This is a genomic window from Terriglobus albidus (assembly GCF_008000815.1).
Taxonomy (GTDB): Bacteria; Acidobacteriota; Terriglobia; order Terriglobales; family Acidobacteriaceae; genus Terriglobus; species Terriglobus albidus_A.
Window position 1 is genome coordinate 460,458 of the sequence record NZ_CP042806.1, and the last position, 230,686, is coordinate 691,143.

Below are 230,686 nucleotides of genomic sequence, written 5' to 3' on the forward strand. Positions count from 1 at the left end.
CGATCTTTGCATCTACGGCATTCATCAGCGACAGCGGCTTCACACCGGTCCGCAGCACGATATGGATCTGGTTGGCATAGAACGGATGTTGTGTCAGCGGCATATAGAGTGCCGGTCCTGGCAGCTCTGCCGGAGACTCCTGTCTGACGTCTCCCACGACTCCAACCACAGTCATCCACTTGTCGGAATCCAGTCCGCAGCGGATCTGTTTACCGATTGGGTCCGCATCTCCGAAGCTCTGCTTTGCTACTGCTTCGCTGATCACCGCAACCATCCCGTTATCGTGCGTATCCTCCTGGCTGAACTCCCGCCCTCGCTTCAGAGGAACTCCCATCGCCCCAAAGTATCCCGGGCTCACCACACTAAAATTGGCCCACGGTTGATGATCCTTATCGATCGGCAATCCTCCACTCGATTCGTAGTACCCGTTCGACCCGTAGTTCCCCGTGGGCAGACCCATCACGCCTGCCGCGCGCTGCACTCCCGGCAACTGACGCAGCTCTCCAAAGAGGCGTTCAAACATGGCCGCAGCTTGTAGATGATCCTGCTCGTTTTTTGCCGGAGCATCCGCGTCTACAACCAGCATTTGCCGCGTCTCGTATCCCATATCACGCACATTCAGGGTCATCACGGTCCGCAGCAGCAGGCTTGCTCCTACTGCCAGCACGAATGTGGCTGCTACCTCTGCCACGACCAGACCATCCCGCAGCCGGCCTGAACCCTTGCGCGTGATGCCTCGTGAAGAGTCGCACTTTAGCGCCTCGGCAGGGTCCACCTTGGCTGCACGCAACGCAGGCAACATGGCGGACGCCAGCGCTGTCCCCGCCGACAGCACCAGCGCAAATCCCAGCACCCACCCATTCGGTGCAATCTCCGCTGCGCGCGGCAGATCCTTTGGAGCGAGTGCGACAAGCACCTTCAGCGCTGGAAACGCCAATGCCACACCCGTCAGTCCACCCATCAGCGCCACCAGGAGACTTTCCAGGAAGACCGGCCGCATCACACGCCATCGCGAAGATCCGAGGGCGCGGCGTATGGCCAGCTCCCTCTGCCGTTCCATTCCCCGTACAAGTTCCAGATGCATTACGTTGACGCAGGCAATCAACAGGATCAATCCTGCAGCGCCCCACAGAAAGATCAGTGTCGTCTTCGCGTCGCCAGTCAACGCCTCCTTCAGCGGAACGACCGTGAGCACCTTACCTTTGTTTTCTTTCGGGTAAGCCGCTTCTAACTGCTTGCTAAGCGCCTGCAGCTCTGCCTGCACCTGATGCGGACCGCTTCCTTCCTGCAGCAGTGCCACCGCTTTGTAATTGAAGGCTGTCCTGGACTTCGACTCCGGACTCAGTGAAGTGGCTACCCAAACCTGTGTTCCGTTTGGATAGTCAAAGCCCGCAGGAAGAACTCCCACAATCTCCGCCGGCTCGCCCTCTACGCGTAGGATTTTTCCCACCGCTGTCTGTACAGTGCCGAAGTTGTCTGTGGCAAAACGTTCACTCACCATTGCAGACCGCTTTGCCTCGCTGTCGCCATACAGCCGTCCTGCGACTGGCTTCAGGCCGAAGACCCGGCCGAAGTTCGCGTCAGCCGTCGTCACCGTCGCAAACGCTGCATGGTCCGCTAACTGCACTCCGAGATTGCCACCGCCGTACAGGCTCACAACTTTCAAGCTCTTCGCCTGCCCCCTAATGTCTGCTCCGTCCGGCCCCGTGACCCGTGGAATGGCTCTCCCCAACTGACTGCGGTACGTCTTCAACAGCGCCAAACGGTCTGCATTGTTATATGGGAGCGGCGCCAGCAGTACCCGCTCCACCACAGTGAAGATCGCCGTGTTTGCCCCGATGCCAAGCGCCAGTGTCAGCACAGCCGTTGCAGTAAATGCAGGATGCTTCCAAAGTTGACGTATCGCAAACCGCACATCATCGAGCAGGATCTTCACGCCATTCTCCCATCCGTATTCGTTTGCCCGCTCCCGCGCCGCCGCCATGCCTCCTGCCTCTCGATGCACCGCGCGTCTCGCCTCTTCCGGTGATAGACCGCGCTCTCTCCACTCCGCTTCGGCATCTTCAAAGAACTGCGAGACTTCATCAGCCACGTCTCGCTCACGACGCCCCCGCTGCAGCAGCGCTCGCACTCCATACGTGATCTGTCGCAGCAATGACATGGCTTAAGCCTCCATCTCTACTAACCGCGCGAGATCGCGCTGGCTCTTGGTTTCTCGGACTCTAGCCTCTCACGTCTTGATTGTCAAGATGTGATCGTCATCTGTTGTAAAGACCTGTGACCCGAGCTTCCCCAAAGAAAAATGCGACGGCCTTCGCCGTCGCATCTCCTATTTCAACCTGCTGCAGTCTTAGCAGTGATAGATCTTCGGGGAACGGATGCCACGCGTTGCATTGCGTGTATCCACCACCAGCCTGGACTCGGCAACGATCTTCTCGAAGTCGTAGGCAGAGTGGTCCGTAACGATCACCACGCAATCGTACTGGTCGAGGTTCTCCAAAGGAGCGCTCTCGGTGTTCAGCCAGTACTTACGCCCAGAGCCCACGCGCGGGAAGTAGGGATCGTTGTACCGTACCTCAGCGCCCTTCTTCTCCAACATCTCGTAGATGGGCAGCGAAGGCGATTCGCGCAGGTCGTCGATGTCTTTCTTGTACGCCAGGCCGAGCATCAGCACCTTTGCGCCCTTGATGGACTTGCCCTGATCGTTCAGCGCATTCACCACGCTGCGGATCACATGCTCCGGCATGCTGCGATTCACCTCGCCGGCAAGCTCGATAAAGCGTGTGGAGAAGTGATACTCCTTCGCCTTCCACGAGAGGTAGAAGGGATCGACAGGGATGCAATGCCCGCCGATACCTGGCCCAGGATAGAAGGCCTGGAAGCCAAAGGGCTTGGTCGCTGCTGCATCAATCACCTCCCAGATGTCGATGCCCATGCGCATGCAAAGCTGCTTAAGCTCGTTCACCATGGCGATGTTCACGCAACGATAGATGTTTTCGAGCAGCTTGGTCATCTCGGCCGTTGCCGGTGTAGAAACGCGTACCGTGCGGCGGAAGATGCTGGCATAGAGAACCTCGGCGGCCTCAGACGCACGTCGATCAATACCGCCGATCACTTTGGGGATATCGTGCCGCTCCACATCAGTATTGCCCGGATCCTCGCGCTCGGGCGAGAAGGCAACCATCACACCATCCAACTCCTGTGGCATCTCCGCCTCTTGCGAGTGCCGATCACGCAGTACCTGCACATCGGTCTCTTCGCCGATGCGGTCGATGGTGGCAGCAATGATCTCTTCCGTCGTTCCCGGATAAGTTGTGCTCTCCAGCACCACCAGCTGACCGGCGTGAAGATGAGGCGCCAGCGCCTCAATGGTGTTCACGACGTAGCTCATATCCGGAGCGCTGTGGTCGTCAATCGGCGTCGGAACGCAGATCAGAATTGCGTCGAGGTAACGCGCCTCAGAGAAATCCGCCGTCGCGACAAAGCCGTTCTTCTGCGCTGCCTGAATGCTCTCCGCTTCAATGCGGTGAATGTACGATTTTCCCTTGTTGAGAAAGTCGACCTTCAGCGAATCGACGTCAAACCCGGTAACCGCAAAACGCTCCTCACTGAACAGCAGCGCCAGCGGCAGACCAACATAACCAAGACCTACAATTCCGACCTTCGCTTCGCGATTGGCAATACGGTCTTTCCATGCATCAAGTGTCGCAGCTTCGGGTGCGACCGCCTTACGGATGATGTGAAGTGGAGTCACGTACCAGATCTCCCTCTAACTTCTTACGAGTTCTTCTGTATTTGAGGAGTATGCACTGCTCAAATACCAGGCAACGGTGCGTCGCAGTCCCTCTTCAAACCCCACGATCGGGGCATAGCCAAAAGCTTCATGGGCAGCGGTGACATCTGCTTGTGAGTCGCGGACATCTCCTGTGCGCACGAGCCCGTACTGAGGGGGCTCAGCATAGTTCAATAGATGCGCGATCACAGCATAAGTCTCATTCAGAGTGTGCCGTTCTCCGCACGCCACGTTGAAAACCCGGCCCGCTACCTTCTCCGCCGGCGCAGACATCGCCAGCAGATTGGCATGGACGGCGTTATCAATGTAGGTAAAATCACGGCCCTGCTCGCCATCACCAAAGATCACCGGCCGTTCGCCCTGCATCATCTGCAGCGTAAACTTCGCCATCACGCCGGAGTACGGCGAGTCCGGCACCTGACGCGGACCGAAGATATTGAAGTAACGCAGGCACACCGTCTCCAGGCCATAAACCTGCCAGTAGCTCTGCATGTAGAGCTCACCTGCAAGCTTCTGCACCGGGTACGGTGCAATCGGCTGCGGCTTCATCGTCTCGACCCGGGGGAATCCGGGTTGGTTGCCGTACGCGGATGACGAAGCGGCATAGACCACGCGCTTCACGTTGTTCGCACGTGCGCCTTCCAGCAGGTTGAAGGTACCGTTGATATTGGTTTCGTGGCTTGGCCGCGGCTTCTTGACCGATCGCGGTACCGAGGGCAAGGCTCCCTCGTGAAAGATGTAGTCCACGCCTTCGCACGCCTTCATCACGGCATCCGCGTCACAAAGGTCGGCTTCGACGAAGTCGAGCCCACCCATCACCGCCGCGAGATTCTCGCGCCGTCCTGTAGCAAAATTGTCGAGCGCCCGGACCTGCTCTCCACGGGCAACTAACGCTTCCGTCAGATGCGATCCGATAAAGCCGGCTGCTCCTGTAACCAGATACTTCGCCATAATGACTAATAAACCCTTAGACGCAATTATTGCCGCTTGGACTCGGTAATGAGTAGCATCTGGAGCATTTTCCCTGTTGCTGGGTGTCCCGGAAGGGGCGTGCAGCGGCGTTGTCATTGCGGAAAACGCCCATAGATACGGAATCCCTACATTACACCTACAGGGAAAAATGCTCTAGGCCGAATTTTCTGCCCCCATCTGCTGGATATATCGTTTCGAGTCAAACTTCCGGCCGGTGGACTCGCGGGACATATACCGGATTTTCCCAAAGATGGGCCGCTCGTTCCATGCCCGGTCGAACTTTCCCAGCATCGCCCAGGCGATACCGGCATATCCATTCGGATCTCGCCCGTCGATGAAGTATTTGTCGTTGAGATGGATCCCCCGCTTCACCGCCACCTTTACGCTCGGCGACCATTCCAGAATCTTTTTCGCCCAATACATGCGCATGACATTGTGCATCCATCCGAAATCCAGCATCTGACGCTGTGCCGCATTCCAAAGGTCGTCGTGGGTCTGACCTGCCTCCAACTGCGCCAGAGAATACAGGTGCGGCCGTTCGTCCGTGGCATGCTCCACAATCGTTTGCTTAGCCCAGTTCTCCGCTGCGGCGTCTGAATCGTAAACGTCATGCTGAAACCAGCAGTAATTGATCGCCAGCTCCCGCCACACCAGAAGCTCATTGAAGTAGCTGTCGCGGGCGGACTTTAACCCGGGCTCCTTCTTCACCGCATCCTGCGCGGCAAGCGCGATCGTCAGTGGCCCAATGTGGCCAAAGTGCAGGTATGGCGAAAGCCGTGAGCTGCCATCCAGCTCCGGATGATTGCGGTCGTGCTCATACCCTGCAAGCATCTTCTGCACGAAGTGCCGTAGCCGTTTCATCGCCGCGTGCGTTCCTCCAGCCCATTCCTCGACGGGCAACACACTGCGGTCCAGGTCCTTCCAGCCGCGCGTAATATCGAGCTTCAGATCTTCCTTTTGCAGTCCCCGAGGTTGCTTCCAGACAAACTGCGCCTTCTGGTTCCGATACGGCTTCAGAAAATGCGGCCATAACTTCTGCACACGCGGCCGCAGCGTGTAAGCGCCGTACTGTGCTTTCTCCAACAACCGGGAGGGCACAACAACATCCGCATCCACCGTCCAGAACGGCACATGCATATGCCGTGCGATGTGCCTGCGCCAGCTCTCCGGCACACGCATCGGGTTCTCGTCCCCGATCACGATGGCGGCTTTCACCTCAGCGAAGAAACTCAGGTTATTCTCATGCGGCGGCCGGCGAACAACAAAGCTGACATTGCGCTCCGCCAGGTCTTGCTCCACATCGCGCAACCCCTGGTTGAGAAAGAAGTAGTGGCGCAGATTCGCATGCGGAAAATTGGTGATCGCAGCAAAGTACACCACGACCGGCAAGCCAAGCTCGTTGCCCAGATCGATTGCCGTGTCCAGTGCGTGATTATCGACGCCACGTTCAGCGCGCTGCATCCAGTAGACGACGCATTTCCCAGCCTTGTCCGGCATCCCGCCGCGGCGAACGGTCACACGCGGGTCTTCCGCAATGGATCTGAGGGAATCAGGTAGGTCCTGCGAATCAGTCATACCAATAAGAATGCGGCCCGCAGGCCGCATTCGTGTACTGCAATTTCAGTAGCTCTTTACCAAAGTCCCCAGGCACGGCTCATGTAGTCACTCAGCGTCATCGCAATCAGGACGAGGAAGGTGAACACGCCGGCGCCGATGGTCAGCTTCAGCAGCTTGGACTGGTACTTCATGTGCATGAACCACAGGATCACCACCGTCGCTTTGATGACGGCAATGAGAACGGCCACGATAGGGTTCAGGGCGCCCATCTCCACAAAAGCGGCCGCCACCGTGATCGCGGTGAGCGCCAGCAGCGTACCGTAGATGACCAGGTAGGTCGAGGGCCCGACGATGTGGTGCTCATGATGCTCGGGATTCGTGATGTTTGCGGGGTCGTGATGAAGATCCGACATTTACTTGGCTCCCAGATCGATGAGGTACAGCAGCGGGAAGAGGAAGATCCAGACGATATCGACGAAGTGCCAGTACAGTCCGAAGTTCTCGATCGGCGCAACGTAGCCTTCGGTGAACTCGCCGCGGTTGGCGCGCACCATGTACCAGAAGATCAGCACGATGCCGATGATCATGTGCAGGGCGTGCATGCCGGTCATAGCGAAGTAGAGCGAGTAGTAGACCTGCGTCTTCTGCGCCATGTCGACGCCAAGCTTGCCGAAATCGGCGATGGAGAACTTGAGGCCCGGGATGTGGCTGTCGTGCCACTTCTCGGCGTACTCAAAGTACTTCACCACGAGGAAGGCGATACCGAAGAAATTGGTCAAACCCAGAAAGTTGACCAGCGCCTTACGCTTGCGCGTCTCCGCCGCCCACACCGCCATCGCCATGCAGAAGCCTGACGTGATCAGGATGGCCGTATTCAGCGCGCCCAGCTTGATGGAGAGCGTGTGGCTGGCGGCGACGAAGGCCGGGTTGTACCAGTTGCGGTACAACAGGTAGGCCATGAACAGACCGCCGAAGAACATGATTTCGGTCAGGAGGAAGAGCCACATGCCGAAGCTGGCTGCTTCGCGCTGCTGTTCCTCTGTCTCGAAATGATGCCGATGCTGCGGCAGATGCACGTGTTCGTGCTCGTGCTCCTCGTGCAGGTCGCCGGGTTGCGTTACTACCATTGTGTTATCCAACGGTCGTCACCTCTTGTTTCTGCTTGTGGGCGAGCCACTCAAAGTCATACGCCTCGTAATCGACGTACGGGATCTCCGTAAAGTTCTCCGTCACCGGCGGCGACTGCAGCTGCCACTCCAGACCGGTGGCCTGCCACGGGTTGGAACCGGCGATCTCACCGTACTTCAGCGACCACGCCAGGTACAGGATCGGCAGCAGATAACCGACGCCCAGAACCGTAGCGCCTGCCGTCGACAGCACATTCAGCACCTGGTAGTCAGCCGGATACGCATGGTAGCGGCGCGGCATGCCGAGGTAACCGAGGATGAACTGCGGGAAGAAGGTCAGGATGAAGCCGATAAAGGTCGTCACCGCGGCCAGCTTCGAGAGCGACTCGGGGTACATACGGCCCGTCATCTTCGGCCACCAGAAGTGGATACCGGCGAGGAAGGCCATCAGCATGCCGCCCACCATCACGAAGTGGAAGTGCGCCACGATGAAGTAGGTCTCGGTCAGGTGAATGTCCATACCCAGCGAACCGAGGAAGACGCCCGTCAGACCGCCGATGGTGAACAGACCGATGAAGCCGAAGGCGTACAGCATCGGGGTTTCGAAGGTAATCGAGCCCTTATACAGAGTCGCCGACCAGTTGAAGATCTTGATGGCCGAAGGCACGGCAACCAGCATGGTCAGCAGCGAGAAGACCAGGGCCGAGTAGTTGGAGACACCCATGATGAACATGTGGTGCGCCCATACGAAGAAGCCGAACACCGCGATGGCCACCGAAGAGAAGGCGACGGCCGTGTAACCGAAGACGCGCTTACGGCTGAAGTTCGCAATCACCTCGGAGATCACACCCATACCCGGCAGAATCATGATGTACACGGCGGGGTGCGAGTAGAACCAGAACAGGTGCTGGAAGAGCAGCGGATCGCCGCCCTTGGACGGATCGAAGACGCCCAGGCCAACCGTACGCTCCAGAACCACCAGGACGATCGCGATAGCCAGAACCGGCGTGCCCAGCACCATCAGGATGGAGGCAGCATAGTTCGACCACACGAACAGCGGCATACGGAACCAGGTCATGCCCGGCGCGCGCATACGGTGGATCGTCACGATGAAGTTCAGACCCGTAAAGATCGAGCTGAAGCCGGCGACGAAGATCGCCAGACCGGTCGTGATCACGTGCGTGTTGAGATAGTGCGTCGACAGCGGCGTCGTGAAGGTCCAGCCCGTATCCACACCACCCAGAACCAGCGCGGTCAAGGTGAAGGTGCCGCCAACCAGGTACAGGTACCAGCTCAGCAGGTTGATCTTCGGGAAGGCGAGATCCTTTGCTCCGATCATGATCGGGATCAGGAAGTTGCCGAGTGTTGCCGGAACCGAGGGCACCAGGAACAGGAAGATCATCACGATGCCGTGCATCGTGAACATCTTGTTGTAGGTGTCGGCAGCCAGCAGGTCACCTGCAGGAGTCAACAGCTCCAGACGCACCAGGCCGGCAAATGCTCCACCCAGGAAGAAGAAGCCGGTGATCGAGATCAGGTACAGCATGGCGATCCGCTTGTGGTCTCCGGTCAGGAGCCAGCTCAGCAGGCCGTGCTCAGCGTTCAGGTAATTCCGCTTCGGCAGAGCAGCAGTGCTCTGATCCGGAAGGCTAACGATAGTGCTCATGGCTTCACCATCCCCGGCGTGGTCGGCGCCGCTTCTGTGGACGTTGCTGTGGTCAGCGTTTGCTGCACACGATAGTTGGTCTTCAGAGACTTGAGGTACTCCACCAGGTCGATCAGGCCTTCTTCGCTGATCTGACCCTGGTAGGTCGGCATAATCGGCTTATAGCCGGCCGGAACGTGCGATGACGGATTCAGGATCGTGTCGCGCAGAAATGCCTCGTTGGCAAGCTGCGTCGATCCGTCTTCCATCTGAACCTTCTTGCCATACAGGCCGGCAAGGTTCGGTCCGCGGGCGCCGGGATCGCCGGTGTGGCACTGGTTGCAGCCCAGGCTGGCAAACAGGCGTTCGCCGTTCTGCGCCAGGCTCATGCCGCTGGTCGAGGCCTCGGTCCACTTCTGGTAGTCGTCCGGTGACAGGGCCGTTACCGTACCGATCATGCCCGAGTGCAGCGTACCGCAGTACTGGGTGCAGAACAGGTGATAGACACCCGGCTCGGTGGCATTGAACCACACTGTCGAGTAGCGGCCGGGAATCACTTCACGCTTCACGCGGAACTCGGGGATCGAGTAGGAGTGGAATACGTCCTGCGAGATCATGGTCAACTGCACCGGACGGCCCGTGGGCACGTGCAGCGTGTTGATCTCGTGCTGGCCGCCTGGATGCTCGGCCTTCCACATCCACTGCTTGCCGACGATGTAGATGTTCATCGAGTTGGCAGGCGGGTTGTAGATGCGGAAGTACAGCAGCGCGCCCCAGACGAAGGTCACGAGGAAGATGACCAGCGGAATGATGGTCCAGGTTGCTTCCAGCAGCGTGGAGCCCTCGATCTGCGTCGCCTCGGGATTGCGCTCCTTACGGTAGCGGATCGAGAAACCGAAGACCAGCGCGCCGACGATCACCACGCCAACAAGCGTCATCGCCAGCAGGAAGAAGTAAAGCGCGTCGGCATAGGGAGCAATGGTCGACGCCTCCTTCGGAAACAACGCCGAAGAGGTGAGCCACTTGTTTAGAAATTGCCAAAGTACCGGACTGATTCCCATCGTTTCCCTTTATCCGTTCTGTCGCTTCGTCAAAGAATGATCACGTCCCAGCTTTATATCCCGCCGGAACATCAAGAACATGAACCCACCCAGGCCGGCCACGGTAACCATGCCGCCCAGTTGCACCACACGCGACACGATCAGGCTGTGCTTGTTCTGCTGCGGGTCGTAGTGGTAGCAGTACGTCAAAATATTGGCGACCGGCGAACCGATCTTGTTGCCGGAAGCTTCGATCAGGCCGAGCAGCAGATCCTTGGGCGAGTACTCCACGCCCATGTAGTACTGCGCCAGCCGTCCCTCAGGTGTCACCACTTCCAGCGCCGAGGCATGCGCGAACTGCGAAGTCTGCCCGTCCGGGCTCTTCACCTCGACATAGCCATACCCGGTAGCCTGTGAGACCGCATCGATCGAGGTCTTCGGTCCAACCAGGAAGTGCCAGCCGTTTGCTGTCTCCGGATGTCCATACCGCTTCACATACATCGCCTTCTTCTCGGCCGCGTCCTGCGGAGTCTCCCGCGGATCGATCGAGACCATCACGATGTTGAAGTCACTGCCCGGCTTCAGCTTCACCATCTGAAGAGCGGAGGCCATGCCATCCATCTCCTCGGAGCAAAGCATCGGGCAGCGGTAGTACACCAGAGCAAAGAGCCCAGGCTTCTTGCCGTCGAAGTAGTCGTTCAGCGTGACAGGCTTTCCAGTCTCGTCCGTGAACGGAACATGCAACGGCAAAGGCGTATTCAGGTGCTGCTCCACGCCTACGCGCTGCAGAACGGTCGGCAGCTGCCCGCCGCTGACTTCGCCAGTCTGTTTGTCACCATAGCCGCTGACCTGCCCCATCGCGGAGGCGCACGCCAGCGCGCATCCCAACAGGGCGGCGAGGCGGATCTTCCGGATTGGGTGCATCGTCGTCATGGTTACTTCTTCTCTTCCTTACTTGCTTCTTTTGCGAACTCAAGCTTCTGCTCGCGCTCTGCAATGCGTTCCTGCTCAAAACCGCTGCGGGCAAATCCGTTGGTCAGCGGAGCCGTCACAACTGGAGTATCCGCACCGACCATCTTCGCTACCGTCGTCGCAGCCTTAGCATCGGCAGCCAGCGGAAGTCCGCGCTCGGCGGTCAGTTCAATCGCGCGATCGATCGGAATGCGAACCGAGTTCGGCATGCCCTGCACCTGCGAGTAGTTCTCCAGCAGCAGGTCTTCCCGGGCGTGCAGATCGCTCGAGCTCTGGTTGCCGTCGTCCGGATCGAGGCGCGGTCCGGGGAAAGTCTTCACAATCTGCGAGGCTGAACGCTGCTCGAAGACCGGGTTCGAGGTCAGACCGTCGCTTGTCTTCGGGGCGGCATACTGCTGATGCCACTTGTCCAGCGGGCCGTCATCCTTGGCGATCTGGCTGTTTACCAGACGGCCGATGAAGAAGCAGACCACGAAGAAGACAGCAACGAAACCGACCAGGCCGCCGACGAAGACCAGAATGCCGCTGACATTGACGTCGGTGACTTCATAGCCCGGATTCTCAGGATCGTTCACCTGAGGATGCGGATTCGGATTCAGGGTATCCCCATCGTTCTGATTGGGCTTAATGTGCATGCTCGGGCTCCAGAATCTCTTCGGTGTGCGGGTCGTTCACGACAACCAGCGGACGCGACATCAGCGTGGTGAAGTAGTACGCCGCCCAGATGGAAAGGACCGCGACCGGTACGGTGATATAGGCCAGGATGCTGAAGTTGCCGCTCAGGTGCAGGTTGTGGGCCGCATCCGGGAAGTTCGGCTCAATCAGCCAGAACAGGTCGAAGGCGCGGGCGAAGATCATCCAGCCGGTCAGGGCCAGCATCTTCGACTTCGAACGCTTCAGGTCCTTCGACAGCAGCGCGACGAACGGGATCACCCAGTGGAAGATGAAGTCACAGGTACAGATTACCCACCATCCACCATTGATACGGTTCAGATACCAGGGAAGCTCTTCCGGCTGGTTGCCCGACCAGATGATCAGGAACTGGGCAAACGACAGGTAGATGTTCAGCATGACGAAGCCAAGCATGAACTTACCGAGGTCGTACTGCTCGGTCTTGCGCAGGATCGTCGCCACCGGCTCATACTTCGAGAGCCGAATCGCGGTGTGGACCGAAACCGCCAGTACCAGATACCCCTGACCGACCAGGAAGAGCAGGCCCCATACCGAGGAGTACCAGGTCACATCCAGCGCCATGATCATGTCGATAGCGACAACGGTCAGCAGGCCGACGTAGATCAGAACACCGATACCCGACAGATTCTCGAACTTGATGCGCCAGCGGTCATAGCTTCCCTGCGAACCCCGCTCAGGGTCGGCATCGCGCTCGAGCGACCACTTGTTCAGGAAGTAGGCGAAGGTCCCCATGATCAGGAAGACCACGAGAAGCTGAATGCTCACACTTACAGGAGAAAGCATCGGCCGCTTGAAGTTGAGGGCATGTGCCTGAGCCTCCGTCAGCAGCTTGGCCTTGAGGCCTTCTTCTACCGAGTCGAAGGTAGGATATGCCGCCCAGAGATACAGCTTCTTGGAAAAGGCGAGAAGCGGAATCGCCAGAACGCCGACCAGCCACCACGAGCGGCTCATTGCCTCCAGAGGACGGCGGAGCAGAAGACCCCACTTACCGCCGGAGACATACTGCAGCATCAGCAGGCAGAGGCCGCCGCCGCAGAGCGTGAACGCCATCATCCAGCCGAGCAGGTAGCCGCGCAGTACGTGGTCCGCACCGCCGCCGAAAAGGAAGAGCAGCGAGACGATCGCAGCGACCGCCGCCACAATCAGAGCCCGCGTGCGCCATGCCGCGACAACCTCAGGCGCCAGCAGCGAAGCCGGCAATGTCTTCGCCCCGTGGTGAGCTCCGTGTCCGTGTTGTTCGTGTCCGTGTGCCATTCGTTACGGCCTTAATCCTTCTTCAGATCTCGAAAATCAGTCGGTGCCCAAAATCACTCAGATCCCAGATATGCGATCAGGTGATCGATATCCGAGGAAGAGAGCTTGGAGGAAAATGACGGCATCTGAATCTTGCCCGTCGGAATACCCTGTGTAACGACCTGCCGGATACGATCCGGACCAACTCGGCCTACGATGCCCACCAGCGAGGGAATGTTCGGCGGAAGGCCGGTGCGCGCTGCCTGGTGACAGACACTGCAGTTCGCCATATAGGTAGCCTTCCCTGCGGCGATGTCTTCAGGCTTGGGCTTGGCCGGGGCAGCGGTCTTAGCCGTTGCCGGGGCTGCTTCCTTAGTTACCGCCGGAGTAGTTGCCTTCTGGTTCTCGCTGGTCGCCGGAGCTACGCCTGGCGTCGTGGTTGGCGTCGGCGTGGCAGACTCAACCGGCTTCGCTACTTCAGGAGCTGCGGGACCCGTGGTATTCGGCACCGACCAGTCACCTGCGAAACCCACCGGCATGCCCTGCTCTTCCGCCAGCTTTAACAGCGGCTTCACCTCAACACCCGCCGGCACATCGCTCGCCTTGGCGTTCTGGCTTAACTGCAGCGCGCGGATATAGGACGCGATCGCCCAGCGGTCAGCTGGCGTAATCTGCGCTGAGTAATCAGGCATCGCGCCATAACCGTTGGTCATCACGCTGAAGAAATGTCCGAGCGGTGCGCTGCGCAGGCGCTCCGTATGGAAGTTGCCGGCCAGACGGTAGCCGCGCTCAACGATCTCGCCGGCGCCGTTGCCCACACGCGAGTGGCACGGCGTGCAGTACACGTTGAACCGCTCCTGGCCGCGCTTCAGTACATCGAGCGTCGCCGGGAAGGGCATGCCATCGGCTTCCTTGCCGTCCACCAGACCGGTATAGAAGTAGCTGTCCTCGTGCAGTTGGCCACGAGCTACGGTGTTGGTCACCTGAGGACGTGCCGAGCGGCCGTCGGCGAAGATCGTCGTCGAACGCTGCGGAAACATCTTCGGCTGGTCGTGCATATCCTGACGGCAACCGGTCAGGACAGCAACGCTGGCCAGAGTGGCTGACAGGATGAGGCGTGCGCCTTGAACCTTGAAGCTTGCGCCCTGCATTAGAGATCTACCTCCACCACGCTTACAGCATGGAACTGCTCGAGGAAGGCGCGCGTCTCGTTCACATCGAACTTGGGATCGATCGCTTCCAGGCACAGGAAGAACTTATGGTCGGTCGCTCCCTGACGGAAGTTGGGAGCGTTGAACAGCGGATGGTAAGGCTGCGGCAGACCATTCAGTGCCAGCATGCCGAAGGCAGCCGAGAGACCACTGAACAGAATCGTCCACTCATACGTCGGGATGATGAACGCCGGCCAGGAGAACAGCGGACGCCCGGCGATGTTCAACGGATATCCCCAGCGCGCGATCCAGGTCTGCATCAGAAACGCCGTCGTCAGACCCAGGATGCCGCCCATCAGGGTCAGCAACGGAACGCGGTTACGCACCACGCCCAGAGCCTCGGCGGCCTCTTCCACCGGATACGGTGTGTAGCACTCCATGCGGCGGTATCCGGCATCCCGCGCAGCCTCAGTGGCATGCACCAGGGCTCCCGGAGTATCGAACTCCGCCAGCAGTCCGTAGGTTCCTTCTTTTACCGGCATCAGGCGGTCTCCTCTACGGTGGTGTCTGCAGGCTTGATCTTGGTCTGAGGCAGCATCATCTTGATCTCGTTCATCGGAATCATCGGGGCAAGCCGGACGAAGAGCAGGAACAGGAAGGTAAACATTCCCAGCGTGCCGACGTAGAGCATGTAATCCCACTTGGTCGCCTTGTACGTACCCCAGCTCGAAGGCAGGAAGTCGCGGTAAAGCGAGGTGACGACGATGACAAAACGCTCGAACCACATACCGGTGTTCACGATCAGTGACAGGATGAACAGATACGTTACGTTCACCCGCAGCTTACGCGACCACAGGGTGGTCAGCGGGATAGCGATGTTCGTCGCGATCAGGATCCAGTATGCCCAGCCCATCGGCCCGAACATACGGTTCCACATCATGAAGAACTCCCAGTGGCTGGCCGAGTACCAGGCCATGAAGACCTCTAGGCCGTAACCGTAGGCCACGATCAGACCGGTACCGAGCATCACCTTGGCCATGTTGTCCAGGTGGCGCAACGTGACCAGGTCTTCCATGTGGTAGAACTTGCGGATCGGAATCGCCAGCGTAAGCACCATGGCAAAACCGGAGTAGATAGCGCCGGCGACGAAGTAGGGCGGGAAGACCGTTGTATGCCAGCCCGGCAGAGCCGCGACCGCGAAGTCGAAGCTGATGACCGTGTGTACCGAAAGCACCAGCGGCGTCGAAAGACCGGCCAGAAGCAGCGAGGCCGTCTCATAGCGCATCCAGTGGCGGGTCGAACCGCGCCAACCCAGCGAGAGCATACCGTAGACGTACTTGGCCAGCGGCAACTGCGCCTTGTCGCGCAGCGTTCCGAAGTCGGGAATCATGCCGATGTACCAGAACACTACCGAGATGGTCGCGTACGTCGATACGGCGAAGACGTCCCAGCACAGCGGCGAACGGAACTGCGGCCATACGTTCATCGTGTTCGGGTACGGGAACAGCCAGTAACCGAGCCACGGACGGCCGACGTGCAGAACCGGGAACAGGCCGGCGCAGCATACGGCGAAGATCGTCATCGCTTCGGCGAAGCGGTTGATCGAGTTACGCCAGGTCTGCTTGAAGAGCAGAAGGATCGCCGAGATCAGCGTTCCGGCGTGACCGATACCGATCCACCAGACGAAGTTGATAATGGCGAAACCCCAGGCGCCCGGGATGGTTACACCCCAGATGCCCACGCCCTTCAGGAAGAGCCAGGTAACGGCAATCACCAGGAAGGTCGCCACGCCGGAGGCTACGGTCAGGCCGAAGAACCAGCCCAGCGGTGTGTTCGACGTCAGCACGACGCCGGCAATCTTCTCGGTTACCGATTTGAAGTTATGGCCCGGAGCGATGACGGCAAATTCACCCGTCTTCGGGTCGATCATCGGATCGCTGATTTGTCCCTTGGTCGCCATTTATGCCAGCTCCAGCTCAGGATTCGGGTTGATGACTCCCGCCGTGTAGGTCGTACGCGGACGGTAGTTCAGGTCTGCAAGCACGCCATAGTTGCGCTCTTCTGCCTTGCGCTTGGCTACCTTGCTCGCCGGGTCGTTGATGTTGCCGAAGACGATGGCATCGGTCGGGCAGGCCTGCTGGCAAGCCGTTACGATATCGCCGTCGCGAACCTCGCGGTTTTCCTTGTCGGCCTGGATCTTCGCGGACTGGATACGCTGCACGCAGTACGTGCACTTTTCCATCACACCGCGAGAGCGGACCGAAACATCCGGGTTGCGGCCAAGCTTCAGGCTCTCGGTCTCATAGTCTGAGTAGAGCAGGAAGTTGAAGCGGCGAACCTTGTACGGGCAGTTGTTCGAGCAGTAACGAGTGCCGACGCAGCGGTTGTACACCATCTGGTTCAGGCCCTCGGGCGTATGCACCGTCGCACCTACCGGGCAGACCTGTTCGCAGCCCGCATTCTCGCAGTGCTGGCACAGCATCGGCTGGAAGTGCGCCTTGGGAGCATGCAGGTCGCCTTCGAAGTAAGTATCGATGCGGATCCACTGCATGTTGCGGCCGACCTTCACCTGCTCACGGCCAACCACCGGAATATTGTTTTCCGAGTAGCAGCTGATCACGCAGGCGTTGCAACCGATGCAGGAGTTCAGATCGATCGACATCCCCCAGGCATTCTGCAGCTTGCCGCTCGACTTGTCGGTGTTCTTGTAGCTCCAGGCATCCGGGAAGAAGCTCATGTCTTCTTCCGGAGTCTCCTTCAGCCCGGCACCTTCATGCGCGAAACCAGGATTCTTCTTCGCCTCTTCCACCGTGGCATAGCGAATGATGCCGCGGGTCATGGCTTCGTTACCGGCGAGCGAGTGCGAGTGGGAAAGGTCCTTCGCCATTCCAACGCTGGCAACCGTCGACTGCGCGAAGCTTCCGCGGTTATCGAGCGAGTGCACGGTGGTGACGCAGATGTCGTAGTTGCCGTCGGTCTTCTTCGCAGATCCAGCCGTCCACGATGCCGCCGAAGCGGTGCTCACGGCATAAGCATTGAAGCCCACACCCGTGGCCACGCGGCCGACTGTGCGGCCAAAGCCGACATGCACCGTAATGGAACCCTGAGGATGGCCCGGAACCATCAGCACCGGAGCCTTGACCTTGTTGCCGCCCACGGTAAGCTCGACCATCTCGGTCTCTTCCACACCGAGCTTCTTCATGGTCTCCATCGACATCAGCGCTGCGTTGTCCCAGCTCAGGTGTGTGACCTGCTTGGGAACTTCCTGCAGCCAGCCATTGTTGGCAAAGCGTCCGTCGTAGAGCGAAGCATCCGGCTTGAACGAGATCTCATACTCGCCCGAAGGTACCGGGCTCGGCGTAATGCTTCCGGACTTGGCTGAAACCGACTTCGGCGAGAAGGCCGTATCCGCCACCCAGCCGTCATGCAGCGCCTTGCGCCAGCCCGCCTCAAAGTTGCCCTTGATCACGGTCTTCGCATTGGCCAATACAGCGTCGTAGCCCGAGCTCTGCGGATTGTCGGTGAACTGCGCCAGAAGATCGTGCGCCGTCTTTCCGCCATACAGCGGATCGATCATCGGCTGAATGATCGAGAGCGTGCCATCATACGCACGCGCATCCGACCAGCTCTCCAGGTAGTGAGCCTTGTTGATGTGCCAGTGAGCGATCAGAGCCGTCTCGTCGACGATCGATCCATGGTGCACGATCACTTTGGCCTTCTTGGCCGCCTCAGCAAAGTTCAGATCCGCGGGAGCCGAATAGACCGGGTTCGCGCCCAGGATCACCAGCCATGACACCTTACCGGCGTTCAGGTCGGCGACCAGCGCCTTGAGGTCCGCATTCTGCTGGTTCGGAATCGGGTTCACCGTCTCGGTGTAGACCACGGTCTTACCAACCGCTCCGATCTGCGCGTTGATCAGGGCAGCGGCGGCGTGTACCGCAGGCGAGGTAGCCTCGCCCGGAATCACGACAGCCTTACCGCCGGCCTTGGCCAGATCCTTCTTGACGGTCTCCAGGAACTTCGCGGCCTCAGCCGGAGCAGCTCCCTGGCCGGCCAGCGCCAGAGCGAACTTCTCTACATCCGAGGGCTTCAGCGCCAACCGATGCTCGGCCTTATAGCCGGTCACCGACGGCATCGACTCGACGACGTAGAGGCGATTCTGCTCCTTGCCTTCTTCGTAGCGATGACGCTCAGCATAGGCAGCCGACAGCGGCAGGAAACCCGGGAAGTGGCCTCCGCTCAGGAAGTCGGCATCGAGCGACAGAATCACATCGGCATTTTCGAGCTTGTACTGCGCATCGACGTACTCGCCAAAAGCGGCCATCGATCCGGCACGGGCGGCATCACGATTCACCGGCTCCCACTGGATCAGCTTGGCGGCTGGATACTTTGCCTGCGCGGCCTTCCACTGCGCGGCCAGCGTCGGCGAGGTCACCGTCTCGCTCAGGATGTACAGCCCAGCGCCCTGGCGCAGACCATCCAACCCCTTCGCAAGAGCGTCCTGAAAATTACCCCAGCTCTTGTTGTTGCCCTCAAAGAGAACGTGCTGCGAACGGTCCGGATCGTACAGGTCAAGTACCGACGCCTGCGTAAAAGCGTCGCTCTTGCCCTTCGTTACCGGGTGCTCGGGATTGCCGTCGACCTTGATCGGACGGAAGGCATCGGACTTCACCAGAACCGGCACTGCACCGGTCGGGAAAGGATGCGCCGTCGCAAAGTACATCGGCTTACCGAGAACCAGGTCCTCAGGAGCCTTCACATAGGGATAGATCGGTTCGTCAGGCTGCTTGGTGCAACCGCTAAGACCGGCGAGCGCAAAGCTGGCGCCCATCACCTTCATGAAGCCGCGGCGCGAGACACCGGAGGTCATCTCGCTGGCCTGGCGCGGGAACTCCTCACGGAGCATCTCGTCGAACCCAGGCTGCTCGGCCAGCTCATCCAGGCTGGTCCAGAAGCGGCGGCCGGTCTTACTGGCCAGCTTGGCCTGCACCTCCGCCAGCGTCATGCGCTTCGGCTTGGCCGGAGCAATGGTGCTTACTACCTCAGGCTGCATCGGTTGATTCATCTCCGTACTCATCTGTGGCACACCTCGCAGCTTGAGAGCTCGTTCGGGGTGCGGATGTGGTACTTGTCCGTCAGGAACTTGCCAAGGTCTTCCTGGCTGGTGAACTTTACGTAGTTGAGCGGAAGCTTGATCACCGGAGCTACAGCGCCTTCAGACCTGGCGCCGGGCGCCGACTCCTGCAGCAGAGCAACCTTCGGACCTTCCGGCTTCTCGGTGGAGCAAACCACACCCTGCGAGGTCGGTCCGCTTACGCCTGTGTCGGCGCAGTAGACCGGCTTGTCAGACGTGGGGCCGGTCCAGGCCATGTTGTAAATCTCGCTGGTCGGACGGAGGTTCTTGCCAGGATTGCGGTGGCAGTTCAAGCACCACTCCATCTGGAGGGTGTTCTCCTGATACATCAACGGCATCTCATCCACACGGCCGTGGCAGCTTGCGCAGCCGATGCCCTTGTTCACGTGGATCTCGTGGTTGAAGTACACATAGTCCGGAAGATCGTGTACGCGGGTCCACTTGACGGACTCGCCCGTTGCCCAGCTCTGACGAACCGGCTCGAGCATCTCGGCGTTCGTCCAGATCTGCGCATGGCAATTCATACACGTCTTTGTCGGCGGAATGCCGGCGTACATCGACTTCTCCACACTGGTGTGGCAGTACTGGCACTGCACGCCAAGACCCTCAACGTGATGCCTGTGACTGAACGGGACGGGCTGATCCGGTCGCTGGCCCTGCCGTGTTACCCACGGAGAGCGCTGCAACTGGTTCAGCGCAACGCCCAGTGCGATCACGATCAGGCCCGTAATAACCAGACTTGCCCGGGCCAGCGCGTTCGAACTGCGGTCAAATACTTGCGCCATGAGTGCGTTCCTGTTTCCTCTGCGTCAAAGAGAAGTCGTTGCTGATGTTTTGAAGAAGACCATCCAGGACGTGGGGTAGAGAGCTGTCCAGGAAAAACCTGCCTCGGAAAGTTTGAGTATAAGCAGCGGGTCAGGACCCCTTCAAGTGACCCCCATCACTGCAACCATCATTTCTTTCTACAACTTCGATAATCGGCACCATTCCATCGAAGTGCCTTGCACAACATCTCGTGCAACCTGTGGGTAAAGCGGCAGAAAAGACACAACATCTGACTCCCCGGTCACCGATTAACCTCTAAAATTCGCACTTAAATGGTCTTAGATTGATATTCGGTCACGATTTGTCGATATCCGAACAACCTTTATCGAAGAACCGCGATCTCACTTGTCTCCCAACACAATCGGAGCTGACGGGCGTGCGGTGTAGACAGGGGCCTGCAACACACCCAGCCACTTTACGTCGTCGTAGGCCGGGTTCTCATAGGCCGAGTGTTCTCTGCGGAGCCATCTTCAACTAAGAGGCCGGCCCGCGCCATCGCATACCCGTCTTCATGCCCTCATCGCGCACTGCCTCAAACCCCATACGCCTGTAGAGACCCTCAGCGCGGTTTCCGCGATCGACACTCAGCACGACGTCCAAACCTGCAGCAGAGGCCTGCTCCAGCACACTTCGCAATAGTCCGCTTCCAAGGCCACGACCGCGGTCCTCCGGCATGATCGAGATCTCTACAACTCGCAGCGCATCCGGCTCGGTCGCAAGATACAGCCTCCCAATCGACCGGCCATTCCGTTCCACAATCCATCGCTCCAGCCGCTTATAAGTGCGGTCGTAGTGCGTCCACTGCATCCGTTCCTGGATCGCCAAAAAATCGCGCGTCTGCTCTTCGGGCCATCCGGCGGCACCGAACTCAGGAGATCGCACTGCATAGAACAACTGTTTCAGGAACTCCGCATCGTCAGGCCTTTCTCTGCGAAGCTCCATGCCTTCGAGCATAGCCATCGGGAGAACCTTATCAGGCATTGCTGAACGGCGGAAAGACACATAACTTTCGGTACACTCTCCTGCATGTCCAGCTCCCGCTCCGGCCGTACTCACAAGCCTCCTTATGACCCTGCACACGCTATCGCCGAACTCTCTGCCGCTGACCCGAAGCTTGGCCGACTGATTGCGCGCTGGGGCCCTTTCACCATGCGCCTGGCCGCAACGCAGTCCCCCTTTGAAGCGCTGGCCGAGAGCATCATCTACCAGCAGGTGCACGCCAATGCAGCGCGCGCCATTCACAGCCGCATGATCGAGAGCTTTCACCACGTCTGCGGCATCGGCAATCATCCTTCGCCCGAACACATCCTCGACTGCCCAAACGATCAGCTCCGCAAAGCCGGGCTCTCACATAACAAGACGCTTGCTCTGCGCGACCTTGCGGCAAAGACCATCGACGGAACCGTACCCACGCTGGCAAGGATCAAGAAGATGTCCGACGAAGAGATCATTGAACATCTGGTCCAGGTGCGCGGCATCGGCAAGTGGACAGTGGAGATGCTGCTGATCTTCCGCCTCGGCCGTCCCGACGTTCTACCGCTCGATGACTACGGCGTACGCAAAGGCTTCGCGCTCACCTTCCTTGGCCTGAAGCCAACCCAGAAGGTCACACCGGACCTGCTCGCAACCAAAGAGCAGATGTTGCGCCGTGCCAAGAAGTGGCGCCCATGGTGCTCGGTTGCGAGCTGGTACATGTGGCGCGCCTGCGATCTTGCCGCCGGCAAACCGCCGGCGGAGTGAAGAGATCGGCTAAACACGACATCGCGCTGCGCGCGACCGGGTACAAGCCGGATCGTGCTCGGCTCCGTCCTTTCGTTGCGCGTAGCACAACCATTTCGCACCGAGGGTGCGAATGCCTTGCTTAAGGGCACGGCTTTTAGCCGTGCCGTATCAGAGCAAGAACGAAATGCGGCTTCGGCCGCTGAGGTACATGCTTAGAGCGTTTTCCCTGTTGTTGGGATACCCAGCAACAGGGAAAGCGCTCTATGTCACAGGTTTCTCTGCCCGCGCCGGTAGCGCCGCCAGAGAAACCATCCCGGCAGGCCAAGCAGGATGGTCCAAAGTACAAACAACGCTCCATACTCAGCCAGGAAGAGCAGGAAGCCCGAGGCTGTGTCGGCGATATGCCTCCAGCCCTTTCTCAATGCGTCATGTAGACGTGCAGGAAGAGTTGCCTCTTTCGACTCCGCGGTGATCTCTTCGGCGTGAAGCGTTACCGTTGCAAATGTAACCCGCTGATGAAGCGTCTTCTCGTCCGCTTCCATCTGTTCGATTTCGCCCCGGATCCGCGCCGCACTTTCTTCCACCTCCAGCACATCGCTGATGCTTCCCGTGCGCTGTTGCAGAATTGCGCGGAAGCGTTCTTCTGTTACTCGCGCGGTCTTCAGGCGCTGATCCAGATCCGCGGATTGTGCAGTAACATCTTCGCCTGACTGGCTCTCATTCATCACCTTGCCCAGCCCACGTAATGCGCCGCAGGCTTCATCAAGAACGGTGTCAGGCACTCGGAGCTCCGCATTGAATATGCGTCCTCCGTATCGGGGTGTCTCCACCTGAAGACTGGCCGCATACCCCTGATACTGCCTTAGGATCGACTCCGTCCGTGTTCTTGCTTCCAACACATTCGATGTCTGCACCGTGATCATTGCTCGCCGGGCAATCAATGTCGCGGGCTTCGCTGCGGAAAGATCCAGCTGCTGCTTTGCAACCACATCTTCCCCCACACCCAGCCTGTCATTGGTATAGCGCGAACGTGGAGTGGCGAGTCTCTCCGGAGTTCTTAGTGCAAGCGGCGGCGACTCTAATATGGCTGATTTGGAGATATATTCGACCCTTCTTGTGCCACCGGCCCACACCAGGATTAGCAACAGCAGCGACGCTCCGGCGCCCGCCACAATCCACTTCAGGTTCGGTAATTGCTTCTCCTTAGGCGTTTCGTCCAGGAGATCTCGAACCTGGGCCGGCATCGTAGAAGATCCTGGCGGAACCTCCCATGCAGCCAGAGAGGCCGAAGTCCGACGCATATCAGCCGCTACTCCCGAGCAGACCTCGCAGGCAAACAGATGCGCCTCCATCTGCTGCGCCTCGGCGGCGGGAAGCTCTCCGTCGAGCCATGCCATGATCTCTTCCGGCGAAAAAGGGTGCTGTGCCGTAACCGTGCTGCTCATACTCCCTCCTTCTGGCGGCTGACATCTGCTTGTACAGTTCCCTGTAAGAGATCGCGGAGTGCCATCCGCGCGCGGAAAAGACGAGACCGCACCGTGTTGACCGGAAGCGAGAGCAGCGCGGCGATCTCTGCGTAGCTCAACTCTTCAAACTCGCGCAGCATCACTACCTCGCGGTCTATCGCCTCCAACCTCGCCACAGCATCTCGCAAGACGAATGCGGAATCAGTGCCTCTCGCTGTCGCGGGTTCGATCTCTTCACTGCTCCAGAACATGGCGCGAAAGGCAGCCTTTCTGCGGAACGAACGGAGCTGCTTCAATGCGATCGAGTAAAGATAGGTGCGGAAGGTTGCCGAAGGCCGGTAGTGTGGGGCTGAGCGTACGACCGCCATCCAGGTCTCCTGCGCCAACTCGTCCGCCACTGAAGGCTCTTTGAGACGGCGCCGGAAGAATCCCGAAAGCGGATTCCGATAACGCGCATACAGCTCTTCGAATGCGGGAGTGATACCGGATGCAAAGGCGAGCATCAATTGCTCATCGCTCGTGCCTTCCCCCGCTCCCGACATCCGCTCCTCCGGCTTGCAGCTCATCTCTCGCACCATGCGGCAACGCTCTGATAATTGCGCGAGCGGCGAGAAAGTTCCCTGCTTTCCAAAGACGGATTGGAAAATATTTTGTCGAGGGAGGGCTGGCTCTTTTTTAGATCATTTTCCTGTTGTGGGGTATCCCGGGAGGAGCGTGCAGCGGCGTTTTCATTGCGGAAAACGCCCATAGATGCACAAGCCCTCCACTACACCTCCAGGAAAAATGCTCTAGGCCTGGATGGAAAGGCGAACGGGAAGGGCCGACGCCCCACCCTTCGCGATCAACCGCGAAGGATGGGGCCGCGGGAAGAGCTTTTACTCGGGTTTCGCCGCAAGGATTCCGCGGAAGCTTGCCCGGTACTGCGAGAAGACCAGCAGCCACAGCACTACCGCAACCAGCGCCGGAGCAATACCGGGCGACAGCGTCAGATGGAAGGCCAGGATGTTATACAGCTCTGCCGCCAGCAGGGTGAGCGCCAGTGGCACAAAGAAACCCGACAGCAGCAGCAGGCCTGCAATCAACTGCACCGCGAAGAAGAAATCGGCGAAGTGAGACATGGCCACCGCACCGAAGAACTGCAGCGCCAGCGGATTCGCCGGTGGGGGCTGCGGAATGAAATGAAAGAAACCGTTCAAGCCAAAGACTGTGAACATCAGGCCCAGAAGATAACGGGCAATCAACGATGCAATCTTCATCAATCGTTCTCCTTATGCGCTCTGCGCGTGTAGTTGTACGGCTTCAAGATGAGGCTGCAGGAAAGCGTCCCGGTCCTGCCCATACCGTAGCGCCGCGGTACCACCGGCGGTAAGGAAGGTCGTATCCGTCACCCCAAGAAAACCGAAGGCCGAGCGCAGATACGGCTCCACGAAGTTCAACGACTCCATCGCGCTCCCCGGTCCATAGACGCCTCCGGTCGCAAGCAGGAAGGTCGCCTTCTTACCGGTAATCAGCCCCTTGGGACCATTTTCCCCATAGGAGAAGGTCTTCCCGACGCGGGCGATCTGGTCGATCCATAGCTTCAGCGATGATGGCACGCTGAAATTATGCATCGGAACGCCGAAGACGTATTCGTCCGCGTTCTCCAGCTCCGCGATCAGCGTGTCGGAAAGCTTCAGCAACTCCGCCTGCTGGCCGGTGCGCTGATCTTCGGGCGTGAATGCAGCGCCGATCCACTCTGCCGTAATTGGCCACAACACGGTAGCGGTAAGGTCTCGCACGACAACCTGGCCGTCGGGATGGGCGGCTTTCCAGGTCGACTCAAAAGTCTCGGTCAGTTGGCGTGTAACGGAAACCCCATACAGTGGGCTGGAATCGACACGCAATAGGGTAGGCATAGCCAGAATCTCCTTTACGACAAATGATGGTTAAGCAACACCTGTCGATTCATAAATAATCGACATCTGTCGCAAAAGCAACGGGCGATGCAAAAAGAGGTATCCTGTTTCTAGATGGAACCGGCGACCCAAGCCGAGCATGTTTGTACGGAACCGACTGATCCACGCATCCGGCGCACTCGCCAGATGCTGCAGAGCGCCCTCTTCAACCTGCTGAATCGAAAGCACTTCAACGATATCTCCATCAGTGATATCGCGACCCAGGCAGGTGTGAACCGGGCCACGTTCTATCTCCATTACACCGACAAGAACGCCCTGCTTCAGGCCATGACCGAAGCTCGCTTCCGCGAACTGCTCGACCGCCGCGGGGTTGTTTTCGGCTGCGAAGGTGTGTTGCGCTCCCTGGCGTTGGGAGTCTGCGACTTTCTCTCCCAGACCGGGGGATGCCCTGAACAACTGGCCTCCATGCCACTTGAGACCTCGATCATTCCCGTCGTTGAAGGCATGATCCTTCACGGTCTTCGGGTGCACCAGGCTCCACCGGAGACGCCGACAGCCCTCATCGCCGCGACCGTCGCCTGGGCCATCTTCGGCGCCGCCAAGCAATGGATCCAGACACCGGAACGCCTTCCCGCTGAAGAAGTTGCCACGACCATAGAAACCCTGGTCAAACCGATCTTCTCGGCCATTCCAGCGGCACACTAAAACCCAATTTGGAATACGAAATTTTGGAGGATCGAGCTATTCTCGACATAAATATAGATTTAAAAGTTATATTAAGTTTCAGAGGAGAGATGACCTTGCTCGATCACCAGAAGCTGCTTGTTAAGTCCACTGTTCCCGCCCTCACCAAACACGGCGAAGAGATCACCCGGGTGTTCTACCAGCGCATGTTTGCCGCACATCCCGAGATTGCCCCGATGTTCAACCAGGACGACCAGAAAAATGGAGAGCAGCCCAAGCGCCTTGCGGCCGCGATTCTTGCCTATGCCGGCAACCTTGACCGTCTCGACCTGCTTGGTCCCGCGGTCTCCAGGATCGAGCACCGTCACGTCGCGACCAAGGTTCGTCCGGAGCACTACCCTATCGTCGGAAAGTACCTGCTCGAAGCCATCAAGGAAGTTCTCGGCGACGCCGCTACGCCGGAGATTCTGGAAGCCTGGGGCGTTGCCTATAACGAGTTGGCGCAGATCATGATCGGTCATGAAGCCGCCATCTACGCACAGCAGGAAAAAGAGCAGGAGCAGGAAGAAGAAGTCGCTGCCGTCTAGAGCGTTTTCCCTGTTGCCGGGTATCCCGGAAGTGGCGTGCAGCGGTGTTTTCATTGCGGAAAACGCCCATGGATGTGGGAGACCTACCCTACACCTACAGGGAAAATGCTCCAGGTCAGGCAAACCCAGGGAGCGGCAGTACTATGACGAGAGTCGAACTCGATGCAACTGACCCGATTTTCCGATCTCGCACTACGTCTACTGCTCTACCTTGCCGGCCATGACAAACCGATGGAGACGACAGCAACCGTCCGTGCCGTCTCCGAACTCTTCAACGTGCCCTACACCCATATGGTGAAGGTCACGCACCAACTTGGTCGCAAGGGCTGGCTCACCACCACCAAGGGTAAGGGAGGCGGACTTCGCCTCTCACGCCCCCCCGAAGAGGTCCGCATTGGCGAGATTCTGCGCACCACCGAGCCCGCTAACGACGTCATCGACTGCTTTACCCAGGCCTGCCCGCTGCGCTCCGCATGCACGCTGAAAGAAGCGCTCGACCGTGCCTATGAGGCTTTCTTCCGCGAACTCGACCAGTACACGCTGGCTGACGTTGCCGCCATGCCCGCACTGCAGAAACTGATCCAGATTTCACTCTGATCTCACGACGCGATATCGAAACGCCTGCGATATGCCGCAGGCGAGCATCCCGCGTGACGCTGAAAAACCGTCCGGAAGAAAGCCACATCGCCATAGCCCACTGCCTGGCTGACCTCCTCGATCGTCTGTGAAGGGTTCTCCAGCAACCGCTTGGCCGCCGCCACGCGTAGCTTCTGCTGATACTCGAGTGGCGAGTCACCCGTCGCCTGCTTGAAGCGCCGGGCAAAGTTACGCTCACTCATCCCTGCATGACGCGCTGCCTCCACCGCCGACCCGTGATGGAAGTGACTATGCATCCACTCTTGCGCACGCTGCACGCCGGCATCCCCATGCTCCAGTTTGAGAGGAGCGATCGCGAAGCCGGCCTGCCATGCCCGCCTGGTCTCAATCGACATCGCCCGCGCGCTCTGCAGCGCGATCTCGTGTCCGCAGAAGCGCTCCACCAGGTACAGGCTCAGATCCAGGGCGGCATGTACCCCTCCGCCGCAGAAGAGATTGTCTTCTTCTGTGACCATGTACTCCGGCATCCACAACACGCGGGGATACAGCATGCGGAACTTCGCCGCCAGCCCCCAGTGCGTGGTCGCACGCCTTCCGTCCAGCAAGCCTGTCGCCGCCACCAGCCCCACGCCGGAACAGACGCTGGCAATCGCTACACCACGCTCGCGCCAGCGGCGCAGCCACGGCACCACATCACGGTTACGCTCGACGACATCTTCCAGAGCGAGCCCGGTGGATGGAATCAAAATCACATCGGTCTTCGAGACGTCGTGGATCGACGCCATCGGCTCGATACGAAGCGGGCCATCGCACTCCACCGCCCGGCCATCTATCGAGACCGTGGTCACCCGGAACCGCGTCTCCACCTCCGTGCCGCTGCACAGGTTCCACAGGCTTCCGCTATGGCGAAACACCTCCATCGGCCCAATCGCCGTGGAAGAAAACATCCCTTGCGGAAAGTAGATGGTGACGTCGATCATTGGCTGTTTCACCGCCGCACTTTGGCCCATTTGCCACTTCATACGCCGTACTCCATTGCCTACGATTGGATTCGGTCAAGAACCACTCAAAAACAGCAACAGGAGCAACAAAAACATGAAGCGCTATCTGATTGAACGCGACATTCCCAAGGTCGGTTCCCTGAATCCGGGGCAGCTCTGCGACGCGGCGGCTACCTCCAACGCCGCGCTGGCACAGCTCGGTCCGGACATTCAATGGGTACACTCCTACGTCACCGCTGACAAGACCTTTTGCATCTATCTGGCCAAGGACGAGGCAGTGATTCGCCGCCATGCCGAGATCAGCGGATTCCCTGCAACGAAGATTACTGAGATCACCACCATCATCGATCCCTCGACGGCGACCCCGAAGTAGGCTTTGGCTGTCGGCAAAAAGAAATTTTCGGTGGCCCTGCTCATCGCAATGCGATGAGCAGGAGGCCTCGAGCGGCGCTCGAGGCGGTGGGAGCCGCAAGTTAGCCGCAATCAACGAAAGACCGCCCAACCAGCGTCCTGGAAACCAGGGCTCTTCGCGGCTTCTTGCCGTCCCGTCGGACAACTGAACCCCATCCAATGTCGCAGCCATCATTTCTCCACTTGATACATTGCTGGTTGCATACGCCGCACGATGCCGGATAGTTCATTTTTCCTGTAGGTGTAGTGCAGGGCTTGTGCGTCTATGGGCGTTTTCCTCAATGAAAACGCCGCTGCACACTCCTCCCGGAATACCCGGCAACAGAAAAAATGCTCTAGAGTGGGATGCACCATGCCTCGCTCCATCGCCTGTCTTCTTTTGTTGATGGCCACCATCCCTGTCGGCCTGGCTGCTCGTTTTGCCCCACTGCATCTCTCATGGTTCTGGGAGAAATATCTCGGCTCCGCCCTCTGGGCCGTGGCGCTTTACTGGTTTATTGCGGCACTGTTACCGCGGTTGCAACCGGTCGCGCTTTTCTGTGTCTCCGCCACTGCCGCGACCCTGGTAGAGCTCTCGCGACTTTTTCCGGAGCCGCATATTGACGCCTTTCGCCTTACGCTCGCCGGACGGCTTCTGCTTGGGCGTTTCTTCTCGGTTAAAAATATCGCCGCATATCTTCTAGCCATTGCGTTTACAGCCTGGGCTGACACGATCTTCCATCCCGGCGCATCCAATGCTGAGGCACACTAAAAAAGGGACGTTCAACTGCCCGGATGCCCGGGCACAGCAGAAACATGGAGAGTAATGGCCAAGACGAAAAAAATCGCGGACATGCCTGAATCTGGTGTCCCCGTCTCCCCTTCACCAGAGCAGCATCAGCGTTACGTTTGCGTGCATGGGCACTTCTATCAGCCGCCGCGCGAGAATCCATGGCTTGAGACCGTGGAGGTACAGGAGTCCGCGCATCCGTATCACGACTGGAATGAGCGCATCACCGCCGAGTGCTACTCCACCAACGGAGCCTCGCGCATCGTTAACTCAGCGAACCAGATCGTGCGCATTTCCAACAACTATTCGCGCATGAGCTTCAACTTCGGCCCCACGCTGTTAAGCTGGCTTGCCGAGTTTGCACCGGTCACCTATCGCACCATCCTCGACGCGGATCGCATCTCGGCACAACGCTTCAGCGGTCACGGCTCCGCCATAGCGCAGGTTTACAACCACATCATCATGCCGCTGGCCAACGACCGCGACTGCCTGACGCAGATCCGCTGGGGCAAGGCAGACTTCCGCTTCCGCTTCGGGCGCGATCCGGAAGGTATGTGGCTCGCCGAGACCGCGGCCAGCCGTCGCGTGCTCGATCTGCTGGCACAGGAAGGCATCAAGTTCACCATCCTCGCTCCTGCACAGTGCGCTCGTGTCCGTCCCCTTCCCAGGGATGGTGGAGCACCCGTCGGGTGGATCGATACCCGCGACGCCAAAGTTGATCCTTCACAGCCCTATCTCGTGAAGCTCGATGAAGGCCGCTCCATCACCGTGTTCTTTTATGACGGGCCAGTTTCGCGTGCTGTCGCTTTCGAAGGCCTGTTGAACTCCGGCGAATATCTCGCCAACCGTATCGTCGGTTCTCTGCCTCCGAACGACAACGATGGATCTACCCCGCAGCTGGCGCATATTGCGACCGATGGCGAGAGCTACGGACATCATCATCGTCATGGTGAAATGGCGCTGACATATGCCTTTCACTTCATCGAGCAGCAGGGCCTGGCGAAGCTGACCAACTATGGTGAATTCCTGGAGAAGTTTCCAGCTTCCTGGGAGGCCGAGATCTTCGAAAACACCTCCTGGAGCTGCGCGCATGGCGTGGAGCGCTGGCGCTCCAACTGCGGCTGCAATACAGGACGCGCAGGCTGGAACCAGGAGTGGCGCGCACCGCTGCGCGAAGCTCTCGACTACGTCCGTGATAATGTCAACCCGCTCGCAGAAGACTTTGCCAAACCCTTCCTCAAAGACCTGTGGGCCGCGCGTGATGCGTATATCCATGTCGTCCTCAATCGCAATCCTGAGAACGTCCACGCCTTCTTCACCGAGCACGGCACACGCGAGCTGACCGCCGGAGAACGAATCCGCCTGATCGAGCTGCTGGAGCTGCAGCGGCATACGCAACTGATGTACACCTCATGCGGCTGGTTCTTCGATGAGATCTCCGGCATTGAGACTGTGCAGATCATCGCCTACGCCGGCCGCGTGCTGCAGCTTGCCTATCAGCTCTTCGGTGAAAAGGGTAAAGAGCTCGAAGGGAAGTTCCTCGATATTCTGAAGAACGCAAAATCCAATATCGCCGAGATGAGTGACGGCGCCCAGGTCTATCGCCGCTGGGTGCTGGGCATGCGCGTCGGTCTGGAGCAGGTGGGCGCGCACTACGCCATCTCCTCCATCTTCCGCACCTATCCGGAAGAGGGCTACATCTTCTGCTACGACATCCGCCGGCACGAATACAAAGTCTTCTCCTCCGGCCGTGGACGTGTGGCGCTTGGTACCGCCACGGTTCGCTCACGAATTACCGGGGAGTGCGAGATGGTTGCTTTCGCCGTACTGCACCTGGGCGGCGACCAGAATCTCTCCGCAGCGGTGCGTTGCTATTCTCCGAATGAAGAAGAAGCCTTCAAGAACTTTGCCACGGCCGTTTCCGGAGCCATGGCGCAGGCCAATCTTCCCGACATCATCCGCAGCATCGATGGCTTCTTTCATCACGACCGCTCGCAGACCAGCTACTCGCTGCGTTCGCTCTTCTCCGACGAGCAACACCGCATCCTGCAAACCATCCTGACCAGCACGCTCTCCGAAGTGGAAGAGAGCCTGCGCCGCATCTACCAGGACCACGCCTCGCTGCTGCACTTTATCCGCCAGAGCAACATGCCCACGCCACCCGCTCTGGCCCTCACCGCCAACTTTGCGCTCAACGCGGGGATCCGCAATGCCGTTGAGGCTGATCCCTTCGATGCTCCGGCACTCTCCAGCCTGCTGCAACAGGCCATGACCGATGAGATTCAGCTCGACGGCCAGATCATCGGCTACTCCGCCGGTAAACGTATGCACGCGGTGATGCAACAGTTGCGGGACACGCTTTCGTCCGACTCGCCCTCGGTGGAGATTCTGCAGCTGGCAACCACCATGGCCGAGTGCTTCCGCCAACTGCCCTTCGAGGTGCGCTTCTGGGACAGTCAGAACGTCTGGAACTATCTCCTCGACCAGGTGCGCAACGATCCACGCCTGAACGGAGCATGGCAGGATGGCTATCGCCGGCTCGGCATCGCACTTGGCATCGGCGTTGATGAGCTGGTGGTGGAAGAGGGAGTCGGGAAACCTTAGCAGCATCCGGCTGCGCCGGATGCTGCGTTGAAAGTTAAAAGTTGAACGTTGAAAACGTACAGTATGGGCGCTCCCTATGCTGGATTCAGCACATACCGCACGTTTTCAACTTTCAACTTAAAAGTTCTGCCACAAAAATCAGTGGCTGACCGAAATGCCAACTTAACCACCGCTTTACGGCTTCAACTATCCCCAGAGTCCCTCGGCGCCTGCCAAGCATCTAAGATGGAATTCGTTATGAGCCTTCTGATTACGCCGCAGCAGTTGAACTCGCGCCTGAAAGACCCCGGCACTATTGTGCTGGACGCCACCCTTCCGCCCGTCGGCGTGACACCTCCTGTAGACACCCGCGCCCGCTACCTGGAAAAGCACATCCCCGGCGCTGCTTTCTTCGACATCGACGAGATCTCCGATCACACCACGCCGCTGCCGCACATGCTGCCCAACGAGCGTGAGTTTGCCAAGGCAATCTCTTTCCTCGGCGTCGGCTCCGATATGACCATCGTCATCTATGAGCAGGAGGGCGTCTTCTCCGCTCCACGTGCCTGGTGGATGCTGAAGACCTTCGGTGCGGAGGATGTGGTCATCCTCGATGGCGGCCTAAAAGCCTGGGAGGAAGCAGGCTATGCAACCCACTCCGGATTCGTCACCTGCAAGCCGGCAAGATTCACACCGCGCTTCGATGCCGAAGCGGTTATCAGCTTCGACGAACTCCAACAGGCCATTGCCGCGGGAGAGACCATCCTGGACGCCCGCGCAAAGGGCCGCTTCGACGGTACTGCTCCCGAACCACGTCCCATCTCCTCCGGCCATATGCCGGGCTCCATCAACATTCCCTTCCTGGAGCTCACCGAGAACGGCCGCTTCAAGTCGGCACACGACCTGAAGGCGTTGTTTGCGGCAAAGGGTGTGGACAAGAAAAAGCCCATCATCACCAGTTGCGGCTCCGGCGTAACAGCCGCGGTACTTGCCTTTGGCCTGGAGATGATCGGCGCAAAACATGTCAGTCTCTACGACGGCTCCTGGTGCGAATATGCCCAGCACCCGGAGGCGCAGATCGAGAAGGCACTGTGACCTCAGAAGAGCTCATCGTACATCTCGGGCTCGAACGTCATCCCGAAGGCGGATGGTACCGCCAGACCTATCTCGCCGCGAAGAAGGTACATACCGCTCGCGGCGAGAGGGCTGCCTCCACCGCCATCTACTTTCTGCTCAGCGGCAACGAATTCTCTGCCCTGCACCGTATCCAGTCTGACGAAGTGTGGCACTTCTACGCCGGTGACACGCTGATTGTGAGCGTGATTCATCCTGACGGCCGCCACGAAGACCTTCTGCTCGGCCAAAGCCTTCCCGCAGGCGAAACCCTGCAAGGCTGGGTCGCCGCCGGCGCATGGTTCGGCGCCCGCCTCAAGTGGCCCGGCACCTATGCTCTTGTCGGCTGCACCGTCGCCCCCGGCTTCGACTTCGCCGACTTCGAAATGGGCAACCGCGAGGTGCTGTTGCGGCAGTTTCCGCAACATGCGGAACTTGTCGCGAAGCTCACGCGGTAAGAGTTGCAAGTAAAAAGTTGAAAGTTAAAGCGTTCACGCATGGGCCGCCCGAAGTCCGGGTGCCCCACATACGCGTAGCTTATGTGGGACGTTCGAGCGAAGCTCGAATCGTTATTTGGGCCGGGCATCATCTCTGATCCCACACATGCTTTAGAGCATTTTCCCTGTTATTGGGTATCCCGGACGAGGGGTGCAGCGGCGTTTTCATTTCGGAAAACGCCCATGGATGAGGAAGCCCTACTCTACACCTACAGGGAAAATGCTTTAACGCTTCAACTTTTAACTTTCAACTTTTAACGAGCGCCGCCGACGTCCGTCTTAGGAAAGTACTTCGGCTCCATTCCCACCCTCCAAGGGTCATACGCATTCGCGAAGTTTGTGCGGAACCAGATCGGCGGATGACCTTCTGACCAGAACTCCTCAAACGGATGTGGCCTTGGGTCGTCGAGAGATGTTTCGCCAAGCACCTGGAAGCCGTGCACCGCTGCCCGTTGCGGATCGGCGACGATGCCGTGAATGACTTCCTGCCCATAGATGTCGGCGTTGTGTTCCAGCGTGCGGCTGATGGTGTTCCCGATGGGGTCGGAGATTTGGATCAACAGCACGCTCACCAGCAGCAGTACCGGTGCTGAAGCCCATTCGGTCTCAGCAGAGATTCCCCATCGGGCTCCAAAGCGCCGAATCATTGCGCGCTCTGCCCGCACGCCTAACGGCAACAGCACGAGGACAAGCAGTGCCGTAGCCCCCATGCCCAACCAGAGATGCTGCATTACGTAGTGCCCGGCCTCATGGCCGAAGACGAATGCGATCTCATCCGGAGTTGCACGGGCAATCGTCGTATCCCACACCACTACGCGTTTCGATGCGCCAACGCCGGTGACGTACGCATTCAGCCCGGTCACCTTCTCGCTGGCTTTCATCAGGAACATACGCTCAGTGGGAATTGCAACCCCACTGCGTTCAACGACTTTCTCCAGCTGCGCCACCAGAGCCGGGTTCGACCGCTCAAGGGGCTCGAACTTGTTGAAGAGTGGATCGATGAAGACCGGGGCGATAAAGACCATAAACACGATGCATGGCAGCATCGCTACCCATAGCCACCACCACCAGGTACGTGGAAACCGGCGGATCAGCCAATAGACGCCCAGACCGACAAGGACGACGAGGCCGGTCCGCAGAGCAACCCCTTTGCCCCAGTCTGCAAACCAGCTTCCCCAGTGCTGCACTGAGAGTCCGTAGCGTACGGCCAATTGATGCCCATACATCGCCAGCGGTAGCTTCAGCACCGACACCGTCACCAGCATGGCGCCGAGAAAGAGAATGCCCTTCACCCAACGCCGCAAGGCATATCGTTCGATCCACGTGCGCACCCGCCGAAAGTAGCCCGCGCTCAGCAGCACCAGAAGGATCGCGATATCGGCCGTGGGTGAAAGCCAGGAGAGGATCGTCCGCTGGCGATGGAGCGCCACGGCCTGCTGCATCTTCTGCGGCGGTAAGCTGTAGAGCATCGGACCGGAGCGCGCCGCCTGTTCTGCGGTCACGACCGCTGGCGTCTCCGCCCGGACGCAGGGGAAAACTGTTGCAAACAAGACAACAAAGAGCCAGCTCAGGCGTCGAAAAGTCATCAGGCGTTGGCGCGTCTCCGTCAAAGTGCTGCGATTGTTGCATCGCCGCGTTTCAGGCGCAAGCGGAGCCGCCCAAATTCCGATACACTCGCATCTCACACGGCCTCTTATGTCCTTGAAGTCAATCTGCACGCTTCTGGCAATCGCGTCCGCGGTTGCACCTGCTGTCGTCTCTGCCTCCGGCGCCCCCTCTACGCCGCAGCCGTCTGCGTTGCTCGACACCATGCACACCGAGCTCAACCGCGCCATGGACTCGCTCGGAAAGGGCGACCAGCAGCCCCATCCCTACTTCATCTCCTATGAGGTAGCGGATGCCTCTTCGCTAAATCTCGTCGCACAGTACGGCGCCATCGTCACTACATCGCAGGGTCACCGCCGTGTCGCCGATGTACAGGTCCGCATTGGTTCGCCCGCTCTCGACAACACGCACGGCGACCATCGCACCTCGGCGCTCACCACGATCAACCTTCCTTTGACGGACGACAAAGAGGCCATCGCCCGTTCCTTGTGGTTTGCCACCAATCGCGGCTACGGCAAAGCCCTGGACGGCTACCTGAAGGTGAAGACAGAGACACAGGTCCGCGCGAAGGAAGAAGACGCCTCACCGGACTTCTCGGTGGAGAAGCCCACCGACTCCGAGGCAAAGGCTGTGGCCCCGCTCACCGCCGACGTGGAGGCATGGAAGACGCGGCTCCGCGAGATCTCCGCCAGCTTCAAACCCTATAAGAACATCTTCTTCAACTACGTCGCCCTGACTGCCTCCAGCGAGACCGACTACTTCACTTCCAGCGAAGGCACACGCATCGCCAATCCCTACACCACAGCGCGCCTGGTCGTGGTCGCCCGCGCCCGCGCTGACGATGGCATGGACCTCTTCCGCGTTGAGACCTTTGAAGCGGATGCCCTCGATCACCTGCCGGACCAGAAGGCTGTGCTTGAGAAGCTAACCGCGCTGGCGAAGAACCTCGAAGCTCTGCGCACCGCACCTGTGACCCAGCCCTTCAACGGACCGGCGATCCTCTCCGGCCGCGCCTCTGCCGTCTTCTTCCATGAGGTGCTCGGCCACCGTCTCGAGGGTCAGCGGCAGCGTGGGGATGAGGAAGGACAGACCTTCACCAAATCGCTTGGCAAACCGATCCTTCCCGACTTTCTCTCCGTCGTCGACGACCCCACCATTGCGGCGCTTCACGGCATCCCGCTGAACGGACACTATAGCTACGACGACGAGGGCCAGCCCGCTCAGCGCGTTGAGCTTATCCAGGACGGCGTCCTGAAGACCTTCCTGATGTCGCGGCTGCCGATCGCTTCCGTGTCCACCTCTAATGGCCACGGCCGCGCACAGACGGGCCGCATGCCCGCCGGACGCCAGGGCAACCTCATCGTCAGCTCCACCAAATCAGTCAACGACGCCGAGCTGCGAAAGATGCTGATTGAGGAAGCAAAGAAACAGGGCAAGCCCTACGGCCTGTTCTTTGAGGACATCTCCTCCGGCTTTGCCGTCACCACACGCCGCTCGCCGCAGGCTTTCCAGGTCATTCCGCTGGTTGTCTATCGCGTCTACGTCGACGGCCGCCCGGACGAGCTGGTCCGCGGCGTCTCGATCGTTGGCACACCACAGGCAGCGTTGAACCGCATCCTCGCTACCGGCGACCGCCAGGAGATCTTCAATGGGGAGTGCGGTGCTGAATCTGGCTCGGTTCCCGTCTCTGCCGTCGCTCCGGCCATGCTGGTCAGCGAGATTGAAACTCAACGGCAGGCTCAGGGGACCACCCGGCCGCCCATTCTTCCACCACCAGGCATGGATGAGGAGGTCAAGTAAATGAAGACACGTCGTATCTTCTCCTCTCTCACCGTCCTTGGCATCGCACTCGTTCCTGTCGCTGCCGTAGCACAACAACTTCCTGTCGCTGCCGTCCCGCAACAACAGACCGATCCCATGCTCACTGCCATGCAGCAGGAGATGGAGCGCAGCCGTCAGAAGCTGGTGCTGCCCGGCATGCTGCGCCCGTACTTCATGGAGTACCGCCTGGAAGACGTCACCGAGTACCAGGCCGATGCAAGCTTTGGCGCCCTGACCAACGAGACGGAAAACCACCAGCGCTTTGTGCGGGTCCAGGTCCGGGTCGGCAGCTATAAGTCAGACAACTCCAGCGTACGCGGCGAAGGCACCGTGCAGGTCGCGCCCATGGACCAGAATCCCGAAGCCCTGCGCTACGCTCTCTGGTTCGCCACCGATGAAGCCTACAAGGCAGCGCTGAATGCCTACTCCCGCAAGCAGGCCGACCTCAAGCGCTTTGAGACTCCGCCGACCGCCGATGATTTCTCCCCTGCAAAGCAGGTGACGAAGATCGATCCGCTGGTGAAGCTCGACCTCGATCGTGAGGACTGGAAACAGCGCGTCATCGAGGCCAGCGGTCTTTATGCAACGGATGCGCACGTAAAAGGGTTTGCGGAACAGATTCAGTACTCCAACTCAAGCTTTCGTGGCCTGGCGGTCAACCGTTACCTGGTGAATACGGACGGCACCGCTGTACGCCGTGGATACACAGCCTACTCCGCCGGCATCAGCGTCGGGACACAGGCGCGCGATGGCACACGTCTTTCGCGGGATAACGGCCCGGTAGCTACGCAGGCAAAAGACCTGGAATCAGCAGCCGCCTTCAAGCAGCGTGTCATCGACGATCTCCTGAGCCTGCGTGCCCTGCAGAACGCTCCCATCGTCATGGCGGAGGACTACCACGGTCCTGTGCTCTTCAGCGGCGACGCCTCTACCGATGTGCTTAACCGCCTCTTTGTTCCCAACATCGAAGCGGACAAGCCCGATACAGGCACCATGGCACGCACCCAGGGCGCCTTCTCGTCGAGCTGGAAGCAGCGCGTTCTTCCTGACTTCCTCGACGTCAAGGACGATCCCGCGATGAAGGCCTTTCACGGTAAGTCGCTCATCGGCTCTTACGATATCGACGATGAAGGCGTGCCGGCACAGACCGTACAAGTGGTCTCGAAGGGAATCCTGCAGAACTACCTCATCGACCGTGAGCCGGTGAAAGACTTCCCGGAGTCCAACGGTCACGGCCGCGCCGCTCTCGGCCGCCGCGCCGAGTCGCACTCCGGCGTAATGATCTTCACCCCCACAAAGGTCACACCCGCCGCCGAGATGGAGAAGAAGATCCTTGCCATGGCGAAGGAGCAGAACCGTCCCTTCGTTTACATTGCGGAGACGATGGGCGGTGAGCTTACTCCACGCCTGCTCTACCGTGTCACCCCTGACGGCAAACGCGAGCTGGTGCGCGGCGCGGTCTTCGATGAGCTCGACCAGCGCAGCCTGCGGTCAGACATCATCGCAGCCGGTGATGATCCGTACATACAGAACTCGCTCGCACCGCTGCCGCAGACCACCATTGCACCATCGCTGCTCTTTGGTGACATTGCCGTGAAACGCGCACAGAACGAGCAGCAGAAGCTGCCTTACTACGCTCCGCCGCAGTAGAGCATTTTCCTCGTGGATGTAGTGTAGGGCTTCCGCATCTATGGGCGTTTTCCGCAATGAAAACGCCGCTTGTACGCTGTTCCGGGATACCCCACAACGGGGAAAACGCTCTAAGCTTAAGGGATAACCATGCACCTCGACCCGCAACTGCTGCGCGCCATTGCTCTCTCGCTCTTTATCTTTCTCGTTTTGTCCAGCCGTATGAGCAAGGGATCTGTAAAGCAGACACCTGAGGGGCCGGCCTTTCCCATCAAACCGCTCTTTGCTCTCTCCCGCTGGATCCTGCTGCTGGCTTACGTCGCTCTCGTCATTGTGCTGTCGGTCATGCACGTCAGCAAGATTCCGCCGGTATGGATCATAGTGGTACTTGTTCTTGTCTGCATCCTGGTTGTGCTGCGCATGCCCGGCACCATCGTGCTGACACCTACTGCCATCGTGCAGCGGTTCTGGTTCTTCAAAGACAAGCAGATTCCCTATAACGACGTGATGGCCATCAGCGTCTCACAGGGAGGACGCGTCACCCGCGTCATGGGCTCCAATCGCGTCACGATTCTGCATTCACCCAATCACTCGGCCTCCGAAGCCTTCCGTCAGGAGATGGAGCTGCGGACCGGCAAGAAGGCTGTGCTGTAAACAGACCCGAACTTCATATCCACGGGCTGCGTATCTGCTTCTACACATAAAAGGAGAGCGGTTCATGAAGAGGCTTTTGCTGTGGCTGTGCCTGGTATTGGCTGGAACGCTGGGTCTGCAGGCACAGGCGCCTGTCGACGTGACTGGAACATGGCAGGGAACAATGCAGCCTCAGGGCGCTCCCCGCGAGATGCGCATCGTGATGAAGGTCAGCAAAGACGATGGCGTGCTGAAGGTTGCAGCATACTTGGTTGACCAGGGCGGAAATGCGTTGAACGCGAATTCGGCCGCATTGAAAGGCGATACGTTTACCTTCGAGGTAGCTGGTATGGCCGCGAAGTATGAGGCCAAGGTCGCCGCTGACGGCAAAAGCATGACGGGTACCTTCTCAATAGCCGAGCGCCCGACAGCTCTGAACCTCGCCAAGGTGAATCCTGAAGCAGCGTGGGAGATTCCCAAACCTCCACCGCCCATCAAGCCGATGGCGAAGGATTTCGACCCGACCTTCGAAGTTGCAACGGTCAAGCCGAGCAACCCCGGCGAGCAAAGAATTCTCTTTGCTCCTGGGCGGGACCGCTTCCGGACGATCGGCACCACCCTCGTGGACATGTTGAAGTTCGTCTACCAGCTACAGGACAAGCAGATGACAGGACTTCCTTCCTGGGCCGGCGAACAGAAGTGGGATGTCGATGGCAAGCCGGACGGTGAGGGCCGCCCGAGTATGGATCAGTGGCGCTCTGCGATGAAGAAGTTGCTGGTTGAACGCTTTCAGATGAAGTTCCATGAGGAAGACCGCGAAATGCCGGTGTATATCCTTGAGCTGGCAAAGAGCGGACCGAAGATGTCGAAGAACACCGGGGCTCCCGATGGGCCATCGGGGATGCTGTTTCGCGGCCCCGGTATCTTTACCGCGCAGAATGCCACCATGTTCGACTTCTCTACACTGCTGCAGTCGACACTGCTCGATCGTCCCGTTTTGGACAAAACCGGACTGGGTGAAGCTCACTATGACTTCACGCTCACCTGGCAACCGGACGCGACACAGTTTGGCGGCCGCTTTGCCAATGCGCCTGTCTTCGATCCTCCGCGGCCAGACCTCTATACCGCCCTGCAGGAACAGCTCGGTGTGAAGGCCACGCCTACCAAGGCTCCTGCCAAGGTGATGGTTTTCGAGAAGGTCGAAAAGCCGTCGGAGAACTAGTCACACATGACGACGGCAACCGAAGTACGGATGGCGATAACGAAGGTGGCTCCGGTTCTCATCCTGAGCGCCTCGTTATCTGTCGTCTCCGCACAGACACAAGGACCTCCGCAAATGGCTGCGGAGGCCCATCCGATCGCTGACATCGCCACCATCAAGATGAGCGACCCCAACGCCCACGGCTACGGCTTTCGTCTCGGCGGAGGACGCGTCCAAGCCTTCAACACCACATTGCTCGACATGATGAAGTGGGCCTATGGCATCCAAACCAGCCAGATTCAAGGTCTGCCGGAATGGGCACGTACGCAAAAGTGGGATGTCGAAGCAGCTCCCAACCTGCCCGGCATGCCCAACAAGGCCCAGGCCCAGGGCATGATGCAGGCTCTCATCGTAGAGCGATTCCATCTCGCCACACACAACGAGAAGAAGACGCTGCCGGTCTATCTTCTGGAACGCGGTAAGGCCCCGCTCAAACTTACAAAGAGCACCATCGAGAGACCCGTTCCCGGCATCGGCTTTGCGGAGCCGGGCGTCTTGATCGCCCGCAACGCCACCTCACGCGAACTGGCAAACGTCCTGCAGGAACGCCTGCTGGATCGGCCCGTCGTCGATAAGGTGCAACTCTCTGAACGTAGCGATTTCACCCTCGACTTCCAACCCGATGCGTCGCAGTACGACGGCCTCTGGGCCAGCCTTCCGCCAAGACAACCAGCCAAGCCGGACCTCTACACCGCCATCCAGGAACAGTTAGGCATGCGCCTCACGCCCGGCAAAGAAGAGGTGGATGTACTGGCTGTTGATAGGGTGGAGAAGCCATCTGAAAACTAGTTGAAGCAATTGAATAACGGGAAATTGAATGATTGAATAAGCCGAGTTATTCAATCATTCATAATCCAATCATTCAATTTTTAGTCCAGTCTCACCAGATACGCTTGCGCATTCGGCTCATTGGGGTGAATGCCATCCGCGACCTCGGTTGCGTGCGCTTTGTCCATCACTGCGGGATTGATGCGCACCCAGTGCCCTGTCGGTCCGGGGAACTCGATCACCTTGGCGGTGTGATAGCGGCGCTGCATCTGGTCTTTCAACTTCAATGAGTTCTTTTCCTCGGTAAAGGCGCCGACCTGCACGCACCACTTGCCGGAGACCGCTGCATTCGCCGTCTGCTGCAGCACATCGATCCTTACCTTCGCCACGCCTGCGCGGTAGACTCCCGTAGCCTTGGCCGCGGCCATCGATAGATCCAGCACGCGTCCCTGCACGAAAGGTCCGCGATCCGTAATCTTCACCACAGCGGACTGGTTCGTCTGCAGATTGGTCACGCGAACGACGGTACCCATGGGAAGCGTGCGATGCGCCGCCGTCATCGCGTTCTGATCATAGGGCAGGCCGTTCGCCGCATTGCGGTTGTGGTACGGCGGACCGTACCAACTCGACATACCCACCTCAGTCGAATACACCTTATCGCCGTAATCAGGCTGAGGCTCCTGCGACTGCCCGGTGCCTAGTCCCGGCACCGGGCGGACCGGCGGATAGTTCCCTGCCGAGGTGCGCGGGTCCCGGGTAACCGGTGGAGGAGACGTACGCCGCGCTACACGCACCTTCTTGTGATGACATCCGGTCAACACCAGCGCGAGCAAGACCGTAACGCCTGCGGCAATGGAGCGGCTGCGGATCAACGGCGAGGCGTCCTCTCATCCAGCTTCTGCGCCATCTGCCGAAGCTTCTCCGCCGCTTTGCGCAGCGCCTCGGCGCCTTGCATCCGCGCCTCCGGCACCACCTCGTCGTTGACGTAGTCGACGGCTTTGCGGAGTTCAGCCTCCATGTGATCTACAGCTTCGTGAATGCGATCATTCCAGTCATTCGCCATGGCGTAGCTCTCCCTTCTCTCATTAGAGAAAAGCAGCATGCCATGCGGCAATGCAGAATTGCCAGGGGAATCTCGGATGGTACCGTTCTAGTTGCCAGTTGCCAGTTAAAGAGACTATTTGGGATCCATATTCGCTACCCATCCCAAAGCAGGCAAAGAATTTCCCTTACCCATGCAGTACCTCTTCAACTTTCAACTTGTAACTTTTAACTCTTAGAAGAGCCGTTCGGCTCTTCTAAGGTTCCCCGCCGACCCGATATTCGCCAGTGAGAAGTTGAACCGGTAGATGTTGTCGTTACGTACGGTGCCCAACTCGAACTTCCGGTACTCCGCGGAGAAGCCACAGCAGTCCCAGAAGTAGCTCACCTGAAAGGCTCCGTACTGTGTCTGCCCTGCATTCAGGTCGATACCGCTGTTCACCGCCGCAGAGAATCCTTTCTTGTTCGGCGCGCCGTAGCCCAGCAGCACACGAAGCTGCGTAAAGTCCGAGATCGGCGAGGTGAGGAAGCGGCCGGGCGCATTCAACCGCGCAAACGAGAGTCCACCGAAGTACTGGCCGCTATGTTCATCGATAAAAACGTTCGATGCCGTAAACCGGTGCTGACCGAAGTCATAGTTCACGTCCCACTCCACGTCGGTCTTGTCGGAGATCCGTACCCGGAGCTCCGAAATGAGTGGTGAAAGTTCGCGTGGCTGCGTGACAAAGGCAATGCCGGAGAAGTCCAGCGTGCTCTCGAAGATATTGCGGCGCCCCTGGGAGATAGATCCGTTGAAGCTCGGATCGAAGAAGTGCTTCTGCGCCAGACGCCAGCGCACCGACTCTCCCATGCCTCCGCAGCCTGATGTCAGGCGGGTATTGCCGGCAAGCTCTTCGTCGCACACCGGCGCATCTTTCTTGTGGAAGAAGAGACGCTGCGTCACACCGTATTCGAGCTCATTGGTGTTGGTTACCACATCCACCGGATCGAAGCGCAGTGTCCGGGTATAGTTATCCACGCCGGTGACATAGCGGTAGTTCAGGAACGATTCGATCGTGTGCTTCATCTCCCGGCCGAAGATGAGGTCCTTCGCGGCAAAGGTACGCTCCAGCACCGGCGGCTTGAATTCGAAGCCCGTTTCGATGGCGGTGCGGTTCAACGTTGCACTCGCCTGCACCGGCGTTGGACCGGGAATGACCGCAGGAAGCCGGCTACGCGAATAGAACGTATCGCGTATACCGAGCGACGGCCTTGCCATCCACCCGCCGAAGTGAATCGGCGCAGAGATCTGCGGATGCAGATCCAGCCGCTCAATCACACCGTCGGTAGTGAAATTCTGTTGTGCCCGCTTCAGTCCGGTGGCCGAGGCATCGAACGACCATACCAGCGGCGAGCTTCCCAGCCGTCTCTCGATCAGATCCAGGTCGAGAGACGGCGCCCGGATAATGCGTACCTGCTGCCCGGTTACAACGTTCTTCAGGCCCTGGTAACGGTCACCGAACAACGATGCCGAAACGCCACTCTTCTGGTACGCGGCGAATGCGTGCGAGACAACGTCGGTCGAGACCGCCTGATTGAAGGTGTCGTTGAAGGCCTCGCGGTAGACATAAGAGCTCAGGTACTCCACGTTGGCCACGATGCGACTGTGCTCATCCAGATCCTTGCGGCCAGAGAGCAGGAAGTCCTGGCCTCCCTGGTTCACATACACACCGTTGCTGTCGTGGTATCCGCGGTCCAGAAGGCCGGTGTAGTGCGCCGTCAGGAAGTTGAGGCCGTTGCCCTTGTACCGGAAGGTCACGAGCTGCGAAAAGCCGCGGACCGAAAAATACTCTGAGCCAACGGTGATATCGGACGACCGCGACAGACGCACATACACCTGTTCGCCGATGATGTATCCCTTACGGCTGCCTGCCTTGCTGAAGCTGGGAATCAGGAATCCGCTCTGTCGCTCTTCCGGCGACGTGGGATGCGTAACGTACGGCAGAAACAGCACCGGCATATTCAGCAGCCGGAAGACGCTGTTGTAACCGCGTGCCTGACCGTCTTCCACGACAAAGCGTTTGGAGGCAAGCCTCCAGTCAGGATTCGGAAGCTGGCAGCTTGTGACCGTCCCGTTCAGGATCTCGTAGTTGCGCTGTCCCCGTTGAATGACCTGGCGTCCGGTAAACAGAAAGGGGTTGCTGTTTGTGTACGTGGTTCCCTTCGCGGTCGTATGCACGCCGACGGAACCTGTCACGTCGTAGAACTTGCCCGTATGCTGCTTCAGGTTGGCCTGTCCATGCGACGCGGCGATGTACTCGTCGTCGGGACCTCCGGTAATCCGGATGTGGCCATCCGAGACCGCCTCCCCTGTCTCCTGGTTGAACGACAGTTTTTCGGCGGTGACGATATAGCCGTTGTAATGAATCTCCACGTTGCCCGTCAGCGTGTAATCGTCGCCATTCCGGGTCATCTGGTCGGCTTCGACCGTCAGTTTGTGAGAGGCATCCTCGGGCTCCGTTACCAGCTGCGCGATGGGGTAATTGAGCTGCGGCGCGGGACTATCGGGCAGAGGTGCCGAAGTAGGAACCTGCTGTGCATGCAACTGCGGATAAATTCCCCCCGCCAGCGTGGTACTTAAGAAGACGCAGGCACTTCGCAGCAGGAATGTCCGGCTCCGTTTGTGCTGCATGGCTCTGGTAGGTCCGTACTCGTTCGATGGTTGCAACTGCTATGCGGAATCCGGCTCCGCGCCCCCTCGCCTCTTCATTGTATGCAGACGGGAAAGCTCGACGTTTGTTTCCTTGGACCCATTTGCCTGGAAGGCTGTCGAAGAACAGCCCGATGAGAAACGGAAGTGAATTGTGAGCACCACATCTCCCCTGGCCCTTGAACCGGTTCGTGACGATGACGCCTGGAAAGACCAGGTAGCTGCCCGGCTTGCTGCCCATCGGCAGAAGAAACAACGAGCGGACCAGCAGCAAACCCTGCCGATGGAAGGTCTTCCCGAGCCCAGACCCAGGCAGCAGCGCCGCGTCGCCGAGGCAGTGGCCAGCAGGTTCGCACAGCAACAAAGCTACCGCGATTACCTGCAGGCGGAGGCAGAAGCCGCGATGCAGAAGGCTCGCGCAGAGGCCGAGATCGCCGCACGCAATGCCGCCGCCATCGCCCAGGCCCAGCAGCAGCTGCTGGAAGAACTCGAACAGTGGAATGAACCCGAAGCGACCTCCGGCGAAGCCGGCTCTGTTGCTGCCTCTGAGGGCTCGGCGGAGATCGTGGAGATTCCGGTCCTTGAGCCGTTTACGCTCGAACCCTTGGTCAAGGAGCATGTAACCAAGGCCCCGGTGGTCAAACATCCGCCCGTTGTTCATCCGCCGGTCATCGTCGAGCCAGAACCCGAGCTTGAGCCGATGGTGGTCGAGTATGTGCCGGAGCCATCGAGCGAACCCATCGCTCCGCTCAGCGCCAACCTGATCGAGTTCCCACGGCAGCTTGTCGCCTCGAAGAAGGCCCGTCCCCGGCTGGCCGAAGGTCCGCTGCGCGAGGATGCTCCCGAGCCGCCGCAGCTTCGTATCTTCGAGGTAACCGCCGAACAGATCGCCACCACGCCCGAGCCGCCGCACGTCACGCCGGAATGGAGTGACATCCGTCTCGACGCTGCCCCGGCTGCCGCGCCGCTCCTCGAGTCCATCCCGTCCTCCGAGATCAGCTTCGCGCTGCCGCCACAGGTTGCTCCGCTGCAGCTTCGCGTGATGGCAGGCCTGGTGGACTCCATGGCCGTCCTTGGCAGCTTCGCGATCTTCACCATCGTCTTCGCACTCACGGCAAAGACCGTCGTTCTTGACCGTGGGCTGGCGCTCTGGGCCATCGGCGTGCTGCTGACGCTCTTCATCGGCTACCGCCTGCTCTTCTTCTCTCTGAGCGATCAGACGCCGGGAATGCGCTATGCCCGCATTGGCCTGTGTACCTTCTCCGATGAGAACCCCTCGCGCCGCCAGATGCGCCGCCGCCTGTTGGCCATGGCGCTCTCAATGGCTCCGTTGGGTCTGGGTTATCTGTGGGCTCTCGTCGACGAAGATCGCATGGGCTGGCACGACCGCATCTCCCGCATGTACATGCGGGCCTACTAGTTGCTGGTTGCTAGGGCGTATCGACAAATTCGATTTGAGTTTTTGGCAGGAATTTAGAGGTATTCCGAACCCACCCTAGCGTTGCGAGGGTGGGGCACCCGGGTAATATCAACGACAAGCGCTGAAGGCGCGCTCTATACCAGCCTGGGGCAACGCCCCAGGTCTACTGCCACATAGAAAACAAAGGGCTGAAGGCCCGCTCTATAACTCCGCAGTGAAAGCGAATTTGTCGATACGCCCTAGTTCCTGGTTGCTAATTGACCCCAAAAACTGAAGCCCCACTCAAGCTCTTCGCTTGATGGGGATTTTTGCTTCTCAACTAGCAACCAGCAACTAGCAACCAGCAACTGAAAAAGCCCGGCTTTCGCCGGGCTTTTTCTTAGAAGGTAGTGGAGACGCTTAAGCGGAAGGTCTTTCTCGGTTCACGAAGCTGATACGCAGCTCCGTAGAACTGGATTGCCTGCGCATAGCTGTAGAGGCCGGCGCCATTGTTTGGGAACATGCTGCGGTAGGTCGCCTGGTCCACAGCCAACTCCTGCGGCAGATCCTTGTACAGGCGCAGCGGGTTGTAGGCGTAGTAAAGACGCAGCGGAGCGTTCACGATTGGCAGAATGACCTGCAACTCCGCACCGTTCGACATGCGCGGTACGAAGTTCGTGCCCGGAACCGCCTTCAGGATCTGCGGGAAGGTGACCTTCTGTCCGCCGAAGCAGGAGCCGTTGATAATGGTGGGGCAACCGTACAGCGTGCTGTTGAAGGTCGACTGTCCCAGTACCGATTGGCGGAGCTGCGACTCGCGGACGTTGCCGTTGTAGCCAAAGTCCGTGAAGAACGCGAAGACCACCTGGTTGATGATCGGGATACGGTATTCCACGTTTCCGGTAATGCCGGTATCGGCGCCCACCGAGACCAGACGATAGACCGGCAGCGGAACATGGATCGCACCGAGGTCCTGGTTCGTGGGATCGCGCGGCACCGTGGTTCCGTCCGGATTGGTGAGGTTGAACTCCACCTTGGTCGGAATGTAGGTATAGGGCGACGAAGAGCGGACGTCAAAACCGCGAACGTCAGACTCGCCGCCACCGTAGACACGGTTGAACGGCGGAGCCACCTGGCCACCAAAGCCCTCAACGTGCGACACCTGGATACGGTAGCCGAGCACATTGTGGCCGTCGCGATCAATGCGAAGTCCCTTCATCGGGAAGAACTGACGCCAGGTCGCAACCGGCGAGAAGTACTTCACGTTACCGCCCGCGCCGGCAACCTGGATCGCGACGTTGAAGTCCTTACCGGAGTGCGGACCGACTGCACGGTCGATCGACGAGAAGGTAAAGCTAGGCGTAATAACCGAGCTGATAATGCCCGAGAGCTGGTTCGATCCCTGGATACCGGAACGGAAGGCCAGCGACTGGAACAGGTTGCGGGTATTGTCGTTGAACGTTGAAATCGTCGACCGCTGCAGCATGTACGAGATACCGATACGCGTCACACCCGAGCGATTGAAAAGCTTACGCAGCGGATAGCTGGCCGAGATCGACAGACCCGTCGATGCCTGATTGTAGTTGGTCAGCAGCGACTGTTGCGCCTGCGACAGGTTCTGCGAGATCGAGCCGCCGGCTGCGCCGTACGCCTTCGACGGGTTGTAGTCGAACTTGGACTGGAAGATCTGCAGACCGAGCGACAGCGGCTTGTTGCGGAAGTAAGGCTCCGTAAAGCCGAAGCTCAGGTTACGCGACAGATCGCCGGCATTCGCCTGCACCGAAAGCGTCTCACCCAGGCCGAGGAAGTTGTTGGTCTCATAGTTCAGACCGATAAAGCTTCCTGAAGCTCCCGAGATACCGCCGTTCAGACCGATGGAGTTCTTGCCCTTCTCCTTCAGCTTCAGCAGCAGATCCACGGTGCCGGCATCGTTATTGGTGCGCGTTTCGGAGTCCTGTTCGACCTTCAGCGCCTCAAAGTAATTCAACTGGTTCAGGCGAAGCAGTGACAGCTCCCATGCCTGGGCGTTGTAAACCGCGCCTTCTTCCAGCATCAACTCACGACGGATCACGCGGTCGCGGGTAATACTGTTGCCCGAAAACTCGATACGCGAGACCTTGAACTGCTTGCCCTCATCGATATCGATGTCCAGGAAGATGAGGTTCTTCGCTTCATCAAAGCGCGGAGTCGGCGATCCGACGAAGTTGATGTAGCCCAGCCCACCGTATGCCTTACGCAGATTCTCCAGGCCCTTACCGAAGAGGGTCGCCGAGAACCACTCGCCATCCTTCTGCGCAAACTGCGCGCGCAGAGCCTTCATATTAGTGATGGCTTTGTTGCCGGTAAAGGTGATGCCACCCAGGCGATAACGCTTACCCTCTTCCACCGGCATCAGAATGTCGATGCGCTTACCCTTCGACGGACGCAGTGTGAAGATATTGATGCCGCCGGCGTCGCGTACGCGGGTCTTGGGCTCCGAGGTGAGTGCCTTGAAGTAGCCGCGGTCACGGTAGGCCATCTGCACGCGCTGCGCGTCCTCGTCGAGCTTGGATGCGTCGAAGGTGCGGGCAAAGATGTTTTCCAGGATGATCGACTTAGGAATACCGATCGGCCGCAGGTTCCGCATCGCCTGACGCAGCGTCCGCGAGCCCACGTTGTCGTTGCCGACAAAGTCGATATGCCCCACCTTCACGGTCGGGCCTTCCTTCACCTCAAAGGTGAGGGAGACGCGTGCCGGAGGCAGGTTCTTCACCACCGTGCGGATGGTAGCGAACTGGTGGCCATGCTCGGCCAGAAGCTCCTTCAGCACAACCTCGGCGCGCTTTACCTTGGTGGGGTCATACTGGCTCTCCACCGTCAGGCCGACCTTGGCCTTCTTGAAGCGCTCCAGGATGTCCGAGGTGGTGACCGCATTCACACCCTTGTAATTGATGTCGTTGACCGTGGGCTTTTCGCGCACGTACCAGATCATCTGGGTGCAGTTCGGCTTGTCCTGCTTCTCGGCACGGAGATCTTCGAAGTAGCCCGTGTTCCACAACGAGTTATAGTCGCGCTCGATCATCGACTCGTCGTAGATATCGCCCTCATGCGAGAAGAGGCGGGCCAGAACGGATTCTTTCGGAATGCGGCGATTGCCGATCACCTGGATCGAGCAAAGCGCCCTGGGATTGCCTTGTGCTACCGGTCCGGTGGTAAAGGTCGAACCAGCATTTTGTGCAGCGGCAGAGCCGGCGGCAACAGCGCCCAGGCCCAACAGCAACATACCCGCGCGAACACGGCTGCCAAAGGCAATCGCGCGGTTCCGGCCAGAGTGCGAACGCACATCCGTGAAAGCTTGATTCAGAAACTTAGCGGAAAAGATACGCGCGTCCTCACTGCTCGGAAAATACCTCCCCAAATCCATGTAGGGGAAAGCTTCATTATATGGGACGGGCGCTCCCTTCTGAAGAGAGCGGAACCTGTTTCAGAAGCAGAGAACAAATGTAGCTGCACCACATCTGGTGCGACCCCCTGTTTCCCCTCACCACAAGGCACACTTATCCCGCAGACGGAGTGATGGACGGGTAATAGCGACCCTCTGATTACAGCCAAAACAAAGGCCGCTCGTGAGAGCGGCCTTTGTACTTTTGCGCCGAAGGCGCCCTACGCCTGGACGGCTAGTCCTAGTCCCCGGCGACGGTCTCTTCGTCCTGCACCTTTGCCGGAGCGGCGGGCTTGATCTCACCCAGGGAGATGAAGCCGGGCTGCTCCTGCTCCTTGAGAATCTCCTTGCGGTAGAGCTTGGCCATCTGCGCGTTGACTGCATCCTGCTTCAGCTTGGCGTCGCGGGCGCGGATCTTCTCTTCGCGGGCGTTCTTGGCGATACCGGACTTCTCGAAGGTGTCGTTCGCGGCGGAGTCGACGTGAGCCTGGTTCAGAACCAGATCGTACTTGTCCTGACGCTCCAGGCCGACCTTCTTACCACCGGCGAAGATCTCGTGACGGCCATGCTCCTCATACCACTTGGTGAGGGTGGAGGTCATGTGCATCTTCTCGATGATGTTGCGCCAGCCGATACCAGTGTTGTACGCGCAGAAGGAGATCTCGCCTTCCTGGGTGGCGTACGGGATGATGCACTGCTCGGTGCGGCGGAAGTCGTAGTTGAACAGGTCCTGGAACCACATGCCGGCGATGAACAGGAAGTTCCAGCGGTCGGCGCGGCGCTTCTCGATGTCGGCCATGGTGCGATCGCCGGTCACCTTGCCGTAGTTGCGGCCGGTGGCGCCGAAGCACTTGTCGAACTTCTGCAGCAGGTCAAGGATGCGGAAGTGCGTGGGCGACTTGGTGGGATCGTAGTTGCGCAGCAGCGCAAGCGAAACACCCACGATCGAGAGGAACTTGCCGCGGGCGGCGTCGTTCACCTTCGCAACGTCCTTGGCAAGCTGTACGGCATCCAGGAACTGGGTGACCGGAACAGCCTCCTTGGTCTCCTTGTCGATCATCAGCGCCATACCGATACCGCAGTTCGGGTGGCAGCCGCAGGAGAGCTGGCCCCACTCGTGATCCGGTCCGTGCACCAGGTCGGCCCAGTCCGAGAAGGTCGACATGAAGCTGATCGGGAACCAGTCACGGGTGCTCTCACCCAGACCGGTCTGGTTGCGGATGTCGTGCGCGAGGTGGCTCAGGGTGTAGCGCTGTGCGTGACGGCGCTCGTCGGAGACCTCTTCGTCACGGCCGGTGAACGAAACCGGCTGGAACGACAGGAAGTTGATCTTCTTCGGGTTATCCAGGGCGAACTGGATGATGCGGCCAACCTGCTCGTTGTTGATACCGTTGACGATGGTCGTTACGGGAACGATGTCCACGCCGGCCTCGTGCAGGTTATGGATGGCCTGGAGCTTTACGTCGAACGCATTGCCGACCTTGCGGTGCGAGTTGGCGGCGTTGCCGATACCGTCGAACTGCAGGTAGGCATAACGCAGACCAGCCTCGGCGGCAGCCTTGGCGAACTCCTTGGACTTGGCGAACTCGATGCCGTTGGTCGCAGCCTGCACCGAGTTGTAGCCGACCTTACGGGCATAGGCGACAGCGTCCAGGAAGTAGGGCGACAGCGTCGGCTCACCACCGGAGAACTGCACCGACATCTGGCGGCGCGGCTTAATGGTAATGGCGTTGTCCAGCATGGTCTTAATCTCGTCCCACGTCAGTTCGTGAACGAAGCCCACCTGGTTGGCGTCCATGAAGCAGGGGTCGCACATCATGTTGCAGCGGTTGGTCAGGTCGATGGTCAGAACCGAACCGCGGCCGTGCGTCACGGTCGAGGTGCCGTGGTTGTGCAGCTTGGCGTCATTGTGGGCGCGGATGTCGCGGCCCGGGAAGACGTCCTCAAGGTGCTTCATCATGGCCGGGTCGATGGACATGACGTCCTCAAAGTGGCCGTGCTTCGGACAATCCTTCACCATCAGGATCTTGCCGTCGCGCTCGATGATCTGAGCCTTGATCTCGCCGACCTTCTCGTTCAGCAGGATCTCGTGGGGCAGCTTGCCGTCGAGGATCTGCTGGCGGATCTCAGGAACGCACTTCGGGCAGAGAGAATCGGTCGTACGAGGCCAGCCAAGGGGGGGCTTCTCCTTCTGGTAGCTCTTCAGCAGCGGCTTGTCGCTCCACTTCGGTGTGAACGATGCGTTAGGGCTGATGCTGTTCAGCTTGTCAAAGATTGCCCACGCGCCTTTGGCCGCGTAAGTGATTGTCTTTTCTGCCAGTTTCGTGGCTCTTGCCATTTCGCTCCCTCTCGGATTGGGTCGGTTTGGTCTTGGTAAAACAGCGTTGGATGAGGCGTTTCCTCTATCCAGACGCGAATTCCTTGAGTCTAGACGCAACGCGCATCCCGCGCGAGTGCGTTGGCTGGTTCCGCTTCGGGCCTAGGCCCTTTCCAATAAGCGGTTTACAGCACGATCAGCCTACGTCCTGTGGAACCGAAAGCATAGGTTTCTGCCCCGAACGGCAGAATCGTGCAGCGAACGGGGAAATGGAGGGGCGAAACGGGATGGAATTTTCGGGTCGGGCCTTCAGCTCTCTGCTTTCTAGGCACCGGCACCAGGGGCGTTGCTCCAGGCTATATATAGAGGGCCGCTCCCGTCTTCGCTAAAAATTCAAGATTGTCTGCACCAAGGGCGGTGATCGGTGAGCGATGCTTATTCATGGAAAATCCCGCTCACTCCCTTACTGCAATCCTGCCCTGCAATGACCTGGACGCCTCCGAGGCCTTCTATGCGCGCCTTGGGTTCAGCGATCCTGATCGTGGCTATGACGATTACCGCATTCTTTCGGACGGCAAGGGCGGACGCCTGCATCTGACCCGGGCGGTGGAGGGGTGGTTGATTCCTAACCAGAGTCCTTTTGGACTTTACTTCTATACGCCGGAGGTGGACGCCTATGCGGCCCGTTTTGCCGGAGAGATTCTGGGCAAGAGCGGCGGCCCCGAGGAGAAGCCCTGGGGGACGTATGAGTTCGCGCTGTCGGACCCGGACGGGCATCTGGTGCGTATTGGCTGGCCGCTGCGGCTGCGTTGACGCCGGGCGCTTCGGGCGTGCGTCCAATACACTGATACCTACGTTTATGAACCATCTCCGTCTCCTCTCCAGCTTCGTTCTGCTCGCCGGCGCTCTTGGCTGTCACGCGCAGAAGCTCTCGCCCGCCGACGCCCGCCGCGTCGAAGTGCTGATCCGCAATAAGTTCAACGTCCCCGCCTACTACGACGTCACCATCGGGGAACGCAGGAAGTCGGAGATGCCGGGTTTCGATACCGTGACGGTCACCTTCACCAATCTCGAGGCGGAACAGAATGCTGCCGCCACCAAAAACTTCGACTTCCTGCTCTCGCAGGACGGCAAGACATTTGCTCAGCTCAACCGCTATGACATCCCGCAGGACCCTGGCGCCGGAATCAGCGACGGCAACCGACCCTCGCGCGGCGGCCCAGCATCGGCCCCGGTCCACATCGTGATCTACGACGACCTGCAGTGCCCCTTCTGCGCCCGCATGCATGCGCAGCTGTTCCCCGCCATCCTGGAGCGCTACGGCGACAAGGTGCACATCGTCTATAAGGACTTCCCTCTGGGCCAACATCCCTGGGCCGTACACGCTGCCGTCGACGCCAACTGCCTGGCCGAGCAGTCCGCGCCCGGCTACTGGTCATTGGTTGATAACGTCCACGCGCACTACGCCGACGTTCCGCCGCTCAAGCCCTCTGCCGACAAGGACGCCAAACCTGCGGATGCGGTAAAGCCGGCAACCGACCTTCTCGACAAGTGGACCCGTGACGAGGCCGTGAAGGAGAAGGTCAACCTTGAGAAGCTGAATGCCTGCATCGCGAAACAGGACGACTCTGCCGTGACCGCCTCTATTAAGGAGGGAGACTCCCTCGGAGTCGACGCTACACCGCAACTATTCATCAACGGAGAACGTCTTGCCGGCGCGCTTCCTCTCAAATATGTCTATAAAATGATCGATGGCGCGCTACTGGCTGCGGGAGTCACTCCCCCTCCGGCGCCTGCCGATCCGCCCGCCGCGCAGAAGCCGGCCGGCAACTAAGCTGGAGATCAAGGTCTAACGTGCCACGTCTTACCACGCAACATACGCTCGCCGGAATGCTTCTGCTCACGTTCGTCGCTGTTGGCTGCAATCGTCAGCCGGCGGCCGATGTCGTCGCCACCGTCAACGGCAAACCGATCGCGAAGGCTGAGCTGGAGAAGTATTACAAGGGCCAGCTCGGCGACTCGCAGCAGACGCCCTCGCAGGAACAGGCCGACTCCATGCGCCTGAACGTTCTCCGCGGCCTGATCGACGAGGAGATCTTTCAGCAGCGCGCGGCCAAGATGAACCTGACCGCCACCAATGAAGAGGTGGATGCGAAAGTTGCCGAGATGAAGGCGCCGGTCAGCGAAGAGCAATTCAATCAGCACCTCAAGGATTCCGGCCTGACACTGGATGACCTGAAGCGCGATGTCCGCCGCTCCCTCACCTCCGAGAAGCTGCTGAATAAAGAGATCAACTCGCGCATTACCGTCTCCGACGGCGATGTCTCCAGCTACTACAACCTGCACAAGGCCGAGTTCAACCTGGTGGAGACCAACTATCACCTGGCGCAGATCATCGTGACTTCGCAGCCCGCCCAGCAGCCGCAGCAGGTCTCGAACCTGCAGGCCAGCAAGGCCGCTAACGATACTGAGGCCAAGAAGAAGATCCAGGCCCTGAAGAACCGCCTCGACTCCGGCGAGGACTTCGGTACATTGGCGATGAACTTTTCCGAAAGCCCACAGACAGCACCGAATGGCGGCGACATGGGCTTCTTCACCGAGTCGCAGCTCCGTTCTGACGTTGACCTCTTCAGCGCCATCTCGAAGTTGACGCCCGGCAAGGTAACCGACATCATCCCGGTCCCCGAAGGTCCTGGATCGAAGCGCGTGATCGGCTACGCCATCTTCAAGCTGGTCTCCCGCGAACCCGCCGGCCAGCGCAACCTGAACGATCCTGCCGTCCAGCAGGCCATCCGGCAGCAGTTGAAAGACGGCCGCTCCCAGCTCCTGAAGAATGCGTACTTCGAGATGCTGCGCGACGAAGCCAAGGTAAGAAACTACTTCGCCGAACAGGTCTTCAAGAACGAATCGAAGTAAACGAAAGTAAAAGCAGCGAATAAGGCCCGGCCCAATGGCCGGGCTTTTTCACGTTCTGCTACGGCCACAAATGTGGTGCCCGGTTCAGGTGGGGCAACGCTCTCGACGGCACCCATGCTGTACCTCTTCAACTTTTAACTTTCAACTTTTAACAGTTGGCCACGAAATCAGGCCCAAAGTCCTCTCCGCGCGAGCCCATTACAATCTCATGCATGGCTTCCGATTGTCTTTTCTGCAAAATCGTCGCCGGCGAGATTCCCGCCAAGAAGGTCTACGAAGACGGGAACCTTCTCGCCTTCCACGACATCGACCCCAAGGCGCCCACGCACGTCCTTCTGCTCCCGCGCCGCCATATCAACTCACTCGCAGCCATTTGCAGTGAAGATGCGGGAACCATGGCGGAGTTGATCTGCGCCGCACCTGCCATCGCCGCACAGCTCGGCCTTACAAATGGCTTCCGTACCGTCATCAACACCGGCCCCGATGGCGGCCAGACCGTCGGCCATCTGCACCTGCACATCCTCGGCGGCCGCGCCATGCGCTGGCCCCCAGGCTAAGGACGAATTGTCTTTTCAGCGGATAACATACGGTTGATCTCTCTGAAAGACCTGGGAGAAGTATCCTTTGCGTGTTCGTACGTGATATCGGTGATTGATCGCTTCCAGATGGATCGTACGAAACCGGCCGTCTCCTTCAAGATTGGCCGGGACATACTCGAGCGAGTACTGGCTCTCCAGCTCTTCTTTAATTTCAGTGAATGCATGGGCAATCTCTCGAGGTCTGGTGGGAAAGAAGGGCCTTCCGCCAGTCTCCGTCGAGATCGTGCGCAGTACTTCGTCTCCTGCCTCGCCGCTCGCGTCGACGCGCGCACGGATGCTATACACCGTCGTTTCAGCACGCTGGCACATCTGGATGGCGTCGCTCATCGGGTTCTTGCTTCCATGGTCGTTGCCGTCTGAAACGAGGACGATGGCATGGCGATACAGGCGAGGCCGATTGAGCATGCGCTCTCGGCAGTTCTCATAGAGAACATCAAACAAACCAGAATTACCTGTAGGAATATTGTGGATGTGGTTCAGAAGCGAATCCATGTTGCGGGTAAAGCCGTCGTCTTCGGATAGGGGGAGATTTAAACCGGCGACGAACGCTCCATCCAGCCGTTTGAGAGTATCTCCGAAAAAAGCGGCGGCAGCCTTCTCTTCTACTCCTCGAGCCTGTGGTGAAAGACTTGATGCTTCCACCACGAGGCCGAGGTAAAGAGGGAAATTAGTGTGGCGCGTAAAGCGGATGAGCCGTTCCGGACGTTTGCCCTGATCCGTAAATACGAAATCTTGCGGCTGCAGGTTCGCGACAACTTTGTCTTTGTCATCGGTAACGGTAAAAAATACGACCGTCTCGCGAGAGGGATTTCCGAGCATAGGCAGCTCGATCCCAGGCGGATCCGCAGGCTCCTGGCCACGCAACAAACGGGCACTACACAATAGCAAAGCGACCGAGATGGCCCGAAGAGTCTGCATACAACAGATGATCGACACACTCAGATCATGGTGTGCTGTTTAGACGCGGGAATCGAGATGGCGATATGGCCAGTTTTACTTCGCTACGCTTGGGCGGTCATCCGCCTCCAGGTCTCCCAGCGCATACTGGATTCCCGCCAGCATATGTTGCAGATAGGCCGGCATGGCGTACACATGCTCATTGTGGCCCAGTGCCTCATAGAACACGCGGCCTTTCCCCTCGCGCCGAATCCAGCTCAACGCATAATCCCCATCCGTACGCTTCGTTGCCGCCGGCTCCTTCGCCTTATCCGCATCGCTCATTTTGGTGTAGTCGATGCTGGTCAGCACGTGCACGTTCTTCCGCGAAAACGAGTCCTGTGCATAGGTATAGATCTCGTCGTGGATAGCGAACTCTTTGCCGTGGAACATCGCCGTCAGCGGACTTTTCGGATCGTCAATCTTCACCGTCACCATCTGTGGATACAGCCAGTGGAACTTGAAGAATCCGCCAATCGCCTTATTCCACTCCGGCCATGTCCCGATCAGTTTCGCCGGAGCACCGGCCTCTCCCTCTGCATGGCCGTGATACGAGTCCGACGCGGCATGCACGCCGACAATTCCCTTCCCGCTACGCACAAAATCCAGCAACGCCTTGCGGCGGGCCTCTGTCACTGCAGGGTCTTTCTTGTCATCAAGGAATGCGCCGGTTGTCTGGTCCAGGAAGATGCAGTCGAAGTACGCCAGGTTCTCAGACGTGATGTCGACCGGGTTGTAGGTGATGGTCGTGGTCCATGCACCGGTCTTCTTGCCCATCTCCTCCACCATGCGTGCCGCCAGCGGAATGGAAGAGTGCACCCAGCCGTCGGCATAGGCATAGACAAGAATGCGCCGTGGTTTCTTCGGCGGCACGATGGCATGGTCCGGCAGCGCATCCAGCACCGCCACCACGTCACCGGAGTTCGGTGTCTCAAGCTGCCGTCCATCAGCGATCGCCTGCGGCCGGTCACCTGAAAGAGGCTTTGCCGGCTGCGGAGTTTTGAGCCCGCGGTCTGTTTGCGGCGTAACCGTCTGTGCGTGCAACATGCAGGGTATTGCGAGCAATAAACCCGCTCCAGCGATTCTCCAATTCATTAGAAAGAGCCACCTTTGCTCGGAACCCAATCTACCATCAGTTCGGCGTCATCCTCCGCTCTCGCTATCTTCACCATGCAGTTCCAAAAAGCTGCAGCGGAACGGACACGTCGACCGGGTGTCATGAAAGACCTTGGCGCAGTAGACGTGGTCCCTTCCCATCCATCTGGCATACAACGCCGCCGCGCTTAACGCACCACCCACCGGGGCTACGAGATAAATCCACAATCCATGCCAGATCCACGCGAAAACTGCCGATGCAAACGACCGTGCCGGGTTCACGCTGAACCCCGAGAGTGACGCGCAGAAGCCGTAGTAGAAGATCGTCAGCAAACCCACCGCGAATGGAGCGTACCGAACCAAGGTCTTATGATTCGCCGTGAAGAGAACGATGCTCATCAACAGTGCCGACAAGCTCCACTCCGCAAGAAAGGCAATGACCTCGCCTTCGCTTCCCGGCGTTGTCACTGCATAACAGACGGGTGGGTACGCAAGCCGATCACCCAGCACGCTACGTGCCAGCCACATCCCTGATACCGCACCGAGAAACTGGCATACCACATAGAAAGCGGCGTCCCAGCGGTGCACACGGCGCAGATAGGAATACGCCAGGGTCACCGCCGGATTGAGATGCGCACCTGTTCGCCGGCCGAACCGGGAACGGATCAGCAAGATGGTCGCCACGGAAACGCCCGCACCCATCGCAAACGGTCGCATGGCCTGTGGCAATTGGAATGCAGCTCCGCTATAGAGCAGCGCTGCAAACAGTCCAATGCAGAACAGCAGTACTCCGGTCTGCGTTGCCTCCATCAAGTATTCCCGCCAGTGAGTTCTCCATGCCTCCGCGATCGATGCGTCAGGCGGCAGCGCCGTAACCTGAAAGCGTGGCAACTGTTGCGAATCCATGACAGGACAGCAGATGATCAGCGGGCCGGAACAGTGGGCTCTGACTCGAAAAGCGAGTGCACGCCCTCGACAAGAGTGGGATGCGCCAGCATCGCATCGCGAAGCGCGGTATACGGCAGGCCGGCCAGCATCGCAATCTGAACCGCCGACATCACCTCTCCTGCACCTGTACCCAGTCCGGAGAAGCCCAGGATGCGATCGTCGTCCCCGACCAGAGCCTTCATGAATCCTTTGGTCTCCATCAACGCTCTTGCACGCAGCACCGCCGCCATCGGCGCCCGGAAGAGGCGATAGCGTATCTCCCTAGCCTTCGCTTCAGTCTCACTGAGACCAATGCGCGCAAACTCCGGATCGGTGAAGAGGCAGAATGGAACCAGCCTTCCCGTCGTAACAGCATTGCCTCCGTCGAGGTTATCTTTCACCACCCGGAAATCGTCTTCACTGACATGGGTAAACTGCGGACTTCCCGCGATCTCACCCACAGCCCATACACCCGGAGCCGTTGTCTGCAGCCGTTCGTTTACCTGGATGTAGCCGCTCTTCGCGAGCTGTACACCGGCTGCTTCGAGCCCGAGTCCCTGCGTGTTAGGAACTCTTCCCGTGGCAACTAACAGATGCGTACCCTCCACCACTGCTTCGCCGTCCGGTCGATGGAGAAAGATCTTTACCGTTTGTCCGGAGACTCCCGTCACCTTTTGAATCGGCGTCCCGAGAGCAAACTCGATCCCCTCATCGCGAAGAATGCTGTGGATCGCCTCGGTCACATCCACGTCCTCGCGATGGAGTATTCGGCTGTTACGGTCGATCACCGTCACCTTGCTGCCAAACCGCCGCATGGCCTGTGCGAACTCGAGGCCTACATATCCTCCTCCAAGGACGATTAGCCGCTCCGGCACATGGTCAAGCTCCAGAGCTTCGACATGGGTCAGTGGCTGTGCTTCCGCAAGCCCTGGAGTCTTGTCGACCGCAGCATGTGTCCCGGTACCGATAATGACATTCGTCCCTGTCAGGACCCGCGTGCTTCCGTCCGGTAGTGTTGCCTCGACTGTCTTTGGTCCGATAAAGCGGGCAGTCCCCATGATCAGCTCGGCTCCGCTCTGGTGATAGAGGTCTTGATGGGTTTCCACCAGGCCGGCGACCATGCGACGCTTGCGTTCCCTCACCGCCGGCATGTCGACTTCCATCTCGCGCATGCGGATGCCAAACTCTTCGCCTCTCCGCGCATACTCGACCACCTGTGCCGTGTGGATGATGTTCTTACTGGGGAGGCAGGCAATGTTCGGGCACGCTCCGCCGACGTACTTCCTCTCGACGACCGCAACCCGTTGGCCACGGCTTGCAAATGTCCACGCGGAAAGCTTCGCTCCGGCGCCGCTTCCAATGATCACCAGGTCGTACTCTTCAGGCTGTTGTGAGGAAGGGCTGCTCATAGCTCTTTGATTCCTTTAGGAAAATGGGCTCCACGGATGAATCTAGTGGAGCCGCCAATCTCGCGAATAGACCGCTCCAGGCAATATCATCTATTCCGGATTGGAATAAATATGAGCCGCCTGCGGGAGATGGAAGTGTTTGTACGCGTTGTCGAGACGGGGTCGTTTTCCGCCGCCGCACGCGATTTCAAGATCGGCCAGCCGGCCATCTCAAAGAGCATCACCTCGCTCGAAACCCGGCTTGGCATCCGCCTTCTGGCGCGCTCCACCCGCCGCCTGACTCCGACCGAGGCCGGCAAAGCATTTTATGAACGTGCTTTTCGCGCTCTCGCAGAGGCAAACGAAGCGGAGGCCGCAGCGCAGAGCGCGGGCAAAGGATTATCCGGACGGCTTCGCGTTTATGCGCCCGTAACCTTCGCCCGGCTGCATCTTGTTCCCAGGCTCAACGAGTTCCTCGAAGCCAATCCCAAACTCGATCTCGAAGTCGTGATGGATGACCGGCCGATCGATCTGCTGGCAGAAAACATCGACATAGCCATTCGCATGGGCGTACTTGCCGACTCCGCGCTCAAGGCCAAAAAGATCGCCAGCGGAGAGCGCCTGGTATTGGCCAGCCCTGACTACTTGCGTCGCAGAGGCATCCCCTCTCGGCCATCCGATCTGCGCAGGCATGAGGCCGTGATCTACAACCACGGCACCGGTGGCGAGGAGTGGCTGTTCACGCGTTACTCCTCCAGTCTTCGCGTGCGCATCCAGGGAAGGCTCGCGCTAAACGCGGCCGAAGGGGTACGCGCCGCGGTCATCTCCGGCCAGGGCTTCACCATCGCCTCCCGCTGGATGTTCCAACCCGAGATCGCCTCGGGCGAGGTGGTTCCTATCCTTACCGATTGGGAGCTGCCGCAGATCGATCTTTGGATCGTTTATCCCTCGGGCCGGCTGACAAGCACAAAGGCAAGAACCTTCGCTCTCTGGTTTCAGCGCTCGATCGGTTGAAGCGAACCATTACATCCAATTGCCCCCGACCCACACACCGTTTATGATGAAAGACGACATCAAGAGTTGAGCTCACTGCTCAACGCCAACCTGCCCCGAGCAAGGTGGCGTCCCATCTGGGAGATGTGGCCTGTCCGGCAACTTCGGGAAAAGCCGCACATCCGTGATTTTCTTTTGATGGACCAGTAAGAAAGGGTTCAATACGCATGTGTGCACCAAAACAGCAGTTCGCCAGTGATAACTACGCCGGAATCTGTCCTGAAGCATGGGCCGCCATGGCCGAAGCCAACATCGGACACGAAAGCGCCTACGGTGCAGACTCCTGGACGGCACAGGCGGCGGACGCCTTCCGCACACTCTTCAGCACCGACTGCGATGTCTTCTTCGCCTTCAATGGAACAGCAGCCAACTCCCTCGCGCTTGCTGCTCTGAGCCAGAGCTATCACAGCGTCATCTGTTCGGAGCTGGCGCACGTGGAGACCGACGAGTGCGGCGCCCCCGAGTTTTTCTCGAACGGCGCCAAGCTTCTTGTCGCTCCCTCATCGAACGGCAAACTTAGTCCCGAAGCGATCCGCCTGATCGCATCACGACGCACCGACATTCACTACCCCAAGCCGCGCGTCGTCACCATCACGCAACCCACCGAGACCGGCCTCGTCTACACCCTCGACGAGATCCGCGCCATCGCTGCCACATGCCGCGAGCTCGGCCTTCGTCTCCACATGGATGGAGCGCGCTTCGCCAATGCGTGTGCGACGCTCGGCTGCACACCCGCGGCCATGACCTGGGAGGCCGGTGTCGATGTTCTCTGCTTCGGCGGCACCAAGAACGGCATGGCCGTCGGCGAGGCCGTGATCTTCTTCGATCGCGCGCTCTCACAAGACTTCGACTATCGCTGCAAACAGGCAGGACAGCTCGCCTCCAAGATGCGCTTCCTCGCCGCTCCCTGGGTCCGCATGCTCGAAACCGGGGCCTGGCTGCATCGCGCGGCACATGCCAACACCTGCGCCAGGACATTTGCAGAGAAGATCGCCGGCCTGCCGAACATCGAGCTCATGTTCCCGGTCGAGGCAAATGGCGTCTTCGTCAAGATGCCTTCCGCCATCGCCGATGCGCTGCGCGCCAGAGACTGGAAGTTCTACACCTTCATCGGCGGCGGAGCACGCTTCATGTTTGCCTGGGATACCGCACTCGATTGCCTCGAATCGCTGGTCGAAGACTTTCGTGCTGTAAGTGCAGAACAAACTGGTGCACCAGTTCTGACGTAATCGCAATGACTGGCTAAACGGGTGGGAGAAGCGGGCTTCAGCCCGCTGATAAGAGTGTAAAAAATAACGGGCTTCAGCCCCGGGCCTTTGTCTTTTCAAGAAATGCCAGGGGACTGAAGCCCACGGCTCCCACCGATTCGAGCTTCGCTCGAATGCTTTGCCTGGAAATAGGTTGACATAGGCTGCCTATGTCAGCCATCCTTACTGCCATAGTTTGTCTATGGCAGTAAGGAGCATTTCTGTGAAGCCCAACGATATTCCGCCCGGCTCCCTCTCCCTCCTGATCCTCAACACTCTTTCGCGCCACGGCGAGATGCATGGCTACGAGATCGCCGAGTCCATCCTGCATACCTCCGGCGATGTGCTGCAGGTAGAAGAGGGTTCCCTGTATCCCGCATTGCAACGCCTTCTGGTGCAGGGCTGGGTCTCCGCCGAGTGGGGCACGACAGCCGGCAATCGCCGCGCGCGCTACTACCGGCTGACCGCAGCAGGACGCAAACAACTCGCTGCTGGGCTCTCGCACTTTCACCGCATCTACGGCGCGATCACCGCCGTGCTGCAGCCTGCCTGATCGCCTCTGCTTCACCAAGGAGACCACACCATGCGCCAGCTTCTCCGCCGCCTCAGTATGCTCTTCCATCGCTCTCGCTTTAACGCCGACCTCGAAGAGGAGATGCGTCTCCACCTCGAACTCCGGGAGCAGCAGCAGGTTGCCGCCGGTCTCTCTCCCGGGCAGGCGCATCGTGAAGCCCGCCGCCGTTTTGGCAACAACGCTGTTCTGCGTGAAAGAAGTTTCGCCGCGTGGGGATGGAACTGGCTGGAATCCTTCGTGCAGGACACGCTCTATGGACTTCGTTCCATGCTGCGCTCACCCGGCCTCACCTGCGTCGCCCTGCTCTCGCTCGCACTCGGCATCGGCGCCAACACCGCCATCTTCAGCTTTCTCGATGCCATCGTGCTGCGCTCGCTGCCCGTCAAAGCTCCAGGACAGCTCGTCATCCTGGGCGATGGTGATGAAGATGGCGTCACCGATCGGTACGGCTCCACCACTCTCTATTCCTATCCCTTCTTCTCGCAGCTCCGCAGCAAGAACGCCGTCTTTTCCGAAGTCGCGACGGTCCTCAGCTTCAACGGTGAAGCGCACGGCACCATCGATCACCGCGACCAGATGGAGATCATCTCCCCCGACCTCGTCTCCGGAACCTTCTTCTCCACTCTCGGCGTAGAACCCGCCGTTGGCCGGCTCTTCACCGCCGACGATGACACCACCGAAGGTGCACATCCCGTCGCGGTTATCAGCTACGCCTTCTGGCAGACCGCACTTACCGGAGCGCCTGACGTCCTCAATCACACCGTCAAATTCGCCGATACCACCTTCACTATCATCGGCGTCGCTCCTCCAGGATTCTTCGGCATCACCGTCGGCCACGCACCCGACCTCTGGATACCGATGGCAATGATGAACTCACTGCCTGCTCACTACAACGGCTATAAAGACAACTTCTACCAGTCCAATCACATCTTCGGCCGCCTGAAATCCGGGGTCACGCACGCGCAGGCGGAAGCTGAGATTAATGTCCTGTATCAGCAGATCACCCGCGGCTTCCCCGATGCGCGACTCAATGACTACAACCTGTCACACCTGCAGCAGGCTCATGTTGCGATCACTTCGATCGCAACCGGTACCGCCGGCCTGCGTCATCAGTTCTCTGACCCGTTGAAGCTCCTCATGGGTGTTACTGCCCTGGTACTGCTGATCGCGTGCGCCAATATCGCCAATCTGCTTCTGGCACGATCCACCGCACGCGCACGCGAGTTTGCAGTGCGCCAGGCGCTCGGAGCACAGCGCCTTCGCCTGGTTCGTCAGCTCCTCACCGAAAGCCTCATCCTCGCACTTATCGGAGGCCTGCTTGGGATCGCCTTTGCTGTCGCCGCCGACCGCATACTGCTGCGCATGATCTCCGGTGGTCCCGACGCTGACCTCATTCCGATCGATGTCTCGCTCAACCTGCCGCTGCTCGGCTTCTCGGTTGCCATCACCGTTGGAACGGCGGTGCTCTTCGGCCTCGTGCCGGCGTTGCGTGCCTCACAAGTCGAGGTGACCGGAGCTCTCAAAGATGGCCGCAGCAGCACCAATGCCGCAACGCGTAATGTCCTTGGCAAAGTGCTCATCGTCGCGCAGGTCTCTATCTCCTTCGTGCTGGCTGTCGCCTCCGTTCTCTTCCTGCGTTCCCTTGTTAACCTCACGCATGTCGACACCGGCTTCCCCCGCAATGGCGTAATGCTCGTCAACATGGATTCCTCGGTCCTCGGCCTCAAAGGCGCAGACCCGCGCATGATTGCCATGTTCTCGCAGATCGAAGATCGCGTCGTTGCCATGCCAGGAGTGCACGGCGCCGGCTTTGCCGCCTTCACCTTCCATCAGGGCAGTTGGAACACCTCCATCAATATCCCAGGAACGGCCTACAACGATGCCGTCAACATCAAACACAACGTCATTAGCAACGGCTACTTCAATACCATGCAGATTCCTCTGCTCGCCGGCCGTATCTTTGGCCCTCAGGACACGGCAACCTCACAGAAGGTCATCATCCTCAGCGAGAGCATGGTTCGCGATCTCTTTCCCGCCGGCGTCAATCCCATCGGCCGGCACATCTACATCGGAAAAGATCCCGACCCCAGGAACGACGTCGAAGTCGTTGGCGTGGTGAAAGACGTGAAATTCGGCAATCTGCAGGAGCACCGCCAGTACATCGACTACGTTCCCAATCCGCAGCATCCGTGGGGTTATGGCACGCTCGCCGTCCGCTACACCGGCGACTTCAATACGGTCTCCAAAGATGTGCAGAACACTATTCACTCCATAAACCGTGGCCTCACCATTAACCGCGTGACCACGCTCGACCGCGTAATCGAACGCAGCATCACCAACCAGACTCTTGTTGCGCAGCTTTCAACCTTCTTCGCCCTGCTCGCCGTCTTTCTCTCCGCAATCGGCATCTACGGCCTGATGAGCTATCTGGTGAGCCGCCGCACGAACGAGATCGGCATCCGCATGGCCCTCGGCGCCGCACGCGCAAGCGTCGGCTGGATGATCATGCGCGAGATCGTCCTGCTCGTTGTCTCCGGCATCGCCCTGGGAGGCGCGCTCACCCTCGCCACCAACCAGCTTGTGCAGAGCCTGCTCTACGGCCTGAAGCCAACCGAACCACTCAGCCTGGTGCTGGCCATTGTTGCCCTGCTCGCCATCGCTCTGCCTGCAGCCTGGCTACCCGCCCGCCGCGCCTCTCGCGTCAGCCCCATGGAGGCGTTGCGCTACGAGTAAGCACCATCGCCATCCACCATGGCTCCCTCCCCGGAGAAATAGGCAAAGAAACGGCAGGATCGGGATACCGTTCTCTGCTTTTTCTGGCGTAGCCTCAATCGTTGGGAGACTTAGCTGCATCTATCCGGATGCAGCTCAAGGTTTTCCGCGTACGTCGTCGGTGTTCAGAAGGGCTTCCATCGCAGAGGCTCTCATCGTCGCTGCTGTTCCCTCGGCGTGCAGCATACGTTCGCGGAATCCATCCAGATGATCGCAATCCAGGGAGGAACAAGATGGCAGAGCACACTGATGACGCATCCAAACCCCTTACCTCGCTTGAAAAACTTAGCCGGCGTTCTTTCCTCTCGCGCGCGGGCGCCATGGGTGTTGCCACCGCGGCGGCAACCGTTGCTCCCGTAGTCGCATCTGCGGAACCCGAGCGGCCTCAGCCGCAGGGGGACCCCGCCGCCATGCCCGAAACACCAGGAACCATTCCCATCACCCTCAAGGTAAACGGCGAAACCCATCAGCTCCGTATCGACCCTCGCGCTACCGTGCTCGACACCCTGCGCGAGACCCTGCACCTGACCGGCACCAAGAAAGGCTGCGACCACGGTCAGTGCGGCGCATGCACGGTCCACGTCGACGGCCGCCGCGCTAATAGCTGTCTCTTACTCGCCGCCATGCACCAGAAGGCTGAGATCACCACCATCGAGGGCCTGGGCACGCCGCAAAAGATGCATCCCATGCAGGCCGCGTTCGTCGAGCACGATGGCTATCAATGCGGCTACTGCACCAGCGGACAGATCATGTCTGCCGTCGCCATGTTGCATGAACCCTGGGGCGATACCGACACCGACGTGAAGGAAGCACTCAGCGGCAACATCTGCCGCTGCGGCGCTTACCCCAACATTGTCGCTGCCGTGCAGTCCGTCCGTCGTCACGCCTAAGGAGGAACCTGGCCATGCAGCCTTTCGATCTCATCTCTGTCGATAGCATTCAGGACGCGGTCAAAGCCCAGTCCTCTGCCTCCACCGCACAACAAGGCGCGTCTGTCCGTTACATTGCCGGTGGCACCAACCTCGTCGACTACATGAAGCTGAACGTCGAGACTCCAGCAAAGCTCGTCGATATCAACGGACTCAATCTCACCGCCATCGAACCCGCCGCCAATGGGGGTCTTAAGATCGGCGCGCTCGCTCGTAACACCGACGTTGCCTATCACGACTCCGTGAAGGCACAGTTCCCGGTACTCTCACTCGCTATCCTCAGCGGAGCCTCTACCCAGCTCCGCAATATGGCCACCACCGCCGGCAATCTTCTGCAGAAGACACGCTGCGTCTACTACCGCGACACGGCCTATGGCTGCAATAAGCGCCAGCCCGGCACCGGCTGCTCCGCCATCGGCGGACACAACCGCATGATGGCTATCCTGGGAACCAGCGATCAGTGCATCGCCTCCAACCCCTCTGACCAGAACGTGGCTCTCGCTGCGCTCGAAGCTACCATCCACGTCACCGGAGCAAAGGGAGAACGCACCATCCCCATCGCGCAGTTTTACCTGCTGCCCGGCAACACTCCCGAACGCGAGACCGTGCTCGAGCCCGGCGATCTCGTCACGCACATCTCCATCCCCTCCCTGCCTGCAGGCGCGAAGAGCTACTATCTCAAACTTCGTGACCGCACCTCCTACGAGTTTGCACTCGCCTCCGCTGCCGTTGTTGTCAAACAGAGCAATGGCCGTATCGACTTCGTTCGCGTAGCCATGGGCGGTGTTGGCACAGTGCCCTGGCGCAGCCTCGAGGCCGAAAGAGCACTGCAGGGCAAGGTGGCAACACCAGCCAACTTCCGTGCCGCGGCAGAAGCCGCGCTGCACGGAGCCCGCCCGCAGTCGCAGAACGGCTTCAAGGTCGAACTTGCGAAGCGCTGCCTCACCCACGCACTCGCCGAAGTCACCCGCCAGGCATAAGGAGGAACCCCGATGGAACAGCAGAAGCCACAGCCCGTTACTGAGAGCAAGATCGTCGGTGTACCTACGCCGCGCATTGATGGACCGCTGAAGACCACCGGCGCGGCCATGTACTCCTCTGACCATCACTTTCCCGGTCTGGTCTATGCATGGCCGGTCACCGCGACCATCGCCAGCGGAACCATCAGCGGCATCGACGCCTCCGCCGCCGAGAAGATGCCCGGCGTGCTCGCCATCTACACGCACAAGAACATCGGTCCTCTCTATCGCACGCCGCCGTCGGCCGGTTTCAGCATGATCCTGGATGAGCGGCGTCCTCCGCTCGAAGACGAGACCGTCTCCTACTATGGCCAGTACGTCGCCGTTGCCGTCGCACATACGGTGGAACAGGCACGCGCCGCAGCCGAGGCGGTGAAGGTGACCTATGCCAAGACGCCGCACAACACCAACGACAAACTTCTCGACACCCCCACAGTCGCGGGCAAACCGAAAGAAGTGACTAAGCGCGGCGACGCCGCAGCAGCTCTCGCGGGCGCAACCTACAAACATGATGCCGTCTACTCCACTCCAGCCGAGACGCATAATCCCATCGAGCTGCACGCCTCCGTAGCGGTCTACAAGGACGGTAAGTTCACTCTCTACGAGACCTCGCAAGCCGTCGTGAATCATCGCGACGTCATGGCCGCCATGCTCGGCGTTCCTCCGGAGAACGTACAGGTCATTACCCGCTTCCTCGGCTCCGGTTTCGGAGGAAAGCTGTGGCCCTGGCCGCATGCGATGCTTGCCGCAGCAAGTGCACGCAACCTCAATCGTCCGGTAAAGCTCGTCGTCAGCCGCTCAATGATGTTCCAGAGCGTTGGCCATCGCCCCACGATCGACCAGCGTGTTCAGCTCGCCGCAGATAAATCGGGCAAGCTGCTCGCAATCCGACACGATTACGTCAATCACACCTCCATGCTCGACGACTACGACGAGGGCTGCGCCGAATCCACCGGCTTCATGTACTCCTGCCCTAATGTTCTGGCCACCTCCGGCCTGGTCCGCCGTAACGTTGGCACACCTACCTCCATGCGAGGCCCCGGCGCAGTACCCGGTCTATACGCATTCGAATCCGCCATGGACGAGCTCGCCATCAAGCTCGACATCGATCCCGTACAGCTTCGCCTTCTCAATGAACCGGAGAAGGACGAAAGCACCGGACAGCCCTTCTCTTCACGTCACCTGAAGGAATGCCTCACCGTGGGCGCGGAGAAGTTTGGCTGGGCAAAGCGCAATCCCGCCATTGGCTTAATGAAAGATGCGGAGGGAAGAACTCTCGGCTGGGGCGTCGCCGCATGCACCTGGATTGCCACCCGCACTGATGCCGAGGTTAACGTCGAACTGCGGCAGGATGGCACCGCACGCGTCACCTGCGGCACGCAGGACATCGGCGGCGGCACCTACACGGCTGTTGCGCAGATGGTCTCTCACGAGACCGGAATTCCGTTGCAGCGGACCGATGTCGTTATGGGCGACTCCGGACTTCCTCCGGGACCAATCAGTGGCGGCTCCTGGGCGACTGCGTCTGTTGTTCCTGCCGCCTTGCAGGCCGCACAGCAGGCGAGCAAGCAGCTGCTCTTGCTTGCTACCAAAACCGATGGCTGCCCCTTCAAAGGCAAGAGCGCTGACGAGCTCGAATTCGTCGACGGCGTTGTCCGCATGAAAGGCCAGACCTCAGGCGCACTTCCTTTCGGCGAAATCCTCAAGGCGGCCAACGTCCGCTCCGTCAGCGCTACCGGAAAATCCACGGGTCTCTTCGGCGACCCCAATCAAAAATTCTCCTTCCATAGCTACGGCGCACAGTTCGCCGAGGTCACCTGGCAACCGGAGATCGCACGGCTGCGCGTAAGCCGCGTTGTCACTGTCATCGATGCAGGCCGCATGGTGAATCCTCGCGCTGCACGCAACCAGATCGAAGGCGCGGTAGTAATGGGCGTCGGCATGGCCATGCTGGAGGCGACGGAGTACGATCAGCGTTCCGGAGCTCCTATCAACGCGAGCCTGGCCGACTACATCGTTGCCGTCAACGCCGACTGCCCCGCCATCGACGTTACCTTTCTCGACTACCCGGACTTCAACCTCAACCCGCTCGGTGCCCGCGGAGTCGGCGAGATCGGCCTGGCTGGCATTGCCGCGGCCATCACCAACGCCGTGCACCACGCCACGGGCATTCGTGTCAGAAACCTGCCCCTCCGTATCGAAGACCTGCTTGTTAGCCCCAGGGAAAGGAAGCTCGTCTGAAAGTAAAAGGGATTCGACAATCATTTTGTCGAATCCCTGGTCTCTTGTCTTCAACGTTGTCATCCTGAGCGTAGCGAAGGACCTGCTTTTTCAGCGCTTCGGATGGCAACGCTCTTCAGAATCTATGTCGTTAACTTTAGATTCAGAACACTAGGAAACCTCACGCCGGAGCGATGATCTCACCGAACTCCGTCCGGTTACGGCCTTTGTCCTTCGCCAGATAAAGCGCCTGGTCGGCGGCTTCTACCAGTACGCCGTATCCAAGCCGTGCAATCGACTCATCGTACGGAGGCTCACAGACCGCCGCGCCGATACTGATGGTTACGGTAGATCTGATTGGAGTTTCATGCGCGATCTTTTGTGCTTCGACTTCCGCATGCATTCTAGCGGCTACCTCAGCAACCTCGCTTGCACTGGTGAACGGCAGCACTGCGGCAAACTCCTCTCCGCCATAACGAGCAACCAGATCGCTGCTGCGCGGCAGTGCCTTTTGCAGTGCCCCCGCCAGTAGCACCAGGGCCTCATCTCCATAGCGGTGCCCGTGCCGGTCGTTCAATAGCTTGAAGAAGTCGACATCGATCATCAACAACGCCAGCGGCTGCTGTGTACGCATGGCGCCGCTCCACTCACGATCGAGTCCACGGTCGAAGGAACGCCTGTTGGCGACACCGGTCAATGGGTCCTGCAGTGAAAGCTCTTCCAGCTTGCGATTCAGCTCGACAAACTGCGCCTGCTTCTCACGGACTTCCGCAAGTGCACGCAACAGCTCCTGGTTCTGCCGTTCCAGCTCCTGGAAAGGATCGGCAACACTCTTGCGGATCAATTCTCCGGCGATCTTCAGCACCGCGGCCTCATCGTAAAACGGCTGTACGCCGGGCAGCAGCTTGCCTGCCTCCGCCACGGTGCCAGAAGGCGATGAAGTGATTCGGAAGTGGTCCATCAGGTTCTTCGTTCCTGTAATCCCTTTGCCCAGGCCCGTCATCGACTGATAGCGGCCGGCCAGAATCTCATCAAGATTCGGAATTCCGGGGCCATTGTCTTCCACGACCACCATCAGGATCTGCGGCTGACGCCTGGTCAGCAGAAACGTGACCGTTCCTCCCCCGGCATAGCGAAAGGCATTCCGCGACAGCTCAGAGGTTGCGGTCGCCAACCGCACCTGCTCCTGATAGCTGAAACCCAGAAGTGCTGCGACATCGCGGGCATACTGCCGCGCGTGCATCACGTTGCGGTCATAGCGCAGGGGGATGGCATAAATAGGTAGCCGCTGACTATTTTCCATACAGGTCAAATACGTACAACCAGGACCGTGACATCATCACGGCCCCTGCAATGATCGCGATAGAGCACCGCGGCAATCAGGGCAGGGTGTTTTCCGAGCAGACCTGGATATTGCTCTAGTGCCCAGCGGGAGCTAAGACCGTCGGAAGACAGAATGAGAGTCGCCTCTCCTTCCCATGTATACAGGAACTCACGTACGCGATTCACCGTATGCCCCACCGTTCCGTTCATCGAGACAAGATTCTGATGGGATCTGCCGGCATGAAGCACTCCCGAAATATTGCCCGCACCGGCATAGTGCAGAGTCCGCTGACCATCGAGCGTTGCGATCGAAACCGCTGCTCCCCGTGTCTTTCGCAATGCCCGATGCATCTCACCCAGAAGATCTTCCGGGAGAAGGCCGGGGTTCTGCTCCAGCACCTCGCACGCACGGCCGGATGCCAGGGCGGCATCTTTCCCGTGCCCCAGGCCATCGGCGACCATGTAAAGGCTTCTCCCCCCCGCGCGGATAACCTTCCAGGCATCGCCGCAATGCACCTCTCCCTGCATTGGAAGGTTCATGACGCCTACACGGCTGATTCCCCGGACCGCGGTCATATCCGTAATCTGTCTGGCAAAGACGCGGGCAAAGACAACCGTTCCCGCTCGAGGGATGGAATAGACCTGAAACTCCTGCGCCAGCCGCCGCATCGCCCCCAGCCCAGTTCCGGCAGTACCCGCAGTGGAGAAACCATCTTCCAGAGCCCGCTCGATATCGGCAATTCCAGGGCCGCGGTCCAGGGCCACCACATCCACCCCCGCATACCCATCCATCGTCCATGGGGCCAGCACGATCTCTCCGCTGCCTGCGTGCAGCGCGATGTTGCGGCCAGCTTCGGTGACGATAATGCCAAGGTTCCCGGCCGCGGTCTCGCTGAAGGCGAGCGACTCTGCAATCGCCGCCGCTTGACGCCGCGCGTGACCAATGTAGCTCTGATCATTCACCAGGATCGGAATCCGTTGATGTGACACGGACATAGCTTACTTCCAGCGGGTTACAGTCACGACCGTCCCGGATCCGGGGGACGACTGAATATCGAACTCGCTCATCAGCCGCCTGCTGCCGCTCAGGCCGAGTCCCATCCCCCCTGCGGTGGTGTAGCCATCCCTCAAGGCCATGGCGACGTCCGCAATTCCCGGCCCCTGGTCGGAGAACTTAAGCCGTATCCCTTTACGCGCACCGACGGCGAGCAGCGACATCTCCATCTCGCCGCCGCCGCCGTGTTCCAGCGCATTCCGTGCCAGCTCGCTGGCGGCGGTCACGATCTTGGTCTGATCGATCAGGGTAAAGCGCTCTTCCGACAGCCAGGTTCGCACCCGCTGCCGCACGTGAACCAGATCGATCTGAGTCCTGATCGGCAGGATCTCACTCCGCGTAATGATCTGTTCCGACACCGTTTCCACCTGTCGCCGCCTGCCGCAAATACTCCATTCCCAGGTCGACGTTTAAGGCTGTGCGGATACCGGGCAATGACATCCCCAGTTCCACAAGCGTGATCGCAACCGCAGGCTGCATGCCGACGACAACCGTCTCCGCATCCAGCACACGCGCAATTGCAGCAATATTAGCAAGCGTTCGTCCAATGAAGGAATCGACAATCTCCAGTGCAGAGATGTCGATTAATACCCCCGTAGCCCCCAGCTCCGCAATGCGGGTCGAGAGATCGTCTTGCAACTGCAGCGCCAGGTCGTCATAAAGATCCACCTGGATCGTCACCAGCAGCAGACTGCCGATACGAAGAATCGGAATGCGCTCCATTACGACACCCCGGCGACAGGAGCGACGACCGGCGCGTGGCCGGCTTTCTGCACCACCGTGCGACCACTACGCTCCAGCGCGAGACGGAAGGCGTCCGACAGCTTGGAACGCGTCACTACGTCGTTCAGGGTGATGCCCAGATGCACGATCGTCTGCGCAATCTGCGGTCGGATGCCACTCAGAATGCACTCAGCGCCCATCAACCGAGCGGCCGTAATCGTCTTCAGCAGATGCTGCGCCACCAACGTATCAACCGTCGGCACTCCGGTGATATCGATAATCGCAAAACGCGAGTTCGTCTGCACAATCGCTTGCAGCAACGACTCCATCACCATCTGTGCACGCGAGCTGTCCAGCGTTCCGATGACCGGCAGGGCCACAATGCCATCCCACAGCATGACCACCGGCGTCGACAGCTCCAGCATCTCCTCCTGCTGGCGCGCAATCACCTTGTCTCGGCTCTGGATATAACTCTCTGCAATATGGAGCGCCATAGCGTCAACAAAATTGTTCGTAACATCAATCTCGTGGAACAACTCGTCCGGCGCGGTCGTCAACTGTTCCCGGATAAGCTGGAACATTACCGGCTTCAGCGAAAGCAAAAACTGCGCCGTCTCAGAAGGAGAGGAGCCGTGCGCTACACGGGAGATGGAGATCTCCATCAACTGATCTCGCACCGTCTGCCAGCCTTCGGACGAAAAGTCCTCCAGCACGGTGTTCGGAGGCGGATTTGAAATCAGAGTCAAAATCTTCCTGGCGTGCTCCCTGACCTCAACGTCGCCTATCAGGTCACGCCGCCGTGCGGCCGTCTTGAGGCTATTCAGCCAGTCAGTCAGGATTCGATCCTGATTGTCGCGCATCATCTTCAGAAGTTTGATCATGTCGTTCCTATTGAGATAAGGGGAGTTTATGTTTTCTCTGCATACGCTCTGCGGGGATTTAGAGGTTCAGCCAGTACGACCCATTTCATCGGAAAGGATTCTCAGGTTACCTTATTTTTCGGGAAAAACACATAGGTAACTATTTGATATACCAACACCTCAAGACATCGCTTCGTCCTGCCATCGCTACCGTACACCGCCATAAGACGAGCCATTCACCTTCGCGAGATACGCCGAGTGTCCAAAAACACCACTCCGTAACTCCACGTTCACCCGCTGTCAGAGTTTCGCTTCCATGGGCGCAGCAAGCATGCCACAACGCCATCCTCCGATCCAAGGCCGACTCCGGGGAATCAAGACCGGCTCCAGGGAATTAAGTTCGTTGGATGAAAAGGCCTGCCCCCATGGGAGAGCGTTGAAGACGCCTCCCATATCTGCCTGGAGAAGCGGCCGGGACGAAGCATATGAAAATTAGCCGGATGATCCTATTCGTATCGAAGGGCCGTCAGGGGGTCGATTTTGGCTGCCCGCCGCGCCGGTAGCCAGGTCGCAAACACGGTCATTCCAGCGACGACCGCAATCGCGATCGCGAACGTGAGCGGATCAACCGCACTCAGCCCAAAGAGCTGGCTCCGGATGCTTCGGGTCGCCAGCAACGTGAGCGGCAATCCGAGACTCACACCTACGGCCAGCAGGCTGAGCGACTCCTTCAGAATCATCCACAGCACAGTCTCCAGTTGCGCACCGAGAGCAATGCGGACACCGATCTCTGTCGTCCGTTGAACGACGTGATAACTCATCACTCCATACAAACCAATCGCCGCCAGCAGCAAGGCGAGGATGGAAAAGACGCTCGTAAGCGTTGAGATCAACTGATCATTTGCGATCAGGTTCGATACCTGTTCTTCAATGGTTGTAACTCTCAGCAGCGGCAGGTTGGGATCAATCGATGCAACCGCCGCCCTGAGGTCGCCAACCATCTTTGCCGGATCGGCGGTGGTTCGAAGCAGAATCGCATAGGCATAGCGATCCTGATTCTCCTCCCGCTGAGTTATCTCTCTGCCGGATGAGACAGGCGTATACGGATCGATCTGCGCCAAAGGGATGTAGGTCATGCGTACCGGTTCCGTCTCCCGCGGGTTTCCGGATTTCGTATTCCGTACGATACCGACGATCCGCCATGGGCCTCGCACGCTATCAATGCCTAATGTCAACATGCGGCCAACTGCCTCGCCTCTCGGGAAATAGCGTTTCGCAATTGATTCGCTGATCACCGCAACCTTCAAGCTGCCGGCAGTATCTTCGGGGGTAATGGAGCGTCCCGCGACGAGCGTAATTCCGGCAGTCTCGAAGTATCTGCCGGAGACTCGGTTCAGCACGGAGACCATATTCTCTTTGGGACCAGGTGTGTAGCCGGCGGGCGAAATGTTGGAGCTCCACACTCCTTCGCTGATCGGAGGGGTCCCTGATAAAGCCGCAGAGCGAACTCCCGGAATTGCAGAGAGCCGGTCGAGGAGAAGCTGATGCAGCACCGGCGTCTGATGGGGCTGATATCCGGCGAGCTTTTCGTCGATGGTCGCAAGCAACAGATGCGTTCGCTCAAACCCGAAATTCTGGTGTTGCAGGTTGCGCAACGTACGCACCAGCAAACCGGCTCCCACCAGAAGAAGCAGCGACAACATTACCTGAGCGGTGATCAGCATCTTCGGCCAGAATCGTGAAGCTCGCCCCCCGTTGCCTTGGACCGTTCGTACAGTCGTGTTGAGCGACCCGCGCTCCCCCAGGCGCGCTGCAACCATGGAAGGCGCAAGACCGAATAACAGTGCTGTCGCCATTGAGACGCCGAAGGTAAATCCGAGCACCGCCATATTCGGCGTTGCACTCATAGTGGTTTCTTCGCTCCCCTGGCTCACAAACGCGATTAACGCGCGCGTTGCCGCGAAGGCCAGACCTAGCCCCAGGGCGCCACCGAAGAGCGACAATAGCATCGCCTCCATAAGACTCTGCCTGACCAAACGCACGCGGCTGGATCCCAGGGCTAACCGCGTTGCAATTTCGCGCTGCCGTGCGGCTCCGCGTGCGAGCAGGAAGTTAGCGAGGTTCGCACAGGCGATCAGAAGCACCACGACCACCACCGCCATCAGAATCTTGAGAGAGTCGCCATACTGACTGCGGACCAGGGACACTCCGGTCGCTGCCGGCACCAGGGGCACATTCGCCTGCTCGATCTCCTTGCGGCGCTCCGGAGTAATCGCGCCTCCCTCTCTGGCGAGGATGCCGAGACGGATCTGCTGATTCAGCCAGTTCTGGCTTTCAAGAACTCCTGCTTTACCTGCCGATGCCTGCTCGCTCAATCGCCCAAAGAGATGCAGGAAGTACTGGCCCGATTGCGGCACCAGCATCGATGGATGCTGCAGTACTGCAACTTGCATGCTGATCGGCGTCCAAAGATCGGTCGGCTCAACTTCCTGCCGGAATCCATGAAACGCCTCAGGCATCACTCCGACGATCTCGAACGGTATGCCATTGATTGTGAGTGGCTTGCCGATGACTGCAGAATCGGACGACAGGGCACTTTGCCAGAAATGATGACTGACAACCACGACGGAGCCTCTGCCGGGAACGGCATCGTCAGCAGGCAGAATGCCACGTCCAAGCAACGGCTGCGCTCCAAGCAGATGAAAGTAATTGCCGGAGACAAGCGTCGCCTGGGCAAACATGGCGGGCGCACCGGAGCCCGCTACGCTTGAGAGACGAACACTCGTCTTGTTCGAAAAACTTCCATACGCCGCAATTCCCTGGAATGGCCCGGGATTCATCTCCAACTGCCGGGAGAAATCCCAAGGGAAGTAGCCGCCGAATGCCCCAAGATCGATGCCGCCCGCAACGCCGCCATATACCGAATCGCCAAACGCAACCAGTTGTTGAGGATTCTTTACCGGCAGCTTCCTCAGAAGGACCTGATCGATCAGTGTAAAGATCGCACTATTAGCGCCGATGCCAAGAGCAAGAGAGAGAATGGCCACGGCGGTAAAACCGGGCTGCCTCATCAAGGACCGCAGACCAATACGAAGGTCTTGAAAGAGGTTGTCGAGAGACGACTCCCACCGCGACGACCAGACCTTGTGCTTCACCACGCTGCTGCTGCCCAGCTCTGCCATCGCCGCGCGGCGCGCCGCATCCGCGCTCATGCCCTTCTGACGTTTATCCTCGATCGCGGCTTCGGTATAAGCCTGCAGCTCCTCATCCAGTTCGCGCTCGATGCGGCTCCGTTGCAATAGTGCCCTGATTCCCATCACGAGATTCGTTAACCAGCTCATAGAAAATCCTTCGAACCGAATTACGCTTCAAGAATGCGTGCAATGGCCGTGATCCGCCGCCCCCACTGCTCTTTCTCCTGCTGCAGCGCCTTGCGGCCCTTCGCCGTGATCTCGTAAAACTTCGCGCGCCGACTGTTCTCCGTACTGCGCCACTGGGTCTTTACATAACCGCTGCGCTCCATGCGGCTCAGTGCAGGAAGCAGAGAACCCGCATTCACGCGAAAGACTCCATCACTCATCTGTTCAATGCGCAACCCGATGCCATAGCCATGCATGGGCTCAAGTGCCAGCGTCTTGAGAATCAGCATCTCAAGCGTTCCCTGGACTAGCTCGCCTGGCTCTGTCTTCGATACGGACATCGAATCTCTCCTCTAGTTCCTCTAGAGGACAAAGATACGCCTTTCCTCTAGTTCGTCAAGAGGAGCAGGAAATTACCTGGCTGATCACATCTGGATGGGCATATTGCAGTCCCTTGATCATAAAGATTCAAGATGAATGAGAAGGCGCGGTCCCACAACAAACCGCGAGTGGAGCGCTGAAGGCGCGCTCTATACCAGCCTGGGGCAACGCCTCAGGTCTTCCGTCCAATGAGGAGATAAGGGCTGAAGGCCCGATCTATAGTACTGGTCAGTATAGACGGCCAATCTCTGTTTAGAGAGTATCGGCATCCCTGTCGCTAGAAATATAGAACGGGCTTTCAGCCCTTCATCTTTCTTGCACACGCTGCCTGGGGCGTTGCCCCAGGCAGCGTATAGAGCGCGCCTTCAGCGCTTTTATTCCTACAACCCTCCCGCCGAGGCAGCCTCGATCAATCCCGCAGAAGCTCTTCGGATCGAGTAGAGCGTTTTCCCTGTTACTGGGTATTCCGGACGGGATGAGCAGCGGCGTTTTCATTGCGGAAAACGCCCATAGATGCGGAAACCCTACTCTACCCCTACAGGGAAAATGCTCTAGCGTTTCAGGGCGGGTCGGTCGACTCCGCCGAACATCCCACATCGCACTATATCTATCGCGCGCGTGTATAGTACCGATCAAGAAAGAGCCGCCGGTATGAGCCATGCATCGCGTCCAGAGGTTGATCGGGAGATCCTGGAAAAGCTGGAACTCCGGCTCGGCAAAGTGCATGCGCGCCAGCGGCTGGGCATCGAAAAGGATCACGAAGCCATCTTCGGGCACGGGCTTAATTTCTTTCATCCTGAGAACTGGTACTCGCTGCATAGCCTCTTCAAGGCCGTACTCAAGGGGACGGGGCTCTATGCCCGCGGCCATCGGAATGCACAGAGGATCCATCTACGGAATAATCCTGTCTTACTGGAACGGCTGCCTTCGCTCTTCGACGGCTTTTCGGTGTTGCATATCAGCGATCTGCACGCGGATCTGAGCCCCGAACCGATGAAGCGGCTGGCGGAGGTCGTCCCTGACCTGCATTACGATCTCTGTGTCCTGACCGGAGATTTTCGCGGGCAGACCTTCGGCCCCTTCGACGTTGCTCTCGAGCTCCTGCAGAACGTGCGGAGCCATCTCAAAGGTCCTGTCTACGCTGTCCTGGGCAATCACGACTCCGTCAGAATGGTGCCCGCGATCGAGGAGATGGACATCCGCATGCTGATGAATGAAACCGTCGTCATTGCCCGCGGAGATCAGGAGATCTACCTCAGCGGAGTAGATGACGCCCACTATTACCGTGCCGACAATGTTCACCAGGCGGCAGGTCCTATCCCCTCCGGCGGCATCTCCATCCTGCTCTCGCACACGCCGGAGATCTATCGGCAGGCCGCACACGCTGGCTTCTCCCTGATGTTGAGCGGCCATACACATGGCGGACAGGTCTGCCTGCCGGGATCGATTCCGATCACTCTCGATGCAAAGCTGCCACGCTCTATGGGTGCAGGTCCATGGACATACGGCACATTGATCGGCTACACCTCAGTCGGTGTCGGCTGCTCCATCGCACCGGTACGTTTCAACTGCTTCCCTGAGATCACCATTCATCGGCTGATCCGCGCAGAAAGCCCCGCCTGGTATCCCTAGAGCATTTTCCCTGTAGGTGTAGTGTAGGGCTTCTGCATCTATGGGCGGTTTCGCAATGAAACCGCCCTGCACCCTCTTTCGGAATACTCAATAACCGGGAAAATGCTCCTAATACGGATGCTCGCGGAGATGCATTTTAAAAAACACCCGCGACAGAACGATCTCTCCGACAAAGAAGCACACCACCACGACATCGATATCCGCCGGCGTCAGGGCAAAAGCCTGCCGGAGTCCAATTGCCGGGAAAAGAGACTCGGGAATCTGATCGAGGCCGGAAGCGCGGCTGCCGGCAGGCAAACCAAAACGGCGCTTACAGAAGCTTGAAAACAGATCACCGCTCATGGAGTAAACAGAGACGGCGGCTCCCAGCTTCCAACTGCTTCCGAGCAGTAACCCAGCCGTGGATGTGGCAACGATCGAAGATAGGATCCCTCGAAACGTCTTCGATGCACCAAAGAGACGTTGATGGTCAAAAAGAACGAGACGACCGTCTACAGGGTAAGACCACCGGGAACCAAGCAGGTTGTTAGCTAAAATCGGAGTGACATTCGCGACAGCTAACAGGATCAGCAGTTCCCCGATCGTTTGAAGGTTCAAGTTCGCCTTGCCATCAGACATAACCTGTCACTTTCGGAACACACCGCCACAATACCTTGAGCGTCCTCGCTATCGGTGTGATCGCAGTCACAATCTAAGGTTCGAGCCAGAGCATTTTCATCCAGGGGATCCCTGCACCGCGCTCGTGCCTGGTTTGAGCGGAGAGACGCACAGCCTGGGTTTCTTCCGAGGGGGGACAGCAAACTTGATACCCATTGTTATGCACCTGACTTTAGAAGACTCGAGGATGAGCCGATAACCCCCTTCTTTTTGAGGAAGATTCTGTCCTACGAAAAAATCAAACAGTAGGCATTCAATGAATTCTCAAATTAGAAACAACCTGAAACTGCAAAGATATCTTCTCCTACTCCGCAGCCCGGCCCTCAAGAGCCTCGCTCTCAGGAGTACCTCCCATGCGAACCCAGATTCTCCCTGCCCTGGTTCTATTAACCGGCGCGATTGCCGTTAATGCGCAAACGAATCTCAGCTTCCAGCTCAAACGCGATACTTCTCCGGTCTATGGCGGCTATACCATCGCGCAGGCGGACTTCAATAGGGATGGCAAGCCAGACATCATGTACGCCGGTGGCGCGAACTCGACCGATGTAACGCTGCGTCTGGGTAATGGAGATGGCACCTTCCAGGCTCCCGTCAGGATTGGCATCGCGGACAGCGCTCAGATTCTGGATATAGTCGCTGCCGATTTCGACAATGACGGCATACAGGATGTAGCCGTGCTTTGCATCGGCGGCACGTTCGATGTCTTCTTTGGCATTGGCAACGGCACGTTCGCCGCTCCAGTTGCTACCGCAACCTCCACATCTCCACGTTCCATAGCCGTAGGTGACTTCAACGGTGACCACCTGGTTGATCTTGCAATCGGCGATATTGCCGGCAATGTCGAGATTTTCAATGATGTGAGCGGGCGCAGCTTCGTTCTGCAGAACACCATTGCGATAGAGCCGAATACGGATGTGATCTCAGTCGGTGTGGGCGACTTCGACCACACCGGCATTCAGAACATCGCTGCGATGACCATCGGTAACCCGGCCGGATCAGGATCATATGTCTTGTGGAACGACGGTCATGAGAACTTCAGGAAAGCTGTCCTGACGGCCTTCACATCTCCGGCTGGATTGACGATTGCTGATCTGAATCAGGATGGGATGGCCGATATTCTGCTTTCGTATAGCTGCGGCACCCAGGACACCATCAAGGGAAGCAACTCAACCTGCCAGGGTGTGATTGCCTTTTACGGACAAGGCCAGCAGAGGCTGTTCGAGCGGACACTGGTGATGTCGAATGGAGTGCAGGCAACGAGCCGTACGCTGGGCGTTGATGTGAATGGCGATGGCATCGGTGATCTGGTTGCGGGGAATAGGACTACCGGCGCACAGAGTGGCTTGTTTGTATGGCTCGGGCATCCGGATGGTTCCTATGATCAGGTCCCGGTGCAGTTTATCGCGACAACAGATAGCGTAGGTCCGCCTGCAGCAGGCGACTTCAATCGCGATGGCATGATGGACTTCGTCTCGGACACACCAGGCTCAGCCCAGACACAGATCTTCCTGAACGCGACGAACCGCGCGCCATGTTCGACCAGCCAGATCAATCCAACGGTGACTGCCTGCGTGCCGGTAGACAATACCTATCTGCCAGGCCCCACGGTACGCGTACAGGCGAATGCGTACGATACGCACCAGGTGACTGCGCTGCAGCTTTATACCAATGGGCATCTGACGTATTCGCAGCCTGTGAGCTCGTTTGACCAGAGCTTCCCCATGAACAACGGCGCCAACTTCCTGGTGGTCAAAGCCTGGGACTACACCGGCCTCAACTTCCGGTCCGAGCGCCATATCAACGTCTACAGCGGAACGCCCGAACCGGTTTGCCCGGCTGCTTTAGGAACAGCGAATATGTGTTTGCCTTCCGGCGCAACGAGCGGCTCCCCGGTCCACATCCTGGCAAATGGATACACACCGGTGGTGCCTACTTCCGCGCAGCTCTATATCGACGGACATCTCACCATTAGCGACGACGGCTGCATCCAGAACGGCGGATGCGTCGGCGGCTCATCGTCCATCGATGCGTACCAGGCACTGGGCACGGGAAGCCATGACCTGGTCTTCAAACTGTGGGATGCAAATGGGAATGTGTACACAGCAGAGAAGGTTGTAACGATTCAGTAGCCAGAGCGTATCGCCGAGCTCGAGATAGCCCATGCACCGGGTGGCCCATGTCCCGGGGTCCCCAACGAATAAGTTCGTTGGGCGCGACGCTATTTAGTGACGGATTGGTCGCGATGACACTTTTAACGGGCGCGCTCCGGAGCCAACACGGACCAAAGAAGAAGAGGAAGAGCGCTCGTAAGCGGGTGACTGGTATCAGCCGTCATAAGGCGGAAGTAAATCTTCTACTCCGCCCGCAACGCCTCCACCGGGTTCACCGTTGCGGCACGCCGGGACGGGAGATAGCAGGCCAGCAGCGACGCCGCTGCCAGTAGGACAACCACAGCAGCCAGCGTTGCTACATCCCATGTCCGTACGCCGAACAACAATGACCCCATCAGGTTCGCCGCTGCGATGGAGCAGCCGACACCTGCCACGATGCCGAAGCAGCTCAGCCGTCCTGCCTCGCGCAGGATCATGCCGTGGATAGTGCTTCGCTGTGCACCCAACGCCATGCGCACGCCTATCTCGCGTTTCCGCTGGCTGACCGAATAGGAGATCGTCCCATACAGCCCGATCATGCTGAGCAGAAATGCGATGCCCGCGAAGCCGCCCATCAGCCAGGCCGCTGAGCGATGCAGCCAGGCTGAAGGAGAATCATGGATCCTTTGCTCCAGCGTCGTCTGGTCTTCCACGCCGACCTCAGGATTCAGCGCCCGCACTGCGGCCGACAGCGCCGGCAGCATCGACTCCGGCCGTGGTGACGTCCTCACCAGGACAGAAAAGTATGACGACGGATCTTGTGCGAAGGCTTCATACTCCGCGGGCCACTCCTCCGCATCGAGCGCACTGTCTTTAATGTCGCTTACGACGCCAATAATCTCGCGTAGCGAATTCGGCGTCAGCTCCGTGTCGCCGATCTTCTTTCCGATAGGGTCCTCACCGGGGAAGTACTTCTTCGCGAGGGATTCATTGACCAGCACGACCTTCGGGTGCGTGGCATCGTCGCTCTGAGTAAAGAGGCGCCCGCGCACGAGCTTAGCCCGCAGTGTCTGGAAGAACGCCGCGCTGACCTCCCGGTTATCCACCTCATTGTGAATGCCGTTATACGGCTTACCGACAAAGCGCACCCAGTCTGTATTGCAGTTACAACTGACAGGCAGGGTCGTGGTCAGCCCAACTGACTGCACACCGGGCAGGCTCTGGATCCGGTCCAGCAATGACTGTGCAAACTGTGCCCGCTGTGTGTCTTTCTCAAAACCCCTTGCCGGAAGATCAACCGACAACGTGGCAATATGGTCTGACTCAAAGCCCAGGTCAACATGCAGCATCTTCCATAGGCTCTTTGATAGCAGCCCGGCTCCGGAAAGAAGTACGACCGCAATCGCAACCTCCACGATCACCAGGTTCGCGCCCAGCCGGCGCCAGAAAGTGCTTCCACCCGAACGTCCGCCGTCGCTAAGGCTCTGCCGCAGTGCCGCCATCGGCAGACGAAGAATCGGCGCGATGGAGAACAGACCCGCTGCCAGCAACGCTACGGTGACGGTAAAGCCCCACACGTGCGCCGTCAGCCCCATACCCTGGAGATATGGCATGCCGGCCAGCATCTGCTTCGAGATCATGGCGTGCAGCACACGCATCATGACCGTGGCCACAGCCATGCCCGCCGCCGTCCCCAGCAACACCAGGACCAGGCCTTCTGTAACGTACTGTCTCGCCAAACGAACCCGCGAAGCTCCCAGAGCTCCACGCACCGCCATCTCCTGCCTGCGTTTCTCCGCCCGCACCAGCAGCAGGTTCGAGACATTCACGCACGCAATCAGCAGCAGCAGAGCAGCACCACCCAACAGCACAAACAGGATCGGACGAACATCCCCGGTAATCGCCCTCGCCAGCGGCATTACGCTGGCGCTCTGTCCCCTGTTCGAGTCGGGATACTGGCGCTCTAACTGCTGCGCGATTCCCTTCATCTCCGCCAGGGCGGTGGCAACCGTTACACCATCTTTCAGACGGCCAATGCCGTAAAGGTTATGGCAGCTTCGCCGTTTCTCACATCCGTTCGTTGGCTGCGCCGTGGTGAAGATCTCTGCACTACCCCGCGGAGCGAACTGAAAGTCCGGTGGTAAGACACCGATGATCGTAGTCGGCACACCGCTCAACTTAAGGGTCTCCCCGATCATGTCTCGCCGTCCGCCGAATCGCTTCTGCCAGGTGGCATAGCTCAGTAAGCCCACCGGCGCTTCAGAGACCGCATCTTCTCCGGGCCGGAAGTCCCGGCCTTCTACCGGCACTACTCCGAGGGTGTGAAAGAAGCCTGCGCTCACTCTCACTCCAGGAACCGCTTCAGTTCCTTCCGCAGTCTGCAGCAGATAGCCTGAGCCGTTGTAGATTTCGAGCGAAGTAAACACCGTATTCAACCGTTTCCAGTCGAGGTAATCCTGGTACGAGAGATTTCCCCGGGGAAACAATGCCAGGCTTTCCGTAACATCCATCAGCCGGTCAGGCTGCGCGTAGGGCAATGGCTGCAGCAGAGCAGCGTCCACAAACGCAAAGATGGTGACACTCGCACCAATGCCGAGAGCCAGCATCAGGATTGCCGTAATCGCGAAGCCGGGACTGTGGGTCATCTGGCGGACGGCGTAGCGGATGTCCTGAACGACTGTCTCCCAGCGGAAGGCCACGACATCGTGACTGCGTTCCCGCAAGCGTGTCGTGTTTCCGAACTGGACGGCGGCCCTTCTGTGAGCCTCAGTGCCGGCGGTGCCGTCAGACCGCAGCTCCTCTTCGATCTGCTCGCGGTGGAACTCCATCTCTTCCCGCAGCTCAGCCTCAAACTTGCTACGCCGAAACAGAAACAGCAGCCGATTCATCCACCGCCCAGCAGCACTCATCCCTCTACCTCCACATCGCGCATCACCCGCCCAATGGCGGCAACCATCTGCTCAAAGCGCGATAACTCCACTCCTAACTGTTTACGGCCCGTAGCCGTCAGCGTATAGACGCGCACCCGTCGGTTCGACGGAGTTCGCTTCCACTCCGCTTTCACCCAGGCCTCCAGCAGCAGACGCTGCAACGCCGGATACAACGAACCCTCTTCCACCGTCAGCACGTCGTCAGACATCTGCCGGATCGACTGTGCAATCGCGTAGCCGTGTAATGAACCACGGGTCAGGGTCTTGAGAATCATCATGTCCAGGGTTCCCGGCATCAGGTCTGCTTTTCTGCTCATGGCTGGGTATCGTAGACAATCTATGCATAGAAATGCAATGGCATTCTTTTGACAAAGGCCGGAACCTGCTTCGGCACGGTCTCTCCCACGGTTCCGTCACGAAACCGACACTGCTGCGATATGCTGGTTTCCGCCAGACATTCCCCTGATTCGAACGTTATGACCGCTCCCGGTCCTGCGTAATTCGTACGTGCTGGCAGCACGTGTTTTCCGAGATGTTCGTAACAGCCGAATCGGGGTGTTGTTCCGCTTTATGCCTTGGAGGTAGTTGTTGCGATGGTTGCTGCATCTTCGCGTCGGTCGTCCCCCCGTGGAATCTCGGCCCTGGGTTCCGGTCTCTCCTTTCCTTTCCCTTCCAAAAAGCTTCTAGGCACCCTCGTCGCACTTTTGCCGGTGTGCGTCGCCGGTCTGTTCCCGGCTCAGGCAAGGGCGCAGACTGCGTCCTTCAGCAATGCGATCCAATCGCTGGGCAGCGGCTTCAATAGTCCCGAAGGCGTGGCGGTGGATGGTAACGGCAACGTCTTCGTCGCCGATACCGCGAACAATGCGGTGAAGAAGATTCCGTACAACGGTGGCAGCTATGGCGCGCCGGTGACACTTGCTACGGGCTTCTATGGCCCCACTGGCGTGGCGGCGGACGGAAGTGGCAATGTCTTCGTCGCCGATACAGGCAACAGTGCGGTGAAAGAGATTCCGTACAGCGGTGGCAGCTACGGCACGCCGGTGACGCTGGGCAGCGGCTTCTCCTCTCCCAGAGGTGTGGCGGTGGACGGGAGCGGCAACGTCTTCGTCGCCGACTTCAACAACAATGCGGTGGAAGAGATTCCGTACAGCGGTGGCAGCTATGGCACGCCGGTGACGCTGGGCAGCGGCTTCAATCGCCCCACTGGCGTGGCGGTGGACGGAAGTGGCAATGTCTTCGTTGCCGATTTCCACAACGATGCGGTGAAAGAGATTCCGTACAGTGGTGGCAGCTACGGCACGCCGGTGACGCTGGGCAGCGGCTTCTCCAATCCCTTTGGCGTGGCGGTCGACGGGAGCGGCAATGTCTTCGTCGCCGATACCAACAACAATGCGGTGAAGGAGATCCCGTACAGCGGTGGCAGCTATGGCACGCCGGTGACGCTGGGCAGCGGCTTCTCCTCTCCCACTGGCGTGGCGGTGGACGGGAGCGGCAACGTCTTCGTCGCCGATTTCTTCCACAGTGCGGTGAAGAAGATCATGACGGGGGCGGTGGCCATGCCGACCATGGCGGTGGGGCAGAGCACTAGTCTGACGCTGAACTTCACCTTCACTACAGGAGGAACAATCGGAGCGCCGGTGGTACTGACGATGGGCGCTCCTAATCTCGACTTTACCGATGCTGGTACGGGCAGTTGCACCACCAATGGCACAGCCCACACTTATAGCGCAGGCGATACCTGCACCGTCGATGTGATCTTTACACCGAAGTATGCGGGGCTGCGTCGCGGTGCGGTGGAGTTGACGACGACGGCGGGGGCCGTCATTGCCACGGCGTACGTCTCTGGTACGGGAACAGGGCCACAGGTGGCATTCCGTCCCGGCACCCAGAGCACCCTGGGCAGCGGCTTCAGCGCGCCCATAGGTGTTGCGGTGGACGGCAGCGGCAACGTCTTCGTCGCAGATACCGTCAACAATGCAGTGAAGAAGATCCCGTACAGCGGGGGCAGCTACGGCACGCCGGTGACGCTGGGCAGCGGCTTCAACAGGCCCTTTGGCGTGGCAGTGGATGGTAGCGGCAACCTCTTCGTCCCAGATACTTACAACAATGCGGTGAAGAAGATCCCGTACAGCAGCGGCAGTTATGGCACGCCGATCACCCTGGGCAGCGGCTTCACCTTTCCCCAAGGTGTGGCGGTGGACGACAGCGGCAATGTCTTCGTCGCAGATACCGGCAACAATGCGGTGAAGGAGATTCCGTACAGCGGGGGCAGCTACGGCACGCCAGTGACGCTGGGCAGCGGCTTCCACGATCCCAATAGCGTGGCAGTGGACGGCAGCGGCAACGTCTTCGTCGCAGATACCGGCAACAATGCGGTGAAGGAGATTCCGTACAGCGGGGGCAGCTACGGCACGCCAGTGACGCTGGGCAGCGGCTTCAGCGATCCCTATAGCGTGGCAGTGGACGGCAGCGGCAACGTCTTCGTCGCGGATAGCCTCAACAGTGCGGTGAAGGAGATTCCGTACAGTGGTGGCAGCTACGGCACGCCAGTAACGCTGGGCAGCGGCTTCGACTATCCCGAAGGCGTGGCGGTGGACGGCAGCGGCAATGTCTTCGTCGCAGATACTTACAACAATGCGGTGAAGAAGCTGGACTTTGCAGATGCTCCAAGTCTGAGCTTCACCTCAACGGCGGTGGGCTCCACCAGCAGCAACAGCCCGCAGACCGTAACCTTGCTGAACATTGGCAATGCTGATCTGAGCTTCCCGATTCCGGGTACGGGGAATAACCCGAGCATCTCTGCGGGATTTACGTGGGACAGCAGTGTTTCGGGAGCGTGTCCGGAGATCAGTAGCGGCGCCGGTTCTGCCGGTACGCTGGCTGCTGGCAGCAACTGCACCTTGTCCGTCAGCTTTACGCCGACGGCTACCGGATCGATCAGCGGCTCGCTGACTTTGACGGACAATGCGTTGAATGTAAGCAATGCCACACAGGCAATTGCGTTGAGCGGAACAGGTACATCAGGGTCTGTTGCCAGCTTCACTATTACCGGTCTGACTGCTGGCACTGCTGGAACAGCGCAAACTATTACTGTTACTGCCAAGGATTCTGGTGGCAGCACCTATACGGGCTACACCGGAACCGTGCATTTCACCAGCTCTGATGCTCAGGCTGCGTTGCCTGCGAATTACACATTCACCGCAGGCGATAACGGCGTGCATACTTTTTCCGTCACGCTGAAGACTGCAGGCAGTCAGAGCGTAACGGTGAACGATGTCGTCACAACCTCGGCAACCGGCACCGCCAGTGCAACCATCTCGGCCGGAGCCGCTGCCTCATACTCCCTCAGTGCTCCAGGTACGGTTCCCTTCTACACCGCCTTCTCGTTCAATGCCTACGCGCTTGACGCTTACGGCAACACCGCAACCAGCTACAACGGCACTGCGATCATGAGCAGCTCAGATCCGGGCTTCTCGAATCTCGGGCCGTTTACCTTCTCCAATGGCGCGACCACCGTCTATAGCGCCTTCAAGACCGCGGGCAACAACACACTTACGCTTACCGACAACACCACCTCCGCTATAACGGGCACCGCGACCATCTACATGCCTCCCGGATCTGTGACGGGCCTGACCGTCTCGGCTCCTGCATCCACCACCGCGGGTCAGGCGATCTCGGTGACCGTAAGAGCGCGCGACCTGTTCGACAACACGGTGATTGGCTACACCGGCACCGTCAGCTTCAGCAGCACGGACACGAGATCCGTGCTTCCGTCCTCTTATACCTTTACTGGCGGCGATGCTGGATCCCACACCTTTAGCGCAACTCTGAAGACACCCGGCAACCAGAGCGTCACCGCAACCGATACTGGAAACTCAGTCGCCGGAACCTCAGGCCAGATCACTGTGACCGCTCCGCTCCTCGTTGTCACCACAGCAACAGACGATGCCGGGACCGCCGCCAATTGCACGCTGCAAACTACCCGGGGAACCGGCACCGACGCCTCATGCAGCCTGCGCGATGCATTGCTGCAGGCGGCTAGCCTAGGCGCAGGCGACATCACCTTCGACTCCACCAGATTCGCTACAGCGCAGACCATCTCACTCACTCACAGCACGCTGACTATTCCGTCCTATACGACGGTCACGGGCGCAACATCGGGAAGCGGCGCGACGCTCACAAATCTCGTCACCGTGCAGGGTGGAGGATCATCCAGCAACTTCTCTGTCTTCGAGGTCAACGGCGGCACAGACGCGGCGGCGATGCGCAATCTGATCGTCGCGAATGGGTATATCGATTCCCAGGGTGGCGGCCTCCTGAACAACGGTACGCTGACAATTACCGATTGCACCTTCGCAAACAACTATGCCGGCGGGTATGCCACGGGCGGAGGCAATGGCGGTGGCGCCATCTTCACCAGTGGCGATCTGACGATTGTTGGCAGCACGTTCAGTGGAAATATCTCCGCGCCGGGTGGAGCGATTGGCGCTAACTCCGGCACCGTAACCATCATCAACAGCACCTTCTCTGCAAACTCCGCCATCGCCACCAAAGCGGGCGGCGCCATCTTCGTCAACAATGCCACCGTGACCATCTCCGGCAGCACCTTCTCCGGAAACACCTCGGCCGGCGGCGGCGCAATCTTCAACTACGGCACGCTTGCCGTTTCGAACAGTATTCTGACAGACAACACACCCAACGATTGCGGAAATGGAGGGAGTGGCGCCTGCCCAACAAACGGCTTCGCAGGCAACGTTGTTGGCCTTGGCAATCTCGCTTCCCTGGGCAACTACGGTGGTCCGACACAGACGATGATTCCGCTTCCGGGCAGTGCCGGAATCTGTGCCGGAGTGATCGCGAGTATCCCCAGTGGCATCACGCTCGACCAGCGCGGCTATGGACGTCAAACCAACTACGGTGGGCCGCCGTGCCTCGACTCCGGTGCGGTACAGACCAGCTTCGCGCTCGCATTCACGCAATCGCTATCTGATGTCATGCAGAACGTCGCTATGAGCCCGGCTCCGCAGGTGGCGCTCACGGAGCACGCGGTTGCCTTTACTCCGGTTGTAACGATTCCGCTTACCCTGCTGCAGGGAAGCGGTACGCTGAGCGGAGGCTCTGCGAGCACTAACAGCGGCATCGCATCTTATCCCTCGCTCAAGATCGACACCGCCGGCACAGGAGACAAGCTGCAGGCAAGTCTTGCGTTGAACGCCAACATCGCGCCCACCATCTACGCAAACAGTAGTACCTTCAATGTGCTGAGCTCGGTCTCGCAGCTTCTCTTCGGCACCCCGCCGGCAACTCCCATCGCACTTGGCGGAGATGCGGGCGCAGCTGTAACCGTGAGAGAAGCGGCATCGGACAACAGCACCATCACCACGGCAAGCGATACCATCACGCTTACCGTCACCGGTCCCTCCAGTTATTCACACACCTACACGGCCGCAGCCGTCAACGGTGTAGCCACCTTCAATCTCTCGTCAGCTGCTCTCAATCACGCCGGAACCTACACCTACACCGCCAGCCTGAGCTCTCTGCAGGCAATAGCAACGCAGACAGTAAACAAGGGCACAGCAACCGTCGCTCTAGGAAGCCTGAGCGCGACCTACGACGGCAACGCCCACGCTGCCACCGCAACAACTACGCCGACAGGCCTGACGGTGAACTTCACCTATAACGGCTCTGCAACTGTACCAACAGCCGCTGGTAGCTATGCGGTAGTCGCAACCGTCAGTGATGCCGACTACCAGGGAACTGCAAACGGAACCCTGGCCATCGGCAAAGCAACGGCTCCTGTCACTCTCGGCAGCCTGAGCGCTACTTATGACAGCAACGCCCACGCTGCGACCGCAACAACTACGCCGACAGGCCTGACGGTGAACTTCACCTATAACGGCTCTGCAACTGTACCAACAGCCGCTGGTAGCTATGCGGTGGTCGCAACCGTCAGTGATACCAACTACCAGGGAACTGCCAACGGAACGTTGACGATCGGCAAAGCAACGGCTCCTGTCACTCTCGGCAGCCTGAGCGCTACCTATGACGGCAACGCCCATGCTGCGACGGCGATCACTACGCCGACAGCCCTGACGGTGAACTTCACCTATAACGGCTCCACAACAGTTCCAACCGCTGCAGGCAGCTATGCGGTGGTTGCAACTATCAGCGACGCCAACTACCAGGGAACTGCCAACGGAACGTTGACGATCGGCAAAGCGACAGCCACTGTTACCCTGGCCAACCTGAGCGCGAACTACGATGGTTCTGCCCACGCCGCAACTGCGACAACAACGCCAACTGGCCTGACGGTAACGCTCACATACAACGGTTCGTCGAGCGCTCCTACGGCAGCAGGCAGCTACGCCGTCGTAGCTACGGTGAACGATGCCAACTACCAGGGCTCCACAACGGGAACCCTGATTATCGGCAAGGTCACACCGGCGATCACCTGGGCGGCACCGGCTGCCATCACCTATGGCACACCGCTCTCCGCCACACAGTTGAACGCAACCTCCGGAACCAGCGGAACTTTCGCTTATACACCGGCGGCGAGCACAGTCCTTGTGGCCGGAGCCAACCAGCAGTTGACGGTCGCCTTCACGCCCAGCGATCCGACAAACTACCAGAACGCAACCGCTTCAACGGCCATCACTGTCAACAAGCAAGGATCGGCTACTGCGCTGACAGCAAGTGCCACCTCACTGTCACCGGCACAGGCCGTAACCCTTACCGCCACGGTGACAGCTGCAGCAAATGGAATTCCGTCCGGTACCGTAACCTTCCTGGACGGAAGCGCAAGCCTGCAGACGGTAACGCTCACCGGATCGACCGCGAGCTACTCCACCACGCTGGCTTCCGGTGCCCACACCATCACCGCAACCTACAGCGGCAACACAAACTACCTCGGCTCCTCAACATCCTCCGGAGTCGGCATAACCGTTGCATCGCTGGACTTCACCATCACCTCCACCGGAGCGACTTCGCAAACCGTAGTTCCCGGAGGAGCGGTGAACTTTACCTACGCTCTCACGCCGAGCTCCGGTGCCTATCCTGGTCCGGTGAGCTTTAGCGTGAGCGGCCTGCCAAACGGCGCCACCTACACGCTGTCGCCCAACACTATCGCGGCGAACGCAGGCCCGCAGCAGGTAACACTGGCAGTTCAAACGCCAGCGTCCGCAGCGGGCCTCTCGATGCAGCATCGTGGATGGGCGCTCGCTCTACTGCTGCTGCCCTTCGCCGGCATGCGCAGACTGCGTGCCGGATCCAAGAAGCTGGCGCGCACGCTGTATATCCTGCTTGCCGTCTGCTTCTGCATCGGCATGACAGGCTGCGGCAGCGGCAATGGCTTCCTGATCCAGGGCGCACGCGATTATGCGGTAACCATCACGGCCTCCTCCGGAACCATCTCTCACACCTCCACCGTCAACCTGAACGTTCAGTAACCCGAAAAGGAGAAGATCCATGCATCTGTTGAGACATAGCCTGCTCCTGTTCGGAGTCCTGCTGGCAGTTCCCACCCGCAACCACGCGCAAACATCACAGCCAACAAAATATCCCGTCTCCGTCGCCCTCACCTATCAGGCGCAACGGAGCAACACAGTCGGGGGCAACATCTTCTGGCTGCAGGGCGGCGGCGGCGAGATCTCGGCCGGGCTCTATCGCGGCTTCGGTATCGCCATGAACATCGCCGGAATGCACACAAGCAACATCAACAACTCCGGCGTTGACCACACCTCCATCACCATGACCTTCGGCCCTCGCTACACCTGGCGCCCGAAGTCAGACAGACTTGCAATCTTCGGCCAGACACTGATCGGAGACTCGCATGGCTGGAACAGCGTCTTCCCTGCAACCACGGGCGCTACATCCACCTACGACGCCTTCGCACTGCAGGTAGGCGGCGGTGTCGATGTGAAGATGTCACACCGGATCGCTTTTCGGCCGGTGGAAGCCAACTGGGTCAGAACCGGCTTCTCCAACAGCACCACCAACGTGCAAAACAATCTGCGCCTCGGCGCAGGTATCGTGTTTCGTCTGCAGTAAGGATCGCTTCAAGTCGTAACGGTGGGAGCAGCAAGCTTCAGCCCGCTGATTTGGAACAAGTAAAAACGTCGGGCTTTAGTCCTGGACCTTCTCTTTTTTAGAGAACGAGAGCCCAGGGCTAAAGCCCGTTCATTTTAGGACCGGTAAACCGTGGGCTGAAGCCCACGGCTCCCACCAACTCACCCTTCAAGCGACTGAATCAGCCCACGGATGTATCCATAGCTGAACGCAAACGACTGCAGCCCATCCGGATCGTTCGCTGCCTGCGGCACATGATCCGGCATCAGCAGATACGGGTACTCCACTTCCTGATACACCCGGATCGCCTTCACCATATCGACGTCTCCTTCATCCGGATAGACCTCGACAAAGTCATTGCGATGTCCGCGAATATTGCGGAAGTGCACGTTGAAGATCTTCTTCCGCGTGCCGAAGTAGCGAATGACGTCATAGATCTCTTTACCTGGATCGGCCAGCATCTCCGAGACCGTGCCCTGACAGAAATTGAGACCGTGATACGGGTTCTCCTGAATGGTGATGAAGTGCTTCAGGCCATCTACTGTACCCAGCACGCGGTCGACGCCCTGGTATCCCTCCGGCGGTACACCGGGATCGTGGGGATGACAGGCCAGGCGGACCTTGTACTCATCGGCGACTGGAACAACACGTTCGAGGAAGTATGTGATGCGCTCCCAGAACATGTCGGCATTCACATGCCCGGCACCGGTGAGCGGCGTTTTGGGATGAGCCTCCGAGAGCTTCCACTGGCTGTAGGTGCAGTCGCCACGTCCCTGGACGCGACCGATACGCAGCACACCGAGGATGCTCATGTTGTACTTGATCGCGGGCAGGCCGACTTGACCGCAGTTTCGGATGAGCTTCTGAAAGTCCTCAATATCGCGGTCGCGCTCAGGGCTCTTCGCGAGCATGATAGCCGGGTGCTTCTCACTGTCAATGTGGCTGGAGGTAAGGACCGGCGGCCCTACACAGTCGATCTCGATACCATTCTTCTGAGCCAGGTCCTTCATGCGGCTCAGCTCCGCCACCGTTGCATAGATGCGGCCATCGGCGATCTGCGGATAGCCGCAGATATTACGCACGCCATACCGCGCCAGGTACTTGAGATGCGTATCGTTGGTCGGGGCGCTCTGGCAGCCGAGCTGCATGGTCGCGCGCTTCGGCGTTGCGGCGAATGCTGCGGCAGGCTTCGAACTCGCGGCAATTGTCGCGATACCGGTGCTGGAGAGAAATTGACGTCGGTTCATACGTGCAGCGGAGCTCCTGCGGCTTTATAGATGGCTTCAATACAACGGAGATCGGAGAGCCCCTCTTCCCCAGGCGTGTTGGGTTGGGTGTTCTGCAAAATGCACTGGGAGAAGTGATCGGCCTCGCGCACGAAGTGCATGGGATCCTTCTCCTGGCTGGTCTCATCAATATCGATCCGCTTGGCATCCCGATGAGGCTCTTCGGCATATCTCCCCTGGAGATGCTGACCCTGATAGGTGTAGGTACCGACCTGAAGCCAGCCATACGCTCCGTGCAGCCGATAGAAGCCGGCCATATCGCCTCCGTAGGTGGAGGCGCCGGTCGCGAGCGCTCCGGAGGGGAAACGCAGGAGCCACGAAACATTCTCTTCCACTTCCTTGAAGCGTTCATCGCGATCGATGGTCGCAACCTCTCCCTGGAAGCCGCTAGGCTCCTGACCGGCGAACATGCGGAAGGCGTTCAGGCAGTAGATGCCAACATCGAAGAGCGAACCGCCGCCGCCCAGGGCTTTGGTATAGCGCCACTCGCCAAACTTGATACTGAACCCGTTCGCAGCCTCCATCGCCTGCAGCGGCCCGATGCGCCCGCTGCGCACGATCTCGAGTGTCTTCAGCGTGATCGGCTCATAGTGCAGGCGATAGGCGATCATCAGCTTCACCTTCGCCGTCTTGCAGGCATCGATCATCTGCTGGCATTCGGCCGAGCTGATAGCCATCGGCTTTTCGCAAAGAACATGCTTGCCGGCTTTGGCGGAACGGATGGTGTACTCCGCGTGCATGCTGTTGGGCAGCGCGACATACACGGCATCGATCGCCTTGTTCTGCGCGATGCGATCAAACTCCTCGTAGCTGTAGATCGACTCGCGCGGAACACCGTACTGCGCGGCGATGCGCTCGGCCTTATCGCGATGTCCGCTGACCAGGGCAGTGATCTTTGAGTGCTGCGAGTTTTTGACACCTTCAAGAAAGTGCGTCGCAATGCGGCCGAGACCGATGACACAGTAGCCGATTCGAGGCGGCTCCTGCCCGGCAAGAGCCCACGGCACATGTGCTGCGCCCAGGCTGAGCGCACTTAACTTCGAGAACTGTCGTCGCGTCAACGGCATACCTGTATCTCCTGACTAGAGCCAGAACGGAACTCACATTGGTTGCAGCTATCAACAATTCGGCGGCCAAAGTGTACGCGAGGACAAACGCCCTTCACAAGCACGGTTTTTGCCAGTGAATTTCTCGTTTCATTTCTTTACTAGTGTGCTAGCATACTAGCAATGCCGGACGACGTGAAACAGTTCAACGTATACCTGCCGACCGACCTGATTCGTGCGGTCAAGTATCACGCCGTTGAAACCGAGCAGTCGCTGTCGGCCATTGTTGCCGAGGCATTGCGCGCCTATCTCGACGAGCACAAGCGGAAACGGAGGAAGCATGAAGACTAAAGGCATAGACGGAATTCTGATCGAGACACACAACTGGGGCTCTACCGTAGCCTTCTGGCGCGATCTCGGTTACGAGATCGAATTTGAAACCGATCACAATTCGGGCCGTCTGCGTCATCCCAGCGGAGGTCCCTACCTCTTCATCGCCGAGCGCCCGGCCGGCCACGCACTTCAGGTCACGCTGGGGCTTGCTGTCGAAGATGCCGATCAATTCACTCCTCCGCACAGCGGTACGGTCGTACATCCATTCGAGAAGCAGCACTGGCCGGCGCTGCAGATGATGCTCGCCGATCCCGATAGCCGGCATATCGCCGTGGAAGCCCCCTTGCCATCGAAGAAACGTTAACCCCATCTGAGCAGGAGGAAACATTTGATGTCTGCCCTGCAGCCAGACAGCACCGCGGTACGTGTTGCCCTGTGGCGCGCCTTGCACGTCCAGGTCGATGCGCCACCACATGTCATCGAAGATGAGATCGGCCTGCAACTAACAGCTCCCGCTGACGGCTGGCAACAACGCCCCGACATGGACCCGCAGGCCACACGGCTCTTCCGCGCCTCCATCGTGGCCCGCGCCCGCTTCATCGAAGACCTGGTCGAGGAGCAGGCTGGTCGCGGTATTCGCCAGTACGTCCTGCTGGGCGCGGGCCTTGATAGCTTCGCCCAGCGCAGGCCGGAGATCGCCTCCCGCCTCCGTGTCTTCGAGGTAGACCAGCCAGGTTCGCAGGCATGGAAACAACAACGCCTCATCGAGCTCGGCTATGGCAATCCGGAATGGCTGCGGTTCGTGCCCGTGGACTTCGAGGCGGGCGACACCTGGTGGCAGCGCCTCGATGCGTCTGGTTTCGACCCGCGTGAGCCCGCCGTCGTCGCCTCAGCAGGAGTGAGCATGTATCTCACCGGGGATGCCGTAAGCGCCATGCTGTATCAGGCTGCACAGCTCGCTCCGGGATCGACCTTCGCCATGACCTTTCTTCTTCCTCTCGATCTCGCTGCCCGCGACCTGCAGCCCGGCCTACAGATGGCAGAGAAAGGAGCGCGGGCTAGCGGAACTCCCTTCCTCAGCTTCTTCACGCCGGACGAAATCGTGCATCTCGCTCGCGAGGCCGGCTTCAAAGAGGTTCGTCACGTCTCGGCCGCCGATCTCACCGAGCGTTACTTTGCGAATAGAACCGATGGTCTTCACCCGCCAGAGAATGCGGAAGAGATGTTGGTAGCAACTACGTAGGTTGTACCGGCAAGTTCGGAACGGTACGCTCTAAGCGCTGAAGGCGCGTTCTATAACAGCCTGGGGCAACGCCCCAGGTATCCGGCACATTGAATACAAACAAACCCTACGGCAGCATCGCCATCGAAAGCGCGGCGGCATGCACCGTGCAATTCGAACATACCGTCGGCATCTCTTCCTGAATCTGGCGAATATCCGCTTCCACACGCGCAGCCTCCGGCTTATGGTGTGTGTCCTTCAAATACACCAGATACTGCTGCAACACGGATAACCGATACGAGAGCAATAAGGGCCGCGGCAAATCGGTATGGCTGTTGACGATCTCCAGAGCTTTGAGCACCGCTTCTTCGGCGCCGTCATGAACACCGCACCGCCACAGCGCAAAACTCCGTGAGACCCAGAAGGTTGCGGCCTCAAGAGAGTTTGCCTCCAGCCTGGTGGACACCAGTGTCTGTGCCTGCTGCGTATCCTCAATTGCTCCCCGGCAGCGCCCCTGATATGTGCGCGCATAGCTGCGCGTCAGCAGTGCTGCTTCCCTCTCCGCAACGTCCGAGCTTTGTTGCTCCTGCAGCTCCGATAAAGTCTCGGAGGCCTCCTTTTCCGCATCGCGATAGTGCCTCTCCAGAAGAAATCCAATCGCAAGCGCCTCATGCAGATGTGCCTCCCGCGGGCGATCGTGCAACTCCCGATAAAGCAGAAGCGATTTCCGCAGCAGTATTCTCGACTCCGGAACGCGGCCGGTGGAGAGGTAAACCGATCCCAGGCCGTCCAGCGCATCGGCCAGATCTCGATGAGAATCCGCGGATCGAAGCAGCAGAATGGCATGCGCGAAGGCTTGCTCCGCGCTCGGAAGATCGAGATGGTTCTGATATTCGTTGGCTAGCTGCAGCCATAGTGCTCCGATCTTTTCTTCAGGAGCGCGCTGCTCTTCGGCACTCGCAATCTGCTGTTTCAGCGCAATGGAACGGGCCGAGACCCGCTGCGCCTGCACCTTCACCATGAACGACAGAAGCACCGAAACGATGACGAAGGCACAGAAGAAGGGCGAAGGCCGGTCCGTATGGATTGGGTAAGATACGTCGGGCGTCTTCATGCCCAAACAACGCGCGGAGGCATTGGGTGGTTAACAAAATCTCTTCGTCCTTACCTGAAATAACGATCGAAAAAAGTTTGTTAACCAAAGCAGCGCTTTCTCCGTTGTATAGGCGAAGAACATTTCCAGATGACCTTCCAAGGATGACTGCAATGGGTCTTAACCGTTCGAAGTTGATGCCGGCAATGACACTCCTGCTGGCAATGACACTCTGCCCTGGCCACGTCTTCTCGCAGCCAAAAGAAACTGGCAAACAGACAGCCCCTGTCGCACCGGCGCCGACAGACAACGATCTCGCCGATAAGCGGGACCAGTTGCTGGCTCTCCTCCGCATGAGCCCCACGCTGACCCAGGTGCTGACCGCCGACCCGACTCTCCTGGCTGACGACGCCTACATCAACCGGGTAAATCCCGAACTGGCGCGATTCCTGACGCAGCACCCCGAAATCACGAGGAATCCGGAGTTCTATCTCTTCGCGGAGTTCCCGGAGCAGCGCGGCCGGCATACCGAGCCGCTTCGTCGTCGTGGTAACAACAACAACCAGATGAACCTGTTGGAACTGCGGCGTCAGTACATGATGGACATCATGCAGGCCCTCATCTTCGCCGGCGCTATCGGCAGCCTGATGTGGCTGATTCGCATCCTCCTCGAGAATCGCAGATGGAGCCGCGTTTTCCGCCTGCAGAGTGAGATTCATGGCAAATTGATCGAGCGCTTCGCTACCGCCGACAACCTGATGCAGTACATGAGCACCGAGTCCGGCAGACGCTTTCTGGAGGCTGCCCCGATTCCCATGGGCATGGAACGTCAGCGAATGTCGGGCGGCCTGGGGCGGGTGATTGCGTCGCTGCAGATCGGCTTGGTGCTCTCGCTCCTCGGTCTGGGTCTGGTGCTGCTGCGCCATAGCCTGTCGGAGTTCGCCGCTCCGCTGCTGGTGGCAGGCGTAGTGACCATGATGCCCGGCCTCGCTCTGCTGCTCTCCGCCGCAATTACCTGGCGGGTCAGCTCCCGTTTGGGGCTACTATCAGAGAACCAGAACGATGCGCAGCAGGATCGCACCTAACGAGGGCGCTGGGCCGCAGGGAGCTTCACGATGAACTGGGAAAACGTCATTCCGGGAATCATGAGTGGTGCCGCGGCTCAGACGGCAGATCCTGCTATGGACAGCGATCAGTTCGCAGCCTTCTACGAGCGCTCTTCGCGACAGCTTTGGGCCTACCTGGCGCGCACCTCAGGCGATGCCGCCCTGGCGGACGACCTGATGCAGGAGAGCTATGTACGCTTCCTCTGCGTCAGGCCTCTTGCCGAAGGAGAGATCGCCTCACGCAAATACCTCTTCCGCATCGCGAGCAATCTGTTGCGCGATCACTGGCGGCGTCCACGCTCACTCTCTATCGAAGACGCACCGATGGAATGGTTAGCGCAGGATACCTCCGCGCAGATGGAGTCACGGCTTTCGCTCGAGCCCGCCATGGCTACACTGCGCCCACGCGACCGCCAACTGCTGTGGCTGGCGCACGCGGAAAACTACTCTCACCGCGAGATCGCGGAGATTACGGGGCTGGGTGTGACAAGCATCCGTCTGCTACTCTTCCGCGCGCGCCGCCAGATGGCACAGGCATTGGAGAAGAACGGCAGGGGAACACTATGAATCTGAACGGATGCACTCGTTTGGAAGAAGTACGCCACGCGCTCTCGCAGGGACACTGGCCGCAGGCCTGCGCAGAGCTACAGGCCCATGTGCAGACCTGCACGCGATGCACCGAAGAAGTACTGGTCACGAAGCATCTCCAAGGCCTGCGCGCGACGGCCATCGCAGTCGCACAGCCGGGCAGCGCCAGCCTGCTGTGGTGGAAGGCTCAGGCCCGCCGCAGAAGCACTGTGGTGCAACAGATGGAGCGGCCGCTGCTCGCCGGACAGCTTGTTGCGTTGGCCATCGTTCTCACGATCGTTGCGGGCATCGTGATGTCGCACAGCCGCGGAGTCTGGACCAGCGGTGCGGCAACTACCTCAAACGCCTGGAACTGGTTGCTGGATGCCTGGGGTCTGCTGCCAGTCCTTGCAGCTGCCGGCGTCGTTGTCCTGCTGGCGGCAGTGGTCCTGTATCTGGTGCTGCCCGTCCGCTATCGCGATCAGCGTCATCCGCAGAATGGATGATCCGGCTGAAGCGCCGGCTCACCCAGGTTCCTGCCCCTTCGTTGCGTTCAAAGCCGTGGTTGCGAGCGTGCCTCCCAAACCCATGGTCTCCACTGCGGAGGAAGGTACGATCACCATCGATCCGCGCTCCTTGATCGCTTCATACAGCATATTCATCGCACGCAGATGCAGGGCGACAGGCTTTGCCTCGTACGCTGCAGCGGCCTGAACGAATTTGTCGGAGATCTCCGTCTCAGCTAGACCCAGAATGATGCGTGCCTGACGCTCTCGTTCTGCTTGTGCCTGCCTCGACATCGCGTCCTGCAGACTGGCGGGAATCTGCACATCGCGCACTTCCACCGACTGTACAGTAATTCCCCACGGAGTCGTCTTCTCGTCCAGAATCTTCTGCAGCTCGCGGCCTAGCGTCTCGCGATCAGCCACCAGTTGCGCCAGTTCATGGCGCCCGATCGATTCACGAAGCGCTGTCTGTGCGCTCAACGAGATCGCATCGAAGTAGTTCTCCACCTCAAGAATCGCCTTCTCCGCGTTCCAGACCATCCAGAAGACGATCGCGTCCACATTGACGGGTACGGTGTCGCGGGTCAGGGTGGATTCGGCCGTAACACTGGCAAGACGAATCCTCTGATCTACAAACGGAGTCAGCGTATCGACGATGGGAATGATGATGAAAATTCCTGCTCCCTGGAGACGGCGGTAGCGGCCGAAACGCAGCAGCGCCACCTTCTCCCATTGCTTTACGACCTTAATGGCGTTAAGGAGGTAAAAACCCACCAGAATTCCCAGCACCGCCGGGATAGGGTTCTCGGTTACTTTGCTTCCGATCACTCCAACGACGCAACACACTGCAAAAGCCATTAAAGCGACTTGGTTCGCTCCTCTATAGGTGCTCGTTCTGGCCGTCATGATCTCTCCTTCCGAACTCGTTCCTTTGCTGCTCGTAATGCTGCAAGAAGCTCATCGAGGGAAAACCCACCTGCGCCTGCACGGGCAATGGTTTCCTCTACGATCTGATTCAACTGGCGCTCGCGTTCGGCACCGGCGTTGCGCAGCCGGCCTTCGCCAATGAACGTGCCCGAACCCTGCTGCGTCTCGATAAGCCCGCTCAACTCAAGCTCTCGATACGCCCGCACGACCGTGTTTGGATTGATCGCCAGATCCACCGCAAGCTGACGCACGGTGGGCAATTGATCTCCCGCAATCAAAGCGCCTGTAGCCAGCGCGCCGCGTACCTGATCGATCACCTGCCGGTAGACAGGAACACCGCTCACCGCATCGAGTCGAAAACGGAACGGCGGACGCGGCTTCTCTGACCGGGACTTCATGGCAACAAATGTACTACTTAACTAGTACATGTCAACAATAATTTCGCCCCGGGCGCCCGGGATTGCCTCCTCAATGCAGGGAGACGCACGAAAAGTTCTTCGCGTCATCGATACTGCCGCTGCCCTTGTACTGCGCGACCTGGGGATAAGGACAAAGCGGGCGGGTACGGTCGACCCTGCCATGGCTCTGATGCGATGCCACGATCTCCGCGGGGGCCTTGCCATGCTCCACCCACTCTTCGAGGACACCGATCTTATCGAAGCTGTCAGGTCCTTCTCCGCCGGAACAATGCGCCATACCCGGCATCATGTACAACCTGATCCACTCCGGCGCATCTACGGAGCTGCCGGTGGCCTGCAGTACAGACTTGTAGAACTCAACCGTCGATCCCGGAGCCACCTGCTGATCTGCCCATCCGTGATAGAGAAGCAGCTTGCCATGGTGCCTGGAGAAGGCCGTTAGATTCGGATCCAGCTCATCGACATCTTTGTTCATTGCGTTCGCCTTCGCCGCATCGCGCTCGAGATCGAAGGTGCGCCAGTCCCAGTTCGGGTTTTGATAAACCAGGTAACGAAACTGATCGAGAAACAGATCGGCCGGATCAGGTCCGCCGGCCAGACGCGCCCAGCGAAGCTCCGTCCCGGGCTCCAGGCGCGGGAAGTACACCTGTCCCTTGGCATCGGTCGCCGGACTGATGATCGTCTGCGCAGTGCGAACCTGCCGCTCCGTCAGGCAGTCTGCCTTGTCGTCTCCTTTGCACGCGAGCTTGCTGAAGTCGACCTCGCAGCCCTCAGGGTTCTCGATCAGGCCGTCTTTCACGCCATCCTTCGCATCACAGGCATTAAGCACCGCCTGATGAATCATCGGATATTTGCTTGCTGGAATGGCATCGGCAGAATCTTTGAAGGTCTGATTCGCAAGCCACAGAGCCCAGGCATTGCGGCGGACATTTGCCGGGTCACCGGCAATCATGCCATCAAACTCATCGGGGAAACGCGCTGCCTGCAACAGACCTTCCCGTCCGCCGCCGGAGCATCCGTTCCAGTAGGAGTAGCGGGCATCGCGTCCATAGAAGGCCTTGATCAAGGCCTTCGCCTCTACCGTCATCTCGTGCTCAGCACGGTAAGCAAAGTCGACAAATTTTTCTGGATGCCCCATCAGGAAGCTGCCGCTGCTGCCTGTGTGGCCGTCGTCGGTGGCGCTGGTTGCATACCCGCGGCGCAGTGCCTCCACCATCGCATCATAGGCAATCGATCCGCCCCATCCGCCGCTGCCGACAGCGAGAAACTTGCCGTTCCATCCACTGACCGGAAGCCAGACCTCAATCCCGATATCCGAATCACTCGTGGGCTTCAGCCTGGCGGCCACACGGCAAAACGCCGGAAGGCTGGAAAAGCCACCCTTGCCTTCGGGTGTCGTAAATGCTCCTGCCGCAACCGTCTTCGCAGTCGTGATGGAAACTGACGAAGAACTCGACTGCTGCAACCGCTCACACGATTGGCCCCACAAACACGTCGTTGCCAGCGCCGACGCGAGCACGGCCGCGGAAAAGATCCACCGAGTCATCATGATGTGTTTTCGCCCGTGCCCACGATACCACTGCTCTGAATCGGCAGGGTTGCTGTCTGCTTTGGGAGCCGGCGGACGCAAAGGGCTGTGTGACCCGCATCACCGACGCAGGTACTACCTGCGCCTAGTCTTCTTGCGCGATACATCCAGCCATTTCAATTCCGGCACACGGCTTCTATGCCGTCCAGATAAGGAGTTAGAAATGCACTCTCTCCATACACCCTTTTCCAAACCAGATACGCTGCGGTTAGCGCTAAGACTTTTCCTCATTTGCGTCGCTTCCGGTCTGCCGGCGGCTGCACAGTCTGACAACGTAGTCCGCTATGGCGAGCCTCCGATCGTGAAGGATCTGGGCGCACTGCCCCCTATCTTTGACCGTAGCCAGGCATTTGCCATCAGCACGCGCGGACTTGTAACCGGCTCACTCATTCAAACGGGCCATGAGGAGTCCAATCATGCCTTCCTCGACCGCGATAACAGAATGATCGACCTCGGGACGTTACCTACCGGCACGTTCAGCGATGCCTATGGCGTCAATGATCGAGCCCAGGTAGTAGGCAGGGCACTGTATGTCACACCCGGTCTTCCCCTGGATCGGTTCTTCCATGCGTTTCTGTGGGAGAAAGGCGTCATGCATGACCTGGGCACGCTGGGACAAGCGTCCTCAAGTATCGCCTACGGAATCAATATCCGAGGCCAGGTCGTAGGTCAAAGCACACATGCCTTTCTCTATGAAGACGGTGTAATGAAGGACCTTGGCACGCTACCGGGAGGCGATACAAGCATCGCCTATGCGATCAATGACGCGGGAGAGATCGTCGGCGGCTCCACATTGTCGGATGGTTCGACGCATGCATTTCTCTACCGGCACGGTGTCATGCAGGATCTAGGTGCCTTAGCCGGAGGGAGAAACAGTATTGCTCGCAGCATCAATAACAGTGGGCAGATTGTTGGCTCGTCAACGGTAGCGGACGGAACCTGGCACGCCTTCCTTTATGAGGACGGCCATATGGTTGACCTGACGACGTTTCCCGGGGGAGCAGGTTTTTCCGATGCGACGTCGATCAACGATAGGGGCCAGATTGTAGGGCCGGGCCTTCTGTTTGATGACGGAAAGGTCGTCCCGATCAACCCGTCAACCTCCAACAGCCAGGTGACATTTGCCTTTGCTGCAGCTATCAATAACAGCGGCGAGATCGCCGGCGTTCTTCTTCCCGCTTTCCACGCTGCCATCCTCGACAGTAATGAGCTGACGGATGATACTCACTGAGCGACGCATCGCGACAGCGTTGCGAGCGTTCACCCCAACGAACCAAGTTCGCTGGGACCCCGAAGGGTGGGGCACCCGGGCAAGAAAAACGAAAAGCAGACTTCTCCGCTACCTCCTGAATGACAAACAAAAAGTGCTATGTCTTCGAGCGCTGAAGGCGCGTTCTATACCAGCCTGGGCAACGCCCCAGGTCTTGATGCCCACAAGAAGTTAAAGGGCTGAAGGCCCGATCTAAAGGTCTCAGTCAAGGCGGAGGTTGTCGGTACAACGGACAAGGTATTTGACAAGAAGCAATCGCCGCTCTTACTCTCCTATCTCGCATAGGAGAAGGCGATGGGTGACAAGGTCGACCTGCTGCAGGGCACGCTCGAGATTCTGATCCTGAAGTCTGTTTCCCTGGGAGCCTTACATGGCTACGGAATCCTGTTGCGGATTCAACAGATCTCGCAGGGACGCCTGGAAATTCCTCAGGGATCCTTCTACGTCGCGCTCTATCGCCTGGAACACAGGGGGCTGATCAAGGGAGAGTGGGGCGAATCGGAGAACAATCGCCGCGCAAAGTTCTACAAGCTCACAGCCGCCGGACAGAAACAGTTGAAGAAAGAGACAGAGAAATGGGCGGAGATGACGAATGTCGTCGACTCCGTTCTGGGCGCCACCGCGGAGGCGTTATGAGCCTGCTCTCTCCGATTCGATCCTGGTGGCATGCTCTCATCCATCGAGCGAGGACAAACCACGATGTCGAAGAGGAGCTTCAGTTCCACATCGATATGCGGGCACAGCAGCTCATTGCGTCCGGCCTCACGCCGAAGGAGGCCACGCGGCAGGCAAAGATCGAGTTCGGCTTCGTGGATGTGCAGAAGGAAAAATATCGCACAGCCATTGGTCTTCGACCGTTATACGAATTGGGCGCCGATATCCGCTACAGCTTCCGCTCGCTCTATCGCAATCCCCTGATATCCATTGCAGCGGTAGCATCGCTCGCATTCGGCATCGGCGCTACCTCCGCGATGTTCAACGTGATTTACTCCACCGTGCTGAACCCATTTCCCTACGCGGACGCTGATCGGATTGTCAATCCTTCGCTCCTCGACAGGAAGCAGCCGCAGGTACCAACGTGGTTTGCGCTTGAACCCGCGCAGTACGAATCCTTTGTAAAAGCAAAGTCGATCGAGAGCGTGCTCGGGTTCATGCTGGCCGCTCAACCGGAGACAGGTGGCGCGTTTCCCGAGGACGTCGGAGTTGCCTTCGTAACTCCGAACATGAACTCCTTCCTTGGCGTCCGCGCACTGCTGGGCCGGGGACTGCAGATGTCAGATGCCGGGCAGAACGTGATCGTGCTCAGCTACAAATACTGGCAACGACGCTTTGGCGGTGACAGAAACGTCATTGGACGCACACTGGAACTCGACCACCAGAACCTGACCATCATTGGTGTAATGCCGGCACGGTTTACCTTCACGGAAACGGTTGGGAATGTCGACGCCTACATCCCGTGGACGGCTGCACGTAGCCAGGCTCTGTTTCCATGGATCAAGCTGAGGTCTGGCGTAACGCCTGAAATGGCAGATGCAGAATTTCAGGGATATGTGAATGCATTCAAGCGGCAGACGCCTACGCACTTTCCCGATGACTTTCGCGTTGATGTGCAACCGATTGCAGCCCCGTATATTCATCGGACCGGCCATACACTAGCCCTGCTCTTCGCGTCGGTCGTGTGTCTGCTTCTGATTGGTTGTGCGAACTGCTCGGTGCTTCTGCTATCGCGCGGTGAAGCGCGGCTGCATGAACTGTCGATCCGCTCAGCTATCGGCGCCGACAGGTTTCGCCTGATGCGTCAGTTGCTGGTCGAGTCTCTTACGATCTCCATTGCGGGTGCGGCGCTGGGAACTGCCCTCTCGTTCTGGCTCGCCGAGCTACCTCTCAAGCTGATGCCGAACATGTTCCCGCAGGAAGCTTCGATCTCGATCAACTGGCTGGTACTTGGCTTCTCGATCGTTTTAGCGTTACTGACCGGAGTGTTATTCGGACTTGCGCCGGCATTGCGCTTCTCGCGCCCAGATGTCTCGCAGATGATGCAGGCTCGTGGGCGGACATCCAGCGATACGGGATTCAGATCGCTGAATGCCTTCATCGCTGTTCAGATCGCACTGACATTCATCCTCTTGGGAGTTGCGGGGGCCGCGGTTACGGGGTTCATGCACATCCGGTCAATGACGCTAGGATATGATCCGCATAACGTCGGGTTTATCTCAGTTCCACTGAAGCGCGATCCTAACAAGAACCAGCAAGCCTATGCCAACTACGTGGATCAGCTTCGCGATGCCGTCGCGACAGTGCCAGGAGTCTCCTTTGCAGCTACGGGATCGGGGGCGATTCCGCCCTCACAACCGTTCGATCGTATTGGAAGACCACTCACATTTGAACTATTGGGGCAGGAGTCAAAGCTGCCGCAGCACACCCTCGTACACCTGGTAAGCCCGGAGTACTTCGCGACACTCAGGATTCCTCTCTTGCGAGGACGCATCTGGAACCGGGACGAAAATCGGAATGGAGATTTTGTCGCTGTCGTCAATGAGACCTTCGTACAGCGCTACCTTTCCGAATACGATCCGATTGGGCAGCAGGTCCGCTCCGATGGCCTGAAAAACGACGGTAGACCGGCGAACATCACCTCCCCCCACAGCGGAGACTGGCGACAAATTGTCGGTGTGGTGGGGGATGCACGTAACGATGGCCTGGAGCGGCCGGTATTCCCGACGATCTATGTTCCTTACAGTACCTTCATGTGGGACGGCACCTGCTTCTTCTTCCGTGCAGAAACCGACCCGCAGGGATTCATACGTCAGTTGCGCAGCGCACTGCACGCCGTTAATCCCGATCAACGTATCCGCGGCAATCGGGTTGAAACTCTGGATGATGCTCTGCAGCACCAGACCGTGTGGATACAGCAGCACATGTTTTCAGTGCTCTTCAGTGTCTTCGGAGGCCTGGCGCTGTTGCTGTCCCTGTTCGGCATCATGAGTACCATTCTGTTTGCGGCAGGGCGGCGTAAAAACGAACTCGGAATCCGCATGGCCCTGGGCGCTCGTAGAAGTCATATCGTGTGGACGGTCTCGCGTACCACTCTCACAACCATTACGTGTGGAATCGCCGCTGGACTGACCCTGAACCTCGCACTCCGCAAACTGCTGGCGCATTGGATGCCGGCCAATAACCATTCGCCGTGGATCCTCACTCCTGTCACTTCTCTTCTATTGGCAGCGTCGGCGATGGCATGCCTGTTGCCGGCAATTCGCGCGGCCTACGCCAATCCACTTGAAACTCTCCGCGATAACTAGAGCGTCGTCGTGATCGTGCCATCAATCTTCGCTCGTGGAGCGCTCATCCGGTCACATACACAAAGTTCCCGCCGACGCGCTTCGCGGTATACAGCGCCCGGTCACACTCGATCAGGAGCGTGTCCCCCTCCATCGTCGGCTCACTCAGCGTAGCGACGCCGAAGCTTGCTTTCAGCGTGATTGCCTCTTCGGCAAACGGAATACTCCTGGTTTCGATCGCCGCGCGCAGCCGCTCCGCAATCTCATGTGCTCCGTTGCGCGGACAGTTCGGCAGCAGAATTACGAACTCATCGCCACCCATCCGCGCGATGGCGTCTGCCTCTCTCAGTCCCTCGCGCAGACATTGCGTCGCGGCCTTCAACGCCTTGTCGCCGGCACGATGCCCCAGGGTATCGTTGATTCCCTTGAAATCGTCGAGGTCCATCATCACCACAGACAATGGCTGGCCAGTCTCCCGGCTGCGTGTCACGGCATTCGTCAAAGCCTCTTCAAAGGCACGACGATTCATCACTCCTGTCAGCGGATCCGTCATCGCCTGCATATGCAGCTCATCGCGCAACGACGTTGCCATCATCCACAGAAACGCCAGATCGATTGACACGAAGATCGTCGTGTTTAACATCACGGTTGTCGTCTGAATGTCGTCGGCCTTCAGGTACGTTTGCGTGGTTCCCCACACCAGCGTCAGCAGAATCCGCAGCAGGTTCAGCGCCGCCGAGAAGAACAGTACCGCGCTCATCGTGATGGCTGGAGCGCGCATGCGTGTATACCAGCCATGCGCAGCTACCAGACCGGCAAAGACAAACTGGAATCCTGTCGCCAGGCCGATGCCCGCCAGGCGTAGCCGTATATTCGGATATCCATAGGTAAACGTCAGGCACAACAGCAGCGAGAGCGCCGCCATGCAGCACTGCCCTCGCCAGTACCACCGCCGTTCCCCAAAGAACGAAGCCAGACAGCGATGCAGAAGCACATATCCCATGCTGTACAGGAAGTTCGCCAGTACCACTGCCGCCCATACCGGCAGATGCTCGCGGCTTGCAATCAGGATGCCGCCGATCAGATACCCAACATTGCTCGCCGCGAATGCCAGAAGGCCGCGCATGGCGCGATGCTGACGCAGATTAACCAGAACCAGCAGCGTGCAGAAGCTCAGCAGGCAAACTCGCTCCAGCAGCAGCGTCCGCATGTCCATCCTTGTCCGGTCCCCCGCCCCTCTGCCGTGAAAGACACTCTTCCCGCAATCGTCTCCACAACGGAGGTGCGACAGACACGGCAGCAACGTAAGACAGACCGGGGGAAGGCTTGCGACATACTCTCATTCACACGTCCTGACTGCCAATCTTTTTATTGTTTCGGCGCGACAAAGAAACCATCGTCCGTTGCTCGTGGGAAAGAAAAAGGGGACGGCATCGCGCCGTCCCCTTCTCAGCATGTCCACCACCTGGACCTTAGAGCATTTCCCTATTACAGGGCATCCCGGAAGAGGGGTGCTCTACTGATTGAAATTTGGTTCTTCCTCGTCCTCTGAACCATAGCGGCGCAGCAGGTTCGGCAGATTCTGGCTGAACGCTGCCTTCGGCATGACCGTGTCGCATCCGGCCTCAGTAGCTTTGGCCTTCAGGTCACCCTGCAGCACCGAGAGGAAGCCAAGGATCGAGACCGTACGCTTGAGCTTGGTGCGAATCTTCGGCACAAGGGTCAGCGGCTTCACACCCGCGTTGTTCAGGTCGAAGACGATCAACGATGGCTTGGTGCGCTCCTCGCCGGAGAATAACTGCGCCAAATGCTCGGGGTCGTTCTTGATGAAGCAGACCTTCACGCCCAGCTTGCGCGCGGCTTCGTTGATCTTCGCCGTCAGGAACAGATCTTCGACGAAGAAGTAGATATGCGTAGGAGCATCTTCGCGGACCACAGCGTTACTGATCGGCGCTCGCAGCTCAGGCGGCAGGCGGTCGACATTGCCACCTTCGAAGTCATAGTTACGGCGCTGCTTGCCATGTCCTCCGCCGCGCACGTTGCCGTTCAGCTCCATCGTCGATGGCGGAGCTTCGGCGTAGTTGCCATTCGCCTCGCGATAGCTGTGGTCCATCGGTCCCACAAAGCTCCGCGGCCCCTTCTGCTTCTGTTTACGGCGGCCGAATCCGCCACCGTTAACGCTGTTTCCGGGCTCGATCTGGTTGCCGGGGCTGTAGCCGCCACCGTCCGTACGCTGGCGTTCGCGGCGACGTTGCTTCTTCTTCCAGCGCTTGGCGCTGGCACTGTTCTGTTGTCCCTGCTGTGGCTGGGTGCCAGCCTGCTGCGGCTTGGGCTGGGGCACAAAGTCGCTGTCTTCCCCGCTCTGGATCACGATCTGACCCTCAGGCGACGCCACCGCATCGGTTGGCTTGTTCTTACGGCGGCGGCGGCGGCGACGGCTGCTACGCGATGTGCCCTGACCCGGGGCAGTGGCTTGTCCGTTTTCGGAACTTACAGGTGGAGGGCCCTGAGGCGCTGTTGCCTCGGGCAGGTTCTGCTCTGAATTCATGCTTCCACTTCCTGGTTCACTTACATTTCTTCGGATTGAAAAGCCCTTCGGCTGCCCTCAGGCGCAGCCACATCGCGGCCGCGTCCAGCGCAACCTTGGCTTCTAAAACCGGAATATCTTTCTCGGAGAAAACAGTCTCAAGTTCTACTCGAAAGGAACTTCGTCTCGTCTTATCTCTGGCTGCGTTCCGCCGGCAGTTCGTGCAGGCGCTTCCCCACAACCCTTTGGCACACCAGTGCTCGGTGAAGCCCTTTGTCCATCTGCCTGTAAGAATTTGGAAACCCGGCGGGCCGTTCTAATCGCTCCCTGAGAGTGAAAGAGTCGATCACGGCCTCAGCCTTCTCAGCCTTCCGATAGGCAACACCATACTACCCGAGGGCCAGATGCTTGGCAAGTCACTCCCCTTAACAACGAAAGGCTACCGCCCCGGTAGCCTTTCGTAATGGCCATCACTGGCCTCCCATAAAGTGGTCCCTAACCAGGAACCAGAACCGATCCGGGGTTCACAAGGCCTCTTTGGGCTGTGATATCTCTCCGGCTCGTTCGGTGCGTGCGTCTCGCGCATCTGCGAACCACCCTTCCTATAAGCACGACCCATGCCAAACTTGTATTCCTTATTAATTCAACTACTTAGATGGGTGACCAGGAACCGGTTCTATTTTCTTTGGAATCTCATAGACGCTGGTTCTACGGTTTTCCATAGAACTAGCCTCGGATTGAACTATCTCTGACACATCGGGCAATAGTGCGTTCCTCGTCCCGCTACCAGCAGACGCTTGATCGGCGTCTTGCACGTCCGGCAGGGTTCGCCGGTACGAAGATACACCCGGTGCTCCAGCTGGAAGAATCCCCGCATCCCGTCTGCGTCCACGTAGTCCGACACGGAAGATCCACCAAGCTTGATGGCATGCTGCAGTACTGCCTTTACCGCCTTGTGCAGCCGTTCCAGCTCTATCCGTGTCAGCCGCCCTGCCTGACGAGTCGGCCGAATGCCGGCGCGGTGCAGGCTTTCGTCGGCATAGATATTCCCCACGCCATGCAGCAGCTTCTGATTCAGCAATGCACTTTTGATCGGCGTCTTGCGGCCTTTGAAGAGCCCTACAAACTCGTCCACGTCGATTTTCAATGGCTCTTTCCCTGGCCCGGTGTAGCCGCGCGTCACACTCATGCGGCCAAACCGCCGCGGATCGATGAAGCGAACCTCACGGCCCGATTTCAGGTGCAGGACGCCATGCGTGTGCGGCGGTAATGGAACATCGCCGCCATTCACCAGCAGCCTGCCGGTCATTCCCAGATGCACCAGGAACTGCGTTCCTCCGACGAGCTCGAAGACCACCGTCTTACCGATCCGGTGAACCTGCTCGATCTTCTTTCCCTTCAGAGTCTCCGCAATCTCTTCCGCCGGCGACTTCAGCGGCTCCGGCTTCTCTCCCAGCCACACGCTGATCACCGTGTCTCCAGAGACACGCTCATGTAGCCCATTGGCAACAGTTTCGACTTCAGGAAGCTCAGGCACCCCCTGATTAGACAGCATTTTCCCCTGGCGTGGCATCTCACGCTCACTGAACCGGAGAAGACCGGATCTGCCGGCGTCCTCCTGGTTCAAAAGGAGATAAAGCGATGCGCAGACTCGCAACCCTAGGGCGTGTCATCCAACTCCTGCCGTCAGCGTTGCGAGCGCAAATTTGTTCAGACGAGGCGGAGGCCGAAGGCTGTGGCGGGTCCACAGTCGAGGCCGACAACGAAGGATGGGCGAATTTGCGCCGCAACCCGGAGGGCCGGGGCAGATTTTCCCGATCTCTTCGTCACTCCTCGCTCCAGTAGACCAGCTACAGTTCTCTCCTCACTCCTCGATCTCGTAAAAATCTGCTCCCGGCGCTGACTGGCACGAGTTGGATGACACGCCCTAGTACTTTGCTCGGCGATGCTGGCCCCTGTGGCCGCACCGGCCTTCTCCCAGCAGTACGACCGCCACGGCCGCTTCTACAACGGAGTACGCCGCAGCTACTCCAACAACGGCTACGACGACCGCTATGACCGCCGCTACTATGAGCAGCGCAAAGATCACGGCATCGGGCCAGGAAAGGGTGCCCTGATCGGGGGCGCCGGAGGCGCTGCTCTCGGCGCAATCTTCGGCGGCGGTATGAAAGGGGCGCTCATCGGCGGAGCCGCCGGCGCGGGTGTCGGCGCCCTCGCAGGCAAAGCTGCCCAGGACAAACGCCGCAACGATCGTTCACGCGACTATCGCGATTACCGCAACGGCTACCGGTAAGGAGACACACAATGAAGACGACGATGGTGTTGGCAGCAGTCTTGATGGCGATTCCTGTGGCTGCAATGGCCCAGGGAGTCAGCGGAACGCAACGGATGAATGGTCAGGAGCCAAAACCGTCCGTGACCTCTCAAAACCAGAATATGAGCCATCCCGGTGAATACACCACCGGATTGACCAACGAACAGCTCCTCCCCTTGAGCGTGCACGAGGCCTGGGTGCAGAGCGGACGCAACGAGGACCGCTTCTTCGACATGGTCAAACAACTCGCGGAGTTGAGCGCACAGAAGCGCGGACTCTCTCTACCTGAGAACGAAACCGCAGGTCAGAAAGCGGGTGACTGGATCAAGAAGGAAGCCAGAAAAGATCCAGACCAGTTGCTCTACGTAGTCGTCGACCGGGCTGTGATGAAGGTGGGAACCAGAAGCTCTCCAGTCGCCAGTCGCTAGGGTGAGTTTTGTCATCCTGAGCACAGCGAAGGATCTGCTTTTCTTCCACTGCAGCTTCGAGGTAAGGATGCCTTTAAGAACCTTAGTTGAAAGATAAGAGTTATTCCGTAGTCTTAACCGTTTGTCGCGGAAAAGTGGATAACGGGCTGAAGTCGCTTCGTTCCAGTTACTTCGGCCCGTGTCCTGATTTAGAAAACGTGTCCGCGTAAAACGAAAGTTGCGGACGTTTAACCCCTTAGTGCCATGGTGACGACCATTAAATCCCCGTTCTCCACACCACCAGACGATCCACAGTGCGAAAGACCAGATGCGTTTAACGGAAATCGCGGTCCGGCCCGCGTGATTGCTGGGATTCGTTAATGGCCTGTGTTCCACAAGCGCGTAGGAAAAAGCGTATTATCCTCGGTTTCCACAGGTTTTTCCTTAATGAGGAAACTGAAGCTTAATTGACAAGCGGGACGTCACCTGTTAATCCATGCGATTCCCTTTCCGAGTTCTGGCTGTCGGCCTGTTTGCCGTGTTGCCTGCTGCCCTGGCGGAGCAAGCCGGTGAGGCAGTCCAGCAGATCAGCGACCAGGCGCGGCAGGCGATCGCCATTTATGGACCAGCGAAACCGTACCTCGATCTTCCGGTCAAAAAGCTGCAGCACCAGATCGACGATCTTGACGGTTTGAAGATCGATGAAGACCAGACCCAACTCGATGCACTGCTGCAACACGTCAGCGAGACCGTCTCTGCGCAAATGCCGCGCATCCCCAATCTGGCGGCTCACGAAGATATCGCTCTTGAGGAAGAACGTATCCAGGTTCAGGGCGGCGGCGGCGGCGGCGGCCGCGGGCGAGGGCCTGTGGTGTCCGTAGCTTCACCTGAGATGGTGCTTAGAGCCGAGCGGCGCTATGAGTTCGTCATCCGGAGAAGGCCCTCCGGCAACATCCAGATCTTCGAAGAATCGCGCAAGGAGCTTGGTACCTCCAAAGATCCCATCATGCCGCCCCAGGCCACCGGTTTCAGCGGTCTTTGGATGTTGTTTGTTCCCGGTGTGGTCGAAGAACAGCGATTCCGGTATCTCGGCACACAGAAGGTTCACGGCCGGCAGACCGCCGTCGTAGCGTTTACGCAGGTACCAGAACGCGTGAAGGTTCCCGGTGTGATCCGCGGTATGGACGGCGACGTGCCGATGCTGCAACAGGGCCTTGTCTGGGTCGACGAACAGACATCACGGATTCTCCGCATCCGCACTGACCTTCTAACGCCTCTCCCGCAGATCAACACAACCCGCCTTACCTCTACGGTTGAGTACACAGAGGTCCATCTGCCCGGCCTGGACGAGAAGCTGTGGCTACCCCGCCGCGTGGAGCTCCTGTGGACCATGAACTCCCGCAACGGCGGAGAGATCCACCGCTACTCCAACTACCGCCTCTACAAGGCAAACGTGCGGATCATTACTGACACTACAGGCAATCCTTCAGTTGACGATGCTCCGTAAAAGCAATCAGTTTGTCCTGGGCTGAGGCGGAATGGCTAGTTACAACAAACTGTAGACGTGCTGAGACATCCAGGTAGCTACAGTACAAGACACCAGAAGGAAAGCGTTCCAGAAGCACATAAGACTCAGTGCCATCGAGATTCTCCGATGTAATGGACAGGGAATGCTGACGCAAGGTCTCCTCGATCTCCTCACGGGACATACCTGTGTGTAACACCGATCGCAACGATGTCATATGCGACGCTACAACACGCTCTTCTCTCTGACGCCGAACCGACTCTTCAAAGGCCATATATGCGATAAATGCCACCGCTATGAGCAATAGAAAGACGCCGGTGAATATGACGTTCCTTCGCATACAGCAGAAGCTACGTCGTGACTCGGTCAGATGTTCCCGGATGAACGGTCAAACAAAAAAAAGGCCACCATCCGGTGGCCCTTCTCTCGTATGGAACGCGCTCAGTTCAGCGTCTCCATCAGCTTGTTGATGGTGCGGTTCAGATCCTTATCCGTCCTGCGCTGTTCGTCGATCTTGGCAATCGAGTGCATCACCGTCGTGTGATGTTTGCCGCCGAACTGGCGGCCGATCTCAGGCAGCGAAGCCTCAGTCATCTGCTTGGCCAGGTACATCGCAATCTGGCGCGGAACCACGATCTGGCGGGAGTTGTTCTTCTGCTTCAGCTCTGCCACACGCATGCCGAACTGCTCGGCTACCGCGCGCTGAATCGCCTCGATCGTAATCTTCCGTACCTGCGTATCGATGAACTGCTTCAAGCATTGCTGTGCTGTCGGTAGAGTGATCTCCACGCCATGCAATGAGCACCATGCGATCAGGCGTACGAGCGCACCTTCCAGCTCACGCACATTGGTGCGCACATTCGACGCAATGAACAGCGCCACATCGGTCGGCAGAGGCGTGTGTTCGCTCTCTGCCTTCTTCTGCAGAATGGCAACCTTGGTTTCGAGATCGGGCGGCTGAATGTCGGCAATCAACCCCCACTCAAAGCGCGAACGCAGACGGTCTTCAAAGTCAGCCAGCTCTTTGGGCGGACGGTCCGACGCGATGACGATCTGCTTCATCGACTCATGCAGCGCATTGAAGGTATGGAAGAACTCCTCCTGCGTACGCTCCTTGCCGGCCAGGAACTGGATATCGTCGATCAGCAGCACATCGACGTTGCGATACTTGTCGCGGAAGCTGGTCATCTTGTCGTAGCGCACCGAGTTGATCATCTCGTTGGTGAACTTCTCACCCGAGACGTAGCTGATGGCCGCATGCGGATTGCGGCGCTTCACCTCGTGGCCAATGGCCTGCATCAGGTGGGTTTTGCCCATACCCACGCCGCCGTACAGGAAGAGCGGGTTGTACGCCTTCGAAGGACGCTCGGCGACTGCAAGCGCGGCTGCATGAGCGAACTGGTTGCCGCTGCCGATGACGAAACCGTCGAAGACGTAACGCGGGTTCAGTTGCGCTGCTGTGTTCCAGTCAAAGCGCGACTGCTCCGGAAGGTTGGTACTCTGCCGGGCATTGTTGTTGCGGGCGTTGGTCAGCGAGCGGTCAGGCTGTGGCGCAAATCCGCCGTCCTCGCGCACCTTGGGGAGCGAGGGGTCTTCCTGCGGTGTCACAAAGAGCACCTTCTCAACCTCGAGGCCGAGGTTGTCGATTGCCTCCATGATCAGATTTTCGTAACGATCCCCCACATGCTGAAACTCGGTCGAGGGGATACGGACGTACAAGGTCTTGCCGTTGATATGCGAGAAGCGCGTGGGCTTGAACCAGGTGTCATAGGACTGCCGGTTCACTTTCTTCTGCAACGCTTCAAGGATACGGACCCAGTGATTCAAAACAACGGTAGCAGTCGGTGCAAAGGACATGTCTTTCCTATTCGGTCCGAACGGCTGTCTGACACAACGGGATCCCAGGAAGAAGCGAGAAACAGCAAACGGTCACCCTTGCCTGCTTGAGGAAATCTCATGCGGGTGAGGGGGAAGAGCGTTTGCTGGAAGCTCTGCGCTGCGCGGCGCGAGAGGTTGTTTCCTTGAGGGTCCTGCGTGGTGAAAAAGACAGCCGATGAACTGTCGTGTCTCTATCGAACAGTGCCGATAGTAGCATGTTGAACCGGGCCTAATTCAAGCGGCATTCACCAATTAATTTTCAGTTGCACCATGCATTGTGAAACTTCTCCCCGGCGCTCAAAAAGTGTGAACGAATCTGAGTCCGAAGGCAGACTTAGCTTGGCCGAAAGTGGAAATCAGGGTAGAATAAAGAGCTGTTGCAACTTCAAGGATTTGATGTAGGAGAGGCTATCCCATGCCCAAGCGTACCTTTCAACCCAACCGCCGCCGCCGCTCGAAGGTTCATGGCTTCTTGAGCCGTATGGCCAGCAAGGCCGGACGCGCCGTTCTGAGCCGCCGCCGCGCCAAGGGCCGTCATAAGATCGCCGTCAGCGCCGGTTTCCGCGACTAGTTTTACCCCGTTCTCCCCATGCAGCCCGGCCCCATATCGCTGGAGCAAGCATGCGCGAAGCTGGCCGAACTTTGGTCGCCGCGTGTCGTAGGCCGGGTTAATGATCAATACGTCAAGGTAGCGAAAGTCCAGGGGGAGTTTCCCTGGCACACGCATGAACGCGAGGACGAGATGTTTCTCGTCCTCCGCGGACGTCTGCGCATCGGCCGCGAAGCTGCCGACGGCGGACCCGTCTCCGTCGGTCCCGGCGAGTTCTTCGTGGTTCCTCGTGGCCTTCGCCATAACACCGCCGCCGAAGAAGAGACCTGGATCGTACTCATCGAGACCGTCACCACCGAACACGCCGGTGACGAGAAGACCGATCTGGCCCGCAGCCTGGAAGAACAGCTCCGTCCTCTCTGAGGAACCGAACGCCTAAAGCAATTCTTCTAATGGTGTTGAGTGGAGTCCTGGGTGCTTGCGCCGTTTTCCTTCAAAGAAAACGGCATTCGCAGATTTATCCAGAGCTACAGTATTAGGAGAATTGCTCTAATGTACGCCGATCTCCGTCTCCGCAAACACGCCGACTTTCAGAGCGTGTATGGCCGCAGCCGCAAGCAACACGCGCGGCAAATGGCCTACTTCTTCGCCCCCCGCGAGGATGAGGGTACAGGTCCGCGCGTCGGACTCACCGTCGGCAAAGTGATGGGCAAGGCTCACGACCGCAACCGCATCAAACGCCGGCTCCGTGCCGCCATACGAGCCAATGCTGCCCTGCTCACCTCGCCGGTTGACGTCATCCTGCATCCCCGGCGCAGCGTACTCGAGGTGGAGTTCGAGAAGCTGAAGGCCGATGTCGCCGACGTCTTCCGTGCCGTTCAGCGTTCAGCCTCCAGGGCCCGGTCATGAGCTGGCTGCTCCGCGGTCTGTTCACCGTCTACCGCTGGACGCTCTCTCCTCTGCTGCACAGCTTCGGCCTCGGAAACTGCAAATATCAGCCGACCTGCTCTGAGTACGCGGAGGTCGCCCTTTATCGCCATGGTGTCTTCAAAGGCACTGCCCTCGCCCTCTGGCGGATTCTCCGCTGCAATCCCTTCAGTAAAGGCGGCCTGGACCCGGTTCCCGAGACAAAGCATCCCAGGTAAAAGCAGTTGCTGCCTCATGAATGGTGCGTTTCGTAGTGTGTATTCAGGCACCGTTTGCAAGCAAACAATTCCCTTCCCCAATACAATGGAAATGAGCGATTTTGCGCCTAAAATCACGCGCCCGCTCGCAGGATCTACTCAGGAAGAGAGTCGAAGTCTCCTTGGCAGAAATCAAGAATCCCAATCAGCAGGCAAACGCTGGCAGTTCCACCACAATGCTGGTGATGATGGTGGTCTTTCTCGGTGTGTTCTTTGGCCTTCGCTACTTCGGCCCAAAGAAGCAGCCTACGCCGGCCACCCCCGCGCAGCAGCAACAGGCCCAGCAGCACCAGGAGGCCTTGCAGCAGGCGACTACTACGGCCGTAGCGAACCCCACCGCCGCATCGGTTGCCGCTGAAGGTGAGCAGACGACGACGATCGAGAACGCCGTCTACCGCATCACCTTCACCAATCGTGGAGCCCAGGTCACCCACTGGATCCTCAAGGACTACAAGGACTCCCATGGAGCGCCTCTGGATCTGGTCCACAAGACCGTAGCCGCGAAGTACGGTTATCCGCTCTCACTCTACTCGTATGACACCAGCGCGATGGCGAAGGTGAACAGCGGTCTCTACGTCGCTTCTGCCACCGGCAATCTCACTGCTCCGGCGACGCTGACGTTTACCTACGCTACCGGCGGTCTGGAAGTGAAGAAGACCTTCACCTTCGATAACAGCTACGTTCTCGGTTCACGCATTGAAGTGAAGCAGAACGGAGCTCCGGTCCGCGCTTTGCTTACCTGGCCGGGCGCCCTTGGCGATCAGGAAAACACCTCGCACCACACTTATGATCAGGTGGATACCTCGCAGAACGGCAGCGAGACCCACTTGGCTGCCAAGAAGGTGAGCGGAGGAAACACGCTGAACGGTCCGTTCGACTGGGCTGGAATCAGCGATCCATACTTCGCCGCGATCTTCCTTCCCGAGAATCCCGCAACCGCCACCATCGTTACGCTGAGCCACCCGATCGATGTCTCCAAGGACGGCGACGGGAAAAACCTGATATCGATCCCGGCTCTTGGCGTCGCAGCAGGCGACATCAGTGGTTTCTCATCCGTGCGTCTCTTCGCCGGACCGAAGGCCGTCAGTGTGCTGAAGAACGTCAAGGCTGCCGACGGTAAGACGACGCTTGAGCCGCTGCTGGACTTCGGCTTCTTCGGGGTGATCGGTAAGTATCTCTTCCTCGCCCTGCAGGCCGTGCATAAGTACGTTCCCAACTGGGGCTGGTCGATCATTGTTCTCACGGTGATCATCAACCTGATTCTTCTGCCGCTGCGCTACAAGACCATGCAGTCGGCGCTGAAGATGCAGCGCATCCAGCCGCAGATGGACGCCATCAAGGCCAGGTACGCCAAGTACAAGGTCACTGATCCTAAGCGTGGAGAGATGAATGCGGAGATCATGGAGCTGCAGAAGCGCGAGGGCGTGAATGTCTTCGGCGGCTGCCTGCCTACACTGATCCAGCTTCCCTTGCTCTTTGCCTTCCTGGGTATGCTTCCCAAGGTCGTTGAGCTTCGCGGAGCGCACTGGTACTGGCTGCACGACCTCACTGCAGCCGATCCGTATCACATCCTGCCCATCATCATGATCGTCTCGCAGTTCCTGATGCAGTTCTATACGCCCTCACCCGGCATGGATCCTGCACAACAGAAGATGATGGCCTTCATGATGCCGGCCTTCTCCGGCTACATTACCTGGAACTATGCCTCCGGCCTGGCCCTCTACTGGTCAATCGGTAACCTCATCGGAATCATTCAGCAGCAGGTGATGAACCGCACCAGCCTTGGCCGCGAGATGAAAGAGCTGGCCGCCAAGCGTGCGCGCCGTCGCCAGCCGGCAACCATTCAGGGCCGTCGCTAGAGCGGCCGCTCGAGGAACAGAACCATGGAAGATCTTTCCCAGGCTGCAAAGAAGGTAGCTGCGTTTGTGCAGACGCTGACCACCACCGGTGGCATGCGTCTGAAGTACCGCATCACTGCCGGCGCCGGAGCCTCTGATCCGGACGGCCTCGAACGGCGCGACATCTATGTCGAGCTTGCCGGCCCCGACGCGGCCCAGTTGACCGAGCGCAATGGCGAGGGACTGCGCGCTCTCGAACATGTCGCAGCGAAGATCCTGCGTCTTGAGCCCGAAGAGCACGACCGCATCTCCTTCGACGCCAATGGCTTCAAGGCGGAGCGGGCACGTGATCTGCGCGAGAGCGCGGAAGACGCAGCCGAACGCGTTCGCGAGAGCAACCGCCCCTACAGCTTCCCTCCCATGAGCAGCCGCGAACGCCGCATGCTGCACATGGCGCTCAGCGAACACACCGACCTGCGCACGGAGTCCAGCGGCGAAGGCCGCGACCGCTTCGTCGTTCTCTATCCGGCCGACTACCAGGGCACCGTCCGCGCTCCACGCCGCGATGACCGTGGCGGCTATGGTCGCGGCCGCGGTGGACGTGGCGGCAATGGTGGACGCAGTGGTGGCGGACGTGGCGGTTACGGCCGCCGCTACTAAACAACACACACGTATCAACCCGACAGGCGGCCATCAAGGGCCGCCTGTCGCGTTGATGGATAAAACCTCATATGCCGCTGACCCCGATATGCGATACCTGCGTGGGGATGGGTTGAGCACGCTTACGGCCCACCTGAAAACGATGGACGGCATCTATCTACAGCAGTGACCGGTGCTCAACCGGAGTGGGACAACATCTCACCTCTGTTCGAGGGGAGACATCTCTTTTATGGCTGTGCGGGACCATCCCGACATACCCGCCGTCAGTAGGCGGCGTTTTCTCAAGCAGACATTTGCTTTCAGCGCCCTTGCGGCAGTTACCAGCCCACTGCTGAGATGCGGTTCCGGCTCGCACACGGAAGACCAGCATCCGGGCAATGATGCCGAGGCCGCGGATTTCCTTGTTATCGGCGATTGGGGAACCGGCGATGACAATCAGGCCCTGGTCGCCACTGCCATGCAGCGCTACGTCACACAGCAGAACATCACCACGGGCGCCATGCTGATGATTGGCGACAATTTTTATACGCCGATGGACGATGGCGCGAACGACAGACGCTGGCAAACCCAGTTTGAACAGATGTACCCTGCCGGAGTCTTCAACTGTCCCGCGTATGCCATACCGGGAAATCACGACTATGAATACCTGCCCATCCCCAAGTATCCGGCCGAGTTGGAATATGCCCAAAAGGCAGGCACTCGCTGGACGATGCCGTCACAGTGGTATCGCGCTACCTTCCCAACGGCCAAGCCGCTCGTGACCTTCCTTGCCCTGGACAGCAATATGCCATTTGGCAACGACGTTACCCGTAAGGGTACGTTCTATTGCATGACTGAACAGCAACGTCTTGACCAGCTAGCCTGGCTCAAAGATGAGCTGGCGAAGCCGCTCACCACACCCTTTCTGGTGGCCTTTGGACATCACCCGATCTATTCCAACGGCATGTACGGCGATTCACCGATACTGATGCAGGATTGGGATCCGCTGCTCCGCTCCTTCGGTGTGCATGTCTATCTATGTGGACACGATCACGACCTGCAGCACCTGGAGTTTGCCGGACACCCCACATCCTTCGTTCTCTCCGGTGGTGGCGGCGCTCCGTTATATCGCATCCTGACCGATGAATCGGTGCGCGGCCCCTACGCTGTACAGATCAACGGCTTCAGCCATGTGACGGTCACACCGTCCTTGATGACGCTTCGACACGTCGATCTGAACGGGAATGTCGTCCATGCATTTACGAAGACCACCGATCACAAGGTCACGATTCTTTGACTGATGATCCATCCGAATCAGCGATTCGCCCAAGACGTGAGCGTTTGCGTTTCACGCCATTCAAGCCCACATGGCAACTCCACGGCCGCGTAATCAAGGTGAATCACGCGCCTATGATGCGGTGAGGTCGACGGGGATGATGCATGTAGTAGCAATGGCCGCATCAACAGTGCACTTCCTTGCGGAGCTTCGCAGATAACAGGAGGCTGCATTGTTAGCTTCTCTGTCTCCGCTGTACTGAGTTTGCCGCTGCGATGCGAGCCAGGAATCACCTTTAATGCTCCATTGCTTGCCGGGCAAGGATCAAGGTGCAGCCGCACGGAGATCATCTGTTCCAGAATCTCCGCGGGTGGTTGGACGTGCAGCACGTCTGTCTTTAAAGACCACGGCCCATACCCCTCACACTCAATCCGTTCGCGTACCGCAATAGTGACATCCTGATGCCACGGCACCTTCCAGTTCGCATCTGGTGTCTTATCAAAAAGAATCGCTCGCACAACTGCAAAACGATTGCCCAAAACAGGCGCCACAAGCGCACGCATAGCCTCAGATTCAGCCAGTGTTCGAACCTCGGGAATAACGTCCATCAGGTTGCGTACACCACCGCGCAATGCCTCTGGCATGGCTTCCGTGGAGACCGCGTCGATCAACGCTTCCACCTGAAACGGCAAGAGCACGTCTTCGACAATCGCGAAGCCGTGCTCTCGAATCTGTTCGGCGATCTGCATTACAGTGTCGGCGACTTCGACTCCAGCAGCCCCTGTGTACGCGTAATGAACTCAGCCAGCGACACGCTGCCCTGGTCGCCCACGCCGCGGGTACGCACGCTTACCGCCTCACTGGCTGCTTCCTTATCGCCCATCACCAGCACGAACGGAATCTTCTGCAGCGTGAAGTCGCGGATCTTCGCATTCATCTTCTCGTTGCGCAGGTCCAGCTCCACTCGCAGGCCGGCAGCCTCAAGCTTTTGCTTCACCTGCTCGGCGTACGCGTGGTGCTTTTCGCTGATCGGTACCAGGCCAATCTGCACCGGCGACAGCCACAGTGGGAATGCGCCGGCATAGTGCTCGATCAGCACGCCGAAGAAACGCTCCACGCTTCCAAACAGAGCGCGGTGCACCATCACCGGCTGATGGCGCTCGCCATCCTCACCGACATACTCCAGCTCAAAGCGGCGCGGCAGGTTGAAGTCGAACTGCACCGTCGAGAGCTGCCATAGACGGCCCAGTACATCGACGAGCTTCACATCGATCTTCGGTCCATAAAAGGCGGCCTCTCCCGGGAAGGTCTCGAAGCTCAACCCGCGGCCTACCAGTACTTCCTGCAGCGCTCCCTCGGCGTGTGCCCAGTCATCCGCGGTTCCGAAAAATTCGCCCGGCTTATTGGGATCGCGAGTCGACAGCTCCACGCGATACTCCGAGAAGCCGAAGGTCTTCAGTACCGACTCCGCAAAATCAAGGCACGCCTCAATCTCGCCCTTGACCTGGTCCGGTGTGCAGAAGATATGCGCATCGTCCTGCGTAAAGCCGCGCACGCGCAGCAGGCCATGCATGGTGCCGCTGCGCTCGAAGCGATACACATTGCCCAGCTCCGCATAACGGGCCGGCAGATCGCGATAGCTCTTCGGGGTGGATTTGTAGATCAGGATGTGGCCCGGGCAGTTCATCGGCTTGACGCGATACTCCGCGTCATCCAGCTCCATCGGCGGGAACATGTCCTTCGAGTACACACCATCGTGGCCCGAGATCTTCCAGAGCTCACGCTTCATGATGTGCGGCGTAAACACCAGGTTGTAGCCGCGGCGAAGACATTCCTCGCGCATCCAGTCTTCCATCGTCTTACGGATGATGCCGCCCTTCGGATGCCAGAAGATCAGGCCCGATCCGGCGACCTCCTGAATGGAGTACAGGTCGAGCTGCTTGCCCAGCACACGATGATCGCGCGCCTTGATCTCCTCCAGGTGCTTGAAGTGCGCTTCAAGGTCCTTCTTGTTGTAGAAGGCCGTGCCATAGACGCGCTGCAACTGCGGATTCTTCTCATCGCCCAGCCAGTACGCTCCGGCCAGGTTCGTGACCTTGAACGCCTTCACCCGGCCAGTCGAGGGCACGTGCGGCCCACGGCAGAAGTCGACGAAGCTCCCGTTCTTGTACAGCGAAACCTGCTCGCCATCTTTGGTGAACTTCTCCACGAAGTGCTGCTTCATGAAGTCGCCGTTCGCCTTGAACTCTCTGAGCGCCTGTTCGCGTGGCTCGTACTCGCGCACAAACTTCTCATCGCGCGTCACTACCTCGGCCATGCGCTGCTCGATCTTCTCCAGGTCTTCCGGAGTGAACGGCTTTTCGCGATAGAAGTCGTAGAAGAAGCCGGCGTCGGTGGCCGGGCCATGACCCAGCTTGGTCTCCGGAAACAGCTCCAGCACCGCGGTCGCCATCACGTGTGCGGCCGAATGGCGGACGACCTTCAGCGCCTCCGGTGCATCTTCCTTCAGCAGCCACAGGGCGACATCCTCGTTCAGGGGAGCGGAGAGATCCACCAACCGCTCGCCGCTCTCATGTGCGGCATACATGGCATCTTCGCTGCCTGTTTCGGTGGCCGTGCTCTCCGTAGTGGCCGTCGTCAGCGGGCGAATCTTTGCCACGACTACTGCGGCGGCAAGGCGCGGAGAGATGCCGTTGGCGACATCAAGCGGTGTGGTGCCCTTGGGCACCTCGCGCACGGAACCATCAGGAAGCTGGATGCGGATATTCTCAGGACTCACGTTTAACAGGATATTGGTTCGGCTCCCATAGCGTCGAGATTTGGGCGCCAGAACGCGTCTGCCTCAAAAATTTCAGTTGCAGCCACTCTGGCCCCGGGTGTATTGTCAGGTCACTTCGCAGGACATACCCGCCCAGAGTAGACGGGCCGAGTTCCGACTGCCGGGGACGGGTTTGAAACCATCTTGCGAAGATTGCGTCTTTTGCACTAGAGCCGGAATACCGGCGCGAAGGACGAGAGAAACACGCCGACGAGCGCTCTGCAGTTAGGCCTTACCCTCCCGGGTGGTACGCGCGATGCTCTAAGGGCCGGTGATGCATTGCGGCTTTTATGTACGAGAGCCGACGTTTGCAGCACCATTTGGGGCATACCCGTTACCAATGGCACTTGCAGTACGGCAGAAACCGCTTCCAGCGGATCGAGTAATGCGATAAGAATTTCAGACAATTAATTAACCGTTTGGAGGCAACAAAAAAGCGGGAGTTGGCGTTTTATATAGTCATACAAGCGCGGTTAGACCACCCGCGGCCCAAACTCTCCCCCAAACGATGTACCGCCGAACGCGCAAGTGGCATGGAGCAAGGCCATCTCACGGCGTACATTCAACGTTGTTAATCAGATCAGATCGAAGGAACGAAACGTCGTTCAAGGATTTTTAAGGAGCGGACCAATGCAGGTACTTTGCAAAGCATCCACGATGGCAAGCGATATTCAGTGCAGCGTGTGCGGACAGAACTTCCAGGTCTTCTGGGAGCGCACCAATCCGACTGAGCGGGAGGCTGCCCGCGAGGAGATTCTCGCCGCTTTGAAGGCGCAGCACACCACGGATCGCGGGACGGATGCTCATCGTGCGTGTTTCAACCTGCCGGAATGGAATGGCTCGCCGAAGTACTCCGGTGCTGCCCTGTTGGGCAACGCCCCGGCAACCACCTTCCAGGCTGCGTAGCTGTCACCGCTTCTCCCAGGAAGTGGCGGGCGGAAACTTTGTGTTTTCGCCCGTTTTCTCTTTAACAAGAGGACCCCACGCCCAAGGCGTGGGGTCTTCTCGTCTTGCCAGGATCTACTTCTTCTCAACGGCGTTCGGGAAGAGCCCCGGAATCGGCGCATCCTTCTGCTTATTCAGCTCCGGATGCGGGAAGCCCTTACGCGGCAGCATCGCCTCGCGCTCGCTGGTGTTATAGAGGAAGATCGCCTCAATGATCGCAGCCTGTTCCAGATCAGCCTGATGCAGCCGCTCGTAGGTGTCCATGTTGGAGTGGTGCGTGCGGGTGTCGTAGTCCATCGGGTCCTGGATGAACTGGAAGCCCGGCAGGCCCACGCCATCGAATGACAGATGATCTGTTCCGCCCGTGTTGCGGTAGCTGATGGTCGAGATGCCCAGGTCCTTCAGCGGAGCGATCCACTGCGCAAAGACGCTGCCGATGGCATAGTTTTCCTGCGTGTAGACGCCGCGCAGTTTGCCCGTGCCATTATCGACGTTGAAGTAGCCGTCCAGCGTCTCCCACTCCTTGGTGGTCTTGATCGCAGGCTGTTGCTCCGTACGCGACTGGGGTCCTCCGCCACCCGCGCCGCAGGCCGGTGCAGGACTATCCGGTCCGCCGAAGTGCGTGCGCACATAGCCGCGCGAGCCGCACAGACCCTGCTCCTCACCCGTCCACAGAGCGATCCGGATAGTGCGCTTCGGCTTGTAGCCGATCGCCTTCAGGATACGGACAGCCTCCATGGCGACAACCGATCCGGCAGCGTTATCCGTCGCGCCGGTAGCGCTTATCCAGCTATCCAGGTGTCCGCCCACCATGACGACCTGATCCTTCAGCTTCGCATCGGTACCGGGAATCTCGGCGACCGTGTTGAAGCCGTGTTCGTGATCGCCGGTGAACTTTGCCTCGATATTCACCTCGAGCTCGACGGGCACATTCGCCGCCAGCAGACGCGACAAACGGCCATAGTTCTCAATGGTCATTACGCCATTGGGAATCTTCACGGCGTTGGCCGCCGTCTGGGCCCCACGCACCAGGTTGGCTCCGTTGTCGTCAAAGATGATGCCGGTGCCGCCGCCCAGGTTTCCATCACGGCTGGGCGTAATAATCGCAACGACACCCTCGTCCGTCATCATCTTCAGCGCTTCGGCGCGCACGCGGGCGCGCTCAGCCAGCGCAGCGGGATTGAACGCCGGACCGCCTGCACGGGGCGCCGGATAGCTCTCCATCTCCTTCAGCTCTTCGTCGGTGTAGCGGCGGAAGAGGGGCTTATCCAGGTCAGGCACGGCTCGCGGAGCTCCGAAGAGCACGATCTTGCCGGCCAGCTTACCCCTGTACTTCTCGATGTCCTTTGTTTCCTGAATATCGACCAGGACGGCGTCACAGCTCACCGGGCCCTTGGTTGCCGGCGACCAGGGAGCGGCCTGGATCCAGAGCGGCTCGGGATCGGGTGAGATCATTCGCGCCCAGCTATTGATCTGCTGCCAGCCCATGCCGAACTCGCCCCAGTCTTCCAGGTGCGCATTTTCCAGGCCGATCTTGGTAAGGGTCTCCTTGGTCCACTCATTGGCCTTGGCCATGTTGGGCGAACCGGTCAGGCGGGGGCCAATGCCGTCCACCAGAGCCGATGCGAACTGCATCACACGCCCGTGCTGCATACCCTCCTCGCGGATACGCATGTAGGCATCGAGATCGATCTTCTCAACGGTGGGCTGCTCCGCCTCCCAGGCTTTCGCGGTGGCGGCGGCAGGCGCCGCCACGGGCTTCTTGTCCGCCGCGACAGACGGCAGCGCAAAAACGCTGAGAGCGGCCACAGGCACGCCCCAGCGCACAACAGAACGTACAAAATGCATTACTCAACCTCCAGGAAAGAACGCCAGATGCAGGGGATGTGATGTTGTGTTCGGATGCTAACAGGACGGACCACTGCCGAAAAGTGTTTCAACAAAACGTTTGTCTTATCGGTCGTCCAAGGATCCGGATGTCTCGACTCTCGCGGTCAACACCAAACGGGGTGCCGCGGACCTGCGGAGCAGATGTGGGCACATCAACCTGTCATCCTGAGCGAAGCGAAGGACCCGCTTTTTCCGCTGCACAAAGTGCAGCCAGTTCGCACCAAAGGTGCGAATGCCTTGCTTAAGGGGACGGCTTCAGCCGTCCCAATCACGGGTACTAAAAGAAAGCGGCTTCAGATGGGATGAGACGGCTGGCCTCGCGAAGCAGCTAAGCTGTTCGCACGCACTCGGGGTGCTCAAGGAGACCAGCCGATGAAGAAGGTTAGCAAAGCGCAGTGGTTAAAGGAAATGGGGAGTGACAGGCCAGCGCTGACGGTAGGGCTTGATTTAGGGGACCGTTACAGCCACTACTGTCTGTTGAACGCAGCGAAGGAAGTGATGGAGGAAGGTCGTATCCAGAGTACGGAGGCGGCGTTCCGACGTCATTTCGAGGGCGAGGAGCGGCAGCGAATAGCACTGGAGTGCGGCACGCACTCTCCGTGGGTAAGCCGTTTGCTCAAGTCTTTAGGTCATCAGGTGATCGTGGCCAATGCGCGCAAGATCGCGGCGATCAGCTCGAGTGAATCGAAGAACGATCGCAACGATGCCGAGCAGCTGGCTCGCTTCGCGGCGTCTGATCCTAAGTTGCTGGCGCCGCTGCTTCACCGCAGCATGGAGCGGCAGCAGGACCTGAACCTGATCCAGGCGCGGGCTACGCTAGTACGTGCGCGGACGATGCTGGTCAACGCGTTGCGTGGCCTGGTCAAAAGCGCCGGTGGCCGTCTGCCGGCCTGTTCCACCGAGTCGTTTCCTGTGCGGGTGCGGGCATCGATTCCGTCTGTGCTGACGACGGTAGCGGTTCCGTTGTTGGAGCAGATCGCGACGTTGAACCGTCAGATCGACAGTATGGAAGAACAGATCGAAAAGCTGGGTACCAGGTATCCGGAGATCGGTGTGCTGCGTACGGTTCCAGGCGTGGGTCCTGTGGTGGCGGCCACGTATGTACTCACGCTGGACCGGCCCAATATAGCAAGCAACCGTTCCGCAGGTGCGTGGCTCGGTCTGCGACCCGGACAAAGTCAGTCGGGGGACTCGGATCCGGAGTTAGGCATCTCCAAGACCGGCAACCGATATTTACGAAGTCTGCTGGTGCAGTCGGCGCAATACATCCTGGGTCGCTTCGGTCCTGACTCAGCCTTGCGTCGCTGGGGCCTCAAGCTGGCATCCAGTGGAGGCAAGAGAGCAAAAAAGCGAGCTATCGTGGCGGTGGCCCGTAAACTGGCGGTCCTGTTGCACAGCATGTGGCGCAGCGGACAGAGCTTCCAACACTTCCCTCAACCTGCAATGGCCACCGTAGCCTGAACCGCGGATCGGCCAAAGCAGAACAATCTCGTGTCCGGGTGACTGCGCTCAGCGGCTGGGCCATACAGGTCGTGCTTCAGATAGCAGCCCCAATTCATCACCATCGGGTCCCAACAGGCACCGAGTCCCTTAGCGGCTCACTGCGAGTGCGGATAGAAGCCCCGAGATGAATCCAAAACACAACCGCAACTGCAAATACAAAAACTCTATGAAGGAAAAAACTTGACCCATACAGCCGTCTCATAGAAGCCGCTGAGGGATCGGCTGGCGACGGCAAAATCCTTGCCCCGCCCACACCCTACATCTTCAACTTTCAACGTTTAACTAGCTATTTCCGGATGATCCGCTTCACCCAAAGTGTGCCCAGGAAGCTGCCAACCACCACCAGCGCGACCGCACCGGCGGGGATCCCGATCTTCATATACGCCACGGTGTAGTCCACCGCTTTGTGCGAAAAGGCACCGTAGAACAGCAGGCTGAAGATGCCCACGAAGGTCGCCGCGAAGAAGACCAGAAAACCGGAGGCCAGCGTCATCAACAGGCTGGCAAACCAGCCCAGATCGCCGAACGGAACGCCGAAAATCCGGCCGTGAGAACTCCCTGGGATTTGCTGTGCCTGCGTCATCATTGCTCCTTTAGAATAAACCGTGATGTCGGAACGTGTGCAGTCGCAACTGATTACAGCCTCGCAGGTGGCACGGGAGGCCCCCGTGCGCCAGGGAAGCAACGGCGTCTGTTACGCGGTTTATGGAGAAGCCAAGCTCGCCGGCGCCGATCTGGAACAGATCATCAATACCGTTCCCGCCGCCATGGCTGACGCGCTGAAGCGCAAGGCGTATTATTTCGTTCCCCTTGCCATCGCCGAGATGCGGGGCGATCTCGCCACCCGCGCCAATACGCCCGAAGACATCCTTATCTCGTCGGACTTCACCACCGAGCTCGGCGATCGCGCCAGTTGCCACCGCAACGTAGATTTCGGCACCTCCGAAGGCGTCTTCATCTCGGCGCGCCTGATGCATGACCGCTTCGCCCTGGCCTTCGAATTTTTCATCAATGTTGGCCATGCCTTCGTGGACCAGGCAGGTGTACCCGAAAGCTTTTCAGAGCTTGTCTGGAAGCAGGCCCAGGCCGATGTCCGCGGTGAGACCAGCCAGGACGCCTACGACAGCCGCAAGCAGGCCCGTACCAATAATGACGAAAAAGCCCGGAGTGACTTCGCGGCGCTGGCCTTCGCCGACGCCATCGCCATCTATCTGCTCTCGCTGGCGATCGACTTCGACTACGCCGAGCTCCGCGAGCGTGAGTACCCGCTACTGGCTCCTACAGCGCTGGCCGAGCGTCTGAAGCTCGTCGCCCAGCTCTTCCCGCCCAACTCTGGCTACGAGTTCGCCATCAAGTACCGCCGCCGTTAGAACGATGCGCACGAAGATCATCATTGGGGTCTTCGGCTTCCTCGGCCTCTTCGCCGGCGCCTTCAGCCTCTGGACCGCGGGCAACAGCATCCGCTACGGCATTCCTCTCGGCGGCTTCTGGACCCTGGTGACCACCATCATCTGTCCACCGGTCCATTGGCTCCGTTACGCAACCGGTCTCTGGCCTTTGCTGCTCCTGGCCAACATCGCTCTCTACTCTGTTCTCGGTCTCGTGATCGGACAGCTTCTGCCGTCAGGTAGAACAACCAGCAACTAGCCAACCAGGAACTAGCAACCACCATGATTGCTCACCTTCGCGGAACACTCCTCGCCAAACATCCCAACCAGGTCATCGTCGAGGCCGCGGGTGTGGGCTACGACGTGACTATCTCGATTGAGACCTTCACCCATCTTCCTGAAGAGGGCCGCGAGGTGAAGCTGCACATCCATACCCACGTGCGCGAGGATGCCATCTCCCTCTTCGGCTTTGTCGAACGCGATGAAAAGAAGCTCTTCGAGAAGTTGATCACCGTCAGCGGCATCGGCCCCAAGCTGGCCGTTACTGTCCTTTCCGGCCTTCCCTCGCAGCGTCTTGTCACTGCCATTCGCGCGCAGGACCACGCCACACTGACCAGGGTTCCCGGCATCGGCAAAAAGACTGCCGAACGCGTCGTGCTGGAACTAAAGGACAAGCTGGAAGAGTTCGCCTTGCCCACATCGCAGGCCTCCGCCCTGCCCGCAGGTGCAGCAACCGAAGACGTGCTCTCCGCCCTCACCAACCTCGGCTACCAGAAACCGGCAGCCGAAAAGGCCATGGAAGCCGCACTGAAGAAAGAACCGAACATCGCCGACGACTTCGAACAACTCTTCCGCGCCACCCTCGCCGCCATCCGCTAAGGCAACCACCAACTCTGGGTGCCCCGGGTCCCGGGGTCCCCAACGACCCGAGCTCGTTGGGGTGGATGTCCCGCTTTTGGGACCTGGGGCGAACTATTCGCGCCACGCGCGAACCGTCTTTTATCTGTCATCCCGCAGGTGTGAGAGCGATCTCATATGTTGCGCTGGCCACCGCAACCATCTCCACACGCCGGGCCAAGCCAGAAACGCCAACGATGGATGGAGGCGTGGAGCTGGGAGCGATCTTCTCTTCGCCTGTATTGGTCCATCGACCCGGACCTGCAAGCTATGTATCGCCGTAAGATCGTAGAGGGAACTATGCGAATGAACCGCAGTGGCGTCACACGGTGCGAAGAGTCGGCAGTTTCCACACTGGTTGCGCGGGCTGGCTTTGCACCCTCTGTCGCACTATTTCTTGTAGAGCTTGTTTGGATTCCAGCCATGACTATCTCTATTCTGCTGCTCTCTGCGATCCATTCATGGCTCCCTCTTGCCGCTCTAAGCTCGTTTGTATTGTTGGGATTGCTCTACATTGTTTTGTTTCGTGGCTTATCGCGTAAGCAGCATGTTCTGCTCGTCGGCATACTCCTGGCTTCAGCCTTCGTGGCTGCCACGGTTACATTGTTTTTTGACGACACGAGTTATGATGGTCGCGCGTATCACACAGAGGCGATCCTGGCATTGCTGCGGGGCGTCAATCCTCTTTACGGCCATATTCCGGGATCGGTGTGGGCAAACCACTATCCAAAAGCGACTTGGTACTTTGCCTCGCTTGTAATTTATGTGTTTCGTAACTACCAGCTTGGAAAGGTTTACACCGTAATTCTGATGTTGGCCTGCATGGCCTACTCAGGCGACTTCTTCCGCAAGCGTGGAGTGGGCAGCGTAAACTCGCTCCTCTTAGCGACCGTCACCGCGTTGAGTCCCATCGCCCTTCCTCAGATGATGACGTTCTATGTTGATGGAGCGTTGGGTTTACTGATCGTTATTACCATCCTCGCGGCAATTAACATCATCTATGCTCCTACTCCCGTTGATTATGCCCTTTTTGCGACAGCCTCCTCGTTGGCCATCGCTATAAAATTCACGGGGCTCGCGTATGCGGTAGTGCTGTGTTGCGGGCTGTTGGCGATTGAGCTTTCGCTTTGGTTAATTTTCAGGCGTGGACCAAACGCATTTCGCGCGAGCGGCATGGCGGTTCTGGCTGCAGTCTCCATCGGAGTACTGGTATTGGGGTACGACCCGTATGTCACGAATATGAAGCAGGGGCTCCATCCCCTTTATCCGCTGGCTGGACCAAACAAGCGGGACATTATGGCGCGGCAACGGCCAGTGGTATTTGCAGAGTATCCGGATGCGCGTTTGCATGAATTTGCGTATTCCTTCTTCGCGCAGTCGCAAGCAATCCAAAATCGGACTGAGTCCAGTCATCTTAAGATCCCTTTTACGGTCAGCAAGCGTGAACTTATGAGCTTTATCAATCCTGACGCGATGCTGGCAGGATGGGGCGTTTTCTTTAGCGGCATCACCCTGGTTAGCCTTATCCTGTTCCTCCGCGTCAAAGGCTGGCGTGAGATCCCTGCTGTTCTGGCACTTGGGTTCGTGGCTGCAACGGCCGTCATTAATCCGGAATTCTGGTGGGCGCGCTTTGCGCCTCAGATCGCAGTGGTCCCGGCGCTATTGTTAATGCCGGTATTTCGTACATCTTCTTCGCGGATGCTTGCAGCTGCACGACTGGTTGTGGCGCTCTTCTTTCTTAATAATCTGATCTGCGGTGCTGTCCTGGCAGGCGCGTCTTATGCCAAGTCGAAGAAGCTCAACGGAGAGTTAGCACAGCTTGCTCAGGCGAGCGGAAAGGGGGAATACTGGGCCTATAACATGCCGGGTAATAAGGTTCATTATGATCAGTTCTCAGGCAGAAAAGGTATTGTGATATGCCCCCAGATTGATGCTCCCAGAGCGCTTTTGCCAAGCGATGGATTCCCGCTTAGCACGAATATTGTGCGCCCCGAGGCGCACGTTCTTCTGGTACGTGGGAAGTGCTCTTCGGGCCCGCCCCTACAGTAGACATTTCTCTCTATACCTCTGTGGAATGCGGTAGAGCTGGAAGGTAATTGCGTCTGCTGCAAAGGATAACCGGGAACGGATCGATTGTGATCCGGTCGCGAGTCGACGCAAACACTGCAACGAGGAGAGCTGACTTCTCGCGGTGCCGTCGAAATCTGGCAGAAGCCTCCATGCGCGGCCTGCAGGCCCCACGGCTCGCGTTTCATGAAACACCACAGGCGCTCTCTTGACAGACCGACAGTCGAATGTCTACCATCGCGCTCATCGAGGGTCGAATGACTTCCACCAAAGACCAGGTGAAACAACGCAGCGCAGTTCTACAGGGAACACTGGATATGCTGATCCTCCGGACCCTGCTCTATGGCCCCGCCCATGGGCACCAGATCGGAAAGCACATCCAGCGAACAACTAACGACTTCCTGCAGATGCAGCATGGTTCGCTCTATCCGGCTCTGCACCGCCTGGAGAAACGAGGCTGGGTCACTTCGAAATGGGAGACGGCTCCTGATCGCAACCGGGAGTTCAAGTACTACCGGTTGACCGAAAAAGGCAGGAAACAGCTCCTGGTCGAAGAATCGCAGTGGAAGCAGATGATGGAAGCCGTTGCCCGCGTGATGTGGCCCACCGGCGAGGAGAGCTGAGATGCGATGGTGGCAGATCAGGAAACGGAATGACGACCTGGAGCGTGAGCTGCTCTGTGACCTGGAACTCGAAGAAGAAGAGCAAAGGGAACGCGGAGTGCCACCAGAGGAAGCGGCCAGGGCTGCCCGCCGTGCTTTAGGCAACGTCGCGCTGATTCGCGAACGGACGCATGAAGCCTGGGGCTTAGCGCCCATCGAACGCTTCTGGCAGGATCTTCTCTATGCTCTTCGCTCGGTGCTGCGGGCGCCGCTGCTTTTCTCTGTCGCCGTCCTTGCCTTGGGCCTTGGCATCGGGCTCAACGCGGGGGTCTTCACGCTGTTGAACTCGATCTTTCTGCAGCCGCCGACCTTCAAAGACCCGCGCAGCTTTGTTCAGATTTATCCGCGCTACACGGGATGGTCTACGCGCGAGGATCAGTATTCCTCGTTTACGACCGAAGATTATGACGCCATTCGCAGCCGTTCGAGGGTGTTTGAGGACGTTGCCGCATGGCAGGCTTCTTCTGTAGTGCTCGAAGAAGCGAACAAGCCAAATGCAGCACAGACAGTTACCTGCAACTACTTCCGCATCTTCGGTGTCGATCGCCCGCTCATCGGGCGATTTTTCGTCTCCGAAGATTGCAGCCGTGGCTTTGCTGCGCAGGTGGCAGTGCTTACCGAAGCGACCTGGGCGACCGACTTCGGCAGCGACCCGCACATCATCGGAAAGACAATGCACCTGAATGGGTCAGCCTTCCAGGTTATCGGCGTCGTTTCCTCGGATGCGGCTAACTTCCTGCCTGGCGGTATTTTCGTCCCCTACACGATGGAGCCGCTGCTTGATCGGGGCAGAGATCTGTTCAACAGCGCTGACGTACCGTGGCTCGGCGTGGCAGGCCGGTTGCGCCCAGGGTTCTCGCGAGCGGATGCGCGGGCCGAGCTGTCGACCATCATGAGCCAGCAGGATCGTGCCTATGTGAAGCGCCATAACTCCACCTTTAATCGCAAAACGAATCTCGCCCTGACGAACGGATCGTTTATAGAAAATCCGGCCGTTCGCGATCGTGTGGTTGCGATGATGGCGTTGATTCTGGGGCCGCTTACACTCATCCTGCTGCTGGCATGCTGCAACGTGACCATGCTCTTTCTTTCGCGCACGGTCACACGCCGCGGTGAGATCGCAACGCGTCTGGCGCTCGGAGCCAGCCGGGGACAACTCGCCCGTATGTTGCTGGCGGAGAGCCTGCTTACGGCTATCATCGGCGGGGCTCTCAGCATCCTGCTCGTTTACCGGGTGCCGCTGCTGGTCATGAATGCCATCGGCGCCAGGCAGTCCAGATTCGTCCTGCTCATTCATCCCGACTGGCGCGTGTTCGGTTATCTTGCCGTTCTCGTCGTAGCGGCAACCATCATCTCTTCGCTCATGCCGATTCGCGCCGCATGGAAGCTGGACCTGCTGACTGCATTGAAGGGACGGGAGAGCGCTGCCACCGTGCGTTCGAAAACCACGAGTGGACTGATCGTCGTACAGGTCGCCTTTGGATTTGTGCTTGTGTGCGTGGCGGTGCTGTTCGGTCGTCTGCCCAGCCTGGTCACCGGCACGGACGCAGGCTTCGATACCCACCACACGATGGCCGTGCCACTCGCAGTGGATACATCTGCCGCGAATCATGCCGGCGCGCTCACTTTTTACAGCACGCTCGAATCGCGAATCGTTGCTATCCCCGGCGTGCAATCGGTGGCCTATGCCAGTCTTGGACCCTTCCGCCCGGTTCCTCCGCAGGAGATTCGCCTTCCCGGTCAGACTGTAGGACAGGGCAAACCCGTCTCGGTCGACGATATCTCGAGCAACTTCTTTTCAACCTTCGGCATTCCTCTGTTGAGAGGCCGTTCCTTCAACTCCGCCGATCCAACCTCGCCCGATTCAGATTCGGTCGCAATTGTCTCTCAGGCCTTCGCAAAGGAGTTCTGGCCGGCGGGCGATCCCCTGGGCCAGTCGATCGTTACCCCCAATAACCGCCGCCTCATTGTCGTTGGAATTGCAGCGGATACAAAGTCCGAGAGCTTCGGTGTTACTGATGGCCCAAGACTTTATACGCTCCGCGATGCTTCCGCATTGGGCGGCAACCTGTATGTGCATTTTTACGGTGACCCGAAGCCTATTGAGAACGCGATAAGAGATACGGTGAAGGCTCTCGATCGCACACAGATCATTGCCCCGGAGACTATCTGGGAATCCCTCGAAGCCAACGCTGTGCAGATGACTTCGCTGGCCGGGATCATTCTCTTCATGGCTTCCGTGGGGTTACTCATGGCGGTCGTGGGCGTCTACGGAGTTCTTTCGTTTGCCGTCAACCATCGCTCCCGTGAGTTCGGAATCAAAATGGTGCTCGGTGCAAGTCGCCAGACGATCTTCCGCTCAGTAACGCTCCAGGCTATTCGCAATACCATCGTCGGGCTTCTCTGCGGAGCCGCAATCGCACAACCCGCGATGAGCACACTCGCCCGATTTTTGTCGGGGCCCTTTCCTCTACGTGGTCTCATCACGTTCGCCTTAGGAGTATCTGCGGCTCTGCTTATGGCGGTCTCGCTGGTGGCTACCTGGCTGCCGGCATTGCGCGCCACGCGATCTGATCCAATGCAGGCATTGCGTGCTGAATGAGCTGAAGATGGAAAAGTCTATCGAAGTCGCGCTGGGGAAAACGCTCTAGTACTCGACTCCGGCCGTCACGGACCCAATGGATAACTTCCGTAGCAGTTTGAAATCGTCAAGAATCTTGCCAGTCCCCAGAACGACGCAGCACAGCGGGTCATCGGCAATCGAGACAGGAAGTCCCGTTTCTTCGCGGATGCGCCTATCCAGCCCCTTCAAGAGCGCGCCACCGCCGGTGAGCACGATGCCTCGGTCGCTGATGTCAGCTGAGATCTCGGGCGGTATGCGCTCTAGCCCCACACGAATGGCGTCCATGAGCATCGATACCCATTCACTCAATGCCTCGCGGACTTCGCTGTCATTCAGAATGATGGTCTGGGGTACCCCTTCAATCAGGTGACGGCCCTTGATTTCAATCGTCAGCGACTTCTCGAGTGGGAACGCACTCCCTATTTCAATCTTGATCCGCTCGGCGGTGAGTTCGCCAATCAGCAAGTTATATTTTCGCTTCACGTAAGCCATGATGACTTCGTCCATTTGGTTTCCTGCCATACGCCAGGAACGGGCGTAGACGATGCCACTCAGAGAGGTCACTGCAATATCCGTGGTGCCTCCCCCAATATCGACAATCATGCTTCCTGTGGGTTCACTGACGGGAAGTCCCGCACCAATCGCAGCCACCATGGCCTGGTCCACCAGATAGACCTCGCTGGTTTTCGCACGGTAAGCTGCGTCCATGACCGCGCGTCGTTCCACCTGCGTGATCTCCGCGGGTACACCAATCACAATGCGTGTATGTAGCGACATTCGGCGATTGTGCGCTTGCCGGATAAAGTAATTCAACATCTTCTCGGTCACTTTGAAATCGGCGATGACCCCCTCTTTCAACGGCCGAATTGCAACGATGTGCTCCGGTGTACGGCCCAGCATTTCCTTGGCCTCTCTTCCCACCGCTTCCACCTCACCGGTGTTCTTATCAATGGCTACGATAGACGGCTCGTTCACCACGATACCCTCGCCACGAACATAAACGAGTGTGTTGGAGGTTCCCAGATCGATGGCCAAGTCGCTTGAGAAATGGCTAAAGAGCCGCCTTAGGTTCCACACGGGATTCTCAAGAAGCTGATCCCAAGTCGTCTTTCGCTTGGCGCTTGGCTTGTTTGAGTTTCAGCGATTGGATCTTTGACTCCATATTCCCCCTAGCTCGTAGGTGGAGGATTGTGATGCAGTTCCAAATCATTTGCAATACAAATCAGACCCACCGCGCTCGATTTCCCATTACGGAATCTCAGAGGGCCATATTACTGCCTCAGTGCCCGCTCGTTCATCGGGTATCGAAGTCACCCGATTTGAGAACTCCAGCGACCGTTGCTTTAACTGGGTATCGCCGTCATTCCTTCGCGGTGTTGCGGCATGACGATCTCAATCTGCAGGCCGTGCGGTGAGATGTTCTCGGCACGTATCGTTCCGCCGTGAATCCGGACCACGCGTTCGGCGATCGCCAGACCGAGCCCTGCCCCGCCGGATTGCCTGTCACGGGCGTCTTTCACCCGATAGAACGGCTCGAAGATACGGACCAATTCGGCTTCCGGAACTCCCGGCCCATGGTCGCGGACCGTCAGCTGCATAAATGATCCATCGCATGTGAGGGATACCTCGACAGACGTGCCAGGCTCGGAGTAGCGGATTGCATTACGGACGACATTCTCGACTGCGCTCTGCAACAGCTCCGTGTTGCCATGCAGGAAACATGGCTGCTCAGCGACGATTCGGACACCGCCGGATAGTTCGCGTGATTCGAACTCGGCATTGCGGACCACCTGCGAGACAAGTGCAGTGACATCGACCTCAGTCATCCGAACCTGGGGTGCCGACATATCCAGCTTCGCAATTGTCAGCAGCCGGCCGATCATTTCGTCGAGGATGCCCAGATCTTCTTCCATGTGATCGAAGGCAGGGTCACTGCCTTTTCTTTCGCGGCCAAGGTCAAGTGCGACATTCAGGCGCGCCAGTGGTGAGCGCAGCTCATGTGACACATCCGAGATAAGCTGACGCTGCCGTGAGATCAGCTCTTCGATTCGAGCCGCCATGGAATTGAAGTCGCGTACCAGGTCTCCAAGCTCGTCTTTCCTGCGGCCTATCGTGGATGTGGCGCGAGTACTCAGATTGCCGCTTGCGAGCTGTTGCGATGCCTCGCGTAGCCGGAGAATCGGAGTCGTCAGATATCGAGTCAGCAGATAGCAGATAAAGCCCGAGACTAAAAGAGCGACTCCCCATTGCAGTACAGCCGCTCCCCGATGAATACCGAGAGCCGCCCGGGGACCCGCAGGAAGTTCGGTCGCAAAGATGTAGTCACGGCCGCTAGGTCCTTTTACCGCCAGCGCAACCCGGGTGATGCCGTACTTCATATTGAAATCGGAGGTCTTCAACGCGGAAACGCGCGTCGTCATCTGATGGAAGGACTCGCAATCGTTTCCCGCGATTGCGTTGCCGTTTGTGTCAGCGAGACATGCCTTTAGATGTGTCTCCTGCGCGATCCGGTCGATGTACGCCGACGCAGAAGGTGTGCCGCCCTGCTCGTGCATCGCTGCGGCAATCATTCCGGAGTACTGCGCCGTATCTGTTAAGGTGGCATGCCACTGTGAAGGAACACCGCGTGGCTCAACAATGAACGTGATGACCACCGCGATGGCGGTGGCAATGACGGTTAGCCAGAAACACAGAAAGATTTTGAGAAAAAGGTTAGGGTGTGTCATCAAACTCCTGCCGTCAGCGTTGCGAGCGCAAATTGGTCCAGACGAGGCGGAGGCTGAAGGCTGTGGCGGGTCCACAGTCGAGGCCGACAACGAAGTATGGGCGAATTTGCGCTCGCAACCCGGAGGGCCGGGGCAGATTTTCCCGATCTCTTCGTCACTCGTCGTTCCAGTAGGCCAGCTACAGTTCGCTCCTCACTCCTCGATCTCGTAAAAATCTGCTCCCGGCGCTGACTGGCACGAATTTGATGACACACCCTAGGCATGGTCAACCTTCTTTTGCCTCTCCGCGCGATACAAAGAGGTAGCCGCTACCTCTGACAGCCTTGATCCGCTGGTTGTTCTGCGCCGCCCCGAGCTTTTTACGAAGGTTGCTGACATGGACATCGATGACGCGATCGAAGGGGCCGAGTTTCCTGCCGAGTACAGCTTCTGTGAGCTGGTCCCGAGAGAGGATCTGGCCTGCGCCGCGAACGAATACCTCAAGCAACGTGAACTCTACACTGGTCAGATTGAGAGGCAGGTCATCCAGCCATGCTTCACGGATTGCTGGGTCCAGACGGATATCTCCTACAACCAATGGACCCGATGGCGTTGGAGTTCTCGCGGTTCGGCGCAGGATTGCGCGAATGCGGGCGATAAGTTCCCGTGGGTTAAAAGGTTTGGGGACATAGTCGTCCGCACCGATCTCCAGCCCCTGTATCCGATCGGAGTCTTCACCGCGCGCGGTGAGCAGCAGTACCGGAACAGTCGACAACTTTCGCAGCCGGCGCAGTACATCAAGACCGCCCATGCCGGGCAGCATGACGTCAAGAACGACGAGTGCGTGTTCCTTCGCAAGAGCTCGCTCCAGGCCGCGCGGTCCGTCATGGACACTTTCGATCGTGAAGCCTTCCGTGCCTAAACGCTCGGCCAGAAGGCTGCACAATTGAACGTCATCATCGACGATGAGAACTCGATCCATTCTCCAACGCCAACTGCCTCCAGCTTGATGCTAGACCATAACATCGCAGCCCCCGGCCTGTCTTTACACAACTTTACTTTGCTTTACCAACCTTTATCGCACTGACCTCGACCTGTTGCTGAAATCGAATTGCGGCAAGGAAAGCACATCACACTCTCGCCGCTGAATCGAGGAAACCGATGAAGCGTCTCGTATCTATCGCGTGTCAGTCGCTGCTTGCGCTGTTGCTTGGCAGCGTCGCAACAACCACCCTGGAAGCACAGTATGATCCCGGAGTCACGGTCCGCATTCCGTTCGCATTCACCGCCGGCGGTCAAAACATGGAAGCCGGAGTCTATGTCATCGAACAAAGCTCCGAAAGGTACGTGTTGTCATTTGTGGATGTGAAGACCGGACAGCGCAGGCTGCTGGCAATGAATCCCGGACGACAACAGACCGGCGAACAGCATGGACAACTCATCTTTCTCGACTGCGGCGGCCGCAGTGTTCTAAGTGAAGTGCACATTCCGGGAAGCGACATGTCCAGTAAGCTTCGTGACCTCATGCATTCTGACGCGAAGAGCTGTTCTGCCAGTACTAGAACATCGATCGCGATGCGTTGATTGAATATCGACGAATTGCCGCATGGGAGCCGTCATGACGGCATTTGAAATTGAAACCAAAAAGGAGTGTTTCGTATGAAACGGATTGTTGTTTGGTCGGGCTTGGTATTCCTGGTCTTGCTGGCGATCTTCGGCATTGCACGTGCCGATGGTTGGAGGCATCACGGATGGGGCGGAAGAGCGTGGGGTATGTATGGACCTGTGGGCTATATCAATCATGAGCTGCATTTGAGTGATGCCCAGAGGGCCCAGATTCACACCCTCTGGCAATCGGAGCGGCCGACCGTTTCGTCATTGATCAAAGAGCTGGTCTCAGAGGGCAAGGAGATGGACACAGCGACAACACGGGGTGCGGACGATAGTCAGATCAGGGAGATCGCCTCTCGTCAGGGGGCGACCATCACGAAGCTCCTGATAGAAAAGCAGCATTTCAAAGCCAGCGTATATTCGCAGGTTCTTACCCAGGAACAACGCGCCCGCGCGGCAGAACTTGAAAAAGAGTGGAGCTCGCATCTGGATCGTTTTGCCGACAGGATAGGCAGCAAAGACGACACGTTGCATTGGTAGATGACCGGCTTTTATTTGCCGATACAGAAACTGGAGAAGATGAGGTTAAGTACATCATCTGCTGTCGTTGCACCGGTCAGCTCATCCAGCCCGCGCAGGGCACCGTAGATATCCAGCAACACCATCTCATGCGGAATCCCTGCGCCGGCAGCGGTGATTGCAGCATCCAGGCCATCAATCGCCTGTTGCACCGCTTGCTGCTGCCGCAGGTTGGTCAGCATCGCAGTCTCGCTGGTCACTGCGCCGGTCTTCAGCTTCGCCAGTAACAGATCGCGCAGGTCTCCAATGCCCTCGCCGGTCAGGGCTGAGACCTCAATTCCCTCGCCCGCCGTCGCAGCAACGTCGATCTTGTTCCACACCACGACGGCCTCACGCTGCCGCAGCTCTTCCATCCAGGCACGTTCTTCATCATTGATCGTCTGCGTGGCGTCGAGCACCAGCAGCACCAGGTCGGCATCGGCCATCGCCTCGCGTGTTTTGCGAATGCCGATGCTCTCGGCCTCGTCGCTGCTCTCGCGAATGCCTGCCGTGTCTACCAGCTCCACCGGAATGCCTCCCAGCGAGACACGTTCTGTCACCAGATCGCGCGTCGTTCCCGCCGCTGCCGTCACAATCGCGCGCTCGCGCTCAACCAGGCGATTGAAGAGCGAACTTTTGCCTGCATTGGGCCGGCCCACAATCGCCATCGTCACGCCTTCGCGCACCAGGTGTCCCCGCGCATAGCTTGCAGCCAGCTCAGCCAGAGGCGCGCGTACTTCCTTCAGCGTGTCAAGGATTGCCTGCTGTGGCATTACGTCTACATCGTCTTCGGCGAAGTCGATGCCCGCCTCCAGGGCGGCAATCAGTTTCACCAGCGCATCCTTCACCGGACGCACCCGTTCGGCCAACGCCCCGCCAAGCTGCTGTGCGGCGACACGCGCCTGGTGCAGTGTTTGCGCCTCGATCAGGTCACGCACCGCTTCGGCCTGCGTAAGGTCCAGACGTCCTGACAGAAATGCTCGTTCGGTAAACTCTCCCGGCCGCGCCAGCCGCGCGCCGGCGTCAATCGCTCTGCGCAGGATCATCTCCAGCACCACCGGAGATCCATGCGCGGCAATCTCCACCACATCGTCGCTGGTGTACGAGTGAGGCGCCGCGAAATACGTCGTTACGACCTCATCGAGTTTGCTGCCATCTTCGTCCAGCAGATCGCCAAAGCGGGCGCGTCCTGCCTCCATTGGCGCGCGCAGATGCAACATCGGTTCGGCGATGCTGCGTGCTGCGGGCCCGCTGATGCGTACGACGCCAATGCCGCCGCGTCCCGGCGGTGTGGCGATGGCGACAATCGTCTCCTGTTCCACAAAACCCTACTTGTTCGGTTGTGCTGCGTTTACCGTGCCGCTGATGTCGGGGGCACGGCCCGCACGCAGCCCTGCAACGATCTGCTGCAGAAAGTCGTTGGCTGCGCCAGGATTATTGGGCAGGAACAGCGTATTCGTTCCACTGCGCAGGCCTATATCTTTCAGCGTGTCGAAGTACTGCGTCACCAGTACCAGCGCCATGACATCTTCGGCGGTCGTCCCCGGCACCGCTTCGCGGAAGTGTTCGATGGAGCTGCGCAAACCGTCGATAATGGCTTGCCGCTCGGCTGCGATGCCCTGCCCCTGCAGGGCTTTCGATTGTGCCTCAGCCTCGGCCTGCTTCACCTTCAGCACCTTCTCCGCCTCGCCGCGAGCCTGTGCCGCCACCTGGGCACGCTGTGCGGCGTTGATGTCGTTCATCGCCGTCTTTACCTTCACATCCGGAATGATGTCGGTGACCAGCGCCGTCAGGATGTTAAACCCGAAGTCCTTCATGATGGCGTCCAGCTCTCCCTTCACGGCCACGGAGATTCCGCTCTGTTGCTCGAAGGTCTCGTCCAGCGTCAGCTTGGGAACGTGTCCGAGGATGGAGTTGAAGACAAACGACTCGATCTGCTTCTGCGGCTTGCTCAGCTTGTAGAAGGCGTCGAAGAGACGCTCTTCCAGCACCTGGTACTGCACGCTTACCGGAATCTGTACAAAGACGTTATCGCGCGTCTTGGTCTCGACAGAGAACTGCGCCTGCTGCACCTGCAGGTCCACGAAGAAGACCCGCTCGGCATACGGAATCAGGAGATGCAGGCCGGGCTTGGTAATGCGATGAAACTTACCAAAGCGCTCCACCACGCCTGCGGTATAGGTGCGAACCGTGTAGAGCGTTTTGAGAATCGTGACCAGCAACACAATGCCGATCACAAAGGCGATAAAAAGCAGAAGGGTGGCAGCAGTGTCCATAGAAGAACCTCAGCGGTCTTGAGAATACCTCAGACGGAATTCCAGAGTGCATACCAATGCTCAGGGCGTTCCGGATGTCGACTGAAGCTGGGTCATCTTTTTGTCATTTCGTAGCGCAGCGGAGAAATCTGCTTCTCTACCGATAGTTTTCGGATAGAGATCCTACTTCCCGCCGCAGGCCGCTACCGTCGTCGGTCCACCATTGTTGATGGTGATGACATGGAACGGAAGCAATCGCACGAACTCCGCATCGGCCAGCTTCACCTTCGGTGTCCCCTTCGGAGCGCGTTTGTCCCACCAGATGCGGCCGTCCGCGATCATGTACCCCTGCCAGTTGTGGAAGAGGTCCTTGTCCTCGGACTTCAGAATGGCACATCGCGTCGCCGGATCGAAGATCTCATCAAAGTGTTCGAGTAATCCCTGCCGCGAGACCAGCTTCGACTTGCCCTTCACGGTAGCGCGCACCGGATAGTCCAGCATCAGGGCAACCGCCACCTTGTCGTTCTTTTCCAGGGCCGCCCGGAACTCGTGCAGAAACGCAATCGAGTCGCGGCAATCGTCGGCGCCGATCTGCCGGCACACATCCTGCGCCCAGGCACAGGCAGAGAGAAGACAGGCAATCAAACCAACCAGGGCACGCATGCCAATATTCTTACTCCGCCAACTCGAAAGATTCCAACAGGTTCTAAAACCCAACTAGCAACCAGGAACCAGCAACTAGGAATTTGCCTTTGCCGCCCTGATCCACTGCATCATCTGTTCCGCCGGCACCACGCCAGCCTGCTGCGCTACCACCCGTCCGTTGCGGAAGACGATAAAGTTCGGAATCCCGCGCACCTGGTATCGCGCGCTCAACTGTGGATTAGCCTCGGTATCCACCTTCAGCACCACCGCCTCTCCCGCCATGGCGCTGGCCACCTCGGCGACGTACGGGGCTGCCATGCGGCAGGGACCGCACCAGTCTGCCCAGAAGTCCACCAGTATGGGCACCGGGGACTGCTGCACGATCTCATCGAACTCCGCCGCATCCACGCTGATCGGCTTCGAAACCGGCGGCAGCGGAGCCTTGCACTTGCCACACCGGCCGATGTCCGCCAGATGTTTCGACGGAATCCGGTTCTTCTGCCCGCAATGGTGGCACGTGTGAATCATGATCTAACCTCGATCTATAAATCAGATGCTTCAGACCCCTTATCGGCATCTGAGTCTCAAAGGATACGATGCGAGCCATTGGATATACCCAGCCCGGACCTCCCGACGTTCTGCAGGACATCACCCTCCCGGATCCCGTCGCCGCCGCCCGCGACCTTCTGGTTGAGGTCAAAGCCATCTCCGTCAACCCAGTCGATATGAAGGTCCGGCAGAGCGCCGGCCCTGTCGACGGTCAGCCCTATCGCGTCCTCGGCTACGACGCCGCCGGTGTCGTGAAGGCGGTCGGCCCCGAGGTCAAAGGTTTCCGTGCCGGCGACGAGGTCTTCTACGCCGGCACGCTGCTGCGTCAGGGCACCAATGCCCAGCTCCACCTCGTGGACGAGCGCATCGTGGCGCACAAGCCGAAGTCGCTGGACTTTGACCACGCCGCCGCCCTTCCACTTACCGCCATTACCGCCTGGGAGCTGCTCTTCGACCGCCTTGGCGCCGTTCCCGGAGGCAAGGACGACACACGGTTACTCCTGATCGTCGGCGCCGCCGGTGGAGTGGGCTCCATCCTGGTCCAGCTCGCCCGTCAGTTGACCGGGCTGCACATCATCGGCACTGCCTCACGCCCCGAGACGAAGGCCTGGGTTCAGGAGCTGGGAGCGCACCAAGTCATCGACCACTCTCAGCCGCTGCCGCCGCAGCTCAACGGCCGCCAGCCCGACCTCATCGCCAGCCTTACCAATACGCAGGATCACTTCCCACAACTCGCCGAGATCCTCGCGCCGCAAGGTCATCTGGGGCTTATCGACGATCCCGCATCGATCGACGTCAAGCTGCTCAAGCGCAAAGCTGCCTCCCTGCACTGGGAGTACATGTTCGCCCGCTCCATGTTCCAGACCGCTGACATCGAGCAGCAGGGCGAGCTTCTCAAGCAGGTTGCCACTATGGTCGACTCCGGCGCCATCCGCACCACCGCCGGCGAGAACCTCGGCATCATCAACGCTGCTAACCTGCGCTCTGCGCACGAACGCATCGCTACCGGCAAGGTGCGCGGTAAGCTGGTGCTCAGTGGATGGGAGTAACGCTCACCGTACGCCATGGCAACACACTTTACCCCTGCAGCCCTGAAGTTCCTGCGTGACCTCAAGCGCAATAACGACCGTGACTGGTTCCAACCGCGTAAAGAGATCTTCGAGCGCGAGCTGAAGACTCCCATGCTGACGCTGATCTCGGAGATCACGCATGCCATGGAAGACTTTGCTCCCGATCACGTGCGTCCTCCGCAAAAGATCCTCTTCCGCATCTATCGCGACACCCGCTTTTCCAACGACAAGCGCCCCTACAAGGAGCACATCGGTGCATGGTGGGTGCGCACGGGCCTCGAGAAGACCTCAGGAGCCGGCTTCTACTTCCATCTCTCCGGCAAAGAGCTGCTGATCGCCGCCGGCTGCTATATGCCGCAGCCTGAGCAACTGCTCGCTGTCCGCCGCTACCTGCTCGACCATCACGCGGAGATGCGCAAACTCTACACGGCGAAGCCGCTGGTGAAACTGTTTCCGCACGATGAGGCGACCTCCCTCACGCGTCCACCGAAAGGCTTTCCAGCCGATCACCCGGCGATCGATCTCATCCGCAACAAGCAGTGGGGCCGCTCCGTCACGCTGCCAGTGGATACAGCGCTCACACCGGCAATTGGCAAAGAGATCGTCAAGCGCTTCAAAGCCATCGCACCTCTGGTCACACTGATCAACACACCCCTGCTACCCCAGAAGCGCAAACCACTCTTCGGCCTCTAACGCATAAAGAACGCCGGGTGCCCCAAGTCCCCTCCGGGACCTGGGTATCCCGCTGCGCGCGACCGCAGTAGGCAAAGGGTGGCGCCTCAACTTTTAGCTTGCAAGGCGCTTCCACTTCGATTTGTCTTTCACTGGCAACTGGCAACTGGCAACTGGCAACTGGCAACTGGCAACTGGCAACTGGCAACTGGCAACTGGCAACTGGCAACTGGCAACTGGCAACTGGCAACTGGCAACTGGCAACTGGCAACTTCACCTCAATGAGGCCAAAAACGCCACAATATCCGCCCTCTCCTGACTCTTGGGCACACTGAAATCCATATTGTTTCCTGGCACGAGTTCATCCGGATCGCACAGCCACCGTTCCAGCCCCGCGCTGTCCCAGGCAACATGCCTCTCGCGCAACGCAGACGAATACGAGAACCCCGAGGCACTCCCTGCCTGCCGTCCAAAGACACCCCGCAACCGCGGTCCTTCTCGATTACTGTCCAGCGCATGACATCCGGTGCATCGCCGTTCGAACAGAGCCTTGCCGCGCACCGCGTCGCCTGGACCGCTGCCACCCGCATCCGCCGGAAGCAGGCTGGTAAGTGCGGCTATCTCATCCTTCGTCAGCGCCGCCCCGGGATGCAGCCAGCGATACTGCATCGGTGGCATCGATCCTCGCTTCGCCTGTTGCGCAATCTCCTGCTTCAGCACCTCCTGCCGGTCGGCAGAGAGCCGCTGCCACTGAGAGAGATCGAGGTGACGCCGCCCTTCCGCGACGTCACGCTCAATCAGCCAGCTTCCCGGAGCAAACCGCGTATAGGCGGGCCATACGGTTGTCTCCGAGTGACAGTCGGCGCACTTGGTTACAAGCACCGCACGCGCCTGTGCCGGCAGGCCCGCCCCTTGCAGCAATGTGCTGCGGTCTGAGGGAGGGGCCGTATGCAGATCACCCCAGGGATGCCAGCTTCCTGCCGCGATCGAGACCGCGCTGCACAGCAGCACGCCCACGGCAAGCCTCATCGCGTTCATACCTGCTCCGCCAGCGCGTGATCCACGACCGCCAGATGGTTCTGCCCACGCGCGACCTTGACATGCGTCACACCAAGAGCAGAGCGGAGCTTACCCGCGGGCACCACCATCGGTCCCGGATTCATCGCCGCTCCCGGCGCGGGCTGCGGAAAGGCTGTCGCGCGCGCCGTATGGAAGGTCACGTTTCCTTCCACCTTCTGCACGACCTGATGGATATGCCCGTTCAGCACCGTCACCGATCCGAAGCGCTTCAACAAGGCGAGTGCCTGCTCCCCATCCTTCGTGCCCCAGCCCCACTGCTCGTACACCATCCACAGCGGGATATGCGCGAAGACTACGATCGGGGTCGACGCACTCAAACCACTCAGCTCAGCCTTCATCCATGCAAGCTGCTCGGCGCCGAGGTTGCCCATCGCATCGACCTGAACGCAGTTGTTCAGCCCGAGGAAGCGCACGCCTTTGTGGTCAAAGCTGTACCAGCCGGTGCCGTGCGTCCCTTTGCCGAAGCGCTGCTTGTACTGTTCGCCGTCGTCGATGAAGTCATGCTCTCCGGGAACGTAGAAGACGTCTTTTCCGAAACCCTTCACGATCTGCGCTGCAGTGTCGAACTCCGCCGGCTTTGAGTTCTGCGTGATGTCGCCGGTGTGCAACAGAAACTCCGGTACGGCTCCGCCCGGCATCTTTGCCCGCTCAATCGCTGTTTGCAATGTTCCTGTGACATCCGGATTCGCTCCCTTGTTGAAGCCGATATGCGAATCGCTGATCTGCACGAACGAGAAGCCCTCGTGCCCTGTCACCCGTTGTTTTGTTCCTTGTGCCAGCAGCTTTGCCGTAGGTACGCCTCCGGCCATCGTCCACAGCAGTCCGGTGCCGGCCCAAGCCATGCACTCCAGAAACTGGCGGCGGTCGATCCCGTCTCCGGCTCCCTTGTTCTCATCCTGCGTTTTGTTCTCTGCCATTGCTCTTCCCTCCATGGCAGAGAACCGCGCAGAGATCGGATTATTCCGCGAAAAACGCGATGGAATAAAAAAGCTGTTCGCCGGTTAAACAGTCGATGGCCTTCGCAACCTTCCTTCGCCGCGGGTCCCCTCCGCCTGTCTTCGGAGCAGGCGGGGGTGGGTCGGCGGGCGTGAATTCGTCGGCGAGCGCGGGCTCGTCTAAGATCATCGCCATGGACTTCGGCAGACGCTCGCGTGCGGGATTTGAAGATCTCGCTCTGCCGCAGCTTGCCGCTCTCTACAACCACGCCCGCTGGCTCTGCCGCGATGAGGCCGAAGCGGAAGACCTTGTGCAGGAGACGCTATCCAAGGCTTTGCGCGCCTTCGACAGCTTTCAACCGGGAACCAACTTCAAAGCATGGATCTTTCGCATCCAGCGCAATGCATTCCTGAACTCGCGTACGGCCATTGCAGAGTCACGCACGGTATTTCTTGAAGACCAGGAAGAGGCCTTCGACCCGCCAAGCCTGGGCCTTACACCGGAACAGGAGCTTATCCGGCTCGATAACATCGCACTGGTACAGGATGCCTTAGCGCAGCTCTCGCCTCCGCTGCGTGAAGTGTTACTGCTCTGCGACCTGGAAGAGCTCTCGTACAAGGAGATCGCCGGCATTCTCGATATTCCTACCGGCACCGTTATGTCGCGCCTCTCCCGCGCTCGGCAGGCGCTCCGTGAACTTTTGCAGCCGCGATTTGGAGGCTCCCGATGAGCGCCGGTCATCTCACTCCCGCTACCATCGCTGCGTTTGCCGATCATGAGCTTGCGGCCCAGGAGATTGCCGCCGCGCAGGAGCATCTTGCTGCGTGCCACGCCTGCGCGCTCGCTGTTCTCTCCGCCACACAACTCAAGGCCGCAACGGCGCGCGCGGCGCAACGTTACACGCTCTCGCCGGAGATGCGAGCCCGCCTCGTAGCTACGACGCGCGGACGCACATCATCTGCCCGCACGGTTCCCATGCGGATGTATACCTGGGCCGCGCTCGCCGCGCTGATCCTGCTTGCCGTCTCGGTGCTCCAGTGGCGCGGGCTTCGCTCCACTGCATCGCCCACGGTCGCCGAACTGTTTGACCAACACCTGGCTGTCCTGCCGGAGACTTCTACCCCACAGGTCCTATCTTCAGACAGGCACACCGTGAAACCCTGGTTCCAGGGCAAGCTGCCTTACTCCTTCAATCTTCCGGAGCCTGCAGACCTACCTGCGGAGACCGTGCTGCAAGGCGCCGACCTTACCTACATCGGCGGCAAACCCGCGGCACAGCTTCTTTTTCTAGTGCGGAAGCACCATGTCTCCGTCTTCGTCACGCAACGCGATGCTATTGTGCTGCCTCCTTCGCAGGATCGTAACGGCTTTCACCTTGTATCGGTCCAGGCGGGAGCCCTTACGCTCACTGCTGTCAGTGATACCGCTGAGGCTGAGCTGAGGGCAGTGCTCACCGTACTTGGTCACGCACAATCGTAGTCAGCAAGCGGGCCGCCTCTGCAAGCAACTCTCGCTGTTGAGCCGTCAGTGCGTCAATCTGACGGGTCAGCGGCTGCACCCTGCGATTCCTGCTCTCCAGCAGCAGTTTCTTTCCGGCGGTCGTCGCGGAGAGCGAGATACCACGTCCGTCATTCGCGTTCTGTTGTTTCCGTACAAGTCCCTGTGCTTCCAGTGCATGCACGATGCGTGTCATGGTGGGCGGCTTCACCTTCTCCGCCCTGGCGAGATCCCGCAGGCAGACGGGACCTCCGAAGACGATCACTGAAAGCGCCGACAGACGGGGAGCGCTCAGCCCGCTGCTGTCATCTTCATTTCGCAGCCGGCGGAGCAGATGAATCGCTGCCGAATGGAGCTCCTGGGCAGTCTCCCGGGAAGTTCGCTGAGAATCTTTTGCCATGGAAGCTCCTGGATGTGATATATCGTTAGCTCGGCTAATTATCTATCCTCGGAGCGAATTCCATGACGGTAACGGCAGAAAGTTCTTCGCAGCTTCACCTCAACGACATCGCGCAGGTCGCTCTCACTGTCCAGGATCTGCCCCGCGCTCTTACCTTCTACCGCGACGTGCTCGGGATGCAGTTCCTCTTTGAGGCGGGCAATATGGCCTTCTTTCAATGTGGTTCGGTCCGCCTGATGATTGGCGCCTCAGACAAGCCTGCCGGCGGCGGAACGACCGTCTACTTCCGGGTCGCGGATATCCAGGCCGTCGCCGCGTTTCTGAAGGGACAGGGCATTGCACTCGTACAGGAGCCTCACCTCGTCGCCCGCATGAAGAGTCACGATCTCTGGCTGGCATTTGTGAACGATCCTGACGGAAATACGCTTGGTGTCATGAGCGAAGTTGCACGGGATTAGGTTTCTTCCGCGGAAATGTCAGCTTGCTTCGGCGCCGTTTGAGAACGCATTTTTCGTCAAAATCGCTGTTTTTGGGCCCTTTGGTACCTAAAAAGCGACAAAAACCGAGAAAACACGGAAAAAACCTGTGGAAACTGAAGTTTGGGCCTTGACTTTCGTTCGCCAAAGCCTCAGTGTGAGTTGCGGTAGGTTCTTTCCACCCGCGTAAACACTGGCGATTTAGCGATTGCCAAAAGGTGCGTGGGACCGGGTAAGCATCCTGACAACCAGAATTCTGTAGAACGCACTAAGGAGATACACACAATGGCAAAGGGACTGACCAAGACCGCCCTCATCCGCACGCTGGCCGAAAAGCTTGAGTTGACGAACAAGCAGGTTGGCGCTTTCTTTGACCTCCTGTCCGAGACCGCGGTCAAGGAGACCAAGAAGAACGGCGAGTTCACGATTCCCGGAATCGGCAAGCTTGTAAAGGCTGAGCGCAAGGCTCGCCTGGGCCGCAACCCCCAGACCGGCGAGACCATCAAGATCAAGGCCAAGACCGTGGTTAAGTTCCGCGTCGCTAAGGCCGCTAAGGACGTTATCGCTCCGTCCAAGAAGTAGTTTTGGCAACTCGCCCTTCGGCTGGCAGTCCAATTTCTTGCAGCCGACGTGCAGGCCACGACTGGGAACGCGGGCCAACGTTCTTCGCGGAGAGGAGAACGCCGCGCAAACGGGCGGGAGAGCACCGGAGGCGGGACCTAACAGAAACACAAAGGCCGGGACGAAAGTCCTGGCCTTTGGCTTTTAAAGGCAGTTGCTGCTTCCTGGTTGCTAGTTTTGCATCGACGAGTTTGGTTGCCCATACTCTGGGTGCCCCATCCATCGCATCGCGATGGGTGGGAATTCGAGCGGAGCTCGAGCCTTCTTTTTGTTTGTCATTTCGGAGCGTAAGCGGAGAAATCTGCTTCTCTACTAATGCTTCCTCCCCGCCTTCGATACAACTAGCAACCAGCAACTAGGAACTAGCAACTTGTTCCACAAATTCCAAAAACGCCCTCGTCCTCTGCGGCAGATGCTTTCTCGATGGATACAGAGCAAACAACGGGAACCTCTCCTCTGGCCAATCCGGAAACAGCTCTACCAGCCGTCCCGAGCGCAGATGCTTCTCCATCCCAAGCTCCAGCACCTGCGCGATTCCATATCCCGAAAGACACGCCGCATGCATGGTCACCACGTCATTCACTATCAGGCGCCCGCGTGTCTCGATACTGATCTGTCGCCGTCCTCGTTGGAAGATCCATTCAAACGGTTGTCCGCTCTCCGGATCGCGATAGTCGATCAGCACATGTCCTTCGCGCAGGTCTTCCGGGCTATTCGGCTGTCCGTAACGTTTCAGGTATGCCGGAGAGGCCACCGTCAGAACACGTGTCTCCAGCAGCCTGCGGGCAATCATGCTCGACTCCGGAGGATCGCCGAAGCGGATTGCGAGATCGTATCCCTCACCCGCCAGATCTTTTGCCCGAGCGCCGGTATCCAGCTCCAGTGTCAGCCGCGGATAGCGCTCCAGAAACTCCCGCAGCCGCGGACCCAGCAGTAGCTGCGTAAACAGAGCGTCAGCATTGACCCGCAATCTTCCAGAGATCTCCGTGCCATCACTCTGGATGGATGCGGCGGCTTCTTCCAGGCCCGCTAACAGCGGAAGAATTTGCTCGTGCAGACGACGGCCTTCTGCTGTGAGGGTTACCGACCGGCTGGTGCGCTCCAGCAAACGGACCCCGACCCGCTGCTCCAGGCGCGAGATCGCACGGCTCACGCCCGACTGCGAGATGCCCAATACTTTTCCCGCTGCAGCGAAGCTCCCGCTACGCACTACCGCAGCCAGTACACCCATCCCGTTCAATGTTCGTTCATCGAAGTTCATCGGATGCATGACAGTATGTCATGACTGTCATGTGCTGATGTCAGGATCATTCCCAGGCACAGCTACGTCCTATCTGCAGATCGCATACAGGAGGAGGCAACAATGATTTCAGTCATGGGAGTGACAGGACAGGTAGGCGGAGCGATCGCCCGCAAGCTAATAGCCGAAGGAAAAAAAGTACGCGTGGTGGTTCGCAGCACTGACAAAGGTGAAATTTGGAAACGGGCCAGCGCAGAGGTAGCCGTTGCATCCACAGACGACACTGCGGCACTTACGCGTGCATTCGCTAATACCGAAGCTGTCTTTGTAATGCTTCCACCAGTCTTCGATCCGGCGCCTGGATATCCCGAGTCCGCCGCGGCCACTACATCTATCCGTAATGCTTTAGAGGCTGCGAAGCCCGGCAGAGTCATCGCCCTCTCGACCATTGGCGGCCAGGTCGATCGTGACAATCTTCTCATCCAGCTTCACCATTGGGAACAAGCGTTGCGTACTCTCGGTCTTCCCATCGTCTTCCTGCGTCCCACCTGGTTCATCGAGAACACACAGTGGCTTCTTGCCGCCGCCCGCGAAAAAGGCGTCTTCGCCTCACATCTGCAGCCTCTCGACAAGCCTGTACCCATGGTCGCTGTCGATGACATCGCGACCACTGCGTCTGATCTGCTTACCGGGAAGGACCGCACAACCGGCATCGTGGAGCTCACCGGTCCCCAAGACGTAACGCCCATCGAGATTGCATCGACACTTGGTCACTTCTTCAGCCGCGAAGTCCGCGCTCAAGCCATCCCGCGCGAGACATGGGAGACAGAGTTCCGCGCCGCCGGTATGCAACATCCCGAACCTCGTATGCGCATGCTCGACGGCTTCAACGAAGGCTGGATCCGCTTCGAAGGCGCACCCCGCCGCGGCACTACCACTCTCGAAACCGCCCTGCGCCAGCTCATTCTGCAGAAAGCCTGAACCAGCAATATCTCGTTGCCCCATTCTTTCGCTCAGCGAAAGGGTGGGGTATCGCGCTTCGCGCGATAGCATTTATCGCCGCCCGTAACGCCTCAACTTTTAACTTGCAACCCGCTTCGACCTCAATTTGTCTTTCACTGGCAACTGGCAACTGGCAACTGGCAACTGGCAACTGGCAACTGGCAACTGGCAACTGGCAACTGGCAACTGGCAACTGGCAACTGGCAACTGGCAACTGGCAACTGGCAACTGGCAACTGGCAACTGGCAACTGGCAAAACTGTCGCCCCGCAAACATAACCCGGGTTACAGTGGTACCACCCCCGATGATTCGTCCCATTGCAACTCTCGCTCTCTCTGCCTTTGCCTGCACACTTGCGGCGCAACAGCCGACGGCGAGCTCCGTCGACGTCCTCATCAAGCCCGGCCATACCTTCGGAAGAGCCGTAGCGCGCATCGATGGCAAGCCCAAACCGCAGCTCGTCACCCGGCGGGCCACGCATGCCTGGCTGGCCGAACAGGCGCACTCGGTCATCGTCGTCGCACCGCCGGAGAAGGGGCATCTGCAGCAGCAGCTCCGCATCTTCGATCTCGATTCCGGGGAACGCCACACTCTCGGTGACCTTCCCCTTGATGGACCCGAGTTCCTCGAAGTGCAGAACGGCGACGATCCCCCTGTCTTCCTGCTCAAAGGCAGCCAGAACGGTCAACCTGTGGTCTACCTCGCGGACACCACAGCGATTCACACGCGCCTGGTTGGCGCGACACGTCCCACCCTCACCAGCGATACCCTTCGCTACACTCCCGCAGGTGGTAGCACTGCCAAAGAGATTCCACGGCGCACCGCTCTCGGCGAAGATCTCTTCCACCGCATCTTTCTGACGGGTGGCGAGACGCTGCAGCTTCTTCCTGACGGACGCGCCGTAGTGGTCCGCAACGGCAAGCCGGAGTCAGCCACATGGCTCACGGACGGCGAAGCTCTCTTTGTTCACTCTGGTTCGCGCACAGACACCATCCTGCGTTCTTCGCTCCGGCAACAGAACGGTGTCCCCGCCGAGACGCGACTCACACTTCGCCTGCTGCAGCCTTTGAACTCGCGCACAGACAAGGCTGGAAAGCCGGTGGAGGCCGCTCTCATTCTTCCCGCTGTCGTCGACGGCCGCATTTATCTTCCGCAGAACACCCACTTGACCGGACATATCGTGAAGGTTAGTGGTGTGCACTATGGCTTCGGTCATGAGTCTGCCGCCGTCACCCTTCACTTCGAGCAGGCGCAGGTTCCCAACGGCCCTACACTTCCAGTCGATGTGCGTGTCGTGCAGGTTGAGAACGCCCGCGAGACCGTGGATGCTGCTGGAACCATCAAAGGTCAGCGCGCTACCGCCACTCTTGGCCACTCTGCCGAGGGCCAGATCACCGGCCTCGCGCAGGTCGATCCAATCGCTTACGTTGCGCTCACCGCCGACTCCATCGCTGTGCTCGGCTTTGCCGAGAGTGAGATTCTCTACTCCGCCGGCACCGAGATGATCGGCGCGCTCAACCTGCCACTGGTTACCGCGACGACGTATCCGCGCACGACGGCACGCGAGGTCACCTCTCTTCAGGCGGAGCTCCCACCTTTCCTCCAGACGCTTCCCTTCCGCACGACGACTCAGGTAGGCGATCATCCTTCGGATCTCACCAGCATCGTCTTTCTCGGATCCCCCGATGCTCTCAAACGCGCCTTCGCCGCCTCCGGCTGGGTTACAACCGACTCACTTACCGCCGCCTCGACGTTCTCCACACTGCGTAGCATCAGCGGCACCCAGACCTACAACGAAGCTCCTATGTCGACGCTCCTGCTCGATTATCAGGAGCCCATCACCACGCTGACCAAGACCACTAACACCTTCAACGCGCGTCATCACCTGCGTGTCTTCTCCACCGGCAAGACCTTCGATGGGAAGACCGTGCTTACGGCTTCGACAACGCAGGACACGGGCATCGCCTTCTCGCGAAAGAAGCGCACCTTCATTCACGTCATCGATCAGTACATCGACAATGAGCGCGACAAGGTGGTCAATGACCTGATCTTCACCCGCTGCGTGGATGCTTTCCAGATGGTGCCTAGGCCCTGGGTTCCGCGCGATGCCTATAACTCCACCGGCGATCGCCTGCGCACCGACGGCGATGTTGCCGTGCTTCGCCTGAACGATTGCAACGCACCGGTCATCACCACACCGACACCCGCTTCGCGGCCCAACAAGTTCGAGCGCAGTGTGCGCAACACCATGCTCACGCTACGCAGCCAGCTCTACCGCAGCAATCTCATCTACCAGGGCATCGACTACAGCCGCAAAGGGTTCACTCTCTTCTCGGAGCACGATGCTCCCGCGAACCTCGGAAACTGGTATCGCACCGAAGCCTCTGACGCCGGCGATGAAGAGAGCTCCGACAACATTGGTCGTCCGCAGAGCCATCCGGCAAAGCAGGTGATGGAGCGCGATACCTCGCTCGCCCGCAACCGTTGGGCTCCGCCGAAGTACGAGATCGCATTGCACGGAGGCTACACTCGCTTCCGGCATGAGGCGCTTGAAGCCGATATCGTTCTGCTGGTTCCCGGCAAAGACACTGATCCGCTCTACATTGCAGGCCTCGCCGATGAGGTTGGTGATGGCTGGACGGCCGGCTTTTCCGTCACGGTGAACACCTGGAAATGGGTCTCGAACGAGTTCAGCTACTTCCGTCAGCAGGGCAAATACCGTCTCGGCGCCTTCGCGATCACCATCCCCGCGGGAGACACACCAATCAGTGATTCGGACTTCAACCAGGCCACTGCAACCGTCGGCCTGACAACGCGCCAGTTCGAGTACAACTCGCTTGTGCACTTCCGTCCGCCGAGCTCACGCTGGCGTCCTTATGTTGCCGCCGGCCCTGTGCTGCAGTTGATTGCTCTGGCGGATGCTCCGCTGAAGCGTCCCTCGTCGTATTACACGCTCGGGCTCAAGAACCTCGGACTCTTCAAAGCCGCCTACGACTTCGGCAATACGCCTCCACTCGACGGTGGAGGCATCTTCCAACCCGGACTCCAGTACGGCGCCGGCATCAAATACCGCGTGACACCTCGCTTCACCATGCGCATGGACTGGCGCGAGACCTGGTCCCGCAACCCGCGCATCATCCGCGACTCCTACGAAAGCTTTCTTCCCGATACCCTTCCGGATAGCTACGAAGTCCTCGTCCTCAACGGCCCACCCGACAGCATGTTTTTCCAACAACGCGCCACCATGGGCTTCGCCTTCACGTTCTAAGCGGTCGGTGCTCGAGAAGCCACCTCTTATTCAATCCTTCAATGATCCAATCATTCAATTAGTTGGTGCCATGATCTTCTTCGCAATCCTCGCGACCAACTTCCTCGGCGCAAACCGAACCCCAAAGACCATCCACCAGTTCATCCGTCCGGCGATCACGACTCTCTCTCCGCGCATCATGCCGGTATAGCCGATCTCAGCGACCTCTTTAGCGGACATGGCACCGCTGCGGAAGGCGATTGTCTTTGTCATACCCGCCGCCTCCGCGAACTCCGTCTTTGTTGTCCCCGGGCATAACGTCGTGACCGTAACGCCGGTCCCCACCAGCTCCTCCGCCAGAGCCTCACTGAAACTCGTCACAAATGCTTTCGTGGCTGCATACACGGTCGCGAATGGAGTCGGCGTAAATCCTACGACTGAACTGACATTCAGAATGCGTCCATGCCCACGCGCCATCATGCAGGGTGCGATCATCCGCGTCAGCTCCATCAGCGCCACGATATTGACCTGCACGATCGCATGCAGTCGCTCGACTGGCACTTGTGTTACCGGTCCGTGGTGGCTGAAGCCGGCATTGTTCACCAGTACATCAATCTCTGCTTCACGCGCCGTGAGCTCTGCTTTGATCTGCGCGGCCGCTCCCGGCCGCGCGAGATCGATCGCCAGCACCTGTGTCGTGGCGCCATGCTTCTGTGCCAGCATCTCCGCCAGTTGCTTGAGCCGCTCTTCCCGGCGGGCTACCAGCACCAGGTCGTAGCGATTCGCGGCCAGCACCTGTGCCAGCTCCCATCCAATGCCGCTGCTCGCACCGGTAACCAGCGCCAACGGCCTCTTTTGTTCGCTTGAAGACATCGCTCTCCCTCACGCTCCGATCTTCGGCAGGCTCCATCCCTGCCACACGCTCAGCATGCGCAGAACGAAGCAGGATATGCCGCCGGCCAGTGCCGCCAGGCTGGGATGCAATCGCAGCGCCCGCACCGAAATCACCATCACCGCTGCACCCAGCAGCGCCGCCGAGGCGTAGATATCCGTCCGAAGTATCCCCGGGATTGTGTTCAGAAAGATGTCGCGGATCGTTCCCCCGCCACAGCCGGTAATTGTGCCCAGCAACACCGCCATCATTGGATGCATGCCGAACTCCAGCGCCTTGGTAGCTCCGGCGATGGCAAACAACGACAGCCCGGCGGCATCCAAAGCAGTGATCAGTACCGAGCTGGCCTGCTGCGCCACTGTTCCATGAAAGACAAATGCCAGCATGCCGCCGGTAATAGCGATGGCTCCATATCGCCAGTCTTTGATCGATGCGGGTGGTGTAGCTCCGATCAGCAGGTCGCGGACGATGCCGCCACCAACAGCAGTGGTAAAGGCAAGCACCAAAATGCCGAAAAGGTCCATAGCACCGCGAATACCCGCCAAGGCGCCCTCCATGGCAAACAGGAGCGTGCCGGCGAAGTCAGCGGTCAACAATACGAGGTCAAGGCCGCGCCGTAGTTTGGGTGTGTCCATCTCTTCCCCCAAAGGTAACGGTACCTTGGGCACGTACACGCGTAAATTGCTATCAAGTTCCCCTGAGGGGGGCCGATGAGCGGATTGAGCCATCATTATGACTACTCTCGCCTTCGCCTATTTCGCTGTGAATACGCTGCTCGCTCTGGGCATGCACGCCACCACGATGCGCTCCACGCTGGAGCGCCCACGCGTTCTTGAGTTTCTGGCTTTCTTCGTCTTCTTTCTCATTGCCGGTCTGCCGCTGATGCTCGGCGCCATCGTGATCGGCGCAATCAGCTACAAGCGCGCCGGCCGCCGCCCGTCCATGCCGTCGATGCGCTCCACCGGCGTTCCGCAGCTCCGCATCGTCCGCTAAGCTCTCGCGGTTGAGGGCAGAAGCCGGGAGCTGGAATGATCTTCGTTGCCCCATTCTTTCGTCTCGACGAAAGAATGGGGCAACGCGCTTTGCGGGACCGTCTTTTTTATTTGGTCATTTCGTAGCGACCGGCGGGAGCGGAGAAATCTGCTTCTCAGTATTTTTCCGGCCAGGTAGCCTTCAAGAGGTATCCCACCCATTGTGTTGCAGTGGCTGGGGCACCCAGTTCTGTGGTTAATTTCGCTGGTACGCGCCAACTACTTGGTGAACGCACGTGCCACCAACGCTGCGCCCCACGAGATGATGATGCCGCGCAGAATCAGCCATGCATCCCATTGCCAGCCCAGCAGAAGGAAGCTGGCTGCAACCCCAAGGAAATAGATCTCGCCCAGAATTGCCTGCCCCCATGCGGGCTTTGCTCCCCCTGCGGGAACGCGCGCCTGCAGGCTGGGAAATAGCCGCGGCACGGCCGCCTTGTAGGTCAGATACGCTGGGCCACGCTGTTCTTCCAGGAACGCCTCTTCCCGCAGAATCAAGCGGAGCTGGACGGCGGTAATCAACACCACCGCGAACAATGCCGCCAGCGGCTGCATCAGCACGGCAACCCCGAGGGTATGCAGAATGGAGCCCAGATATAACGGATTGCGCGTATAGCGATACGGACCATCGGCGATGACACGTTCGCCGTGCATGCCTGAGTCCTCGACGACTCCAACACCGAGATAGGCCGTACCCCAGATCCGGAGCCAGGCCCCCGCGCAGGCCAGAAGCGCAGCCAACACCAGCACCGTCTCGGTAGCCGTGGCGAATCCGAGGCCTGTGCCCTTCATCAGGCCACCGGAGAGCTCGACCCACACCGACTGGCGGCCGACATTCATCCAACCCTTATTCCATGGCGCGGTAAAGCCAAGTATGAAGATGACGGCGTGAATCAGATACCGCAGGCGATACTCAAGCGCGGTCGCGCGCAGCCACTTCATGCCAAGGCCTCGAGCAGACGATCGAAGTCGTCGACATTGGCGTACTCGATGACGACCCTGCCCTTGCCATTCTTGTCCTCGATCCGTACCTTCAAGCCAAGCGTCCGCTGCAGCTTGGTCTGGGCTTCCTTCACATTGGGATCGATCGGCGGCTCTTCCACTGTCTCGACCTTGCCCAGCTTGCGCTCCGGATTGAGCTGGTTTTGGACGAACGTCTCAGTCGCACGGACGGACATGCCCATCTGTACAACCTTAAGTGCTGCCTTTTCAATAAGTTGGGAGTCTTCGAGGGCTAGCAGCGAACGCGCATGCCCGAAGCTGATCTCTCCGACTTCTACGCGGGCCTGGACCGATTCCGGTAACTTCAACAAACGAAGGAAGTTAGCGACGCTCGCCCGATCTTTGCCGGTGCGCTTGGCCATCTGTTCCTGGGTCAGACCGAACTCGCTTGACAGCCTCTGATAGGCCTTGGCCTGTTCCATCGGATTCAGATCGGCGCGCTGCAGGTTCTCGACGATGGTGATCTCCATCGCCTGCTCGTTCGAGACCTCTTTGATGATGGCGGGAACGGTGGTCTTACCTGCGCGTTGCGAAGCCAGCCAGCGGCGTTCACCGGCGATGAGCTGAAATTTGCCGCCAGGCAGCGAACGTACCAGGATCGGCTGGGCCACGCCCAGCTCCGCAATCGACGCACTCAGCTCCGCCAGCGCCGTCTCATCGAACCGGGTGCGCGTCTGATAGGGGTTGCGCTCGATCGCCTCGACCGGAATCTCTTTCGGTTTGCCCTCGATGACGGTGACAGAGGGGGCAGGGGGCGGTGGGGCGACGGGTTCAGCAGCCGGCTTCTTGGAGGGAAGCAGGGCTTCCAGACCTTTCCCCAGTGCGGCGCGTTTGGCTCCAGTGCTCATGGTTGAACGACTCCTGAGATGAGAAAACAGAGATCAGAGAAAAAACTTCATCGGCCGGCCTTCGGCTCATTGTGCAAGCACTATCCGGCCCATCCTGCAAATTACTACTTGTTGTAGGGCCAGAATTTGAACTCCTGCCCCGTCTTCGCTGCCTTGGCGCGTTCTTTCGCTTTCGGGCTTTCGATCTTGTTGCGCTTCAATAGCTCCAGGGCCAGGTCGCGGTAGGCATCGGACCCACGTGACCGCGGGTCGTAGACCATCACCGGCTTTCCGTGGCTGGGAGCCTCCGCCAGACGTACATTGCGGGGGATGGTGGTCTTCAACAGCTTGTCCCCAAAGAACTCCTGCAGATTGGCCGTGACCTGCTGTGCCAGGTTGGTGCGCTCGTCGTACATGGTCATCAGCACACCTTCCAGCGCCAGGCCGTGATTGAAGGCCTGGGAGACCCGGTCCAGCGTGCTCATCAGCTCGCTGATGCCTTCCAGGGCGAAGTATTCGGCCTGCATCGGTACGAGCAGGCCATCGGAGGCGACCAGGGCATTCAGGGTCAGCAGATCCAGGGCTGGCGGACAGTCCAGCAGGATAAAGGGAAAACGCTCCCGCAGCGGCTCCAGGGCATCCCTAAGCCGGAACTCCCGGCGATCCTGTTGAATGAGTTCGATGGTGGCGCCGATCAGGTTCTTGCTCGAAGGGATCAGCTTCAAGGTGCCAATCTCGGTCGTGAGCATGGCGGCGTCCGGCGTCACGGCGGTCATTAGCACGTCGTAGGTGGACGCTCGCTCGTCATCTCGTCCGAAACCGAGGCCGCCGGTGGAGTTTGCCTGAGGATCGATATCGATCAACAGGGTATCCAGGCCTTCCAGGGCAATGGCGGCAGAGAGGTTGATGGCAGTCGTCGTCTTCCCGACGCCGCCCTTCTGATTCACTATGGCTAGTACCTTGCTCATGGGAACAGAATTGAGCCTACGGGAGTGGCGATACGAGGTTCAATATGTAGCCCTCGGATACCTGTGGAACGAAGGTGGAAAAGTGTTGTTCCACGTGGAACACCTGTGACGAAAACCCGCGCCAGTGCTCTACGGGACGCATTCCGGGAGTTTTCCACCGGGAAAGAGCGGGAAGGTGAAAAAGGTTGAAAGTTGCAAACGGAAGTGGAAGGCGAAAGGCGGAGGTTGAGCAGCCGATTTTGCTCCTGAAACGGCCCGGATGTTCCACGTGGAACACCCGGATTGTCCCGAATCACCACAGACCCGTGTGCCTAGGTTCCGCCTTGGGACCTGGGAATTCGAGCGAAGCTCGAACCGGTTTTCTGTTTTCAAGCGAAGATCCTCGGATGTAGCTGGTCAGCCCCTAAAAACTGTTCACCCGGATGACTTCGCAGCGATTGAACCGCGCTCAGTACATAGCTCAATGTTCCACGTGGAACGGATTCCGGGTGAACAGATCTCTTTGGGTTTGTCATCCTGAACAAAGTGAAGGACCTGCTTTTGAGGTCCGCTCCATATCTGTCGGAAACCAGTTCTCTTTGTCATTTTGTAGCGAAGCGGAGAAATCTGCTTCTCCCTTCCGCGTCCCAGGTAGTCAGAGGCCGATCCTGCGGGATGACCAAACTACGGTTCGGGCTTGCGCTCGAAATACCCAGGTCCCAAAAGCGGGGCCCGGGGCTCCAGTACTGTCATCACCGAGGGCCTTGTTCCACGTGGAACATATCCATCCACGCCGTACGTCTCCAGCCCTCCTTCTTCAACCTGCCTGTTCCACGTGGAACAAAGCTACTACCCCATCCACCGACCCGGGCAGCGGCACAACGAACCTCGCGGGCCGGCGTAACTCCTCAACCTGGACACGGGTTGTCAGCAACATCAGATACCCCCCGGGACCAACCAGCTTCTCCGCCACCGGGATCATCTCCTGCATCTTGTCCACGGCCCGCATCGCGACGACATCGAAGCTCTCGGCCAATTTCTCCGCCCGGTCTCCCCAGACCGCTGTCTTCAACCCCAGCGTCCGAACGACCTCCCGCAGAAACGCCGCCTTCTTCCCTTGGGACTCCGCCAAGGTCACCGCGGTTTCTGGCCGCAGGATCTGGATCGGGATCCCCGGGAATCCACCTCCAGATCCCAGGTCGAGCAGCGTTCCTGTTTCCGCTGGCAATAATCCCCCGGCAAAGAGGCTCTCCCCGAAGTGCCGGCGCACCATCTCCTCTGGCTGTCGGATAGCCGTCAGGTTTGTCCGGGCATTCCACTTCAGCAGCAGGTCTAAGTACCCCGACAATTTCTCTGCGACACCAGCGGGTACTCCAGAGGGCAGATACGGTTGCAGTAAGGACTCCATGGTTTCCAGGGAAAGCGTGGTCATCGCGAGAAGTCTATCGCCCGCAGCGAACTTATGCGGAATTCAAAGCAATGTGGATAAGCCAAGCGATTAACTGTGTCATTTTTGCCACATCCGCACTTCTTTGAATCGGGGCTACTCTGACTCTCGTCACAAGTTTGGGACGGTGATTGGAACGAGTGTCAGGTAAGCCCCATTACGAACGCACCATCGCCTCGGAGATCAGCTTCTCCGGTATTGGCCTTCATTCCGGAGCTCCCGTCACCACGCGCCTTATCCCTGCCCCCGCAGGGTCAGGTATTGTGTTTCGCCGCACGGACCTGGACGGCTTCGAGATCCCTGCAAACAATCGCAATGTCGCCAAGGTCAGCTACGCCACCAGCCTGATGCGCCAGGGCGTACTCATCTCGACGACCGAGCATCTGCTCTCGGCCTTTATTGGTTACGGCATCGACAACGTCATCGTCGAGATCGACAACCTCGAGCTCCCGATCCTCGACGGCTCCGCCGGACCATACGTGACGGAATTCGAACGCGTCGGCAGCCGTCAGCAGCGCCGCAAGCGGGAATACATCCGCATCCTCAAAGAGGTCGAGGTCCGCGAGGGCGATAAGTTCATCGGCGTCTACCCCGGCACCGGCTACCAGATCGACTACCTCATCGACTTCCCTTCGCCGATCGGCCGCGAACGTTTCCTCGGCGACCTCGAGACCGGAGCTTACACCGACCTCATCGCTCCCGCCCGCACCTTCGGTTGGAAAGAAGATGAGGCCAAGCTTCGCGACATGGGTCTGATCCGCGGAGTCTCCGAGCAGTCGGCCATCATCCTCACCCGCACCGGTGTCCAGAACGGCCCGCTTCGTTTCCCGGATGAGTTCGTCCGCCACAAAGTCCTCGACCTCATCGGTGATCTCGCCTTGGCAGGCCGCCGCATTCAGGGCCGCGTTGTCGCCGAACGTGCCGGGCACGCCATGCATACCGCCCTCGTCTCCCAGCTCATGAAAGACCGCTCTACCTGGGAGCTGGCCTACGTCTACGACGAGGAGGCTGTCGAATCCGACGCCTTTGCCGGTCTGCAGCCTGTCCATGCCTAAAGCGGCGATTGCCCTTGGCTCCAATCTCGGTGACCGGCAGGAACACTTATCCCAGGCAATTCAGCAACTTAGTACGTTTGGCCAGGTTCTCGCCGTCTCTACCTTCCGCGATACCGCCCCAGTCGGCTATCTGGACCAGCCCCACTTCCTGAACGGCGCCTGCCTGCTGGAAACGGGGTTAACTCCTTTGATTCTCCTGCGGGAAATGCTCGAAATCGAGCGCAAAATGGGGCGAAATCGCGCGATTGTGCCGCAAAAAGGCCCTCGTGTGCTCGATCTCGATCTTTTGCTTTACGACGATCTCGTCCTGCACGAGCATGGGCTCACTCTTCCCCACCCGGCGATGCATGAGCGGCTCTTTGTACTTGAGCCGTTGGCAGAGATCGCTCCGGAGTGGGTCCATCCGGTATTACATAGCACCATCGCGGAGCTCCGCGATTCTCTTAGCTAGGCCATCCGCCTGTTGATTCCTCGAAACTGGGTGCCCCATCCATGGCGTAGCAATGGATGGGCACCCAGACTTGGGCTTCGTAAAATAAATCTGTGTCCCTTAGCTTTGAGCTCCTGAAAGAATCCGGCCCTGCGCGCCGGGCCACCCTGACCTTGCCTCACGGTGAGGTAGAAACCCCGGTCTTCATGCCAGTCGGCACAGCGGCCTCCGTCAAAGCCGTCCCGCAGGATGTCATGGAGACCAACGGAGCTGAAGGCAAAGGCGCGGGCATCATTCTCGCTAACACCTATCACCTCTATCTCCGCCCGGGACACGAGCTGATCCGCCGCGCCGGCGGAGTGCACAAGTTCATGAGTTGGAACCGCGCCATGCTCACCGACTCCGGCGGCTTTCAGGTCTTCAGCCTGAGCGAGCTGCGCAAAGTCACTCCCGATGGCGTCGAATTCCGCTCGCATCATGATGGATCAAAGCACTTCTTCTCGCCCGAACACTCCATGGAGGTCCAGATCGCGCTCGGCGCAGACATCATGATGGCCTTCGACGAGTGCGTCGAAACCCCAGCCACATGGGAGCGCACCAAAGAGTCGATGGGACTGACCCATGCCTGGGCGCAGCGATCGCTGGATTACTGGAAAGAACATCGTCATGAGGTGCCGTGGCATAACGAGCTCGACGGCAGTCACCAGTCGCTCTTCGGCATCGTGCAGGGAGGCATGTATAAGGACCTCCGTGCCGAATCAGCCGAGAGGCTTGTCGAGATGGATTTCCCCGGCTATGCCATCGGCGGGCTCGCGGTCGGTGAAGCGCGTGAGGTCACGCGCGAGATGATCGCGCATACGCTGGAATATCTCCCCAAAGACAAGCCGCGCTATGTGATGGGCGTTGGCTATCCCGACGAGATCGTCGAGTACGCCCGTATGGGTGTCGACATGATGGACTGCGTGCTGCCCACACGCGCCGGCCGGCACGGCCTTCTCTTCACCAGCCAGGGACGCCTGAATATCAAGAACAAGCAGTACGCCGAAGATCAGAACCCTCCTGATCCGGCATGTAATTGCATGGTCTGCCGGCGCTATACGCGTGCCTATCTGCGGCACCTGATGCACACCGGAGAGCCGCTGGCTCTTACGCTGGCGAGTGAACACAACCTCGCCTTCTATTTGGACCAAATGCAGGCGCTGCGAAACGAATTCGATCAAGCGGAATGATCGTTTTGCCGGCGAAGTGGCAGGGTAGCTAGGCAGGAACTATCTTGCCCGTAAATGCAATTGTGCAATGGGTAGGTTCCGTGACAAAGTTGAGGCATACAAGACGGGCCCGAAGCGCGCATTCAGAGCAGTAAGTACGGTAACGGCCAAGCAAGAGGATTGCTCCATGAAGCGATTTGCCTGTGGTCGTGTGGTCGCTGACCCCTCGACTCTATTTGCCGCGCACCATCTGGATGGAATTCTGGCAGGGGCGACGAAGTGTGCTCCTGGGGAGTACGGCCCCACTGCAACTTCGTTGACTGCACCTTCGGTGAAGGGATAAGCGCGCGGGCCGGCTATGTACATCAACCTCGCCAAGCGCGAGCAGCGGCGGCGCACGATTTCAGGTTTGCTCGAAGGCGATATTCCATTCGGCTTTCACTACCAGCCAATCGTCGATCTTGAACGCGGTCTTGTTACCGGCTACGAAGCGCTCGCACGCTTTCCTGCCGAAATCGCCTCGTCGCCGGATCAGGTCTTTCAGGCGGCCGGCGATCTCGGAAGACGTGCGGATCTGGAGAGCGTCGTTCTGCGGAATGCTTTTTGGGAGCGGTCGAAGCTTCCGCCGAAATGCTTTCTCACCATCAATGTAGGCCCGTCTCTGCTGCTCTCGCGGCAATGGCAGCAGCTATTAAAAGAGATCGGGCACTTCGGTGGAACCGTCTTTGAGATCACTGAAGACGAGCCCATTCACGATTACTCCATCCTCCGCTCCCGTCTCGATCAGATCCGTGAAGCCGGCGGCCACGTTGCGGTGGACGATACCGGCGCCGGATACGCCAGTCTGAAGCACGTCATGGAGCTGCGTCCCAACTTCATCAAGCTCGACCGGTTCTTTGTCGGCGGTTGTCACAAAGAGCCGGCGCGTTCCTCGCTGATCGAGATGATGGGCACCATGGCCAGCCGCATTGACGCCACGATCATCGCCGAAGGTGTGGAGACGGCAAGCGAGCTGGAAGAGCTGATTCATCTTGGTGTTTCGCTGGCTCAGGGCTACTATCTCGGCAAACCCTCCGCGGAGATGCTGCCTCTCCCTCCCCTGCAGGCCGAAGCCATTCGCACGCGGGCAGAGGCCAGACAGCAAGGCAACCTGTGGGGCGTGATCGACAGCTGCTTCACCTGTTTCGACGCGGACACAGCCGCAACCTACCTTGACGCGAACGACGAAGCGCATGTCGTCCTGCTGGTAGACGAGCGGAATCGTCCCTCCGGCATCATTGAGCGGCACTCCCTGATCGGCATTCGCCATCTGGTCCAGCCGATGAAGGTTCAGCGGGAAAGCGATCTGCGTGCAGTGCTCCAACGCTGCCTCAGCAGAGCTCCGGCCTACCGTTTCGACCCGGTCGTCGTCATTGGAGCCGACGGACGGGCGGCAGGTGTGGCTACCGTGGACCGGATGGTGAAGTTCGTCCTGGAAAACGGCCCCCTGCTCGATATGCGCGCGGCGGAGGTGCGGGCGCTGATGGGTCCGGGAGACAGGGATACGAAGGCAGGTACCTCCGGGTGTTAACAGACGTCTGCCTGGAGGCAGTTTCCTTGACATGTCGGAGCGGCCTCAGCGATGCTGGAGCCTAGCACCCTTCCATCCGGGCAGGCAGACCTGCGTCCGTTTACGGACGTAGCCATCGACCGGCATGACGCGGGCAGCGTCCATCCAGGACGGGCCCGACTTCTAAAAGGACATCGGGTGATCATTTTCGATCCGGTTGGTTCGCGTCTCTAAGGCCGCGCCCCACCGGTGTGTTGAAGGACGCTCGCGTTGACCGTATCCGCACCTGTCTCAGCCATGATCCTGCAGATTGCCCAGGGATCCTCTCTGGTTACGATGCTGCCTATCGTTCTTATGATTGCTGTCTTCTACTTCCTGCTGATTCTTCCGAATCAGCGCAAGCAGAAGAAGTGGCAGCAGATGCTGGGTGATCTCAAGGCCGGCGACCGCGTTACAACCTCCGGCGGCATCAAGGGCGTCATCCTGTCGGTAAAAGACGATTCGCTGATCCTGCGCGTCGCTCCCGACAACCTGAAGCTCGAGTTTGCCAAGAGCGCCATTGCCAGCGTTACGACCGGCGAGGAAGAAAAGTAGCCATGCAGAAGAAGCTCGCCGGTCGGACCGGCATTATTGTTGCGACTCTGGTCATCTTTACCTATTTCATCTTCTTCGGCTCCGGCCTGCCGAAGAAGGGCAGCGTGAAGCAACTGCTGACCAACAGCATCCACCTCGGCCTCGATCTCAAGGGCGGCACCCACCTGGTGCTGCAGGTGCACGTCGCTGAAGCTGTTGGCGCACAAACCGACTCGGATGTGGCTCGCCTCCAGACTGACCTGGCCAAGGCCGGAGTTACCGGTGCGCAGGTCGCCAAGCTCGACTCAACCAAGGTCGACATTATTAATGTTGCGAATGTCACGGCCGCCGACACCTCCAAGGCGCGCGGCGTTCTGAACGGTACCTCCTATTCCTCGACCTACGATGTGGCGTCGGTGCCGAACGGCTACACGCTGACCATGAAGCAGCAGTCGCGCAAGGAGATGGAGAGCACTGTTCTCCAGACCTCGATCGAGACCATCCGTCAGCGCGTTGACAGCCTCGGCGTTGCCGAGCCCGTCATCCAGCAGTACGGCCTGGGTGACAACCAGATCCTCATCGAGCTGCCCGGCATCGACAACGCCGACCAGGTGCATAACGCCATCCAGTCGACCGCTCGCCTTGAGATCCATGAAGTGGTCGGCGGACCTGCGGCTACTGAGGCCGAGGCTCTGCAGACCCTCGGCGGAGCGCTTCCTCCGGACGACATGGTCGTGAAGGGCGCGAGCTCGGTTACCGCCGCCGGCAACAGCGACATGTTCTACGTGCTCAAGCGCGTGGCCATCGTCTCCGGCACCGACTTCCGCGGAGCCCAGCCGGTTCGCGACCCCAACACCGGTCAGTCGCAGACAAGCTTCAACCTGACCAGCGGCGCCGGCGAGCGCTTCTATGAGTTCACCAGCGCGAACGTTGGCAAGGGCATCGCCGTGGTCCTCGAAAACCGCGTTCGCAGTGTGGCCAGCATCAAGAGCGCCATCCATGACTCGGGCGTGATCGAAGGTCTCTCCGAGGATGAGGCCAAGAACCTCTCGCTCATGCTTCGCACCGGTTCCCTGCCCGCTTCCATCTCGTATCTCGACACGCTGACCGTCGGTCCGTCCCTGGGCGCCGCTTCGATTACGCACGGCGTCTATGCCGCCGTCGCCGGCATGCTCGCGGTGATGTTCTTCATGCTCCTCTATTACCGCGGAGCCGGCATCAACGCCGACCTGGCGCTGGTTCTGAACCTGGTCATCCTGCTCGGCTTCATGGGCCTGACCGGATCGACGCTCACCTTGCCGGGTATCGCGGGCGTGATTCTGACCATCGGTATGGGTGTCGACTCCAACGTTCTGATCTTTGAGCGTATCCGTGAAGAACTGCACCTGGGCCGCGCGCCCAGCGCCGCGGTACAGAACGGTTTCGCGCACGCATGGATCACGATCATCGATACCCACGTGACGACGATCGTCTCGGCGGCCATCCTCTTCCTCTTTGGTACCGGTCCGGTCCGTGGATTCGCCGTGACTCTGACCTTCGGTCTGTTGGCCAACATCTTTACCGCGGTCTTCGTCTCGCGCACCATCTTTGACGCGATCCTGAACCGCAAGCAGCGCGGCGAAGCGCTCTCGATCTAATACGGAATTCTCGGAGCAACAACAGTGGAACTGTTTCGCGATATCAATATCGACTGGCTGGGCAAGAAGTGGTATCTGCTCGCCTTCTCTCTTGTCTTTTCAGTGTCGGGCATCTTCAGCATGCTTTTCTGGCACAAGATTCCATACGGCGTCGACTTCAAGGGCGGCACCCAGGTGCACGTCAGCTTCGACCGCACGCCGAGTGAAGACCGCATCCGCGCCGCCTTCGATGCCGTCGGCATTAAGGATGAGAAGGTCCAGGCCGTGAGGGGCGACGTGGGCGCCCGTCCCGAGGTTCTGATTTCATTGCCCGAAAAGAGCGACGCCACCGGCTTCGATGCCCGTGCGGCTGTTCTTAATGCCCTGGAAACGAATTATCACGACGGCGGCTTCAAGGTGGAGAGCTCTCAGACCATCGGACCGACGGCCGGCGAACAGCTTCGGCACCAGGCCCTGTTTGCGACGCTCTACTCGCTGCTCGGCATGCTGGTCTATCTCTGGTTCCGCTTCGAGCTCATCTATGGCGTGGCTGCCGTGGTGGCCGTCTTCCATGACACCCTGATCACCATCGGCGCCTTCAGCCTCACCAACCAGGAGATTACGCTCACGGTAGTGGCGGCAATCCTGACGCTGGTCGGTTACTCCATGAACGACACGATCGTGGTCTTCGACCGTATCCGCGAGAACCTGGCGACGGCGCGCCGTGAGACGCTGTCGACCGTGGTGAACCGCAGCATCAACCAGACCCTGAGCCGTACCATCCTGACCTCGGGTCTGACCTTCCTTACCGTTCTCTCGCTGTATCTTTTCGGCGGAGAGGTGCTGCACGGCTTCAGCTTCGCGCTGGTGGTCGGCATCCTGATCGGTACCTACTCGTCGATCGCAGTGGCGGCTCCCATGCTGGTGGCGTATCAGGACTGGCGCATTGCCAAAGGTAAGGCGGCATCGCTTCCCGGCGGCAAGCGAGCGTAATTGCGGTTGGGTTGCACTGTCTTTAGTGCAACCCAGAAACTTTTTCAAATTTTTTGGGAACACCTCCCCATTCCGGGAACAAAATCAGAATCTGCGGTGTCTGTAGCACGTAGCTCACCTCCAATTTGAGGGTTGCAACTATGTTTGAAGACTCGTTGATGGAATCCGGCGGCAAGATCAAGTCCAAGTCCAAGTACTGGATGATCGCTACCTTTAGTTTCAACGGGGTCATCATTGCTCTGATGATCCTGATTCCGCTGCTGTATCCCGAAGCGCTGCCTAAGACGGCGATGACGGCGATGCTCAGCGCGCCTCCGCCGCCTCCGCCTCCGCCACCTCCGCCGCCTCCGGCGCAGGTGGTGAAGCCGATCAAGGTCATTAGCGAGCTGGACCAGGGCCTGCACGCTCCGACCAAGATCCCCAAGGACATCAAGATGGTTAAGGAAGACGCTGCGCCTCCGCCGCAGGTCGCCGGTGTTGCCGGTATGGCGGGCATGGGGGGCGGCTCCGGTTCCGGCATCGCTGGTGGTGTTCTCGGTGGTATCGGTACGGCTCCGGCTCCGGTCGTGAAGGTGGCTCCTCCCAAGGGACCGACTCGCGTTTCGGCCGGTGTGATGGCTGGACAGATCCTGGTGAAGACCAACCCGGTCTATCCTCCGATCGCCCGCGCCGCTCACGTACAGGGTTCGGTTGTGCTGCATGCCGTGATCTCGAAGAGCGGCACCATCCAGAACCTGACGGTCATCAGCGGACCTGAGATGCTGCGTAACGCGGCCGTCGAGGCTGTGCAGCAGTGGAAGTACAAGCCCTACCTGCTCAACGGTGAACCCACCGAAGTGGATACCACCATCACCGTAAACTTTACGATGGGAGGCTAAGTCTCAAGACTTAGCAGCAGGTTTCGACATTGCGGGGGCTGTGGCCCGGCTGGCACAGCTCAAACAATTAACGTTTTGCATCACACGTAGTACCGGAAGTCCCAATCAGGAGGAAAGAATCAAGTGATTCTCGCTCATCTCGCAACTTTCGCCCCCCACAGCATCGGCATGTTTCTCCAGGAGGGCCAGGTAAGCTTCTCGCTCATGGGTCTGTGGACGAACATGGGCTGGCTGGCCCGTATCGTCGCCATCATCCTGTTCATCATGTCGATCTGGTCGCTGGCTGTGATCATCGATCGCGCCCTGTATTTCTCGGCTGCCCGTAAGCAGTCCCGTGAGTTTGCTCCCAAGGTTGCCGGCGCTCTGAAGGACGGCCGTCTGGATGAGGCGATCAAGATCGCTGACCGTTCCAAGAAGTCGCACCTGGCCGAGGTTGTTACCGCCGGCCTGCAGGAGTTCCGTTCGTTTGGTTCCGGCGGTTCCATCACCGAGGACCAGATCGAGTCTGCCAAACGCGCTCTGGAGCGCTCCGAAGCTATCGTTCACGCCAAGCTGAAGCGCGGCCTGGGCGGTCTGGCCACCATCGGTTCCACCGCTCCGTTTATCGGTCTGTTCGGTACGGTAGTCGGTATTCTTAACGCCTTCCAGCAGATCGCTACCCAGAAGACCTCCGGTATCGGCGCTGTCGCTGGCGGTATCTCGGAAGCTCTGGTAACGACCGCGTTCGGTCTGCTCGTAGCTATCCCGGCCGTTATGTGCTTCAACTTCTTCACCGGTAAGGTTGAGTCCTTCGACGTGGAGATGGATAACAGCTCCTCGGAGCTGGTGGACTACTTCATCAAGCAGTCGCACCGCTAAACAGCCCAAGCGAGAATCTCCGCCTCGTACCCCGGTCAGCCGCCGCGAAACGGCATGACCGGGGTACGGGCGGCCTGAAACCCTCGCAGTACGAAAAGACTCGCTTAAGGAGCAACTCCAATGGGAATGGCATCTCGGAACCTCGAGGGTGCGGTAAATTCCAACATCAACGTCACACCGATGGTGGACGTGATGCTGGTGCTGCTGATCATCTTCATGGTCATTACCCCCATGTTGAACAACAAGGTGAACGTCGAACTGCCCAAGGCGAACGCCGCGGTGATCATGGAAGACGCGAATAAAGAAGATTCCGTGGTCGTTGCTGTGACCCGTGACGGCAAGGTCTTCCTGGGCGGTGACCAGGTGACTGTTGACGATATGGGCGCCAAGATCTCGGCCAAGCTGGAGAACAAGACCGAGAAGCACGTCTACCTCCGTGGCGACGCCCGCGCGAACTACGGCAAGGTAATGGACGCTGTCGACGGTATCCGTTCGGCCGGCGTAAGCCAGCTCGGTCTGCTGACCGAGAAGACTGAAGATCAGTAAGTAAGCTCAAGATTCGCCGCCCAAGCGCGGCAACGAAGGAGATTCAGCTATGGGAATGAGTGCCGGTGGTGGTGGCGGCGTCTCTTCTGACATCAATGTGACGCCCATGATCGACATTCTGCTGGTGCTGCTGATTATCTTCATGGTCATCCAGCCCACGGCAGTTCATGGACTGGACACCCTGGTGCCTCAGCCGCCGAAGGACAAGAACCAGCAGGAGAACCCCAACGACCGCACCATCGTGGTGCAGGTGTTGTCCAACAATGGCCGTCCTGCCTACAAGATCAACGACACGGACTTCGCGAAGGATGGCCTGACGCCCAAGCTGCAGGAGATCTACGCGACCCGCGCCGAAAAGGTCATGTTCGTCAAGGGTGACAAGGACCTCGACTTCCAGTACGTCGCTGAGGTGATCGACTTCGGACACGCCGCCGGCGTGGACAACATCGGTCTGATCACGCCTCGCGTCGAGGCTGGACAGTAAGCATACGGTGAGCTTCTGCCGCGCCTGGGCTCTCTGCTCATGCGTGCCCGGAAGCACGTCGTCGACATATGCCCTACACGGGCGGTGGCACACAGCTGCCGCCCGTGGTGTCTTTAGAGCATTTTCCCTGTTGCTGGGTATCCCGGGAAGAGCATGCAGTGGCGTTTTCATTGAGGAAAACGCCCATAGATGCATAAGCCCTGCACGACACCTACAGGAAAAATGCTCCAATGCTGTGCTCGCTCATGACTTCCTTAACGAGGTCTTTATGACATTCACAGCAGCAACCCGCATCGCCTCTGAGATCAACGTCACACCGCTGATCGACGTTCTTCTCGTTCTGCTCATTATCTTTATGGTCATTGCTCCCATACCCAGCCACGGCATCGGCGCGGCGCTTCCCCAACCGGCGACGCATTCGGCCCCGGAACCGGTCTCCGTTCCGTTAGTAGTGCAGTTGTCCTATGGCGATCGTGGGGTACCCGCCTATGCTTTGAACCGTCAGGAGATAGCTCCTGATGAGGTGGGCAGCCGTCTTGCAATGGCAATGAACCTGAGGCAGGACCACACCGTTTTTTTACAGGCGGATGAACGTTTTGACTTGCAGGCGGTCGCCGGCGCGGTCAATACTATCCGCCGCGCAGGGGCCTCGGAAATTGCTTTGTTAACCAGAAAAGACTGCAACCAGATGAACTGCTGAACCGTCTTCGGAGGAGGGTTACCACCTGATCGGTACCGATCAGGTGGGCCAATCTCCTTTTCACCTTCAACTACTGGCCATGCGTCATGCTATGCCTTTACAATCATCGTGCAAGACTGTCGCGCTTCTCGCACGCAATCCGGCAAAATCACTACATCGCGAATTCTCAAGGAGACCCTTCGTCCAATGAAATTCCAGCTACGTGTTCCGGCAATGGCCGCACTTCTCCTGGTTACGCTTCTCTCGGCCACCGGATGCAACCGTCTGAAGGCCCGCGACCAGCTCACGAAGGGCATCGCATCCTTCAAGGCCGCGAAGTACGAAGACGCTATCAATCATTTCCAGCAGGCTCTTGATTACGATCCGAGCTACGACGTGGCCCGTCTCTATCTCGCCACCACGCTGGCATCGCAGGTAGTGCCTAACCTTGAGACGCCTGAGAACCTCAAAACAGCACAACGTGCAATGGATGGTTTTCAGCAGATCCTGACGAAGGACCCGAAGGACAAGACTGCTCTGCAGCAGATGGCTTCCATCAGCTTCAACCTGAAGAAGTTTGATGATGCGAAGAACTGGCAGAAGAAGGTGATCGAGGTCGATCCCGCTGCCTCTGAGGCTTATTACACCATCGGCGTAATCGACTGGATGCAGTCGTATAAGAACGCCACCACCATCCTCGCCGCCGATGGCCTGACCGACGGTGGCGACGGCAACCCCAAGAAGAGCAAGGACGCGTGCGCCAAGCTGCAGGCCCAGAACACCAACCTGGTGAGCGAAGGTCTGGAGTATCTGCAGAAGGCCGTCGATAACAACGCGACTTATGAGGAAGCCATGACCTACCTCAACCTCACCTACCGCCGTAAGGCTGACCTCGAGTGCGGCAACGATCCCGCTCGCAAGGCCGACCTGGATAAGGCGCAGGAGTGGAGTGACAAGGCCATGGGCGCACGTAAGGAAAACGAGCGCAAGAAGGAAGAGAAGAACAAGGGCGGCGTCACGATGTAGTCTTCGCCCATGCGACGAGAAGCGCAAAGGCCTCCCGCAAGGGAGGCCTTCTTCTTTGCCTCTCTTGACTACGGTGGCCCACCTTGAATGGCGTTGAAGGGCTTCGTTGAAAGTTAAAAGTTGAAAGTTGAAGAGGTACGGCATGGACAACCGGGATCGCATGGATAGCCCAAACACCGGGTGCCCCGGGTCCCTCGGGGACCTGGGCATTCGCGCACCGCGCGAACCACCTTTTGTCATTCGCAGAACGGATCGAGCTCCGCTCGATACTCCCACATAAGCTTCGCGTATGTAGGGCACCCGACCAGACTCACCCATGCAGTACTTTTCCAACTTTCAACCTTCAACTCGGCGCGCTCTCGACACTACTCCTCTTCGACGTCTAATTTCTAACAAGCGCCGATGGCCCTCTCTTCCTCCCAACTCCGCCGCGAACTCTCCGCTCGCGGCCTCGCGCTTGAGCGCGAGTACGAAACAACCTATGGCCGCGACGACCTCCACACGCCATCGGTCTTATTCCAGGAAGATGAGTTGGGCCAACATGGCAACTTCCATCCATCGAGCTACCGCCGCATCCTGGCCAACCCCGCCTGGGCTGCACGGCTCGCGAAGGCATACACCGCGAGCAGCCGGGTAGCGTATGCCAGGACGCGACAGCGTAAGGAGCTCGACTGCGCCAACTCTTCCGATGCTCTGCTGATGAATATCGTCTGCTATCCGGGCCTGCTTTCGCGCCCGCAGGTCTGTGCCCTGCTCGGTATAGCTCCGGGCCTTACACCCGAGTTCGGCGTGCGTATGGAGGCTCCGCAACACGGCACACGCTCTGATCGCTCAGAGGTCGATCTCGTCCTCGGGCATCTGCTGATCGAAGCCAAGCTCACCGAGACCGGTTTCCAGACCGCCCGTCCTACACTGGTAGAGCGCTACCGTGACCTCGAAGAGGTCTTCTTCCTCGAAGACCTGCCCCGCAACGCCCGCGGTGACTATCACCACTACCAGCTCCTCCGCGGAGCGCTGGCAGCCCAGCACACCGGCAAGACCTACCTGGTGTTATGTGACGCCCGCCGCTCCGACCTGCGCGAGGCCTGGTTCCAGATCATCCGGTGCGTCCGCACAGCAGAGCTCCGCAGCCGCCTGGCGCTGCTCACCTGGCAGGAGTTGGCCGCCACGGTACCGAAAGGGCTGGCGGCGTTTCTGGAAAGGAAGTATGGAATCGTGGGAGGCCGGTAGCGCAGCCCGTTGAATCGCTGAATCGTTTGAATGGTGTGGTCGCTCGTAAACACCGGTTTCCGCTAGCCGCGTTACTCGGATAAAGGCCGGTGATACTTCCCCGGCGGGGACAAACCATTCAACTATTCAACCATTCCACCATTCAACTAGCATCTAGCAATGGACCGCCTCTGGACGCCCTGGCGTTACGCGTATATCACCAAGTCTGGCCCTTCGCAGCGCAAAGGCATTCCTGAGCCTCTCAATGCCTATCCTGACGACCAGGGATGCGTCTTCTGTAATCTCATCGCTTCGGTTGACTACGCCATCGAGCACGGCATGCCGGTGGATGAAGCGGAGCGTCACGGACACATCGTCGCGCGGGGAAAGTTCCACTACATTGCTCTAAATGCATTTCCCTATACCAGTGGTCATGTAATGGTGGTACCGTATCTGCACACGGACGCGCTCGCGAAACTTGACGTGGAATCAGCGCATGAGCTGATCGTCATGGCACAGCAGACCGAGCGGGCTATCCGTGCGACCTACCGTCCGGACGGGCTGAACTTTGGCCTGAACCTCGGAGAAGCTGCCGGGGCCGGCGTTGCGGCACACCTGCATCTCCACGGGCTGCCGCGATGGGTGGGGGATAACAACTTCATGCCTGTGCTGGCTGAGACACGTATCCTGCCGGAAGATCTGGACGTCACCTGGCAGCGCCTGCGACAGGCCTTTCAGTCGCTGTAAATCTTTTCAGTCGCCTGTAAACGTACGTAGCACCAAATCGGGAATCAAATATCGAATCTGTGACAGTAATCACAGACAACGCCACAAAACTGGTTCATTCTGTTGCATACACTGCAATCGCTGTGAGCAACAGGCCCCAAACTCAGTTGCATCTATCCATTCAGTAACGAACAGCCAGTACTTGCACGAAACCTAAACCACGCGATGTTCCTCGCCTTGTCTCGCCTGGAACGTCCCCGGCCCCGGAGGTGTACGATGCAAAGCTCGCTCAAGGTACTACCCATCACCCCGACCGTCGCTGCAGCCTCATTGATTGAACCTGAGGATGCGCGCATTACCGGCCAGACGCGGTCACTCCCGCGTCGGCTCCTTGCCTTGAATATGCCTTTGGATAATGTTCGCAAATCGGCCCTAAGTAGTACTCCCGTGTTGACGCCGCAAGCGCGCATTGCCTAGGGGCGCCACCCCAAAAACAGCAAGGCCCAGAGAATATCTCCGGGCCTTTCGCATTTAACGTTATCGATTACTTGTTATCGGCAATCTTATCGGGCTCAGGCCGCATGCGGGTCGCCTCAAAGTTCACGACCTTCCATCCTCCACCTGCCTGACGAGCATAGACGCGGGTGTAGAGATACTTCCCGTGCAGCGGACGCCCATCCATCTCACCATCGACATCCACTTGCGAGGTCACGACGGCCGTGCTTCCATTGATGATTTTTACCTTCAGCTCATCGACATCCATACGGGTGATGTTGATCTTGCGGTTCGTTACGCGCTCGACCATCTGCTGCTTGGTCTGGACCATGCCGTTGGCGGAGATGCCGATGTAGTCGTCGGCCATCATCTTTGACATCGTGTCGGTATCGGCCCTCAACTGCGCCTGCCGCCATTGCTCTTCCAGCGCCTCAATCTGCCGATGCGAATGGGGCTTATTCCCCGACGCAATCTTCCGTACGCCATTCACCGGGGCCATGCCCACCTGGCGAAAAACCTGCGCGTGAATGGCAATTGGAGCCGCCACGGCCAAGGCCAGCATAGCGAATTTGACTGCGTACTTCATCGGTAAGGTGTACGGAGTGTAGCCCTGTTTTCTCCGCAAAGTCAAAAGAACTTTTAGTAACCAACTACCACTTTCGCTGCACACTCTGATGCCGCGATTCAGTAATGGGAAGCCCCTGCAAAAAGTAATGATCCGGGCGCATTTCTCCTGATTGGAAGCGCGCTGTGGGGGCGCTAACAATTGGAAGTTAAACGTTGAAAGTTGAAGATGTGCGGCATGGGTTGGGCGGGATTCGCTGCATCCCCTGGAGCACCGTGGATCGAGCGTCCTGAAATCACACATGGCCCTACTACCGTCCTGCTATTAGAACGCCGCGCGGAAGGAGAAGGTTATCCGGATTGAAGCGCGATTCATCTCCGGCTTGTCATTTCATAGTGCAGTGAACGGAGCAGGATGCGGATGAGTTGAGAGTCCCAACAATGAGGGGTAAGTAGACTTTCCCCGTTGCGCAAGCGCAACCATTTCGCACCGTAGGTGCGAACGCCTTGCTTAAGGGGACGGCTTCAGCCGTCCCATAGGAACGCCTATAGAGACAGCGGTTTTAACCGCTGAGGGCAAAAGTTCGACAGTCAGCCCATTCCGCAGTGACCGAAGGGGACGGAGACATCTGCTTCTCTACCGACACACTTCCAGCAACCCACACCGCACGTCTTCAACGCTTGACGTCAACGTTCCCGCCCCAAAAGCAAAAAGCCCGCGGGAACGCGGGCCTCAGCTCCATCCCAAACTTCCTTACCCAATAACGCTGGCAGCGAATTCTGGCAGAACCATCGTCTGTTCGCGATCCGGGCCGGTGGAGACCATACCGATCTTCGCGCCAGTCTCCTTCTCCAGGAACTTCAGATACTCCTGCGCCTTCGTGGGCAGCTTGTCGAACTCGGTGATGCCCTCGGTCGACTCCGCCCAGCCGGGCAGCGTGGTGTAGACGGGCTCCAGAGCCTCCAGGCCGCGAACGTCGGCAGGGATGGTGTCGATGACCTTGCCGTCGAGCTTGTAGGAGGTGCAGACCGGAATCTCCTTCAGCGAGTCCAGCACGTCCATCTTTGTCACGACCAGCCACTCGGTGCCGTTGATCATGTTGCTGTAGCGCAGGATCGGCAGATCCATCCAGCCGCAGCGGCGCGGACGTCCAGTGGAGGCGCCATACTCATTGCCGCGCTTGCGCAGCTCCTCACCCATCTCGCCATGAATCTCGGTCGGGAACGGACCCTCGCCCACGCGAGTGACGTAAGCCTTGGTCACGCCGATGACAGTCCCAATGGCCGTCGGCCCGACGCCGGTGCCGATCACGGCTCCGCCTGCCGTAGCCGAGGAGCTGGTGACAAAGGGATAGGTGCCATGGTCGATGTCCAGCAGCGCACCCTGTGCGCCCTCGAACATAATCCGCTTCCCTGCCTTCAGGCTGTCATTCATCAGGGTAGCGGTATCGGTCACGTACGGCGCCACCTGCTCGGCGTAGCGGGCGTACTCTTCGTAGATCTTGGCCGGGTTCAGCGGCTCGGTGCCCCACAGCGCGTGCGCGATGGAGTTCTTCTCATGGCATGCATTGGTGATGTGGGTGCGCAGCAGCGCCGAGTTCAGCAGGTCGATCACCCGCAGGCCGTTGCGGTGCATCTTGTCTTCGTAGGCGGGTCCGATGCCGCGGCTGGTGGTGCCGATCTTCGTGCGCCCGGGGGCGTTCTCGGCGGCCAGCTCGATCATGCGGTGGTAAGGCAAGATCACCTGGGCACGGTCGCTGACAAAGAGCTGCCCGTCGACCGGCAGACCGGCCTCCTTCAGCATCTTCACCTCGGTCAGAAAGGCGGCAGGGTCCATTACGACGCCATTGCCGATCACGCTGAGGCAGTCCGGCCGCAGCACGCCGCAGGGGATCAGATGCAGGACGTACTTCTTCCCTTTGATGATGACCGTGTGCCCGGCATTGTGCCCGCCGGCATACCGCGCCACCACCTGAAACTTCTCTGAGAGGACATCGACAATCTTGCCCTTGCCCTCATCGCCCCACTGTGCGCCCAGTACTACCGCCGATTGCTTGAGAGATGCCACAGGTACTCCAAAAAAGGAATCGGGCGATTGGGTCGCCCGATTCCTAATTTTATATCTCCGCAACGAAATTCTGCCGGATATTGCGTTACACCGCTGTGGAGGAAGGCGGCCAAAGAGGTTATTTCTGCTGTTCAAGTTCCGCGTTTACGCGGGCACCAGATCCGCTGACATCTACGTTCCTTGAGAACGATAGTTGGATCCATTCCGCTTGTGGAGGGCAACTCACTCTTTCGCGAATCGCACATTCTCTTTCACTCGCTCCATCAATTCCTTTTCAATCTCCAGCCATTGCGCATTTCCGCGTCCACTCGGCATCAATTCTTCCGCGGTAAATCCGGTCTCCTTCAGATCCTCGGCGTAGATCACCATCAGCTCGCGCCGTTTGGTGGCGTCGGTCAGGTGGACCAGGCGGACGTTCATCATGCCTGCGGGTTCGGTGTATCCGTGGGCGTGCAGCATGGCCTGCACCTTGGCGGCGTCGCTGCCCTCTTTTGCCGGCTGTGAAGGGCCGAAGCGTGGTCTTACGTCGAACTTCATGCCGCCCAGCTCCAGCGTGCGTTCGAATTTGTAGCCGTAGGTTGCGTTGGGAGTGCTTGGTAGATATCCCTCGAACTGGATCCAGTACAGCCGCTTCACCACCCGCTGCGCATCGGCCTCCACGAAGAGATGGATCTCGCAATCCGCCACGCCATACAGCACGAAGTGCTCCGCGCCGAGATAGATCGCCTGTTTCGGCAGCGCGATGTGCACCGCCGGGTCGTGCTGCGAGACGACGACGTTGCCGGTGACGGTTCGCTCAGGCGGCGGAGTTTGTGCCGTAGCGATTCCGCAGAGCGTTGCCAGGGTTGTGACGATCAGGACTCTCTTCAAGGCGACGGTCTCCTCCGTACGGAAGGTTACGAAGAGCAGCGTGTGGTGGTTCCTCAAACACCGTTATCCGGTTTCCTTGTCCTCCCCGGCTGCGGCAATCTCGTCAAAAGTTGCAAGGATTCACTCCATGTTGAAATTCATTCGTCGCCTGATCGGTCGTCTGATCGCGAAGTGGCGATCCATTCCTCCGCTTACCAAAGAAGAGGAAGACGAAGAAAACCAGACTTTTACCTTCTAGCTAGGTCTTCAATGCTTCGTGTCTGTCGCCATGCGTGTCAGGGAACCGGCGCCGGGGGCTGGGTGCCCTATATACGCGCGGCGTGGTCCAGACGAGCTTCGTTCGTTTGAGGTGCAAGCTGCGAAACAAAAGATGGATCGAGCTGGCGCTCGATCTCCCACATAAGCTTCGCGTATGTGGGGCACCCGGTCGTCATCTTTGCCGCTGAGTACTTGTAATCCGTCGGGTCCGGACTACGAGCCCTCAACTGGCAACTGGGCACGTTCAACTTTTAACTTGCAACTTCTAGCCCCTCCCCAGAGCATCCAAATCACATGGCAAACCTGCAGACCATCCCGCTGGAGACCATCACCAACCAGCCCACCACCCTCGCCGAGTACGTCGGCAAGGTGCTGCTGATCGTCAACGTCGCCTCCAAATGCGGCTTGACGCCGCAGTACTCCGGGCTGGAATCACTGTATGAGCGTTTTCACGATCGCGGCCTGGTGGTCCTCGGCTTCCCCGCCAACGACTTCGGAGGTCAGGAGCCCGGCACGAACCAGGAGATTGCCAAGTTCTGCTCACTGACCTACGACGTCAGCTTCCCCATGTTCGCCAAGATCGGTGTGACCGGACCGGGGAAACACCCGCTCTATCAGGAACTTACGAGCGCTCTGCCGCAGGCCATTTCGACCACCGGGTTCGACTTTGCGGGCGACCTGCGCAACTACGGTACTGAGCCCAATCAGCCGCCGGAGCTGCTCTGGAACTTCGAAAAGTTCCTCATCAGTCGTACCGGAGAGCCGGTAGCCCGGTTTGCCCCGGATACCACGCCCGACGACCCGACCCTGATCGCCGCGATTGAGGCGGAGTTGGAGAAATAGCTGGGTCTTATAGAGCGGCTCTTCAGGCCTTGTTTCGCCCGGATACCTGGGGCGTTGCGCAGGCTGATCTAGAACGCATCTCCACCCCAGCGAACAAGTTCGCCGGGAGTCCCGGTCCTTCAGCGTTCCAAGCCATGGCACTCTTTTTGATTTGTCATTTCGCAGCGAAGCGGAGAAATCTGCTTTTTTACCGATGTTCCTTGCCTAAGTAAAACCTTTAAAAGCAGATCCCTACGGGATGACAAACAAAAAACTATCGCGCATAGCGCGATAGCCGGGGACCCCGGTCCTTCCGCGCTCCGAGCTATGGCAACCCGTGTGGGGACAAGCCCAAAACTGGCAGAATACGGTCAGTTGGCGTTTCCAAGCTGCCGGCCACGATTCAACCATTCGACTATCCAACCATTCAACATTTACTCCCTTTTTGCACAACTGCTTTCTTTCTGCAATCCTCGCTACAATCAAGCTGTTCCACGTGTGTTGACGAACTGGTACAGTGTTGCCAAACGCACGTCAAGGTTTCACCATCGGGAGACACTTCTGCCATGACGACCACCGCAACCCCGCTTCAAGCTGCAGCATCCGCGGCTCCCTCCGGCAATCTCGAAATCTCTATCTCCCGCGGCGATCTGCTGCGTGAGCTGACGGCCGCACAGTCGGTGGTGGAACGTAAGACGACGATCCCCATTCTGTCGAACTTCCTCTTCGAGGCTGACGACGACCGCCTGACCATCACCGCCACCGATCTCGATCAGTCCCTGCGCACCTCCACCACCGCCAAGGTGAAGAAGCCCGGCGCGTGCACCATCCCCGCGCGCAAGCTGTATGACTACATCAAGCTGCTGCCCGAGGGCGAGATCAGCATCAAGCTGATGGATAACCACTGGGTGCAGATCCGTGCCGGCCGCTCCAACACCAAGATGGTGGGCATGGCCCGCGCCAACTTCCCCACCGTTCCCGAGTTTCCCGAGACCGGCGCCCTGAAGGTCAACGTCGCTGCCCTGCGCAGCATGATCTCCAAGACCATCTTCGCCATCTCCAACGAGGAGTCGCGCTACACCCTCAACGGCGCTCTGCTGGTTCTCAAGTCCGAGTCCATGGCCATGGTCGCCACCGACGGTCACCGCCTGGCTCACATCGAGCGCTTCGGCGAGACCATCTCCGGCGTCTCCGGCGAGAAGAAGACCCTCATCCCGCGCAAGTGCCTGGGCGAGTTGTCCTCGCTGCTAGCGAACACCGAAGACGACACCCTCGAGTTCGCCGACGACGAGCAGACCCTCTACTTCCGCATCGGCGGACGCGTGCTGACCAGCCGCAAACTGACCGGCCAGTTCCCCAACTACGAGGCCGTTCTGCCGCGCGATAACAACAAGTTCGTTATCGTCCGCAGCGAAGACCTGATGGGAGCCATCCAGCGCGTCGCCCAGTTCGCCGACGAGCGCTCCGGAGCCATCAAGATCCGCATGGAGCAGAACGAGCTGAAGATCTCCTCCTCGTCCACCGACTCCGGCGAGTCGGAAGATACCATCGAGACCCCCTACAGCTACGATCCGCTGGTCGTCGGCTTCAACTCCGCTTATCTGCTGGACTTTCTCAAGGCCATCGGCAACACCGGCGAGGTCCGCCTCGAATTCAAGGACGCCCAGTCCGCCGGCCAGATGCGCCCCGAAGAAAGCGGCGAAGACTCCAAGTACCGCTACATCCTCATGCCCATGCGCATCTGAGACTGGCGTTCAGGCGGAGCGCGCTTCGCGCGAAGGCCCGGCAGAATGCCGGGCCTTGTCGTTTCTTGATCCAGCACAGACTGGGTGCCCCATATCTGCGAAGCAGATGTGGGCATTCGCGCTTGGCGCGAACCGCTTTTTTGTTTTGTCATCCCGTAGGGATCTGCTTTCCGACCCGTCAAAGACGGGATCGAGCTTCGCTCGATACTCCCACATAAGCTTCGCGTATGTGGGGCACCCTCCGTGCCTTCATCCAGCTAGCAACCAGACAAAAACAGGCTCCTCAACTCTTCAATCCGCTCCGTACTCAGCAGCTTCCGTTGCCTTTCCAGCAGCACCACCCATCCATCCTCGGCGCGCATCTCGATCCCTCGCGGTATTGACCAGATCACACCGGTAGCAGCGTCATGCCGGGCTGCCATCAATGTCAGCGGATGCCTCTCGCGTCCGAAACCGATCTCGGCATCCATCACGATGACGTAGCTATGGCCGTGCCGCCAGAAGATACAGTGGCGGCCCTGGCCCCAGTTCAGATCATCGGTCATGGAGAAGGGAAAGTCCTGAGGTATCTCGTCATCGGGAAAGTCCCCGCCGGTCTGCTGTGCGTACCGCAGCATCTGGCCGCGCCGTCCGCCGCCCATTTGAAGCTTGGGCAGCATCAGTGCTACCAGCAGCAGGACGGAAACCAGGACAAAAAAAGCAAGCATTCCGCTGTGATTGTCGCACCAAGAGAGTCAACGGGGCATCCGGAACGATACTTCCAGCCAGGTCCGAGCTTGGCTAAGCTGCCAGCATGGTAATGAATCCACAATCCGTATTTGCTGCTGTGGTGGAAGCGCACGACGCCTGGTTCGACGCCAACGTCCTCGCCGCCCTCGAAGACAGCAACTCCGCGGAACCCATCCGCGAAGAAGAACTGGTCGAGACCTACTAGGTCTTTGGCAGCACGAGCGAGTCGTGGTGTCCATGAGGGCTCGTGTGTGGGGACTTGGTTGAATAGTTGAATGGTGGGCTCGTCGCGAGTTCACGCGGCTCCGCTTCCCTGGACGTCCTTTAAACGCAAAAAGGGCGAGCCTCGCATAAGCGAAACCCACCCTCTCTGAACAAGCAAGAAACTATTCAACCATTCAACAATTCCACCATTCAACGGTTCTTACGCGAGCGCCTGCTCGCGTAAGAACCCGTACAGCGGATACTTCTCTGCCAGCTCGCCAACCTGGCCTTTGATCTTTGCCAGCTTGTCCGCGTCGTTGCGGTGCTCGAGAGCTTCGGCGATCCACTTGGCAATGATGCGCATGTCGTCTTCCTTCATGCCCCGGGTCGTCAGTGCCGGAGTGCCCACGCGGATGCCGGAGGGCTTCAACGGAGGGTTGGTGTCGTACGGAATCGCGTTCTTGTTCACCGTGATGCCGGCCTCACCCAGAGCATTCTCGGCTTCGCTGCCCAGGATGCCCTTGGCAAAGACATCCACCAGCATGAGGTGCGTATCGGTGCCGCCGGAGATGATGCGGAAGCCCTCGCCCTGCAGCGCCTCAGCCAGCGCTTTGGCATTGGCAACGATCTGCGCAGCATAGAGCTTGAACTCAGGCTGCAGTGCTTCCTTGAAGGCAACAGCCTTTGCCGCGAGGATGTGCACCAGCGGTCCGCCCTGCTGGCCCGGGAAGACAGAGCGGTCCAGGCCCTGTGCGAACTCCTGCGTGCACAGCACCATGCCGCCGCGCGGTCCGCGCAGCGTCTTGTGGGTGGTGGTGGTAACGAAGTGTGCGTGCGGCACCGGTGAAGGATGTACGCCGCCGGCTACCAGGCCGGCGAAGTGAGCCATGTCGACCATGAGGTAGGCGCCGACCTTATCGGCGATGGCGCGCATGCGGGCAAAGTCGAAGATGCGAGGATATGCCGATCCACCGCCGACGATGACCTTCGGCTTCTCACGCAGGGCTGTTGCTTCGAGCTCGTCGTAGTCGAGAACCTCCGTGTCTTTCCGCACCTGATAGCCGACCACGCGATACAGCTTGCCGGAGAAGTTCAGCTTGTGGCCGTGAGTGAGGTGGCCGCCGTGCGCCAGGTCCAGGCCCAGGATGGTGTCTCCGGGCTGCAGGATGGTCATGTAAGCCGAGGCATTGGCCTGCGAGCCGGAGTGCGGCTGCACATTGGCGTGGTCGGCGCCGAAGATTTGCTTGGCGCGGTCACGGGCAAGATTCTCGACGACGTCAGCAAACTCGCACCCGCCGTAGTAGCGCTTCGCCGGATATCCCTCGGCATACTTGTTGGTGAAGACCGTTCCTGCGGCCTCCAGCACAGCGCGCGAGACGAAGTTCTCACTGGCGATCATCTCCAACCCTTCGTGCTGGCGGATGACCTCCTTTTCGACCATCGTTGCGATTTCGGGGTCAGAGGCGGCGAGAGATGCGTTGAAGTCGATCGGCATAGGAATATTCTAGCCGCGCAGCCAAACCCCTGGCTCAGACCGCTGTCCTAGGTTGGCCTAGCCCATGCACCGGGTGCCCCCAGGCCCGGGGTCCCCGACGAACTTGTTCGTTGGGGTGGTGTCCCTCGGGGATCTGGGGCATCGCGCTACGCGCGACCGTCTTTCGTCGTGAGTAGGAATGAACTCATCTGACTCCGAGATCTGAGGCTCAGATAGTAAAGGCCGGGCCCAGGTCCCCTTGGGACCCGGGGCACCCAGTGCCGTGGCTAGGGGCGCGAATGTAAGGGGGGTACCCCCAGCCACCAGCAACTAGAATCTGCCCTTCAGGGCCGCCTTTAACTGCTACCAAAGTCGCATCGCGCTCCCCCGCACAGGCGATACCGCCCGATTCTGAAGCGCGCGATCCTCCCAAAAGAGGAACCGAATCCAAGTTTCGAGGGTCATTCTGAATGCATGATTTCCTTCTAGCCCTATGTTGCGTCAGTATGGTGTTGGCGCCATACTATGTATCGTTTTCGGACACCAAGGTAGACGCGGTCGAAGAAGAATGCATCACAAAAAATGTCCGCTGCCCTAAAGCAACGGGGGATGGCCGCCGATGGATACGTTGACCAATATGATGGACCTTATCTTAGGTTGCAGTTTGGTTGCTGTAGTTGTGCTCCCTTGCCTCTTTGCCGCGCACTTCGGCAGGGCGCACCGCCACACCAAAAAGACTGCCTGAACAATTCGCTTCCCGGGGCTAGAGCATTTTCCTGTAGGTGTAGTGCGGGGCTTGTGCATCTATGGGCGTTTTCCTCAATGAAAACGCCGCCGCACGGCCCCTTCCGGGATACCCAGTAACAGGAAAAATGCTCTTAACCCGCTGTACGCAGGCGCTTGAACGCTCGATAGACGAACGTGCCGAGATACCAGCCGTCCAGCCACGCGTATGGCTTCTCACCCACCACGTAGTGTCCGCAAGGCAACACTTTGGGCGTGTGCGGAATTCCACGCTGTTCAAAGCTTCGCAGTACCTCCAGTGAAAACTCCAGAGGAAATGTCAGATCGTAGGTCGCATACACGACCAGCGTCTGCCGGTCTTTCACGCGCGCAAACTGCTCCATGTAGTTCTTCGGGCTAATCGCCTCAAAGCAGGCCCGCACATCCTCTCGCGACATGCCGGCTTCTTCAAACGCCGCGCGCACGTGACGTGTGCTCTGACCCTGCCACACCACGTCGCCAAAGCTGGTCGACGCGTGATTGAAGGCGCAAACCTTCAACCGCTCATCGAAGGCGGCGGAGAGAAATGCATACTCCGACCCCAGGCTCGTTCCCAGCACGCCAAAGTGCGTGTATCCCTGTGACTGCAGCCAGTCGATGCAGCTCCGCACATCGACGACGGCCTGCCGTACCGCCTCGATGGTGCGGCCGATGTTCGAGCTTACGGCATAGTCCGAGCGTTCCAGCTCTGCCGGTCTGCGGATGTCGTGATACGGCTTTGAGAGCCGCAGCGCAGAGACGCCGAACTTGTTGAATAGATCGCAGAGAACGTTGTGGCTGAAGGCATCGGCATTCCACTGCGGCATGACGATGATGGCCTGCTTCGGTCGTTTGGGATCCTGATGCTTCGGCGCTGGATACCAGCGTGCGTTTACCTGGTCGTTCTCCGGATACTTGGTGCGTACCGCGGAGGTAAAGCGCAGGAACTCGGCCTCTTCGATCAGACCCTCTTCGGCATTCGCCTTCCACAGCGCGTCCTTCGCCAGCGTCTCCGGGCGCACGTTCGTGGGAAAGAGCTGCGGGTGCCGCTTTTCCAGACGAAAGTCGGTCGGCGTCTGATAGCTGAAGAACTCCTCGGCGTTGGCGACGATGTGGCCGTTGATAGCCTTCATCGATCCAAGCGGGTCTTCCTCCACATGTGTTCCCCACTCGGCCAGCCAGTCAAAGCCCCATTCGAGCGGACGTACAATGCGGTTGGTGTCTGCCGTGGTGAGCCGCGTCTCCCACGCGTACATCCAGTCTGAGTACAGCTTTTTAAACATTCTTCTCTAGTTTACCGGGCAAGAATTGAATGATTGGAGAATTGAACAATTGAATAATGCCCGTGCACCGGCTGCTTCGACACACGCCGGTGAGAACTCATCATTCAATTATTCAATCCTTCCATTATTCAATCTGCTGTCACACCAAAATCCTCGTTACTCGCTCACTGATGCCGCACAGAATCTCGTACGGAATCGTGCCTGCGATGGTGGCTTGCTCTTCGACTGGAACACCATCGCCGATCAGAGTGACTTCGTCGCCGATGACGGCGCCGGGAATGTGCGTGACGTCAATCACGGTCAGGTCCATGGAGACGCGCCCGACAATCGGAGCATGTGTCTCCTGCAGCAGCACGCGTCCACGATTGGAGAGCTCGCGTCGCAGTCCATCCGCATATCCGACCGGGATCAGCGCAAGCCGCATCGGCGCCGGCGCGGTGAAGGTGGCGCTGTAGCCCACGGTCGCTCCTGCGGGAACTTCGCGCAGGCCGATGATGCGGGTCTTCCAGGCCATTACCGGTTGCAGCGTTTGCCGTATGTGCGGTGCGGCTCCGGTCAGCTCCAGGGCGTAGCCATAGAGTGCAAGGCCGGTGCGCGTCATCGGCTGTGCACCGCAGGCTGCGGCAATCTCTTTGATTCCGGCGAGAATCTTCCCGGCGTCGACACCGGAGGTATTTCCCGCGTGCACCCACTCCAGGCGCAGGCCGCTTGCCTTTACCTGCGTGGCAAAGCGGTCCATCTGTTCACGGTTCAATGGAGAGCCGGCCTCTTCGGTTGAGCCCAGATGCGTCATCGCACTCTCAATTCGCAGGGGAGAGTCTTCGGCAATCAGCGCGGCGAACGCTGCCAGATCGGCAACGCCCTGGCGCGCCATGCCGGTATCGACTTCGACGTGAACCGGAAAGCTCTTTGGCGCCAGGCTACGCGCGCGGGCAGCGTCTTCCAGCAGGCGAAGCTGGTACTCCTCCCAGATCACCGGTGTAAGGCGATGTTCGACGGCTACGGCGGCCTCGCCGTTCCACACGCCGCACATCACCAGAATGCGTGGCTGCAGGAAGCTGGGCAACATGCCCAGCGACGCCTTCACGCGCACACCCTCTTCCACCGAGGTCACGCCCAGCCATGCGGCTCCGGAGCCGGCAAGAACCGGGGCGCACAGTTCGGCGCCGTGGCCGTAGGCGTCTGCCTTGACGACGGCGAGCAGTTCCATCCCCGCGGCTGCGCGAGTGTGACGGTAGTTGGTGGCCAGCCGTGTGGCCGAGATCTCGGCCCACACGGGCCGTACGTGATTGGGTTCAACAGCGCGCATCTACTTCTATGCTAGAAGCGGTTGCGGTGGAATCTCCGGAATGAGGAACCTCGGCGGCTACCCATTTGCGTTTTTCGGCTTCTCGAATTGGCGCAGATAGTCTTCCAGACGCTGCCCTTTCTTCAGGGTGAAGGGCTCATCCAGAAGCTCGAACTTCTCCATGCGGTCCAGGCGGAAGAGCCGGAAGTCGTTGCGCAGCTCGCACCAGGTGGCGGCGGTCCAGGCGCCGCCCCAGAAGTAGAGCGCCAGCGGACGCGCACGGCGGTTGTGGCTCCACTGCCCGTCTTCCCGGCAGTAGTCGAAGCGGATGATGCGTTGCTCCACGCATGCCGTGTGGATGCGGTCGATCAGCGTGCGCACGGTCTTCTGCAGCCGGTAGCCCGGTGCGTACATCATCACGGAGTCGATCTGCTGCCGCATCTCAGGCGGAAGCACGGCTTCGATCTTGCGCAGAGCATCGGCCGCTCCGGCGACGGCCTCATCGCCACCCCAGGCCTTTACCAGCCGGGCTCCCAGAACAAGCGCGCTTAATTCGTTGGCATTGAACATCAGCGGAGGAAGATCCATGTCGCGGCGCAGCGTGTAACCCACGCCTGCCTCGCCGAGAATCGGCATGCCTGAGAGCTGAAGGTCGCGCACGTCACGATAGACAGTGCGTTCGCTTACCTCCAGCTTGCGGGCGAGATCGCGGGCCGTCAGCAGACGCCCGGCGCGAAGGACTTGAACGATACGGAAGAGCCGGTCGGCACGGCGCATGGCAGCAATGGTATCCCGTTGTGCGCGTAACTACTCAGTGGAGTGCAGACCGACGGTGTTGCCCTCGGTATCGCGGATGCAGGCAAAGAAGCCGAAGCCGCCGGTGATCTCGGTCTTCGGAATCAGGATGGAGCCGCCCTTGGCCTTCACCCGCTCCAACACCGGAGCAAGGTCGCCCTTGCAGCTCAGATAGACGACTGTGCCGGACTCACACGGCTTCTGGAACTCGCGCTGCACCAGCGCACCGCCAGTGCCGGCAGGATCCTTGGGAAAGACCACCATCGGGTTCTCATCGGGGAACGATTGCATGTTCATCTCCAGCACCTGCTCATAAAAGGCCTGTGCACGTTCTATGGAAAGGGTGGGAATCTCAAACCAGGTGGCAGCGGACTGCGGTCGTTCACTCATACGCTCGGTCTCCTTGTCGTTTACAAGAAGCAGCGTACTGACGTCCTACTGACAGCATCCTGTCAGTAGGTTTTCAGGAATTTGTGGTGGGAGCCTACAGCGTCACCGGCGCATCCATATAAGCCAACGAAGTGTTGATCTTGTAAAACAGAAGTGGACAGAATCCGCGCGGCAATGACACACGAACTACAAGGCGCTATCGACCGGCTCTACAAGGTCTTCGCTGTGGTAGGCCGCCTATCGGCGATGGAGTTCTGTCCTTGCGGTTGCACCAAGGCTGAGGCAATTGGCGCGCTGCTGCACCGGGATATCGCCTCCATAGAGTTTGCTTCACTCGCGGACTATTCCTTTAGCGCGATGACAACGCAGGGCGGGGTTCAGGACTTCAAATACTTCCTGCCACGTCTACTGCAGGGGATTGCGACGGAAGAGTATCGGTACAACCCCGAGGTCCTCTTTGGCAAGCTGAGATATGCGAATTTTCTCTCATGGCCGCCCGCGGAAATAGATGCTGTGCGTAGCTTCATGGAGCAGCTTTGGAAGCTTGCCATCCAGACTTATCCGGTCCATCACGCCCTTCCCGGGTTCCCTGAGATCGAGACGCTACTCTCTTCTATTGCACAAACCGGCGTTGCGATTTCTCCATATCTGCTTCTCTGGAGCGAGGCGGCTACTGTGGATGCGACGAAGAACCTTCTTCACTTCGTCACGCTGTACGGGGAAGAGTTTGCCGATGGAAACACGCTCTCCGCTGGTTTCTGGGAGTCCGCATCTGAGCAGGCGCTTGAGTTAAGACAGTGGCTTCTGCAGCCTCAGGTCTGGAACTGGATTCAGGAACGGAAAGATCTCCCCATCGATAGCGGCTATGAGCATCTTCTGGCTCCTGCTCTTGCAGTACTCGCAAAAGAGATGGAATCCACAGGCGTGTAATCACCCGCCCACAAGGCTCGTCAGTAATAGCGAGCTCTACTGCAGAGGGCTCGCCAGATTGGCAGCTTCGGAAGCCGCAGGCCATACACCATGCCTGTGGCTTCAACACCTTTGCAGATTGGAAAACAGCCGTCTTCGTGTCCGTGGCCGAAGTGAGGCTGGCAGGGCGTAATGATGAAAAAGTCTTCGCTGGACCGGTATACGCTTCTTTCGTTTCTTTTCTGGCTGGGCGCCTTTGCCAGCCTTCCCACGCTGATTGCGGCAGAACATCCTGCAGCCGGGTGGGATCTCCATGTCTATGCCAATGCTGTACGGTCACTCGCCGCCGGGCACGATCCTTATGCCGATGGCGTTGCCGCACAGCGCATCTATCACGCGGAGTTGATGTCGGGGCAGCACGATCCCACTGCGATGCCGCCGTACACCTACGTTTACTCGCCGATTACGCTGCCGCTGGTCCGCATCTTGACTGCGGTTTCGCATTCCACTGCGGTGCATGCCTACTGGGCGTTCTACATCCTGTGCATCATGCTCGGTGTGTGGGCAATGTCGCAGGCGGCTGAGAAGAGCGAGCGTGTCTTCATATTGCTGGTTGCTCCCGCAGCGGCGTTCTTCCCTGGCCTGCTGCAGGGCGATGTCTTCTTCAGCGGCAACCTGGCGTTCATGCTCTACGGCCTTGTGCTCGCTTCGGCCGTGCTGGGATGGAAGTATCGGCAATGGCTTCCGTTCTATGCGGTGGTGCTTGCGGCTTCGTGTGTCAAGGCTCCGCTGCTAAGCCTGCTGGTGATTCCTGCGCTCTCCGCAGCAAGGCAGTGGCGCAACGCTGCGATCGCGGCTGTCGCCGGGCTGGGGTTATTCGCAGTACAGCCGCTGCTGTGGCCCTCGCTCTTTCATAACTATCTTCAAGCCGTGGAGTTGCAGTTCAGTTTCAATCACGACTTCGGCGTAAGCCCCGCAGGTCTTCTGGGCAATGCCCTCTATGCCCTCCACATTCCTTATTCACCGCTTACGACGATCTTCTATCTGCTCTATGCGGCGGCTGTACTTGCGACCCTGATCGTTCTCGCACGCCGCTACTTCGCAGGCGAGTTCTCGCTGCAGCAGTGGATCCCGGTGCTGATGCTCGGCGTTGTCCTGATAAACCCGCGTATCAAGGAGTACGACATCGCTCCGCTTTCGATTCCCATGGCGCTGGTGGCGTGGCGCTTCTTCTCCCGCGGCAGTACGCTGTGGCGCGCGGTGCGCGAGATGTCGTTCTTCTTCCTGATGATCAACGGCTTCGCGCATGTCGACTACGTCTTCTGGAAGCCGATTGCCGGCTCGCTGATCGCGGTGCTGTTTGCCGTTGGTTCGTGGCATCTGCTGCACCCTGAAACGCAGAGCGCTTACCAACACACGCCGCTACGTCCAGAACAGCTAAGCAAAGAGCTGATCGCAGCGTAATAACAAAAGGAGCCACGACACCGGGTGCCCCACATACGCGAAGCTTATGTGGGCATTCGCGCTCCGCGCGAATCGTATTTCTCATTATGATTCCGTAAACAGCTGGAAAGGTATGGATCGAGCTTGCGCTCGATACTCCCACATAAGCTTCGCGTATGTGGGGCACCCAGTCTTGGGCCACTCCAAGCTATATGGAGACGCCCTAATACTCCGCTCCGGAGTGGGCGGTTTCCAGATTCTCGAAGCGCGTGTAATCGCTCAGGTAAGCCATATGCACACTGCCAGTCGGGCCGTTACGCTGCTTGGCGATGATGATCTCGGCCTTGCCCTTCAGGTCTTCGTTCTCGCGGTCGTAGTACTCTTCGCGGTGAATGAAGCAGACGACGTCGGCGTCCTGTTCGATCGATCCTGACTCGCGCAGATCGCTCAGCATCGGCTTCTTCTCGCCGCCACGCTGTTCGCTGGCACGCGAGAGCTGCGAGAGTGCGATGACCGGAACCTTCATTTCTTTTGCAAGGGCTTTGAGGCCACGCGAGATCGAAGAGACCTCCTGCGTACGGCTCTCGAAGCCCTTCTTGCCCGGTCCGGCGGAGCCGGTCATAAGCTGCAGGTAGTCGATCACGATGAGATCCAAAGCGCCTTCCTGCTGCTTCAGCCGGCGCGCCTTCGCACGCATCTCGGCGAGGGTGATACCAGGAGTATCGTCCACATAAAGCTTCGACGACATCAGCCGATCCAATGCGCTGACCAGCTTTTGCTTATCTTCACGCGGAAGGAAGCCGGTCTGAATCTTCTTCGAGTTGACCAGAGCTTCGCTGGCCAACATACGGCGAAGCAGTGACTCCTTGCTCATTTCCAGCGAAAAGACCGCAACCACCTTGGCGTCGCGCACCGCCGAGTTCTGCGCGATGTTGATGGCCCACGCTGTCTTACCCATCGAAGGGCGGGCGGCGATGATCGTGAGTTCCGAGTGCTGCAGGCCGCTGGTCATGCGGTCGAACTCGGCATAGTGCGTGCGCAGACCGGTTATCTCGCGGCCCTGCTCGTACAGCGCATCGATGGTGCCGAAGCTCTCGGCGACGATCTCACCGATCGAAGAGAAGCTCTTCTGGATGGCGCCCTCGGCGATCTCCAGAATGCGGCCTTCCACGCGTGACAGTACATCGATGGCGAGCTCGGACTGGTCGGCCGACGCCAGCAGGCCGTCGTTGCACACGCTCATCAACTGGCGCAGCAGGCTCTTGTCTTTGACGATCCGAACGTAGTCTTCAATGTTCGGATTCCGGGGAATGCCCTCGGTCAGGAACGAGAGATAAGGAAGACCGCCGATCCCCTCCAGCTCCTTCTTGCGGGCCAGATTGTCGGAGACGGTGACGATGTCGATGGCGTGCCCTGCCTCGATCATCTCCAGCATCGCGCCGTAGATGCGGCGATGCGAGTCCAGCGAGAAGTCGTCGATCTTCAGCCGGGCGGTGGCATCGGTGATTGCCAGCCCATCCGTGAGCATAGCGCCAAGGATCGTATTTTCGGCGTGGAGCGCAGCCGGTGCGCCTTGCTGCTCAAGGATCTGAAGATAAGAGGCCATTGCTGCTTAAAGAATAGGCCCATTCCGTCACTGACGGTATCGTCATCCTTGCACCGAGTTTGGTTCAGAAATTCTGCCAAAGTCCCTTGGGTTGAGGAAACTGTGGAAGTCGCGTCTATCGGCTCGTGCGTTCATCCCGAATCTGTGCCGCGAGAGTAATCAAATCCTCGAAGACCCGCGCCTCATAGAGGCTTCGTGCCCGGGTACGGCGAAGCATCTCGGGAACCAGCTGACGTGTTTTGCGATACGTCTGCATCATCTGTTCCACGGTGGGGCGATAGCTACGACGGACAAACGCGTTGCAGAGTTCTCGCATTACACCTTCAACGGTTCCGCCGTGGATATTGCAATCTGTTCCATCGAGATCGCTGATAGATTTCTGAGCTCGACGTAATCTGCTCTCAAAAACAAACCATGTGTGCGGCTGCGTGTTGGCGACCGCCAAGCCGAGCTCAAACGGCATATTGAATCGTGGAGTAGGTGGTGGATTCCGATCCAGTTCAACCCTCGAGAGATCATGAATAGAGTAGCGGCAGGATTGAATGAGGCGAAGAATTCTTTCCAGGCGACGCGTTCCACCCGAGATGGCGAGAGTTGCCTTCGGTGTAAGACTGAGTTCAACGCACCCTACGATGTACGCAAGGTAGAGCCGCTCAAACTTTCTGTCATATGGGATGTTTAGAAAGACTGCTTCGTCATCAACTTGCGGTGGCGGCATGTTCCCTTATAACGCGTGAACTGATCTTCCTGACGCCGCTGGAACGCTTACTGGTGAACTGTCCGGTTCGTGAGTTTCGCACAATTGAGGCAATCAGGTTCTGTCGAGTCTTGCTCACGCCAAGGCTCTCCGCAATCTCAGTTGCGGTGCGTCGCGGGGTCCGGAGAACGACTGACTTCGCCATACAAATAGTTTAGATGCAGGTGTCAAGCCCGGGCTAGACCGCCTGCTTGCGGCCTTGTATCTCGATGTAAATATTGATCAGGCTCACCGCCGCCGGGGTCACTCCCGGAATCCGGCTGGCCTGCCCGATGGTTGCCGGGCGCACACGGCCCAGCTTCTCCTTCATCTCGCGGGAGAGGCCGCTGACCTGGGTGTAGTCGAACCATTCCGGAATCGACCGCTCTTCGGCCTTCTTCAGCTTCTCGATATTCCGCCGCTGCTGGTCCAGATATCCCGAGAACTTGATCTCGGTTTCCACCGACTTCAACTCGTTGCGTACCCATGAAGGCAGCGTCTCACCCTGAAGGCCCGCGGCCATCTCCGCAAAACGGGCATCCTCCCGAAGCTTTTCCTGGAAGAGCGGCAAAATCTGATCGATGGTCACCTCTGGCCGCTTCAGAAGCTGCGCGAGTGTCTGTCCCTTGTTCTCGCCTTCGCGGAGACGCTCGGTTGCCAGCAGCTTCTCCAGGGCGACCATGCGCACCTGCTTGGCCTCGTAGTCCGCCCAGGCCGCATCGCCGATCAGGCCCAGGGTGCGTCCCTTCGGTGTCAGCCGACGGTCGGCGTTGTCGATGCGCAGGTGCAGACGGAACTCTGCCCGTGAGGTGAACATGCGGTAGGGTTCGTTGGTGCCCTTGGAGATCAGGTCGTCGATCAGGATACCGGTATATCCATCGGCTCGATCCAGCCAGAACGGCGCTTCGCCCTTCACGCTGAGCGCCGCATTGATGCCGGCCATTAGGCCCTGACAGGCGGCCTCCTCGTAGCCAGAGGTGCCGTTGATCTGCCCGGCAAGATACAAGCCGTCGATCGACTTCACCTTCAGCGAGCGGTCCAGCTCGGTCGGGTCGATGGCATCGTACTCGATGGCGTAGCCCGGGCGCAGCATTTCGGCCCTCTCCAGCCCCGGGATGGAGTGCACCATCGCCGCCTGCACTTCCATGGGCAGGCTGGTGCTCATGCCGTTGATGTAGACCTCGTGGGTGTTCAGGCCCTCGGGTTCCAGGAAGAACTGGTGCTGGGTCTTGTCCGGGAACTTGACGATCTTGTCTTCGATCGACGGGCAGTAGCGCGGCCCAATACCTTCGATCTGGCCGGAGTACATCGCCGACCGGTGCACGTTCTGGCGGATGATCTCCAGTGTCTCCGGCGTGGTGTAGGCGATGTGGCAGCTCACCTGGCGAAGCTGGGGAACGGTCTTGGTGCGGAAACTAAAGGGCGTAGGATCGGCATCGCCGGGCTGCTCATCAAAACGCGACCAGTCGATGGTGCGTCCGTCCAGGCGCGGAGGCGTACCGGTCTTCAAGCGGCACTCACGCAGGCCCAGGCGCTTCAGCGCCTCTCCCAGCAGGACGGAGGCAGGCTCGCCGGAGCGGCCGGCGGTGTAACGCTCCTCGCCGCAGTGGATTAGACCGTTCAGGAATGTCCCTGTGGTGATCACGACCGCACCCGCATGCACAATGCGGCTGTCGCGCAAACGGATGCCGGTGATGCGGCGGGCACCTTCGGCGGTATCTTCCAGCACGACGTCGACTACCTCTGCCTGCTTGATGAACAGGTTCGGCTGGCCTTCCAGCACCTCGCGCATCTTCACGCGATACAGCGCCTTGTCGCACTGCGCCCGCGGCGACCATACGGCCGGACCACGCGAGGTATTCAGCAGGCGGAACTGGATGCCGACGGCGTCAGCAACCTCGCCCATAATGCCGCCCAGGGCATCGACCTCGCGCACCAGGTGGCCCTTGGCGATGCCGCCAATGGCGGGGTTGCAGCTCATCTGCGCAATCAGGTCGAGGTTCAGTGTGAACAGAGCGGTGCGCAGGCCCATGCGTGCGGCGGCCATGGCTGCCTCGCAACCGGCATGCCCCGCACCCACCACCAGCACATCGAACTGTTCTGTAAACGCCATTGCTCCCGCCGGAATCTCTCTTTTCTATTTTAAGGGGATTCGCGAGAATGTTTCATGCAAAGACTCCTCGCGCTCCTTTTTGCCCTGGCGTTGTCCGTCTCTCTTGCTGCTTCGCAGGCTGCTGCCCAGCAGTCGGCCATCTCCGCCGATCCCCCGATCGATCATGCACATCCGGCGACGATGGAGTCCGTACAGATCCCCAGCCACGGAGCCCTGCTCAACGGCCTGGTCTACATCGCTGCCGGGGCAGGACCGCATCCGGTGGCTTTACTGCTGCACGGCTTCCCTGGAAACGAGCGCAACCTCGATCTGGCCCAGACACTGCGCCGCGTGGGATGGGATGTGGTGTATTTCAACTATCGCGGGGCGTGGGGTACGCCGGGAGAGTTCTCGTTCGCGCACTGCATTGAAGATGCCCAGGCGGCGATTGCCTGGGTGCGCGAACCGGCCGTTGCCACGAGGCTGCGGGCAAATCCATCGCAACTCGTACTAATGGGCCACAGCATGGGCGGCTTTGTCGCCAACGAAGTCGCGGCACGTACGCCGGGCATTAAAGCAGTGGTGACGATGTCGGCAGCGAATATGGGCATGGAAGCGATCAGGCAGGTGCCGCCACAGGCAAGAAACATTGCTGTCACCAAGGTTGCAGAGCACCTCGCCAAGGAAGGCATGGCGCCACTGGCAGGTTGCACACCCGAGAGTCTGGCGAAAGAGCTGGCAGCAAACCTCACACAGTGGGACTTCCCCACACTGGCGCCAAAGCTGACAAAGACTCCGTACCTGATCCTTACCTCGGACGACGGCCTCGCTCCATCGAATGATGCATTTGCGGCAGCGCTGAAGAGCAGCGGAAACACGCAAGTGGCAACGAAACACTTCACGACGGATCATAGCTACTCCGATCAGCGCATTGCACTGCAGCGCACAATTCTCGACTGGCTAGCGAAGCTGTAGATTGGCGACAGACCGGGTGCCCCATATCTGCGCCGCGGGGTCCCCGACGAACTTCGTTCGTTGGGGTGCAAGCAGATGTGGGCATTCGCGCTAATGCGCGAACCGTTTTTTTGTTTGTCATTTCGCAGCACAAGCGGAGAAATCTGCTTCTCCATCCATGCTTTCTTTGCCAAAGATGAGAGAAAGCAATCTCGCTTCGCGAGGCACCCAAGTTCTGAGTAGTCCTTACAACCTCCCTCTCCCGCCACGTCATCCCATGGAAACGGCCACCGGCCAGCGCCATACTTCAGGAGCCCTCTTCGGCATGTTCATCAAAATCCTCCATGTCTGGCATGGCTGGTTCTTTGCCCTCTTTCTGTTCTGCGCCGCACTCGTCTTTTCCAACGTCTTCCACTGGCTGCTCTTCCGCGTACTTCGCCGAAAGCAGGCACAGGAGACAAGCCTGGAGAGCCGCGGGCTCGGACTTGGCCTGCAGCGCTATCTCGCTCGTCCCGCGCGCGCCATCTTCGTACTGACCTGTCTCTTTCTGGTTGAGCCGGGTCTGCCTATTCCGCGGAGCTATCACGATGAGGTCCGTCAGGCGATGGCCATCCTCTTCGTTCTCTCTCTCGGGTGGTTTGCTGCCGGATTCGTCTATGTGGTGCAGAACATCTTCCTTCGGCGCTACGACATCACCTCGACCGACAATATTCAGGCACGGCGTATCCATACGCAGTTCGGTCTCTTTCGACGCTTCCTGATCTCGCTCATCGTCGTTGTCACCATCGCGGGCGTCCTGTGGACCTTCCACGACGACCGTCTCTGGAAAGCAGGCACCGGCTTGCTGGCTTCCGCGGGTATTGCTTCCTTGGTTCTGGCCACTGCCGCCAAGTCCACCGCTTCGAACTTTCTGGCCGGTGTGCAGATTGCATTGACCGAGCCCATCCGTATCGATGATGTAGTCATCGTGCAGGGCGAGTGGGGACGCATCGAAGAGATCACTTCCGCCTATGTTGTCGTCAAGATCTGGGACCTGCGCCGTCTGATCGTGCCGCTGAGTTACTTCATCGAAAACAGCTTCCAGAACTGGACGCGCCAATCCTCCGACATCCTTGGGACCGCCTTTCTCTACGTCGACTACACCATCCCGGTGGAGCCGCTCCGCCAGAAGCTGCGCGAGATCTGCGAGTCCTCACCTCTGTGGGACCGCAAGGTCTGCGTGCTGCAGGTAACTGACGTAAAAGAACACACCATGGAGCTGCGCTGCCTGGTTAGCAATCGCAGCGCCGGCGATAATTTCGATCTTCGCTGCCTGGTGCGGGAGAAGATGATCGAGTTCATCCGCGAGAACTACCCGCAGCACTTCCCGCGCACGCGCTTCACGGCTCTGCCTGACTCCGGCCGGTCGCAGGGCGAAACCGCCGAGAAATTTACGACACCGATACAGAAAGCCTCGTAAGCTTGGAGTTGCCATGCCCCTCGTCCTGTGTTTCAACCCGGGCAGCAACTCGCTGAAGTTCGACCTCATTGAGACGACCGCTAACCAGCCGCGCGCCTCTGCCGGAAAGCGCCTGCTTACCGGCGACATTGATAACGTCGGTAAGGACACTACGCTCGAGATCACACGCGGCGATCAGCCTCTGCACTCTGAGCCTTTGCCGGCAGGTGACTTCGACGCCATGACTACGGCTTCGCTCGATGCCCTCGACAAGCTCGATCTTCCGAAGCCCGATCTCGCCGGTGTCCGTGTGGTGCACGGTGGAAGCGATTTCAACGCTGCAGTGGGGATCGACGATGAAGTGATCCGCAAGATCGAGGCCCGCGCCGAGCTTGCTCCGCTGCACAACCCCAAGTCGGTGAAGGTGATTCGCGCACTGCAGCAACATGGCAGCGCCCTGCCCCTTGCCTGTACCTTCGATACGGCCTTCCACCACACGCTGCCCGAGGTCGCGTGGCGTTATGCCATTGACTACGATGTGGCCAACCGCCATGGCATCCGCAAGTACGGTTTTCATGGTCTTTCGCATCGTTATCAGTTGGAGCAGTTTTGTTCGCTGAGCAATACCGCGATCCAGCAGGCGAATATCGTTACCAGTCATCTTGAGAGCGGATCGTCCGTCTGTGCCATCCGCGAAGGCAGGTCGGTAGAGACCTCGATGGGCTTTACGCCGCTGGAGGGTCTGATGATGGGCACACGCTCCGGCTCTATCGACCCGGCGATCCTGCCCTATCTCATGCAGCACGAAAATCTTTCTTCGCAGGACGCGCTGCAGTTCCTGGAAAAGAAGTCGGGTCTTCTCGCCATCTCCGGCCAGTCACTCGACACCCGCATCCTGCGCAAGAAGACAGACGAGCGTTCACTGCTGGCCATGGCCATGTACGCCTATCGTGTCCGCGCCACCATGGGCGCTTATCTTGCTGTTCTGGGTGACGCACAGGCCATTGTTTTCGGCGGAGGCATCGGAGAGAATACTCCTGAAGTACGAGGCCCCATTCTTGAGGGGCTCCGAGGCTGGGGCGTCGACGTCGACCCCGCCCGAAATACAAATGTCATGGCGGGTGACACTTTGCTCTCCTCGCCGGCATCAAAGCTCGCCGTATGGGTGATTCACGCAGACGAAGGCCTGCAGCTTGCACACGAGTGCACACAGGCCCTCCAGTAGCCAACCCTTAACCACGGAGACACGCGATGCCGCTCACCGTTGAGGAAATCGCCGGTATTCATGCATACTGGCGCGCTGCCAACTATCTTTCTGTCGGACAGATCTACCTGCGCAACAATCCGCTGCTCCACCGTCCGCTGACGGTCAACGATATCAAGCCGCGCCTGCTCGGCCACTTCGGCACAACACCCGGCCTCAACTTCGTCTACGTGCATCTCAATCGCATCATCAAGGCCCGGCGCCTCAGCATGCTGCTGATCACTGGGCCGGGCCACGGAGCCCCGGGCATCCTTGCCAATACCTTCCTCGAAGGCAGCTACTCAGAGACCTATCCCAACATCCAGCAGGACGCCGACGGTCTCAAGCTCTTCTTCAAGCAGTTCTCCTGGCCGTACGGCATTCCCAGCCACTGCGCCGCCAACGTCCCCGGCTCTATCAATGAGGGTGGAGAGCTCGGCTACTCGCTGGTGCACGCTTATGGAGCTGCTTTCGATAATCCGAACCTCATCGTTCCCTGCATCGTCGGTGATGGTGAGGCGGAGACGGGCACGCTCGCTACCTCGTGGCACTCGAACAAGTTCCTCAATCCTGTCACCGACGGCACCGTGCTGCCCATCCTGCACCTGAACGGGTACAAGATCGCCAATCCCACGGTGCTGGCGCGCATTCCGCAGGAGGAACTGGAACAGCTCTTCCGTGGCTACGGCTACACGCCGTATACGGTCGAAGGCGATGACCCCGAGGTGATGCACCGGAAGATGGCGGAGACGCTCGATCGAATCTTCGATCACATCACTGTGATTCGCGCCGATGCCGCAAGCCAGTATCCGCCGCAACGTCCGGCCTGGCCAATGCTCATCCTGCGCACCCCTAAGGGCTGGACGTCGCCGCACATGGTCGACGGCAAACAGGTGGAGGGCACATGGCGCTCGCACCAGGTGCCGCTGGATGAGGTGCGCTCCAACCCCGAACATCTCACGCTGCTCGAAGAGTGGCTGCGAAGCTACAAGCCGGAAGAGCTCTTCGACAATCGCGGACGCCCTGTGCCGCAGTTGCTCAACCTTGCTCCCAAAGGCGACCTGCGCATGTCGGTCAATCCCAGCGCCAACGGCGGCGAGTTGTTGAAGCCGCTGGTGCTGCCGGACTTCCGCGACTATGCCGTGAAATGCAATGTGCCTTGCGATGCAAATGAGGTGTCGGCCACCAAGATCCTCGGCGACTACCTCCGGGACGTCATCCGCTACAACGCCGGCAGCCGCAACTTCCGCATCTTCGGCCCCGATGAGACCGCCTCCAACCGCCTGCAGGATGTCTACCAGGCCACGTCGAAACAGTGGGAGGGCGAGGTGCTTCCCGTCGATGAGAATCTCGCCGCTGATGGCCGCGTGCTCGAAGTGCTGTCAGAGAATCTCTGCCAGGGCTGGCTCGAAGGCTATCTCCTCACCGGCCGCCACGGCTTCTTCTCCTGCTACGAGGCCTTCATCCATATCATCGACTCGATGTTCAACCAGCATGCCAAGTGGCTGAAGGCCTGCAAAGAGCTGCCCTGGCGCAAGCCAATCGCTTCGCTGACCTATCTGCTCAGCTCGCATGTCTGGCGGCAGGACCACAACGGTTTCTCCCACCAGGACCCCGGCTTCATCGACCACGTCGCCAACAAGCAGAGCGAGGTGACGCGCATCTACTTCCCTCCCGATGCCAACTGCCTGCTCTCGGTCGGCGATCACTGCCTGCGCTCCCGCAACTACATCAACCTCATCATCGCCGGGAAGCAGCCGACACACACCTACCTCAACATGGACGAGGCCGTGCGTCACTGTACCGAAGGCCTGGGTATCTGGGCCTGGGCTTCCACCTGTGCGCCGGAAGAGAAGCCGGACGTCATTCTCGCCTGCGCCGGCGACGTTCCCACCATGGAGGCTCTGGCGGCTGTGACGGTGCTGCGTAACTGGGCACCCGGCCTCAAGGTTCGTTTCGTCAACATCGTCGATCTCTTCACCCTGGAGACGCCCGGAGAGCATCCTCACGGCATCGACGACGAAAACTTCGAACGGATCTTCGATCAGGAAAGCCCGGTCGTCATGGCCTTCCACGGCTACCCGACCGTAGTGCACAAGCTCACCTACAAGCGCCGCAACCATGCCAGCTTCCATGTCCACGGCTTCCGCGGCGAAGGCACCACGACGACGCCGTTCGATATGACGGTACTCAACCAGATCGACCGCTTTTCATTGGCACTGGATTGCGTGAAGTATGCATTGCCCGGAGAGCACGATCGCGTCCGCCAGCTCTATAGCGAAAAGATGCAACAGCATAAGCTCTACGTTGCGGAACACGGCGAGGATATGCCTGAGGTAAGGGATTGGAAGTGGGCTGCTAATTGAATGATGAATGATGGAAGAATTGAATAACCTGAACATCCAACGACATCACTAATCGCCAGTTGAGGCGATGATCTAGTTCTTCAATTATTCAATTATTTCGTTATTCAATTCTGCAACCAGCGCGCGATAGCGCGGTTGCAGACCTCTGGCTGTTCCTCAAACGGAAGATGTCCCACGCCATGCAGCACCAGTAGCTCGGCGTGATGCATCTCCTTCGCCAGCAGCTGTGCCGAAGGCAGGCTTACAGCGCGGTCGCGGTCGCCCCAGATCAGCAGAGCCGGAACGTCGGCCAGCTGGTTCATAACCTTCTTCAGGCGGCGCATGTCGCTTCCCCAGGAACGCACAATCGCCAGCAGGTGATCCATGGTTCCGGGGATGCTGAGGTGTTCGGTGTAGCAGGCCAGCGTTCCGTCAATGATCCGCGAGGGCTCGCCGTACATCCGGCGCAGTGCGGCGCGGTGCAGCAGGCCAGGCCACTGCGGAACACGCCGTCCCAGCCAGGCTCCCAGCGGAGTGGCAAAGAAGCGGGCATTGCGCGCGCCATGCCCACAGAACGGATTTGCCGGAGCGAAGAGCACCAGTTTGCCTACGCGGTGCGTGTGCCGTGCGGCCAGCATCATCGCCAGCGCTCCGCCGTGCGAGTGTCCGGCAATATCGGCTTCGTCCAGTCCGAGGGAATCCATCAGGCGCGCAATCCGGTCGGCGGTAGCCTCCAGGCTTGCGTCCAGGCCGGCGACACGCTGGCTCTTCCCCATGTTGAAGAGATCCACCGCGTAGACCGTGGAATGGCGCGCCAGATCCTTGAGGTTCCGACGCCAGGTCTGCCCATCGGCCAACAACCCGTGCAGCAGAAGCAGCGGGCGCCCCGTTCCGGCAACGCGGTAGTGCACCGCGATGCCATCGACGACGACCTCTTCTTCACGGATGTTGAGTGCTGCAGACACGGCCCTCTGTGCGTCCCTTCGTTCAAACTGCGGGTCTTTCCCTGACACAGACGGCACGGAAGTCCCAACGCTCTATGTTACAGGATTGTTACAGAGGGGTGAAGGTTGCATTGCGGGATTTAATCTCAAGATGTTCCCAGCCGGGAACGGAGGAGTCGGAGTGCCAACGGAAAAGCTCACCGAACTTTCAGCCCAGGACCGTCAGCAGGCGATCTCCTCCCTGCAGACCTACGCCGAGCAAAATCTGGCCGAACCGCTCAACACGCTGGCGGCGGGTTTACTGCTGGACTTTTTCCTCGAAGAGATCGGTCCCCTCGTCTACAACCGTGCCGTCGCCGACGCTCAGCAACGCATGCAGCACAAGTTGATGGACCTTGAAGGTGAGTTGCAGGCAGATGCCTTTCAGTACTGGCCTTCGCGCGCTGCCCGCAAACGCCGCTAGTGTGGTGCCTCGCAAGTTCTTGTCATAAATGTTGTCATCCTGAACATCGTGAAGGACCTGCTTTTCAACGCTTCGGATGGCAAAGCTCTTCATGATTTATGACATGTCGCTGAGGTATTAAAAGCGAATACCCCATCACCCGCGGAGGTGGTATGGGGTATTCGAGTGCAGCTTTTGACGGTTTTTGCTCTCCGTTACGTTGTGGGAAAAGCGGGGCCTCGGAAAAACCTCCAGTGGCCCCCGGCAGATAATGCAACTAATGCAACAAACTTCAGGTATGACAATGTAGCGAATCCACCGTTCTACTACTGCAACAACAAGTCCACTGCCTGGGTGATCGTCGTTCCTTCCGGCAGGGCTTTGAACTCAACATGCTCTGACTGCTGCTGGCGATTGATGGTTTTGAAGAAGATTGCCCGTCCGTCAAAGCGGGTCTGCATCTTCGCGACCTTCCAGATGGTGGGAGCTACCTCCTCCCGTATGGTGCTGAAGCTACTGCCGCTGCGAAGCGTGGCCAGCAGACCCATGCCGAAGCTCACGTCTTTCTCCAGGCGGCCTTCGAGCTGGTGCAGGCGGAACTCGCGTTCGTCCACCAGCACCGTGCCATGCATCGCGTGCATGACACGCTCTTCGAAGCTCTTTGGGGTGTACTCCGGATTAGGACGGTAGGCGATGCGGGTATATCGTCCCTCCTGCCCCACCCTCTCAAACAGAAACGCTCTGGGCAGCAGATCGAGCATGCGCTGCGCACGCTGGGAGTCCTCCTGCTGCGCCTGGGCGTCCTTCTGTAATGCGGAGGGGTCGCCGGCAACCTGCTTTACCCGCTCGCGCTCGGCCCGCTGCCGGCAGGCATCCAGCGGTCTGCCGTCCTCTTCCATCAGCAGGCGAATGCGTCCCTCGGGCAGATCGGCGACCCGCTCCTTCCACAATCTTCCATTCGTGCGGTCAGAGCGTTCGTAGGAGGTGTACAGGTAAGCAGGCCGCGCTTTGGAGGCCGCGCTCTCCCTTGAAATCAGACCAACGATAATCTCCATCGGTGTTGTCTGTACCCGAACAAGCTGGTCCGCGGCATGTGCGGTGTAGAGCGACATCGACAGCGTGATACAGGCAGCGAACTTTACGAAGGGGAACTTCATGGCAGCACCTTTGCTTCGACTGTCATTGTTATCCCGGTTAACTTCCGGCTGTCTGTTTTCCAGACAACAAAGTGAAGTTCGTGTTCCTTATCGGGAAATCCCGGAGCGCATGCGGTATGCCGACCGTGCTTTTTCAATGGCCTTGTAGTTCTTCTCCGCCCATCTCCACACGCTGCAAAAGGCCTCTCCCAGGCTGCGGCCCAGCGCCGTCAGCGTGTACTCCACCTTTGGTGGGATAACGGGATGCACCGTTCGTGTGACAAATCCGTCGGCCTCCATCTGCCGCAGCGTCTGGGTCAACATCTTCTGGCTCACACCATCGACCAGCTCCGCCAGTTGGGTGAAGCGCAGCGTACCATGCTGGTCCAGGGCTTCGAGGGTCAGCAGTGTCCACTTGTCGGCGACACGCGCGATGGTCTGCTGCACCAATGCATCCAGGTCAGGGCGAGGGGAAGACCTTCCGTCCGGCGACTGGAATGTGAGTGGAGCTCTCGGTTTCTTCTTCGAGGATTTTGGGGAAGCCATATTGCTTACCTCACAGTAACTGACGTACGAAAAAGTGCCTACTTCCCAAAAGAGAGTGACACTCCTACAGTAACTCATGAAGGGAGCAAGACATTCATGAAGGTCACAGGAAACACGATTCTGATTACGGGCGGAGGCTCCGGTCTTGGCCGCGGTCTCGCTGAAGCCTTTCACAAGCGCGGTAACACCGTCATCATCGCCGGCCGCCGCAAAGAGGTGTTGGACCAGGTCGGTGCCGCGAACCCCGGTATCGTTGGGGTGCAGCTCGATGTGCAGAGCGAGGCTTCCATCAACGCCTTCGCCGCCGACTTGGCGGCAAAGTATCCCGCTTTGAATGTGCTGATCAACATGGCCGGCATCATGAAGACCGAACAGGTCATCGATCCGAAGGCAGCGGAGGAGACCATCAATACAAATCTCCTGGCGCCAATCCGGCTGACCGCCGCACTTCTGCCCACACTTCAGAAGCAGCCGAGCGCGACCATCATGAACGTCAGCTCCGGTCTTGCGTTCACGCCGCTCGCGCTGACGCCAACCTACTCGGCCACCAAAGCAGCGATCCACTCCTGGTCACAGTCGCTGCGCTACCAGTTGAAGGGCACGAGCGTCGAGGTTCTGGAACTGGCTCCGCCGTATGTCCAGACCGAGCTGCTTGGGCCGCACCAGAAGAGCGATCCTCGGGCCATGCCCCTGGATGCCTTCATCGACGAGACCATGCAGATCCTGGAAACCCAGCCTCAAGCGAAGGAGATCCTGGTGAAGAACGTCCACCCACTGCGCTTCGCCGGAGACTTCAACGCCGAAAAGTTCGACGCCTGGTTCGAGCAGTTCAACACTCTGCTCGCCGGGCACTAAGGAGAAGTACGAATCGGGTGGGAGCCGTGGGCTTTTAGCCCACGGTTTATTGACTGAATAGAGAAATGGGCTTTACAGGCTGCGGAAAAACTCGATTTTCGAGAAGCGCAAAAAAACGATCGCGTCAGAAAGACCTATAAGCGATCCGGGGACATTGGGTGACGATTTTCTATCCCCAAATTTGACCCGATTATCCCCTCATATAGAGTTTTTCCGCAGCCTGTTTAGCCCTGGGCTTTTCCTGATGGACAGTGAAGGCCCAGGGCTAAAGCCCGTTTATTTTTACGCCTTTATCAGCGGGCTGAAGCCCGCTTCTCCCACCAGTCTTAGCCGCCCCATGACCTGCTTCAGGCGGAATGAATCTGTCGACACTCAACTAGCAACCAGGAACGAGCAACCAGCAACTAGACTGTATCCATGTATCCCGGCAGATCACTCATCACTCCGCTTGTTCCCATCACCCTGGGCGACCATCCGCCTATATGGTGCAAGCTTGAGTTTTTGAATCCGTCGGGATCGACGAAAGACCGTATCGCCCGCTTCATCCTGGAGAAGGCCTACCGCGAAGGCCGCATTAAAGAAGGCGATCTCATCGCCGAGGCGAGTTCCGGCTCTACTTCGATCGCCATGGCGCTGGTCTCCGCGCAGATGGGATTTCGCTTCATCGCTGTCATGCCGGAGGGAGTCTCGGCCGAACGCGCGATGATGATCCGTGGCTATGGAGGCGAGATCATCCTCACACCGAAGGAAGAGGGTATCTTCGGCGCTTTGCGCGAGGTGCAGCGTCTGGGCCGCGAAGAAGGAGCTTTCCTTCCACTGCAGTTTGAAAACGAAGATAACGCCCGCGCGCATCGGGTCGGCACCGCGCACGAGGTCATCAACCAGATCCCCGGCGGATCGGTAGCCGCAGTGGTCAGTGGTGTAGGCACCGGCGGAACCCTGGTCGGTCTCTACGAGGGGCTTCGAGACTCCGGCTGTAATGTCGTTCCTATAGTTGCGCGGCCCATCAACCGCACCAGCTTCGGAGATGTAGAGTGCTGCAGCTTCTCCGCCCGTATTCCCGGTGTCGTCGACCGCCTCAGCAAGATCTTCCGCGAAGACCGCCTTCCCGGCCTGCTTACGATCGAGGTGGAGGACGACGAAGCCATCGCGGCTACCCGCAAGATCATTGCCAAGGGATTCCCCGTAGGCCCCAGCTCCGGCCTCAACTTCTGCGCCGCCATCGAGGCAGCGAAACGAATCAACGGGCCTATCGTCACCGTTTTCCCAGACCGCATGGAGCGCTATTTCACGACCGAGTTGTTCTCGACCTACCGCTCGTAGACCTATCCCTGTCGTCCTGAGCCGGCTAATGCTCCTATCGTCTGACCGGCTCTCCTAAAATTTGTCATCCTGAGCCGCAGGCGAAGGACCCGCTCCTTCAGCTGCACGCAGTGCAGCTAATTCGCACTTACGTGCGAACGCCTCGCTTTATGACACGGCTGAACAGTTTGCGGAAAAACGCGTCTTTTCGCCTGCGGGTCAGTCTGTTGTGAGGGATCGGTGAGTTGTTTTGGTTCTCTATGGCACGTTGTTATGCGGTTTGGGTGGGTTTAGAGGGTGTTTAGACACACTACGGCCGTGTCATGACTGTGCTGGGATGGGAGGTATCAGCTTCACCAGCCGCAGCAGATTATGGGCTGCGGCCATGAGCTGTACCATCCAGTCCACCTTGCGTAGCCCACGCAGCTTGGTCTGTCGCATCGAACGGTCCAGCTTCATCCAACCGAAGACCTTCTCAACCAGTTTGCGTTTCCTCTGACTGATCGCATATCCCGGCTCGCTGCGTTCCTTGCTGTTGAGCCAGTTGGGCCATTTGGGGTTCGGCTCATACTCGGCCACGTGCGGCCTGACCTTGCGACGGCGCAGGGCCTTGATGAACTTCTCGTACTGATAGCCCTTGTCGGCTCCCAGCGTGATCCGCTTTTTACGCTTGATCCGCTTCAACATCTTCAGAGCCGCTGCACGTTCCTCTGTCGTCCCGGCCTGTGTGGCCATGGCCGCCACCACCAGACCGTTGCGGTTCTCGGTGATCACATGGCCCAGATAGCTGGGAACCGATGCTCCGCTGGAGCTCTTGCGATACAGCCGCGCTTCCGGATCGGTAGAGGACTCATGAGTATCACGCAGTAGCTTTTTACCACCCGCTCCCGTCCCACGGTCCGGAGGATCGGCCTTCTCATGGAAGCTGCGCCGGTTGGCCCATGCCTGGATCAGCGTGCCGTCCACCGTGAAGTGTTCTTCGCTGAGCAGCTTGTGCTGGCTAGCTTCCTCCAGCACCGCCAGCAGAAGCTTCTGGCTGGCTTCGCCGGCGATCAGACGCTCCCGGTTCTTGGTAAATACCGTCACGTCCCACACCGGATCGTCAATCTCCATGCCCACGAACCAGCGGAACAACAGGTTATAGTTCAGCTGCTCCATCAACTGCCGTTCCGAGCGAATCGAGTACAGCACCATCAGCAACTGCGCACGCAGCAGACGTTCCGGCGCGATCGATGGTCGCCCTGTCGCCGCGTAAAGCTGCGACAACTCACCATCCATCCGCTTCAGTGCCGCATCCACCATAGTCCGGATCCTCCGCACCGGATGATCCGATGCGATCCGCTGCTCCATCGTTACGTAACTGAACATCCCGCTCTGCTTCGCTTCTTCTCCCCGCATACCTCTCTCTTACGACAATCCCCGAAAAACGAAAAGAGTTTTTCCGCAAACTGTTTAGCCGTGCCGTAAACATTGCGCATGGGAAAGGGCTTCAGCCCCTGAGGGCAATAGTTGGGCACCCTTGACAAAATCTCCTCACATTCTGTAATTAACCAATCAGCTAAATAACCAAGTGGTGAAATATGAATGACCATCTCAGCACCACCTTCGCCGCGCTGGCTGACCCCACGCGGCGGGCCATTCTGGCAAAACTCGCAAGCGGCGAGGCCTCGGTCTCCGAGCTCGCTGAACCCTTCTCCATCTCCATGCCGGCCATCACCAAACACCTCAAGGTGCTGGAGAATGCCGGGCTGATCTCTCGCACGCGCTCGGCGCAGTTCCGGCCCTGCAAGCTGGAGGCCGCTCCCCTCAAGGAGGTTGCCGGCTGGGTGGAGGAGTATCGCCGTTTCTGGGCTGAGAGCTTTGACCGCCTTGAAGCCTACCTGGCCGAGGTTCAGGCCGAGGAACACGCCGGCAAGAAGAAAAAGAAGCACAAGAAGAAACACAAACGAAGTTCTGTGAACCACTAGCTACGAACCAAAGGAGAGTCGCAGCCATGCCCACTGTCGCCCAAGAAAATCAGATCATTGAAAGCCGCGTGCTTCGTGCGCCGCGCGAGCTTGTCTTCCGCATGTTCACCGAGGCTGAGCACGTCAGTCATTGGTGGGGTCCGCGCGGCTTCCGCACCCACACCACGCTGATGGACGTTCGTCCCGGTGGTCTTTGGACGCACACCATGATCGGGCCCGACGGAACCGAGTACCCGAACGAGGTTCGCTACGAGATTGTCGATGCCCCCGAAAAGCTTGTCTATGAGCACATCAACGACCCGCTCTTCCGTGCCACCATTACCTTTACTGAAAAGAGTGCGCAGGAGACGGAGGTTCTCTTCGTCATGGACTTCCTCGACGTCCGCCTGCGGAATGCCGTCGCTGAGCGCGGTGCTGTAGAAGGCCTGCAGGACACGCTGGCCCGCTTCGAAGAGGTACTCTCCACCTATACCGGCGAAGAGTTCGTCCTCACCCGCGAACTCAGCGCTCCGCGCGAGCTGGTCTATCGCTCCTGGACCGAGCCTGAGCGGCTGGAGAAATGGTTTGGTCCTGTCGGTACAAAGCTCATCATCAAGCGCGCCGACATCCGCGAGGGCGGCCACTTTGTCTACGGCATGCAGCTTCCCGACGGCAACACGATGTGGGGCCGCTGGACCTTCCGCGACCTGACGCCCTTCTCACGCATCGTCCTGGTGACGTCTTTCGTCGACGAGAATGAGCAACCCATTGCTCCTCCCATGGCGAAGGACTTCCCCATCGAGATGCTCTCCACCACCACGTTTGAAGAGCGCGGCGGAAAGACCCTCGTGACCCTGCGTTCGCGAGCCATGTATGCCAGTCCGGCACAACAGCAGACCTTCGCCGGCTTCTTTCAGAGCATGGAACAGGGTTGGGGTGGAACTTTCGGACAGCTCATCGCCTATCTGGAACGCGAGCAAGGCTAGCACGTCAACTTTTTCCTGCTCAAAGCAAAAGGGCGGTGGCCGAAGCCACCGCCATTTGTTTTGGTTGGGTTCGCTTAGAACACGATGCGGCCAGAGAACTGGAACTGGCGCACCTGGTAAGCGTAGTTGCTGTTTACACCCGACGACGATGGGATACCGAAGCTAGTTGCCTGGTAGGTCAGCGTGGTTGTGCCTGATCCCATGTTGTATGCGGTGGAGCCTACACCGGTCACATTCTGGTGGTTGGCAAGGTTGAAACCTTCAGCCATGAGCTGGAAGGTGTACTTCTCGTGCAGTTTGAAGTCCTTCTGCAAACGGGCGTCGATAACAATGGCGCGCGGCATGTAGAAGCTGTTACGTCCAAGCTGCGGAATGTAGGTTACGCCCGTTCCGCCAAGACCGGAGGAATAGGGTACGAGGCAGCCGGTAGTTGCCGTTGTGGCAGCGCATCCAGAGCTCTGGTTAGGACCGGTACCGCTAACACCTGCGGAATAAGGAAGACCGGTCTGCGCCTGAATCAGCGGTTTGATTGACCAGCCATTTGTGAGGTAGCCAAGACCGGTGTCATCCTTCCGGCCAGGAATGTTGAAGATTGCCCAGCCGACGAGGCGGTGGCGGATATTAAGACTGGAATTTCCGTAGTTGCTGCGCGGGTTGGCGTACGGGTCATACCAGTTGTTGGCGCCAGCTGTGGTGAACTGGTTCTGGCTGTAATCCAGAGCATGTGCCCAGGTGTAGTTGGCGTCGTAGCTCAGCCACTTGCCGGAGCGGCGGGTGATATCTACTGTCAGAGCGTTATAGCTGGAGTTGACATTGCTGAGCACGCCGGTGATGGCGTTGTATGTCGGGTTAAGGGTATTGAACTTCGTTCCAGAACTGCTGACGAAACGGTTTGCATAGACCTTGCTGGTGAGCACAGTGCCGCAGGCCAGCGGGCCGCAGTTGCCACTACCGGTGACGGTGTAGCTCTGGGTGAAGGTCTGTGTCGGATCGAGGTTGTAGTTCAGGTAGTTCGGCAGCTCGCGACCCAGGGAGCCCATGTAGGCGAGGGTGAGAACATTGTTTTTCCCGAGATCTTGCTGCACCGTCAGATCAAACTGTTCGGCGTAAGGATTCTGCAGATTGTTGGCGAGGTAAAAAATGCTGGGATTGCTGGGAGGATTTCCGCTACCCAGAATGTTTGGGAGCTTGACTCCTGAGGTGTTGTAGTAGGTAAACGCAGCCTGCGCGTTTGTTGAGCCAGTGTTGGCATATGTATTCAACAAAACGCCATTCGGGACACGGCCATAGTAGAGGCCGAAACCGCCGCGGACAACCGTCTTGCCACGGCCAAACGGATCATAGGCGAAGCCAATGCGCGGTGCGATGTTGTTCTTGTCTGAGGGATGCTGTGCGGTCTGAGGAGCGGTGATGGCGAACGAATACGGCGCCGGGATCGACTCGTAGTCGTAGCGAACGCCAAGATTCAGGGTGAGGTTCGGACTCAGCTTCCAATCGTCTTGAGCAAAGAACCCGTAGTCGATGGTCTTCAGATCGAAGTTCGGGCGGCCGAGGCCCTGATTGATGCTGCTATAGCAGGGGTAGACAGTGGTTGCGTTAGCAGCCGCGAAGGCAGGGGTCGACCCTGTACTCGAGGCGCAGGCGCCGTTGGGGACGATGATGTCGGCCAAAAAGTTGGCGATCGATCCATAGCTATAGGAGCCGTTGCTCTGGTACAGGTTATTGAAGACATCGTAGTTCTGCAGGATATCCGTACCGAAGCGCAGAGTGTGCTTACCGAAGCTATACGAAGCTGTGTCGCCGATCTGCCATTTACGCTCGTCCGGATACGATGTGCGATAGCTGTAATACTGCGAACCTGCATTGAAACCCACACTGGTAAAGACACCAACGGCGGGGACATTGCCATTAGTTCCGGTGAAGTGGCTCTTGGAGTAGTCGGTGTAGGGCTGCTGACCTTCCCAATTGAGTTCGCGGCCGTACATGTAGCGAAGTTCATTGGTCATCTTCGAGGAGATCAGCGAGTCAAGTTTTGCGACGCCGTAGTCGAGCTTCACAAAATCCGTGCCGAAGCTGTCGCGGGCATACGAAACAGCCGCCTGGGTCTGAACGCCACCTGGCGAATCCCAGCGCAGACGGTGATAGAGGAAGCTGACATGGTGCTTGGGTGTGATCTGCCAATCCAGCTTCGGAGTGTTGATGTTCTGGTTGCCGTAACGCGGCACTTGGCCAAGTTCAGTTGCAAGTTCGTTCAGAGCGGAGGTGAACCGTGCCTGAGTTACGCCACGAGCGGCCAGACCGGCCGGCAACGCAGTATTGAAAAAGCTGGTGGGGTCGGCAGCAACGGCAACACCCGGGAAGTTGCGGCGGAACTCGTCAAACGCATAGAACCAGAAAAGTTTGTCCTTGATTAGTGCACCGCCGACTCCGAAGCCGAACTGGTTGCGCTTGTCCTTCGGACGGAAGGGAATCAGATCTGTCTTACCGGTGCTGGTGTTGAAGCTCGGAAAATTGACCTTCGGGTTGATGGACGAGAGCTTATCGTTACGGTGATAGAAGTACACCTCACCGTGCAGGCTGTTGGTACCGCTCTTGGTAACGGAGTTCACCACGCCGCCTACAGCCCGTCCATATTCAGCCGAGTAGACGCCGGTATTGACCTGAAACTCACGAACGGCGACCTGCGAGGTGGAGTAGCCGGCGCGGGTACGGCCGCGCTCTTCACCGAAGAAGGCCTGATTGTCATCGGTGCCGTCGATCTGCACGTTGTTCAGAACGGCCGAGATCGCGCGGAAGCTCAGCAGGCCGAAGCCCGAAGCGTCATTGGTGACACCGGGAGTGACCAACGCGAGCGACGACCAGCGGCGGTTGTTAATCGGGATATTCTCAATTTCGGTGTTGCTCAGGTGGCCGCCGTAGGTGGCCGAGGCGAAATCGATGGCCGGGATATCGGCGACAACCTCGACCGTCTGTTCGGTCTTACCGGCGCTCAGGTGCGGATTCAGTGTGGTGACCTGGCCTACCTGAACGACAACCTGCGTCGTCTTGGAGGCTGCAAAGCCGGCCATATCCACGGTTACGGTATAGGTTCCAGGAGGAAGAAGCGGAGCTCTGTACTCGCCGCTGGATTCGCTGGTCAGGACAACGTCCTGGTTGGTCCCGTCGTTATGGATCGTAATCTTCGCGTTGCTGACGACCGCGTCCGTCGTATCGAACACGGTGCCGGCGATCGCACCCTGTGTGGTGGACTGCGCCACCGCGTTCAGACTCACACCAAGGATGGCCGCACTGGCCAAGCTAAGAAAGCCTCTTAATTTACTCATCCTGCCTCCAAAAAAACATCAAAACGCCAACCATCGTTCCGGTTGGGAGCCACTTACACAACTTTCAGGAAAAGGGCACTACTTCTACCATGGCACACCACCATGAATGGGTTGTAAACAGTAATTTGTGGGCGTTTTTCATGTCGGTGAACCTTCGGTACACTAAGTAAGTTGAGGAAGTTGAGGAAAACGCGGTCTGAATGTTTATTGATGAGGCGAAAATCCGGGTAAAAGCAGGCGATGGAGGCAATGGCTGTATGGCCTTCCGCCGCGAGAAGTTCGTCCCCCGGGGAGGCCCGTCAGGCGGTGACGGCGGTCATGGCGGCGATGTCTATATGACCAGCTCCGCCAGCCACAACACGCTGGTGCACTTCCGCTTCAACCCCGAGTACAAAGCCGGCCGCGGCACCCACGGCGAGGGCTCCAACTGCTCCGGCGCCGCCGGTAAGCCCATCACGCTGAAGGTTCCCATCGGGACGCAGGTCTACGACGAAGAGACTGGCGCGCTGGTTCACGACTTCACCCATGTGAATGAGACCATCTGCATCGCCCGCGGCGGCCGCGGCGGACGTGGCAACCAGCACTTTGCTACCTCGACCCATCAGGCTCCGCTCGAGCATGAGCTCGGCCGTTCCGGGGAAGAACGCCATTACCGCCTGGAACTGAAGCTGCTCGCGGATGCAGGTCTTGTCGGTTATCCCAATGTTGGCAAATCCACGCTGATCTCCCGTCTCAGCGCCGCCAAGCCGAAGATCGCGAACTATCCCTTCACGACGCTCGAGCCCAACCTGGGTGTGGTGAAGATCGGCGAGTATCCGCACACCTCGTCGTTCACGATTGCGGATGTTCCAGGGCTGATCGAAGGCGCATCGCAGGGTGCGGGACTCGGCATCCAGTTCCTGCGCCACATCGAGCGCACCTCGGTATTAGTGCACCTGGTCGATGTCTCGGACGGCAGCGGCCGCGAGAACCCGGTTGACGACTTCAAGACCATCACCAAAGAGCTGGCGGAGTTCGGCCACGGCCTCGACTCCAAGCCGACCATCATCGTCGCCACCAAGATGGATGCCGCCAATCCGGAGAAGCTCAAGAAGCTGCAGGCCTACGCCAAGCGCCGCAAGCTTCCCTTCTATGCCATCTCGGCGGTCACCGGTGAGGGCCTTGATCCGCTGAAGTACGCCATCGCCAAGCTGGTGGACGAGCATCGTCCTGACCCAGCCAGCGAAGCAGACTACGTCGCGCCCACGCTTCCGAAGCCCTTCCCGCCGCCACCCCCCAGCGCCCGGAGCCGCTAGTGATTGAATGATGGAATAACGGAATAAAATCCTTCCATTATTCAATTTGCCGTTATTCCATCATTCAATTCTCTTCATGGCGGTGAATCGAATGATTGAAGAATTGAATGATTGAATAAAAGCCCGGTCCAGCAAACAGGGCATCATTCAATCATTCCATTATTCCCTCATTTAATTACTTCATGGCATCACAGCGGCTCTCTGCTGCAACAGGAACGGCACTCGCTGTGCATCGTTTCCGGGCACTGCCGCCAGCGGCGAGCCTTCATATCTGGTGTACGGTCCATCGGCGACAACAATCTCAACACTTGCTACCTGAGCAGGAATCCTCCCACCAAACCACCGCGCATCTTCCTGCTGCTTCCAGGTCACGGCGCCCAGCTTCGCTCCTGCAGGATAGGCTCCATCCGCGTGGGAACGTGCGTAGTTCACCGCTATGTCGTCGCCATAGAGCGTGGTCATGGTTCCTCCGGGATTGATCCACGAAGTAATCACACGCCCCGATCTTGGATTCCACGAAAGTCCGCCATGGACTTCCGCCTCGCGGTTGAGCTGCGGGAACACCGTTTTGGGTGGATTCGGCGAGCAGCCGGAGAGAAGCAAAACAACTGACATTGCTGCGAGTAGTTGTTTCATTTTCACTGTGCACCTCCAATCGGCATGGTGTAGACATGGTCGCTATGGGCCACCGGTTCATGGCAACTGATGCATTCGTTCTGAAACGCCGCGTCTTTCCCGTATGGCTTCAGATCATCGCCACGCCACCGCCCCCATCCCCAGCCTTCGGCCGAAGCATACTTTTTGCTGTCTTTGATCATGAGCTCCACCTGCTGAAAGGCACCGGTGGTGATGCCGCCCTTACCGTCCGGCTGCTGTAACCATGCCACCTTGGCGAAGACCGTCCCGTCGGGCCAGTTATCGATTTTTCCGTCGGCAATTGCCTTGAGCGCGATGTCGTTGCCGAGAATCTGACGCATGGTGTGGTTATCCCAGCGTTCCGTGCTGCTGACCGGCTTCCAGTTCTTGTACTCCGGCAGGAACGGTACGCCGTTCCACTCGGGCTGTACCTGCATATCAGGCTCTGCCTGCATCGGCTTGCCGTTGCTCGCGATCCAGTGCTGGAACTGGGTGTCCGCAGCGGCGGCAGGCGCGGGTGCAGAAGCCTGTGCCGGCGGAGTCTCAAGGTAGTGCCGCAGGGTTGCCAGCTCGTCCGGCGTGACTCCGGCATCGCGGTGAACCGCCAGATATCGCGGCAACGGCATGGAGCCAAGCTGGACCGTGTTCACGCTTTCAAACAGCATCCCGCGCTGGACAGCCTCAGCCTTCGCTCCAATGGTGGAGAAGTTCAAATGCTCACGCGCTTCCAGCACGTCGCTTCGTACGATCCAATACGCCGGAGCGAGGTTGTCATACCAGGGCAGTTTTGTCTCGTTCGAGTGGCAGCTATAGCACCGCTGCCGCAGAATCTGTTTCACATTATCCGGAGCCTGGATCTCGGCTGTTACCGGAGGAGATTCCAGCTTCGGATGATAGGCCTGCATCGCACCGCCAATTAGTAAAAGGACGATGCCAGTCCCCGTCAGAAAACGCATTCGAGTCATCTCGTACCTCAATCTCTCGGATGTCCGACATCGCAACCTGGTGGCAGGTTTCTTCTACCTTTTATTCAGCTCTTAAGCTCACCGCCCGGCCCTGAAACCTTTCGCCTGCCTGGTGCGTCCAGCGTAATATCTGTACATCTTTCTCGACACGTCTCTGTGCGGCACGGTTCCGCAGTGTGCAGACGTCTCTCTTCTGCTGTTGCACCACAACCTGACGAGGGCTCTCAATGATTCGTTCCCGCATTCGCCGTGGTGTTTCCGCGGTCCTGTTGTTGACGGCACTTCCCGGCATAGCTCAGCGCCGTGCCACCGGCTCAGATGCACCCAACGCCGCCGGCCCTGTGCCGACCATCGCGCAGCGCACCGCCTCTCTTGAAAAGAAAGACGGCTTCTTCCCGATCTACTACGAGGCAAAGACGGCGCACCTGTTCCTCGAAATCCGTGAATGGAACAAGCAGTTTCTCTATGCCAAGCACAGTGCTTCGGGGACCGGAGCGGGCGTCAATCGCGGAGCCATCCAGCAGGGCCAGGTCGTTCACTTCTCGCGCATTGGGCCGAAAGTAATGCTCGCCGCCGAAAACGAGCGCTGGATTACGAAGAGCGGAGAACCTGCGCAGGAGGAGGCCTTCCGCGATGGTTTCCCTCAGTCCATCATCGGCGGCTTCACCATCGCTGCCGAAGATGAAAACGGTGCGGTTCTGGTGGATGCGACCGACTTTCTCATGCGCGATGCTCTCGGCTACGCATCACGCCTTGGCACAGGCTTTCGCCTCGATTCGTCGCGCTCTTCCATCATCGAAGAGCATACGAAGAACTTCCCGAAGAACACCGAGATCGAAACCCTGCTGACCTTCGGCAAAGAACCCGCGGGAGGTTTCGGCTTCGGCGGCGGGGAAGGCGCCAGCGGTCTCGCAGCGGTGTCGCCCGACGCCAACAATGTCAGCCTCAGCATTCGGCAGTCGCTCATTGAGCTTCCCGACGGCAACTACAAGCCGCGCCTCTGGGATCAGCGCGCCGGTCAGCTTGTGAACACGGTTTACTCTGATTGGTCGAAGCCTCTCGGTGAGTCACGCGAGACGCATCTCATCACGCGCTTCCGTCTCGTCAAGAAGAATCCCAGCGCCGAAGTCTCTGACCCTGTCGAGCCCATCCGTTACTACGTCGATCGTGGAGCGCCCGAGCCCATTCGCACGGCACTACTCGAAGGTGCGCGCTGGTGGTCTGACGCCTTTCTCGCCGCGGGTTTCTCCAATGCCTTCAAGGTGGAGCTCCTGCCGGAAGGCGCCGATCCCTATGACATTCGCTACAACGTCATTATGTGGGTACCTGAAGAGCAGAGGGGCTACTCCAACGGCGCCTGCATCTACGATCCCCGCACCGGCGAGTCCATCAAGTGCGAGGTCACCCTGACCACCGGCCGCGAGCGCCAGGACTACCTCATCACCGAAGCTTTGCTCTCGCCGTACAAGAACGGCGACAAGCCCGATCCGCAGCAGCTCGCCATGGTACTGCAGCGTATGCGCCACCTGGCGGCGCACGAGTCCGGCCACACCATTGGCCTCGGTCATAACCATGCGTCGTCCGCCTTCGGTCTCGGCGGCTCGGTCGATGACTATCCCTTCCCGAATATTCAACTGGATGCCAAGGGCAATATCGACCTTACGCACGCATACCAGCCAGGCCTCGGCGAATGGGATAAGTTGACGGTCAACTACCTCTATCATCAGTTCCCACCCAGCTACACACCTGCGCAGGAGAAGGCGGGCCTTGAAAAGATCCTGCAGGATGGCATGAAGAAGGGTATGTACTTCATGACCGATAACGGCCCTTCCACGGTTCATCCGCACTCGTCGCAGTGGGACAACGGCCCCGACTCGGCGAAGGAGCTCGATCGCCTATGGAAGGTCCGCTCGGTGGCCATGAAGAACTTCTCTGATGCTGCCATCAAGCCAGGCCGTCCGATGGCGGAGCTTGAAGACACCCTCGTTCCCGTCTATCTGATTCATCGCTATCAGGTCGAAGCTGCGGCACAGTCTATTGCCGGCGAAGACTGGCGTTATGCCGTTCGTGGCGACGGCCAGCAGGTCGCGCCGATGGTCTCGCCCGAAGCTCAGCGAGCGGCCCTGAAGTCGATCCTCGCAACGCTGAATCCCGCGGAGCTTACACTGCCCGAGTCCATCGTTGCCCTGATGCCGCCGCGTCCTCCGTCACTGCCGCGCACGCGCGAGAGCTTTACCGGCTATGCGGGAGACGCCTTTGACCCGGTTGCTCCGGTTCGTGCCGCCGCGACCATCACGCTCGATGCTCTTCTTGATCCCGAGCGCGTCGTCCGTCTCACCCAGTTCCACGCGCGCGATGCAAAGATGCCCTCGCTCACTGAGCTGGTTGATGCCACCATCGATGCGACATGGAAGGTGCCGGCGCAGACCGGTCTGGCCGAGGAGTCGAAGTTCGCCATCGACTACGCTGTGCTGGAACATCTGCAGGCTCTCAGCACCAGCAGCGATGCAACGCCCGAGGTAAAGGGCATCGCCCAACAAGCCATCGCCAAACTCCGTAGTTACGCCGCCGATCAGGCAAAGAACGAAAGCCTGAGTCCGGAAGCAAAGGCCTTCTATGCGGCTGCCTTTGCTCCCACGGGCGGAGGCGCCGGCGGAGCGCGTGGTGGGGCTGCTGCACCAGCAGTCACTCCCGCACCTGGTCCCGGAGCACGCAGGCCAAGCGGCGATCACAACCAGATCCCTGCCGGAGCTCCTATCTAGAGTCGAAGCAGTAGAGCAACGGAATGCCCCAATGTCTCCATGACAATGGGGCATTCGGTTTTGGAGCTAACCTGGTGCTGATTTCTTTATGCTTGTATTGCAGTTCCCGTCTAAGGGAGCGAGGTACATGACAACTATGCTGCGATCTCGATGGTTTGCTCCGGCACTGCACGTTATTCTCTTTGCCGCTACATAGGCATTAGCTCTCGGCCAACCGAAGCCTCTCCTTGATGGACCGGCGAGTTGGAGCTTCCTACCGCTGTTTTTTGCTGACCTTCCAATCTCGTTATTTGGCTTCTCGGCGATGTGGGATGGAAAGTGAACCTACGGAATCTGGTTATGGGCGATACTCGGGACTATCTGGTGGTACTTTCTGGGCCGATGGATCCAGAACATTTACGTCTCGCTCTCAACCAGCAACTAGGAACTAGCAACCAGCAACTAGAATTCAATCCCCCGCTGCGCCAGAATGCCTTTCTGATACGCATGTTTCACTTCGCGCATTTCCGTTACGGTATCCGCAATTTCCACCAGTGACTTGTGGGCATTGCGTCCGGTCAGGATCACATGCACCATCTCCGGCCGCTGCAACAGTGTTTCCACCACCGGTTCCGGGGCGAGCATGCCGTAGCTGATGACGTAATTGATCTCGTCGAGCACCACCAGGTCCCAGTCGCCGGAGAGGATCGCCTCCCGAGCCTGCGCCCAGCCCTCTTCCACCATGCGGATATCTTCGGGATCGGTCTCCGCTCCGCCCACCTTCACGAAGCCGCGGCCAAGCTGTTTGATCTGGAAGTCCTCACCGAACGTCGCGATGGAGTCCTGTTCGCCGTGATGCCAGCTCCCTTTCAGAAACTGCAGCACCAGTACCCGCATGCCATTGCCGGCGGCGCGCAGAGCGGTTCCCAGGGCGGCGGTTGTCTTGCCTTTACCTGGACCGGTATTGATCAGGATCAGTCCACGCTTGGAAGAAGCTTCGTCGTTCATGCTGCTAGTGTCCGCTGTGGTAAGGGTGCCCGGCAAGGATGGTGAAGGCGCGATAGATCTGCTCCGCCAACACCAGCCGGGCGAGCTGATGCGGCAGCGTCATTCGCCCAAGGGACAGAGTGAGATCGGCCAGCTTCAGCGTCTCGGGCGACCAGCCGTCCGGAGGTCCAATGGCCAGAAGAGCACGGCGTTTGCCGCCATCCCTTGCTCCGCCCAGCGCGGCCGCAAACTCCTCTGAGGTCAGCAGCTTCCCCCGGCTGTCGAGCAGCACCAGAAGTACGGCGCCTTCCTTCTGCTCGCGCTCCACCCGTTCCAGGAACTCCCGCTCCGTCTTCAGGGCAAGCTCTTCCACCGGAGCATAGCGGGAGGTCCTCTTCAGGTACTCGCCTGCCAGACTGTCGATCGCGCGGTCAGAACCAGCCGAGACCGTGACAAGAGTGAGCTTCATAGAACAACTTCCATCCAAATTTCAATAGATTGTTACGGGAATATTCCATAAAACATAGAATTGGGTACGGTATCTGACTTTGATGTCATCGAAATGATTTGAAAACTAAGGCAGTTATTTCCCTTTTCCAGTCTGGCATAGAGTTTGCTCCAACTGATTCGACCTAATAGGCACGCCATCCACCCGCTGGATGCGGTGCTTACCCCCTAGGGAGATGACAAATCAGATGAAGAAGCTCCTTGCCTTTGTGCTCTTTGGAGTTGTGCTCGGCACTTTGAGCGGACTTACTGCGTTTGGCCAGGCCATTTCGGTTAATGGCGGCGCCATTCAGGGAACAATCACCGACACCACGGGCGCCGTCGTCAGCGGTGCAACCATCAGAATCGAAAATCCAGCAACGAACTTCACCAAGGTTATTACCAGTGACAGCTCCGGCTTCTATAGCTTCGGACCTCTGGTTCCCGGCAACTATAAGGTTGTCATTTCAGCCTCCGGTTTCTCTTCACTGACCGTGGATACGGTCATCCGCACCGGCACGGCAACTTCCGGTAACTTCAAGCTGCAGGTAGGCAGCGAAACCACAACCATCGAGGTGGTTGCCGGGGCACTGCAGATTAATACAGAGCAGGCCGGCGTCAGCGATGTTCTGACGCAGGAGCAGATCTCGAAGCTGCCGGTGAATGGCCGTAACTTCCTCGACCTGGCTCAGATTGAACCCGGTGTCATCCTTCAGAGCGGTGAGTCCTTCGATCCAACCAAGGCGGGCTACTCGGCGATCTCGGTCGGCGGTGTTTCCGGTCGTACGACCCGCATTCTGCTTGATGGCCAGGACATTACGGATGAGACCGTCGGCACCACCATCTTCAACGTCTCGCAGGGCGCCATCGACGAGTTCCAACTCAACCGCGCCAACCAGGACGCCAGTGGTGAAGTTACCTCCACCGGTCAGGTGCTCGTTTCGACCCGTTCCGGAACCAACGCGTTCCACGGCCAGCTCTTCGGAAACTTTCAGGACCACCGCGCCGGTTTCGCGAAGCTCAAGTCATTCGACGTGCCCTTCCAGCGCAATCAATTCGGAGGCAGTGTCGGCGGCCCGATCTTGCCCAATAAACTCTTCTTCTTTGTGAACGCGGAGCGTATTAAGCAGGATTCCTCCGCAGTCTCTCCGGTTGGTCCGACGTTCTCCTCCATCTTCGCGGCGCATCCTACTATTCCGTCGCCCTACCGTGAGACCTATTCAACGGCACGCCTGGACTGGAACGGTCCGCTGCACGGCCATTACTTCGCCCGTATCAACTACAACGTCAACTCCGTCTCGTCCAACTATGGCTATGGCTATTGGCTCTATGCCAATCGTGACAACACTCCGGGCGGAGCCTTTGGCGCCGACTTCTCAGCAGGTCACTTCACCCACTCCTTCCGTGGAAGCTACGAGAAGTTCCACAACCTGATCTCGGATCAGACCTCTGGTAACAGCTCCATCTACAACGGCATTCCCGGTTTTGCCTATTACTTCACAGCGCAACGACTGTATTCCGGCCCGAACTATCTGGCCCCTCAGGGAACCTTCCAGTCTGACAAGCAGGCTCGCTATGACGGTTCCTGGACCCGTGGGAGCCACAATCTCCGCTTCGGCGCCAGCGTAAATCGTCTTCTGGGTGGCGGTTTTGCCAGCTTCTTCGGACTCGCTCCCCGTGCCTCTATCGGTGCTGGCCTCTTTACCGGTCCTACAGCAGCGAACCCGAATGCTTTGGGTTGTGGCGGTGTTGCCGGTGCTGCCGCCTGTCCCAGCGACCCGCTACGTGGTTACCACATTAGTTCCATGTACATTGGCAACGGCCAAGGTGCGTTCACAGAAAATCCCGGCTTCGGCATGTCGAACGGCGGCGTTTTCTCCTGGCGGTATGCACTGTATGTTCAGGACTCGTGGAAAATCACACCCAGCTTTACACTCAGCGCCGGACTCCGTTGGGCCGTCGATACTCGACGCGCAAACCAGGACATAGCCACCCCTTCTTGTGCGGATGTGAATTCCAGCCTGGGATTTAGCTGCACCGGAAACCTCTTTGATCAGTGGCAGTCTGGTCTTGGGAAGGTAGTACGTCAGCCCTATGGCAATCTGGCTCCTCAGCTTGGCTTTGTCTTCAGCCCTGGAGACCATAAGTGGGCTATCCGCGCCAGCGCCGGCATCTTCTTCGAGAGCAATGTCTTCAATAATCAGACCAACTCTCGTACCGGCCTGATCAAGGCGGGCCTTTTCAATGATGAGAAGCTGCTTTGCGGCGGCACTTATTCCATGTCCTTCCCAGACGGAACCACCGTTTCGTCTGTGAACGGAACCTCTATTCAAACACTCTGCAATTCAACTCCTCTAGGGAACTCTGCTTCTTCCTTCATCCAGTTGCAGAATGCCTATCAGGCAAACACGACGAAGACCGGTCCGCTTAGCAACGGCGCGTATGTGGGCAATAACCTGTACGCCAACAACATCTATGCCCCTGGTTTCAAACAGCCCTACTCTGAACAGTGGAGCGCCGGCATCCAGCGTGAGCTCTGGAAGGGCACCGTGCTGAGTGCCGATTACGTTCACAACAGCACCATTAAGGTCATGCAGAAAGTCGACGTGAATCACGTCGGAGCTGCGCGGTTCCTCAACGCGACGGCTGCAAGGAATGCTATCGCGGCTACCACCGATGATGCCGGTTGCGCCGGGGGCGCCAGTGCTGCCGCCATTAACTGTGCGATCGCCAATGGCTACACCATGACGGACTTCGCCGGCTTCGGCCTCGATTCCGCGAATAATGTGCTCGGTGGACCATCCATCCTGAGCTTTGGCGCGACGCCAAATGACGGTGCTGCATTTGCAGGACAGAATCCGTTGCTCGGCAACGGAAACTTCCTGTTCCCGGTTGGGCGCTCAGGCTACGATGCGCTGCAGATCGTCTTCCGTCAGCAGAAACGCAATCCATTCCCTGGAATCACCAACTCGAACTTCCAGGTCTCCTATAACCTCTCAAAGATCGTCACCAGCGCAGGTGGAGATTCTGACCAGTTCTTTGTGGGCGCATCGAGCGCACCATGGAACAATGACAGCCCGACTGCAATCATGGGCCGTGCATCGCTCGATCGTACCCACCAGCTTAGCTTCGGCGGCGCTGTCAATCTGAAGTACGGTCCTCAGATCGGCATGATCGGCCACTTTACCTCGGCTGCTCCGACCTCCATGATTCTGGACGCCACAAATCCGGCCGGCGACATCTTCCAGTCCGATCTAAATGGTGATGGAACCACTGGTGACCTGCTTCCCTTCACCGAGCCGGGCGATTACATGCATCGTTACAAGGGGCAGAATCTCAACAACGCAATTACGAAGTTCAACAACGAGTACGCCGGTAAGCTGACCCCCGCGGGGCAGGCGTTAGTCAGTGCTGGCCTCATGACCTCATCGCAGCTCGCTCAGCTTGGTGGTGTTGTCCAGGAGATCGCTACCGCGCCCAGCAACGGAGGCATCAATAACGCAGCCTTCCGTTCGCTTGATGTGAACTTCTCCTATCCCATCCGCTTCCCGTGGCTGGGTGAGAGCTTCAGCCTCGAGCCGGCGGTGGCTATGTACAACGTCTTCAACTTCTCCAACTTCAATAACCCGACAGGAACGCTTGTCAATACCACACACGCTGCCTCTTCGGCCGGTTATATCAATGGCGCGAACACCTATGATCAGCACGAGACCAACCGGGTGCAGCGTGGCTCCGGCACGTTCTCGCAAGGTGCTCCTCGTGCGACGGAGTTTCAGCTCAAACTCAACTTCTAACCACTAGGCAGGATGGCCCGGGGAGCGCTCTGCTCCCCGGGCCTTTGTGCATTTAAGGCGAGATTCCCAAGCAACCGCGCTGAGGTCTGGAATTGGAAATTCATCCAAAATTCAATAGTCTGTCACGCTGATATTCCAAAAGTCATAGGTTTTGGCACGGTCAAACGTTTATTCAGTGCCAAAAGTACCTTTGAATCAATTACTTTCCATGTCGCTCAAATTGGCATGATTCTTGCAACACCGACGCCCAACCAAAATCTGGCGCGTGGATTCGAACAGAGTTTCCCTGAATTCCACACATACAAATAAAGGTTTCCCAAAACCCCAAAGGGAGATGCAAAACAAACATGAACAAGCTATTTGCTGTTGTTGTATTCCTGTTTGGCCTTGTCCTCTGCACAGTACCTCTGACAGCTCAAACATCGGCCGGCCTCGGCACGATCACAGGCACAGTTACTGACCAGTCCAAGGCTGCCGTTTCGGGCGCAACCGTTATCCTGAGCAACGCCCTCACGGGCGAGACCCGTACCGCCACCACGAACTCGCAGGGTGGCTACCAGTTCCTTAACCTCCGCGTTATCTCTGGTTACTCCATCAAGGTCGAATCCAAGGGCTTCTCGACCCGTGAAGTCAAAGACATCAAGACCTCTGTAGGTTCCGCCACCAATGCTGACGTGACCCTGGCCGTTGGTTCCGAGTCGGTTGTCATCTCGGTTGAGGGCGGAAGCTCCGAGCAGGTCCAGACCGAAACCTCCTCTCTCTCGGAGCTCGTTGATTCCTCCGTCTGGAAGAGCTCGCCACTTGAGTCGCGTACCCAGAACGAGTTCGTCCAGCTCGTCGCAGGCGCAAGCCCTGACACCGCCGCCACCGGCCGCGGTTTTGCCGTAAATGGCGCCCGTACCGGTACTGGCAACTTCCTCGTCGAAGGTTTTGATAACAACGATCAGGGCCAGGGCGGCGCAGGCTTCACCTTCGGCCGTGGCGGCGCTGTGACCTCCATCTCGCCCGACGCCATCCAGGAATACCGCGTTATCACCCACGTCCCTCCGGCTGAGTACGGCCGCGCGGGTGGCTTCTCCACTGACACCGTGCTGAAGTCCGGCGCGAACCAGTGGCATGGATCGCTCTTTGAATACAACCGTATCCAGACCCTGGCGGCGAATAGCTGGTTCTCAAACAACAGTGGCCTGCGCGATCACCGCGTCCGTAATCAGTTTGGTGGATCCATCGGCGGTCCGATCCGTCGCGATAAGACTTTCTTCTTCGCGACGCTCGAAATCCACCGCTATCGTGAAGGTGTTCCAACTGTAGTAACGGCAACCACGCAGCAGTTCCTGGATTTCGTTAACAACGGAAGCTATCAGAAGTTCATGGAAGGCACTGCTTTCCAGAATCCGTCTGCAGGCCAGGAAGGCATCTGCCCAATCTATTTGAACCGTACTTGCCAAGGTGCATTCGCTCGCCAGTCCACTCTTGGACCGGTCTTCAAGGCGCTCTACGCGAAGTATCCGAGCTCGTTTCCGCTTGCAACCAGCAGCCTCGACAATGGAGCACAGGGTCTGCTTTCGGGAGGAGCGCTATCGTTCCCGGTACCCGTCTATGGTCTGACCGGCGTTATCCAGACGACCGTGCTCAACCAGAACCGCGGCACCATCAAGATCGATCACAAGCTGACTGAGAAGGACCAGCTTGCCTTTAGCTACATTCCTGATCTCTACACCAGCAGCTTTAACAATGGTGGCGGTGACTCGACCCCCGGACCTCCGTACAACAACGTTGGCGGATCGCAGGTCTTTGGTGCGTCATGGACCCGTACCTGGACTCCGACCCTTATCACGCAGGGCAAAGCAAGCTACCTTCGCCACGTGTCGAACTTCGAGGTTCCCGGAACCACGGGTGTTCCTTCCGTGTATACCGCGGACTCGTTGTTGACAGGCTTCGGCGCCAGCACTGGCTTACCGCAGTACTTCACAGACAATCAATTCGCCTACGAGGGATCCCTCACCAAAACTCTGGGATCGCACACTGCCAAGGCAGGCTTCCGTTTTGTCCGTACCCGCAATGGCTCGTCTTTCTATAACGACATCAATGGCAATCTCGCGTTCTGGTCGGTGGAAGGTCTGGTCACGGACGGTACTGCCGATGAAGATCAGTTGAAGACTGCTGCTACTGCTGCGGATGCAGCGACCTACGGCAGTCTGTACTCCGCCGGAGCATCGCTCGACCCGACGACCAACTCCGCACCCGATCCCTACCGCGGTTACCGCGCGAAGGAGTTCGCGGCCTACGTGCAAGATGACTGGAAAGCCACGTCGCGCCTGACGCTGAACTACGGCGTGCGCTGGGAGTACTTCGGCCCCCCGCATAACTTTAGGGCCGGTTTCGACTCCAACGTCTACTTCGGTAATTTCGGTACGCCTACTGCGACCGGCAATCCAAACCTGCCCAACACTCCGTTGTTGGCCGCTACCCAGGGAGCATTCTTCGCGCAGAAGGATAGCAACATCTGGAACAAGGACATGAACAACTTCGCTCCGCGTCTGGGCTTCTCCTATGACACGATGGGCAACGGCAGGCTTGTCCTGCGTGGCGGCTTCGGTATCGGTTACGATCGCCTCTACAACAACGTCTACGAGAACATCCGTTTCAACTATCCGCACTTCGTGGACAACACCTACGGTTTCGGCGCGGGTTCGGCAGGCATCAGCCCGACCCTCCGCAGCCAGCTCGTTCAGGTGCCGTTTACCGGCAACTCCGCTCTGGCAGTAGCCGGTGCGAAGCCCGTACCTCGTCACATCGATCAGCGCCTGGTCACGGCTTACTATGAGCAGGCTCACTTCGGCGTGCAGTCCGGCTTTAGCGGCTACGTGTTCGAAGCGACTTACGTCGGCACCTTCGGCCGCAAGCTCGTCGGTCTGATGAATATCAACACCTTCGAGGGCCGTACTGCCTGCATGGCATCGTCGAGCACGGCGCAGAAGGCGCTCTGCGCTGCCCAGGGGTATACCACCTACAGCTCGGCTCGTCCGACTCCGCTCTTCAACAACGACAACTTCCGTACCAACGCCTTCGGCTCCAACTACAACGGCGGCCAGGTCAGCGTGCGGAAGAGCTTCGCGAAGGGCGTTCAGATGCTTGCCAACTACACCTACTCGAAGGCAATGGACAACACCTCTGACGTCTTCACGGTGAAGAGTGCCGGCACGGGTATCGTCTCTCCTTACAACCCGCGGTATGAGTATGGCGCGGCTGACTTCGATACCCGTCACAACCTGGTTGTGACCTCGAATATCGAGTCGCAGTGGAAGAAGAAGAACCTGCTCCTCGGTGGATGGGCGCTTTCGCCGATCTTCTCGTGGCGCAGTGGTTCTCCGATCTACATCAAGAACGGCGCCAGCACCTATGACCCGAACAAGGATGGCACCACTGGTGTCGATCGCGCGGTCTATCTGAAGACCGGCGATCCTCGCAGCTCCATTAATCACAACGTGAGCCCGGCCAGCGGTTACATCACCAAAGGAACCTGGGGTGCGTACTCCTGCCCGACCGTCTGGTGCGATCCTCCGGTGCAGCGTAACAGCATCTATGGCCCGCGTTTCATCAACCTGGACCTGGGAGCGATCAAGCGCTTTGCCATCACGGAGCGGCAGACGGTCACCTTCCAGACCAGCTTCTTCAACATCTTCAACCATCCCAACTTCAAGAACCCGATTGGCGATACCAACAATGCCAACTTCGGTAAGTCGACCGATGTGAACAAGGACGCTCGTATTACGCAGATGAGCCTGCGGTACGACTTCTAACCGGAAACCTGAATCAATAAAGAAGGCCACCCTAGGGTGGCCTTCTTTATTGGATATATCTGAAGTGCGGCAGATAAACCGCGTCTTTGTCAGTTCAGCGCTTCTTGCCTGCGGCTTTCTTGGCAGCCTTCTTTGCCGGTGACTTCTTCGCTGCAGGCTTCTTCACGGCTGTTTTTACAGACGCTTTCTTTACAGCCTTTTTGACAGCTTTCTTCGCGGCCTTCTTAGCCGGCGTCTTCTCGCGTACAGCCCTCGACTTGGCCGCGACCTCCTGATTCATCTCTGCCACCGAGATCGTCGTTGCCGACTTGCGCAACCGCTCCAGACCGTAGAACTCGCGCTTCTCCGGAGAGAAGATGTGGACGATGAAGTCCACATAGTCCATCAGGATCCACTCGGCCTGTCTGCGGCCTTCGACGGAGTTCGCATAGACACCGAACTGCTTCTTCAATTGCAGTTCGATCTCATCGGAAATCGCATCGTTCTGGCGCTCGTTGGTGCCATTGCAGATCAGGAAGTAATCGCACAACCCGCTCTCTGATGGATCGAGCTGCAGGATACGGATGTCCTCGGCCTTCTTACTGTCGGCCGCTTCTGCGGCGGCCAGAACCAACTGCTTGCTCTCGTTCGTTGCCATCATCCTCCTTCAGTACATTCCCAAGGATAGGACATCCTATCTAATCCCGCCGGTTGGCTGCCAGAGCTTATCGACAAATTCGCTTTCACTGCGGAGTTATAGAGCGGGCCTTCAGCCCTTTGTTTTTCTATGGGGCAGTAGACCTGGGCGTTGCCCCAGGCTGATATAGAGCGCGCCTTCAGCGCTTGTCGTTGATATTACCCGGGTGCCCCACCCTCGCAACGCTAGGGTGGGTTCGGAATACCCCCTAAATTCCTATCAAAAACTCAAACCGAATTTGTCGACGCGCCCTAGCCATGTTTTGCTGGCTGGTAGTTGCCCACTGCGGGGCGAAACGCAATTGAAATTCTGTTCCAGCTATTGATCTGCGTGATCGCAAAGGTCAGCCGCACGATCTCGTCATCATTAAACTGCGCCTTTACCTGTGCGAACGCG

At 58.8% G+C, this 230,686-nt stretch carries 201 protein-coding genes and 1 riboswitch (2 of these 202 only partly in view); of the genes, 105 read left to right on the forward strand and 96 right to left on the reverse strand.

Annotated features, from left to right (window positions below; all coding sequences use genetic code 11):
• The 17 genes from FTW19_RS01870 to FTW19_RS01950 form a co-directional block, all read right to left on the reverse strand.
• A protein-coding gene (locus FTW19_RS01870; protein WP_147646031.1) for an ABC transporter permease crosses the window boundary here: on the reverse strand, nt 1-2,161 show its 5' portion. It extends 464 nt beyond the left edge of the window; only the first 2,161 of its 2,625 coding nucleotides appear in the window; it begins with the start codon at nt 2,159-2,161; its stop codon lies beyond the left edge, outside the window.
• Between the two features lie 189 nt (nt 2,162-2,350).
• Nucleotides 2,351-3,736, reverse strand: coding sequence for a nucleotide sugar dehydrogenase (locus FTW19_RS01875; protein WP_432445180.1), 1,386 nt, complete (start codon nt 3,734-3,736; stop codon nt 2,351-2,353).
• Nucleotides 3,737-3,769: 33 nt separating this feature from the next.
• Nucleotides 3,770-4,744, reverse strand: coding sequence for an SDR family oxidoreductase (locus FTW19_RS01880; protein ID WP_147646033.1), 975 nt, complete (start codon nt 4,742-4,744; stop codon nt 3,770-3,772).
• Between the two features lie 174 nt (nt 4,745-4,918).
• Nucleotides 4,919-6,283 carry a deoxyribodipyrimidine photo-lyase gene (locus FTW19_RS01885; RefSeq protein ID WP_246153528.1) on the reverse strand — a complete coding sequence of 455 codons (1,365 nt, stop codon included), beginning with the start codon at nt 6,281-6,283 and terminating at the stop codon, nt 4,919-4,921.
• 113 nt (nt 6,284-6,396) lie between these two features.
• Nucleotides 6,397-6,735 (reverse strand): cytochrome C oxidase subunit IV family protein, encoded by a 339-nt coding sequence (locus FTW19_RS01890; protein ID WP_147646037.1) that lies wholly within the window; start codon nt 6,733-6,735, stop codon nt 6,397-6,399.
• Nucleotides 6,736-7,449: a cytochrome c oxidase subunit 3 family protein gene (locus tag FTW19_RS01895; protein ID WP_147646038.1), complete on the reverse strand. Its 714-nt coding sequence runs from the start codon at nt 7,447-7,449 to the stop codon at nt 6,736-6,738. It lies immediately after the preceding gene.
• A 4-nt stretch (nt 7,450-7,453) separates the two neighbouring features.
• Nucleotides 7,454-9,115, reverse strand: coding sequence for a cytochrome c oxidase subunit I (locus FTW19_RS01900; protein ID WP_147646040.1), 1,662 nt, complete (start codon nt 9,113-9,115; stop codon nt 7,454-7,456).
• Nucleotides 9,112-10,155, reverse strand: coding sequence for a cytochrome c oxidase subunit II (coxB, locus tag FTW19_RS01905; protein WP_147646042.1), 1,044 nt, complete (start codon nt 10,153-10,155; stop codon nt 9,112-9,114). Before coxB ends, FTW19_RS01900 begins: the two co-directional genes overlap by 4 nt.
• 9 nt (nt 10,156-10,164) lie before the next feature.
• Nucleotides 10,165-11,067, reverse strand: a complete 903-nt coding sequence (locus tag FTW19_RS01910; RefSeq protein WP_348641839.1) for an SCO family protein — start codon at nt 11,065-11,067, stop codon at nt 10,165-10,167.
• 2 nt (nt 11,068-11,069) lie between these two features.
• Nucleotides 11,070-11,741, reverse strand: coding sequence for a hypothetical protein (locus FTW19_RS01915; protein WP_147646044.1), 672 nt, complete (start codon nt 11,739-11,741; stop codon nt 11,070-11,072).
• Nucleotides 11,731-13,053 carry a hypothetical protein gene (locus FTW19_RS01920; protein WP_147646046.1) on the reverse strand — a complete coding sequence of 441 codons (1,323 nt, stop codon included), beginning with the start codon at nt 13,051-13,053 and terminating at the stop codon, nt 11,731-11,733. The genes FTW19_RS01915 and FTW19_RS01920 overlap by 11 nt, the downstream gene beginning before the upstream one ends.
• Before the next feature lie 53 nt (nt 13,054-13,106).
• Nucleotides 13,107-14,183, reverse strand: a complete 1,077-nt coding sequence (locus FTW19_RS01925) for a c-type cytochrome (RefSeq protein ID WP_147646047.1) — start codon at nt 14,181-14,183, stop codon at nt 13,107-13,109.
• Nucleotides 14,183-14,725: a DUF3341 domain-containing protein gene (locus FTW19_RS01930; protein WP_147646049.1), complete on the reverse strand. Its 543-nt coding sequence runs from the start codon at nt 14,723-14,725 to the stop codon at nt 14,183-14,185. Before FTW19_RS01930 ends, FTW19_RS01925 begins: the two co-directional genes overlap by 1 nt.
• Nucleotides 14,725-16,143: an NrfD/PsrC family molybdoenzyme membrane anchor subunit gene (gene nrfD, locus FTW19_RS01935; protein ID WP_147646050.1), complete on the reverse strand. Its 1,419-nt coding sequence runs from the start codon at nt 16,141-16,143 to the stop codon at nt 14,725-14,727. Before nrfD ends, FTW19_RS01930 begins: the two co-directional genes overlap by 1 nt.
• On the reverse strand, nt 16,144-19,260 hold the full coding sequence (locus FTW19_RS01940; protein WP_147646052.1) for a TAT-variant-translocated molybdopterin oxidoreductase: 3,117 nt from the start codon (nt 19,258-19,260) through the stop codon (nt 16,144-16,146).
• On the reverse strand, nt 19,257-20,102 hold the full coding sequence (locus FTW19_RS01945) for a cytochrome c3 family protein (protein ID WP_147646054.1): 846 nt from the start codon (nt 20,100-20,102) through the stop codon (nt 19,257-19,259). Before FTW19_RS01945 ends, FTW19_RS01940 begins: the two co-directional genes overlap by 4 nt.
• A gap of 514 nt (nt 20,103-20,616) precedes the next feature.
• Complete coding sequence (locus FTW19_RS01950; protein WP_187143207.1) at nt 20,617-21,102, reverse strand: GNAT family N-acetyltransferase; 486 nt, start codon at nt 21,100-21,102, stop codon at nt 20,617-20,619.
• A gap of 66 nt (nt 21,103-21,168) precedes the next feature.
• Between FTW19_RS01950 and FTW19_RS01955 the strand changes: the two genes are divergently transcribed.
• The gene (locus FTW19_RS01955) at nt 21,169-21,882 is read left to right on the forward strand and encodes a DNA-3-methyladenine glycosylase family protein (protein WP_147646057.1); all 714 of its coding nucleotides are present in this window, start codon (nt 21,169-21,171) and stop codon (nt 21,880-21,882) included.
• Between the two features lie 248 nt (nt 21,883-22,130).
• Here the strand turns inward: FTW19_RS01955 and FTW19_RS01960 are convergent, their stop codons facing one another.
• The 4 genes from FTW19_RS01960 to FTW19_RS01975 form a co-directional block, all read right to left on the reverse strand.
• Complete coding sequence (locus FTW19_RS01960; RefSeq protein WP_147646059.1) at nt 22,131-23,309, reverse strand: DUF4349 domain-containing protein; 1,179 nt, start codon at nt 23,307-23,309, stop codon at nt 22,131-22,133.
• A complete protein-coding gene (locus FTW19_RS01965; protein ID WP_187143208.1) occupies nt 23,306-23,896 on the reverse strand; it encodes an RNA polymerase sigma factor in 591 nt (196 codons plus the stop codon). Before FTW19_RS01965 ends, FTW19_RS01960 begins: the two co-directional genes overlap by 4 nt.
• Nucleotides 23,897-24,205: 309 nt before the next feature.
• Nucleotides 24,206-24,586, reverse strand: coding sequence for a hypothetical protein (locus tag FTW19_RS01970; RefSeq protein ID WP_147646061.1), 381 nt, complete (start codon nt 24,584-24,586; stop codon nt 24,206-24,208).
• A gap of 12 nt (nt 24,587-24,598) precedes the next feature.
• Nucleotides 24,599-25,225: an FMN-dependent NADH-azoreductase gene (locus FTW19_RS01975; RefSeq protein WP_147646063.1), complete on the reverse strand. Its 627-nt coding sequence runs from the start codon at nt 25,223-25,225 to the stop codon at nt 24,599-24,601.
• Between the two features lie 114 nt (nt 25,226-25,339).
• Between FTW19_RS01975 and FTW19_RS01980 the strand changes: the two genes are divergently transcribed.
• The 3 genes from FTW19_RS01980 to FTW19_RS01990 all read left to right on the forward strand — a co-directional run bounded on the left by FTW19_RS01980 (nt 25,340) and on the right by FTW19_RS01990 (nt 27,093).
• Nucleotides 25,340-25,930 carry a TetR/AcrR family transcriptional regulator gene (locus tag FTW19_RS01980; RefSeq protein ID WP_147646064.1) on the forward strand — a complete coding sequence of 197 codons (591 nt, stop codon included), beginning with the start codon at nt 25,340-25,342 and terminating at the stop codon, nt 25,928-25,930.
• Nucleotides 25,931-26,019: 89 nt separating this feature from the next.
• The gene (locus FTW19_RS01985; protein WP_147646066.1) at nt 26,020-26,496 is read left to right on the forward strand and encodes a globin domain-containing protein; all 477 of its coding nucleotides are present in this window, start codon (nt 26,020-26,022) and stop codon (nt 26,494-26,496) included.
• Between the two features lie 162 nt (nt 26,497-26,658).
• Entirely contained in the window at nt 26,659-27,093 is a 435-nt protein-coding gene (locus FTW19_RS01990) for an Rrf2 family transcriptional regulator (protein ID WP_147646068.1), read from the forward strand.
• Between the two features lie 2 nt (nt 27,094-27,095).
• On the opposite strand, the gene FTW19_RS01995 is transcribed toward FTW19_RS01990, so the two are convergent.
• Nucleotides 27,096-28,115 (reverse strand): GlxA family transcriptional regulator, encoded by a 1,020-nt coding sequence (locus tag FTW19_RS01995; protein WP_246153529.1) that lies wholly within the window; start codon nt 28,113-28,115, stop codon nt 27,096-27,098.
• 73 nt (nt 28,116-28,188) lie between these two features.
• On the opposite strand from FTW19_RS01995, the gene FTW19_RS02000 reads away from it, so the two are divergent.
• From FTW19_RS02000 to FTW19_RS02020, 5 genes are all read left to right on the forward strand, one after another.
• The gene (locus tag FTW19_RS02000) at nt 28,189-28,467 is read left to right on the forward strand and encodes a DUF4242 domain-containing protein (RefSeq protein ID WP_147646070.1); all 279 of its coding nucleotides are present in this window, start codon (nt 28,189-28,191) and stop codon (nt 28,465-28,467) included.
• Nucleotides 28,468-28,857: 390 nt separating this feature from the next.
• Nucleotides 28,858-29,256, forward strand: coding sequence for a DUF2809 domain-containing protein (locus tag FTW19_RS02005; RefSeq protein ID WP_187143209.1), 399 nt, complete (start codon nt 28,858-28,860; stop codon nt 29,254-29,256).
• A gap of 54 nt (nt 29,257-29,310) precedes the next feature.
• Complete coding sequence (locus FTW19_RS02010) at nt 29,311-31,878, forward strand: DUF3536 domain-containing protein (RefSeq protein WP_147646073.1); 2,568 nt, start codon at nt 29,311-29,313, stop codon at nt 31,876-31,878.
• 237 nt (nt 31,879-32,115) lie between these two features.
• Nucleotides 32,116-32,952 carry a 3-mercaptopyruvate sulfurtransferase gene (gene sseA / locus FTW19_RS02015; protein WP_147646075.1) on the forward strand — a complete coding sequence of 279 codons (837 nt, stop codon included), beginning with the start codon at nt 32,116-32,118 and terminating at the stop codon, nt 32,950-32,952.
• A complete protein-coding gene (locus FTW19_RS02020; RefSeq protein WP_187143210.1) occupies nt 32,949-33,428 on the forward strand; it encodes a cupin domain-containing protein in 480 nt (159 codons plus the stop codon). Before sseA ends, FTW19_RS02020 begins: the two co-directional genes overlap by 4 nt.
• Nucleotides 33,429-33,721: 293 nt before the next feature.
• Here the strand turns inward: FTW19_RS02020 and FTW19_RS02025 are convergent, their stop codons facing one another.
• Nucleotides 33,722-35,053, reverse strand: coding sequence for a M48 family metallopeptidase (locus tag FTW19_RS02025; RefSeq protein ID WP_187143211.1), 1,332 nt, complete (start codon nt 35,051-35,053; stop codon nt 33,722-33,724).
• A gap of 109 nt (nt 35,054-35,162) precedes the next feature.
• Here FTW19_RS02025 and FTW19_RS02030 point away from each other — a divergent pair, with 109 nt between their 5' ends.
• The 5 genes from FTW19_RS02030 to FTW19_RS02050 all read left to right on the forward strand — a co-directional run bounded on the left by FTW19_RS02030 (nt 35,163) and on the right by FTW19_RS02050 (nt 41,205).
• Complete coding sequence (locus tag FTW19_RS02030) at nt 35,163-36,872, forward strand: TldD/PmbA family protein (RefSeq protein ID WP_147646079.1); 1,710 nt, start codon at nt 35,163-35,165, stop codon at nt 36,870-36,872.
• Entirely contained in the window at nt 36,873-38,543 is a 1,671-nt protein-coding gene (locus tag FTW19_RS02035) for a metallopeptidase TldD-related protein (RefSeq protein WP_147646080.1), read from the forward strand.
• 129 nt (nt 38,544-38,672) lie between these two features.
• Entirely contained in the window at nt 38,673-39,176 is a 504-nt protein-coding gene (locus FTW19_RS02040; RefSeq protein WP_147646082.1) for a hypothetical protein, read from the forward strand.
• 64 nt (nt 39,177-39,240) lie between these two features.
• Nucleotides 39,241-40,377 (forward strand): TIGR03435 family protein, encoded by a 1,137-nt coding sequence (locus tag FTW19_RS02045; protein WP_147646083.1) that lies wholly within the window; start codon nt 39,241-39,243, stop codon nt 40,375-40,377.
• Nucleotides 40,378-40,383: 6 nt separating this feature from the next.
• Nucleotides 40,384-41,205 (forward strand): TIGR03435 family protein, encoded by an 822-nt coding sequence (locus tag FTW19_RS02050; protein ID WP_147646085.1) that lies wholly within the window; start codon nt 40,384-40,386, stop codon nt 41,203-41,205.
• A gap of 80 nt (nt 41,206-41,285) precedes the next feature.
• On the opposite strand, the gene FTW19_RS02055 is transcribed toward FTW19_RS02050, so the two are convergent.
• From FTW19_RS02055 to FTW19_RS02065, 3 genes are all read right to left on the reverse strand, one after another.
• A complete protein-coding gene (locus FTW19_RS02055) occupies nt 41,286-42,056 on the reverse strand; it encodes a septal ring lytic transglycosylase RlpA family protein (protein ID WP_246153530.1) in 771 nt (256 codons plus the stop codon).
• Nucleotides 42,053-42,247 carry a hypothetical protein gene (locus FTW19_RS02060; RefSeq protein WP_147646087.1) on the reverse strand — a complete coding sequence of 65 codons (195 nt, stop codon included), beginning with the start codon at nt 42,245-42,247 and terminating at the stop codon, nt 42,053-42,055. The genes FTW19_RS02055 and FTW19_RS02060 overlap by 4 nt, the downstream gene beginning before the upstream one ends.
• A 213-nt stretch (nt 42,248-42,460) precedes the next feature.
• On the reverse strand, nt 42,461-44,896 hold the full coding sequence (locus FTW19_RS02065; RefSeq protein ID WP_147646089.1) for an LPS-assembly protein LptD: 2,436 nt from the start codon (nt 44,894-44,896) through the stop codon (nt 42,461-42,463).
• A gap of 172 nt (nt 44,897-45,068) precedes the next feature.
• On the opposite strand from FTW19_RS02065, the gene FTW19_RS02070 reads away from it, so the two are divergent.
• Nucleotides 45,069-46,334, forward strand: coding sequence for an RDD family protein (locus FTW19_RS02070; protein WP_147646090.1), 1,266 nt, complete (start codon nt 45,069-45,071; stop codon nt 46,332-46,334).
• Between the two features lie 379 nt (nt 46,335-46,713).
• Here FTW19_RS02070 and bamA read toward each other — a convergent pair whose 3' ends face one another.
• Together bamA and FTW19_RS02080 are read right to left on the reverse strand one after the other, a co-directional pair.
• Nucleotides 46,714-49,575, reverse strand: a complete 2,862-nt coding sequence (bamA, locus tag FTW19_RS02075; protein ID WP_147650427.1) for an outer membrane protein assembly factor BamA — start codon at nt 49,573-49,575, stop codon at nt 46,714-46,716.
• Between the two features lie 400 nt (nt 49,576-49,975).
• Nucleotides 49,976-52,072, reverse strand: coding sequence for a radical SAM protein (locus tag FTW19_RS02080; RefSeq protein ID WP_147646092.1), 2,097 nt, complete (start codon nt 52,070-52,072; stop codon nt 49,976-49,978).
• Between the two features lie 420 nt (nt 52,073-52,492).
• Between FTW19_RS02080 and FTW19_RS02085 the strand changes: the two genes are divergently transcribed.
• From FTW19_RS02085 to FTW19_RS02100, 4 genes are all read left to right on the forward strand, one after another.
• Nucleotides 52,493-52,864, forward strand: coding sequence for a VOC family protein (locus tag FTW19_RS02085; protein ID WP_147646094.1), 372 nt, complete (start codon nt 52,493-52,495; stop codon nt 52,862-52,864).
• A 46-nt stretch (nt 52,865-52,910) separates the two neighbouring features.
• The gene (locus FTW19_RS02090; protein WP_147646095.1) at nt 52,911-53,885 is read left to right on the forward strand and encodes a DsbA family protein; all 975 of its coding nucleotides are present in this window, start codon (nt 52,911-52,913) and stop codon (nt 53,883-53,885) included.
• Nucleotides 53,886-53,905: 20 nt separating this feature from the next.
• Nucleotides 53,906-54,967: a SurA N-terminal domain-containing protein gene (locus FTW19_RS02095; protein WP_246153532.1), complete on the forward strand. Its 1,062-nt coding sequence runs from the start codon at nt 53,906-53,908 to the stop codon at nt 54,965-54,967.
• Between the two features lie 212 nt (nt 54,968-55,179).
• Nucleotides 55,180-55,524 (forward strand): histidine triad nucleotide-binding protein, encoded by a 345-nt coding sequence (locus FTW19_RS02100; RefSeq protein WP_147646096.1) that lies wholly within the window; start codon nt 55,180-55,182, stop codon nt 55,522-55,524.
• A gap of 15 nt (nt 55,525-55,539) precedes the next feature.
• On the opposite strand, the gene FTW19_RS02105 is transcribed toward FTW19_RS02100, so the two are convergent.
• The 4 genes from FTW19_RS02105 to FTW19_RS02120 form a co-directional block, all read right to left on the reverse strand.
• Nucleotides 55,540-56,484 (reverse strand): VWA domain-containing protein, encoded by a 945-nt coding sequence (locus FTW19_RS02105; RefSeq protein ID WP_147646097.1) that lies wholly within the window; start codon nt 56,482-56,484, stop codon nt 55,540-55,542.
• Nucleotides 56,485-56,559: 75 nt separating this feature from the next.
• The gene (locus FTW19_RS02110; protein WP_246153533.1) at nt 56,560-57,549 is read right to left on the reverse strand and encodes a ThuA domain-containing protein; all 990 of its coding nucleotides are present in this window, start codon (nt 57,547-57,549) and stop codon (nt 56,560-56,562) included.
• Between the two features lie 96 nt (nt 57,550-57,645).
• Nucleotides 57,646-58,488: an MIP/aquaporin family protein gene (locus FTW19_RS02115; protein WP_187143212.1), complete on the reverse strand. Its 843-nt coding sequence runs from the start codon at nt 58,486-58,488 to the stop codon at nt 57,646-57,648.
• Nucleotides 58,489-58,520: 32 nt separating this feature from the next.
• The gene (locus FTW19_RS02120; RefSeq protein WP_147646100.1) at nt 58,521-59,933 is read right to left on the reverse strand and encodes a dihydrolipoyl dehydrogenase family protein; all 1,413 of its coding nucleotides are present in this window, start codon (nt 59,931-59,933) and stop codon (nt 58,521-58,523) included.
• Nucleotides 59,934-60,044: 111 nt separating this feature from the next.
• Between FTW19_RS02120 and FTW19_RS02125 the strand changes: the two genes are divergently transcribed.
• From FTW19_RS02125 to FTW19_RS02155, 7 genes are all read left to right on the forward strand, one after another.
• The gene (locus FTW19_RS02125) at nt 60,045-60,926 is read left to right on the forward strand and encodes a LysR family transcriptional regulator (protein WP_187143213.1); all 882 of its coding nucleotides are present in this window, start codon (nt 60,045-60,047) and stop codon (nt 60,924-60,926) included.
• A 51-nt stretch (nt 60,927-60,977) separates the two neighbouring features.
• Nucleotides 60,978-61,081: riboswitch (SAM-I-IV-variant riboswitch) on the forward strand.
• A gap of 51 nt (nt 61,082-61,132) precedes the next feature.
• The gene (locus tag FTW19_RS02130) at nt 61,133-62,194 is read left to right on the forward strand and encodes a low specificity L-threonine aldolase (RefSeq protein ID WP_147646101.1); all 1,062 of its coding nucleotides are present in this window, start codon (nt 61,133-61,135) and stop codon (nt 62,192-62,194) included.
• Nucleotides 62,195-62,414: 220 nt separating this feature from the next.
• Complete coding sequence (locus FTW19_RS02135) at nt 62,415-62,765, forward strand: PadR family transcriptional regulator (protein ID WP_147646102.1); 351 nt, start codon at nt 62,415-62,417, stop codon at nt 62,763-62,765.
• 30 nt (nt 62,766-62,795) lie between these two features.
• On the forward strand, nt 62,796-65,519 hold the full coding sequence (locus tag FTW19_RS02140; protein ID WP_147646103.1) for an ABC transporter permease: 2,724 nt from the start codon (nt 62,796-62,798) through the stop codon (nt 65,517-65,519).
• Nucleotides 65,520-65,791: 272 nt separating this feature from the next.
• On the forward strand, nt 65,792-66,448 hold the full coding sequence (locus FTW19_RS02145; protein ID WP_147646104.1) for a (2Fe-2S)-binding protein: 657 nt from the start codon (nt 65,792-65,794) through the stop codon (nt 66,446-66,448).
• A gap of 14 nt (nt 66,449-66,462) precedes the next feature.
• Nucleotides 66,463-67,467, forward strand: coding sequence for an FAD binding domain-containing protein (locus FTW19_RS02150; RefSeq protein ID WP_147646105.1), 1,005 nt, complete (start codon nt 66,463-66,465; stop codon nt 67,465-67,467).
• 12 nt (nt 67,468-67,479) lie between these two features.
• A complete protein-coding gene (locus FTW19_RS02155) occupies nt 67,480-69,747 on the forward strand; it encodes a xanthine dehydrogenase family protein molybdopterin-binding subunit (RefSeq protein WP_147646106.1) in 2,268 nt (755 codons plus the stop codon).
• Nucleotides 69,748-69,907: 160 nt separating this feature from the next.
• Here the strand turns inward: FTW19_RS02155 and FTW19_RS02160 are convergent, their stop codons facing one another.
• The 7 genes from FTW19_RS02160 to FTW19_RS02190 form a co-directional block, all read right to left on the reverse strand.
• Nucleotides 69,908-71,029 carry a GGDEF domain-containing protein gene (locus tag FTW19_RS02160; protein ID WP_147646107.1) on the reverse strand — a complete coding sequence of 374 codons (1,122 nt, stop codon included), beginning with the start codon at nt 71,027-71,029 and terminating at the stop codon, nt 69,908-69,910.
• 5 nt (nt 71,030-71,034) lie between these two features.
• The gene (locus FTW19_RS02165; RefSeq protein WP_147646108.1) at nt 71,035-72,045 is read right to left on the reverse strand and encodes an ATP-binding SpoIIE family protein phosphatase; all 1,011 of its coding nucleotides are present in this window, start codon (nt 72,043-72,045) and stop codon (nt 71,035-71,037) included.
• Nucleotides 72,046-72,048: 3 nt separating this feature from the next.
• Complete coding sequence (locus FTW19_RS02170; protein ID WP_246153535.1) at nt 72,049-72,462, reverse strand: anti-sigma regulatory factor; 414 nt, start codon at nt 72,460-72,462, stop codon at nt 72,049-72,051.
• Entirely contained in the window at nt 72,434-72,826 is a 393-nt protein-coding gene (locus FTW19_RS02175) for an STAS domain-containing protein (protein WP_147646109.1), read from the reverse strand. Before FTW19_RS02175 ends, FTW19_RS02170 begins: the two co-directional genes overlap by 29 nt.
• A complete protein-coding gene (locus tag FTW19_RS02180; RefSeq protein WP_147646110.1) occupies nt 72,826-73,707 on the reverse strand; it encodes an STAS domain-containing protein in 882 nt (293 codons plus the stop codon). Before FTW19_RS02180 ends, FTW19_RS02175 begins: the two co-directional genes overlap by 1 nt.
• A 485-nt stretch (nt 73,708-74,192) precedes the next feature.
• Nucleotides 74,193-77,027: an ABC transporter permease gene (locus FTW19_RS02185; protein ID WP_147646111.1), complete on the reverse strand. Its 2,835-nt coding sequence runs from the start codon at nt 77,025-77,027 to the stop codon at nt 74,193-74,195.
• A gap of 20 nt (nt 77,028-77,047) precedes the next feature.
• Nucleotides 77,048-77,386, reverse strand: coding sequence for a PadR family transcriptional regulator (locus tag FTW19_RS02190; protein ID WP_147646112.1), 339 nt, complete (start codon nt 77,384-77,386; stop codon nt 77,048-77,050).
• 691 nt (nt 77,387-78,077) lie between these two features.
• Between FTW19_RS02190 and FTW19_RS02195 the strand changes: the two genes are divergently transcribed.
• Complete coding sequence (locus FTW19_RS02195; protein ID WP_147646113.1) at nt 78,078-79,058, forward strand: metallophosphoesterase; 981 nt, start codon at nt 78,078-78,080, stop codon at nt 79,056-79,058.
• A gap of 108 nt (nt 79,059-79,166) precedes the next feature.
• On the opposite strand, the gene FTW19_RS02200 is transcribed toward FTW19_RS02195, so the two are convergent.
• A complete protein-coding gene (locus tag FTW19_RS02200) occupies nt 79,167-79,676 on the reverse strand; it encodes a CDP-archaeol synthase (protein WP_147646114.1) in 510 nt (169 codons plus the stop codon).
• Nucleotides 79,677-80,068: 392 nt separating this feature from the next.
• On the opposite strand from FTW19_RS02200, the gene FTW19_RS02205 reads away from it, so the two are divergent.
• Entirely contained in the window at nt 80,069-81,844 is a 1,776-nt protein-coding gene (locus FTW19_RS02205) for an FG-GAP repeat domain-containing protein (RefSeq protein WP_147646115.1), read from the forward strand.
• A 224-nt stretch (nt 81,845-82,068) separates the two neighbouring features.
• Here the strand turns inward: FTW19_RS02205 and FTW19_RS02210 are convergent, their stop codons facing one another.
• Nucleotides 82,069-84,714, reverse strand: coding sequence for an ABC transporter permease (locus tag FTW19_RS02210; protein ID WP_147646116.1), 2,646 nt, complete (start codon nt 84,712-84,714; stop codon nt 82,069-82,071).
• Entirely contained in the window at nt 84,711-85,052 is a 342-nt protein-coding gene (locus FTW19_RS02215) for a PadR family transcriptional regulator (RefSeq protein ID WP_147646117.1), read from the reverse strand. The genes FTW19_RS02210 and FTW19_RS02215 overlap by 4 nt, the downstream gene beginning before the upstream one ends.
• Before the next feature lie 276 nt (nt 85,053-85,328).
• Between FTW19_RS02215 and FTW19_RS02220 the strand changes: the two genes are divergently transcribed.
• Together FTW19_RS02220 and FTW19_RS02225 are read left to right on the forward strand one after the other, a co-directional pair.
• Entirely contained in the window at nt 85,329-92,180 is a 6,852-nt protein-coding gene (locus FTW19_RS02220) for an MBG domain-containing protein (protein WP_147646118.1), read from the forward strand.
• A 19-nt stretch (nt 92,181-92,199) separates the two neighbouring features.
• Entirely contained in the window at nt 92,200-92,781 is a 582-nt protein-coding gene (locus tag FTW19_RS02225; RefSeq protein ID WP_147646119.1) for a hypothetical protein, read from the forward strand.
• A 179-nt stretch (nt 92,782-92,960) separates the two neighbouring features.
• Here FTW19_RS02225 and FTW19_RS02230 read toward each other — a convergent pair whose 3' ends face one another.
• Both FTW19_RS02230 and FTW19_RS02235 read right to left on the reverse strand, forming a co-directional pair.
• A complete protein-coding gene (locus tag FTW19_RS02230) occupies nt 92,961-94,046 on the reverse strand; it encodes a mannonate dehydratase (RefSeq protein WP_147646120.1) in 1,086 nt (361 codons plus the stop codon).
• Nucleotides 94,043-95,152 (reverse strand): Gfo/Idh/MocA family protein, encoded by a 1,110-nt coding sequence (locus FTW19_RS02235; RefSeq protein ID WP_147646121.1) that lies wholly within the window; start codon nt 95,150-95,152, stop codon nt 94,043-94,045. Before FTW19_RS02235 ends, FTW19_RS02230 begins: the two co-directional genes overlap by 4 nt.
• 162 nt (nt 95,153-95,314) lie before the next feature.
• On the opposite strand from FTW19_RS02235, the gene FTW19_RS02240 reads away from it, so the two are divergent.
• The 3 genes from FTW19_RS02240 to FTW19_RS02250 are packed head-to-tail and all read left to right on the forward strand — an operon-like array spanning nt 95,315 to nt 96,707.
• Nucleotides 95,315-95,482, forward strand: a complete 168-nt coding sequence (locus FTW19_RS02240) for a ribbon-helix-helix protein, CopG family (RefSeq protein ID WP_147646122.1) — start codon at nt 95,315-95,317, stop codon at nt 95,480-95,482.
• Nucleotides 95,472-95,828: a VOC family protein gene (locus tag FTW19_RS02245; protein WP_147646123.1), complete on the forward strand. Its 357-nt coding sequence runs from the start codon at nt 95,472-95,474 to the stop codon at nt 95,826-95,828. The genes FTW19_RS02240 and FTW19_RS02245 overlap by 11 nt, the downstream gene beginning before the upstream one ends.
• A gap of 27 nt (nt 95,829-95,855) precedes the next feature.
• Entirely contained in the window at nt 95,856-96,707 is an 852-nt protein-coding gene (locus FTW19_RS02250; protein WP_147646124.1) for a class I SAM-dependent methyltransferase, read from the forward strand.
• A 106-nt stretch (nt 96,708-96,813) separates the two neighbouring features.
• Here the strand turns inward: FTW19_RS02250 and FTW19_RS02255 are convergent, their stop codons facing one another.
• Entirely contained in the window at nt 96,814-97,800 is a 987-nt protein-coding gene (locus tag FTW19_RS02255) for a tetratricopeptide repeat protein (RefSeq protein ID WP_147646125.1), read from the reverse strand.
• A 152-nt stretch (nt 97,801-97,952) separates the two neighbouring features.
• Here FTW19_RS02255 and FTW19_RS02260 point away from each other — a divergent pair, with 152 nt between their 5' ends.
• From FTW19_RS02260 to FTW19_RS02270, 3 genes are read left to right on the forward strand one after another with little or no spacing between them, the layout of a single operon-like run.
• Nucleotides 97,953-98,864 carry a hypothetical protein gene (locus FTW19_RS02260; protein WP_147646126.1) on the forward strand — a complete coding sequence of 304 codons (912 nt, stop codon included), beginning with the start codon at nt 97,953-97,955 and terminating at the stop codon, nt 98,862-98,864.
• Nucleotides 98,865-98,894: 30 nt separating this feature from the next.
• Nucleotides 98,895-99,452 (forward strand): RNA polymerase sigma factor, encoded by a 558-nt coding sequence (locus tag FTW19_RS02265; protein WP_147646127.1) that lies wholly within the window; start codon nt 98,895-98,897, stop codon nt 99,450-99,452.
• Nucleotides 99,449-99,958 carry a hypothetical protein gene (locus FTW19_RS02270; protein ID WP_147646128.1) on the forward strand — a complete coding sequence of 170 codons (510 nt, stop codon included), beginning with the start codon at nt 99,449-99,451 and terminating at the stop codon, nt 99,956-99,958. Before FTW19_RS02265 ends, FTW19_RS02270 begins: the two co-directional genes overlap by 4 nt.
• Nucleotides 99,959-99,976: 18 nt before the next feature.
• Here the strand turns inward: FTW19_RS02270 and FTW19_RS02275 are convergent, their stop codons facing one another.
• The 3 genes from FTW19_RS02275 to FTW19_RS02285 all read right to left on the reverse strand — a co-directional run bounded on the left by FTW19_RS02275 (nt 99,977) and on the right by FTW19_RS02285 (nt 102,853).
• On the reverse strand, nt 99,977-100,864 hold the full coding sequence (locus FTW19_RS02275) for a slipin family protein (RefSeq protein ID WP_246153536.1): 888 nt from the start codon (nt 100,862-100,864) through the stop codon (nt 99,977-99,979).
• Complete coding sequence (locus FTW19_RS02280) at nt 100,861-101,283, reverse strand: GntR family transcriptional regulator (RefSeq protein ID WP_147646129.1); 423 nt, start codon at nt 101,281-101,283, stop codon at nt 100,861-100,863. Before FTW19_RS02280 ends, FTW19_RS02275 begins: the two co-directional genes overlap by 4 nt.
• A gap of 70 nt (nt 101,284-101,353) precedes the next feature.
• Nucleotides 101,354-102,853, reverse strand: a complete 1,500-nt coding sequence (locus FTW19_RS02285; protein WP_147646130.1) for a tannase/feruloyl esterase family alpha/beta hydrolase — start codon at nt 102,851-102,853, stop codon at nt 101,354-101,356.
• A 202-nt stretch (nt 102,854-103,055) separates the two neighbouring features.
• On the opposite strand from FTW19_RS02285, the gene FTW19_RS02290 reads away from it, so the two are divergent.
• The 3 genes from FTW19_RS02290 (at nt 103,056) to FTW19_RS02300 (ending at nt 107,464) form a co-directional block, all read left to right on the forward strand.
• Nucleotides 103,056-104,123, forward strand: a complete 1,068-nt coding sequence (locus FTW19_RS02290) for an HAF repeat-containing protein (protein ID WP_147646131.1) — start codon at nt 103,056-103,058, stop codon at nt 104,121-104,123.
• 333 nt (nt 104,124-104,456) lie between these two features.
• Nucleotides 104,457-104,798, forward strand: coding sequence for a PadR family transcriptional regulator (locus FTW19_RS02295; protein ID WP_147646132.1), 342 nt, complete (start codon nt 104,457-104,459; stop codon nt 104,796-104,798).
• A complete protein-coding gene (locus FTW19_RS02300) occupies nt 104,795-107,464 on the forward strand; it encodes an ABC transporter permease (protein ID WP_187143214.1) in 2,670 nt (889 codons plus the stop codon). Before FTW19_RS02295 ends, FTW19_RS02300 begins: the two co-directional genes overlap by 4 nt.
• Before the next feature lie 43 nt (nt 107,465-107,507).
• Here FTW19_RS02300 and FTW19_RS02305 read toward each other — a convergent pair whose 3' ends face one another.
• The 3 genes from FTW19_RS02305 to mutM all read right to left on the reverse strand — a co-directional run bounded on the left by FTW19_RS02305 (nt 107,508) and on the right by mutM (nt 111,507).
• The gene (locus tag FTW19_RS02305) at nt 107,508-108,653 is read right to left on the reverse strand and encodes a GGDEF domain-containing protein (protein ID WP_187143215.1); all 1,146 of its coding nucleotides are present in this window, start codon (nt 108,651-108,653) and stop codon (nt 107,508-107,510) included.
• A gap of 306 nt (nt 108,654-108,959) precedes the next feature.
• Nucleotides 108,960-109,991 carry a response regulator gene (locus FTW19_RS02310; RefSeq protein ID WP_147646135.1) on the reverse strand — a complete coding sequence of 344 codons (1,032 nt, stop codon included), beginning with the start codon at nt 109,989-109,991 and terminating at the stop codon, nt 108,960-108,962.
• Between the two features lie 721 nt (nt 109,992-110,712).
• The gene (mutM, locus tag FTW19_RS02315) at nt 110,713-111,507 is read right to left on the reverse strand and encodes a bifunctional DNA-formamidopyrimidine glycosylase/DNA-(apurinic or apyrimidinic site) lyase (RefSeq protein WP_147650432.1); all 795 of its coding nucleotides are present in this window, start codon (nt 111,505-111,507) and stop codon (nt 110,713-110,715) included.
• A gap of 408 nt (nt 111,508-111,915) precedes the next feature.
• Between mutM and FTW19_RS02320 the strand changes: the two genes are divergently transcribed.
• The 3 genes from FTW19_RS02320 to FTW19_RS02330 all read left to right on the forward strand — a co-directional run bounded on the left by FTW19_RS02320 (nt 111,916) and on the right by FTW19_RS02330 (nt 114,198).
• Nucleotides 111,916-112,263, forward strand: coding sequence for a hypothetical protein (locus FTW19_RS02320; RefSeq protein ID WP_147646136.1), 348 nt, complete (start codon nt 111,916-111,918; stop codon nt 112,261-112,263).
• Between the two features lie 11 nt (nt 112,264-112,274).
• On the forward strand, nt 112,275-112,712 hold the full coding sequence (locus FTW19_RS02325; RefSeq protein ID WP_147646137.1) for an aminopeptidase: 438 nt from the start codon (nt 112,275-112,277) through the stop codon (nt 112,710-112,712).
• 475 nt (nt 112,713-113,187) lie between these two features.
• Nucleotides 113,188-114,198, forward strand: a complete 1,011-nt coding sequence (locus FTW19_RS02330) for a hypothetical protein (RefSeq protein WP_147646138.1) — start codon at nt 113,188-113,190, stop codon at nt 114,196-114,198.
• 459 nt (nt 114,199-114,657) lie between these two features.
• Here the strand turns inward: FTW19_RS02330 and dnaA are convergent, their stop codons facing one another.
• Entirely contained in the window at nt 114,658-116,073 is a 1,416-nt protein-coding gene (dnaA, locus tag FTW19_RS02335; RefSeq protein ID WP_147646139.1) for a chromosomal replication initiator protein DnaA, read from the reverse strand.
• Between the two features lie 436 nt (nt 116,074-116,509).
• On the opposite strand from dnaA, the gene rpmH reads away from it, so the two are divergent.
• From rpmH to FTW19_RS02370, 7 genes are all read left to right on the forward strand, one after another.
• A complete protein-coding gene (gene rpmH, locus FTW19_RS02340; RefSeq protein ID WP_147646140.1) occupies nt 116,510-116,665 on the forward strand; it encodes a 50S ribosomal protein L34 in 156 nt (51 codons plus the stop codon).
• A gap of 18 nt (nt 116,666-116,683) precedes the next feature.
• Entirely contained in the window at nt 116,684-117,067 is a 384-nt protein-coding gene (locus FTW19_RS26235) for a cupin domain-containing protein (protein ID WP_147646141.1), read from the forward strand.
• Nucleotides 117,068-117,196: 129 nt separating this feature from the next.
• Nucleotides 117,197-117,553, forward strand: coding sequence for a ribonuclease P protein component (gene rnpA / locus FTW19_RS02350; protein ID WP_147646142.1), 357 nt, complete (start codon nt 117,197-117,199; stop codon nt 117,551-117,553).
• Nucleotides 117,550-117,789: a membrane protein insertion efficiency factor YidD gene (gene yidD, locus FTW19_RS02355; RefSeq protein ID WP_147646143.1), complete on the forward strand. Its 240-nt coding sequence runs from the start codon at nt 117,550-117,552 to the stop codon at nt 117,787-117,789. Before rnpA ends, yidD begins: the two co-directional genes overlap by 4 nt.
• 161 nt (nt 117,790-117,950) lie before the next feature.
• The gene (yidC, locus tag FTW19_RS02360) at nt 117,951-119,687 is read left to right on the forward strand and encodes a membrane protein insertase YidC (RefSeq protein WP_147646144.1); all 1,737 of its coding nucleotides are present in this window, start codon (nt 117,951-117,953) and stop codon (nt 119,685-119,687) included.
• A 24-nt stretch (nt 119,688-119,711) separates the two neighbouring features.
• Nucleotides 119,712-120,326, forward strand: coding sequence for a protein jag (locus FTW19_RS02365; RefSeq protein WP_147646145.1), 615 nt, complete (start codon nt 119,712-119,714; stop codon nt 120,324-120,326).
• A 229-nt stretch (nt 120,327-120,555) separates the two neighbouring features.
• Entirely contained in the window at nt 120,556-121,602 is a 1,047-nt protein-coding gene (locus FTW19_RS02370; protein WP_147646146.1) for a metallophosphoesterase, read from the forward strand.
• 17 nt (nt 121,603-121,619) lie between these two features.
• Here FTW19_RS02370 and FTW19_RS02375 read toward each other — a convergent pair whose 3' ends face one another.
• A complete protein-coding gene (locus FTW19_RS02375) occupies nt 121,620-122,330 on the reverse strand; it encodes a phytanoyl-CoA dioxygenase family protein (protein WP_147646147.1) in 711 nt (236 codons plus the stop codon).
• On the reverse strand, nt 122,330-124,360 hold the full coding sequence (thrS, locus tag FTW19_RS02380) for a threonine--tRNA ligase (RefSeq protein WP_147646148.1): 2,031 nt from the start codon (nt 124,358-124,360) through the stop codon (nt 122,330-122,332). Before thrS ends, FTW19_RS02375 begins: the two co-directional genes overlap by 1 nt.
• 669 nt (nt 124,361-125,029) lie before the next feature.
• Here thrS and FTW19_RS02385 point away from each other — a divergent pair.
• Nucleotides 125,030-125,305, forward strand: a complete 276-nt coding sequence (locus FTW19_RS02385) for a hypothetical protein (RefSeq protein WP_147646149.1) — start codon at nt 125,030-125,032, stop codon at nt 125,303-125,305.
• Nucleotides 125,306-125,419: 114 nt separating this feature from the next.
• Here the strand turns inward: FTW19_RS02385 and FTW19_RS02390 are convergent, their stop codons facing one another.
• Nucleotides 125,420-127,192, reverse strand: a complete 1,773-nt coding sequence (locus tag FTW19_RS02390) for a M20/M25/M40 family metallo-hydrolase (protein ID WP_147646150.1) — start codon at nt 127,190-127,192, stop codon at nt 125,420-125,422.
• Nucleotides 127,193-127,606: 414 nt separating this feature from the next.
• Between FTW19_RS02390 and FTW19_RS02395 the strand changes: the two genes are divergently transcribed.
• Nucleotides 127,607-128,695, forward strand: a complete 1,089-nt coding sequence (locus FTW19_RS02395; RefSeq protein WP_246153538.1) for an IS110 family transposase — start codon at nt 127,607-127,609, stop codon at nt 128,693-128,695.
• Nucleotides 128,696-129,023: 328 nt separating this feature from the next.
• Here the strand turns inward: FTW19_RS02395 and FTW19_RS02400 are convergent, their stop codons facing one another.
• Nucleotides 129,024-129,323, reverse strand: a complete 300-nt coding sequence (locus FTW19_RS02400) for a hypothetical protein (protein ID WP_147646151.1) — start codon at nt 129,321-129,323, stop codon at nt 129,024-129,026.
• A gap of 22 nt (nt 129,324-129,345) precedes the next feature.
• Here FTW19_RS02400 and FTW19_RS02405 point away from each other — a divergent pair, with 22 nt between their 5' ends.
• The 7 genes from FTW19_RS02405 (at nt 129,346) to FTW19_RS02430 (ending at nt 136,353) form a co-directional block, all read left to right on the forward strand.
• On the forward strand, nt 129,346-130,107 hold the full coding sequence (locus FTW19_RS02405) for a hypothetical protein (protein ID WP_147646152.1): 762 nt from the start codon (nt 129,346-129,348) through the stop codon (nt 130,105-130,107).
• Between the two features lie 4 nt (nt 130,108-130,111).
• Nucleotides 130,112-130,384, forward strand: a complete 273-nt coding sequence (locus FTW19_RS02410) for a hypothetical protein (RefSeq protein ID WP_147646153.1) — start codon at nt 130,112-130,114, stop codon at nt 130,382-130,384.
• A 23-nt stretch (nt 130,385-130,407) separates the two neighbouring features.
• The gene (gene ruvA, locus FTW19_RS02415) at nt 130,408-131,004 is read left to right on the forward strand and encodes a Holliday junction branch migration protein RuvA (protein WP_147646154.1); all 597 of its coding nucleotides are present in this window, start codon (nt 130,408-130,410) and stop codon (nt 131,002-131,004) included.
• Between the two features lie 65 nt (nt 131,005-131,069).
• A complete protein-coding gene (locus FTW19_RS25670) occupies nt 131,070-131,306 on the forward strand; it encodes a hypothetical protein (RefSeq protein WP_187143216.1) in 237 nt (78 codons plus the stop codon).
• 139 nt (nt 131,307-131,445) lie between these two features.
• Entirely contained in the window at nt 131,446-133,071 is a 1,626-nt protein-coding gene (locus FTW19_RS02420) for a hypothetical protein (RefSeq protein ID WP_147646155.1), read from the forward strand.
• A 275-nt stretch (nt 133,072-133,346) separates the two neighbouring features.
• Nucleotides 133,347-133,712 (forward strand): PadR family transcriptional regulator, encoded by a 366-nt coding sequence (locus FTW19_RS02425; RefSeq protein ID WP_147646156.1) that lies wholly within the window; start codon nt 133,347-133,349, stop codon nt 133,710-133,712.
• A 1-nt stretch (nt 133,713) separates the two neighbouring features.
• Complete coding sequence (locus FTW19_RS02430) at nt 133,714-136,353, forward strand: ABC transporter permease (RefSeq protein WP_147646157.1); 2,640 nt, start codon at nt 133,714-133,716, stop codon at nt 136,351-136,353.
• A gap of 45 nt (nt 136,354-136,398) precedes the next feature.
• On the opposite strand, the gene FTW19_RS02435 is transcribed toward FTW19_RS02430, so the two are convergent.
• The 3 genes from FTW19_RS02435 to FTW19_RS02445 form a co-directional block, all read right to left on the reverse strand.
• Nucleotides 136,399-137,451, reverse strand: coding sequence for a rod shape-determining protein (locus FTW19_RS02435; protein WP_147646158.1), 1,053 nt, complete (start codon nt 137,449-137,451; stop codon nt 136,399-136,401).
• Nucleotides 137,452-137,717: 266 nt separating this feature from the next.
• The gene (locus tag FTW19_RS02440) at nt 137,718-139,100 is read right to left on the reverse strand and encodes an ATP-binding protein (protein WP_147646159.1); all 1,383 of its coding nucleotides are present in this window, start codon (nt 139,098-139,100) and stop codon (nt 137,718-137,720) included.
• 265 nt (nt 139,101-139,365) lie between these two features.
• Complete coding sequence (locus tag FTW19_RS02445) at nt 139,366-140,061, reverse strand: response regulator transcription factor (protein ID WP_147646160.1); 696 nt, start codon at nt 140,059-140,061, stop codon at nt 139,366-139,368.
• Between the two features lie 179 nt (nt 140,062-140,240).
• Here FTW19_RS02445 and FTW19_RS02450 point away from each other — a divergent pair, with 179 nt between their 5' ends.
• The gene (locus FTW19_RS02450) at nt 140,241-140,663 is read left to right on the forward strand and encodes a hypothetical protein (protein ID WP_147646161.1); all 423 of its coding nucleotides are present in this window, start codon (nt 140,241-140,243) and stop codon (nt 140,661-140,663) included.
• A 75-nt stretch (nt 140,664-140,738) separates the two neighbouring features.
• Nucleotides 140,739-141,230 (forward strand): Spy/CpxP family protein refolding chaperone, encoded by a 492-nt coding sequence (locus FTW19_RS02455; protein ID WP_147646162.1) that lies wholly within the window; start codon nt 140,739-140,741, stop codon nt 141,228-141,230.
• An 11-nt stretch (nt 141,231-141,241) separates the two neighbouring features.
• On the opposite strand, the gene mnmE is transcribed toward FTW19_RS02455, so the two are convergent.
• From mnmE to trxC, 4 genes are all read right to left on the reverse strand, one after another.
• Nucleotides 141,242-142,570: a tRNA uridine-5-carboxymethylaminomethyl(34) synthesis GTPase MnmE gene (gene mnmE, locus FTW19_RS02460; protein WP_147646163.1), complete on the reverse strand. Its 1,329-nt coding sequence runs from the start codon at nt 142,568-142,570 to the stop codon at nt 141,242-141,244.
• Between the two features lie 6 nt (nt 142,571-142,576).
• Nucleotides 142,577-143,524 carry an SPFH domain-containing protein gene (locus FTW19_RS02465; RefSeq protein ID WP_147646164.1) on the reverse strand — a complete coding sequence of 316 codons (948 nt, stop codon included), beginning with the start codon at nt 143,522-143,524 and terminating at the stop codon, nt 142,577-142,579.
• A 162-nt stretch (nt 143,525-143,686) separates the two neighbouring features.
• Entirely contained in the window at nt 143,687-144,166 is a 480-nt protein-coding gene (locus tag FTW19_RS02470; protein WP_147646165.1) for a hypothetical protein, read from the reverse strand.
• A 75-nt stretch (nt 144,167-144,241) separates the two neighbouring features.
• Nucleotides 144,242-144,676: a thioredoxin TrxC gene (trxC, locus tag FTW19_RS02475; RefSeq protein ID WP_147646166.1), complete on the reverse strand. Its 435-nt coding sequence runs from the start codon at nt 144,674-144,676 to the stop codon at nt 144,242-144,244.
• Nucleotides 144,677-144,744: 68 nt separating this feature from the next.
• Here trxC and FTW19_RS02480 point away from each other — a divergent pair, with 68 nt between their 5' ends.
• The 3 genes from FTW19_RS02480 to FTW19_RS02490 all read left to right on the forward strand — a co-directional run bounded on the left by FTW19_RS02480 (nt 144,745) and on the right by FTW19_RS02490 (nt 146,724).
• Nucleotides 144,745-145,746 (forward strand): zinc-binding alcohol dehydrogenase family protein, encoded by a 1,002-nt coding sequence (locus tag FTW19_RS02480; RefSeq protein WP_147646167.1) that lies wholly within the window; start codon nt 144,745-144,747, stop codon nt 145,744-145,746.
• A 15-nt stretch (nt 145,747-145,761) separates the two neighbouring features.
• A complete protein-coding gene (locus FTW19_RS02485; RefSeq protein WP_147646168.1) occupies nt 145,762-146,460 on the forward strand; it encodes a DUF2461 domain-containing protein in 699 nt (232 codons plus the stop codon).
• Between the two features lie 78 nt (nt 146,461-146,538).
• On the forward strand, nt 146,539-146,724 hold the full coding sequence (locus FTW19_RS02490; RefSeq protein ID WP_147646169.1) for a hypothetical protein: 186 nt from the start codon (nt 146,539-146,541) through the stop codon (nt 146,722-146,724).
• On the opposite strand, the gene FTW19_RS02495 is transcribed toward FTW19_RS02490, so the two are convergent.
• Complete coding sequence (locus FTW19_RS02495; protein WP_246153539.1) at nt 146,713-147,477, reverse strand: heme-binding domain-containing protein; 765 nt, start codon at nt 147,475-147,477, stop codon at nt 146,713-146,715. The two genes, FTW19_RS02490 and FTW19_RS02495, sit on opposite strands and share 12 nt — an antisense overlap.
• On the reverse strand, nt 147,474-148,436 hold the full coding sequence (locus FTW19_RS02500; RefSeq protein ID WP_147646170.1) for a metallophosphoesterase family protein: 963 nt from the start codon (nt 148,434-148,436) through the stop codon (nt 147,474-147,476). Before FTW19_RS02500 ends, FTW19_RS02495 begins: the two co-directional genes overlap by 4 nt.
• Nucleotides 148,437-148,531: 95 nt before the next feature.
• Between FTW19_RS02500 and FTW19_RS02505 the strand changes: the two genes are divergently transcribed.
• On the forward strand, nt 148,532-149,185 hold the full coding sequence (locus FTW19_RS02505; protein WP_246153540.1) for an RNA polymerase sigma factor: 654 nt from the start codon (nt 148,532-148,534) through the stop codon (nt 149,183-149,185).
• Nucleotides 149,182-149,934, forward strand: a complete 753-nt coding sequence (locus FTW19_RS02510; RefSeq protein ID WP_147646171.1) for a zf-HC2 domain-containing protein — start codon at nt 149,182-149,184, stop codon at nt 149,932-149,934. Before FTW19_RS02505 ends, FTW19_RS02510 begins: the two co-directional genes overlap by 4 nt.
• On the opposite strand, the gene FTW19_RS02515 is transcribed toward FTW19_RS02510, so the two are convergent.
• Complete coding sequence (locus FTW19_RS02515) at nt 149,906-150,352, reverse strand: MarR family winged helix-turn-helix transcriptional regulator (protein WP_147646172.1); 447 nt, start codon at nt 150,350-150,352, stop codon at nt 149,906-149,908. The genes FTW19_RS02510 and FTW19_RS02515 overlap by 29 nt on opposite strands.
• Nucleotides 150,353-150,414: 62 nt before the next feature.
• Here FTW19_RS02515 and FTW19_RS02520 point away from each other — a divergent pair, with 62 nt between their 5' ends.
• Together FTW19_RS02520 and FTW19_RS02525 are read left to right on the forward strand one after the other, a co-directional pair.
• Nucleotides 150,415-150,810 (forward strand): VOC family protein, encoded by a 396-nt coding sequence (locus tag FTW19_RS02520; protein ID WP_147646173.1) that lies wholly within the window; start codon nt 150,415-150,417, stop codon nt 150,808-150,810.
• A 303-nt stretch (nt 150,811-151,113) separates the two neighbouring features.
• Nucleotides 151,114-151,410 (forward strand): HU family DNA-binding protein, encoded by a 297-nt coding sequence (locus FTW19_RS02525; RefSeq protein ID WP_147646174.1) that lies wholly within the window; start codon nt 151,114-151,116, stop codon nt 151,408-151,410.
• A 394-nt stretch (nt 151,411-151,804) separates the two neighbouring features.
• Here FTW19_RS02525 and FTW19_RS02530 read toward each other — a convergent pair whose 3' ends face one another.
• Nucleotides 151,805-152,719, reverse strand: coding sequence for a LysR family transcriptional regulator (locus FTW19_RS02530; RefSeq protein WP_246153541.1), 915 nt, complete (start codon nt 152,717-152,719; stop codon nt 151,805-151,807).
• Nucleotides 152,720-152,812: 93 nt separating this feature from the next.
• Here FTW19_RS02530 and FTW19_RS02535 point away from each other — a divergent pair, with 93 nt between their 5' ends.
• Nucleotides 152,813-153,670 carry an NAD(P)H-binding protein gene (locus tag FTW19_RS02535; RefSeq protein ID WP_147646175.1) on the forward strand — a complete coding sequence of 286 codons (858 nt, stop codon included), beginning with the start codon at nt 152,813-152,815 and terminating at the stop codon, nt 153,668-153,670.
• Nucleotides 153,671-153,797: 127 nt separating this feature from the next.
• On the forward strand, nt 153,798-156,959 hold the full coding sequence (locus tag FTW19_RS02545) for an LssY C-terminal domain-containing protein (protein ID WP_187143217.1): 3,162 nt from the start codon (nt 153,798-153,800) through the stop codon (nt 156,957-156,959).
• Nucleotides 156,960-157,013: 54 nt separating this feature from the next.
• On the opposite strand, the gene FTW19_RS02550 is transcribed toward FTW19_RS02545, so the two are convergent.
• Both FTW19_RS02550 and FTW19_RS02555 read right to left on the reverse strand, forming a co-directional pair.
• The gene (locus FTW19_RS02550; protein WP_147646178.1) at nt 157,014-157,811 is read right to left on the reverse strand and encodes an SDR family NAD(P)-dependent oxidoreductase; all 798 of its coding nucleotides are present in this window, start codon (nt 157,809-157,811) and stop codon (nt 157,014-157,016) included.
• A 9-nt stretch (nt 157,812-157,820) separates the two neighbouring features.
• Nucleotides 157,821-158,465 (reverse strand): trimeric intracellular cation channel family protein, encoded by a 645-nt coding sequence (locus tag FTW19_RS02555; protein WP_147646179.1) that lies wholly within the window; start codon nt 158,463-158,465, stop codon nt 157,821-157,823.
• 97 nt (nt 158,466-158,562) lie between these two features.
• Between FTW19_RS02555 and FTW19_RS02560 the strand changes: the two genes are divergently transcribed.
• Nucleotides 158,563-158,823: a hypothetical protein gene (locus FTW19_RS02560; protein WP_147646180.1), complete on the forward strand. Its 261-nt coding sequence runs from the start codon at nt 158,563-158,565 to the stop codon at nt 158,821-158,823.
• A gap of 257 nt (nt 158,824-159,080) precedes the next feature.
• Here FTW19_RS02560 and FTW19_RS02565 read toward each other — a convergent pair whose 3' ends face one another.
• The 4 genes from FTW19_RS02565 to rsmG all read right to left on the reverse strand — a co-directional run bounded on the left by FTW19_RS02565 (nt 159,081) and on the right by rsmG (nt 163,069).
• Nucleotides 159,081-159,803, reverse strand: a complete 723-nt coding sequence (locus tag FTW19_RS02565) for a methyltransferase family protein (RefSeq protein ID WP_147646181.1) — start codon at nt 159,801-159,803, stop codon at nt 159,081-159,083.
• Complete coding sequence (locus FTW19_RS02570; RefSeq protein WP_147646182.1) at nt 159,800-160,711, reverse strand: ParB/RepB/Spo0J family partition protein; 912 nt, start codon at nt 160,709-160,711, stop codon at nt 159,800-159,802. Before FTW19_RS02570 ends, FTW19_RS02565 begins: the two co-directional genes overlap by 4 nt.
• Before the next feature lie 104 nt (nt 160,712-160,815).
• Nucleotides 160,816-161,658, reverse strand: a complete 843-nt coding sequence (locus FTW19_RS02575) for a ParA family protein (protein ID WP_147646183.1) — start codon at nt 161,656-161,658, stop codon at nt 160,816-160,818.
• A gap of 796 nt (nt 161,659-162,454) precedes the next feature.
• Nucleotides 162,455-163,069, reverse strand: coding sequence for a 16S rRNA (guanine(527)-N(7))-methyltransferase RsmG (rsmG, locus tag FTW19_RS02580; RefSeq protein ID WP_147646184.1), 615 nt, complete (start codon nt 163,067-163,069; stop codon nt 162,455-162,457).
• Between the two features lie 155 nt (nt 163,070-163,224).
• On the opposite strand from rsmG, the gene lpxC reads away from it, so the two are divergent.
• From lpxC to FTW19_RS02660, 17 genes are all read left to right on the forward strand, one after another.
• A complete protein-coding gene (gene lpxC / locus FTW19_RS02585) occupies nt 163,225-164,139 on the forward strand; it encodes a UDP-3-O-acyl-N-acetylglucosamine deacetylase (RefSeq protein ID WP_147646185.1) in 915 nt (304 codons plus the stop codon).
• A complete protein-coding gene (folK, locus tag FTW19_RS02590) occupies nt 164,132-164,590 on the forward strand; it encodes a 2-amino-4-hydroxy-6-hydroxymethyldihydropteridine diphosphokinase (RefSeq protein ID WP_147646186.1) in 459 nt (152 codons plus the stop codon). Before lpxC ends, folK begins: the two co-directional genes overlap by 8 nt.
• A gap of 92 nt (nt 164,591-164,682) precedes the next feature.
• Nucleotides 164,683-165,798, forward strand: coding sequence for a tRNA guanosine(34) transglycosylase Tgt (tgt, locus tag FTW19_RS02595; protein WP_147646187.1), 1,116 nt, complete (start codon nt 164,683-164,685; stop codon nt 165,796-165,798).
• Nucleotides 165,799-165,964: 166 nt separating this feature from the next.
• Nucleotides 165,965-166,120 (forward strand): hypothetical protein, encoded by a 156-nt coding sequence (locus FTW19_RS25675; RefSeq protein WP_187143218.1) that lies wholly within the window; start codon nt 165,965-165,967, stop codon nt 166,118-166,120.
• A gap of 15 nt (nt 166,121-166,135) precedes the next feature.
• Entirely contained in the window at nt 166,136-167,347 is a 1,212-nt protein-coding gene (locus FTW19_RS02600; protein WP_147646188.1) for an EAL domain-containing protein, read from the forward strand.
• Between the two features lie 249 nt (nt 167,348-167,596).
• On the forward strand, nt 167,597-167,920 hold the full coding sequence (gene yajC / locus FTW19_RS02605) for a preprotein translocase subunit YajC (RefSeq protein WP_348641840.1): 324 nt from the start codon (nt 167,597-167,599) through the stop codon (nt 167,918-167,920).
• A gap of 2 nt (nt 167,921-167,922) precedes the next feature.
• Nucleotides 167,923-169,536 (forward strand): protein translocase subunit SecD, encoded by a 1,614-nt coding sequence (gene secD / locus FTW19_RS02610; RefSeq protein ID WP_147646189.1) that lies wholly within the window; start codon nt 167,923-167,925, stop codon nt 169,534-169,536.
• Between the two features lie 24 nt (nt 169,537-169,560).
• Nucleotides 169,561-170,508, forward strand: coding sequence for a protein translocase subunit SecF (secF, locus tag FTW19_RS02615; protein ID WP_147646190.1), 948 nt, complete (start codon nt 169,561-169,563; stop codon nt 170,506-170,508).
• Nucleotides 170,509-170,648: 140 nt separating this feature from the next.
• Nucleotides 170,649-171,386 carry an energy transducer TonB gene (locus FTW19_RS02620; protein WP_147646191.1) on the forward strand — a complete coding sequence of 246 codons (738 nt, stop codon included), beginning with the start codon at nt 170,649-170,651 and terminating at the stop codon, nt 171,384-171,386.
• A 123-nt stretch (nt 171,387-171,509) separates the two neighbouring features.
• On the forward strand, nt 171,510-172,244 hold the full coding sequence (locus tag FTW19_RS02625; protein WP_147646192.1) for a MotA/TolQ/ExbB proton channel family protein: 735 nt from the start codon (nt 171,510-171,512) through the stop codon (nt 172,242-172,244).
• A gap of 120 nt (nt 172,245-172,364) precedes the next feature.
• A complete protein-coding gene (locus tag FTW19_RS02630) occupies nt 172,365-172,790 on the forward strand; it encodes an ExbD/TolR family protein (protein ID WP_147646193.1) in 426 nt (141 codons plus the stop codon).
• A gap of 49 nt (nt 172,791-172,839) precedes the next feature.
• On the forward strand, nt 172,840-173,274 hold the full coding sequence (locus FTW19_RS02635; RefSeq protein ID WP_147646194.1) for an ExbD/TolR family protein: 435 nt from the start codon (nt 172,840-172,842) through the stop codon (nt 173,272-173,274).
• 268 nt (nt 173,275-173,542) lie between these two features.
• On the forward strand, nt 173,543-173,974 hold the full coding sequence (locus tag FTW19_RS02640) for a biopolymer transporter ExbD (protein ID WP_147646195.1): 432 nt from the start codon (nt 173,543-173,545) through the stop codon (nt 173,972-173,974).
• A 186-nt stretch (nt 173,975-174,160) separates the two neighbouring features.
• A complete protein-coding gene (locus FTW19_RS02645) occupies nt 174,161-174,979 on the forward strand; it encodes a hypothetical protein (RefSeq protein WP_147646196.1) in 819 nt (272 codons plus the stop codon).
• A gap of 402 nt (nt 174,980-175,381) precedes the next feature.
• On the forward strand, nt 175,382-176,209 hold the full coding sequence (locus FTW19_RS02650) for a PGN_0703 family putative restriction endonuclease (RefSeq protein ID WP_147646197.1): 828 nt from the start codon (nt 175,382-175,384) through the stop codon (nt 176,207-176,209).
• A 159-nt stretch (nt 176,210-176,368) separates the two neighbouring features.
• On the forward strand, nt 176,369-176,935 hold the full coding sequence (locus FTW19_RS02655) for an HIT family protein (protein ID WP_147646198.1): 567 nt from the start codon (nt 176,369-176,371) through the stop codon (nt 176,933-176,935).
• Between the two features lie 255 nt (nt 176,936-177,190).
• Nucleotides 177,191-177,391, forward strand: a complete 201-nt coding sequence (locus FTW19_RS02660) for a hypothetical protein (protein WP_147646199.1) — start codon at nt 177,191-177,193, stop codon at nt 177,389-177,391.
• A gap of 67 nt (nt 177,392-177,458) precedes the next feature.
• On the opposite strand, the gene FTW19_RS02665 is transcribed toward FTW19_RS02660, so the two are convergent.
• From FTW19_RS02665 to FTW19_RS02675, 3 genes are all read right to left on the reverse strand, one after another.
• The gene (locus tag FTW19_RS02665) at nt 177,459-178,034 is read right to left on the reverse strand and encodes a nuclear transport factor 2 family protein (protein ID WP_187143219.1); all 576 of its coding nucleotides are present in this window, start codon (nt 178,032-178,034) and stop codon (nt 177,459-177,461) included.
• Between the two features lie 693 nt (nt 178,035-178,727).
• Complete coding sequence (locus FTW19_RS02670) at nt 178,728-180,041, reverse strand: adenylosuccinate synthase (protein WP_147646201.1); 1,314 nt, start codon at nt 180,039-180,041, stop codon at nt 178,728-178,730.
• Between the two features lie 222 nt (nt 180,042-180,263).
• Nucleotides 180,264-180,911, reverse strand: coding sequence for a hypothetical protein (locus FTW19_RS02675; protein WP_147646202.1), 648 nt, complete (start codon nt 180,909-180,911; stop codon nt 180,264-180,266).
• A 552-nt stretch (nt 180,912-181,463) separates the two neighbouring features.
• On the opposite strand from FTW19_RS02675, the gene FTW19_RS02680 reads away from it, so the two are divergent.
• Together FTW19_RS02680 and dnaN are read left to right on the forward strand one after the other, a co-directional pair.
• Complete coding sequence (locus tag FTW19_RS02680) at nt 181,464-182,012, forward strand: glutathione peroxidase (RefSeq protein WP_147646203.1); 549 nt, start codon at nt 181,464-181,466, stop codon at nt 182,010-182,012.
• A gap of 545 nt (nt 182,013-182,557) precedes the next feature.
• Nucleotides 182,558-183,736, forward strand: a complete 1,179-nt coding sequence (gene dnaN, locus FTW19_RS02685) for a DNA polymerase III subunit beta (protein WP_147646204.1) — start codon at nt 182,558-182,560, stop codon at nt 183,734-183,736.
• Nucleotides 183,737-183,993: 257 nt separating this feature from the next.
• Here dnaN and FTW19_RS02690 read toward each other — a convergent pair whose 3' ends face one another.
• Nucleotides 183,994-184,443: a hypothetical protein gene (locus FTW19_RS02690; protein WP_147646205.1), complete on the reverse strand. Its 450-nt coding sequence runs from the start codon at nt 184,441-184,443 to the stop codon at nt 183,994-183,996.
• A gap of 92 nt (nt 184,444-184,535) precedes the next feature.
• Between FTW19_RS02690 and FTW19_RS26240 the strand changes: the two genes are divergently transcribed.
• Complete coding sequence (locus FTW19_RS26240; RefSeq protein WP_281292424.1) at nt 184,536-184,670, forward strand: hypothetical protein; 135 nt, start codon at nt 184,536-184,538, stop codon at nt 184,668-184,670.
• Between the two features lie 219 nt (nt 184,671-184,889).
• Here FTW19_RS26240 and glyA read toward each other — a convergent pair whose 3' ends face one another.
• The 5 genes from glyA to FTW19_RS02715 form a co-directional block, all read right to left on the reverse strand.
• Nucleotides 184,890-186,164, reverse strand: coding sequence for a serine hydroxymethyltransferase (gene glyA, locus FTW19_RS02695; RefSeq protein WP_147646206.1), 1,275 nt, complete (start codon nt 186,162-186,164; stop codon nt 184,890-184,892).
• Nucleotides 186,165-187,021: 857 nt separating this feature from the next.
• Complete coding sequence (locus FTW19_RS02700; RefSeq protein ID WP_147646207.1) at nt 187,022-188,188, reverse strand: alpha/beta hydrolase family protein; 1,167 nt, start codon at nt 188,186-188,188, stop codon at nt 187,022-187,024.
• Nucleotides 188,189-188,327: 139 nt separating this feature from the next.
• A complete protein-coding gene (gene alr, locus FTW19_RS02705) occupies nt 188,328-189,497 on the reverse strand; it encodes an alanine racemase (protein WP_147646208.1) in 1,170 nt (389 codons plus the stop codon).
• A gap of 57 nt (nt 189,498-189,554) precedes the next feature.
• On the reverse strand, nt 189,555-190,253 hold the full coding sequence (locus FTW19_RS02710) for a helix-turn-helix transcriptional regulator (protein ID WP_147646209.1): 699 nt from the start codon (nt 190,251-190,253) through the stop codon (nt 189,555-189,557).
• Between the two features lie 30 nt (nt 190,254-190,283).
• Nucleotides 190,284-190,661: a VOC family protein gene (locus FTW19_RS02715; protein ID WP_147646210.1), complete on the reverse strand. Its 378-nt coding sequence runs from the start codon at nt 190,659-190,661 to the stop codon at nt 190,284-190,286.
• Nucleotides 190,662-190,835: 174 nt separating this feature from the next.
• Between FTW19_RS02715 and FTW19_RS02720 the strand changes: the two genes are divergently transcribed.
• Both FTW19_RS02720 and FTW19_RS02725 read left to right on the forward strand, forming a co-directional pair.
• Nucleotides 190,836-191,591, forward strand: a complete 756-nt coding sequence (locus FTW19_RS02720; protein ID WP_147646211.1) for a hypothetical protein — start codon at nt 190,836-190,838, stop codon at nt 191,589-191,591.
• A 171-nt stretch (nt 191,592-191,762) separates the two neighbouring features.
• On the forward strand, nt 191,763-193,034 hold the full coding sequence (locus tag FTW19_RS02725) for a glycosyltransferase 87 family protein (RefSeq protein ID WP_147646212.1): 1,272 nt from the start codon (nt 191,763-191,765) through the stop codon (nt 193,032-193,034).
• 202 nt (nt 193,035-193,236) lie between these two features.
• On the opposite strand, the gene dnaB is transcribed toward FTW19_RS02725, so the two are convergent.
• The 3 genes from dnaB to mnmG all read right to left on the reverse strand — a co-directional run bounded on the left by dnaB (nt 193,237) and on the right by mnmG (nt 197,468).
• Nucleotides 193,237-194,619 (reverse strand): replicative DNA helicase, encoded by a 1,383-nt coding sequence (gene dnaB / locus FTW19_RS02730; protein ID WP_147646213.1) that lies wholly within the window; start codon nt 194,617-194,619, stop codon nt 193,237-193,239.
• A 115-nt stretch (nt 194,620-194,734) separates the two neighbouring features.
• On the reverse strand, nt 194,735-195,337 hold the full coding sequence (locus FTW19_RS02735; protein ID WP_147646214.1) for a hypothetical protein: 603 nt from the start codon (nt 195,335-195,337) through the stop codon (nt 194,735-194,737).
• Between the two features lie 217 nt (nt 195,338-195,554).
• Nucleotides 195,555-197,468, reverse strand: a complete 1,914-nt coding sequence (gene mnmG, locus FTW19_RS02740; RefSeq protein WP_147646215.1) for a tRNA uridine-5-carboxymethylaminomethyl(34) synthesis enzyme MnmG — start codon at nt 197,466-197,468, stop codon at nt 195,555-195,557.
• Between the two features lie 54 nt (nt 197,469-197,522).
• On the opposite strand from mnmG, the gene FTW19_RS02745 reads away from it, so the two are divergent.
• The 4 genes from FTW19_RS02745 (at nt 197,523) to FTW19_RS02760 (ending at nt 203,448) form a co-directional block, all read left to right on the forward strand.
• A complete protein-coding gene (locus FTW19_RS02745) occupies nt 197,523-198,422 on the forward strand; it encodes an alpha/beta hydrolase family protein (RefSeq protein WP_147646216.1) in 900 nt (299 codons plus the stop codon).
• A 304-nt stretch (nt 198,423-198,726) separates the two neighbouring features.
• Nucleotides 198,727-199,860, forward strand: a complete 1,134-nt coding sequence (locus tag FTW19_RS02750; RefSeq protein ID WP_246153542.1) for a mechanosensitive ion channel family protein — start codon at nt 198,727-198,729, stop codon at nt 199,858-199,860.
• A gap of 13 nt (nt 199,861-199,873) precedes the next feature.
• Nucleotides 199,874-201,064: an acetate/propionate family kinase gene (locus FTW19_RS02755; RefSeq protein WP_147646217.1), complete on the forward strand. Its 1,191-nt coding sequence runs from the start codon at nt 199,874-199,876 to the stop codon at nt 201,062-201,064.
• A 26-nt stretch (nt 201,065-201,090) separates the two neighbouring features.
• Nucleotides 201,091-203,448, forward strand: a complete 2,358-nt coding sequence (locus tag FTW19_RS02760) for a phosphoketolase family protein (protein WP_147646218.1) — start codon at nt 201,091-201,093, stop codon at nt 203,446-203,448.
• A gap of 104 nt (nt 203,449-203,552) precedes the next feature.
• Here the strand turns inward: FTW19_RS02760 and FTW19_RS02765 are convergent, their stop codons facing one another.
• Nucleotides 203,553-204,392: an alpha/beta fold hydrolase gene (locus tag FTW19_RS02765; protein WP_187143220.1), complete on the reverse strand. Its 840-nt coding sequence runs from the start codon at nt 204,390-204,392 to the stop codon at nt 203,553-203,555.
• A gap of 160 nt (nt 204,393-204,552) precedes the next feature.
• Between FTW19_RS02765 and FTW19_RS02770 the strand changes: the two genes are divergently transcribed.
• Nucleotides 204,553-204,834 (forward strand): DUF2164 domain-containing protein, encoded by a 282-nt coding sequence (locus tag FTW19_RS02770; protein WP_246153543.1) that lies wholly within the window; start codon nt 204,553-204,555, stop codon nt 204,832-204,834.
• Between the two features lie 305 nt (nt 204,835-205,139).
• Here the strand turns inward: FTW19_RS02770 and FTW19_RS02775 are convergent, their stop codons facing one another.
• Nucleotides 205,140-205,970, reverse strand: a complete 831-nt coding sequence (locus tag FTW19_RS02775) for a hypothetical protein (RefSeq protein WP_147646221.1) — start codon at nt 205,968-205,970, stop codon at nt 205,140-205,142.
• An 87-nt stretch (nt 205,971-206,057) separates the two neighbouring features.
• A complete protein-coding gene (locus FTW19_RS02780; protein WP_147646222.1) occupies nt 206,058-206,495 on the reverse strand; it encodes a winged helix-turn-helix transcriptional regulator in 438 nt (145 codons plus the stop codon).
• A gap of 96 nt (nt 206,496-206,591) precedes the next feature.
• Between FTW19_RS02780 and FTW19_RS02785 the strand changes: the two genes are divergently transcribed.
• Entirely contained in the window at nt 206,592-207,350 is a 759-nt protein-coding gene (locus FTW19_RS02785) for an SDR family oxidoreductase (RefSeq protein WP_147646223.1), read from the forward strand.
• A gap of 417 nt (nt 207,351-207,767) precedes the next feature.
• The gene (locus tag FTW19_RS02790; protein WP_147646224.1) at nt 207,768-208,673 is read left to right on the forward strand and encodes a PLP-dependent cysteine synthase family protein; all 906 of its coding nucleotides are present in this window, start codon (nt 207,768-207,770) and stop codon (nt 208,671-208,673) included.
• 300 nt (nt 208,674-208,973) lie between these two features.
• Here FTW19_RS02790 and FTW19_RS02795 read toward each other — a convergent pair whose 3' ends face one another.
• Nucleotides 208,974-210,050, reverse strand: coding sequence for an IS5 family transposase (locus tag FTW19_RS02795; protein WP_147645881.1), 1,077 nt, complete (start codon nt 210,048-210,050; stop codon nt 208,974-208,976).
• Nucleotides 210,051-210,232: 182 nt separating this feature from the next.
• On the opposite strand from FTW19_RS02795, the gene FTW19_RS02800 reads away from it, so the two are divergent.
• Together FTW19_RS02800 and FTW19_RS02805 are read left to right on the forward strand one after the other, a co-directional pair.
• Entirely contained in the window at nt 210,233-210,619 is a 387-nt protein-coding gene (locus tag FTW19_RS02800; protein ID WP_147646225.1) for an ArsR/SmtB family transcription factor, read from the forward strand.
• A gap of 26 nt (nt 210,620-210,645) precedes the next feature.
• Nucleotides 210,646-211,584, forward strand: coding sequence for an SRPBCC family protein (locus FTW19_RS02805; protein WP_147646226.1), 939 nt, complete (start codon nt 210,646-210,648; stop codon nt 211,582-211,584).
• Between the two features lie 74 nt (nt 211,585-211,658).
• On the opposite strand, the gene FTW19_RS02810 is transcribed toward FTW19_RS02805, so the two are convergent.
• Nucleotides 211,659-214,907, reverse strand: coding sequence for a TonB-dependent receptor (locus tag FTW19_RS02810; protein ID WP_147646227.1), 3,249 nt, complete (start codon nt 214,905-214,907; stop codon nt 211,659-211,661).
• A 200-nt stretch (nt 214,908-215,107) separates the two neighbouring features.
• Between FTW19_RS02810 and obgE the strand changes: the two genes are divergently transcribed.
• A complete protein-coding gene (gene obgE, locus FTW19_RS02815; protein WP_147646228.1) occupies nt 215,108-216,202 on the forward strand; it encodes a GTPase ObgE in 1,095 nt (364 codons plus the stop codon).
• A gap of 180 nt (nt 216,203-216,382) precedes the next feature.
• On the opposite strand, the gene FTW19_RS02820 is transcribed toward obgE, so the two are convergent.
• Nucleotides 216,383-216,838 (reverse strand): hypothetical protein, encoded by a 456-nt coding sequence (locus FTW19_RS02820; protein WP_147646229.1) that lies wholly within the window; start codon nt 216,836-216,838, stop codon nt 216,383-216,385.
• 2 nt (nt 216,839-216,840) lie between these two features.
• Nucleotides 216,841-217,794, reverse strand: a complete 954-nt coding sequence (locus tag FTW19_RS02825; RefSeq protein ID WP_246153544.1) for a heme-binding domain-containing protein — start codon at nt 217,792-217,794, stop codon at nt 216,841-216,843.
• A 236-nt stretch (nt 217,795-218,030) separates the two neighbouring features.
• Between FTW19_RS02825 and FTW19_RS02830 the strand changes: the two genes are divergently transcribed.
• The gene (locus tag FTW19_RS02830) at nt 218,031-220,565 is read left to right on the forward strand and encodes a zinc-dependent metalloprotease (protein WP_147646231.1); all 2,535 of its coding nucleotides are present in this window, start codon (nt 218,031-218,033) and stop codon (nt 220,563-220,565) included.
• Nucleotides 220,566-221,006: 441 nt separating this feature from the next.
• On the opposite strand, the gene cobO is transcribed toward FTW19_RS02830, so the two are convergent.
• Complete coding sequence (cobO, locus tag FTW19_RS02835) at nt 221,007-221,552, reverse strand: cob(I)yrinic acid a,c-diamide adenosyltransferase (protein ID WP_147646232.1); 546 nt, start codon at nt 221,550-221,552, stop codon at nt 221,007-221,009.
• 4 nt (nt 221,553-221,556) lie between these two features.
• Nucleotides 221,557-222,000, reverse strand: a complete 444-nt coding sequence (locus FTW19_RS02840) for a 23S rRNA (pseudouridine(1915)-N(3))-methyltransferase RlmH (protein WP_147646233.1) — start codon at nt 221,998-222,000, stop codon at nt 221,557-221,559.
• A 226-nt stretch (nt 222,001-222,226) separates the two neighbouring features.
• Here FTW19_RS02840 and FTW19_RS02845 point away from each other — a divergent pair, with 226 nt between their 5' ends.
• Both FTW19_RS02845 and FTW19_RS02850 read left to right on the forward strand, forming a co-directional pair.
• A complete protein-coding gene (locus FTW19_RS02845; protein WP_147646234.1) occupies nt 222,227-225,811 on the forward strand; it encodes a TonB-dependent receptor in 3,585 nt (1,194 codons plus the stop codon).
• 347 nt (nt 225,812-226,158) lie between these two features.
• Complete coding sequence (locus FTW19_RS02850; RefSeq protein ID WP_147646235.1) at nt 226,159-229,614, forward strand: TonB-dependent receptor; 3,456 nt, start codon at nt 226,159-226,161, stop codon at nt 229,612-229,614.
• Between the two features lie 94 nt (nt 229,615-229,708).
• Here FTW19_RS02850 and rsfS read toward each other — a convergent pair whose 3' ends face one another.
• Complete coding sequence (gene rsfS / locus FTW19_RS02855; RefSeq protein ID WP_246153545.1) at nt 229,709-230,254, reverse strand: ribosome silencing factor; 546 nt, start codon at nt 230,252-230,254, stop codon at nt 229,709-229,711.
• A gap of 287 nt (nt 230,255-230,541) precedes the next feature.
• Nucleotides 230,542-230,686, reverse strand: the end of a protein-coding gene (locus FTW19_RS02860) for a carboxymuconolactone decarboxylase family protein (protein WP_147646236.1). Its footprint extends 320 nt past the window's final position; 145 of the gene's 465 nt are visible here — the last part of the coding sequence; the start codon falls outside the window, past its right edge; the stop codon is at nt 230,542-230,544.

Bases quoted from the DNA above. Each gene is read 5' to 3' on its own strand.
- FTW19_RS02775 (WP_147646221.1), bottom strand. From the start codon at position 205,970: ATGAAGTTCCCCTTCGTAAAGTTCGCTGCCTGTATCACGCTGTCGATG.
- FTW19_RS02535 (WP_147646175.1), top strand. From the start codon at position 152,813: ATGATTTCAGTCATGGGAGTGACAGGACAGGTAGGCGGAGCGATCGCC.
- FTW19_RS02225 (WP_147646119.1), top strand. From the start codon at position 92,200: ATGCATCTGTTGAGACATAGCCTGCTCCTGTTCGGAGTCCTGCTGGCA.
- FTW19_RS02510 (WP_147646171.1), top strand. From the start codon at position 149,182: ATGAGCGCCGGTCATCTCACTCCCGCTACCATCGCTGCGTTTGCCGAT.
- FTW19_RS02520 (WP_147646173.1), top strand. From the start codon at position 150,415: ATGACGGTAACGGCAGAAAGTTCTTCGCAGCTTCACCTCAACGACATC.
- FTW19_RS02650 (WP_147646197.1), top strand. From the start codon at position 175,382: ATGGCCCTCTCTTCCTCCCAACTCCGCCGCGAACTCTCCGCTCGCGGC.
- FTW19_RS02495 (WP_246153539.1), bottom strand. From the start codon at position 147,477: ATGAACGCGATGAGGCTTGCCGTGGGCGTGCTGCTGTGCAGCGCGGTC.
- ruvA (WP_147646154.1), top strand. From the start codon at position 130,408: ATGATTGCTCACCTTCGCGGAACACTCCTCGCCAAACATCCCAACCAG.
- FTW19_RS02575 (WP_147646183.1), bottom strand. From the start codon at position 161,658: ATGAGCAAGGTACTAGCCATAGTGAATCAGAAGGGCGGCGTCGGGAAG.
- FTW19_RS02735 (WP_147646214.1), bottom strand. From the start codon at position 195,337: ATGCCGCCACCGCAAGTTGATGACGAAGCAGTCTTTCTAAACATCCCA.
- sseA (WP_147646075.1), top strand. From the start codon at position 32,116: ATGAGCCTTCTGATTACGCCGCAGCAGTTGAACTCGCGCCTGAAAGAC.
- FTW19_RS02845 (WP_147646234.1), top strand. From the start codon at position 222,227: ATGAAGAAGCTCCTTGCCTTTGTGCTCTTTGGAGTTGTGCTCGGCACT.
- FTW19_RS02660 (WP_147646199.1), top strand. From the start codon at position 177,191: ATGCAAAGCTCGCTCAAGGTACTACCCATCACCCCGACCGTCGCTGCA.
- FTW19_RS01995 (WP_246153529.1), bottom strand. From the start codon at position 28,115: ATGAAGTGGCAAATGGGCCAAAGTGCGGCGGTGAAACAGCCAATGATC.
- FTW19_RS02440 (WP_147646159.1), bottom strand. From the start codon at position 139,100: ATGACACACCCTAACCTTTTTCTCAAAATCTTTCTGTGTTTCTGGCTA.
- FTW19_RS02275 (WP_246153536.1), bottom strand. From the start codon at position 100,864: ATGACGGCCAGAACGAGCACCTATAGAGGAGCGAACCAAGTCGCTTTA.
- FTW19_RS02750 (WP_246153542.1), top strand. From the start codon at position 198,727: ATGTTCATCAAAATCCTCCATGTCTGGCATGGCTGGTTCTTTGCCCTC.
- FTW19_RS02255 (WP_147646125.1), bottom strand. From the start codon at position 97,800: ATGAAGACGCCCGACGTATCTTACCCAATCCATACGGACCGGCCTTCG.
- FTW19_RS02150 (WP_147646105.1), top strand. From the start codon at position 66,463: ATGCAGCCTTTCGATCTCATCTCTGTCGATAGCATTCAGGACGCGGTC.
- FTW19_RS02265 (WP_147646127.1), top strand. From the start codon at position 98,895: ATGAACTGGGAAAACGTCATTCCGGGAATCATGAGTGGTGCCGCGGCT.
- nrfD (WP_147646050.1), bottom strand. From the start codon at position 16,143: ATGGCGACCAAGGGACAAATCAGCGATCCGATGATCGACCCGAAGACG.
- FTW19_RS02395 (WP_246153538.1), top strand. From the start codon at position 127,607: ATGAAGAAGGTTAGCAAAGCGCAGTGGTTAAAGGAAATGGGGAGTGAC.
- FTW19_RS02390 (WP_147646150.1), bottom strand. From the start codon at position 127,192: ATGCATTTTGTACGTTCTGTTGTGCGCTGGGGCGTGCCTGTGGCCGCT.
- FTW19_RS02285 (WP_147646130.1), bottom strand. From the start codon at position 102,853: ATGATGACTCGGTGGATCTTTTCCGCGGCCGTGCTCGCGTCGGCGCTG.
- FTW19_RS02755 (WP_147646217.1), top strand. From the start codon at position 199,874: ATGCCCCTCGTCCTGTGTTTCAACCCGGGCAGCAACTCGCTGAAGTTC.
- FTW19_RS02035 (WP_147646080.1), top strand. From the start codon at position 36,873: ATGAAGACACGTCGTATCTTCTCCTCTCTCACCGTCCTTGGCATCGCA.
- FTW19_RS02135 (WP_147646102.1), top strand. From the start codon at position 62,415: ATGGCAGTAAGGAGCATTTCTGTGAAGCCCAACGATATTCCGCCCGGC.
- FTW19_RS02385 (WP_147646149.1), top strand. From the start codon at position 125,030: ATGCAGGTACTTTGCAAAGCATCCACGATGGCAAGCGATATTCAGTGC.
- FTW19_RS02375 (WP_147646147.1), bottom strand. From the start codon at position 122,330: ATGCAGATCGCCGAACAGATTCGAGAGCACGGCTTCGCGATTGTCGAA.
- FTW19_RS01965 (WP_187143208.1), bottom strand. From the start codon at position 23,896: ATGAGCTGCAAGCCGGAGGAGCGGATGTCGGGAGCGGGGGAAGGCACG.
- FTW19_RS02715 (WP_147646210.1), bottom strand. From the start codon at position 190,661: ATGAGTGAACGACCGCAGTCCGCTGCCACCTGGTTTGAGATTCCCACC.
- FTW19_RS01890 (WP_147646037.1), bottom strand. From the start codon at position 6,735: ATGTCGGATCTTCATCACGACCCCGCAAACATCACGAATCCCGAGCAT.
- FTW19_RS02805 (WP_147646226.1), top strand. From the start codon at position 210,646: ATGCCCACTGTCGCCCAAGAAAATCAGATCATTGAAAGCCGCGTGCTT.
- FTW19_RS02010 (WP_147646073.1), top strand. From the start codon at position 29,311: ATGGCCAAGACGAAAAAAATCGCGGACATGCCTGAATCTGGTGTCCCC.
- FTW19_RS02410 (WP_147646153.1), top strand. From the start codon at position 130,112: ATGCGCACGAAGATCATCATTGGGGTCTTCGGCTTCCTCGGCCTCTTC.
- FTW19_RS02155 (WP_147646106.1), top strand. From the start codon at position 67,480: ATGGAACAGCAGAAGCCACAGCCCGTTACTGAGAGCAAGATCGTCGGT.
- FTW19_RS02305 (WP_187143215.1), bottom strand. From the start codon at position 108,653: ATGCGGACGCTGCTGCTGGAGCGAGTTTGCCTGCTGAGCTTCTGCACG.
- FTW19_RS01950 (WP_187143207.1), bottom strand. From the start codon at position 21,102: ATGGCTATGCTCGAAGGCATGGAGCTTCGCAGAGAAAGGCCTGACGAT.
- trxC (WP_147646166.1), bottom strand. From the start codon at position 144,676: ATGATTCACACGTGCCACCATTGCGGGCAGAAGAACCGGATTCCGTCG.
- FTW19_RS02365 (WP_147646145.1), top strand. From the start codon at position 119,712: ATGGAAGATCTTTCCCAGGCTGCAAAGAAGGTAGCTGCGTTTGTGCAG.
- FTW19_RS02500 (WP_147646170.1), bottom strand. From the start codon at position 148,436: ATGGCAGAGAACAAAACGCAGGATGAGAACAAGGGAGCCGGAGACGGG.
- yidD (WP_147646143.1), top strand. From the start codon at position 117,550: ATGAGCTGGCTGCTCCGCGGTCTGTTCACCGTCTACCGCTGGACGCTC.
- FTW19_RS02400 (WP_147646151.1), bottom strand. From the start codon at position 129,323: ATGATGACGCAGGCACAGCAAATCCCAGGGAGTTCTCACGGCCGGATT.
- FTW19_RS25675 (WP_187143218.1), top strand. From the start codon at position 165,965: ATGAAGCGATTTGCCTGTGGTCGTGTGGTCGCTGACCCCTCGACTCTA.
- FTW19_RS01945 (WP_147646054.1), bottom strand. From the start codon at position 20,102: ATGGCGCAAGTATTTGACCGCAGTTCGAACGCGCTGGCCCGGGCAAGT.
- FTW19_RS02700 (WP_147646207.1), bottom strand. From the start codon at position 188,188: ATGTTTAAAAAGCTGTACTCAGACTGGATGTACGCGTGGGAGACGCGG.
- FTW19_RS02325 (WP_147646137.1), top strand. From the start codon at position 112,275: ATGAAGACGACGATGGTGTTGGCAGCAGTCTTGATGGCGATTCCTGTG.
- FTW19_RS01955 (WP_147646057.1), top strand. From the start codon at position 21,169: ATGTCCAGCTCCCGCTCCGGCCGTACTCACAAGCCTCCTTATGACCCT.
- dnaA (WP_147646139.1), bottom strand. From the start codon at position 116,073: ATGTCCTTTGCACCGACTGCTACCGTTGTTTTGAATCACTGGGTCCGT.
- cobO (WP_147646232.1), bottom strand. From the start codon at position 221,552: ATGAACGACGAAGCTTCTTCCAAGCGTGGACTGATCCTGATCAATACC.
- FTW19_RS02570 (WP_147646182.1), bottom strand. From the start codon at position 160,711: ATGAGCACTGGAGCCAAACGCGCCGCACTGGGGAAAGGTCTGGAAGCC.
- FTW19_RS02555 (WP_147646179.1), bottom strand. From the start codon at position 158,465: ATGGACACACCCAAACTACGGCGCGGCCTTGACCTCGTATTGTTGACC.
- FTW19_RS26240 (WP_281292424.1), top strand. From the start codon at position 184,536: ATGAATCCACAATCCGTATTTGCTGCTGTGGTGGAAGCGCACGACGCC.
- FTW19_RS02370 (WP_147646146.1), top strand. From the start codon at position 120,556: ATGGCTGTGCGGGACCATCCCGACATACCCGCCGTCAGTAGGCGGCGT.
- FTW19_RS02795 (WP_147645881.1), bottom strand. From the start codon at position 210,050: ATGCGGGGAGAAGAAGCGAAGCAGAGCGGGATGTTCAGTTACGTAACG.
- FTW19_RS02690 (WP_147646205.1), bottom strand. From the start codon at position 184,443: ATGCTTGCTTTTTTTGTCCTGGTTTCCGTCCTGCTGCTGGTAGCACTG.
- FTW19_RS02785 (WP_147646223.1), top strand. From the start codon at position 206,592: ATGAAGGTCACAGGAAACACGATTCTGATTACGGGCGGAGGCTCCGGT.
- FTW19_RS02000 (WP_147646070.1), top strand. From the start codon at position 28,189: ATGAAGCGCTATCTGATTGAACGCGACATTCCCAAGGTCGGTTCCCTG.
- FTW19_RS02045 (WP_147646083.1), top strand. From the start codon at position 39,241: ATGAAGAGGCTTTTGCTGTGGCTGTGCCTGGTATTGGCTGGAACGCTG.
- FTW19_RS02600 (WP_147646188.1), top strand. From the start codon at position 166,136: ATGTACATCAACCTCGCCAAGCGCGAGCAGCGGCGGCGCACGATTTCA.
- FTW19_RS02320 (WP_147646136.1), top strand. From the start codon at position 111,916: ATGCTGGCCCCTGTGGCCGCACCGGCCTTCTCCCAGCAGTACGACCGC.
- FTW19_RS02485 (WP_147646168.1), top strand. From the start codon at position 145,762: ATGGCAACACACTTTACCCCTGCAGCCCTGAAGTTCCTGCGTGACCTC.
- FTW19_RS02470 (WP_147646165.1), bottom strand. From the start codon at position 144,166: ATGCGTGCCCTGGTTGGTTTGATTGCCTGTCTTCTCTCTGCCTGTGCC.
- FTW19_RS02820 (WP_147646229.1), bottom strand. From the start codon at position 216,838: ATGAAACAACTACTCGCAGCAATGTCAGTTGTTTTGCTTCTCTCCGGC.
- FTW19_RS02780 (WP_147646222.1), bottom strand. From the start codon at position 206,495: ATGGCTTCCCCAAAATCCTCGAAGAAGAAACCGAGAGCTCCACTCACA.
- FTW19_RS02110 (WP_246153533.1), bottom strand. From the start codon at position 57,549: ATGTTGCACGCACAGACGGTTACGCCGCAAACAGACCGCGGGCTCAAA.
- FTW19_RS02645 (WP_147646196.1), top strand. From the start codon at position 174,161: ATGAAATTCCAGCTACGTGTTCCGGCAATGGCCGCACTTCTCCTGGTT.
- FTW19_RS02240 (WP_147646122.1), top strand. From the start codon at position 95,315: ATGCCGGACGACGTGAAACAGTTCAACGTATACCTGCCGACCGACCTG.
- FTW19_RS02455 (WP_147646162.1), top strand. From the start codon at position 140,739: ATGAAACGGATTGTTGTTTGGTCGGGCTTGGTATTCCTGGTCTTGCTG.
- FTW19_RS01925 (WP_147646047.1), bottom strand. From the start codon at position 14,183: ATGCAGGGCGCAAGCTTCAAGGTTCAAGGCGCACGCCTCATCCTGTCA.
- FTW19_RS01915 (WP_147646044.1), bottom strand. From the start codon at position 11,741: ATGCACATTAAGCCCAATCAGAACGATGGGGATACCCTGAATCCGAAT.
- FTW19_RS02760 (WP_147646218.1), top strand. From the start codon at position 201,091: ATGCCGCTCACCGTTGAGGAAATCGCCGGTATTCATGCATACTGGCGC.
- coxB (WP_147646042.1), bottom strand. From the start codon at position 10,155: ATGGGAATCAGTCCGGTACTTTGGCAATTTCTAAACAAGTGGCTCACC.
- FTW19_RS02270 (WP_147646128.1), top strand. From the start codon at position 99,449: ATGAATCTGAACGGATGCACTCGTTTGGAAGAAGTACGCCACGCGCTC.
- FTW19_RS02830 (WP_147646231.1), top strand. From the start codon at position 218,031: ATGATTCGTTCCCGCATTCGCCGTGGTGTTTCCGCGGTCCTGTTGTTG.
- rsfS (WP_246153545.1), bottom strand. From the start codon at position 230,254: ATGATGGCAACGAACGAGAGCAAGCAGTTGGTTCTGGCCGCCGCAGAA.
- FTW19_RS02190 (WP_147646112.1), bottom strand. From the start codon at position 77,386: ATGTCCGTATCGAAGACAGAGCCAGGCGAGCTAGTCCAGGGAACGCTT.
- FTW19_RS02525 (WP_147646174.1), top strand. From the start codon at position 151,114: ATGGCAAAGGGACTGACCAAGACCGCCCTCATCCGCACGCTGGCCGAA.
- FTW19_RS02505 (WP_246153540.1), top strand. From the start codon at position 148,532: ATGGCCTTCGCAACCTTCCTTCGCCGCGGGTCCCCTCCGCCTGTCTTC.
- FTW19_RS02790 (WP_147646224.1), top strand. From the start codon at position 207,768: ATGTATCCCGGCAGATCACTCATCACTCCGCTTGTTCCCATCACCCTG.
- FTW19_RS02725 (WP_147646212.1), top strand. From the start codon at position 191,763: ATGATGAAAAAGTCTTCGCTGGACCGGTATACGCTTCTTTCGTTTCTT.
- FTW19_RS02025 (WP_187143211.1), bottom strand. From the start codon at position 35,053: ATGACTTTTCGACGCCTGAGCTGGCTCTTTGTTGTCTTGTTTGCAACA.
- dnaN (WP_147646204.1), top strand. From the start codon at position 182,558: ATGACGACCACCGCAACCCCGCTTCAAGCTGCAGCATCCGCGGCTCCC.
- FTW19_RS26235 (WP_147646141.1), top strand. From the start codon at position 116,684: ATGCAGCCCGGCCCCATATCGCTGGAGCAAGCATGCGCGAAGCTGGCC.
- FTW19_RS02295 (WP_147646132.1), top strand. From the start codon at position 104,457: ATGGGTGACAAGGTCGACCTGCTGCAGGGCACGCTCGAGATTCTGATC.
- obgE (WP_147646228.1), top strand. From the start codon at position 215,108: ATGTTTATTGATGAGGCGAAAATCCGGGTAAAAGCAGGCGATGGAGGC.
- FTW19_RS02825 (WP_246153544.1), bottom strand. From the start codon at position 217,794: ATGCGTTTTCTGACGGGGACTGGCATCGTCCTTTTACTAATTGGCGGT.
- FTW19_RS02180 (WP_147646110.1), bottom strand. From the start codon at position 73,707: ATGATCAAACTTCTGAAGATGATGCGCGACAATCAGGATCGAATCCTG.
- FTW19_RS02565 (WP_147646181.1), bottom strand. From the start codon at position 159,803: ATGAAGTGGCTGCGCGCGACCGCGCTTGAGTATCGCCTGCGGTATCTG.
- rsmG (WP_147646184.1), bottom strand. From the start codon at position 163,069: ATGACCACGCTTTCCCTGGAAACCATGGAGTCCTTACTGCAACCGTAT.
- FTW19_RS02630 (WP_147646193.1), top strand. From the start codon at position 172,365: ATGGGAATGGCATCTCGGAACCTCGAGGGTGCGGTAAATTCCAACATC.
- FTW19_RS02105 (WP_147646097.1), bottom strand. From the start codon at position 56,484: ATGCAGACTCTTCGGGCCATCTCGGTCGCTTTGCTATTGTGTAGTGCC.
- FTW19_RS02840 (WP_147646233.1), bottom strand. From the start codon at position 222,000: ATGAAGCTCACTCTTGTCACGGTCTCGGCTGGTTCTGACCGCGCGATC.
- FTW19_RS02090 (WP_147646095.1), top strand. From the start codon at position 52,911: ATGAACCATCTCCGTCTCCTCTCCAGCTTCGTTCTGCTCGCCGGCGCT.
- FTW19_RS01900 (WP_147646040.1), bottom strand. From the start codon at position 9,115: ATGAGCACTATCGTTAGCCTTCCGGATCAGAGCACTGCTGCTCTGCCG.
- FTW19_RS02655 (WP_147646198.1), top strand. From the start codon at position 176,369: ATGGACCGCCTCTGGACGCCCTGGCGTTACGCGTATATCACCAAGTCT.
- FTW19_RS02205 (WP_147646115.1), top strand. From the start codon at position 80,069: ATGCGAACCCAGATTCTCCCTGCCCTGGTTCTATTAACCGGCGCGATT.
- FTW19_RS01940 (WP_147646052.1), bottom strand. From the start codon at position 19,260: ATGAGTACGGAGATGAATCAACCGATGCAGCCTGAGGTAGTAAGCACC.
- FTW19_RS02250 (WP_147646124.1), top strand. From the start codon at position 95,856: ATGTCTGCCCTGCAGCCAGACAGCACCGCGGTACGTGTTGCCCTGTGG.
- FTW19_RS02030 (WP_147646079.1), top strand. From the start codon at position 35,163: ATGTCCTTGAAGTCAATCTGCACGCTTCTGGCAATCGCGTCCGCGGTT.
- FTW19_RS02420 (WP_147646155.1), top strand. From the start codon at position 131,446: ATGACTATCTCTATTCTGCTGCTCTCTGCGATCCATTCATGGCTCCCT.
- FTW19_RS01980 (WP_147646064.1), top strand. From the start codon at position 25,340: ATGGAACCGGCGACCCAAGCCGAGCATGTTTGTACGGAACCGACTGAT.
- folK (WP_147646186.1), top strand. From the start codon at position 164,132: ATGCCTAAAGCGGCGATTGCCCTTGGCTCCAATCTCGGTGACCGGCAG.
- FTW19_RS02515 (WP_147646172.1), bottom strand. From the start codon at position 150,352: ATGGCAAAAGATTCTCAGCGAACTTCCCGGGAGACTGCCCAGGAGCTC.
- FTW19_RS02280 (WP_147646129.1), bottom strand. From the start codon at position 101,283: ATGAAGTCCCGGTCAGAGAAGCCGCGTCCGCCGTTCCGTTTTCGACTC.
- FTW19_RS01880 (WP_147646033.1), bottom strand. From the start codon at position 4,744: ATGGCGAAGTATCTGGTTACAGGAGCAGCCGGCTTTATCGGATCGCAT.
- FTW19_RS02235 (WP_147646121.1), bottom strand. From the start codon at position 95,152: ATGCCGTTGACGCGACGACAGTTCTCGAAGTTAAGTGCGCTCAGCCTG.
- bamA (WP_147650427.1), bottom strand. From the start codon at position 49,575: ATGTTGCTGTTGGGCCTGGGCGCTGTTGCCGCCGGCTCTGCCGCTGCA.
- secD (WP_147646189.1), top strand. From the start codon at position 167,923: ATGCAGAAGAAGCTCGCCGGTCGGACCGGCATTATTGTTGCGACTCTG.
- FTW19_RS02145 (WP_147646104.1), top strand. From the start codon at position 65,792: ATGGCAGAGCACACTGATGACGCATCCAAACCCCTTACCTCGCTTGAA.
- FTW19_RS02300 (WP_187143214.1), top strand. From the start codon at position 104,795: ATGAGCCTGCTCTCTCCGATTCGATCCTGGTGGCATGCTCTCATCCAT.
- FTW19_RS02635 (WP_147646194.1), top strand. From the start codon at position 172,840: ATGGGAATGAGTGCCGGTGGTGGTGGCGGCGTCTCTTCTGACATCAAT.
- FTW19_RS02050 (WP_147646085.1), top strand. From the start codon at position 40,384: ATGACGACGGCAACCGAAGTACGGATGGCGATAACGAAGGTGGCTCCG.
- FTW19_RS02195 (WP_147646113.1), top strand. From the start codon at position 78,078: ATGAGCCATGCATCGCGTCCAGAGGTTGATCGGGAGATCCTGGAAAAG.
- FTW19_RS02850 (WP_147646235.1), top strand. From the start codon at position 226,159: ATGAACAAGCTATTTGCTGTTGTTGTATTCCTGTTTGGCCTTGTCCTC.
- FTW19_RS02200 (WP_147646114.1), bottom strand. From the start codon at position 79,676: ATGTCTGATGGCAAGGCGAACTTGAACCTTCAAACGATCGGGGAACTG.
- FTW19_RS02245 (WP_147646123.1), top strand. From the start codon at position 95,472: ATGAAGACTAAAGGCATAGACGGAATTCTGATCGAGACACACAACTGG.
- FTW19_RS02480 (WP_147646167.1), top strand. From the start codon at position 144,745: ATGCGAGCCATTGGATATACCCAGCCCGGACCTCCCGACGTTCTGCAG.
- FTW19_RS02080 (WP_147646092.1), bottom strand. From the start codon at position 52,072: ATGGCAAGAGCCACGAAACTGGCAGAAAAGACAATCACTTACGCGGCC.
- mnmG (WP_147646215.1), bottom strand. From the start codon at position 197,468: ATGGCGTTTACAGAACAGTTCGATGTGCTGGTGGTGGGTGCGGGGCAT.
- FTW19_RS02800 (WP_147646225.1), top strand. From the start codon at position 210,233: ATGAATGACCATCTCAGCACCACCTTCGCCGCGCTGGCTGACCCCACG.
- FTW19_RS01975 (WP_147646063.1), bottom strand. From the start codon at position 25,225: ATGCCTACCCTATTGCGTGTCGATTCCAGCCCACTGTATGGGGTTTCC.
- rnpA (WP_147646142.1), top strand. From the start codon at position 117,197: ATGTACGCCGATCTCCGTCTCCGCAAACACGCCGACTTTCAGAGCGTG.
- glyA (WP_147646206.1), bottom strand. From the start codon at position 186,164: ATGCCGATCGACTTCAACGCATCTCTCGCCGCCTCTGACCCCGAAATC.
- FTW19_RS02005 (WP_187143209.1), top strand. From the start codon at position 28,858: ATGCCTCGCTCCATCGCCTGTCTTCTTTTGTTGATGGCCACCATCCCT.
- FTW19_RS02450 (WP_147646161.1), top strand. From the start codon at position 140,241: ATGAAGCGTCTCGTATCTATCGCGTGTCAGTCGCTGCTTGCGCTGTTG.
- FTW19_RS02465 (WP_147646164.1), bottom strand. From the start codon at position 143,524: ATGGACACTGCTGCCACCCTTCTGCTTTTTATCGCCTTTGTGATCGGC.
- FTW19_RS02550 (WP_147646178.1), bottom strand. From the start codon at position 157,811: ATGTCTTCAAGCGAACAAAAGAGGCCGTTGGCGCTGGTTACCGGTGCG.
- FTW19_RS01920 (WP_147646046.1), bottom strand. From the start codon at position 13,053: ATGGCACACGGACACGAACAACACGGACACGGAGCTCACCACGGGGCG.
- FTW19_RS02445 (WP_147646160.1), bottom strand. From the start codon at position 140,061: ATGGATCGAGTTCTCATCGTCGATGATGACGTTCAATTGTGCAGCCTT.
- FTW19_RS01895 (WP_147646038.1), bottom strand. From the start codon at position 7,449: ATGGTAGTAACGCAACCCGGCGACCTGCACGAGGAGCACGAGCACGAA.
- FTW19_RS02290 (WP_147646131.1), top strand. From the start codon at position 103,056: ATGCACTCTCTCCATACACCCTTTTCCAAACCAGATACGCTGCGGTTA.
- FTW19_RS01990 (WP_147646068.1), top strand. From the start codon at position 26,659: ATGCAACTGACCCGATTTTCCGATCTCGCACTACGTCTACTGCTCTAC.
- FTW19_RS02530 (WP_246153541.1), bottom strand. From the start codon at position 152,719: ATGCATCCGATGAACTTCGATGAACGAACATTGAACGGGATGGGTGTA.
- FTW19_RS02060 (WP_147646087.1), bottom strand. From the start codon at position 42,247: ATGGCGAATGACTGGAATGATCGCATTCACGAAGCTGTAGATCACATG.
- FTW19_RS02160 (WP_147646107.1), bottom strand. From the start codon at position 71,029: ATGGAAAATAGTCAGCGGCTACCTATTTATGCCATCCCCCTGCGCTAT.
- FTW19_RS02430 (WP_147646157.1), top strand. From the start codon at position 133,714: ATGCGATGGTGGCAGATCAGGAAACGGAATGACGACCTGGAGCGTGAG.
- FTW19_RS02085 (WP_147646094.1), top strand. From the start codon at position 52,493: ATGGAAAATCCCGCTCACTCCCTTACTGCAATCCTGCCCTGCAATGAC.
- FTW19_RS02120 (WP_147646100.1), bottom strand. From the start codon at position 59,933: ATGAGCAGCCCTTCCTCACAACAGCCTGAAGAGTACGACCTGGTGATC.
- FTW19_RS02185 (WP_147646111.1), bottom strand. From the start codon at position 77,027: ATGAGCTGGTTAACGAATCTCGTGATGGGAATCAGGGCACTATTGCAA.
- FTW19_RS25670 (WP_187143216.1), top strand. From the start codon at position 131,070: ATGTCCCGCTTTTGGGACCTGGGGCGAACTATTCGCGCCACGCGCGAA.
- FTW19_RS02260 (WP_147646126.1), top strand. From the start codon at position 97,953: ATGGGTCTTAACCGTTCGAAGTTGATGCCGGCAATGACACTCCTGCTG.
- FTW19_RS01930 (WP_147646049.1), bottom strand. From the start codon at position 14,725: ATGCCGGTAAAAGAAGGAACCTACGGACTGCTGGCGGAGTTCGATACT.
- FTW19_RS02230 (WP_147646120.1), bottom strand. From the start codon at position 94,046: ATGAACCGACGTCAATTTCTCTCCAGCACCGGTATCGCGACAATTGCC.
- FTW19_RS02175 (WP_147646109.1), bottom strand. From the start codon at position 72,826: ATGGAGCGCATTCCGATTCTTCGTATCGGCAGTCTGCTGCTGGTGACG.
- FTW19_RS02165 (WP_147646108.1), bottom strand. From the start codon at position 72,045: ATGTCCGTGTCACATCAACGGATTCCGATCCTGGTGAATGATCAGAGC.
- FTW19_RS02560 (WP_147646180.1), top strand. From the start codon at position 158,563: ATGACTACTCTCGCCTTCGCCTATTTCGCTGTGAATACGCTGCTCGCT.
- rpmH (WP_147646140.1), top strand. From the start codon at position 116,510: ATGCCCAAGCGTACCTTTCAACCCAACCGCCGCCGCCGCTCGAAGGTT.
- FTW19_RS02405 (WP_147646152.1), top strand. From the start codon at position 129,346: ATGTCGGAACGTGTGCAGTCGCAACTGATTACAGCCTCGCAGGTGGCA.
- FTW19_RS01960 (WP_147646059.1), bottom strand. From the start codon at position 23,309: ATGAGCAGCACGGTTACGGCACAGCACCCTTTTTCGCCGGAAGAGATC.
- FTW19_RS02215 (WP_147646117.1), bottom strand. From the start codon at position 85,052: ATGAGCAGAAAAGCAGACCTGATGCCGGGAACCCTGGACATGATGATT.
- FTW19_RS01970 (WP_147646061.1), bottom strand. From the start codon at position 24,586: ATGAAGATTGCATCGTTGATTGCCCGTTATCTTCTGGGCCTGATGTTC.
- FTW19_RS02810 (WP_147646227.1), bottom strand. From the start codon at position 214,907: ATGAGTAAATTAAGAGGCTTTCTTAGCTTGGCCAGTGCGGCCATCCTT.
- FTW19_RS02330 (WP_147646138.1), top strand. From the start codon at position 113,188: ATGCGATTCCCTTTCCGAGTTCTGGCTGTCGGCCTGTTTGCCGTGTTG.
- FTW19_RS02425 (WP_147646156.1), top strand. From the start codon at position 133,347: ATGACTTCCACCAAAGACCAGGTGAAACAACGCAGCGCAGTTCTACAG.
- FTW19_RS02640 (WP_147646195.1), top strand. From the start codon at position 173,543: ATGACATTCACAGCAGCAACCCGCATCGCCTCTGAGATCAACGTCACA.
- FTW19_RS02310 (WP_147646135.1), bottom strand. From the start codon at position 109,991: ATGAATTCAGAGCAGAACCTGCCCGAGGCAACAGCGCCTCAGGGCCCT.
- FTW19_RS02720 (WP_147646211.1), top strand. From the start codon at position 190,836: ATGACACACGAACTACAAGGCGCTATCGACCGGCTCTACAAGGTCTTC.
- FTW19_RS02130 (WP_147646101.1), top strand. From the start codon at position 61,133: ATGTGTGCACCAAAACAGCAGTTCGCCAGTGATAACTACGCCGGAATC.
- FTW19_RS02210 (WP_147646116.1), bottom strand. From the start codon at position 84,714: ATGAGTGCTGCTGGGCGGTGGATGAATCGGCTGCTGTTTCTGTTTCGG.
- alr (WP_147646208.1), bottom strand. From the start codon at position 189,497: ATGCGCGCTGTTGAACCCAATCACGTACGGCCCGTGTGGGCCGAGATC.
- dnaB (WP_147646213.1), bottom strand. From the start codon at position 194,619: ATGGCCTCTTATCTTCAGATCCTTGAGCAGCAAGGCGCACCGGCTGCG.
- FTW19_RS01910 (WP_348641839.1), bottom strand. From the start codon at position 11,067: ATGACGACGATGCACCCAATCCGGAAGATCCGCCTCGCCGCCCTGTTG.
- FTW19_RS02065 (WP_147646089.1), bottom strand. From the start codon at position 44,896: ATGCAGCACAAACGGAGCCGGACATTCCTGCTGCGAAGTGCCTGCGTC.
- FTW19_RS02745 (WP_147646216.1), top strand. From the start codon at position 197,523: ATGCAAAGACTCCTCGCGCTCCTTTTTGCCCTGGCGTTGTCCGTCTCT.
- FTW19_RS02220 (WP_147646118.1), top strand. From the start codon at position 85,329: ATGGTTGCTGCATCTTCGCGTCGGTCGTCCCCCCGTGGAATCTCGGCC.
- FTW19_RS02040 (WP_147646082.1), top strand. From the start codon at position 38,673: ATGCACCTCGACCCGCAACTGCTGCGCGCCATTGCTCTCTCGCTCTTT.
- FTW19_RS02620 (WP_147646191.1), top strand. From the start codon at position 170,649: ATGTTTGAAGACTCGTTGATGGAATCCGGCGGCAAGATCAAGTCCAAG.
- FTW19_RS02710 (WP_147646209.1), bottom strand. From the start codon at position 190,253: ATGCGCCGTGCCGACCGGCTCTTCCGTATCGTTCAAGTCCTTCGCGCC.
- FTW19_RS02125 (WP_187143213.1), top strand. From the start codon at position 60,045: ATGAGCCGCCTGCGGGAGATGGAAGTGTTTGTACGCGTTGTCGAGACG.
- FTW19_RS02140 (WP_147646103.1), top strand. From the start codon at position 62,796: ATGCGCCAGCTTCTCCGCCGCCTCAGTATGCTCTTCCATCGCTCTCGC.
- FTW19_RS02100 (WP_147646096.1), top strand. From the start codon at position 55,180: ATGGCTTCCGATTGTCTTTTCTGCAAAATCGTCGCCGGCGAGATTCCC.
- FTW19_RS01985 (WP_147646066.1), top strand. From the start codon at position 26,020: ATGACCTTGCTCGATCACCAGAAGCTGCTTGTTAAGTCCACTGTTCCC.
- FTW19_RS02680 (WP_147646203.1), top strand. From the start codon at position 181,464: ATGGCAAACCTGCAGACCATCCCGCTGGAGACCATCACCAACCAGCCC.